Source organism: Methanosarcina siciliae T4/M, from assembly GCF_000970085.1.
Taxonomy (GTDB): Archaea; Halobacteriota; Methanosarcinia; order Methanosarcinales; family Methanosarcinaceae; genus Methanosarcina; species Methanosarcina siciliae.
Genome location: NZ_CP009506.1, coordinates 4785566 through 5016251, shown reverse-complemented (window position 1 = coordinate 5016251; position 230686 = coordinate 4785566). Strand labels below are relative to the sequence as shown.

Genomic DNA, 230686 nt, shown 5'->3' with positions numbered 1-230686 from the left:
CCTTTCAGGAATGGAATCTATCTGGTTAGCAATCGGGCTGGCTGCCGGAACTTATTTGAACTGGAAATTTGTTGCAAAGAAACTGCGCCAGTATACTGAGGTCGCAGGAGATTCCATTACCATTCCTGTGTACTTTGAAAACAGGTTCAGAGATAAAAGCCATTCCTTGAGAATTATCTCGTCTATCCTGATTCTGATCTTCTTCCTGCTTTATACTTCCTCGGGCCTCGTCGCAGGCGGAAAACTTTTCAATACTGTTTTTGAGATTCCCTATCAGCAAGCTCTTCTTATCGGTGTACTGGTAATTATCAGCTACACATTTCTTGGAGGCTTCATGGCCGTCTGCTGGACTGACTTTTTCCAGGGAATGCTAATGATTTTTGCCATTGTTTTTGTACCCCTAGCCGCTTTAAAGGGAATGGGTGGTTATGATTCCACAATGAGCCTGATTGAGAGCATCGACCCTCAGTTGCTTAATCCCTGGACCGCTCTTGCCGGCGGTGCAATTCCCCTTATCTCAAACCTGGCATGGGGCCTGGGATACTTCGGTATGCCTCACGTCCTTGTCCGTTTTATGGCTATAGAATCCCCTGAAAAAATTAAGCAGGCAAGAGTTATTGCAATGGTCTGGGTCATTATCTCCCTGTTTTTTGCCGTAATAATCGGAATCGTCGGAAGAGCTTACCTTTATCCAGAGTTCCTTGGAGACGGAGGAAGCGAAACTATCTTTATGGTAATGGTAAACACCACGTTTACTCCTATTATTGCAGGAATTTTCCTTGCGGCTATCCTTGCAGCTATTATGAGTACTGCTGATTCCCAGCTCCTTGTGGCTGCTTCTGCTTTTACCGAAGATATCTACAGGATAACTTTAAAAAAGAACGCAGGGGAAAAAGAGCTTGTCTGGATGGGAAGATTTGCAGTTATTCTAATTTCAGCAATTGCCTACCTGATAGCAAGAGATCCGAATAACTCGGTTATGGGACTTGTCTCCTATGCCTGGGCAGGGTTTGGAGCTGCCTTCGGACCTGTTATCCTCTTCTCTCTTTTCTGGAGAAAAACAACCAGGAATGGTGCACTCGGCGGAATGATCGTTGGCGGACTCGTAGTTATCATCTGGAAACAGCTTTCAGGTGGAATCTTTGATATGTATGAAATTGTACCCGGTTTTATCCTCTCATGCATAACACTCTACACCATAAGCATTCTGGATAAAGAAGGCCCCGCAGAAGAAATCCTTAAAGAATTCGACCGCGTAAACCATATAGCTCTCCATGGAATGTCAGCTCGGAAAGAAGACACGATACCCCTGAAAACTGATCTTCGTAAAAGCTAAGAAACCATAATATGAGAAACCATAATATGAGAAACCATAATATGAGAAACTAAGAGAAACGTCTCCCTTCAACCGGGAAAACGCTTCTTGATCCACAAAATGTAAGAATGCCTAAGGGTACCTAAGAGTGTCCGGCAGTTTAACTGGCGGTACCTCTTTTCAAATAAAAATTTCCCTGCTTTTTATTCTTTTTATTTTTGTATTCTCTTATCATATAGTCTTATTTTTCACATTTTTCACCATGAAAAACTGGATTGGATGTTATATGAAATTGAATAGACCCCTTTATTTCCACTGGAGGTTTTATATACCCCCCGGACCCTATGATTTCCAATGAAGAGCGTTTTGGGTTTTGCAGAACAAAATAAAAAGTGATTTTATTTTGTTATGAGAACAAAATAATGTTGTTGTGTTATAACATTAAATGTATATATATTTTGTTATTTAATTTTCATATTTTAGAAAAGAAAACACACTATTCAATTTAAAATTTAATTAATATAAAATTAATATTTTAAACTGGTTTTATTAAATTGTCTAAAAAACCCTCTTATTCCAATCCCATTTATGTTTCCATTGGAAACAAAGGGGTCTCTCTCAAACCTCTATTGAGAACCACATAAGTTTTAAGGTAACTTATCTTTGCTAACTTGTCAACAATTTATAATGTCAATCTAAACGCCAACCTAAAAACAATCAAAAGCCGAATCAAATATCAATTTACTTAATAATCTCGTTATTTTTTCCAGCATTATTTTTATATTATTTTTCTTATTGTCCCTTCTTTACTTTTCTTATTGCCTTTTCTTTACTTTTCTTATCGTCTCTTCTTTACTTTTCTTATTGTCTCTTCTTTACTTTTCTTATTGTCTCTTCTTTACTTTTCTTATTGTCTCTTCTTTACTTTTCTTATTGTATTTTCTTTACTTTTCCTTTTTTCTCTTACTCTCCCATTAATTATCCTTTTTCAATCCTTTCTTTCCCTGGATTTCTTTTTGTATCTGACCAGAATTAACAGCTAATTAAAGCCTTTTTTTGATTTTTAGAAAGTTAAGGAGATCAATTTTTCTCGGTTTTATTCCATAAGTATTTTAAATAAAACTGGTTTTACTTTACCTGTATGAATGAGCAGGGTCTTTCTGAAAAAGAGATATTTTCCTTTCTGGAAAATGCGAAGTCAGAAGATACGGATTATTATCGGGTTTTAAGTTCAATGTGTACTCACCCTCATAAGATCGCAGTTGAGGCTCACAGGCTCTTTATTGAGGCCAATCTGGGCGATCTCGGGCTTTTTGCTGGAGCTTGCAGGCTTGAACAGGAGGTTGTCAGGATGCTTGGGGAGCTTCTCCACGCCCCTTCAATTGTTGTTCCTTCCGGAGGCTCCTGTGAGAGTTCGGTTTGCGGCTACCTTACTACAGGAGGTACCGAATCCAATATTCAGGCTGTAAGAGGAATGAAAAACCTTGTAACCACAGGAAAAAAAGGATTTAAAGGGGTTCCAAACATTGTAATTCCTGAGTCGGCACATTTTTCTTTCGATAAGGTTGCCGACATGATGGGGATAGAGGTCAGGAGGGCTTCACTGGATTCGGAGTTCAGGGTTGACCTTTCATCCGTTGAAAGTCTTATTGATATAAACACTATGGGACTTGTAGGGATAGCAGGAAACACCGAATTTGGCCAGATAGACCCCATTGACAAACTCTCGGAAATAGCGCTTGAAAACGAGCTTTTCCTGCATATTGATGCAGCTTTTGGAGGTTTCGTAATTCCTTTCCTCGAAAAACCCCAGCCTTTTGATTTCAAAGTACCAGGTGTTAGTTCGATTGCCATAGACCCCCACAAGATGGGCCTTTCCACAATTCCGTCAGGAGCTCTGCTTTTCAGATCCCCTTCTTTCCTTGACTCCCTTAAAGTGAACACTCCATACCTTACCACAAAGGCCCAGTTTACACTTACCGGTACAAGGAGTGGAGCTTCAGCTGCTGCTACCTGCGCTGTCATGAAATACCTTGGTAATGAAGGTTACAGAAAGAATGTGCATTACTGCATGCAGCTTACCGAAAAACTGGTCACAGAAGCTCGAAAAATTGGTTTCGAACCCCTGCTCGAACCGGTCATGAACGTAGTCGCTCTGAAAGTCCCGAACCCTGACCTTGTCAGAGAACAGCTGCTTGAAAGATTCGGTTGGAATGTCTCAATTACCCGTATCCCAAGGGCTCTCAGGCTGGTCCTGATGCCGCATAACACTCTCGAAGATATTGAATTATTTGTACAGGATCTTAAAAAAGTGACCGCAGAAATTTAAGTTAACCACTTTTTGCTTTTCCGTTTTGCTTTTCCGTTTTGCTTTTCCGTTTTGCTTTTCTGTTTTCAACTTTCTTTTTTAGGGTAATAATTCAGTTCATGACTTAGTATGACTTAGTTTATGAGTAATTCGGGGCTCTTTGCCTACTTAAGGCATGCAAAAATAATTATACTATTCAAATTAATATAATGATACTTTTGGGTACACAATGGTTTTCTGGCTCTCAGATCAGGTTTAACGGGTCAATTCGAGTTTAAAAATCGGTCACAGATTTATGCAATTTGCCATCTATTTAAGGTATGCATATTTTTGTGCCATATGGTTTATCAGCCTGTTTCACATATATTTCATATCCAGTTCCTCAAGTTTCGCGTAGGTCTATAAGTACGTCTATAAGTATTTCATATATAGTGCATCAGGTGTCTGTATTAAATAAATAAAGGGGGTACTTTATTTTATGAAATCTTCACTGAAAATCGGAAGCGTAATGGGTATACCTATCAGATTGCACATCACTTTTCTTTTGATACTACCCATTTTTGCATATATCTTTGCGATCAATCCATACCCATATGGCTTCCAGGGGGTTGAGCCGCCTGCGACAAAATATGCGCTTTCAACCTTGACTGCAATCCTGCTTTTTGCCTCAATCCTTGTGCATGAGCTTGCACACTCCTATCTGGCAATGCGCTACGGTGTCAATATTGAGAGCATCACGCTCTTCCTTTTCGGAGGAGTTTCTTCAATGGAAGAGATGCCAAGGGATCCCGGACAGGAAGCAAAGATGGCTTCCGCAGGACCTCTAACCAGCCTGCTTATAGGTGGGGTCTGTCTGCTAATATATGGATATATAATTGCGCCAAACTCTGCACTTTCTGCAAATCCCGTTTTTCTGACAATCTGGATTCTCGGGGCTATGAATATAATTCTTGGAATTTTCAACCTGCTGCCCGCATTCCCTATGGACGGGGGCAGAGTACTCCGTGCCTTCTATGCCAGAAGGATGTCTTATGTCAAAGCTACACAGAGTGCAGCTGCCGTAGGGAAGTTTTTTGCTATTCTACTGGCGATTTTCGGAATTCTTGTGGGAAACCTCTGGTTCCCTCTGATTGCTCTCTTCATTTATGTTGGTGCATCCGAAGAGGAACGCTCCACTCAGGCAACCGTAAGTCTGGAAAATGTGCTGGTTAAAGATATAATGACAAAAAGTTTAGTTACAGTGTCCTCTTCCATGAATATCGATGAGCTTGTTCAATTTATGTTTGAGAAAAAACATATGGGTTATCCAGTAATAGACGGAGATACTCTGAAAGGGATTGTAACTTTTACCGATATCCAGCGCGTTTCTACCCTTGACCGCCCTGTAACCCGAGTCTCAGATATTATGACCCGAGATATCATATCCGTTCCTTCGGATGCCCAGGCAAGTGACGCCCTCAAACTTGTCACAGCCAGGAATATAGGGAGAATTCTGGTCATTGATAATGGGGACCTTGTAGGAGTACTTTCCAGAACAGACCTGGTTAGAACCCTTAGGCTCAGATCAGAATGATGCTTTAGATATCAGAATAGTATTTCCATAATGACATTTCCATAATGACATTTCCATAATGCTGTTTCCATAATGCTGCTCCAAAAATTCTTCTTTGGAACTATACATCTGGGATTTTAAATTTGTAGTTTAGAACTCCAGTTAGAATCTGAAGGCACCTCTGTAACTTCCGAGACCGGAGACTCCCAGGTAACTTTCAGATTACCAGGATTCTCAGAATTGGCAGAAATCTTAAGAAACTTATTTCCGAGAATTCCTGTTTGAACCGCAGCTCTCTTCGCTACCACTTCATCAGGGTTAATGTTCTGAAGAGCTTTTTTTTCCATAAAACCCGCTACGGCTTTCACTACAGCAGGAATTCTTGTAGAGCCTCCTACAAAGATTATTTCGTCAATTTCGGAGGGAGAAAGCTTTCCATTCTGCAGTACAAGAATTAGTTGCCCCTGGGTCTATGCCCGGTACGTTATCTCTGATATTTGCCGTCGGTACACCCTCAAAAATATTGTAATATTTCAAAGAGATATTAATTTTTCTACTATAGTTAGAACTATATACGTCGATTTAACGGGCTCAGTTGAGCAAATATCAAATTCTTTTTTTATATTTTTTAGCAAAAAAAGGAAATGAGATTAAAAAGGTTTTCACTGGGAGTGAAAAAATCTAGCAACTCAGTGTCAAAATCCTAACTATTTCAAAGATATATCTGTCTTTCTATATTTTTTGCAATTTTTTTGCGCAGGGAAAAGAACCCGGAGTCCAGGAGAAGTAAGCGGAGAGATAAGCGAAATTAAATAGCCAGAATCAGAATTACAGTCATAAAATATTATTGAGAGAACTGAGAGTACAAATGGAAGTATATTATAAATGTTTTTTAATTTTGGGACGTAGAGAACTATAGAAACTAATACAATAAATTTTAAGATTTAATAAATTTCAAGATTTTTCTGGAAAATTGATGAAATATAATCAGAGATTTTTACTCAGGAATTTTCTGTTAAAGAAAGCTGATGTGAAATAAGTTCATCCAGGGATATTTTTTAAAGAGCGTAAATCCCGGAGCATACTTATTACAGAGAGAACTACGGGATGAGTTTATATAGAAGTACAAACATGTAAAATGCGATTTTAATTCCAGAGATATCCCAAATTCACACTAATGGAGGATTAAATCATGGCAGGACAGCCAATATTCATTTTGAAAGAAGGAAGTAAGCGAACCAGAGGCAGGGATGCCCAGAGTAATAACATAATGGCTGCAAAAGCAGTAGCCGAAGCAGTCAGAACAACCCTCGGTCCCAAAGGCATGGACAAGATGCTTGTGGACTCCATGGGTGATGTGGTCATCACAAACGACGGGGCAACCATTCTCAAAGAAATGGACATTGAACACCCTGCAGCAAAGATGGTAGTTGAGGTATCCAAGACCCAGGACGAACAGGTCGGAGACGGGACCACCAGTGCAGCCGTGGTCGCAGGCGAACTCTTAAAGAAAGCTGAAGATTTAATCGAGCAGGAAATCCACCCGACAATTATTGCGTCCGGGTACAGGTTGGCAGCCGAAAAGGCAGTAGAAGTCTTAAACTCCCTCGCAATGGACGTTGAAATGTCCAACCGTGAACTGCTTGTCAGCATTGCCGAAACCGCCATGACCGGAAAAGGTGCAGAGGCCTCCAAAAAACTCCTCTCCGGAATTGCCGTTGACGCTGTCACAAGCGTTGTCGACACAAACGGTAAGAAGACAATTGACAAGGACAACATCAGCGTTGTCAAGAAAGTCGGCGGCAGGATCGAGGATTCCGAGCTTATCCCGGGCATGATCATCGACAAGGAAAGAGTTCACACAAACATGCCTGAAAAGGTAAAGGACGCAAAGATTGCCCTCCTGAACAGTGCAATTGAACTTAAAGACACCGAAGTGGATGCGGAAATCTCAATCACCTCTCCTGACCAGCTCCAGTCTTTCCTTGACCAGGAAGAAGCCATGCTCAAGAAGATCGTCCAGAAGGTAATCAGCAGCGGCGCAAACGTTGTCTTCTGCCAGAAGGGCGTTGAAGACCTTGCCCAGCATTACCTTGCAAAAGCAGGCATCTTCGCTATTCGCAGAGTCAAGAAGAGCGACATGGAAAAACTCGCAAGGGCAACAGGCGGCAAGCTCATCACTAATCTCGACGAGATCACACCCGAAGACCTCGGTTTTGCCAGGTTCGTTGAAGAGAAGAAGGTTGGAGGAGACAGCATGACCTTTGTCACAGGTTGTGACAATCCGAAAGCTGTTACCATTTTGCTGCGCGGCGGCACAGAACACGTGGTTGACAGTGTTGACAGCGCTCTTGAAGACGCCCTCCGCGTGGTAGGAGTTGCAATCGAAGATGAAAAACTCGTTGCAGGCGGTGGCTCCCCGGAAGTTGAGGTTGCCCTCAGGCTCCAGGAATACGCAGCAACCCTCGAAGGCAGGGAACAGCTTGCAGTTAAAGCCTACTCCGAAGCCCTCGAAGTTATCCCCCGGACTCTTGCAGAAAACGCAGGTCTCGACCCGATCGACATGCTCATGGAGCTGCGCTCCCAGCACGAGAAGGGCATGAAGACCGCAGGCCTTGACGTTTATGAAGGCAAGGTCGTTGACATGTGGAAGAACTTCGTAGTCGAACCCCTCAGAGTCAAGACCCAGGTCATCAACGCAGCCACCGAGTCCGCAGTAATGATCCTCAGGATCGACGACATCATCGCTTCTACCCGTGCAGCCCCGGGCCCTGAAGAAATGGGAGGAATGCCGGGCGGAATGCCACCAGGAATGGGCGGAATGCCACCAGGAATGGGCGGGATGCCACCAGGGATGATGTAACTTCCTGAATAAGAAGAAAAACCAAAACTGATTGAATCGAAAAAAGGTGCAGTTTCCATACTGCTCCTTTTTTAAAGTTAGATCTTTAAAGTTCAATCGGAAACATTTAAAGCCTGAAAGCCTGTTTTCCGGCCTCTCACCGGAAAAAATCCATGTGAATCTCCGTTCTCTTTTTTCTCAGGCTTCTTTTCAGGTTTTTTAAAGAATTAGAATTCTTTCAGATTTTTGGGTTATAAGGCTATTTTTGCAGCCAGAATTTTATAAACGAATTTATAAAAGAGATTGAGAGAATTTATAAAAGAGTTTTTTGCAAATTAACTCGACTTTCAGCCTTTCTTAAGGCAATTAAGGATGTCATCAGCTTCATACTTTGTTTTTATTATCCTCGTCCTGCCCCGTTTGCCCTTGCCTGTAAAGTCGGCGTCCACATAGTTAAGGGTCTGGAGCCTGTTGACCATGCCGTAAAAACGGGTGTACCCTAGCTGGGTCAGTTCGTGGAAGGATTTGTAGAGTTCTCCGGCCTTAACATCATCTGCCCTTGCTATCAGTTCAAGCAGCTGTTTTTCAGAGTCCGAGAGGAGGTTTATGCCCCTGCACAGGTGGAGAAGTTTGGAAGCTTCATAGGCTTTTTCCACATCCTCTGATAAGATTACGCGGCTTCCCCTGCGCTCGGCGTTGAAACCCGAACGTCTCAAAAGGTCTATCCCGACCCTCAGGTCGCCTGTTTTTTCCACATACGAGACAACAAGTTCCAGTACGTCGTCAGAAATTACTTTCGGGTAAAAACCGTACTTAACCCTGTCTTTAAGGATATCCAGAATCTCTGCCTCCCCATACCGCGGGAAGGAAATTTCTTCAGGCAGGAAAACGGAGTTGACCCTTGAATCCAGGCAATAAAGATCGGATGCATCATTTACGATCCCGATAACCCCTATCTTTGCTCCGGGGTACTGTTCGTGGGCTCTGAGCAAGGAATACATCACTTCATTGGCATGTCCTTCATAGCAGAGGTAATTGAGGTCGTCAAGGGCCACAATCAAGACTTTTTCCGAAGAGATCAGGAAATTTACAACGGTTTCGAAGAGTTTCCGAAAAGCAATCCCGGAATTCGGAGGGGAGATCCCGAAAAGCTGCCTGTAAATTCTGGAAATTACTGCAAAGCGTGTAGAATCGATCTGGCAGTTGACTTTTGCAGCCACGACTCCGGGAGCATGAGCCCCAACTTCCCCGAAAACCTTCATAACAGCACTGGTCTTTCCTGTTCCCGGTGGCCCGACCAGCAAACAATTCAAAGGCCGCATGCCGCGCAGGGCAGGTCTGAGCGCAAACCTGAGCGCATTTAACTGTGAGTCCCTGTGGGGAAAATATTCCGGGAGATAATCCGGCTCAAGCACCGAAAGGTCCTTAAATAAGGTTTCGTCCCAGAGTAGAATATCATTGCCTGTCAAGGAAACTTGCTCCTTTGTTATTGATGTATCCTTTATAATGTATCCTTTTTGCCTCGGCTTTTTTGAGGGATCTTTTACAATTACTGGATACTATCGGTTGAGTACTGATCTGTAAAAGTGTGTTTGAATGGCTGGATCACAATTGAATGCAACTTAATTAAATCTCAGGGTAAGCAAATCTCAGCGGAAGTAAATATTCGGCGTAAATAACATCAGGTAATTTAATATTCAATACAAGCAAATATTAAGAACTTTGCAGTTTGAACAGTGCTTCTAAAAGATTATACTCCCGTTTTGCTATAAATAAGTTAAATTTTTGGTAAATATAGCTATTGCTCTGTTTAAATTTTTAATAAATATGTTTTATTACATTTTAGCTTTTTGAAATTTTACCGGATTGATAAGCTACTTATGTACCACTATTTTACCACTTGAATATTTGGGAAAGGCAAACCACAAAAACGTCTATGGGAAACGGGCTAAAACCCTTTTTTTACTTGACAGGGGGAGCAGCCCTTCAGAAATCAGCCTTCTGATCAAAATCCCTGAACCCGAGGTCGAAGCCCTGCTCTCAAGGTTTGAAAAAGAAAGGCTTTCAATCTTTCCTTTTACAGGAGATAATGAAAAAATTCCCGGAAAAAGTCTGGACCGGAGAGTTCAGAAAGAGAATTGAAAGTGCGGTCAGAAGCCTGTATGAAAGCTTCTGACGAGTTTTCGGTTTATTTTTTTAAAAGTTAATTTGCATGGTGAAGAAGCTTCATTCCCGAGAGACTTCCTCGACCTCAACGCTGCCATCAAGAATTAAAGGGACTCCTGCTGCCTGTTCTATAAGGACTTTGGACTGGAGGTTATACCCAAACATCTTTTTGAAATACTTCTTCTGTTTCTCGACCTCCCAGATTTCGAGCTGACACTCCCGTCGGGCATGCATCTCAAGCACAAGGCTGTCGGTTGAAGCGATATAGAAACGAACATGGGAGATAATTCCTGTATGGGAACGGTCAAGCCCTTCGGCAATACGGAGCAGGGCGCTGAGCAGTCTGATGCTCATTACAGTTTCCTTGCTGAGCCCTTCGAGATTGGGATGCTTCTTTTTAGGGGTGTTTTTCCTGTGAAAATACGCAAGGTTTGCAATGATTTCGATTTCTTCAGGCTGAAAGCCGGGGAGATTGCTCTCTCTTATGAGGTGATAGGCATGTGCCTGGTGGGTATCGTATGAGAGAAATGTCCCTATGTCGTGCAGGGTTGCGCCGTATTCGAGAAGCTCACGCTCACTCCCTTCAAACTCATGGACCCCAAGAGCCTGGATACTGTCAAAGAGTTCAAGGGCAAGCCTTGTAACGATATGGGCGTGTTCCTCATCAAAGTTGCAGGCAAGCCCAAGCTGCATGATGCTGCGTTTTCTTACCGACATCTGCGTGACCATGTAAGAGAATTCGCTCTTTGAGATATAGTCCACGAGCAGCCCTTCTCTGAGCCCACGCTTGCTGACTGCAATCTCCGGAAGTTCAAGCTCTTCCATAAAGGTCTCAATGATTGCAGCGCCTGCAAGGATTATGTCTGCTCTCTGAACGTTTATCCCCGGAAATTTGCGCCTCTCTTCAAGCGGCAGAGCGCACATCGCCCTTACAATTTTCTTCAGGTCTTCATACTCCAGCTTCTCGAAACTTTCAGGGGAGGGCTTATGCAGGTAAACAAAAGCAATTTTTGCAAGATTTTCGATAGTCCCCGAGCTTCCAACCGCACAGCTTGCTTTATACCTGGAAAGTTCTTTTATTATATCTACAGTTTTGTGCCGGATGTAAGCTTTGATCTGCTCATACTGCTCTTCGGAAACAGGACCTGTTTCATCCGGAAGGAACATGTTTGTCAGACGGATTGCCCCGAGGTTAAGGGAGTGAAGGAAGTAAAACTTATTCTGGTCCCCTATTGACACCTCAGTGCTCCCACCCCCTATATCAATGAAAAGAGCTTTTGTATAACCCAGACGGAGCCCGCTTGAGACCCCCAGGTATATCAGACGGGCTTCTTCCGATCCCGAGATCGTGCAGACCTCAAGGTTTGCCTCTCTTTTAATCATTTCAAGGAACTGGACCTTATTGCTTGCATCCCGGGTTGCAGAGGTTGCCACAGCCATGATCTCCTCTGCCTTGTAAGCCCTTGCAAGTTCCATAAACTTTTTACAGACAACGGTTGCCCGTTCCATTGCTTTTGGTTGCAGGATCCTGTCTATAAACTCCTTTTCTCCAAGCCGCACCGTTTCCTTCTGCTTGGTCAGGGGCTGGTAAGACCCGTTGGGATTGATCCGGACCAGAAGAAGCCGGACTGAGTTAGTCCCTATATCAATAAACGCAACAACCCTACCTTCGGAAATTTTCTCGGGTTCCATTCATGACCACCTGAAAGCTCTGCCTTTAATTTTTCTAGAAGGATTTGCAAGCTTCATAAGCTTCACAATATCATTTCACATTTTTATTCTATTTGAGATTTATTTTTAGGACTCGTATTTTTCTGAATTCTATACTTCTGAATTCTATCTTTCTATTTCTGAATTCTATCCTTCTATATATGTAAAATTGTAAGTTCAAAAACCCTGCCCATATAGTCTGTAGAGTAGTATAAAGACCCCGGGTAGGAAAGGAGAAAACAGAAACAAGAAACAGAAGACAAAAAAAGAAAGAAGAAAGGAAAAAGAAGAAAGGAAAAAGAGGAAAGGAAAAAGAAGAAAGGAAAAAGAAGAAAGGAAAAAGAAGAAAGGAAAAAGAAGAAAGGAAAGATAAAGGAAAGAAGAAAGGAAAGATAAAGGAAAGAAGAAAGGAAAGATAAAGGAAAGAGAGAGGAAAGATAAAGGAAAGATAAAGGAAAATAAATTTTTTTTCAGCTTTTTTCCGTTTTAAGCTCCCAGCTACCTCTGTTCTCTAGCATCCAGAGTTGAGAATCCAGTTCTCCTTCTTCAGGCTGTGGATAGATTCTTTCAGTCCTGCCGTTGGGGAGCAGAAGGCGAGCTTTTATGTTATCTTTCAGGTGGGTACCGAGGATTACATCACGCATAACAGGAATGTAATCTGAAGATATTGGAAAAAGCATTTCAACCCTGTTGTCAAGATTGCGGGGCATAAGGTCGGCGCTGCCCATAAAGATTTCTTCTTTTCCGCCGTTTCTGAAGTAGTATACCCTTGAGTGCTCGAGAAAACGTCCGACTATCGAGATGACCCTTATATTCTCACTCAGCCCGCAGATGCCGGGCCTGAGGCAACAGATGCCCCTTACAATGAGATCTACCTTTACTCCAACTCGAGAAGCCCTGTAAAGTTCACGGATGCACTGATAGTCCACAAGAGAATTCATCTTGAAGATCAGACGCCCGTTTCCGAATTTTTCATGAACATCAATCTCACGCCTGATGCGTTCGAGAATCTGATGCCTCATGTTCTGGGGAGCTACCAGGAGCTTGATATAATGATCTTTCCTTGAATAGCCTGTAAGGGCATTGAAAAGGTCAGAGATGTCTTTGCCTATGAATGAGTCACTTGTCAGATAGCCAAAGTCGGTATAGAGTTTTCCGGTGACAGCATTATAGTTTCCCGTTCCCATATGCACGTAATATCTGATGCCTTCTTTTTCGGCTCTTACAATAAGACACATCTTGGTATGTATTTTACGCCCAGGAAAACCATAGGCTACATGAACGCCTTTGCGCTCGAGTTCCTTTGCCCAGCCGATATTGTTCTCTTCATCAAAGCGGGCTTTGAGTTCAACAAGGGCTGCAACCTGCTTGTTCCGGTCCGCAGCTTTCATAAGAGCCTGGATAATCCTGGAGTTGTCATCTACCCTGTACAGGGTCATTTTGATCGCCAGCACATACGGGTCATCAGCGGCTTCTTCTACTAGATCGATTACTGATTCAAAGCTGTCATAAGGATGATAGAGAAGGATATCCTGCTTTTTCAGGGCTGAAAAGATGTTTTCTTTATCAGCCATAAGGGAATGTTTTCTTGGCTCAAAGGGCTTGTATTTAAGCTCGGGGCGGTTAATTTGCGTAATCTTCATGAGGCTTGAAAGGCCAAGAGGTGCCGCTGACCTGAACATAAGAGGAGGAGTAAGCTCCAGGTTCTTAAGGAGAATATCAGAAACCTTTTCAGGCATGGTACAATCTGTCTCAAGCCGGACGGCAGGCCCGAAGTAGTTTCTCCCCACCCTCTGCTTAACAGCGGTCAGAAGATCCTTGTCCCCATCTTCATCAAAGCCGAGGTCAGCATCCCGGGTGATCCTGAAAGGATAGGCTCCGAGGATGCGCTGCCCGGGGAACAGCAAATCGAGATTTGCAGCAATCAGCTGTTCGAGCCACACAAAACGTCCTAATCTCAGTTCGTCAAAACCGGAAATTATTCTTTCCTGACCTTCTTCAGGGACAACAATCAGCCTTGAGAACATAGGAGGGATCTTGACCCTGGCAAAACGCTCCCCGTATTCCGGGTCATCAATAAGTACGGCAAGGTTGAGACTGAGGTTTGAGATATGAGGGAAAGGATGCCCCGAATCAAAACCAAGGGGAGTAAGTAAAGGAAAAATATTTCTTTCGAAGTAGTCTCTGAGTTTTTCTCGGTCTTCTCCGGAAAGCTCAAAGTAGTTAAGGACCTTAATTCCCTTTTCCCTCAGAGCCGGTTCAAGCAACTCATTCCAGCAACTATCGTTTACAGGAAGCTGCCTTAGAAGTTCTTCCCGGATGACCTGCAACTGTTCCTGAGCCAGTTCATCTGTCTGATCTTCTTTTCCCCCTTCAGCAATACGTTTCTGGACTCCAGAGACCCTGACCATGAAAAACTCATCAAGATTGCTCCCGAAGATGGAAAGAAATTTAACTCTTTCAAGCAGGGGATTACGTTCATCCAGAGCTTCTTCGAGTACCCGGTCATTGAACTGGAGCCAGCTGTATTCCCTGTCCGCATAAAGGCATGGGTTGCTCAGGTCAGGCATGCCTGATACTTCACCCCGGACCCCCTCAACACTATCCGTAACCAATCTATCAAAATCTGCACACTGAATTGGGAAGTTCCTCTCCATTCCTATCACGCGTGGTCTGGGTTTTGTGTTTCTTCAGATCCATCCTCAAAAATATAAGAAGATCGGGATATAAGATTTTTGCCTGTGTTATCATTTGACATTATTACCAGATGTTTGTTCAGTATAAGTTAACAGGGTTGAAAAGAAGATAAGCACCCAATCCGCTCAACAGCCAGAATAGCCAGTTTCCGGGAAAAAATTCCTGAACTGCGCACCAACACATTAGATAATCATTTGGCCGGCTGAGTTTTCGATTTCCTGTCCGGGGTAAAGTGCATCTTCTTATAAAGTAATCGGAGATGCATTGACACTAAGATATATATAGACTTTTGGATTAACAGGAAAATAATAACTATCCGAAATCCCAGCAAACTCATTACTATTTATTGATATATAGTACTAAAGATTTATAATATTATCTCTAGGAAAACTGAAAAAATAAACAAAAAAAGAATATAGCAAGTCTACAAAAACGAAAAAAACAGGGTATTACCTGGGAAAATCACAAGAAATATCCGGAAAATGTAATACTCAAATTAAGATATTTTAAGAGAAATATCAAAGAAATTTAGAAATTGTTCAGAGAGTAGACTCTTGATTCAGACCCTGAGTTTGATAGCTATATAAAAATAAGTGCTCTTTATTTTGTGTTACTCGACTCGACTGGCATCATAAAACAGAGAGCGTTTCCCAGAATTCCAGACAGGAATAGACAGCTGTGATAAGGCTTAGAAGCGGTTACATGTTTTAACTGCTTCTTCGAGAATTAGAAGTCCTTTCTCTAATTCGTCCTTCTTAATATTAAGCGCAGGAAATATCCTGATCCCATTACCCTGTGTCTGAGTAATGAATAAACCTCTTGTTAAGCACTCATTTTTGACATTTGTAGCAATATCTTCACTCTTGAACTCTACCACAATAAGAAGTCCTTTTCCCCGTATGTCAGCAATTAAGTTTCCATAGATTTTCTTCCACGGGCTCATTCTGTTCAGGGCAAGAGAACCAATCTCTTCGACATTTCCGGAAATATTGTTATCCATCAGGTATTTTATCACTGCGTAGGAAACAGCACAACCAAGAGGATTTCCACAGTATGTGCCCCCGTGATCTCCTATTTCAAGCTTCTTTGATACTGCCTCGGATAAAGCAAAAGCACCAAACGGGAAACCACCTGCAATTCCCTTTGCCATTGTCATAAAATCTGCTCTCACTCCATAAGAGCCCGTAACAAAAGCTGGTCCTGTCCTAAAAAAACCTGTTTGGATCTCGTCCATGATCAGCAGGCTCCCGTTCTTCTTACACATGTTATCTACCTCTTTCAGGTATCCTTCGGACGGTATACGAACTCCGCCTTCTCCCTGAATAGGCTCAATGATCACTGCTGCAACATTTCCGTCAAGAGAACGTTCCAAAGCCTCAAGGTTATCGTAGGGAACGAACCGATAATTGGGCATCAGAGGACTATACATGTCCCTATGCCTGGCCTGGCCTGTTGCCGATGTCGTACTGATCGTACGCCCATGAAAACTTTGATACGTAGAAATAATATCGGATCTGCCTGTTACCTTTCTGGCCAATTTGATTGCAGCATCGTTTGCTTCAGCTCCACTGTTTGTGAAGAATACTTTTGTAAGATTGGGAGGCAAAAATCCTTCCAGTAAGGATAGTAAACGAGCACGTGCCGGAGAATATGTAAGTCCTGAATTGGGATTTTGGATTATTTTTCTTCCCTGATCAAGGAGGGCATCGGTAATTACCGGGTTTGCGTGACCAATGCATGTTACACCCCAGCCTGATGTGAAATCAATATACATTTTCCCCTCTTCATCCCATACATAGATTCCCTCTCCTTTTTCAATGGAGATTTTCTGCTTCACGAAGAAAGGCGGAAGGCACTTATCTTCTATTTCGAATGTTGTCTCACTTGACGTAATGAATCACTCCTTTACCGCTGCCGAAAGGAATTAGAGGATAGCACCCGAGCGTCGCAGTCTCAACTCGTTATTCAGCATCGATGGTTCAATTGAAAGTATTTCTTTTTATCAATCTGTTGATTCATTAGAATAATACCATGCCAAACAGCCGACCACTAACAATTGGGACCATAACTCGAAAGATGCAGTTGAAATCTGAAACTGAACGCTCACTTCACTTATCCTTTAATTTTTGAATTTATCCTTCAAATGAGCATAAAATTCCTGTTCTTTTCCCGTGGTCTTTCTCAGTAACCTTTCTACAATAAGCTCCGGAGTGCTTCTTGCCACACGATTGTATATCGGGTTTCTGTTTACGATCAGCTCCAGGCTGGAGTCCAGCCCCTCGGCTTCTATTCCGTCCACTCTGATATCCGTCCCTGTATTTTCAAGGATCAGTTCCGAAAGGTGGGAAACAAAAACCCCGAGGCTCTCTTCGCTCCGGGTAAGGTATTCAAGGATTCCTGCTATGATCCGAGCCGAAGCTCCGGGTTCGGTAATTGATTCCAGCTCATCGGCAAGCACAAGTTTTCCGGATGCTTCGGAAAGCACGGAAAACTGCTTGAGAGTGGTTTCAAAGGCTCCTGCATCAAGTGTTCCTTTTGATTTTCCGAAATAATAGAATTCTTCTACAGGGCCCAGCTCAAGTTCTTTTGCAGGGACAGGAAAACCCATGTGTCCGAGGACCACACACTGGGCAAGGAGTTCAAGTAAGGAGGTCTTACCTCCCGAGTTAACCCCACTCAAAAGTACAACCCTGTTTTCCAGGCCTTCCGGAGAAAAACGAGTTTTTCCGACGGAATAACTGACAGGGTCAATTTCGCCGTATATATCTTTCAGGAAAAGGTTTTCTCCCTCTTTAAAGCCGACTCCGGTTTCAGAGATTGGCTCCGGCATTTTCAGCCTTAACCTGGAAGCAAAGCAGGCTATGGAAAAACCCAGGTCAAAGTCGAGGACCTCCCTGACAAGCCTTTCTACAGGCCGGTGGAAGCTTGAGAGGACTTTTGCAAGCTCCCTTTTGCGGGCAAGCCTTACTTTTTCAAGGGACATGTTCAGCTTTTGCCTGAGAAGCTGCAGCTGAGCCTGTTCGGCCCTGAGAGGATAGGCGATTTCATCGGAGAAGAGAGAGTCAAGCAGCAGTTTTTCCTGTTTCTGGAAATCGAGCTTTTCTGCAAGTTCCTCTTTTACAGCTTCGATCTCGCCTGTATAGACCCTGTGGAGTTCTTTTGCAAGCAGGTCTTTAATTTCCATTCCCCCGCTCACAAGCTTGATGAGTTCCTGCCCGCTCAGGGTAAGAGAGCTTGCTTCAAGTGTTCGGTTCATGCGCTGGTTTGCCTCGTTTAAAGCGGAGGTCAGCAAAGGATCAAGGTTTTGCAGGGCAGCTTCGAGCCTGTCAAGTTCGGGGTCAAACCCTTCAACAGGCTTTCCGTCATCTCCCACTTTCAGAAGGGCTGTTTTGAGGGTCTCAAGTTCTTCATCGGAGAGTTTCTCAAAGAAATCAAAGCCACAAGCCCGCAGAATTGAGGTGATATCCAGGCAGGCAAGAATGCAGTCCAGATTCCTTGCAAAAAAAGCCAGCTCTACTTCAGGCAGGATCTGCCAGAATTCCGCTTTTGAAGGGTCCTGGAAAAACTCGGGCTCAAGCCCTTCAGGTAGGTCAAAAGCAAGATAAGTATCGTCAAAAACAACCACATTCGAGTAACCTCTTGCAAGGTCCACGAACTCGGAAAAACTCTCCACCGCCTGGACAGGCAAAAATGCCTGGAACCTTTCCTTTGCTTCATCCAGAGTTTTCCGGTCTCCGGAAAGAATGATCCTGTCCCTTACCCTCAAGCTCCCCGGGACCGGCCTGAGTTTTTTCACGCTGGAAAGGAGGTTCAGGAACTCCTTATCCTCAGAAAGGACATCGCCAAGCCCAAGGTACTCCCCTACAAAAGCCCGCCTCTCCTGAATAAGGTCCATGCGGGATGCAGGAAACGGATAAAAAAGGTCCAGCTTGTCCCTTGCATGCACCGTATGAGCAAAGCTTTTTATCAGATCGAGCAGGCGGGAGTAGAGGTCAAGAGACTCTTTTGTCTTCAGAAAATCAGAAATTGCACAGCCTTCAACCCTGGCCCTGACATCCCTGGCAAGGGAAAGGGCAAAGGTACGACTGACCCCGTTGACCTCTGAAAGCGAAGCCACGTCCCCTTCAAGGATTGCCTGAAGAGCTGCCTCCTCGCTTCCGAAGTGCTCGACAAGCCTGCCGGCTACTCGTTCACCTATTCCATTAAGTTCCCGTAAGCCTTCGATATTTTGCCCTGACATCATTCGAATAACAATTTGAAATTATTTAAATAATATAGTTAAGAGATTTAAAATAAAAGTTTCAATATAAAAACGTTGGCAAACAAATTAAAGCTACTGCGATTTACTGTAGTAACACATTTCCGCCAAGAATACTATGTTAATCTTTTAAATTCTCATGGTAATAAGTCCCCTGATTTAGAGATTTTTTGAACAATATCAGCCACAATTTCCCGTTCTTCTACCTGCAACTTATAGTATTTCCGAACATCTTTTGTTTCTATAATTTCAACTGCTTTTATCAGAGGTTTGAGAAGTTCAGGATAGCTATCTACTTTAAGTTCTAAAATTTCACCAATAGATATTTTCAAAATTTCAAGCTCACCAGAATCAACCACGTTTTTGAAAAAATTGATCATTGAAGCTTCAAATTTTTCTTTTTCGAGTTGAGGTTCGAGATCGAAAATTGTTCTTATGAATTTTCTACCACTTCCAAGATTTCCAATTCTTAACTCTTCAAAAATAATTTCCCAACAATCTTCAATAAATGTTTCAATTAAGCGAGGTGTTTGATCAACTATTTTACTCTTTATTGATTCAATCTCAGTGATTGCCCCAACAATTTGATCAAGAGAAAGATAGGCTTCAATCAAATCGAGGATACTTTCAATTCTAAGCGATTCATCGCTTGTTATGTTTTTAATTTTGATAAATATTTTAATAGCTTCTTCATACCTTTCCAATGAACATAAAACATATCCTTTATTTGAAAGAGCAAACTCATTTTCAGGATTTAAGTCCAGAACTTTATTGAAAACTTCAATAGCCTCTTCGTACCTTTCCAATGAAGCTAAAGCAGATCCTTTTCTTGTTAGTGCATACTCATCTTCAGGATTAAGTTCTAGGGTTTTATCAAATGCCCTCAATAATTCCTTGTATATTGTGATATGACTAGAATCCAAAAGAACAGAATAATCTTTTGGATCAAATTTTAAAGCCTTTTTAAATGTTTCAAGAGCAATTTCATCATGTTTATAATTGGAAAGACTTTCAAAAATAAGATATTTTGCTTTCAGATCTATATCTGTATTTCTATTTGCAATTTCCTTTAATTTTTGAATATCATGATCGGCTTCTTCCCATTCCTCAAGCTCTATAATTTTTGGAGTGAGCTTCAAAAGAGTTTCGGCCTTGTATTTATCCGACAAAACTTCAATATAGTAGCAGAGATCTTTCAGAACATCTTTATCTCCAGATTCGAGAAGATGGAATTTCCTCTCAAAAAGCTTTTTTTGTTCATTTGAAGTATACCATAACTTTAGGAAGTCCATAAAGACGGAGATTCTGTTTCTTCCAAGAGGCTGCCTCATATCCCTCCAGAGACGAAAAAGTCTCTCACGCACTTCGTAATAAGTTTCTCTTCCCGCAGGTCTTGAAAGAACATACCTATCTTTTTCCAGTCTCCGAAGTTGTGTTATGACAACTGAAGCATCAATTCTTGACTTTTCAGCGATTTGCTTTGGGGTCAGAGGGGATTCGGAAGAGATAACAGTATCAAATATTAGCCTCTTCTGACCTGTTAGAAGCTGAAATATTTCTTGGTAATAAGGGGTGTGTTCATCTAATATCTTGAAAAACACTTTTTCTAGATCTTCAAAATTTTCTCTGGTAATCAGTTCATAGAAAAAGATTACAAGTCTGGGACTGCCACCCGTAAGATGTGTTATACCTTCTATTCTTGGTTCACATTTTTTAAAGTTCTCCAGAAATTCTATGTTACCTTCGATTTCAGCAATTTTTTTAAGCAGAATCTTTATTTCATCAACTGTAAATTCCCTTAAATGCTGGATTCTGAAAAAGTTATAAAAAGGTTCTTCACTTTCAGCCACTCCGGGAAAAATGATTGGAGAAGAAGCTATAATTGAAAAAAAATCATACTTTTGGAAAATTGACCTTAATTTTTGAACTTCCTTTACATCGAATTGTCGGAACACTTCGTGTAAATTCTCAACAAAAATCAGATAAGTTTTATTTTCTTTTTTGGCAATTTCCTTAAGCCTGTCAAGAGAAGCATCAAGAATCTCATCTTCATCGCGAAGAGACAAAATATCTGAAATGTCTTCATTTCTCTCCTGTAGAATCCTCAAGAAGAAATCTGAAGCTCGATAAACCGAATATTCTTCTTCTGCAAACTTAATCGGAATGTAAAAAAAGCTTAGCTCTTGCTTTATTCTGTAATATAGCATGATTAAAAAATGTGACTTCCCTATTCCTCGTGAACCTACAATCAAATAAAACCTTGGAGTTTTATTTTTTCCAGCGGTTTCAAGCTCTTTAAACGTTTTTTCAAAAATGTCGTCTCTTCCAACAAAGATATTTTTTAAAATTTCAGGAGGAACATTTTCCGGAGAATACCTGTATAAAGTGGTCCCTTTAGGATTATTAGAAGAAACGCTAATAGAAGTACTAACAGCAATAGATGAATTACAATTGATGCGATCAGACATATTACTCTTAGACCTTTCCATGGAAAATCCTCCACCAATCTTTGAGCATCTTAGAGTAAAAATTAAGCTTTCCGTCATTGATTTCTATGTAAAAATCATTTTCAAGGTCAGAAATCAGATCTAAAAAATGTTCATAATCATAAGACCCTGTTTCTTGCTGGAAAGCGTCAAAAGCAAGTTCAAGAGGATAACTTTCTGTAGTTGAAATTCTTCCTAATATTGCTTTTGCAGCTTTTACGTCCATTTCATGATAAAAAATTCTAAGCCTATCGAAGTAAGGATCGAAATAATGCTTACTTTTGCTCCCAAGGAGACGAGCATTATAAACATTTTCAATTAAATCACTATCTACCACCTTAAGGGTGATAATTTGCTCGTCCATTATAGCACTGAGCATAATTCCAACAAAATAAGGAATATAAGATTCTCCAACGCAATCCAGGATTTTATTTCCTAATAAAGGTGTATATTCCCAATCCTCTTCCTCAAAAACATTTTTAACAATCTGGAGTGCGACATCCCTTTCAAAACCATTTACCCTTATTGTTTTAAAATCATTAATAACATTGGTGCCCCCAAGATTTCTCAAGACTCGTTCAATACTTACAGAACCCCCAACAATAAAGCGTACATTCGTACAGGTTTGCCGCAACCTTCGGAACCAGGATAAAAATATTTTTGCATCCATTGAATCCATATTTTTGATAGCAATGGGAAATTCATCAAAAATAAAATAGACATTTAAATTACTATTATTGATTATTTTAAATATTGCATCAGATTTATCTATCCAGCCTTCTTTCAAACTTTCCTCAACGCTACTTCTTAGTTTAGCCTTGAAAATCGTATGAATCCCTATTTCCTCTATGTTATCTTGAACTAATTTACAAATATTTTTTATTTTAGATAGAAACCCAGATTTAATACCGAACTCTTTAAAGTCGGTCAGCTCCATGATAATTTCAGATAAGAATCTTTGTGGAGAGTTTACACTTTCAACATCGAGAAAAATGACAACATTACCATCACCAAATAATTCTCTTTCTAACTTTCGCATAATTGAGGTTTTTCCAAACCTTCGAGGTGCGGCAAGAAGAATGTTGTCCTTTTTTAGCGCTGTCAGAATTTGTTTGATTTCCTGTGTTCGATCAATAAAGTCTTCTCCAATTGCCGGGTTCCCTACAGGCATCATAAGATATCACTCAAATTTACCATTCAAAGTTCAGCATATTGTTATATAACAAATTTGTTATATAACATTTTTGTTATATAATATAAAATTGAACAGTATAATTGTAAAAAAATACAAAAGAACAGAAAGAAAATCGCAAATAAGAGAACCTAAGAAATAAAATCAGCTAAGCCTAGAAAAAAGAATATCAGAATAAAATCAAGAAAGAATTTGCGCAAGTTCTTTTTCAAGATAGGGGCGCATGGAAGCTGTGTATCCGTGCGTTTCTTCGGTAGCATTATACATTGCCTTTGGCTCTTCTGCGAGAGCAAAGGTCTTGAGTGCCAGTTCATGCGAGATTACAGTATCATTAAAAGAGTGCATCATAACAAGCCTTGAAGGCGGCAGGGCACTGAGGTATGTGTCCGGATCAATTGAAAGGTAGAACCTGTAAGCTTCGGAGTCAGCCACACTTGCAGGGTCGGTCTCTTCGGTGCTGTACCCCGACGTGCTGATCCCTATAACTCCTTTAAGGGAAGGTTCAAGGGCACAGGCAATAATTGCAAACCTGCCGCCGTTACTTTCCCCGAGAATCGCAAGCCTTTCATGATCTATTTCAGACTGAGCGGAAAGCACGTCTGTGGCTTTGAGGGCGTCATAAACCATAAGATATTCGACAGGTTCGAGCCCTGCCCTGAAAAGTTCAAGATCCCGGTCAACGTTTATTGCTCCCTTGTTGCGCTGGTCAAGGGTAAGGGTTGCATACCCCATTTTAGAGAGTTCGACAGCCAGACCCTGTTCACCTTCTTTGCTGACTCCTGCCCCCGGCAGCAGAACTATGCCCGGGACAGAAGGAACATTTGCAGGAATTCTCAGAAGGGCCTGGACATTTTGGTCACCGCTCTCAAAAGAAATCAGTTTCAGAATATCCGGGTCTTCGGGAGAGTACGGGTCTTCAATTTCCTGAGCTGCAAACACGGGCTCTTCCCTTGGAGAAAAAGATAATATGCCTGCCTCCGAAAGCTTCCAGGGAAGGGTTTTTTCTATGGGATTGGAGGAATTTCCTATGGAATTGGCGGGGTTGTACAGAACCCCGAAGATACCCACAACTATCAGGAGAAAGCCCAGAATAAAAACTGTGGGTTTCGGGGTCCTGGCGCCTGAAGAAAATTTCTTCGTTTTTTTGATCTCTTTTTTTCCAGAACTATGCCTGCTCAAAGGAACACTGCCAGAAAAACCGTAGTTACGGCCAGAAGCCGTTTACAGCACTTAAGAATAATACTGCTATGCCCGCAAGGGCACCGACAATCAGCACTGTTTTCGGCTGGATGTGAACTGCATTTTTGTCAGCTTCGTAATAGCGCATGAGCCCTGCTGAGGACTGAAGTCCAGAACCTGATCTTTTAGCCATGAGTAAAACACCTTTAAGAATACATCTGATATTGATTAATTGAAACGCATATTATCGATTACTATATCGATAGTTATCTCATAATTTACAGTTCTCATATATAAATCCTGCAGAGCTATTCCGAAACAGGGTTACTCAAGGATGGAAAAACTGTGCCCTCAAATTCCAAAAACCGAAGACAGAGGACCTCAGACGAGAACCTCGTCCAGCAGGAAGGGCGGGTAAAACACTCCTTTATCCGTGATTACCGCAGTCACGTTTTCCATGGGGGTTGCATCAAAGGCGGGATTATAGACCTCTACATCTTTCGGGGCAAGCTGCTGGCAGCCTGAGAATCGCAACTCTTCAGGGTCTCGCATTTCGATCCTTACACTTCCCTCCCAGCCTTTGAAGTCGAAAGTAGAGACAGGAGCTGCCACATAGAAGGGAATCTCATGCTCTTTTGCAAGGATCGAGTGCGTATAGGTACCTATCTTGTTAAAAACAACATCCTGGGTAATCCTGTCGGCTCCTACGAGCACGCTGTCCACGAGCCCCTGGTGCATTGCCCAGCCAGCCATCGAATCTGCAATAAGGGTTACAGGGATTTTGTCCTGCATGAGTTCCCAGGTAGTGATCCTGCTTCCCTGGTTCAAAGGCCTCGTCTCGCAGGCAATAACTTTGATCTCTTTGCCTTCTGCAATAGCTGAACGTACAACCCCGAGCGCAGTGCCCCAGTCAACACAGGCAAGCCTTCCTGCGTTGCAGTGCGTAAGGACGGTATCTCCGTCTTTCAGGAATTTTGCCCCGTACTTGCCTATCAGTTTATTTGTTGCTACATCCTCTTCCGCAATGTCCCTGGCTTCCTGAAGGGTAATATCCCGGACTCCCCGGACATCGAAGGCATCAGAAACTGCTTTTAAGACCCTGTCCACACCCCAGCCCAGATTTACAGCTGTAGGGCGGGTCGATTTAAGGGCTTTTGCCGCTACCTTAAGGTCTCTGGTCATCGATTCGAGATCTTTTGCCCCGCTGAGGGATGCTGCCAGGGCAATTCCAAAGCCTCCTGCAGCTCCGAGAGCAGGCGCGCCTCTGATTCTGAGAGTTTTTATAGCTTCACAGAGCGAACTCAGGGTTTTGCATTCTATTATTTTGTACTCCTGCGGGAGCAAGGTCTGGTCTACCAGCACCACAGAATTGGACTCTTCATTCCAGTCAATTGTCCTCATTAAATCACTTTCCGATGTGAACATCAGGTTCTGCCGGGAAATCTTCCGACTTCCCTTTCAAGCCGCCCATCCGATAAAAACCTATTCGACTCGTCCTTTCTCAAAAGGGAGTGTTTCATTTACCGGAAGCTGCCGTTATACCATTCATTTGCTTATTCGGCATTGCCTACCCTTTATCGTTATATCCTTCATTGATTACCCCTTATTGTATATCCTGCATTGTTATATCCTGTATGAAGCAAGCTGAAAACTTGAATATGGACCTAAATAAAAAAGTTCTGCCTCGGATAAAAAAAGAATATTTCTTTCACGGGGGCAAAGTTAGATATAATAGATTATAAAGTAACAGTACAAATAAGAGAAGATTTAAAATCCATGGCTGAGATACAGGAAGATTCGTAATTTCAGGAATCATAATTTCATAAATTTCAGGGACCTTGAACCCATAAATCCTTAAATTTCGGAAGTTATGAGAATTTGTTGTTTCATGCGAACTGTGGTTTATGAGAGTCAGGGTATTAATCGGAGAGTAAGCGCTTATGACAAAAATAAAAATAGCAATAGCAGGAATCGGGAACTGTGCAAGCTCTTTGATACAGGGCATCGAGTACTATAAAACCGACGATAAAGATCCCATAGGACTTATGCACAGGGACATTGGTGGGTACGGGCCCGGCGATATCAAAGTTGTTGCTGCCTTCGATATTGATGCCAGGAAGGTAGGAAAGGACGTGTCCGAGGCCATTTTTGCTCCCCCGAACTGCACCACGGTTTTTTGTCCTGATATCCCCTTCGCAGGCGTGAAGGTTAAGATGGGTAGAGTTCTTGATGGAGTCTCTGACCACATGAAGAATTATGGGGAAAATTATACATTCGTTGTCAGCAAGGAGCCTGAAGCCACAAAAGCCGATATTGTGAAAGAACTGAGAGATTCGGGCGCCGAAATGCTTCTTAATTACCTCCCTGTCGGGTCTGAAGAAGCTGTCCGTTTCTATGCCGAATGCGCCCTTGAAGCCGGAGTGGCTCTAATCAACAACATGCCTGTTTTCATTGCAAGCAACCCTGAGTGGGCCAAACGGTTTGAAGAAAAGAATGTTCCAATTATAGGTGATGATATAAAAGCCCAGCTAGGGGCAACAATAACTCACAGAGTCCTTGCAGACCTTTTTGAAAAACGCGGTGTAAAGCTCGAAAGGACATACCAGCTGAACACGGGCGGAAACACCGATTTCCTCAATATGCTCAACAGGAACAGGCTTGCTTCAAAGCGTGAATCCAAGACCGAAGCCGTCCAATCCGTGCTCTCGCATAAGCTTGCGGATGAAAATATCCACATCGGACCGAGTGACTATGTTGCCTGGCAGAAAGACAACAAAGTCTGCTTCCTTCGAATGGAAGGCAAACTCTTTGGAGATGTGCCCATGAACCTTGAAATGAGGCTTTCGGTAGAAGATTCCCCCAACTCCGGCGGAGTAGTTATTGATGCCATCCGCTGCTGCAAGCTTGCTCTTGACCGCGGAATAGGAGGAGTTCTGTATTCTCCGGCTTCCTATTTCATGAAACATCCGGCTATCCAGCATCCTGATGATGTGGCACATCGCAGGACTGAGGAGTTTATAGCCGGCACCCGGGAACGTTAAAGCAGAAAACAAAATATTCTCGAGGGAAAAGTTTCAAAAAGCAGTCTAATCCCAGAAAATCCCGGAAATATTCGGGAACCCAACTTTTTTCTTTTTTTGAAATACTTCCTGCAAAATGAAATTTTTCTGCTGAATTTATCTCAGCTTTTTCCCGATTTAACGAATCCCTTCTGCTGTAATTGTAAATTCCGCACTTGAGCCTTCAGGACGGGAGCGGTGTTTGTAGAGGACAGCGCGTCTTGTTCCTTCCCCTGTTTTTTCGAGCCTGAGGATTGTTTTTGAGATATGTTCCAGGGAACTTCCTCCCAGGGGGCGCACTCCTCCTCCAATAATATCTGAGTAGACCTGATTTGTTATAACTGCGGCAAAGCCGTATTTGCGGGCAAGGGCGTGCAAGAACCCTATCTGGTTAGCAAGCTCTCTGCGGCTTTTAATGCCGGTATCCTCGTCTTCGAGTTCAAACCTGTAGTATGAAGTGGCAGAATCCAGAATTACAAGACCTACATTCTCACCTGCTATCCTTTCCACCTCTCTTACGGCTGAATACTGCTCTTCAAAACTCAGAGGCTCGTAGATAATTATGCTTCCGGCTATTTCCTTTGCATTTTCCCCGGCAATCTGCTTGAAACGAACAGGAGAAAGCCCTTCGGTATCGATGAAAATGACTTTTTGCCCCCGCTTTACGCATTCCACTGCAAGCTGGATACAGATATTTGTTTTTCCGGTACCTGCGGCTCCGAAGACCTGAGTTACGATCCCAAGCTCGAAACCTCCTCCCAGGAGCTCATCAAGGGGTTTACAACCCGAAGATAATAGTTTTTCTATGGTGTGACACCTCTCTTTGCACTTGACAGAGGTATGAGAGATCAATGATATAATGCTTTTTTCATATTTTTTGCCTTCTTTTAAAATGAAAGGCTTAAAAGCCTGAAAGGCAAAGGAGGTAGAAACGAAGGCCGAATTCTCAGCCTTTACCTTAAAACTGGGAGGGTTTCTCATCTTAATATATTATAATGTTTTCAAGGGATAAAGCCATATATATAATAACTGTGCCTGTATTTGTTAAAATCCTTCCACACCTGACAAAGTCTTCTGTATTTGAAAATATTCTCCCAAATAAGGAATTTTTTAAAAACAGAAGCTATTAAGTTTATTATCATATCTGATAACAAACCCGGTTCTTTGTATACAAAGTGAGGGAGTTTGAAGGAGGTATTGTATACAAAAGAAAGGATCTTTTGTATTCAAAGATGAGTTGAAAAACTATTATAAATAAGATCGGGCATTTAGAATAATTACCTGGAAATTAAGATCACCTTCACTCACGCGAGCGAAAAAATAATATCTAGAGGGGCAGTCTTTGGGAACCACATGCCCTGTTCCGATATTGCTGACTAGTCTGGGAAAATTATTATAGAATAAATCGGGTTGGCTAAGGAATGGTACCCATGTGGGGGGTTTGTTTTGTTGCTTTGATGCGCTCTGCGCCGGCACACTCACCCTCCCCACAATGGAAATAAAACAAGAATGTAGTAACAAAAAACGAAACATGTAAAAGGCATGTTAAAAAACATGTAAAAAAACCGTACCATAAATCAGAGGGGCGCAAGCATGGCAAAAATAATCGTCTATACAACTGAACGTTGCCCGAAGTGCAACAAATTAAAAAAATATCTTGAAGCAAATTCAGTACCCTTCGACGTAGCAGATATGTCCACCCCGGAAGCTCTGACCGAACTGCGTTTCAACGGGGTCTTCACAGTGACAGCGCCTGTATTACAGATCAATAGCGAATTCCTGACATACGACGAAATCTTCCGTGGGGAAGAAGTTAATTCGGAAAAACTCCGGGGAATTCTGTGATAAAACCCGCTAAACTTAAAAACGACTAAACAACGTACCTAACCTCCTTAAAACAACTTCCTTAAAATAACTACTGAAGATGAGAAAATGACAGGCGATATTCTCTTACACGATGACAAATTATCTGAGAACCAGTCAGGGAAAAAAACACTTGACGGACTCTCAATCTCTTCCCTCCCTAAAAATGACCAGTTATCCGACAATCAGCCCGTGCAAAAGACACTTGATGGATTGTCTGTCTCCGCTCTCCCCAAGGTAAGGACAACAGACGGTTTCATGCTTAACTGGGATCGGAACATTATTGTGAACCAGCTTCTGAAAGAAACAAAACTGAGCGAAATATTTTACGCCAAACCTGCAATCACAAAAGAGGAAGCCGTTGATATTGCAAAAGAAGCGGAAAAAATCATCCGAAAGATGAACATCAAGTTTCTTTCAGGTCCCCTTATCCGGGAAATAGTAAACAATATACTTCTTGACAGGGGGCGCGTGGAATGGAGAAACATAATGACAAGAGTCGGTGCATCTGTTTATGATGCCTACGAAATCGACTCCGGATACGGCTTTGGGGCAAACGATAACGCAAACCAGCTGAACAATGCCGAGACCTCCCACAAAAGAAAAGCCGACAAGATGTCCAAAGAGCAAAATCTCCTCCTGATGCCAAAAGAACTTGCAGACCTGCACCTGAACGGGGACTTTCATATCCATGACCTTGAATACATGGGCACAAGGCCTTTTTGCCAGGACTGGGACCTTCGCTACTTCTTTTATTACGGGCTCATGCCTGACGGCGTAGGAACCCAATCAAGCGTTGCAAAACCTGCAAAGAATGCTGAAGTAGCGTTCCTTCATGCGGTAAAGGCAATGGGTTCCGCCCAGACCAATTTCGCAGGCGGACAGGGCTTTTATAACTTCCTGACCTTTATTGCACCCTATTTGGAAGGCAAGTCCGAGGTCGAAATAAAGCAGCTCATGCAGATGTTTGTCTATGAGATGATGCAGATGATGTGCGCAAGAGGCGGACAGACTGTCTTTTCCTCGGTGCAGCTTTCCCCGGGGGTCCCGAAGCTCTGGAAAAACATTCCGGTTGTTGCCATGGGCAAAGTCTGGGACGGAAAACATGCCCCTCTCAGAACCTACGGAGAATTCGAAAAAGAGGTCCGTCTCGGGTTCAAGGCCCTTATGGACGTCATGCTCGAAGGAGATGCCTGGGGCAAACCTTTCAGCTTCCCGAAGCCTGAAATCTCTCTCGAACCCGACTTCATGGAAGAAGACGAAAGCTTCAATGAGGCTCACCCCGAACTTCCGACTTACAAAGAACTGTACAGGCTGACCTTTGAACTGGCTGCCAAATTCGGAACTCCTTACTTTGACAACCAGCTCCCAGAATACAGGGGCGCAGGTGAGGGGATTTCATGCTACCAGTGTTGTGCCTACCAGTTCTCTGCAAACCCTACCGATGATAAAGAATTCGATGACAAGCTGCATTTCAGGGATGGAAAGCACTTCTCCATGGGTTCATGGATGGTCGTGTCCCTGAACTGCCCGAGAGCTGCGTACAGGGCTGAATACGATGATGAGAAGCTTTTCACCGAACTCAAGACCCTGATGAACAGGTGTGTGGAAGTTTTCAAGATCAAGCGAAGATGGATGAACAGCCTGATCAGGAAAAACAGGATCCCCTTTGCATCCCAGTGCCCCAAGGACCCGAACAGCGGAGAAAAAGGAGCACTGGCTGTGGATTTCGAGAGCCTTGTGTATACCATAGGGGTAGTAGGGATCAATGAGATGGTCCAGTACCACACCGGCTACCAGATCCACGAGTCTCCTGTTGCATACAAGCTTGCCATCAGAGCAATGTTTGAAATGAAAATGCATGCTCAGAAGCTCTCAAAGGAAAACGACATGGAGATTGCCCTTGCAAGGACGCCTGCAGAAACCACAGCCCAGCGCTTTGCAGTCTCAGATCTTCTGCACAGGGAATATGCCGAAAAAGCCGAACTCACAATTAAAGGGGACCTGAAAAGCGCAAAGAAAGAGATCAATGAGACCCATGACCTGCCGATTTACTATACCAACGGGACTCACATCCCTCCAGGTGCAGACGTGTCTCTCCCTGAGAGAATAAAGTATGAGCATACTTTCTTCCCGATCGTAGACGGAGGAAATATCATGCATATCTGGCTTGGAGAAGGAAAACCGGACCCTGAAGGCCTGCAAGAACTTGCAATGCATATAGCAAAGAACACCCAGACAGGCTACTTTGCCTTCACCAGGGACATGACCGTATGCATCGACGAGGGATACGTAGCCGCCGGCCTGCTGGACAAATGCCCGAAATGCGGTTCCGAACACGTACAGCACCTCTCGAGGATCACAGGGTACCTCCAGTCCGTAGAAGGCTGGAACAGGGGTAAGCGCCAGGAACTCAAGGACAGGAAGCGCTATGTTACAAGGGAGCTCAGATAAGAGTTCCTTAGCCTTTTTTATTTAAACCGAAAATGGTAACTTCTATGAAGGTAAACTACGCAGGCACTGTCCCGCTTTCAACCCTTGACTGGACAGGAAAATCTGCGGTCACAATCTTTTTTAGGGGATGCCCCCTCCGCTGCCCTTACTGCCAGAACTATCCCTATCTTGAAGGAGTGAGTCTGGTAGAACTTGATTTTCTGAAAGAGCAGATCAAAATATCGAAACCTTTTGTAAGTGCAGTTGTTTTTTCAGGAGGAGAACCCCTTATGCAGGAAGCTATAATTCCCCTTGCAGAGTTTGCAAAAATTCTCGGGCTTGCGGTAGGGGTCCATACAAATGGTTGTTACCCCGAAAGAGCAGCCGAACTGGTCGAGCGAAAACTGGTTGATAAGTTCTTTATCGACGTAAAAGCCCCTCTTGACGACCCGGAGCTTTACGGAAAAGTTGCAGGTTGGGTTGAATACAAAGAGGCAAGCATTGCTGTCAAAAAGAATCCGGAAGAGATCACTGCAGCCGTTGCAAAAACCATCGAGACAGCAGATACCAGCGGCCTTGAACTGGAACTCCGGACAACGTTAATCAGGGACTTAATCGGGAACGAAAGGGAAATTTCCCGGATAGCAGCCTGGATTTCGGAACAAGTCAAAAATAAAGAGGTCACGTATGTGCTGCAGCAGGGAATTCCGGAACACGGCCTGGAGGAGAAACTCAGGAAAAATAGGGTCCTGGAGAGGGAAGAACTTCTTGAACTTGGAAGAATAGCAAAGGGTTTTCTGGAAAAAGTAAGGATAAGGACAAGAGAGGAAGGAGAGGAAATTATCTGAGATTATCTGAGATTATCTGAAATTATCGGAAATTATCTGGCGCCTTCAAGCAACCTCATTGTGATCTGCAACAAAAACAGTCTTGTTGATGCCTGAATACAAAGTAATCTTACTGTATCTGATATAAAACAACCTTATAGATATCCGAATACAACACTAATCTGACCGTACCCTGAATAATCTGACTGTACCCTGAATAATCTGACTGTACCCTGAAGATAAAAAAACATTACAGATATCTGACTATAAAGTAAACTTACCCAGGTAAACTTACCCAGGTAAACTTATCCAGGTAAACTTATCCGGACCTGATAGTGTCCATTAACTCTTTTATCCTGTCCACCCGTTCTTTCATTGCGCCATCCCTTCGTCTTTTTACTGATTGTTATCTTACCAAAACTTCTACAGAAAAAATATGTTTTAGGTTCAAATGAATTTGAAGTTTACAAAAGCCTTATACATGCCAAAGCATAAAAGAAAATGATTAAACCCCTGGTAAAACCCCATTACCTGGAATTCAATTGCCTGTATTCGAAAGTACAGATATCCCGGAAAGTCCCCCATAGTTTCTCCGGGGATATTTCCTGTTGTACTCCTGAGAATAGATCGAAAAATCCTTTATGTGCACCACCAAACTTTTGTGTAACCACAGGGGTTACAAAAGTTAAATAAAGGAGAAAGAGTCAGTCCATTTTAACCCGGAGAAGGGTAAGTATCTATAAAAAAGGACAGTGGAAGTAATCGCTTCCAAAAAATGACCATGAAAGAAACAAAAGTATCTTCAGTCGGAGAGCGCGCTCTAATCTCCCGTTTATCTGAGATTTTTAATGCCCCTGAAGGAAAGGAGAGAGGACAGGAAGGAATTCTTGTAGGTGCCGGTTCCGATGACTGTGCCGTCCTTGACCTGAAAGGTGAAGACTGTCTGGTTGTCACGACCGATATGCTGCACAGGACTACGGATTTTCCTCCGGAAATGACCCCCTGGCAGATGGGCTGGATGTCCGCAGCCGTAAACCTGAGTGATATAGCAGCCATGGGTGCAGAGCCAACAGGCCTCCTTGTGGCAATAGGCATGCTTGCAGATACTGAAATTGCTTTTGTTGAAGAACTTGCAAAAGGCATACAGGCATGCGCCGAATTCTGCGAGACTTCTGTTATCGGAGGTGACCTCGATACTCACGCAGAACTGACAATTACAGGGACAGCTCTCGGAAGAGTTAAAAAAAGCCGGCTCCTCCTGCGAAAAGGGGCAAAACCCGGAGATCTTGTCTGTGTTACGGGATATACAGGATCAGCCGGAGTCGCCCTTGAAGCAATTCAGTCAAAAAAATCGGTCAGTGAAACCGTTCTGAAGGCTCTTTTTGAACCCGTTCCCCGCACCAGAGAAGCCCGGAAACTTGCGGAATCGGGAGCAGTTACATCCATGATGGATACAAGTGACGGCCTTGCCATGTCTCTTTACGACCTTGCCAGGCAAAGTAAGGTGGGTTTCCGGATTCGGAAAGAAGCTCTTCCAATCCTCCAGGAAGTCAGAGAATTTGCTTCGGACCCCGGCGAACTGCTGGAATTTGCCCTTTACACAGGTGGAGACTTCGAACTCATTTTTACAGTTGACCCGGGACGGCTGAAAAAAGTACAAAATATATGTAACTTGACTATCATAGGAGAATGCACAAAGTACGATACCGGTATTGTGCTCGAATCCCCGGAATGCAGGCTGACAAATATAGAGCAGCGGGGATACCTGCAGCTGAAAGCCGAAAACAGTTAATTGTCCATCCTGATAAAAATTAAAGTTAACCACCTGACACAAAAATTCGTAAAATATAAAATTTTGTAAAGCGAGAGATAAAATAAAAAACAATCGACTTCTAAAAGTCCACAAATTCAGGAAAAAATAGAACAAAGTTAACTCAAGTAAGATAATTCAAATTGCAATATTCTCACGACAATTAAAATTTACGCACAAGGTTCAGAAGGTAAAATATGAAAAAAGCTAGTCTACAAATTTTAACAGCAATTCTGGCGCTGGGGCTACTATTCAGCGGGACTGCAGCTGCAGTTGATATAGTAGCACCCAACGGGAATTCGACTGTTCTGGGGATAGTGGGCGAACTTAAAACGTTCAGTATCCAAACGAATGAATCAACAACTATTGAGTGGTTGGTTGACGGAACTGCTCCTGATAGCTCACTGGTAACTTATGACAATACAACGAATACATCTACTCTGAGTCATACAATTCAGTCAGACACATATGATGTAAAAGCAACTGTCCAATCAACCGGGGAGAGCAGAACTTGGACCATTGAGAAATTGGAAATTACAAAGACCGCTCCTGAGCAAAATCCAAGTACAGAGACAAATGTGACTCAAGAATTCAGTGTTGAGACAAACAAAGTAGCTAACTTTACCTGGTATATGAACGGAGTTACCGTTGGTTCGCCGGCCAGTGAAGTCAAGTCAGATACATATCAAAACGCTTCGTCTTCAGCAACTGAATATAACGTCACTGTTGTAGCACAGAATGGTACTGAAACTGCCAGATATGAATGGACATGGACAGTATCTTCCTCCTCTTCCTCAGGCGACGATGAAATAGATGTGGATATTGACCCTTCAGATACCACAATTGAGATGTCTGAAGGAGAATCCCAGACTTTCTATGTCAATGCTACAGACAGTCCGAGTTATATCAACGTTGAGTGGTCTGTCGATAACGAGTCAGTGAAATCAGATACCGGTAGCACCGTAACTTCTTCTTCATACGAGTTTGAGCCAGATACTTCCGGCAACTACACTATTGAAGCAGTGGTCACGGATCCTGACGATAATTATGATTCGGTGACAGAAACGTGGAATGTGACAGTCCGGTCCAAGTACTATTCAAGCGGGAACAGGATCTGGGATGAAGACCTCGGGCTGTCCACTACATACACATGGGATGCCCAGAGTTACTCAGGCTTCTACTATGACCTTGATTCCGGGGAATCTTCCGAAGAGATGACAATCACGGATATAGGCAGAAACATAGATGAAGGGAAAATCGAGTACATCACAAAACCTACTGAAACCGACTTTGAATACAATGACTGGGGTTCGTACCAGATAATAGGGTTCATGGCAGAGAAATATTTCGCAGGCTACACTGATAACACCACAGTTGACGATGTAGACGATGTCAGCCTGATATCCGACGGAGTACTTTCCAAGATCCTTACCGACAATGATGATAAAGTGTCCGCATATACAGGAGATTCCTTTGAACTTGAAGATGGTTATGCCCTTGAAATCGTAGAAGTCGATATTAATGGGGAAATCGTCTGGGTCCAGCTTGAAAAGGATGGAGACGTCGTTGACAACAATTTCATAGCCTCAGGCCAGGACTACGTCTATGAAACCGAAGTCGGAGATGCGGAAGACGTACCTATAATCATTATCCACTTTGGAACAGTCTTCCAAAGTACTGAAATCTCTGCAGTCTACATACAGGGAATCTTCCAGATTTCGGACACTTATCTGGAACTTGAAAACGGAGATTCCTACGGGGAAATGGAAGTAACGTCCCTCAGCAGCGATCAAATAAAAATGAAGAATGATGACGACATAAGCCTTGATAAGGGCGACACAATTGACCTTATGGGCAAGATACAGATTCAGGTGGCTGATGACAATACACTGCGCTTTGGACCGGTCCTTGATACCTCTGAAGAAGGGACTTACGAACTGCGCGGAACTGTCTATGATGAAGATGAAGACAACTCTCTCCCAACCTGGACTCCCTACAACTTTGAAGGTTTCTATTACAACATAGATGAGGGGATAGGAACCGAAGAGATGGCAATCGAAGAACTGAATGGTAGAGAAATCCCTGACGGAAAACTGGTCTACACATCCACACCCCAGGAAGTTGAGTTTGAACACGACGAGTGGGGAAATTTCACAGTTGTCGGGTTCATGGCAGAAAAATACTTTGCAGGATATCCCGATGATACCGTCGACGGACAAATTGACGATGTGAGCCTTCTTTCGGACAATGTCCTTTCCAAAGTCCTTACAGACAGCGACGACAAAGAGTCCATGAATTCAGGTTCTGCCCTTGTGCTTGAGGAAGGCTATTCCCTGAACATCCTAGATGTCGACGTTAATGGAGACATCGTCTGGGTCCAGCTTGAAAAAGACGGAGACGTCGTTGACGATGATTTCATTGCATCGGACGATGACTACATCTACGAAACCGAACTCGGGGATGCAGAAGACATACCCATAATCATTGTCCACTTCGGTACGGTTTTTTCAGGTGAAGAAACCTCTGCAGTCTTCACAGAGGGAATCTTCCAGATCTCGGACGAGTACATTGAAATCAATAACGGAGATTCCTTCGATGAGATGGAGATCAGCAGCGTCTCGGAAAGCGGCATCACAATGAAGAACGAAGACGACATCGGACTTGATGATGACGAAACCATCGACATAATGGGTGATGTCAAGTTCAAGACAGCTGATGACAATACTCTCAGGTTCTACCCCTTCGTTGAAGTCGAAACTGGAAGTGATGCCAGCAGGGAACTCTCGATAAGCGTGCCTGATGATATTATTGTAGGCGACACTTTTGATATAGAAGTGACTGCAGAAGACGAGCCGGTAGAAGGTGTCACTGTAAAGGTTAACTCATCCACAATAGGCGAAACCGATGCTGATGGACTTGTTGAGTACACTGCCGAAGAGGTAGGTACTTTCAAGATAACCGCAACAAAGGACGACTACACCACCGCGAACAAGAATATGGTAGTTAATGTTGAAAAAGAGAAAATGAGCCTCAATATTTCTCCCGAAACTGTGTATGTGGGAGATACGATTACCATAGAGGCTTTAAACACAATCGGAGGAGACCCGATTGAAGGTATAAACGTCTCAGCTGATGGTGATCTTATAGGAGAAACCGACTCCGACGGACAGATCACTTACACCACGGAAGAAGTCGGGAAAATAAAAATAAGCGCCAGTGGAGAGGGCTTCATTGACAAGAGTGTTGAAGTCAATGTAAAGGACTATGAAGCTATCTTCGAGTTCTCAAACCTGGTGGTTGATCCGATAGAGGTTACAGCCGGAAAGGAAGCAACAATCACTATTGATGCCGAAAACACGGGGAATGCCGCAGGAGAATACGATGTTGAACTGATCATGAACGGAAGTTCGGTTGATTCCAAGCAGATTTCCCTTGATGTAGGACAAAGCACAACAGTAACCTTTGAACATATCGAAGAGGAACCAGGGACCTATACCCTCAAAATAGAGGGACAGGAAGCCACCTATACGGTAAAAGAGAAGTCTTCTATCCTGCTTTATGCCCTGATAGCCATTATCCTGCTACTGGTCGGAGGAATAGCTTATATGTTTACCAAAGGTGGCATGGATGCTTCAGCCTTGCAGGCAAAGATGGACGAACTCATCAGGTCTGTAAAAAAGTAAACTGAAAATAAAGCCGAGAAAAAGAAAGCTTAAACGAAAACGAGTTTAAACCCCCGCGTTAACGGAAAAACGCGGGTTTTTCCTATTTTTAAAAGTACTGGAATTTATTCCATTTTCTTGATTGCACGTTCGATAGCATCTATCAGACTGTTCTTTGGGGCGATAGTTGTAACAGGGATATTCAGAATTTTTTCTACAGTAGGACCCACAATGGGAGCACAGACCAGGGCTTTTGCACCGTCCCTTTCAGCATTTACAGCCGAGATAATTGCATCTTCCATAGAGATTGCCGAGTACTCTCTGATAGTGACAAGCCTTCCTCCAATCTTTTTCTTCGTTTCCACGATGTTGTCAAGTACCGATCGGGCTGCAATTACAGCTATAAATTCTCCGCTATCCGACTCTTTGATATCCCGGATAGTTTTTACAATCTGACGGAGGGTTTTGATGTTGGGGTCCCGGTTACCCGATAGGATCTTATAGAGGGTACTGGGAGGGATGTTTGCTTTTTTTGCAAAATCCACAGCAGTCAGGTTAAGGTCCTCCTTAATTACAGCAGAAAGTGTTTTCTGAAACACTTCATCGGATTCGAATGCGGATTTGATGACCTTGTCTGCAACGTTCATTATAATTCAACCTCTGATCCTGTAAAAATTTTCAATAATTATAAAGAACTTACGTTTTACAGGGGTTTTATTCCTGAATGAGAAATACCTCCAGATGTATTAATACATTTGGGTTATAATAGAAAAGCATTTGAGAAAATATATATAGCAAATTTCAAAGAATATTGACGCGTAAGAGACTGCTATTTATTTTCACGGGAATTGTTCTTTCAGCAAAAAATGAAAGAAAAGGGGTGGAAGGGACAGGATGGCTTTTTAACAAATTTCTAAAAAGCTAACAAAAAGGGGTGTAAAAACCTTTAGATTTTCCCGAAGAAACCCTGAACCCAGCAGATCTTATTTAGCAGGTAAGGTCATTAGTGTAGCGTTATTAGTTTGTTAGTATTAGTGTAGAATTATTGTTAGAAGAGGAAATTATTGAGGTGTAGTTTTGAAAAAATCAAGCATACTTATCCTTACTTTACTGCTGGCCGCATCTATCTTTGTATCCGGTTGCGCCGAAGATACGGATGAAAACACAACCGAAGAAGCTCCTGCAATTACCGAGCTGAACTTTGGCTACCAGCCGAGTACCCACCAGATTGCATACATGACTGCCTATGAGAAAGGATGGTGGCAGGAAGATCTTGTACCTTACGGAATTGAAAAAATAAACGAATACCAGTTTCCAACAGGTGCTCCGGAAATGCAGGCTATGATGGCCGGAGAACTGGACTTTGCGTATGTTGGAGCAGCCCCTGTGATTACAGCCCTGAGCCGGGGACTTGACGCAAAGATCATCGCTCCCGTTCAGATCCAGGGTTCAGACATTGTCCTGCGTCCTGAATACGAATACGAAAGCCCCGAAGACTTGAAAGGGCTCAGAATTGCCACTTTCCCGGTAGGGACAATTCAGGACACCCTGCTCAGAAACTGGCTTAGGGAAAATGGACTTGACCCTGAGAAGGATGTGACAATTCTTGAAATGGGCCCAGGAGACGCCGTCACCGCTATTTCAGCCAAACAGGTCGATGCAGTTTTCCTGCCTCATCCATCTCCTGCAATAATTGAAAGTGAAGGCAATGGACGTTCGATTGTATCTTCCGGAGAGATGGAAGCAAACCACGCCTGCTGTGTACTTGTAGCAAGCGGAGAAATGATCAGGGAACACCCAGACATCGTGGAGCAGGTTGTAAAGACCCACATTAAGGCAACCGAATATAACCAGGCTAACCTGGATGAAGCTGCCCAGATCTTTTCAAACAAGACCTCAGAGGATGTGGAAGTTGTACAGAAATCCCTTGAAGAATGGGACGGCGCCTGGATTACAGACCCCACACTGATTGAAAACTCAACTGTCGAGTATGCAAACATTCAATATGAACTCGGGTACATCCCGAAACCTCTGACAGAAGAAGAAATCTTTGACACGAGCTTCTACGAAGCAGCCGTAAAAGAGGAATAAAAAAGAGGAATAAAAAAGAGTAAAAAGAGGAATAAAAAAGAGGAATAAAAAAGAGTTTTAAAACAAATTTTTGAGAAAAGTTCAAACTGCCTCTTTTATAAGAAGGGGTAGTTTGGATCCAAATTTATTCTAAAAAATGGTAAACTGCCGGAAAGGTAAAAAACTAAGAATCCTTTTAATTAGACATGAAAATTAATTTCATAAAAACAATCGAAGAAAAAGGCGTTGAAGCATTATCTATCATATTCGCAATTGCCATATGGCAGTTTGCAGCGGATAGGATCGTACAGAACAAATTGCTTCTTCCTAGTTTTTATGATGTGCTAATCTCTTTTTCCGTGATTGTCAAAAATGGGCTAATTTATACGGATACCCTGACAAGTTTACTTCACTTTTCAATTGGCATAGCTGCTGCTTTTATCCTCGGAATTCCCCTGGGGATAGCCATGGGATGGTTCAAAGCAGTAAACAGGGCTGTTGACCCTATAATAGAAATCTTGCGTCCAATTCCTCCTCTTGCCTGGATTCCCTTTGCAATAGTATGGTTCGGGCTTACCCATCAGGCAGCAGGGTTTGTTGTGTTTGTAGGAATGATCTTCCCTATCATCATCAATACCTATACGGGTTTTAAAAACGTACCGAGGGTTTATGTTGAAGCGGCAAAGGTTCTCGGATGTACCCGGAATATAGACCTCATCCGTTTTGTTGCGATTCCCTCGGCTATGCCCTCGATTGCTGCAGGGATAAGGATTGCAATGGGTGTAGGCTGGATGTGCCTTGTAGCCGCAGAGATGTTCGGAGTCAGCAACAGAGGGCTTGGATACCAGATCTGGCACAATTACTATCTGCACAGGATGGATTTCGTACTCGTCTATATGCTCCTGCTGGGGTTCATAGGGCTTCTAATAGACCGCTTCTTCAGATACTACGTGGATGAAAAACTACTCAGATGGAAGACAGGAACTGTGGTATAAAATGGGTAGAGTAAGTGTAAAAAATGTTTCTCGTGTCTTCAGCAAAAAAGAGGACAAGTCCGGGACCGAAGCTTTGCATAATATAAGCTTTGATGTGCAGGATGGAGAGTTTATCTGCCTCCTCGGACCCTCAGGCTGCGGGAAGACAACGCTGCTCCGGATAGCTGCAGGGCTTGAGACCCTGACCTCAGGAGAGATTACACTCAATGAAGTTCCTATAACAGGCCCTGATCCCAAAAGGGGCATGGTTTTCCAGCAGTATTCTCTCTTTCCCTGGAGGACCGTTATAGATAATATCACCTTTGGGCTGGAAATGCAGGGGATCAAAAAGAACAAAGCCCGGAAACAGGTGGAAAAGTACCTGGAACTTGTGGGCCTGGGACAGTTCAAAAACAGCTATCCTCACGAACTCTCTGGCGGTATGCAGCAGAGAGCGGCCATTGCAAGAGCCCTTGCTAACGAGCCAGAGGTTCTTCTCATGGACGAGCCTTTCGGAGCTCTCGATGCCCAGACTCGAAACGTACTTCAGGATGAACTTCTGAAGATATGGGAACAGAAACATGTGACATTCCTTTTTGTAACTCACAGTGTGGACGAAGCAGTCTTCCTCTCCGACAGGATAGTGGTTATGACCTCAAGGCCCGGAAGAGTGAAAGAGATCGTAAAAGTGGAATTACCCCGTCCACGAAGCCGGACAAGTCCGGAAGTAAACCGTTTAAGAGATCATGTCCTCAGACTTCTGGAAGAGGAGCGGTTCAGCAAGTGAACTGCTGAAAAAGTGCAATCCTGAAGAAAAAATTATTAAGGAAAGAAGTCTCGAAAAGGGGAAACGAAAAATGGGGTCCTTGAAGAAAAAAGAGGCTATTAAAGAGAAGCCGATAAAGAAGAAACTGCTAAAAAAGAAGCTACTAGGAAGAAAAGTTGCTACAGAAAAAACTGTAAAGAAGAATGAAATGAAATTATTATTCAGCCCGAATGATTACTTTTGTCAGCGGTTCGACTCTTTTCACGGCAACCTTCCCCACAAGCTCAAGAGTCCCTCCTGCTTTTACCGAACCGAGAGTGCATCCGGGTCTTACACGGATATCTCCCTCACATGATGCAACATTTACCCAGGCACCGTCAAGAAGCACAAGTTCGGAAACCGTTTCTACACTACCCAGAATTTTTGCTGCCGCACAGACAAGGGCAGTTCTGGCTTTCACATCGCCCTGAATAATCGAACCTTTCCCGAGCTCAAGCCTGCCAGATACGGTGAGGTTTTTCCAGAACTTCACGTCCTGCCCGACAATAAGATTGCCTTCCAGCGTCAGGTCTTCTTCGAGAAAAGCTCCTTTTTCAATCACGTAAGTGTTGGACCGGGGGTGGTACTTAATAAAGCTCATCATTAGAAATCACTCCGGGTTACTGTCCCCGGCTATGGATCGAAGGAAGCCGTAAACAACGGTCTTTAAGGCATCGGTAAAAACTTTGCCAATTGGATTTCAAAGTATGATTGAACATCTATTATATAACAGCATCGAATGTTCAATATCAGAAGCCTGAAAAAAGCTTGAAAAGGTTAACGTATGGATATGGAAACTAAAAAAGGAAACTAAACACAAGGAAACCTTATTACAGAAAAAGAGGTTCCGGCACGTTCTGGGAGCCGGAAATTAGTTAGAATATCTGAAATTAACAGCAAAAAGACTGAAAAATGATTTTTTATTATTTTTCAGTCCTGTTCTGATAAATTGGCCCGTTTATTCAACGAGGCTGGCAAAACCGTATTTGGGAAGAACCCTTTCGATTTTGATCCTGACCTCATCGCCGACTTTGGTACCCGGGACAAAGATTACGAAGCCCTCTATGCGGGCAATGCCATCTCCCTGACGGGCGATGTCCTGAATTGTAACATCGTAGACTTCGCCTTCTTCAACAGGAACAGAGCCGCTTTCTTCTCTGAACATTAAAATCATTCCTTTAATTTAGTAGAATTTCGCGTAACCGAGTGTTTTCCGGCTACTTTACTCGACAACGCTTGCAAATGCAAATTTCGGAAGTACCCTTTCGACTTTGATGCGGACTTCATCGCCGACTTTGGTACCCGGGACAAAGATTACAAAGCCTTCGATACGGGCAATACCGTCTCCCTGGCGAGCAATATCCTGAATTGTAACATCGTAGACTTCGCCCTCTTCAACAGGGACTGAGCGACTTTCTTCTCTGAACATGAAAACCATTCCTTAAATTTACTTGAATTAATTTTTAGCATTAATTAAATTGATTCTCTTACCCACACTTACTCGACAACACTTGCAAATGCAAACTTGGGAAGGACTCTTTCGACTTTAATCTGTACTTCGTCACCAACGCTGGTGTTAGGGACAAAGACTACGAAACCCTCAATACGAGCTATGCCGTCTCCCTGACGGGCGATGTCCTGAATTGTGACATCATAAACTTCACCTTCTTCGACAGGGACTGGGCGACTTTCTTCTCTGAACATCAAAATCATTCCTTAATTTTACTTTAATTAAAAATTACTACAGTTGATAATGCAGTTGATTTATTTTTCGACCCACACTTACTCTACAACGCTTGCAAATGCAAATTTCGGAAGCACTCTTTCGACTTTAATCTGGACTTCGTCGCCGACACTTGTATTCGGGACAAAAACTACAAAGCCTTCGATACGGGCAATGCCGTCTCCCTGGCGAGCGATATCCTGAATAGTTACGTCATAAGTTTTGCCCTCTTCAACGGGCACAGAAGTACGTTCATCTCTAAACATCAGGTTCATTCCTTTAACTTTATTAATCAGCTTATGAAAAGCTCTATCAATAGAACAGAAAAGAGTAAAAACAGTACTTAACAAACCAAACTGGAAAAACCAAATTTCGGAAGTACACATTCTACTTAATCTATTACGGTAAACTAATCCCCAATAGAGCTTCGGATAAGTCAATTAATTGGTCATACTCATATCCGCTTGTATATAACGTTTTGCTTTAATGCCCTGCGATAAAGAAAAATATGGAAGTTAGGAGATTATCTGAAACCCGATTTCCGGAGTTCAGTATTCTTACTTCAAAAACACAATAAGTAATGACAGTTATTATTAATTGATATAAAAGATAAAACTATTCAGAATAGAATTTAGTCTTACTATAAAAAACAACTATTCCATATAAATGTAAAATTTTTCTGGATCTTAAAGAGAAAGCAGAAAAAACTCGGTGTTCATTTTCTGAAAAACTATATGGAGTGCCCCCTTAGGCGCAACCTATAAATATTTGAAAATACATTGTGAGAGTCGCTCATTGAATGAGAACAATAATGCGTGGGCCCGTAGCTTAGTCAGGCAGAGCGATGGACTCTTAATCCATAGGCCGGGGGTTCAAATCCCTTCGGGCCCGCTGATCTCATTAATCTCTTTTACAGCTTTCTTTAGCATAAATCATTTCCAAAATCCTTTTCAAAAACTCTTTTCGAGAACTATTCCATAATTCATTTTCGAAAACCATTTTCAAGTCCTGATCCAACGTTTTCGCTTATCTGACACTTTCACTTATCCGGTTCTTTAATTTCACCTAAGAAGATTCAGGTATCCCTCCATCCGATTTAATTTCACCTTAGATCGCAGATAATGATCAATGTAACTCGAAAATCCCCTTCTGGGACCAAAAGAACCCATTGGATCTGGAAGGGAGAAATATGAGTTGAAGGGAGAATATATGAGTTGAAGGAAGAAGTTATCAATCAGAAAAGACAAAATTCGAAATCAAAAAAGAAAAACATTGGAGTGCAACCTGATGCCAAAAGTAAGCGTTGAAATTCCTCAGGAGCTCCTAGATGACCTCAACAGGCATGTAGGAGATAACAAAAAGTTCGTCAGCCAATCTGATGCTATCCGGACTTCTATTCGAAAAATGCTGGATATGATGGATGACATAGACAGAAGGCACGGAAGGCTGAATGAGTGAACCATTGGTACATTTATGAACAAACTCAGATGAAAATTCAGACGAGTAGACTCATAAAATTCAAAAACAGGAAAATATGTAAAAACATAAATCAAACATAAACTTAACCATAACTTACATCCGACGGGAAAACTTTCGGAAAAACCACCCCTTCATTTCTACTGTGTATTGAGATCAGTAGACTAATTTTAGTATATTTCTACGGTCAAGCAATGTTTCCACTGGAACAAAAAATGAAGGCTAACCTGAATATAGTTCGGAGGATTTTCCGAAAATTCCGGATTGAAATTTCTGACAAAAATCCCGGTTAATTTCTGGTTGAAATTTTTAAGTGAAACTTGAGGGTGAAATTTCCGGGTAAAAATTTTTGGTTTATTTAGTTAATTTTCCGGCTAATGTCAAAAAAAAATGATTTCAGGGTTAACAACTTTCCCTGAAATCCTTGATTCCCTGAGCAACGTTCGAAAGCAGGATAAAAGCTATCTTCTGGTTGGGCCAGGAACCCAGACCACAGTCAGGACCCACGTACTTTATCTGGCTGCCAAAACGTCTGTAAGCCAGTCTCAGTCTTTTTGTAATAGCAGCCGGAGTTTCCAGTTGCGTAACGATTTCTGGCAGATACTGCTGATCCTTCCAGACGTTGGTACAGTATTTCTCATTAAGAACCCCCGTCAGGGAGTAGATATCGGTTCTTGCGACTCCGAGTCTCAGGAAAGAGTCCGTGTCTTCAAGCACTTTTTTATCGATCAGATCCAGGTAGGAAGGCGTACCCGCAGACTCAATCCCTATCACATTAATCGTAGGGGTCTGGCAGGCAAAATTATAATAGAGAGCGGAGTGAAGATGAATCTCCACATCAGCCCCCCTCTTACTCGCTGCCTTCGAGGCTTCGGTAAGGGCAGAGGTGATGTCGTTTTCATCAAAGGCAAGTTCGGGGTTCAGTCCTATGCTTGGTTCGTCAATCGAAACGGTTGCAATCTTGAAATTCTTTGCGGATTTCATGGAGTTCCGGACGAATTTGTTGACGTTTTTTGCAAAAATAGTATATATGTCCGTATATCGTGTACCTCCAAATTCCTTCAGGTAAAGTTCGGTTGGACCGGTCACGCAGATCCGGACCTTCAGGGTTTCCCCGAATTTTTCTTTATAGGCTTTTGCAACCGTTTCTATAGCCTCAAGCTCTTCGATTCTTGCACACTCCAGTTTTACCTCAAAAGGACCTTCAGTGCATTCCGAGTCCCGGATAACCTTCAGGAACTGTTCGTTCATGTCCTGGTACTGAGGATAAGTAGGAACCTCTACACCTGCATCGATTTTCTGCTGGAAAGCATCATTGATTACAGTAAAAAGTTTCTCATCTTCTGTTCTCGTTTTAAATGCGTTTCGGACCCATTCCTTGCTGACTCCTTCAGGAAGGGGATAGCTTCCGATATCGTCAAAGATGATTTCTTGCATGCTCTCTAGTATACCTGTAAGAATTTATCATTATTGGAAAGACAGTAAAATTATAAAAAAACAGAAGAAAGAACAGAGTTCCGGAATTACCATTTTCTGAGTGATTCCGGAATTACTATTTTCTGAGTGATTATTTCTGGTTTTTCATTTCGGCATTGAATGCATTGATTCCTTTTGCCGTATTCTCGAGTAGCCTGAAAGCAATGTCCTGATCCGGCCAGAATGCCAGCCCGCAGTCCGGACTTGCATATTTTATACGGTCCCCAAGGATAGAAAAAGCATTCTCAAGCCGCTTTTTGACGAGCTCGGGAGTTTCGAGATCAGTAACAATCTTTTGCATATACTCCTTTTCCTTCCAGGCATTTACTCCATAGGTCTCGTTGACCATACCTATGAGGCTGGAAATATCAGTCCTCGAGACTCCGAGCCGTATGTAGGTATTCGAGTTCTCCAGGATTTTTTTGTCCAGGAGGTCTATATAAGAAGGAGTTGCAGCATACTCAAAACCAATAACATTGACAGGGGTCTCACAAACAAGTTTGTACTTCAATGGAGAGTGCAGATGGATCTCCACATCTGCCCCCTGTTTTCGCGCATAGGTGGAAGCCAGAGTAAGAGCAGAGATGATATCGGAGTCAGAAAACTGAATTCTGTCGTTCATTCCTAGACTGGGCTCGTCCAGGGCAATAACCCTAATTTTGAAATTTTTCGCGGCTTTAAATGCCTGCTTTATGAAATTCTCGATATCCAGAGCTATTATATGGTATGCATCTGCAAAAGGAGCTGCTCCAAATGCCTGAAGGTACAGGTCCGTAGGGCCGGCAATGCAAACTCTCACTTCCAGAGTCTCCCCTGTCTCTTCCCTGTACTGCTTTGCAACCTCGTCAATTATCTCAAGTTCAAGGATTTTTGCGTACTCATCCTTTACCACATAAGGTTCGTAACAGTTCTTTTCATCCTTGATTATGTCCAGAAACTGCCCTATCATGTCCCTGAACTGCGGATAAGTTGGAACGTGTACTCCAACATTAATTTTTTTCTGGAAAGTCTCTCTTACCAGAGAAAAGAGTTTTTCGTCCTCATCCCGGTTTTCGGCTGCCGTTTTTACCCATTCCCTTGTAAGACCTTCAGGTGTGGGTAGGCTGCCTCCGTCGATAAAAGTGATGTCCTGCATATGCGTAATGTAAGACAGATCGGGTATTATAAGTATTGGAATTACTCTGGATAATAAATTAAAAAGCATGGATATAGAAGCTTTTTTTAATTGAAGAATAAATGTTGAAGTGAGGCTAAGGCTCTAAAATAGATATAGAGTAAATTATTAAACAAATGAAATATAAAAAGAAATTAAATGGAGAATTTGCATTTGTTGCCGGGACTAAAATATGGAGAAATAGAACAATAGGGGAGAAAAGAATAAAAGAGGAGAATAGAGGAGAAGAAGCGGATTCAATTTTCAACCAGGTCATCCAGTTCCAGCACCAGATAGCCATCTTCAAGCAAACGTTTTTTTCCTCCTACCTTTTTCCCGACCAGCAAGTATTTTTTTTCCGGACCTCCCTGGATTTCACCCGATTCCAAATTCTCCCCCCATTTTACATCCACCGATTTTTCCACAAGCCGGTTCAGAGTTTGCCTTGCCTCCTTTTCCGTGAGAGCTTTCCACTTAACCTCGCCAAAAATGATCCTGTTCTGGCTACTGTCTAACCCAACCACATCGATTTCTTCCTCTTTATCCCACCAGCGCCCAAAAATATAATCCGAAAACCCGGGACTGGATTTCAGGTATTCGAGGACTATTTCTTCGTAAGCAAAGCCTGCAAAGTTATTCAGGACCGGGCTTATTTTATCTCCTATAAGTTTCTCCTGCCTGCCCTGCTCGATATATTCGACGTTTTCAAAGACAAAGCGGAACCAGAACTTGAAGTAATTGTCTTTGAGGAGGTAAATGCCCTTCTTTGAACTTTCAGGACTTTTTTCCGTGACAGGGACCCTTCTTTCGATGATATGGAGTTCTTTTAAGACACTCAGGTACTTCGTAATCTTGCTCTTCTCAAGCCCTGTGTCGTTCATTATCTCTCCCAGTCTGGTATTTCCTTTTGCAACGGAATTTATGATCGAGTAATATACCCTGGGTTCGGAGAGCTCCTGCTGGAGCACAAACATTGTGTCCTGATAGAGAAAAGTGTTCTTCTTCAGAATTAGGCCCATTATGTTTTCCAGAATGGGTTTTCCGTAATCAAATTCGAGAAGGTACGCAGGTGTCCCCCCCAGTACAGCATAAGTAAGGACTTTATCCTCCGGCCCCAGCTGCGGAAAAAACTCACAGGCCTCCCTGAATTTCAGGGGCTCAAGCAGGATCTGTTCCGTTCTCCTGCCGTAAAGCGGAGATTTATACCCGAGCAGAGATTCCATCATGGCAATGGAAGAGCCGCAAAGCACCAGAAAAGTCTTCTTTTTACTGAAATAGCGGTCCCAGTACTCCTGAAGGATTGAAGGCAGAGCCCTGTTTGCCTCAACAAGATAAGGAAACTCATCAAACAGGACAGGAGTTTCCTTTTGTGCAAGATAAATGAAAAGGGCATCATAATTCTGAAAAGGGCTGTGTCTCAGGACATCATCATCAAAGAATTCCGCAATCTCGGAACTCATCTTCTTAAGCTGCCCCTCGTATGCCTCCTGCCGGGCCACAAGATAGAGAGCCCTGTGCCTGCGAGCAAATTCGTTCAGAAGCTCGGTTTTCCCAACACGTCGCTTCCCGTAGAGGAGGATCAGTTTGGGCTTGCCTTCAGCATGGAGGTTTTCAAGGAGAGAAAGCTCAGCTTTCCGGTTGAGAAACATGATAATATTTGGGACATTAAGATACTTAAAAGTATACTACTTTAAAATAGTATACTTAAGAGTATAATACTTGAAAGTATATGTTTTGGAAACATGGCAACTGTGGACCAAAAGATAATCTTAGCCGAAATAACCGGAATGCCTTCTTTAACCTTTTTTGTTTCTATTCGCTTGCAAGTGGCGTTTCTCGTGCCAATAACTAAAATGAGAAATGAGAAAACAGAAACTATGAAAAGAACTATAAAAAGAACTATAAAAATAATATGCTATATATTCCTAATTGAAACACTTTCAAACAAAAACCAGGCAAGGGTACATATTTTCGCTTTCCAGAATTTTCTACACTTTGCCGTTTTTCCCAAGCAGTAGGCAAATAGTCCAGCCAGGTTTGCACATGGAACTGATATATTCAGGTACGATCACCGGCCCAACTTTCTTCCCGGTCTGGCGGCTTTTAAACCAGAGTTTTCCAGGTTCGGTCCCGGTAATAAAGAAAAAATCGTCCAGAACTTCAGTGCAAGCTGCAACAGGATTGTTCACGGCATAAAGGCACATCAGATCAGAAACTTCTTCGGCCACCGGCATATTGACCTTGAGCCTTTTCACAATATCGGATGTTACTTTATACTCACCATAGCCCATGTAACCCTTCTCATACATCCACTTTACCAATTTGGCCATGACCGTCCCAACTGTTTTAATAAAGGCCTTACTGGCTACCACACTTCCGATCATAAAATGGCCAAGGAAACCCTGCATTTCCGAAGAACCAATGTATGCAGGCCCGAAGACTTCGCAGTACTCTTTATCCTCCTTTTCGTAAAGTTTAGCCAGAAGACCCTCATCTTCCTCATTCAGATATGCAGGAGCCTGGCCGTTGAGATATTTCTTAAAATAGAAAATTGTCTTTTCGTAGCCTGAATAGATTTTTGGACTCAGACGAGCTCGTTGCTCGACAAGAAATTCCTGGAAAACTTCCCCTATAGTCTTTTCAACCGTGTTTTGCATGACATAACCTCTGCCATTCAGCGGGGCAACACATTCCCACTTTCCAGAATCCTCCAGACCTTTCCTGTTTTCACGACCCAGAGGGAAACAGTCCACCCAACCTTGCATTTCGAGCTGATTTCCTCGGAAACAAGAACCGGTCCTACTTTTTTCTTGGATTCCAAATAGTCTTCGAGCCAGAGTTTTCCGGGCTCTATTTTTGCGATTTCGAAATATGCATCAATGTCACTGGTATACTGGGTTTCAACCGGGTGTCTCTGGATATAATCAGAGAGTAAATCGGTCACTTCTCCAACAAGTGGAAGGTCAGCTTTAAGCCCTTTTACATTTTCTTCTGCTTCTTCATATTCTTTGTCCGGCATGTAACCTTTTTCATGAAGCCACTTCACCAGCTTGAGCATAACCCTGCCGGTAGTTTCCATGAGAGTCCTGCTGCCTGCCACTTTCCTAGGCATAAAATCGGCAAGGAAATCAGAGATTTCCGAAAGACCCAGATGCTCGGGGCCGAAGATATCCCAGAACAGTTTATCTTCAGAAGCTTCAAGTTTCTCATATTTTGTAGTTTCATCCCGATTTAGATGTCGATGCCCGTAGCTATTCAAGTACGTCCTGAAAAAAGATATTGCTTCTTCATACCCGGAACAAGTTTTGGGACTCAAGCGAGCTTGTTGCTCGGTCAAAAATTCCTCTAAAATTTCCCTGATGGTTTTCATAGAATCTGAATGGAATTCATCGTACTGATTTTTTAGGTTTCCGTCCGCTTGAGAACGACGTTTTCCTAAAAAGAATAAAAAATGAAGAAGGGGATAACAAAAAAGAATAAAAAGAGAAGCGATAGCTTAAAACAGATTTTCCCACTTTCAGGAAATTTTTTTCAACCTTTTCAATCCTTCATTGATCTTAACCTGTGCCCCTTCAATTTATGTTAAAGCAAGAAATCCTATTTTTCCTATATTCAATGCCTCTTCCTGTAATTTGCGAGGAGTTCGTTATTTGTCTCAAAAGCTTTTTCCTCAATGTAACCCTTTTCCCGGACCCATTCAAAAAAGCTCTGGAGAACTTTTGCAGCTGTCCCGATGAACTTTTTACCTCCTCCGACCTCAACCACGTAGTCCTCGAGAAAATCCGTAATTCCATCAGGGCTGAGCTGTTCGGGGCCAAAAACATCAAAGTAACTTTTGTCTTCAGGCCGGGCGGTACAAAGAGCCCTGTCTTCATCGGACAGGTAATCCTCTGCATTGAGTTCAAGGAATTCCTCATAAAGAAGGATCACATCTTCACAGTCCATGAAGGCATCAGGCTTTAAACAGGCTTCCTGTTCACTCAAAAATGTCCTAAAAGCTTCATTTATAGTGATCATACTTATCGCTGCAACGTTGTTTTGTAGAGTAATATGAGTTTGTTATAAAGGGTCATATATTTTTCTAGAATACGTTTTGTGTAAAACTTGTCATTGTTTCTAGTGTCCTGTCAATTACATAATGACGTATGAAACGGATTACAGCCATTCATTACTATTCAATACTTGATTATTGACTCGACACTAGTTACAGTGTATTTAGTTACAGCGTTTCAAATGGCTAACCAGGAATAGGGAACGAAGGACAAGAAACCAAGAACGAAAATCGTAAAACAAGGAGGATAAAAAGGTATGGAGAGATAGGGAAAAAAGGAAAAGGAAAAGGGATAACTTCATTACTATTTTCCTTGTTTTCTTTTTTCTCTTTATTACTTCCGCTTTTTTCATTCTTTTTTACATTGACTCGGGAGCACCTATTCCCAGAGTGTCAAGGGAGTTTGCAAGGACGATCCTTGCACAGTCCACAAGAGCGAGCCTTGAGACTCTGACCTGCTCGTCCTCGGCTGCAATAACCGGGACAAAGCGGTAGAACTGGTTGAAGGCATCGGCAAGTTCGCGGGCGTAGATGGCAAGGACATGGGGCTTGAGTTCACGGGCTCCGAGATCGATTATGCTGTCAAACATTGCCATCTTCTTGATGAGATCGATTTCGCTGTCCTCGACAAGAAGAGAGGGGTTAATCTCTGCTACAGGGTCCCAGGCGACTTCCTCTTTTGCTTTCTCAAGGATGCTGCAGGCACGGGCATGAGAGTACTGGATGTAGGGAGCACCCTGCTTTTCAAAGTCAAGCGCTTCTTTCCAGTTGAAGACCGTGGATTTTTCGGGGGAAACCCTTACAATGTCATAGCGGACTGCACCTATTCCGACCATTTCTGCAACCTGTTTCTTAAACTCGGCTGAAGTTTCGGGGCGGCGGGATTCTACTTGCTCGAAGGCAGCTTCGGTGACCCTATCAAAGAGGTCATCCGCACTTATGAACTGGCCGCGGCGGGTGCTCATCGAGCCTTCGGGGAGAGAGACGAACTCAAAAATTACGACCTCGGGCTCTTTGATTCCTATCGAATTCAGCGTAGCCCTGAGCTGGCCGGAAATAAGCTTGTGGTCGGCTCCGAAAACATCGATTATGCGGTCCGCCTGCCCGGCTTTCCATTCATGGTAGGCAAGGTCGCGGGTTGTGTAGAGCGAGGTGCCGTTTGAGCGCTGGATAACAAGGGTCTTTTCAAACCCGTAGTCCGAAAGGTTTACCACAAGGGCTCCTTTATCCATTTCAGTCCTGCCGGTAGCCTTGATGCGCTCGACAATGTCGTGGACTGCCCCGGACTTGAGGAAGTGAGACTCCTTCACGAATTTATCATGCACGACATTTAAGCGGAAGAGGGTTTCTTTGATCCCTGCAATAGCCAGGGAAACTGCCTTATCAAAACGTTCGATAGTCCCGAGGTCTCCGGCTTCAATCTTTTCCATAAGGGTATCGATTTCCTTTACATAATCAGGGTTTTTGTCCAGCTCGACATTGGCTTTGATATATACGTCAGCAATTGCAGAGTCAGACTTTCTGGAAAGGTCAAGCTCAAAGCGTTCGCATGCCCATGAAACTACCGCAATCTGGCGCCCCATATCGTTAACATAGTACTGGACCTCAACATCGTATCCTGCACGCCTGAGGATACGGGCAAGAGTGTCCCCTATAATCGAGTTGCGGATATGCCCTACATGCAGGGGGCCGTTTGGGTTTGCCGAGGTGTGCTCAAGGAGGATCCTGTCCTTCGGAGCCCCACAGCCGAATTTTTCCTTTTCTTCCCGGACAGCCGTTACCGTCCTGTCCAGATAGTGCCTGCCTGCAAGGAAATTAATGTAAGGACCCGCGGCACTCACTTTTCCAATGTACGAGCCTTCAGGAATTTCGATTGCAGAAACTATACGGGATGCAAGCTCTTTTGGATTTTGTTTGTGAATGTTTGCAAGCCTGAAGGCGGCTCTGCTTGCAAGGTCAGCATGGGAAGATGTTTCAAACTGAAGTTCGGAATCCTCAACATCAAACCCGACCTTTCGGATAGCTTCTTTTAAGATTGATGTAGCTTGAGCTTTGAGTTCCAGGAACAAGATAAATCACCTGTATAAGTCACCGTGAAAAATTATGAAAGTCCTTGATGTGATAGCCTTAGATAGCCTTTATTTTTACTAATTTCTGATCAACTGATTTACCAGCTTCTGATCTACTGATCTTAGGACAGTTTAATTAAAAAAGTATTGGATAAAAAATTACTGGATGGGGGATCTCACCCCTGTGGGAGATCAGATCCCGGTACTGTACCTCAGGATTGCAGCAATGCCTCCGAAAGCATTCATTAGCTGGGAACCCTCGTCAAAGTCTGTGGACACGAAGACCACCTTTGCATTGCTCTTGTCGGCAAGCTCTGAGAATTCGTCCACAACGTCAACAACATCCGTAACCTCAAGGGAAGAACCGCACTTGGGGCAGTTCCCGGCTGTAGGGGCAGGCTCTCCGGGCTTCCAGCGCCGTGTCCACTTATTTTCGTATCCGCAGACACTGCATTTCGTGGTTACCCTTTCTGCCCGAAGATCTTCGGAGAGCAGAAGCACATCCACCGCATTGATCTCGAGGTTTGCCCTGACCTGGGCTTCTCCGTAAGCTACCTTCCCCGAATCGGCAATCAGTTCCTTGAAAAAGTCTCTGACGGCATTCTTCTGCCCCATGAGTTCAAGATCCTGAAGCTTTTCCCCTGCAGCATTAACGAGCTCGGAAAGTCCGGATTCGTCAGTATATGCCGTATCAAAGAGCCCGAGAATTTTTTTCTGGAGCTCGTGGTGCAGGAACTCTCCTCCGTAGAACTCTTCCTTTGTCGGAGAAGGCCCTCCTATCAGAACGCCTTTGAGGTCTTTATGGTCTATAGCGAGGAAGATCTCACTTGCGGCATCTCCTATCCTTTTATAGAAGTCATGGATTGCGATGAGCCTGAGCTGCTGGAAACGGTGGGCACTCTGACCACCTTTTCTCTGCTTTCCCGGGACCGTTGAGGTCAGGTTGCGGAAGGCCTGTATTCTTTTTCCGACCAGAAGCCCTACGGTCGCTTCTCTGCGGTCAAGGACAAGAAGCCCGAAAGTGCTCTTATCCTTGAGCATATCCTCAAGAGGCTCAAGGTAGAAAGATGAGTCACAGTGGTACTTGTAGACAGTAATGGGTTCGGGTGGAATGATTACTTCGCTTTCCATGCTTGTCTTGTTGGCTCCGATGTCTATAGCCCCTGTAAAGTACACTATCCCGTTATCAGGCACTTTATCCAGGTATCTGAGCCTTGAGAGCAGAGATTCAATTGCTCCCTGCACATTCGTCCTCGTAAGCTTGGACTTTATGTTTGCAGCCTGCCCGTGCTCGTCTTTTAACTGGTTTGTGACATCGAAAATCTGCTTGTCAGCAGGGATATAAAGGGAAATAAGCTCCGTGCTCCTTCCTTTTTTATCCCTGAGGCTTTCAAGCTTCTTTTTAAATTCGTATTTCTCGTGTGCGGATTGTTCAGTCATTTTAAAAATTCCCCGATGAATAAAGCAGTAAGATTCGTAATTATCGTAAGTCTGGTAGTAAATTGATTTGTATTGAAATTGATTTGTATTGAAATTGATTTGTATTGAAATTGATTTGCATTGAGACGTCCAGTTTGACCGGAACATATCGAGTTCAGTTAGAGATTTCTATTGAAACCGGATTTCAATTGAAAAGTTATAAAGCCCGACATCATAATAAATTTAGTTATTCAGTGTAATATTCGCTTTGCATGTAGGATTCATTTAACATGTCGGTTGGCATACAACGGATAAACGGAGGATTTGATAAGGATAAATCACACAGTGAGTTCCTGTCTCACCCGAAATCCGGGTATAAAAACCGCCTGGAATACGAAGAACCTTAGAGTGAGAAATACACCCTTCGGAAGCCCGGCATCTCAGCAAGTCGCTAAAGCTTGCTCTTATGCTGCATAAACCTGCTAGGTTTCGCATTCTTTTGATCGCACTAGATATGAGACATAATCTTACTCGGACTGTATATGATAATTAACGGCTTGTTTAATTTGCTTGATTTAATTTTACCGGATTAACCCTTGCCGGGATGATACTCTAATTGAAACTTAGGTTTATATTTGTTTCTATCCCCTGACACATTTTATATTTTTATTAAAATATAATAATATTCCTCTACATTTATCTTCGACTTTAGAACTCATTTTCGGATAGAGAGGAGATCGAGAAAGATAGATAGAGGCAGAGAAAAATGAATTTCAGGTAAAAAATCTGGTAAGAAAGGTTAGATAAGAATGGTTTAGTCCTTGAAGGAAACCTTTCTCACAGGAGATTTTTTTCCGTCTTTTGAGAGGAGAACAACCCGGCTGATTTCGGATTCGTCTGCGATATCATACCCCAGGTGCTTTGCAAGCTCTTTAGAAAACTCCAGCACCTCTGCATGGGCTGGCATGGCAGAACGGTCGAGACGTAAGCGTGAAAAGCCAAGGTGCATGTAGGCTTTTATTTCCACAAAATCCGGGGAGGCCTTTTTAATAAGTTCGGCGTAGCCTTCGGGACTGAATATATTTTCGCCTTTGACCAGTGTGGTCCGGATGACTGTTCTTGAGCATTTCTCCTTCATGATGTCCAGAGACTCGTTAATCCTGTCCCAGAGGGCAGGCGATTTTGGCTGGCAGACCCTGAGGTAGGTCTCGAGGTCAGGGGCATCAAGACTCATGTACAACTGGGAAGGGTTAACCTTTGCAAGCATTGAAGGGACGGTTCCGTTTGTAACCAGAAAGGTGGTAAAACCTCTCTTTTCATATTCTTCGATAAGTTCAGGAAGGTAAGGGTAAAAGGTCGGTTCTCCTGACAGAGAGATTGCAACGTTATTCGGCTCATTGCCTTCAAGCCAGCGCTCCCTGAGTGCATTCGGCGAACCTCCGAAACCTGTGATCAATTTTCGCTGGCAGTCAATGCTTTCCTCAACGATTTTTTCAGGGGAGTCCCATTCTCCGGGTGCAGGGACCGGGACCTCAGTCGGGCGCCAGCAGAAAAGGCAGCGGTGGTTGCATATGAGCGTGGGAGTCATCTGGAGGCAGCGGTGGGACTGGACGCCATAAAACTTCGATTTGTAGCAAAAGCCTTCGTCATTCATGGCTTTTCTGAGCCAGAGGCAGGTCTTTACTGCCGAGTGGCGGCCTGCGAGGGCATAGCTCTGCTTTTTAAGAAGAGTCGCAAAATCAGGGATATCAAAGGGGAGAGAAGCCTGTTCTTCCCCCCGATTTTCTTCCGGGATTTCCGGAAAGCTTTCTCCGGAATCTTTTTTTTCTTCCTTTCTTTCTTCAAGCGGCATTTTCCGGATATTAAATCTTTGTGGTATATATAAGGATCGGAAAATAATTTTGGAGAACCTCAGAGAAAAACGGATCTGAGCTCACAGGCCCGGGCTTAATCAAATGCCAGGATTTTCACGTCAAAATTCGCAAGATCCACAACCGGGACTCTAGCCGGCATAGGCATCAGGTTTACACGCTTCTGGAACTCGGTCTGACCCTGCCATGTTCCGGAGTTGACCAGCAGGACATTTTTGTATCGCTGAACCCCCAGAGTATGGACGTGCCCCGTATGGATGATATCCGGAACAGGGTCAATTATAAAGTAGTCTTTTTTCTCCGGGGATATGGAAACCCTACTCCCGTAAGTCGGAGCAAGGTGCCTGCGCTTGAGCATCTCAAGGACTGCCCCTGCAGGTTCCTGATATGATACCCCGGGAACACTCGCCACCAGATCATCAATCGATCTGCCGTGATATATAAGAATCTGGACGCCGTCAAGGTCCACAAGAGCAGGGTTGCCTACGAAGGTGACGTTCTCAGGAAAATCCGCACAGATTCGCGCAGGCAGGGCGGGCTGTGGTTCTGCCTGGCGTACAGCGTCATGGTTTCCGGGACTTATGATCACATGGATTTGTTCAGGAACTTCTCTTATATACTCTGCGGCTTTCCTGTACTGTTCATAGACATCCGGGATATCCAGTTCCATTTCCTGGTCAGGATAAATCCCTATGCCGTCCACGAGGTCTCCTGCAACAACGAGATAACGGACCTGGGCTGCAATCTCCCGCATTTCTTCGGAGTCGGATTCTCCTTTCAAAAAGTCCAGGAAGTCCAGCCAGGAATCTTCCAGGAACTGGGAACTACCCACATGCACATCCGAGATCAGGACGGCTTTTCCGTGGCTTCCTGTCCTGCGCTGAACACTGTTAGGGACATCGGGCTGGAGGAGTTTTGTGGCAAGCATAAGGTTTCCGTCGTTCGTAACCGAGCCTGTTACCCCGACAATCTCGTCCAGAAGGAGCCGCGAAGCCAGTTCAAAGAGCTCTTTATCACTATTTCGGATAAGCACGGAAAAAGAGCCTGTTGAGTCTTCAAGAGAAAGGATCTTGTGCCCATTGGTGGTGGTGCTGATATCTGAAACCATCCCTATGATCGATAACTCCTCAGTGTTCCCGTCGGATCCGCGGCGGAAACTCCTCCTTTTCAGGCTCTCTATAGGCCGGGCATTCATCCTTCCCCGGAGGATCTCAGAGAGCCTGCTATACCTGTCCCTGAAATACTGCACAAACTGCATATACTCCCCAACACAGGTCGAATGCCCGGTAATGTCGGAAAGCACGGTGACAGGGTTGCGGCCCGGAATATATCTGATCCCTTCATCCCTGGAACTCGAAGAAAAAGAATTTTTCTGGTTTGAAAAAAGAGAATTCATCCTTAAATCATTTTTAAAGGCAGAAGAAGGACCTGTAGTTCCGAAAAAAGAGGAAGCCTGTTTTTTTATACTTTTTGGAGAAACAGAGGGGCTAACAGGATTGGGAAGAAAGTTATGAACAGTATCATGAATTGAATCATGAATTGAATCATGAATTGAATTATTAACCGGGTCAGAAACAGTATCATGAACTGAATCATGAACTGAATCATGAACTGAATCATGAACTGAATCATGAACTGAATCATGAACTGAATCATGAACTAAATCAGATGCAGAATCGTAAACCGGATCAGAATCAAAATCTGAATTCGAACCCTGGGAAGAAAGAATTTCAGGTTCAATTTCCGGGTTGGAGTCCGGGACTTCAACTGCTGAAACTATATCCGGTTCAACGGAAGGTTCTGAGGAAGATTCGTAGCCAGAATCTGAGACAGGTTCTGAAGCAGAATCTAAGGCAGGAGTGGAAATTTTACCTGAAACCTTACCGGAAACTGTCCCGGGAGGTGCTCCAGAGGTCACTCTGGAAAAAGTTGTAGAAGCTTCAAAGCTCTTCAGGTCGACATGTTCGGGTTCGATAACGAAAACACAGTCATCAATAGTTGAAAGAATGTATTTTAGAAGGTTTTCAGGGGAGTTACTTAATTTGATTAGTTCTACGGCTTGCGGGCTTATCTGGTACCCTTCCTCTATAACTGCCCTTATAATATCGATTTCATTCATAATTCCGACCTGACTTTTTCAACCTGATTTTATGGTTACCAGCATCTATGAGCCTTATTTGACCTGGAACCAATCAGCCTGAACTCAAATGATTTAAAGCAAAGACCCACTTAAAATATAAAAACCAAACACATACAAAATTGCTTCGATAACAGCAAAATAACAGTATATAGTTTGGTAAGGATTTTTGGTTTTATTCCCGTGAGAATAGCCTGTCAACAGGATTATATTTTAGATTCGGATTAAATGTTTGTATTCTTCAGCCTTATAGAAGATTCCTAATAGATTCCTCCCTTAATGGATTCCTAAAAAAGATTTCTAAACAATTATTCGAATTTGAAGGGATGTCAGGCTATTTTTTAAATAATTAACTATAAAAATATCATAACCTGCTGATAAATTGTAAGTTAATATAGGATAAAAGCAAATCGTATAGGCAAGTATACCTAAAAGACTTATATAATAATGCAAAAAAGTATGGTACACTTAAGATTATTAGAGCAGGATTTATACAAAAATATAAATTACATAGCTTACGAAGTGCCGGCACAGTAATACAGACCGAATGAAATATAATAAAGCACAGGATGAATAAAATAAAGAGAATAAAGGCTTACTATGAGCAACACTAATACACAAAACAGTACCCAGGAGGAAGAGAGCTTCCTGGTTTCCCTTGGAAAGGATTTGCTGTCGGTTGCGGCTGTCCTGATAGCCTTTATGGTTCTTTCCAAACTGGCGTTCGGGCTCTGGACACCCATGGTCGCAGTGGAGTCCGGAAGTATGGAACCACATATGCAGGTAGGAGACATTATCTTCATTAAAAACATCGATCGAGTTGATCTTGTTACCAATGAAGAAGGAGAAGAGTCGGGTTACATGACCTTTGGAGACTATGGAGACGTTATACTCTATCGACCCTACGGACAGGAAGGCATAACTCCTATAATACATAGAGCAATGTACCGGGTGGAAGCCGGAGAGCCCATGTGGGAAAACGGTCCTGCTGCCCCTTACTCCGGATATATTACCAAAGGGGACAACCCTGTTACCAACAAGCACTACGACCAGGAAGGACAGATAAGTTACTATGTGCCTGTGAAAGATGAATGGATAATAGGGGTTGCACGGTACAGGATTCCTTACCTTGGATATGTCAGGCTGCTCTTTTCATGAGCCCATTGAGTTGTGTGCCCGCCAGCAGGTAATTGCCTCACAAATATAAAAGTGGCTATTATCCTCTCATGGTCATATAACCACATCACCTGTATAGCCACATCACCTGTATAGCCACATCATCTGCGCATTTAATTTCAAGTAAACTCCGTAATTAACTTCGATCAAATATCAAACTTCAATCAACTTTTACGCTCTTCGTGGAAAACCCGAACCAGAGTTTCAATCCCTGGTTCAAGTATCTTGCTTTTATCCTCTTTTCGCCGTAGAAAAAGCTGGAAAATCATAAGAGACGTGAGACTTAAAAATCACCAGAATACGAGACTTAAAAACATAAGAAACATGAAACTTAAAAAACTAAAAATTGGAAGAACCGAACTTCCCGGAAATCTTCTTCTTGCGCCTATGGCAGATGTAACAAATCTGGCTTTCAGACTGCTTTGCAGGCAGGATGGAGCTGACCTGACCTACACAGAGATGATCAGTGCAGATGCCCTGCTCAATGAAAGCAGAAAATCTTTTATTAAAGGGCTGAGTTCTTCCGAAGACAGGCCTTTTGGGGTTCAGCTCGTGGGGAACTGTCCCGAGAAACTTAGAAAAGCTGCATTTTTTGTTGAAGAAGAATACAGGCCTGAGGTCATAGACATTAACATGGGCTGCCCTGCAAGATGCATCACAGGGGCTGGCTGCGGCTCGGCTCTCCTCAATTCCCCGGAACTTGTCCGTGAAATAATCTCTGAGCTTACGGATGCCCTGAATACTCCGGTCAGCGCAAAGATCCGCCTCCTCGGAAGGGAGGAAAAAACCCTTGAAATTGCCCGTCTGATAGAAAAGGCAGGGGTATCGGCTTTGACCGTGCACGGCAGGACAGCTGCGCAGATGTACTCGGGCAATGCGAACCTTATGGGAATAAAAGCAGTCAAAAATGAGCTTTCAATTCCTGTAATTGCAAACGGGGACATCAGGGACGAGGAATCGGCAGAAAGGACTCTGGAGCTGACATGTTGCGACGGACTTATGATAGGGCGCGCATCAATGGGAAACCCTTTTATTTTTAGAAGGATCAGGCACTACTTAAAAACCGGTGAGAAACTCGAGGTTGAGAGACAGGCCAGACAACTTGAGGATTTTGAAAAATATATTTCCCTCCTTGAGGAACACAACCTTCTTTCATCCATAAACCTCAGGATGCACGCACACTGGTTTACTAAAGGACTGCACGGCTCGCGGCACGTCAGGGAAAAAATTAATGGTCTGAAAGACGGGAAGTCCATAACTGAACTGATGAGGAGTTCCTGCCAGGAAAAATATTAAGAATATTCAATTTTTAGAGTTAAGCTTTGTTTACAATAGAACAGAGAGATAACATGGTAAGAAGACAGGTTAACCTGGAAACCATAATTATAAAACGTCTAAAAAATAATTTAAAATTAGAAGTATTTATAAAGAATTTCTCGACGTTCACCGAAAAACTAATAATAATCTACACTATTATCCATGAACTATCAGGCACCAAACGGCGTGAATATATAATTGAAAATATAGTACCGTCAAGATAATTATGATCCATCAATTATGAATACTATGAGGTTAACAATTTTGCCGTCCAAAGTTTTGAACCATTACCAATCAGCCTTTGGATATTAATTGGTGTCTGGAGAAAATGCCGGATGAAAAACCGTACAGGGTAGAGGTACGGATTCCTGATCTGGCAAGAATTAATAAGAGATTAACTTCAGGTTAACTCGATTAATAGCAGTGTGCTGACAGCCAAACTACAAATAATCATGCCATACAGACTGCCGAAAACAGCAAAAAATGCTTGAAAAACATTAAAAAACTAAATTAAAACCGCGTTTAACAAGGAGAATCCAGATGAAGGAAATCAGAATACACGGTCGAGGAGGCCAGGGTTCTGTTACTGCAGCTGAAATGCTTTCCGTTGCAGCTTTTGAAGACGGAAAGTTCAGCCAGGCCTTCCCTGCTTTTGGGGTAGAGCGCAGAGGTGCTCCTGTGCAGGCATTCACCAGGCTCAGTGAGAATCCGATCAGGCTCCGAAGCCAGATATACACACCAGATTACGTGATCGTCCAGGATGCCACCCTGCTCGAAACTGTCGACGTTGCAAGCGGGATAAAAGACGATGGCATTATCATCATCAACACAAAAGAAAAACCCGAAGACCTAAAACTTGATACAAAAGCAAGGGTCATGACCGTTGACGCCACAAAGGTGGCAATGGACATTATTGGCCTTCCTATTGTGAACACTGTCCTTCTGGGAGCTTTTGCAGGTGCAACCGGAGAGATCAATGTGGAATCCATTAAAAAAGCCGTAAGGGACCGCTTTTCCGGCAAAGTAGCCGAAAAGAACGCTCAGGCTATCCAGAAAGCCTATGAACTTATCAGGGGGAAAGAAGCATGAAGATCCCAATTGGAGGAATTTGCGAACCGGGTTCAACCCTTGTAAACAAAACCGGAGGCTGGAGAAACTTCCGACCTGTTTACAATTACGAAAAATGCACCAAATGCGGAATCTGCGAGATTGTGTGCCCTGATATGTCAATTCTTCCCAGAGAAGATGGTTTTTTCGAATACAACTACGATTACTGCAAAGGATGCGGTATCTGTGCGAATGAATGCCCTGCAGACGCAATTGATATGATTCTGGAGGAGAAATAATGCCGCTCAATTCAGCTGACAAGGCCAAAATGGTAGTCGTGGAGGGTTCCTACGCAGTTGCCCATGCAGCAAAAACTTGCCGTCCAAATGTGATTTCCGCTTATCCTATCACCCCTCAGACCCATATCGTTGAAGACTTATCCCAGTTTATGGCAGACGGGGAAATCCCGAACTGTGAATACATCAACGTGGAATCCGAATTCTCGGCGATCTCGGCCCTTGTGGGAGCTTCGGCTGTCGGGGCAAGGACCTATTCCGCAACCACCTCCCAGGGGCTTGAACTCATGCACGAAGTGCTCTTCAACGCTTCCGGCATGAGGTTCCCAATCATCATGACCGTAGCAAACAGGGCGGTCAGCGCTCCGATCAATATCTGGAATGATCATCAGGACTCGATTGCCCAGAGGGATACAGGCTGGCTCCAGATCTATGCAGAAGACGTCCAGGAAGCAGCAGACCTGATCCCCCAGCTCTACAAAGTCGCAGAGAACAAAGATGTGCTCCTGCCGGGAATGGTCTGCATGGACGGATTTATCCTCTCCCACGTCTACGAACCCGTAGTGCTCCTTGAGCAGGACCTTACCGACGAGTTCCTGCCCAAGTATGAGCCTGAGTACGTACTTGACCCTAAAAACCCGCTGACCTTCGGAGCCTTTGCAGACCCATCGACTTACACCGAATTCAGATACCTGCAGGAAAAGGCAATGCAGGCAGCTCTTCCGAAGATCGAGGCCGTATCCAAAGAATTCGCAGAGATCTTCGGCAGGGACCACGGAGGCCTTATCGACGGTTACCAGCTTGAAGATGCTGAAGTCGTAATCATGGCCATGGGCTCCCTTGTGGGCACTCTCAAGGAGGTAGTTGACAAGTACAGGGCAAAAGGCGAGAAGATCGGTATCCTGAAAGTCAGGTCCTTCAGGCCTTTCCCGAAGATGCAGATCAGAAAGGCCCTGGCAAATGCCAATGTTGTGGTCGTACTTGACAAGAACATTTCAATCGGAACAAACGAGGGTGCTCTCTTTACCGAGACTAAGTCTTGCATGTACAACAGCAGGTGTGACATTCCGATTATTGGTTATACCTTAAACCATGGGGGCCGCGATGTGCCCATAGAGCTCGTAGAGAAGATAATCGAAGAGGCCAAGAAGGTCGCAAAATCCGGTATTACGGTTGAGAGCCAGTTTGCTGACGTCAAGGAGGAGTTGCTATGAGTAAACCCGCACCAAAAACTTACCTTGCTCCGGGACACAGGGGCTGTGCAGGCTGTTGTGACGCCCTTGCCGCAAAGTTCATGCTCATGGGTGCAGGCCCGGACTGCATTGTGATCAATCCGACAGGCTGCCTGGAAGTTATGACCACACCCTTCCCGGAATCTGCCTGGCAGGTCCCCTGGATCCACTCTCTCTTTGAAAACGGAGGTGCAGTGGCATCAGGTGTCGAGGCTGCCTTAAAAGCTCTCGGCAAGAAAGGAAACACCAAAGTCATCGGAGTGAGCGGTGACGGCTCGACAATGGACATAGGGATCAGATCCCTTTCAGGCGCTTTTGAAAGGGGCCACGACATTACTTACGTCTGCGTGGACAACGAAGCCTACATGAACACAGGGATCCAGAGAAGCTCCGGAACCCCCTTCGATGCTTCCACAACAACAAGCCCCGCAGGCAAAGTCTCCTTCGGAAACCCACGCCCTAAAAAGGACATGCCCACCATCATGGCAGCCCACGGCTCCCCGTACGTAGCCACAACATCAATCGGCTTCCCGCGGGACATGATGAGAAAGGTCAAGAAAGCTACCGAAATTGTGGGCCCCACCTATATCCACTCCCATGCACCCTGCCCAACCGGCTGGGGTTTCGACGGCTCCAAGACCATCGAACTTGCAAAACTCGCAGTCGAGACCTGCCTCTGGCCCATGTACGAAATGGAAAACGGTGAGATCACCCAGGTAAGAAAAGTCAAGAACCCAAGGCCAGTCGAGGAATACCTCAGAGCCCAGAAGCGGTTCAAACACCTCTTCACCATGGAAGGCGGCGAAGAAGAAATCGCAAAGATCCAGGCTGCTGCAGACTGGAACATAAAACACTACGGACTTCAGTAAAAACTGAAGTTCTACTTTTTTTATTCTTTTCTTATTGAGTTTTGATTATTGGATTTTTAATTTTAATTTTTTTGACGGATTTTTAATTTTCAGATCTGTTTTCAAGCTTTGGAAGGATTTTCCGAGATCCAGGAGTTGAGGAGGAATCTGACTGAATTTTGTTTTCTGCCATCAAGAAGGATGTTTGGGTATAACCGGATGTAAAAAATAAACATCAAATTGTTTTAATCCGATGTGTATGGGCATCCTATTAAGATTACCTGTAATCTGACATACAACCGCAATTATTTAACTCATGTTTTCTAATAATTAATGAAGATCTTTTCCAGAAAACTTTTCCAGAGATCTTTTTCAGGATCTTTTCTAGAGATGATTCTATGACTTCAACCAGTTCAATCTCCAACAAGCTCCCTTCCCGTTACGACACCCTCCAGAAACAATGTCTTCCAAACTGGCAGGCATTCTTCTCCACAGTAATCGAATTTATCCCTGAGCCAGTGCCGGATCCAAATCCGGAGTCAATTTCCGAAGAAACAGAAAGGACGTCCAGGGAAATCGAGATACTCGAACTTGGGAGCGGGACCGGATTTCTCACCAGCTTGATAAGGAAAGAAAAACCTGATGCTAAAATAACCTGCATCGACAGAAACCCTGAAATGCTGGCTGTGGCGAAGGAGAAGCCAGAACTGCAGAAGAACGTCACATTCATTGAGGGGGATATTCAGGAAGAGTGCGCAAAGTGGAAAAATCTCGGAGGGCATGAAGGGCCCGGGTGGAAAGAACATTCAGAGGGAAAAGGAAAGTTTGATGCTGTGGTTTCCACACAATGCCTTTGCTTCCTTGCTCCGGGTACAAAATCCCGAGTTTTCAGGCGAATTTACGAGGCTCTCAAACCGGATGGAAGGTTTATTGAAGGAGATATCTTTAGGCCCGAGAGTGAGTGGGAAGAAAAGATTTACATAGATCACTGGAAGCGGTACATGGTTGACCAGAAACTCACCGTTCAAGAAGCGGAAGAAATGCTGGAAACTTTTGAAGATGTGAGGGAGAGCATCGATACCCCAGAAAAGTTCAGGGAGAGACTTGAAGAAGCAGGATTTAAGTGGATTTTCTGTCCTTACTGGTACGAGATGTACGCTATTTTTATATGTGCACATAAAGGATGAACAAAGAACTCACAAAAATAAACATTAAGTTTTGTTTTGAAAGTTAGAGTTACTGAATCTGTTTTCAACTGGAAAGAAGGATAGAAGAATACCCCAAAATCCGGAAACGACTCAAACACTCTAGAAACGGTTCAATACCTTTTATATGGAAGTCGGCGAAGAAGAAATCTAAAAGACCCAAGCTGCTACCGGTAGGAACATGAAACACTAAGGACTTCAGTAAAAACTGAAGTTCTACTTTTTTATTCTTTTTTCAATCAAGTATGATTATTTGAAAAAAAGATTTCATTTTTTAATAATTATTTGTTTTTTAAAAGTAATGGAATTGTTGAGTTGTGTCAAAATTTTAAAAACTAAAGTCTTGAAACATCATTTGAAATAATATTTGTTTTTTTCCCTATGACACTGTGAATAAAATTGGGATTATATTCAGAATATTTAAACTGGAAAAAAAGAAACATTTGAAAAAAATAAAATTAAAAAAATGCTTAATCAATCTTTAAAAATGATATAAAGGCTTTAAAATCCTAATAAACAATCCAAATTTTATCAAATATTTTTGATCCAAAATTATATATTCGAAGGTATCTTATTATGAATATTATCAGGAGTATGGTACTAGAAAATATAATAAGTCTGACGATAAAAGATTCAACGGAAGGAGAAAAAGGATTGAAAAATTAACTTCTGTTTAACTTTGATTTTATTGTTTGAGGATTAACTGTCTAGATTTATTTGTTGTCAACATTATTTCCAAAATTTATTCAATAGGGTGTGAGGTATTAAAAATTGGTATTTGTCCATCTTAGATTACCTTTTCGATAAATGTTAATTTTTTGAGTTTAATTATAAATATAGATTTAAATTTTTAAGAAAAAAAATCTGGAAGTGAATAAATGAGAAAGAATATCGCAAACCTTGTGGGTATGACCATGTTATCCCCCACCAATGGGACGAGAAAAAACCAGTTACATTCACTACTTTTGATTATATTTTCAATGATGTTGATCATGTCCGGGGTGACACAATTTGTGCAAACCGCATCTTCAACCGCATCCGATCAGCTGGAGACCGAAGCTGACTGTGAAGTAGCACCTGTACAGGTAAGCTCGGCTTGTGAATCCTTTCCGGCATATGAAATAGAAAAGTGCGTCAAAAGTGTAAATTGCATGGGGTCACAAGCCAGTGTAAAAGAAGCCGGAGATGTTATCACCTACCTGATAGTCGTGACCAACACCGGAGATGTCGACCTGACAAATGTAACTGTTACGGACTCCCTGATTGCTCTGTCAGGTCCGACAGAATCAAAGAATAGGGACTGCATCCTGGAAGTTGGGGAAACCTGGACCTATAACGGCTGCTACGAGGTGACACAGGAAGATATAGACACCAACGGCGACTGTGATGGATACATCGATAACGTAGCAATGGTAGATTGTGATCAGTTGGGGGCAAAATGTGATAGTGTCAGGGTACCTATAGAAGAAGCGTCTTCAGGAGATGATTCAACAGGAGACGATTCAACAGGAGACGATTCAACAGGGGATGATTCAACAGGAGATGATTCAACAGGAGATGATTCAACAGGAGATGATTCAACAGGAGATGATTCAACAGGGGATAATTCAACAGGAGAAAACCCTGATTATTCAATATATAAATCAATAATCGGAGCCGATAAAGCCGGAGATAATATAATCAACGAAGCTGGGGACATAATAGAATATCAGATAATTGTGAAGAATGAAGGCAGCGCGAACCTGACAGGAGTTTTGGTAAACGACTCGATGATTACATTGACAGAACCTGCTGGAGACGATCTTGACTCAGGAGTGTTGAATCCGGGAGAGACGTGGAAATTCTTCGGGAACTATACGGTAACCCAAGAGGACATTGACAGTAACGGTGGAGGGGACGGATTCATCGAAAATACGGCAATAGTAAGTTGCAACGAACTTCCTGATGAGAACAGTAGTGTACGACAATTGATCGTCCTTAACTTAACCGAAAACGATGACAGTAATGACACCAGTATAGTCCACTACCACACTGATGGCGGTACTGGGGAAGCCCGTATCATCCCCAAACCTACAAAAAACGTTGAAGTGAACGAAACTGGCAATGAAACGCAGCTTGGACCTGAAGTTAGAAATGTTGCCCAGAACACCAAGAGCGCCGAAGCAGATATTGAGGAGGAGCCTGAACAGGAAAAAGCAGGCTTACCTGGATTTGAAATCGTTTATGGCGCAGTCGGACTGCTTGCTGCAACATTCCTGTATAAAAGGAAGTAAAAACAAAGAAAATCAGGTAAAAAAGCATTAAACAAGCTCGGTTCAGAAACAATTAGATGAGGGAATTAAGCCTTCATCTAATTTGCTAATTTTTATTCTCAATCCAAAAGAGATAAAGTATTTTTCCAGAAAAAACCATTGGATGAACAAAACTTAAAAATATACTTCTCTAATTGGGGGGTAGGCATCTGTTTTGTAATGCCGTTTTTCAAGAATTACGTTTTTTAGGCTACCGTTTTTTAATATATCGTTTTTTAGGCTACCTTTTTTTAATATATCGTTTTTTAGGCTACCGTTTTTTAATATATCGTTTTTTAGGCTACCTTTTTTTAATATATCGTTTTTTAGGCTACCGTTTTTTAATATATCGTTTTTTAAGCTACCGTTTTTCAAGACACCGTTTTTTATTTTCCGTTTTTTTCACAGATGCCTTGGACGCCAGATATCTTTCCCTAAATATAAGACTACGTATGTACTGAAAATTGAATATAACTATTCAGAAGTACTGTAAATTTTACATAGAGTTTGGGACCAAAATCAAAGTCGGAAAAGCTTTTTCATATTTATGAGAGACTTTTATGAGGTCCAGGTTACTTAAAAAACTTTACATCTAGATCGACTTTAAATTTACAAAAATCGGATTTCACAAAACTCAGGTATGTAAACATATGTTTTGTGAAATTTTAGATGTTGAAAAAAATAAGAGGGTTGTAGAAATGAAACAAAATAAACATAAGAAAAAGATAAGCATAAGAAAAAGATAAGCATAAGAAAAAGATAAGCATAAGAAAAAGATAAGCATAAGAAAAAGAATGAAAAAAAGTGGCTGCTTGAGAGTTAAATGTCAACAAGGGGCAGCTGTCTTCTGAGGTCCGGCAAGTAACCTTCCCTGTGAAGGGCGATCTTATAATCACTAATTGACCTGCATACCTTATGTGTGTATTTTATGCAGTCGGTACCAACCACCCCTTTAAACAACAGCCTTTCTGTCTTTTCTATGAATTCAGGATAGGTAAATACCAGTTCTTCTTTGGTATGCAGGAAAAGGGCTGTAAAGTCCCTGTGAATGCCCATGCTTCTTTTAAGGAGCTCAACGTTGAGATGGTCCTCAGAGAGATAGTTGTTGAACTTCACAAACGTGTAAAAGTCTGCGATGTTCTGATTCAAAGAGTTCAGGATTGAATGTAGCACATTGTCTGTTTCCGGAAGAGGGATATCCGGAAGGTTGAGGTTTTCGCCATCAAACATTTCGTTTTCTTCAATATTTTGATCCCGGGTTGTCTCGCGGTCCATTTTATCACCCTGGTATGACGTTTTATATATTAAGTTTCATATTTCAATAGACGAATCTGGCGGTTTCTGATTTATGGGAACCGAACCAAACGTTAACCTCTTTGAGGTGGCTTACGGACACACCTGCTGGCTTGAGATGGTGGCAGCGCAGGTGTATCAATTGTGCGCCCGGGTGAGATTTGACTGTGCATACCCTAACCTGTCGCAAATGCATCGCTTCCCCACTAGAAGCGGCTTTGTAGTATCTCACACGGTGCTGTGTACTCCGTTTTTGAATTCCATTTTTGAATCCCATTTTTGAATTCCATTTTTGGATTTCGTTTTTGGATTTCGTTTTCGGATTTCGTTTTCGGATTTCGTTTTCGGATTTCGTTTTCGGATTTCGTTTTTGGATTTTGTTTTTAATTACTAATTTACTCCAGGAATGTTAACTTGCAAACCTGGTAGTATAAAAAATCTGATTTAACAATTAGGCTTCTTACATTTTACCATATATAAAATTATGTCTTAATAAAACAATTCAAATATAATTTTGTAGAGGGTAAAATTTAGTTCTGCCAAAAAATTTACTTAAATAAATTATATACTGAAGAGTACTAGAATATATACCTGATCCTTCAGATCTGAGCCTTAGATCCGAGTTCTGTACATTACCTAAATTCTATACAAATACACTTATATTAGAAATGACGGCTGGTTCAAAAAAATTTTAAAAAATAATGGCATGTTTTCAACTCTTTGAAACATGCCTGCCTTCTAGCATATCCATGCCGATAGCTACAAGCCCGTATACAAAGCTCAGTACAAGAATAATAGTGGCTCCAGAAGGAACATCCAAAGCATAGGAAAAGCCTATTCCTGTAACACTGATCAAGGTCCCGAAGGCAGTTGATATAAGCATCATTCGTTTCAGGTTATGAGTGAATTTTCTGCTCAGGGTGGCAGGAATGGTTAGAAGGGCGATCACAAGGATAATCCCCACGACTTTGATAAGGACAACAATTGTAAGGGCAATAATACAGAGCAGTAAAAGATAGAGCTTTTCGGTAGGAATCCCCTGCACAGTTGTGAACTCTTCATCAAAGCATAAAGCGAGAAATTCCTTATAGAACAGATAGACCGCACTCACTATGACAGCGTCAAGAACCAGCATCAGGTACAGGTCAAAACGGGGAACCGTAAGAATATTTCCAAAAAGGTAGGTCATCAGGTCAGGGGCATATCCTGGAGTTAGATATACAAAAATAACGCCAAGAGCCATTCCAAGAGACCAGAGAATGCCTATTGCACTATCTTCCGGAATTTTAGATCTCTTGCTTACGGTACCCATGACAAGAGCAGAGAACAGGCTGAAAGGAAGGACTCCGAGCATAGGGTTGATCCCTAAATAATAACCAAGCCCTACACCTCCGAAAGAAGCATGGGCAATCCCACCGCTGATGAAGACGATTTTTTTGACAACAACAAAAGCACCTATGATTCCGCAGGCAACACTTGCAAGGATTGCGGCTATAAGGGCATTCTGGATAAAAGTATATTGCAGAAGCTCAAACATTTATTATTTCTCCTCAAGAAACTGTTTTTCAAACCCAATCCTTGACTTCATGAATTCCCTTTGTGCTGCTCCAGCACTCTATGGGGTACTCCGTGAGCAATCAGTTCGACAGGGCACTGATAAGTGGCTTCCAGGTCCTCAGCCGGGATTTCCTTAGAGTTGTGGTAGTGGAACGTGCGGTTAAGGCAGGCTATCCTGTCCACATAGACAGAAACTGCGCTGAGGTCATGTGTAACCATAATGATTGCCATTTCATGTTTGAGCCTGTCCAGGAGCCTGTAAAGTTCGTCCTGCATGTGAGGGTCAAGCCCGGAGTTGGGTTCGTCCAGAAGCAGGAGTTTAGGTTTCGTTGCAAGAGCCCTGGCAATAAAAACCCTCTGCCGCTGCCCGCCCGAGAGCTGGCCTATCTGCCGGCCCTTAAGGCCGAACATCTCTACTGTTTTCAGAGCCTCCTCAGCAGCCTTTTTGTCTTCTTCACTGTACTTTTTCAGAAAACCCGTATGGCTCATCCTGCCTGTCAGGACCACTTCCCAGACACTGATAGGAAAATCAAAGTCAAAACCTTTGTACTGGGGGACATACCCTACAAGGTCTCTGCTTTTTTCCGGAGGCTTTCCAAATATTTTCACACTGCCTTTATAGGGCTTCAAGAGCCCTATAAGCACTTTGAGAAATGTGGTCTTTCCTCCACCATTGGGTCCTATAATCCCGAGAAGCCCATTAGGATCTTTTAATTCGAAATTTACTGCTTCAAGGATTGTCTGGTTTCCGTAGCGGACCCAGACATCCTTTAACTCTATAACCTTCTCCATTACCTTTCCTTCACCATCGTTTTTATCTTACCCCAAATTAGGTTCTTTTTATATTTAGATATAGAACCTTCATAAGGATCTGAATAAGAACCCAAACAGGAACCTGAATGAGAACTCAAACAGGCACTTGAACAGGACCTGATGAGAACTCAAACAGGTACTTGAACAGGAACCTGAAAACGATATTACACAAGGTTTCTGGCAAAGACATCGGATACATTGTCCATGTTTGCAATGTAATCCTTCGCAAGAGGATCAACAGCCACAACTTCGCCGCCAATCTCCTGAGCTAAAACCTCCGCACTCCGGGTACTGAACTGAGCCTGGACAAAGACAACCGTGACATTCTTTTCCTTTGCAAGGTCCACAAGCTTTGCAAGATCCTGTGCACTCGGTTCTTTTCCTTCAATCTCAACAGGAATCATAGTAAGCCCGTAGTCTGCGGCAAAATACCCCCAGGATGGATGATAAACCATGAAGCTTTTTTCCTCTTTTCCCTCAAGCTTTTCCCGAATCCTTGTATCCAGAGCATCCAGCTCTTCAAGGTAAGCATCTCTATTCTGAGCATAGTAAGCTTCGTTTTCAGGATCGATTTCTACAAGCCCTTCATATGTTTCTTCAACCATTATCTTTGCGTTTGCAGGGGATGTCCAGATGTGGGGGTCCAGTTCTCCATGATCTTCCTCACTCTCGTTTTCATGTCCTTCTTCAAGCTCTTCATCATGTTCTCCTTCTTCTCCTGCATGATTATGTTCTTCAAGCTTTCTCAATTCAATCCCTTGAGAAGAATTTACAATAAGAGTGCCACTGTCCATGGACTCGAAATAGTCAATCCAGCTATCCTCAAAAGGCATGCCAACTCCGACTGTTACTAACATTCTGGCTTTGCTGATTTCCTGGACTTCCTTTGGGGAAGGTTCATAGGTATGAGGATCTGCCCCGGATGGGACTATAACAACAGTTTCTACTTTATCCCCTCCTACCTTTTCTACAAATTCAGCTTGGGGAACAATACTTACGGCAACGATTATAGGTTCATCCGTTTCCGATACTTCAGCTCCCTGTCCCGCAGTCTCGTTATCGGAGTTGCCGGAATCCGTGCAACCGCTGACAAAAATGCTCAGACCAACAATCAAAAGTACTAATGTAGTTATGATTTTTGTTTTCATAATTGAACTCCTGTTTTTCACTTTCGTTTCCGCTTCATTGCTTCAATCGATTTCATTTCTGGAAAGAGTTGAAATGATGTTGATATAAGTAAGATAAACCGGGAAATTAGATAAACTTGGCATATACCCAAAAATATGAAATATGCTGATTGTTTTTTGGGCATATACCAAATTTGATTCAAAGCCGGATCAAAGACATGGATCAAAAACATACCATAACCAGAGACCGGGACCAAAAACTTGAATCAAAGATCTGGATTGAAGAATTTGTCCAACCCTTCAGTCATACCAGAAATTAAGGATAATGCTCCTTTAATGACGATTCTCCTTTAATGACGATTCTCCTTTAATGATTATGTCCCAAATGAAGGCTTTGCTCCAAATGAAGGCACTTCTCGTGGCTGATTTCTCCGCATACACCGACCATCGGATGGCCCATCGAGTTACATATTTTGTTTACGGCGTCCCTTGAAACAAAAGCTTCAAAACGAGAAACTTCAGCGCATGCTTCCTCCGTTGAGAGCCCGTAATGAGTTAACAGAAGACTCAAAATTCTGTGCCTCCGGACAAGGAATTCCGCATATTCCTTCCCCATTTCGGTCAGATCCACTCCCCTATACGGAATGTGGTTCAGATAACCGGCTGCCGCAAGTTCGTTTAAAGTCTTTGTTGTTGTTGAAGGGTCAACCTGCAGACAGGAGGAAATTTCAGTAGTCTTTACGGTGCCATTTTTTTCAAGAATGAACTTGAGGTAATCCACCTTTCTCGGAGAGAGTTCGAGGCCTGTAAACTCGGGATAATTCTGCTCATTCATATAGAGAAATATAAAAAACTGATATTTATTATTTGTCATAGACCAAATACCAAGTTAAAATTTGTAGTATATCCAAATTGGAAAGGAAATGAAAAAAAATTCAATAGAAGAAAACATACACTCCGGCAACCAGCAGGAAGCTTACCACACCCATCAGAGCATTCCCAAGCGTATTTGACCTGAAAACCTCGGAGGGTTCAAGTTCTGCCAGTTCCCCGAAAATCCAGAAGAATGGATCATTGACGTGTGAAAACAAGAATGTACCTGAAGCCATTGCAAGGATCAGGATTTCCACAGGAAGCCCGAGTTCCGGAACAAGAGGAAGCAAAAGGGACGGTGCAACAAGCATTGTTACAACCCGTGACCCCTGTACGGTTTGAAGGGCTGCTGCAACAAGAAAAGGAACAAGGATATGAGGCAGGTTAATCTGCAGGAAAAACCTGCCAAGGGCTTCTCCTGCCCCGGTCATGGCAAGAGTCGCTCCAAGGGCACCTCCCCCGCACAGGTCGAGCAGGACAACACCACTTCTCCTTACAGCTTTTTCGACCAGAGCCCTGACCATTTCAAACCCCAGTGTCCTGCCGGAAAAAATTGAGAGCAGAACTCCTATAAGGAGTGCAACATTCGGGTTCCCCAGAAAAGCAAACAGTGGAGAGGGATGCTCAAAACCAGCCTGGAAAAGAATCAGAAGCAGAGGAAGAAAGATTGGGGCATATGCTTCAAGCCTGCCTGGCTTTTTAGTTTCTTTTCCCTGCACTCCCTCTTTTCTTTGCAATCCGTTTTCTTTTTGTACCCCATCCTTCTGCACTTCGATACCTTTTTCCTGTATTATTCCTGCCTTCTCCCTTGTGCCTTCTTTTTCCTGTATTATTCCTGCCTTCTCCTTTTGTGCTGTTATCGTAATTTCAGTAAATCCTGGCTGAACATGTCCCTGATTGCCATATTCAGAAGCTCCATAGGACTCAGCCTTCCCCAATTTTCTGGCATAGAGGTAACCTGCAATAGAAGTCGGGACAGCAATAAAAAATCCCATAAGAATGAGTGTATCCGTGTTTGCCGAAAGTTCTTCTGCTGCCGAAATAATTACGGGAGAAGGATACACCAGATTAAATGATGCAACAGCCCCGAGTGCAAGTGATGTTGCAGTGGAAATGGAGGGGTAATTGAGCTTGGTCGCCAACTCTTTTGCTATCGGAATAAAGATGACATAAGCCAGGATATAGCACATCATTGGCACGGAAAAAAGAAAACCAAGAATGCTCAGGGCAAGCAGAGGGTTTCTGGAAAAGCGCATAATGTCAGAAGCTATTAAAGACATTCCGCCGGTCTTCCGGAGCAAAATCCCGATGATACTCCCGCAGGTGATAATTATAGCAAAACGGGAAAAAACACTGCCAAGTCCCCTAGTTATAGCTTCGATTGCACCCATAGGCTCACCCGCAAGCACTCCTGTGAGCAGAGATACGAGAACAAGGCTAAGGAACGGATGAAGCCTGAATTTTGCTGTAAGCAGCAGTATGGAGATAAGGGCGAAAAGGAAAATAAGAGCAGGGTGCATAATATCCAGACTCCACTGGAGGAGTTTATCACTGGAGGATTATAGATTTTCGATATTCTCCTCAGGAAGCTGCTCAGAAGAAGGAGATGAAGCGGAAGAAGAAAGCTGGCTGAGTTCGTCAATTTCTTCTTCTCCGAGTACCCTTGCAAGGTTCAGCAGGATAAGGAGCCTATCCCCCATTTTCCCTACTCCGGTAAGATATTCGACATTAATCTTTGATTTAATCATATCCGGGGTCGGTTCAACAGAAGAAACAGGTAGTTTCAACACCCCGGTTACGGAGTTTACAAGCATGCCTATAATTGTGTCCTTGACTTCAACTATGATAATTCGGGACAGGCTGTCGTTTTCTTTCGGACTGAATCCAAGACGCCGGTTAAGATCTATTACTACGATAATTTTTCCCCGCAGGTTAATTAGGCCCTTTACGCATTCCGGAGCCTGAGGAACACGGGTGATTTTCGAAACCGGTATGATCTCGGAAGCCTGCATGATATCGACTCCAAACTCCTCACCTGACAGTTCAAAAACTACTAAATGAAGCAACTCCTCAGAAGGAGTCGAATCTTCCTTTTCTGCTTTTTCCTCAAACATTTTAATTCCTCAGGGCCAATTTAAGGATTTTAACCGGCTATTGCCCTATCATAGTTATCCAGAACGATTTTCTTTCTCGCCGGTTGAATTTCCAAGCCTGAATTTTTCAGTTGCTTTTTTCATCTTTTCTCCAAGCAAAGAGAGATCATTCGCCATGCTGGCAAGTTCGGACATAGAGGCGCTCTGTTCTTCAAGAGCTGCGGCAGTTTCCTGGGTTCCTGCAGCGGACTGCTCCGATATTGAGGATATATCTTCCAGGGTAGAGGTAATTTCTTCAATGGATGCTGACTGTTCTTCCGTAGCAGCTGCAACATCCTCGATCATATTCGTGATCTCATTGATTGTGGAGACGATCCCGGTAACCATCTCAACCTCTTCATTAACCGAAATCGAGCCGTTCTTCACGTTCTTTTTACTTGCTTCTATGCCTTCCACCGTATCGCTTATACTTTCCCTGATCTCATCAATCAGCCTGGAGATATTCTGCGCTGCGCTTCCGGATTCCTCAGCAAGTTTTCGGACTTCATCGGCCACAACAGAGAATCCTTTTCCATGTTCGCCTGCTCTTGCAGCTTCGATTGCTGCATTCAGGGCAAGCATATTGGTCTGGTCTGCAATTCTGGTTATTAACGCTATGATCTCATCGATCTGCTGAGACTTGGAATCAAGCTCCTTGATAACAACTTCAGTGTCATCAACAGAAGAACTGATAAGGTCCATCTTTGACAGGACGCCTCGGGAAACATTCCCTATATTGTTGACGGTCTCATTCACCAGATTTGTGCTCTTAGAAACCTTATGAGTATTATCCGCAACTTCCTGGATATTGTGGGTCATATCCTGCATTGCATGAGTTATATCAACAATTTTTGTGCTCTGCATCTCTGCCCCGTTAGAGATCTCAGATGCCGTCTCTGAAATTCTCCTTGATGCAGATGCCACTTCTTCGGAAGAAGAAGACATTTCCTCCGAAAGGGTGGCAAGGTGCGATGAACCCTCCTGAATTTCTTTAATCAGGTTCCGCAGGTTTTCAACCATTGCCTTAAAAGCCTCTGAAAGCTGGTAGATCTCACTTCTTGAGGAGCCTTTAATATCAACATCAAGGTCTCCTTCAGAGATCCTGTCGGCAGCTTCAAGCAGTTCGTAGATAGGCTTTCTGTAGATATTCAAAATCACAAAAACAAGTAAAGTACCAATAAGAATTGAAAGAAAAGTTACCAGAAAGATCTTATTTATAGAGTTTACAATCAGCGAGTCCAGTTTTTCTTTCTGGTCAGCACTTGCAGATGTAGCTACTTCTTCAACCTGCGCAGCTATAGCCGCCATATTTGCTGCTTCGAGTGTTTTTCTCTCTTCCAGAACCTTAAACTGCTCGAAATCAGCCTGGAAATTTTCCGCACTTGTAAGGATTTCCTCTCCCAGAGCAATATTTTCGGGTCTTTCCATTCGCCCGTTCAAATCTGTAGAAAGTTCAATAAGATCTTCCATATAAGCATCAAAGTTATCCGCATACTGCTGATCCGGGTTCATGGCATAATTCTGATACTCGTTTCTGGCCTTCATTGTCAATACAATGATGCTCCGGGCGCTCTCGGCGTTGGAGAATTTTCCTTCGAGAGTTTCATTTGAATATCCGCTCTCGAATTCCTCCCTGTACTGGATCATCTGGTTTTTAGAAAGCTCATCTGCGTTTGTTATCAGAGTGTCACTATCGACAACCAGTTTGTCTCTTGTGACTGCCTGTTCATCATCTGCTTCGACATACATGTCAAAAGCTTCACTAAAATTGCTCGAAGCTGCAAGAACAAAATCCATCCTGTCGCGGTTCACAGGATCCAGATAGCCGATGTATATTTCTTTGGATATAGCCGCCTGGGTGGGCACAAGGCCAAGATAATAATAAACTTCTTCTTTGTAAGCCGGATCTCGGTGAATAATGTAACTTTCCTCTGCCTGCACGGCTTCCTGCATGTTATTCATAATAAAAGTCATATTCTGGATAGCCCGGCTCTTCTCCTCGACTTCGGTCATGCCCTGATAACCTGTATAACCTACAAAAAAGATCAAAATGAGGAGAAGGGCAAATCCTATCACCACATGCCCTATCTTTGTGCTTTTGTACATCTTTTTCACCCGTGATTCCAGCTTCTTTGCCTTTCTGCCCTTTTTATCCTGCAACCGCATTACAACCCACAGCGGCTCATGTTGAAAAGAACAGAAGGATATACACCTGTAAAGGAAAAACCTGTAAGGTCTTATCCAGATTTCCCAACTAGTACTCAATATAGATTATTTAAGAATTCATAAATTTTCTGATTCTTAAAAGGGATAAGAATCTAAAATAATAGGGGAACCCGAGATCAGGCACTTTTCAAGGACTCCTTTTAAAGATACTCCTCAGGAAAAAATCCAGTGAAGAGAATCATCAGGCAAGAGAATTATTCAACCAGGAGAATTCATTGCTGTAAGAAATTCCTTGACCTGCTCTCCGAAAAGATCAAAATTTATGGGTTTGGAAAGGACAGCATGACATCCGGCTTTAAGGAATTTCTGTTCACTTTCGGGATCACAATGTCCTGTAACGGCAACAACCCTTATGCCTTGTGTTTCAGGGTCGCATTTTATCCTTTGAAGTAATTCAAGACCATGCATTTTTGGAAGTTCCATATCCATCAGTACAAGATCAACTTTAACCTTACTGAGAACTTCAAGTGCTTCAAAGCCGTTTTTTGCCTTCTTCGGATCATATCCGCAGGATTTCAGAAGGTCAGCTTCAATAACAAGGTTAAGCAGGTTATCCTCAACGATCAGGATTTCAGGCATTTGATCACTCCTGTGTTTGCTTGAAGAAGTCTCGGGATGAGATCTTTATGTAGAGGTCTCGGAAAGATATCCTATAGATATTCGTAATGAGGCTCTTCTTCTGGAGGTGCTTTTCTTACTGAATTATTATTCTTACAGGGGGTTATTTTGGAGAAATAATTTTTACTGTAGGAACAGATAAACCGATTAATTATGCGATATATACTATCCTATTCCTTATATACTCCTCAGAAAAAGTTCCATTAAATAACCACAGTAATTTTTATTGCAAGTATTACTCCTTTGTTTAAAATTCCTGATATACTCGGAAAATTTTGAGTATATTGATTGGTCGGCAGTTAGTTGGTCAGTATAGTTAGTTGGTCAGTATAGTTAGTTGGTTAGTATAGTTAGTTGGTCAGTATAGTTAGTTGGAATTTACAATCGGCACTCAAACACTTAAAACTAAATTTTAACACCAGATAGATTAAATTCCAGTGACAAAAAGAAGACATCCAGTTCGCAGTGTTTATCCTTTGTATAACGATATAGCAGATAGCGGTAAATTCCCCGACTTGATAAAGATATATAAATTCCCCGTAGAATATAAAGTTATTTATGAATATATGTCTGTATTAATATATCTAAATAGTGCAGGCCGCCTTCTTCGTATATTCCCCATTTTGTAAGAGTTAATTTGATTGAAAGTAAAAATAAATCTGCTGATCAAGCCACCAGTTTTTGCTCTATATCTGGAAGACTCGGTCAAAGTTAAATGCGCTTTTAGATTCACATAACTTTTAGATTCACATAACTTTTGAAAACTGTTTGTTAACATGCAAATATTCCAAAATTGAGACGAGTTTAAAGCTATATAATTTGATAAAGATAATTAAAAAAGTTTAATATAGCAGGTTTCGCATATATTTTTTCACATTAATAGAAAAGCCTTCTGTTAGCAAAAAAACTTGCGTCAACCATTATGTTAACCTTGTGAGTATTCTGATAAAAGTTATCTGGAAAATAGCTTCAACAGGAATTCTTCGGTTTAAAGTATAAAAGACTCAAACAGGCCGGAATAGGCCGAAAAAAAAGGGAAAAAGTTAGGAACAGAGCTACAGGGTTAGCATGATTATTCTAAAACTCAGAGTATTTCCAAAAAAATAAAATTTTGAAGTTAGATAATTTCAGAACGGTCTCAATATAAAGAGGACACATACTGTCACAATATAAAGTAGGATCAATACCCTTCAATATAAAACAGAACACAATACTTTTACATGAGGTATTATCACTTGCTTATAAAAATAAAGAAGGTAGATCAATGGCAAGAGTAATGATCGTGGACGATGCCGAATTTATGCGAATGGTAATCAGAGACATTCTTTTGAAGCACGGACACGAGGTTGTTGCTGAAGTAGGTGATGGAGAAGAAGCGATTCAGACATATCTGGAGGTAAAACCTGACCTTGTGCTGATGGACATAATAATGCCAGATATGGACGGAAAAGAGGCATTACAAAAACTTCTTTTAATAGACCCTGATGCGAAAGTAGTAATGTGCTCTTCTCTTGGGCAGCAGGCTCTGATAACGGAATCCATGAAAATAGGTGCCATGGGTTTCATAGTAAAACCTTTCGAGCCCGACGGCATGCTGGATGTAATTAAAAAAATTGCTGAGCCAAATTAAACAAATTGAGTTAACTGAGTTAAGTCAGACACCCGTTTCTGAAGAGAAGCATCCAGATGGTGAATAAATAGCCTATTTCTGGATCAAATCTCGGACTACTGAATTAAACAATTTTTCTGAACCATAAAATGCTGTCTGGATTGGATAGACCTAATCAAAACACCAGAACTAAATAAAAGGGGTTTTAAAAACGATTTTTAAATCAAACAATTCAACAAAAAGTGCTTGAAATGACTATTCGCGCACTCATAGTAGACGATTCTGCTTTAATCCGCAAAGTTCTTTCTGATATCCTCAACGAAGATCCGAATATCATGGTTGTAGGGACTGCGATCAACGGAAAGAACGGCCTTGAAAAAGTCATGAAACTCAGGCCCGATGTAGTACTTCTGGACAATGTAATGCCCGTTCTTGACGGCCTCAAGACCCTTGCCTGTATCATGAAAGAACAGCCGACTCCCATAGTTATAGTGTCATCTCTGGGAGAAAGAGCCGAAGAAATCACCCTTACGGCTTTTGAGTACGGAGCAGTGGATGTAATTGAAAAGCCCTCAGGTATTCTCAGCCAGAGCATGCCTGAGATGGCGGAGGAAATTTGCAGGAAAGTCAGGATAGCTTCCAAAGCCAACCTTAAAAACCTGGAGTGCATGCGAGATTCTGAACCTTTGAATCCGGAAAAAGGGGAAACAAAAGAAAACCGGGTTCTGAAGAAAGCAGCTCCCGTAAGAAATATACTGGCGATAGGCGCATCCACTGGAGGGCCACGAGCGCTGGAAAAACTTATATGCTCACTTCCAGGTGAGCTTCCGGCTGCAGTTCTTGTAGTACAGCATATGCCTCCGGGATTTACAGCATCGCTATCCAAAAGGCTTGATGCAAAGTCAGCTCTCAGGGTAAAAGAAGCACAGGAAGGAGATAGGGTCGAGGAAGGAACTGTGCTTATAGCCCCCGGGAATTATCATATGGAAATTGTGCGAAATAAGGTAAACAGCCTTGAAAAAGAAACAGTACACCTGTCTTGCGGTCCTAAAGAACTGGGATCCCGGCCTTCGGTAAATGTCCTTTTCAGGTCAATTGCCCCTGTTTACGGTTCCAGGGTTATTTCCCTTGTCCTTACAGGAATGAACTGCGATGGAGCTGATGGAGCTGAAGAAATTAAAAAAATGGGAGGCAAAGTAATCGCAGAAGCCCGGATTTCATGTGTAGTATACGGGATGCCCGGAGAGATTATAAAGCGAAACCTGGCGGATCTTGTGCTCCCCCTGGACAAAATGGCGGAAGAAATTATCAGAATAATTGGATGAACTTTAAAGTAGAATTGAATGAACTTTAAAGTAGAATAATTTAATAACTTCTTACTTACCAGAAATTTACTGAAAATTTATCAGAATTTATTGAAAATTCAGATAGCTCTCAGGATTATAAAAGGCAGGCAAAATCATGGACATGTCAAAGTATATGGCCATTTTCAGGTCCGAATCTGAAAAATACATTAAAGAAATGAGTGATTCCCTGCTAGCACTCGAACTGGATCCTGAAAATATTGAGCAGATGAATGTAATTTTCCGTGCAGCCCACACCTTCAAAGGCATGGCTGCAACCATGGGGTTCAGGCAAATTGTCGAACTGACACATGAGATGGAAAGCCTGATTGACAGGTTCCGTACGAGACAGCTGATCCTGGATTCTTCATTAATAGATATTCTCTTCGAATGCCTGGACGCTCTGGAAGGACTCGTTGAAAATGTCTGCAAGAGTGCGGAAAGTAAAAACGGGGAAGGAAAAAACGATAGAAGTGAAAGTCATAAGTCTTATCCTGATGCGGGGGAAGTTCTGAAAACTCTCAGGAATTTAAATAACTCCCCAGAAGAAGTTATCCTTCAAAAAATTGAATCCGATTCCGTTTCTGCAGGCAGGAAAATAGAGGAAAAAGAAGAGAAAAAAGAAGCAGTAGTGGAAGTAGAAAAAGAAGTAAAAGGGGGAGAAGAAAAGAAAACAGAAGGGAAAAGAGAAGTAAAAAGGGAAGAAGAAAAAGAAGCAAACGAAATAAAAGAAGATAAAAAAGAGACAGAAGAAGGAAAAGAAGAAAAGGGCGGAGAGAAAGAAAGAGATAATAAGAGAGAGAAAAAAGAAGAAGAAGGAAGGGAAGAGAAAAAAGAGGAGACAGAAAAAGAAGAAAAGAGATTCGAAAGTACAGTAGACAAGGAACTCGAAAGCATAAATAAAGAGTTAAAAGAAAAGAAAAGCCGTACTGACTCTGGACCAAATTTTAAAGTAAAGAACGTACAAAGCTCAAGAATGCAGGATTCAAAGCTCCAGAGTCCAAAAATACAGAGTTCAAGGATCAGTACGGAACAGTTAGATAAGTTGATGAATCTTGTGGGTGAGCTCGTAATTAACAGGAGCAGGATAAAAGAGCTCACAGGGGAGTCAAAATCAAAGGATCTGGAGTTTGCGCTTTCCGAATTCCGGAAACTGACCCGAGAACTTCAGGAAGAAGTGTTAGAGATAAGGATGGTTCCTCTGGACCATGTAACCAATATTTTTCCCAGGATGATAAGGGATCTTGCAAGGGCGCAAAATAAAAAAATTAATTTTGTGATAAGGGGAAAAGAAATAAAGCTCGATAGAGCCGTTATGGAAGAAATCGGAGATCCTCTGGTGCACCTGTTAAGAAATGCGGTGGATCATGGAATAGAACTTCCCGAACAGCGTGTGGAACTCGGGAAAGAGGAAACCGGCACTATAATGATTACGGCTTCAAAGCAGCAGAACTACGTTCTTGTCAAAATAGAAGATGACGGAAGAGGGATAAATGCAAAAGAAATTCTGAAAGCTGCCCTGGAAAAAGGATTTATTTCAAGAGACGAAGCCGAACAGCTTTCGGAAAGAGAAACCATACAGCTGATTTTTGCCCCGGGACTTACTACTGCCAGCACGGTAACGGACCTTTCAGGCAGAGGGGTTGGAATGGATGTTGTAAAGAACCGGATTGAACGGTTAGGAGGCTCTGTTAAAGTGGAATCGAAGCTCGGATTTGGCTCAAGGTTTGAACTGAGGCTTCCTATAACGATTGCTCTCTATCAGGCTATGCTCGTGAAAGTCGGAATGGAAAGATACGCGATTCCTTTCACAAGCATAGTAAAAAGTATTTCGGTCAGGAAGGAGGAAGTCCGACATATCAGTGGTGAAGAGGTTATTGTGATAAACGAAAAAATGCTTCCCCTTCTCAGATTGCGTAAGTTGTTCCAGTTGCCAGCTGTACAGAAAGAAGAAAGTCTTGTTGTTGTTATAGTGGAAAAAGCCGGACAATATATAGGACTTGTTGTTGATTCCCTGCTTGGAAAGCAGGAAGTTATCATAAAAAATTTTAAAAGCAGGCTGCTGGAAAAAACCCGGGGATTTGCAGGAGCGACAATTCTGGGAGACGGGTGTGTCATTTTAATTCTTGATGTTAACTCCATAATTTGAAATCCAATCAGGGACTGACAATACCCAGGGACTGACAATAACAGTAAATACTGGCAAGAAAGCAAATATTTCATACTGGCAAGAAAGCCAATACTTCAGATCCAATGCTTCAGACGAAAAGAAAGTGAATGAAGATAAATAAAGGTGGAATAAAGATAAATGAAGAAGGAGTTAAGGAAAGTAAAAACGGAATCAAAGTAAGTGATAAAAGAAATAAGGAAGGCAAGAATTTCGAGGAAGACCCGGAATTTGAACTGCTAAAAAGAGTGGTTACGGAAAGTACTGGTTTTAACTGTGAGTATTATAAGGAAGCTCATTTCAGGCGTAGAATTAATGTCCGGGTCAGAGCTACCAACTCAGAGAATTATGAAAAATACCTCAGAGTGCTGAAAAAGGACTCGACAGAATATGAAAATCTCGTTAAAGCCCTTACAATAAACGTCAGTGAATTTTTCCGAAACCCGGAAACTTTCGGAGTAATTGAAAAAGAAGTTATTCCGCATCTTATAAAATCCAGATCTGGCTCCCTGGTAAAATCGATCCGTATCTGGAGTGCAGGCTGTGCAACAGGAGAAGAGGCATATTCTCTTGCCATTTTGTTGCACAGAATTCTCGAGAAAGATTTCGGCAGGTATAGAATAAGTATTTTAGGAACTGATATTGATGATTTAAGCCTTGAGAATGCCCGAAAAGGAATTTACCGAGAAAATGTACTTAAAAATGTGGATGCCAGTATAAAAAAAAATTATTTCGTAAAGCAGGGTGAGACATACCAGGTTTCCGAGCAACTAAGAAGTATGATACGTTTTAAACGGCATGATATGTTATCGGAATCAATATCAAAATCCTGTGTAAACCGTTTTGACCTCATAATCTGTCGAAACGTCATGATATACTTTAAAAAGGAAATTCAGGAACAACTGCAGCTTAATTTTCATCAGGCATTGAATAGAGGAGGGTTCTTTGTTATAGGAAAAGCAGAAACACTACTGGGAACCGCCTCAAATCTTTTTAAGCCTTACAATGCAAGAGAGCGCCTGTATATAAAAGAAACTTAGAATGCTTGAAGAGGTTTGAAGATCTGAAAAACCTGAAAGATCTGAAAAACCTGAAAGATCTGAAAAACCTGAAGAGAATTAAAGGGGAAGTTCATGGAAAAAATCAGAAGCTTGAGTAAATTTGAATATGGAGCGCTGAAAGAGATTGGGAACATAGGGGTAGGGAACTCAGCAGCCTCTCTTTCCAGGCTCGTAAACAGCATTGTCTATACCAGAGTTCTCGATACAAAGTTTGGGTTAATCGAAGATATACCGAAAACAGCAGGTTTTTCAGAATTCCCGGTGCTAGGTACATTAATGCGTATCAAAGAGGACCTCACTGGCTATATCCTTGTCTTTTTCCCTGAAAATAGTGCAAAAAACCTCTGCATGAGCCTCTCTGGTGAAAAGGGAAAAGAAGATCTGACAGATCCTATAAATTTGTCCTTAATTGAAGAAGTTAGCCATATACTGGCAGGAACCTACGTAACTTCCCTTGAAAAATTCCTGAAACTTAATCTTTCGATATCTGTTCCCTTTGCAACATATGATATGTCCGGCGCCATTTTCAATTCAGCAGTTACAGAGATGGGGTGCACAACAGACTTTGCACTTATGCTTGATACGGAGTTTTTAATAAAAGAAAAGAAAATTAATGGAAACATACTGACTTTATTTGACCCGGAATCTCTGGACTGCCTATTAAAAAGAATTAATTCGATGATTAATCAAGACCCCTGATTTACTTTCCGGATCAAAGCCCCTGGTTTACCGAACATAACAGCAGTTTGTGAAGATGATAAACAAACAATAAGGAGGTTTTCACATATTGGCAGATTCAGGCATAGTTATTGTTGGTATTGGAGACTGTGCAATAACCAGAAGCCCTGTAAAAATTAAAACCTCCGGCTTGGGGTCCTGCGTGGGGGTAACCATCTATGACAGGCATGAAAAAATAGGAGGGCTTCTCCATACCATGCTCCCGAACAGAAAAAAAGCAGGGATAAAGGATAAGCCCGCCAAATTTACAGACGCAGGAATAGAGTACCTTGTGGCCGAAATAATAAAAAATGGAGGTTCCAAAAGAAAACTCGAAGCAAAACTTGTCGGGGGTGCAAGCATGTTCGAAAACTCACACATGAGTATAGGCGAGAGAAACATAAAGAGCGCAAGAGAAACCCTGAAAAAACTGAGAGTGGAAATCATAGCTGAGGATACGGGGAAAAACTACGGGCGCACAATAATATTCGATACCTTTACTGGCGATCTTCTCATAAAGACAATGCTCAGAGGGGATAAAGTAATCTGAAATTTCCTATTTTCCTGATTTATTTTAATCGGTTCCCAAAATTTGTCTACCCTGTATTTTCCGATTCATTCTAAAATACCATCCGACTTTTTTTAATTTCTTTTCCTTGAAAAATTATATATTTGATATAAATATTATAATAGACATTCATTAGCTAATCGATTAAACCGATTAATTAAACCCCGGAGAATTAAAAGTACCAAACCCCGGAGAATTAAAAGTACCACAAAACTTTAAGTGTATGCCTGAGATTAAGTAACTCTGCGATTATGTAACTTTTTCTGTAAGGCATAAATAAGCCAGCCAGGCACGAGCAACCGGCATAGCACAAATATTTCAAACCAGTGTAAATAGTTAAAACTACCTAAATAAAAAATATCTAAAGCAGGCTAAAGATAAATAATGTATTATGTCTGACTATGCTGGATAATATTGGTATGGATTACGTCGGTACCGGATGTACTGAATATACTAAAATATGCTAATTTATAGTAGGATATCAATCCTGGATATCAGAATAATTGAAAAAGTAAATAGGGGATTTTCATGGAAATCAACGGAGTAGAAATTGAAGATACGTATGCAGAAGCGTTTCCGATCAAGATTGCAAGAGTACTCATCACAGCAGCCACCAAGCGCTGGGCACAGGTAGCAGCCACTGAAGCCACCGGCTTTGGGACCTCAGTTATAATGTGTCCTGCAGAGGCTGGAATTGAAAGGCTCGCAAGTCCCAGCGAGACCCCTGACGGAAGGCCTGGAGTGTACGTCCAGATCTGTACTTTCAAATACGAAGCCCTCGAAGAACAACTGCTTGAGAGAATAGGGCAGTGTGTACTTACAGCTCCCACAACTGCAGTTTTTAACGGCCTGCCTGAAGCTGAGAAACAATTTAATATCGGCTTTAAACTCAAATTCTTCGGAGACGGCATGGAGTCCGAAGCCCAGGTTGCAGGCCGCAAAGTATACAAAGTCCCAATCATGGAAGGAGACTTTGTGACCGAAGACAACATAGGAGCTATAGCCGGAATTGCAGGCGGAAATTTCTTTATCTTCGGTGATTCCCAGATGAGCGCCCTGACTGCAGCCGAGGTTGCCGTAGACGCAATTGCAGAGCTTGAAGGCACAATCACTCCCTTCCCCGGCGGCATTGTCGCAAGCGGGTCCAAATCCGGAGCAAACAAGTACAAATTCCTGAAAGCTACTGCAAATGAAAAGTTCTGCCCCTCCATAAAGGACAAAGTAGAAAACACCGAAATTCCTGCCGACGTCAACGCTGTATATGAAATTGTCATCAACGGACTTGATGAAGCAAGCATAAAATCAGCCATGAAAGCCGGAATAGAAGCTGCAGTTACTGTCCCAGGGATCAAGAAGATTTCCGCAGGGAACTACGGTGGCAAACTGGGCAAATACCAGTTCAAACTTCACGAGCTCTTCTGAGATCAAAAATTTTCTTTTTTATCAATTCCTTTCCTTTTTTTCAGATTTTACCGATTCTTTTGAATTCAAAAATTCCTTTTATCAGTTCAGCTTTTTTTCCGTCTGTCTTTCTCATAGAACTTTTTATCACATACCTTTTTATTTTCTGGATTTAATTACTTTCAAGGAAAATATTTACTGAATACACTTAAAGTAAGTATAAAATAAGGCTCGAAATACGCGTAAAGTAGGCTTGAAGCAAACTTTAAAGTCCATTCTTTGGAAGCTTATCTTTAAAGGGTCAATTTTCAGATTATTAAAGTTACTTTCAAGATTTCAAGGAAAAAAATGAGAGTGGAAACATGAACAGACAAAAAACCAATTATTCAGTAGATCTTGTCCTGACAACGCTGTTTTTTATAGTCGCATTTACAGGTCTTTACATGCATTATTTTATACCTTCGGGAATCCAGAGGGGTAGATACGTTGTGTATATGGGGCTAACAAAAGCTACCTGGATATGGATACACAGCAAAGCCGGAATCCTGATGACAATTCTGGTGATCATTCACTTTATCCTGCATTGGAAATGGATTGTATGCACTACAAAAAATTTCTTCAGGAAAGAACAGTGTGAGCTTGAAAAAGCGGATTAATAAAAAGGAAACTCATGAAAGTAGACCGGAAAAGAAAAATCGGCAGGAAAAATGGAAAATAGATTGAAAGAAGTATGAAATAGCTCTGGAAAGCACATATATCGTCCCGTTACTAGAGAAATTTCAAACAACTGTTTCAAACAAATATTAAGAGAACCATCGTTACTCTATCAGAGTCCGAGAGCACTAAACCCGGAGTGAAGAAGTTCCTGCGGGTCAAGACCTGTAACCTGCATCATTACATATGCCCCAAGGAATGTGCCTATCACACTTCCGATATTGGCAAAGCTGGCCACCAGAAGGACACGCATGAACCTGTTTTTGAACATTTCTTTGAAAGTTTCTATCCCTGCAAGGGCTTTAATATCGTCAGTGGTAGGATTGCGCTGTTTTGCTTCTACCAGACCTGCAAACCAGCCTGCAGCCATCATAGGATTCAGTGAGGTTAACCAGGCAACCGAAAAAGCAGTAAGGATAGAGTAGGGATGTCCTCCCGCCAGCAGGGCGCCGGCTGCACTCAGAACTCCGTTAATGATGAACCACCATACGAAAGCTATTAAAAGGAGTTTTAGGGGAGTACCTGATGCTATAAGCAATAAAAAAACCAGAATCGCAAGCCCAACAATTCCAAAACCTACAATTTTGCCAATTCCAATGCGCTTCTTTGGAAGTTCCATGAGAGTGCTGAAAGGGGGAATGCTCTTTGGATTTTTCAGGTAGTTAGTTACTCCTGGCTTATGTCCTGCTCCGATCACTGCAACAATCGTTTTATTTCCGCCTGCGGCCACTCTGAGGATGCTCCCTGCAAGGTATGCGTCCCGTTCATCTATGAGGGTTTCAGCTGCAGTTGGAGCAAATTCTCTGAGCTCGCTGACAAGGGCTGTGACTACATCCTGTTGAGTAATCTGATCGATATCGATTTCTGATCCACCTATTCCTATCAGGCCGCCTATAAGAGAACCGAGCATCTTTATTTTCTCCGTGAATTTCATGCGGCCCCAGAAACGCTGGAGTGTCACCTGAATATCCCTGTCGATTAAAGCTACTCTGGCTCCTGATGCTTCTGCCTCCGCAATTGCGGAAAGCATCTCAGCACCGGGTTTTACACCCATGTCATTCCCGATCTTTTTCTGCACATAAGCGAGTAGCCAGTGTACCAGGTAATAGTACACCTTTCCTTCGCTGAGAATTTCCTTTATAGGAAGTTGATTCGTCTCCGGGATGTTTCCTTTCAGAGAATCGTAACGTGCCCGGCAAAGCTCGACGGCTACAATATCTGGTTTAAGGTTCCGAATAGCATTTCTGACTTCAGCAACACTCTTTTCCGAAACATGAGCCGTACCTATGAGCACAACCTTTGAAGGCTGAAACGGGACGGCAGGATTGCTCCCGTCCAGAGCCGGAGGCTGGATAGAAGAGGGAACAAAAAGTTCCGCAGCTGAATCAGGAAGAGGTTCCGCTATAAGCTCGGAACTTATGTCGAGCTTCACTTCGGGATCTCCGGATTCTGCTACAGAAGATGGTATAGAAATCCCGGTATCCTCTGGTTTGTTGATTGAAGAATCGGAAAGCTTAGACTTTCCGACAGAAACATTGTCTTCCGTGGATTCGGTTATAAGTTTGTCCATAGAGTATATTGACTCCTGAGATGAACTATGAAAATTGTATTCAGGATCCTTGTCCTGAGAATCTGTAATTTTAGACCTGTCCATTATCAGTCTCTCTATTGCGGCAGATTAGAAATACGCTTACTGCTGCCATTAGAAGATATTAAGTGAACGGTTCAGTACACAGTTAATTTAATGCATGCTATTATTAACCTATACACATCAAATAAGTTACACATGTTATATAACTGATCTGTAAAAGGTCGGTTATGGCTGATCTGTAAAGGTCAGTTTATACATAACCAATCTGCTTCGTAGCCAATCTTACACAGCCAAACTACTTCGTAGTCAGTCTTTAAATAGTCGATTAATACTAACCTGAATTTTAAATAAGTTATATCATACAATGAAACAACTAAATTATAATTCCGAATACCAAACTATACTTCAAAGATATAAAACTATATTGTAGACTAAACTATACTTCAAAGATATAAAACTATATTGTAGACTAAACTATACTTCAAAGGTATTAAATTACATGTTCCAACCATATTCTAAACCATATACCAAAGTTCTAAACCATATTCTAATTGGAGATAGGTTCATATGACATTTTAGCTCCTCTGTTATTGTTTTTCAATATCCATTTTTCCATTCTTTTCTTTTTCGTATGACTTTATTATGTCTACGTATTCATTAACTACATATATTGGTAGTCCTGTAAAAAAATGCCATATCCCATTCATTATCTCATAACTTGTAACATGATTAGAAATCATAGTTCCTGTCAATCTTAACAATTTGAGTTCTCCATTTATGATTCGAATATATTTTGATGTTGTTTTGACTATTGTAGCCGATACACTTTACAGGTTGCTTCCCGATGATCTGAAGAGATTTGAGGATTGCACTCCAAAAAAAATTTTTCCGATTTTATTAACTGCAGATGTAACGGTGAGGTTGTTGACGAGGAGATAATAATCAAAATGAAAAAGGTAACAACACCTGTTTTCAAATCAAATGGAATTTTTCAGAAAGCGTATCCAATACCATGGTTAGGTAACAAGAGACTTCGATTTGATTGGATGCCTTGAACATGGTTTCCTGAATTGTTTTTTCCGAAAACCCTGTTACGATCCTGAGTTTTTCATCTTCGTAATCCTTCTTCCGTCAGCACCATAATTCTTGTAAAATCTTTTCCATAACGCATTATGGCTTCGCCACTATGTTGGGTCTTTTCTCAATCCTGTATTCACACCCTTTAAGATATGGCTTCAGAATCAGTTGTTGCGTCTGTAATTGGCGATTAAAAGTTGAGAGATATTCCTTTGGGGTTTTCACGACCATTGGTGCCACCAACAATACTTTGGTGACAAGAGTAGATAAACAATCGGTTAGAAGGGAGTATTACTATTTTCCTCCCTTTCCGTCCCCATTTTACCTCCGAGATTCTTATGAGGTCAGCTTCGAGAAGAGAATTAAGGTGATACTGTAGGGTGTTAGTACTTCCTCACAGTATGCACACGCATTCTTTCCTCAGCTATTTACAACCCTTTCTCTTTCATGCCAGGAATATAGATCCTCACCTTCATCTTCCGCAGGGGGTTCTTCCGAACAGGCAGCACCTCGTACTGCGGAATTTTTCTCATTCGTATCAGCCTGATCTTTTCCAGAGGGCTCCACAGCCTCATCCAGAGTCTCTAACACAGAGGTTTCTTTTTTAGAATTTGCAGAAAAGACTTCATCACTTTCAGAAGACTCGTCCTTTTCGCAACCTGCTCGTCCTCTTTTGATAAGGAACAAGAGCCCGGATGCTGACGAAAAAAGGAGCAGCAGGAGCAGAATAATCAGATGTTTTAGCATAAGTGGAACACTGTCGAAGACGCTGTTGAAGGCAGGGTCAAGATTGCTGTATTCCGATGCAAAAACCGCATTTACGTTCAGTAGTACGAATACCGCAATCAAAATAAGGAGTATTGAGGCTGTAATTGTGGAATTAAGAACTCGCTTGAGCAGGGATTTTCGCCCGTAGGCCAGGATCCCTCCGAGCAGCAGCAGAACCAGAGAAAGACTAAGACCCGAAAGTACAGAATCCTTTACAAGCCTGACCCTTGCAAACTCCCTGGCCTCGTTCCAGGCTTCGATTTTCTGAGCAGAAAGCGGAAACCCCACAGTATCTTCAAAGTACATAGCATCATACATTAACGAATCATAATTTCCCTGGAAATTTTGCTGATCGGGAAGCATCTCCTTTTCATAGAGATCATTTGCAAGACTGATCTCTCCAGGAGTCAGCTCCTTAAGTCCTATACTGGCCGCAGAGTCAAGAGTTGAGTCAAATGCCGGGTGTGCAAGGGAAAATACGGCCGGGATGAAAAGAAGGAGCCCAAATATCAAAAAGAAGTAGCAAAAAATTGGGTTTAAGGACTTCCAGCCGGTTTTAAGAACTGAAATCCCATGGGTTCGAATGGCTGAAAGCAAGCTGCCTATTTTTGACTTTATGCTGCTGAATCCTACCTTTTCCCCCTTCCCGGAAACCTGAATTCTGGAGCTTGCCTTTATAAGGCGTGTTTTAGCAAAACCGGAGATTTCACTCCCTTTATCAAATAACTTCAGAGTCCCTGTTTTGAGGCTGCCCAGGACATACAGGGATCCATGTTTTACAGCAGCCAGGAAACTGAAAATAAGCAAACCAAGAGAGTCCCAGAACTGCTTAAAGGCGCAGCCCAGCTGTACCCCGTCTTCCTCACCAGAAAAATTATCCCAGGAACTTCCCTTTTCTTTCTCTCCGTTTCCAAGCATGGGAAGTATCGCTTCCACGTCCTCTTTACCCTTTTCGGAAAGCCCGTAGCGTTTCAGTTCGTCCTGTTCCACAAGATAATCGAGTTTCTTAAGGTGAAAGCTAAGCTGACCTGTTTTACAGCCTGTGATCTGCATGAGGTGCGTGAATGTGAGACTGTCATCATAGAGCTTTTTTACAATTGTCGCCCTGATAGGATTTGAAAGGATCTTTAATAACTGTTCTTCAGAATCATTATCCATATTTTCACTATCCCTGCTTACTGAAATTTTTCACCACTATAACTGTACAAGTTTCTGAGGTCTATGCCTCTGTCAGAATCTGAGGTCTGAAATTGTATCCGGCACTGAGATCTGGGTTTGGACCTCATTTTGATTAAATAAATATCTGGTCAAGGATCTCTCCAATCCAGGATTTATCCTGTATTTTCCTCAAGCGGATCTTATTGTTGTAGATGCGGTTTTCGGTCGAGTCTTTACTCACAAGAAGCCCTTTTTCACATTCAAAGAGTTGATTGTCATGCACGGAATTTTCGTTGCTGGCATCTTCAAGGGAAATTCCATGCATATTAGCCCACAATTCATTATGGACAAGAGTGTTTCCGGGAGAGGTTTCCAGGCTTATCCCACACTGGAAATTATTATTGGCACTGTTATTACCAAGTTGATTTCCCGCCGCTTTTAGCAGATAAAAGCCTGCCTGGATGTTGCAGGCCGCAATATTGGACTCGATGGTGTTTCCCATGCTTTCTTCTATTCTGAACCCTGAGGAAAAGTCCTCTGCACGGTTTTCAAAGAGCCGGTTCTCATCCGAATCTTTAAGGTAAATTCCATTGTTTCCCCTTTCCACAATATTGGCCCTGAAAAGGCTTCTGTTAGAGTTTTCTATTACGAGAGCTTCATTGTTCGAGTCAAGGTGATTACTTTCCAGAACGCAGTCCGTGCAGTTCCGGAGAAAAATCCCGTGTTTCGTACCCGAAACTCTATTTTTTAAAAGTGTGCAATTTCCGGCCCCTAGAAGGAGAAGACCTGTCTCAGGTCTCTCTCCCCGATCGGATTTGATCACAAAACCCTGAGCAGTTACATTATCAGCATTGATTTCAAGAGCCGGAAAATCAGGATCGATAGGAATAATGATTACATTATCAAGCGGCCTGGACTGGAAAATTACGAATTCTCCGGAATCGTCACCCGGCACAGAATTTCCGTATTCAATAACCTCCTCATCAACTTCGTATTGCCCGAAATCCGTATCCTTTAAATCCACCTCCCTTATTCTCCGAAAAAGGTCCCTGTATGCCATACTTACTCCCTGAATTCTGTCTAGGGTTCTATTTTCGTCCTCCGTCAGGTACAATTTGACCGAAGGGGCAAAGCTTCTGTTTTCAATTATGTTTTCTGAGATATTAGTAGAAACGTTTTCAGTCATGTTTTCAAGCTCTGCTCTTTCAGTAATATTTCCCTCGTTATCGTCATCAAGCTCTCTTTCGGATGAAATAAGATAAGCGTAAACAACCCGATCCCTTCTGACAAAACCGACAGGATATTTTCTTCGGATTTCCCGAACCGATTCTTCGAGTAAGAGCTTTTCTGATTCCGAAAAGGGTCCATTTTTGATTTCTTCGAGCAGGTCTATCTGCCCGGAAGCATCAAGAATCAACGGCAGATAATCAGAACTTGCTTTTTTAATTGAGGGAGAGATGTACATTAAGGTTTCATACATGGGGTCAAGGCCAAATTCTTCTGTGATTTTATCAGCTTCTACCACTATTTTACCGAACTCAGAACTATCAGAATCATCACTCTTCCGGAGGGTGGAGGAAGCATCCCTGTCCTCTGCAATCAATGTTAGATATTTGTCCACAACCACATTTTCATTGTATTCCCCTGCATATACAAAAACCGTGTCTCCATCTTCTGCCATGTCCACAGCGGCCTGGATGCTGCGGGAATCTCCCCACCCCTGTGCATCCACAGTAACTGTTTTGGCAGAGGTAGAGCCTGTGAATACGAGCAGTAAGAAGCAGAAGGCCAGCACGCAACAGATAAAAATGCGGGGCCTGACCTTCAATCCCTTTCGTATGTAGTCTAAAGTCCTTTTCATGACGGTTCATCTCTCAAGCAGTTTTTTTCATGCTGATTCTTTTTTCATGCTGATTCATCTACCTGCAGACTTTGAGATAGAAGGAGACTGAGGGAGCCAACCTATAGGGCAGTTTCCTCTTTGACTGGCATCGATAAATAGATTTTTGACAAAAAATCCGAAAAAAAGACTTGCGTTTATTGGAAATTGTTTTCCAATTTTACATGGAAACACTTGCCTGTACACTTTTCTCAAAATCAGCAAAGAAATTCATATTTTCTATGAAGTTAGTGGGTGCAAATACAATTCCGGAACTCAGGTTTTCAACTCTGTCCGCAACAACGATATCTCCCTGTATTCCGAGCTTTTTCCCCTGTACCATTTACCCCTAATACTAAGTTTGTCGTCTTTTGAAACAATACAGAGTCCATGATATAGAACCAATGTTGTTCCACTCTCATATGCTATGGAAAATATACTCTCGTACTTAGAAAACAAGCCTCCAAACGCAATCATAATTAAAGGCACACCGATGAAGAAAAATGGCCTTTCATAAACTCTGGAATCGCCCAGGCATGTAGATTCAACGCCAAAAGATTCGGATTTCTCATTTCCCCTGTAATGGGATAAGCTCAAAGGATCTGCGATAACCGGCAAAAAAAGTAGCATACCTGCAATCAGAATAACCATCCCCGCAGCTATAATGCCCCAGAGGAGCTGGCCCATGAAATAGGAATAAAAAAGTACTGACGCCACAATAATTATTACAACTACCAATATATACAACTACCAAGATAATTAGATTTTGAGTTTTTAGTCACTAGTCAACCTCTTTATACTCATTTTTTTTACTTTTATTTCATATGTTAATAATATAAAAGGAAGTTAATCTCAAAAATTCAGATTTTATCAAAACCATATCTTGAACAGATTGAGAACTACCGCATTTAGTTACTTCTGCAGTCTAAGATGATAATATCAGTTTTCAACAAATTCTAAAAAATATTAGTCTCCGTCGATGCAGAAGTTTCCTTGCGTATTCTTTAAGAATATGCCAAGGATTTCTTCCTTACAGCTATTCCTGCAGCCCGGCACAAGAACTATTATTTTTTCAACCGGCTCGTAAATCTTTATTTTTCTTCCCCTCTGGCTCCATTTAACCTCTGAAACTCTTATCATATCTGCATCTAAAAGGGAATCAAGATTGTATTTGAGAGTGCTTAAGCCCAAACTGAGTTTTTCTGCAAGCTCACCTGCTGACATATCCTTAGTTTCCAGAAGCTTCAGGATTTTTAGAGAATTTGTATTAGAAAGAGTCTGTACCAGTTTTCGAGAATCTTCCGAAAGGAATAGAATTTCTAAATTTTTATCTGAACAATCCTCTTCTGGCATAGATACTCAACTCATCCTCAGCTTCCAACTTATATTAGCATAAGATCCAATTGGAAATTATATACTATTCAATAAATATTCATATTTGTACACAAATTCTAACCTTGTTCCATATATTCTTTATGGCCATATCATCTAACTATTCCAAACAAAAATCCAGGATTTTCCATCAGACAAAGATTTTCAGAAAGGTGACTCAAAAAAGTTAAGGAGATCGAAAACTATATATAGTCAACATTCACATGTTTACTTATGTTCCTTCCGGCAGGTGAGAAACAGTTTGAATTCTGGGTTCTACGCCGAAACGGGCTCCCAAACATCAATATTGCAAAGCATTTCGGGGTCTCCAGGCAGGCAGTCTCGCGAGCCCTCCTCAGTATGGATAAACGTATAGAAGAGACTCTGCTTGAGATGGCCGGGGCAAACAGGATAGAAGTAGAGAAACTGGACTCAAAGAAAGGAATCCTCTTCGGAAGATCAATTCCTTTCAAAGCCAACGCAATAATCTTTGTCTCGGCAAAACACGGAATGCAGGTCTGGTACGAACATGAAGGAGAATGCGGGTCCTGCGAGAGATACAGGGAATGTATCGAACTTCTCTGGGACTTTGCAGAAGAGATGCAGCTTAAACTTCAGAGTACGGAAGACCCCACAAAGATTGCGGATGAATTGTTTGGTAAATTGAAAGAACTGGTGGAAGAGGCCTGATTTAAGGCAGGTGAAATTGAAGGAAGGGTAAACAATGGATGTATTCACAGAGAGTATAAAGAAACTTATTGGATGGTGTCCTAACGCTAAAGCACTTGAAGTTAGACATTCCATCTGCCCCAAATATTTGGAAGCTGATAACCAATCCAGAGGAAAAGATGCCGGAAATACCCCGATTTCATCTCCAAGTTGGTGGAACAAACGCCATAATAGGGCATTAGTAATATCCTCCGGGCTGACTGTTTTTTCTGTATTGGGGATTGGATTTATGGAAGTGCATCCCATGAATAAAGATTTCGTGTTTGGGTTAATTATCGGAACCGTTTTTAACCTGCTCCTGTGCATCTGGAACTGGAATTTCTTAAATAAAATGAAAAACTCCAGCAAAAGAATTCAGACGAAAAATAACTTGATAGTTATAGCTGGAATATTAGGTCTGACAACACTGCTTATACAGTCTTCATTGCTTGGATTGGGAGTTATTTTAACGTTTATTTCCGGCTTTTGTTTGACAGCTTTTCTGTATTACCTTTCGGATGTATACTGGGAAAAGAAAAACAAAAAAATTGTGCTTCTGGAAGGGTTTTACGCGCCAGAGATCTATGTTATGAATAGGGATGCGGAGCGATGACAATGACCCTTGAATATATTAAAAAACTGAGTGGGTGGTGTCCCTATGCAAAAGCCTCTGAAATCAGACCTCAAATTATCCCTGCTAATTTTGAAGAATATGATCAATCCAGAGGGGAAAAAGCCAGGAGCCCAAGGATTTGGGGTAGATTTTCCAGTCTATTTTCCAGACTTGATGTAAGAATCCTTCTACCAACACTTTTCATAACCCCTGTTTACCTGAATTTACTCTTTCGAAAGGGTATAAATGCAGAAGCCTTCTTTTTAGGATTTTCACTTTCTCTGCTTATCTATTTGCTCTGCTGGAAAAAGCAGATGCGACATTATGATGCTCTGGCAAAAAAAACTATTGTTGGTTCTTCCTTTAAAAAAACATTCTTCCGGGTTTTTTTAGCCCTAATTTTAGTTTTGATTTTGCCCATGTTTTTCTTGTCTTATATTCCCTCTTTTCTTAACGCTCGGTCACTGTATTCTTTTTTTGCAGGGGCTTGGATCTTTATGTGGGGAAGTTATCTGCAGTTAATTTACTGGGAAAGGAAAAATCATATGAGAATTTATATAAAAAGTGAAAAGGGATTCCAAAAGGTATGCGCCTTTAGAGAGAAGAAAGGAGAATTATGAACTGGAAAGTCGAATACATAAAAAAGCTGATGGGATGGTGCCCAAACGAAAGCCTCTGAAATCAGACCTCAAATTAGCCCTGCTAACTTTGAAGTATCTGATCTATCCGGGGGAGAAAAAAGTGATCGATCAGGAGAAGAAAAGACCAGAAGCAATTTTGGCCACATGAAAAGAATTGGATTGCTGTTTACAAGTATAGGTTCTTTAGTTGCGGTATCGTCACTTGCTCTGAATTTAAAGGGTAACATATCATCACTTATGGTAGGAATAGGGTCGGTATTATTTTTAATTGGAGTTTACCTTCAGTTCTTTTCAAAGCCAGCGAAATAATTTTGTTTTGGCAAAATATAGAATGCAGGTCCGGTACGAACACGAAGGAGAACGTGGGTCCTGCAACCGGTAAAGAGAATATATCGAACCGCTCCATGACCTTGCAGAAAAAATGCAACTCAAGCTTTAGAGTATCGAAGATTTCACAAAAATTGCAGATGAATTGTTCAGAAAATTGAAAGAACTGGTGGAACAGACCGGTTCAGTCAGGCAAAATTGAAGGAAGGGTAAACGATGGATGTATTCATAAAAAGTATCAAAAAACTGATGGGATGGTGTCCTAATGCCAGAGCATTTGAAACCAAACATTCCACCTGCCCTGAATATCTGGAAGTTGATAACCAATCCGGGAGAAAAGATGCCGGGAATTCTCCGGTTCCATCTCCCGGCTGGTGGAACAAACGTCATAACAGGTCATTAATAGATTCCTCCGTGTTTACTCTCTTTTCCATATATCTGATCGGATTCCGGGGAGTTAGCCCCGTGGATGAACGTTTCATATCCGGGGTAATTTTAGGAATTATTTTTAACCTGAGCCTCTGTATCCGGACCTGGAGTTATCTGGATGACATAAAGAACTCAAGCAGACAAAGAAAAATTATAACTGTATCGTCAAAAGAGAAAATAATAAAGTTAATAAATATAATAATAGCATTGGTAATACTGTATCTCTTATTTTCACAATTTAACTGGGGATTCGTTTTGTATTTAATCTCTGCTTTTTGTTTGATAGCTTTGTTGTACTACTTTAAGTTTGATTTCTCTCCCATGGTGTTTCTTTTTTACTTAGGTTCGCCCAACACGGTATTTTCATCTGGCATAGCTGGCATTTGTTTGACAGCTTTTCTGTATTACCTTACGGATGTATACTGGGAAAAGAGGAGTGGAAAAATAGTGCTTGTATATGACCGTAAAATGTCAGAGATCTGTATCGTAAATGCGGGAGCGGAGTAACGACCATGACTTTGAAATATATCAAAAAAATCATGGGCTGGTGCCCCTATGCAAAAAAACTTGAAACCGGACCCCGAATCAGCTCTGCTGATTTTGAAGCATATGGTCGATCGGGAGAAGAAAAAGCAAGAAGTCCGGAGGTTTCAGGCCCCCATTCCAGGCTTTATACCCAGCTCCTCCTGCTACCAATGTTCTTTGCTCCTGTTTATATAAACCTATTTCAAAAAGGTATAAACACAGAAGCTTTCCTTCTTGGCCTTTTACTTTCTTTACCGATCTATTTGCTCGGCTGGAAAAAGCAGATGTATCAATACGACGCTGCAAAAGAAAAAACTGTTATTTCTCCTTCCTTCAGAAAAATATTCTTCTATGTTTTCTTATTCCCATTTTTAAGTTTGGGTTTACTCATAGCTTTCTTACCTTATATCTCGTCTCATGCAGCTTATCTTTTTAACGATCAGATACTGTATTCTTTCTTTTCAGGAACTATGATTCTGATGTGGGGCTTCTATTTCCAGCTAATTTACTGGGAGAGGAAAAACCATGTAAAAATGTATATGAAAAGAGAGAAGGGACAGCAAAAACTGTATGTCCTTGGAGAAAGGGGGGGAGAACCATAAGCCGGGAATCCAGATACATAAAAAAACTGATGGGATGGTGCCCGAATGCAAAAAAGCCCGGGACTGAATACCAAATTGCTCATGAAAATTTTGGAGTATACAGCCAGTCAGGAAATGAGAAATCCCGAGTCCTCCCTACACCTTTGAGCAAATTTTCCAGGCTTTGCACTTATGTCCTTTTGATAGACACGGGATTTACCTTTGCTTATGGTTTGCTTCTGGCCAGGATTGGAGTAAATACAGGAGCATTCCTTGCCGGACTGATCGTTTGCCTTACAATCAGCATCTATGATTGGAAGAGACAGATGCGGAGGTATGATACCCTTGAGAAAAATCCCGTGGTTGATAATTCCGATAAACAAAAACTTACCTGGATTTTTACCGCCATAATTTCCCTCATAGTCTTTCTCTCGTATACGAACCGTGTTCTTAACATGCAATTGACATTTTCCGTTGGAGCAGGAGCTGTTGCATCAATGTGGTTGAGTTATTTCCAGATACTATACTGGGAAAGTGAAAACCATAAAAAAATCTACATCAACAGGAGATGCGGGAAGTGGAAAACCTCGTATTTGATCAGGGAGAAATGAGAAATGCCCGTGAAACTCGTCGCTTTTGAGCAGATCAAAAAATTGATGGGATGGTGCCCGAATGTCAGAGCATCTGAAGCCAGACAGCAGTCTAACCTTGAAAATTTTGCTTCTGATATTCCTGAAAGAGCAGGGAAAGAAAACGGAGATCCGAAAAATTTGGGATGGTTCCGGAAAGCAAGTACGCGACCCCTTCTCATTTACACTTTTTTCACTATTATCTACCTCCTAGTATTTTATCAAACGGGGATAAAACTGACCTTTTTACTTGCCGGGTCTTTTATTTCCCTGTCAGTTACAGTACTTTACTGGAAGAATCAAATGCAAAAATATGACGAATTGATAAAAAAACCAGTTACTGACTGTTCAAATAAAAGAAAAATAAGTCTACTCGCAACCATATTTGCAGTTTATTTTGTAATGTCTTGCCTTTATGCTAATGCTGGGGAACTTGCCGTTCAAGCAATGATTTCATTCGGTGGGGGTTTCTTGGTCAGCATGTGGCTTGAATATTTTCAGATACTTTACTGGGAGAGGAAAAATCATAAAATAATTTATATCGACAAAGGCTACGGATGGAAGAAATCATACATTATTCGGGAGAGAAAGTAAATGCCTGCTAAGATCCTTGTTTTTGACCAGATCAAGAAGTTTATGGGCTGGTGTCCGAATGCCAGAGCATCTGAAGCCAGACAGCATTCTAACCTTGAAAATTTTGCTTCTGAGCTCCCAGATAGAGCAAGGGGAGAAAATGAAGATCTGAAAAATCCGGGATGGCTCCGGAAAACAAGTACTTATACTCTCCTGATTAACGCTTTTCTTTCACTTACATATTTTCTGGTAATCGATCAGTTGGGTATAAATCTAACTCTGAGTGCAAATCTAATCCTTTTACTTTCCGGATTTTTCATTGCCCTGTTTTTCGTTATATTTGACTGGAAGAAACAAATGCAGAGATATGACGCTCTCGTAAAACATCCGGTAATCGACTATTCAGATAAAAAATTGTATTACATACTTGCAGCTGTACTTTTCATTTTGATATATAATTTTTATATCGAAAACCAGGGACTTGATCTGCAAGCGATGTTTTCATTTGTGGGAGGTCTCGTGGTCGGAATATGGTCTTTCTATTTCCAGCTAATATATTGGGAGAAAAAGAACCACAAAACGATTTATTTCGACAAAAGCTACGGGACATGGAAGAAATCATACATTATTCGGGAGAGAAAATAAATGCCTGCCAAAGCTGCTGCATTTGAGCAGATAAAAAAACTGATGGGATGGTGCCCGGTTTGCGGAAAAATGGCACCGCAAAGAAGACAATTATGTTCCTTTGTAAATACGACCCCGGTTTCCGGAAAAACAGGAAATCTCCCCGAGTTACGAACTTCAAATGTACTTTTTCCTGCAAACACAACTCTGTTCCTGATATATTTCATGATAAGTTTCAGGCTGCTCCTTTCCCTTAAGTATCCGGAGGAAATTCTTTTTTTCCTGACAGGTATCTTTTTGTTTAACATTTCTTTTTACTTCCTAATTCTCAAAACCTTCGACACAGCAGTTCTTGTAAATAAATTAGGGGTACATCTGCAGGCTTTCAGACTGAAGAAATTTGAAATTCCTTACGAAGAAGTTGAAAGCATAACATTATACAGGCTTGAAAAACGTTCAAAGAAAGCATCTCTTCTCCTGGGAATTGGAGGAATTGCTATTTGCGGGTTCGTGGCATACATAGCCGTAGGAAAAGGAGACTGGAATGTACCCATACTACTGATCTCCCTTCTCCCCCTCCTACTTTTTGCAGAGCGGAAACAAAGAACTCAGTTCCGGGACCTGAATACGCAGCTGTACATCAAGACCAGACACAAAAAATGGTATGAATGGACTCCTTACTATTCCTTAGTCACGGATGAAGCCTCGGCTGAAGAGCTGAAATCGTCCATAGAAAGGCACTGCGAGGGCATATGAAATGGCTTTTATCGAATCTATCCGAAAAATGATGGGCTGGTGCCCTAATGCAAAGGCACCCCGGTACATGAGTACTAAAGCAGAGTATGAGAATGCACGGAAGGTGGCCCGGGCTCCCGGGCCGGAAACTTCCCCGGATCCTGCCGGTATTGCAGGAAGAGATCAACCCGGCTACAGGGAGAATATACTCTTGATTCTCCTTGCTCTGGTCTGGCTGCTCCCAATAGCGTATCGACATGAGTTACTTCCGATCTTCATTATCCTGAGCGCCGCTGCCATGTATTATGATGCACAGAATATTCGTGCCGGGAACTACTTCGAAAAGGAGACGTTCCTGGGAAACATCGTCACCTGGAGGCCGATATCCTGGGGAGTGGTGACGGCTGTAGGGGGGGTTATTATCATGGCAATCTACCTGTTTCATCGGAAAGAGATTTTCAATGCAAATAACTGAAGGAGAAAAATAATGGCTGTGAACATGGAGTATATCAAAAAACTAATGGGATGGTGCCCGATTTGCAAGAACACAGCACAGCAAACAAAACAATCCTGTTCTTTTGCAAACTTGATTCCGGTTTCCGGAAAAACAGGAAATTCACCGGAGTTCCGAACTTCAAACGTAGTTTTTCGTGCAAATGCAACTCTTATTTTTTTCTTATTTTATACAGGTATCAGCCTGCTTCTGAGGTATCCGGGGGACATTTCTTTCTTCCTGGCCGGCCTCTTACTGATTAACAGTTGTTACTACTTTCTATTTCTCAAAACCCTCGATGCAGCAGTTCTTGTAGATAGATTCGGGGTACATCTGCAGGCCTTCAAGCTGAAGAGATTGGAAATTCCTTATGAAGAGATTGAAAGAGTGGGTTCGTACAGGATTGAAAAGCGTTCAAAGGAAATGAACCTTCTTCTGATTCTCGGTGTAATTTTTTGTGCATTTGTGGTCTACCACATGACTGTAGTAAAAGGAGAATGGAAAATACCCTTGCTATTGATCTCCATGCTTCCCTTCATACTATTTGGAGATCGGAAACAAAAGACTCGGTTCCGGGACCTGAATACACAGCTGTACATCAAGACCAGACACAAAAGATGGTATGAATTGACTCCCTACTATTCCCTGATCACAGATGAAGCCTCGGCTGCAGAGATTAAGTCGTCTATTGAAAGGCATCTTGAGGGCGTATGAAATGACTGTGATCGAAGCTTTCCGAAAATTAATGGGCTGGTGCCCGATGAAAAATTCCCTCGGGAACGGGTGGCAGGAAGGCAACTACCCGTTCTCTAAAATGGGAAATGGAAGTATTCAATTGGACCCCTCTCCTGTAAACCTGAGGAGAAACAAAATTCTTAAGGTGCGATATAGTCTCTTTGACAGGTGGACTGTAATAGTTGCTATTTTCACATTAATAATCTCCCTGCTTCTATGGATATATATTCCTGAAGACTCCTTTTTGATCATATTTTCAGGTCTTATTATGTTCCTTATACCTCTCATATTATTTCTTAACAGACCCAATATTGCTGAAGTAACATCCGGAAAAATCATAATCAAGAGACCTATGCGTAAACCACTTGTAATCGAAAAAGAAGACGTCATGCAAATCTCGGTAACAAGGACAGAAAATCATTACCTGCGCTGGCTGGTCCGCTCAATTTACGTTGTTTTTATACCACTTTACTTTGTAAAAGAGATAATGCCAACTTTGCAGGAAATGGAGAGGTCATTTCCGGAATACATTGATCTCAGCCTATTTCTGTTGAATCTTACAGTATTAGTAATGTTTCTTGTGATATTTTATAACTTCGAACTCATGGCGCCTTATCAGCGGATTCTTAAAGTTACTGCACGTTCAAACCTGGAACTAAGTTTCTTTACCGATGATCCTGAAAAACTCACAGGAATTCTCAAAAAAGAAGAGGAGTAAGAGATAAAGGAAAAAACCTACATCGGAATCTGAATACGCAGCTGATATTGAAACCAATCCCTGTTGTTGAGGGACCCTTATCATTCCACAGATGAAACCTTAGCTGAAGAGACTAAATCGCTTATTGCAAGGCAATATGAGGGTATATGAAATGGCTTTTATCGAATCTATCCGAAAATTGATGGGCTGGTGCCCGATGAAAAAATCCCTCTGGAAAAGAAAGCAGGAAGACAACTATCCTGATTTTAAATTAGAAAATAGGATTGTTGAGTTGGGTTCCTCTCCCGTAAACCTTCAGGAAAGTAGAATTTTTAAGGCGCAGGTAAACTTATTTCCAGATTGGTGGGCCTTGATAATCCTCGTCTTCGCATTAATAATCTCCTTACTTCTATGGACATATAGTCCCGAAAGCTCTTTTTTAATTATCCTTTCAAAGCTTGTTCTGTATTTATCCCTCATAGTGCTATTACTTTCCCATCATCCCAGTACTGTTGCGGTGATGCCTGAAAAAATCATAGTCAAAAGGCCTATACGTAAGCCAGTTGTGATTGAAAAGAAGGATATCATACAAATATCGGTGACAAGAAACGAAAACCGTTCCCTGCGCTGGCCGACGCGCTTAGTTTTTCTTGTTACCCTTCCCATTATACTGCTTCGCACCGTAGAAAGGATTGTAAGGGATTTGCAACTGGAAGCAGCAGCCTCAGCCTCCGCAAAACTCAGCTTATTTCTTTCACAGTCCTTGACAGTGACATATCTTCTTGTGTTTTTTTATTACTTTGAGCTACGAGCGCCTTATCAGCAGACTCTTAAAGTGACCACATACTCAAACCTGAAACTTTGGATATATACCGAAAAACCGGAAGAGCTTACAAAACTGCTCAACTTTGGAATTTGAATACGAAACTGTGCATCAAAATCAAAAAAGTAATTACGTACGAAGCCTTGGCTGAAGAGATTAGATCATCTATTGAAAGGCACTTGTGAAGGCGTATGAAATGATTTTTGTGAGATATTTCAGAAAATTAATGAGCTGGTGCCCGATGAAAAATTCCCTCCAAGAAGAAAGGAAAAAAGACTGGTTCTGCAGTTTTAAACCGGAAAACGGGAGCCAGATAGTACCCCCTGCCGCAGGTCTGGAGGAGGGTAAAGTTCTGAAAGCACAGGTCAGTCTTTCCAGAGATATAGGAATTATAAGAATAGTTATTCCAGCAATGATAGTTTTTATCATTTCGGAAATATGTTTTTATGGAAATTTCTTTCTAGATATCTTTCCCTTCTTTATCATGCATCTGGCTTTTTTGGCTTTAATCTTTATAACCGTAATACTGTGATGTTAACTCCTGAAAAGGTAATCATTCGCAGACACCTGTTCAAGCCTCTCGTGCTGCTAAAAGATGACATCCTGCAGATCTCGGTATCAAAGAACAAAAAACAAACTCGTTACTTCAAACTTTTAATAAGCTCCTGAAAACGCTTTTCGTCCACTACCTTCTGGGTATTGAGCATCCGCTTAAATTCATCAACGCTTTTTTCCCCGCTTTTCCCCTCAAGCTTATCCTTTAGCTCCATTGCCCCCCTTAAAAGTCCGACTGCTTCTTCATAGAGGGCTTCTGCCTCGTCCCTTGTGAGTTCCTTGGTTTCGAGCAGTTCTTCGTCTGCTTTTACCCTTTCCTTCAGTTTTGGGATAAGAGCCCTGATCTCGGCAGCTTCATCCGTCCCAGGAAATCCTTTTTCTCCAAGGTCCCTGACCATGTCCCCGAGCCTGTACTCCTCTCCATCTATCTCCACGCATTCGGGGATTTTCTTCCCGGCCCAGGCAAACTCGCTCCTGAGGCTCCAGAGGAGTTTGTTGCGTTCCTGATAACTGATATATTCAGCATCTGTCTCGTTTGTCCTGTTTTCATCTTTCAGCATAAACTATTTCCTCAAATCCAGATCTACTTTTATGATTTACCCTCCAGATCTCATATTCTTTTCCATTCCGACCCCTAAAAAAACATATTCGGAAGCTGTACTTGAAGCTGTACTTATTTCCACAAAAAACCTGAAGGAAAAAAACCTGAAAGCAAAATTTACACTAAGAACCTCTACAGTAAATTTTCCGCAATTTCTTCGGAGATTACGTGATCGCAGTACAGGCAGTGAAGGGAAACTCCTTCTTCTTCGGACTGAAGAACTAAAAATTTGGATTTTATGGGCTCGTTGCTGTTGGAGATGCAGTTTGAATTCATACAGCGGACAACGCCTTCCACATAAGACGGGAGCACGACTTTATTTTTCTGAACCACTTCAAAGTCCCTTATGATATTAATTGTGGCTTTGGGAGAGATAAGGGCTATCCGGTTAAGTTCCTCAACACTGAGTTCCTTGCCCTCGATCTTAACAACGTCTTTTTTACCTCTCGCTCCGGGCGCGTTCATAACAAAGCTGACGGTTGTCCGAAAAGCACTGGAAATTCCCAGAATACGTAGGACATTCAGAGCCTGTCCGGCAGTTATGTGATCAATTACAGTCCCATTCTCAATTGCCTGGATTTTCAGGTCCCTTTTTTCCTTCACTCAATCACCCCCATTGCCAGAGCAAGCAGAGCCATCCTTATCGGGACTCCGTAGAAAGCCTGCTCGAAATAACATGCGTGAGGAGTTGAATCCACTTCGGGAGCGATCTCATTTACCCTTGGGAGAGGATGAAGTATCTTGAGGTTGGGATCTGCAGCTTTTAAAAGGTCGCCTGTAACTTTCAGCCTGTTTTTAACCTTTTCGTATTCTTCGGGATCCGGGAAGCGTTCCCTCTGAACTCTTGTCATATACAGGACTTCGACGTCTCCTATTATCTCCTCAAGAGAATCGGTTTCCCTTACGCGGATCTTTTGCTTCTTGAGATCCCGGACAATTTCAGGGGGCATCCGGAGTTCCGGAGGCGAAACAAAGGTCATTTCTGCTCCGTAAAGGGACAGGGCATGGCAAAGGGAATGGACGGTTCTTCCGTATTTAAGATCCCCTGCCATGGCGATTTTCAGGCCTTCAAGATGGCTTTCCCTGCGGATTGTATAGAGGTCAAGAAAAGTCTGGGTCGGGTGATGGACAGAGCCGTCTCCCCCGTTGATCACAGGGACACTTGCAAATTCCGCAGCCATACGTGCCGATCCGTCCAGGGGGTGGCGTAGCACGATAAGGTCAGCATATTTACTGATTACACGGATAGTATCGGCAAGGTTTTCCCCTTTCATGACAGAACTTGCCTCAACCGAGCCCAGGTTCAGCGCCTGCCCTCCAAGCCTCTGGGTAGCAGCCTCAAAAGACAGCCTTGTTCTTGTGCTTGGTTCAAAAAAAAGAAGAGAAACAATTTTTCCGTCCAGCAGCCTGGACCTTTCCTCACCCCTGGCTACAGGTTCAAGTTTTTCTGCAGTGTCCAGAACATGGTCAATTTCTTCCCGCGAAAAATCTTTCATTGAGATGACGTGCCGGTTCTTAAATGACATCCAATTTTGATAAATGATTCCCAGAGATATAACTTTTGCTCCGAAAGTTTTCCATGTTAGTGCTGCAGCAGTTAAACATTGACTTCCATCCCTGTCATACCACTTTACTTTGAGACTTTCTTTATGAAATCAAGCCAGAGCCTGGCGTCTCTTACTCTCTGGCCGACAAACTGCTCCTGAAAACGTTTTGTACTCTGTTTAAGAGCCCCGCTTTCTATTTCTTTAAGATCCGTTATCGCACGCATAAGGCCTGCAGTCTCGCGGTAAAGAGCTTCTGCCTGTCCCTCTGTAAGGGGTTTCTCTTCAAGCTCCTTTTCGTCCTTTTTTTCTATTTTCGAAATAAAATCGATGCATTTATCTATCTGAGACTTTTCGTCTTCAGTCAGGTTTTCTTTCTGGATCAGTTCCCATACATAGTCGTGAAGAGGATATGTTTTCCCTTCAATTTCTACATTATGCGGAATATACTGCCCGACCCAGAAGAGGCGGGAATGTAGAGCCGATAATAGCTGTTTGCGTTCTTCTTCAGTGATATATTTTTGGGAAAAGTTTTCTTCATCATCTGTTTTAATGTCCATAATCTATCCCCGACAACTAAATTGTTCTCCCGGATAAAAAATTTTCGTAACAGCTATTAAAATGCAGAATTTTCGGTTGAGAAGGCGAAACAACAAAAACACTAAAAACAGAAACATTCAAAGGAAAAAATATCCAGAAAAGAGCAACATAGATAATGAAGAACTAATATACTGAAAACGGGTACTAAGAAATGCACAGGGGGAACAGGCAAGTAAAAAAAGTAATAAAAGTAGTACTTATAATTTAAGATTATAATGAAAATTTAAAACGTATAACAAAAGTTAAAACATATAATAAAATTTAAAGTATACAATAATATTTACACAAAATAAAACCAGGAGGAAACCGATGCAAAAACTCAATTTTTCACATTTCTCGGTTTCCCGATAGAGGTGATATTATCGTTCCCATAATTCAAGTTGCACTTGATCTTCTGGAACTTGACCGTGCAGTTGAGATTGCAAAGGAAGCAGTCACAGGAGGGGCTGACTGGATCGAGATAGGGACCCCCCTGATCAAAAGTGAGGGCATGGACGCAATTCGTACCATGAGGAAAGCTTTTCCGGACAGGACAATTCTTGCCGACATGAAAACCGTAGATACCGGAGCCATGGAAGTTGAGATGGCTGCAAAAGCCGGTGCGGACGTAGCTATCATCCTCGGAAGTGCGGATGATTCTACAATTCTCGACGCACTCCGTTCAGCCCACAAATATGGAATCCGGGTGATGGCAGACCTTATCTCGGCCCCGGAACCCATAAAAAGGGCAGTGGATCTTGAAGCTCTGGGTGTGGACTATATAAATGTCCATGTAGGCATCGACCAGCAGATGGTTGGAAAAGATCCGATATCCATTTTAATGGAAATCTCAGAAAAAGTAAGTATACAGCTCGCAGTAGCCGGAGGGCTTGACGCTGAAGGCGCAGCCAAAGCAGTCAAAGCCGGGGCCAGGATTGTGATAGTTGGAGGGAACATAACCCGCTCTGACAATGTGACCGAAGCTGCGAAAAAAATAAGGCAAAGTGTGGACTCTCCCGACTCTGTAGATATTCGGGACAGGGGAACCGTAGACCAGGAAATAAGGGAGATATTTAAAGAAGTCTCTACCTCGAATATCTCGGATGCGATGCACAGAAAAGGCGCAATGAAAGGCATTCACCCTCTTGTAAGAGGAAAAATGGTGGGAACTGCAGTTACGGTCCAGTGTTTTGCCGGGGACTGGGCAAAAACGGTTGAAGCCATTGATATTGCAAAAGAAGGAGATGTAATAGTAATTTATAATGAAAATAAGGACATTGCCTGCTGGGGAGGGCTTGCAACCCTGAGCAGCCTGAATAAGGGAATTGCAGGTGTGGTAATAGAAGGGGCTGTAAGGGATATCGACGAGGTCGAAACTCTGGGACTCCCTATTTATACAAGCAATACAGTCCCCAATGCCGGAGACCCGAAAGGTTTTGGAGAAATCAATGCCGAAATCACCTGCGGAAGCCAGAATGTAAAACCAGGAGACTATATAATCGGCGATGAAAGCGGAGTTGTAGTTGTCCCGAAGGAACAGGCCTACGAACTTGCAAGAAGGGCAAAAGAAGTCAATAAAACCGAAAAGAGAATCTTCGATGAGATCCGGAGGGGGGGAACCCTTTCAGAAATCATGGAGCTCAAAAAATGGGAAAAACTTTGAAAATACAGAAAATAATAAAAACCAGTACGAAAAAAGATTGTAACTGGAGAAACAAAAAAGCAAAAGAGCAGAAAAATACACATGATAGAAGTTTTGAAGTTGGCAGCCTGTCTGCCTTTTCTCCTTTACTCTTCTTACCTGGACCTGAAAACCCGCAGGGTCCCAAATCGTATATGGGAGCTTATGCTTCTTTCCCTTTCAGGCTTCTTAATCTATGAAATTGTGGAGGGGGGAATTTTATTTCTGCTCAAGTTAGTTTTTTCTTTTTTTTCCAGTTTTTTTCTTGCTTATTTGCTTTTCAGGCTAAGGTTTTTCGGAGGTGCAGACGCAAAAGCCCTGATCGCAATCGGGACTCTTGTTCCTGTTTACCCTGTACTGGAATTCTACGGCTACACTTTTCCTCTGCTCGGACTTCCCCCCGCAGGGCTCTTTTCACTTACGGTTCTTGAGAATTCCGTCCTTCTTACAGCCATCGTTCCTTTGGGGATTTTCTGTTACAACACTCTTCACTTTACTCCTGATATGCTCAGAAAGCCATTTTATATGCTTTTTGCATACAGGATAAACATTAGGGACATGCGAAAACTTTTGGAGAAGGGCAGGCATATCCGGCTAGCTGAACGTTTTGAGCTGAATAACGGGAAATTAAACCCTTTTTTTGCAGGCAGAGGAATTAATGTAAACAAGAATATGGTCTCCAGACTTGAAGCCCATGAAGAGCACGGACTCCTTGACGGCACTGTTTGGATAACTCCAGGGCTCCCATTCATGATCCCTCTAACAGCAAGTTTCGTTCTGGCAGTGATATTGGGAGATCTCATTCACTATTTCTTAACGGAAGTTCTTACCTGATTTTATTTTCTGATAGGTAGATAATGAAAGGAGCCACATTTTCCGCATTCTCCGGAAATTTCTTCCCCGAAAGACTCAAGGATGTCTGTAACTTGTGTTTATGACAAACAAAACCGAGAGATATAATAAAAGAATCTTGAAAAACCTTTCTCAGGCAAGGGCGTTTTCCTCCCCGGAATCCAGGGCAAAAAGGCATGAAGAACCAGCCTTTTCCATCAGGTTTCTGGCCAGATCCAGGTCCGGAGTGGGGTCGAGGCTGAAGATGTGCAGGGATGCGAAAGGGAGTTTGGAGCTTTTTACAGGATTTTCACGCAATATCTGCATCTTTACGTTTGGGACCCGGGCCAGTTCAGCCAGGGACTGCAGGAAGTTTTCGGCAGCCTGGGCCTGGATAGTAGTGGGTGCGAAGGTCATAAAGCTAAGGGAAGCTTTCCAGTTACTCTTGAGCTTATATGCTATGAGCAGGGCGAGGTCCATATTTCCGAGTTCCATGCTGATGTTCCAATCAAGACCCCTATTCTCAATCCAGAGATTAATTAAATTTTGTCTTCCGAGCCCGGCTTGAGGATGCTTTGAGAAAAGAAGAACTCCCATCCTGTACATGGAAGCTTTCCTTATGATTTCCCGGATCTCCTCGTCCCTGTCCCTGCTTTCGGGGAGGCTTAAAAAGAGAATACTGGGACGGAAAAAAGAACCTGTAAGTGCTTCCATGCCTACAACCAGGTTCTCTTCGAATTCTGCAGTGTCAATAATGGTCCAGGAAGAAAAAACCCCTTCTTCCTGAAAGCCTTCACTCATTGAAGACAGATGGGAGAGAAGATTTTCTTCATCTGTTTTGCCTGATAGGCCCAGGAGTTTGACTGAACCTTTGGGGTAGGTGATATCTCTGAGAAAATAAAAAGTTCCCCTCAGCTCCCGGGGATCTTCCACAGGTACCAGAAGATTGGCTTTCCAGATCCGCTCGCTGGAAGACGTCATAGAGTTTGTTTTCTTTGCCGCCCACTCGGCAACTGCCACAAAGAGCCCGCTTCGGACATCCCCGAAAGGAGCTTTCAGGTGCTTGCGGAGGAGATAGTTATGGATCAGAAGGACCACAACCACTGCCAGAAGGCTGAAACCCGGGTTAATGATGAACATTGCAAAAAGACTGCCTGCCGCTCCCAGAAAGGACACTAAAAGGGGGATTTTGAACAGGGGCCTGAAACTCACCAGTTTCAGGTTCTGCTCGATAAAGACCACCACATTGATCATGGAATAGGTGATCAGGAAAAACATGGTAATCAGAGGCGCTACGGAATTAAGGTTCCGAAGCATAAGGGCTCCGAGTACAATTGTCCCTGTAAACAGAATGGCATTTCTGGGTTCTCCTCGTTCGGTTTTTTGGGAAAACCACTCACTTTTCGGCAAAATCCCATGATCTCCCAGGGCCTGCAGAATTCTCGGGGCCCCCACAATGGAGTTAAGGGCTGAAGAAAAAGTAGCCCCAAGCAGCCCTGCAACCACAATGGGTCCGAAAGCCGCTTTTTCAAATATAATCGTATAGTTGCTTACCAGTTCCTCGGGAGTTGCAGAGCGGGCAAACCAGTAAGCCAGAGCCAGGTAGATGCAGAGGCTGATACCTATGACACTCAGGGTGCCTAAGGGAATGCTTTTCCGCGGGTTTTTGAGTTCTCCGGACATGTTGGCTCCTGCCATGATCCCGGTTGCGGCAGGGAAGTAAACCGCAAAAACTTCCCAGAACCCTATCCCCACAAATCCGGTTTCAGGTGAGCCCGGAAAACTCCCCCATAACTGCACAGACCCCTGCATTGAATCTCCGAACCCGGTCCAGAAAACGGAAATCAGCGAAGCCACAATCACGACAAGGATAAAGTACTGGATCCGGAACGCGAGCCTGGCACTGATGTAGGCGATAACGAAGAGCAGGATAAAGGCTGCAAGGTCAATATAAAGGGCAGGATGCTCGGGAAAAAACCACCTCCAGCCAGTTCTGATCCCGAAAATGTACATGGAAACTGCCAGCGCCTGGGAAAGATAGAGAGGGATCCCTATACTGCCCCCAACTTCAAGCCCAAGAGACTGGGAAATGATGGAAAAAGCTCCTCCGGCCCCTATGCGGATGTTTGTGGTGATCGAGGAGAGAGAAAGCCCTGTACAGGTTGTGATGGCAAAAGAGATCAGGATGATCAGCCAGGCCCCGAACAGCCCCGCATTTCCCACGACCCAGCCCTCCCGCAGGTACATGATTACCCCGAGGATGGTAAGCAAGTTAGGAACAAAGACGCCCTCAAAGGTCCCGAACAAAACAGGTTTTGCTTTTTGCTCCTCTACCTGTTCCTGTAAGCTCTTCGTACCTTCCCCGGTTTCGAGCATTTCACCTTCGTCTGCTGCGAAAGGTTCATTCTCCAAATTATTTTGACCCCCCATCGGACTGATAAGCTCGATTGTGCTATTTTTCTCCTCTGGGCTTCCCCATAAAAGTATGGGTCGCTATTTAAAAAACGATTCGGTACCGAAAAAGATTAAAATCGTTCCAGAAGAAAAATCATGGAAAATCAATTTCAGGACAGTTTATCAGCGAAGACTACCAGAAACAGCCATCGGAGTAAATATTCAAAACTCAATGACCCAGAAAATCCGAATTTAAAAAACGGAATGAAAGTATCCTCTTACCCGCAAGAGCGGGTATCCCCATCAACCACAAATCGAAATCATGAAAAAAATCGACCCCCTCGGACTGAAAAAAGCATTTTTGAGAGGAGAAAAGCCCTTATAAGCTTCATTTCCTCTTCCTGGCAGTTCTCTCCAAGTCTCGCCCTAAGCAGGGATTCAAATTCAATTTCTATTACTTCAACTGCCTTTTTTATTTGCTGCTGTCTTTCCGACGGCACAAGCCCTTCAATTTTTCGGACCTTCCCGGCAAGTATCAGCTTTTCAAACTGCCTGTAAGCATTTTTTATACTCAAACCTTCTATTTCTGCAATTTCACCGATATCGAGACCCTGCAAATAGAGAGAATAAGTCTTTTCAAGCGAGGCCTGTTCAAACAGATCTATTTCAAGGGAATCGATTTCAGAAGAATCAATTTCAGAGGAATCAATTTCAGAAGAATCTACTTCCGACCAATCCTGGATACTCATATCCAGATACCTTACTCTCTTTGCAGGCAAGCTACGAGCTTCAGAAGAGTTTTCGGGGAGGATGGCGGAGGATGATATCCCTGATGCGCTTCCGTTACCGATTTCTGAAACAGGATTTGAAAAATCAAGCCCTTTGGCTTCAATTTCGAGTTTTGAAGATGCACTTTTGAGGGTTCGGCCCTTTGAGGTTTCTCTCTGTTTATCGGGAACAGGTTCGCTATCTCCGGAGTCTTCATCGTTCTCACCAGAAATTAAGCCGTAGTCCCTGCAGTAATCCCCTATTTCCGTGAGGAAATCGTCCCCGTATTTCCGGAGTTTATGGTCTCCTACCCCTGTGATAGAATGGAACTCTTCAGGGCTTTGCGGGAACTTTGAAGCCATTTCTTTCAGGCTGGTATCGGAAAAAATGATGTATGGGGGTAGGTTTCTCTTTAAAGCGATCTTTTTTCTCAGGGCTTTTAGCCTCTCAAAAAGAATAGGGTCATACTCTGTCCCCGATCTGGGAAGTCCTCCTAACTTCGCTTTTTTAAGGATATCGGTAGCATTTGAGTATCCGGTGGCAGAAGGCTGTATATTATCTTCAGTTTTTGCTTTGACCTTACCTGCAGGGGCCGGAGGGATAAAACTCTCTTCGGATCCGGGAATAAAACCCTCAGGACAGACAAGCTCAACACTCTCCGAGCCCTTCAAAATCTTCCTGCTCATAGAGTTCAGTTTCAGGACAGGGTACTGTGCCCCACTTACTTCAAGAAGCCCGGTGTTCAGCATTTCGGAAGCAATCGACCTCCACTGGTCCTTTGTAAACTCCCTGCCGCTCCCATGAGATTTCAGCTTTTCATGGCGGTTTTGTCTGACCTTTTTATTCTTTGAGCCTGTGAGCACATCAATAACATAGTTCGTTCCAAACCGCTGGTTCAATTCCTGAATACAGGTGATCATTTTTCTGGCAGCTTCGGTCCCGTCAAAAGTGTCTTTAGGCTTGAGGCAGGTATCACAGTTTCCGCATGGAGCTGGAAGCTCTTCTCCGAAGTACTCAAGGAGTGACTGGCGTCTGCATTTATTTCCTTCGCAGTAGGCTACCATCTGCCTTAACTGCACAAGGGAGATGTCCTTTTCTTTCTCATTTGTTTTCTGTGCAATAAAGTACTCAATTTTAAAGCGGTCCCCCCTGCTGAAAAAAAGGATACATTCGCATGGGCTGCCGTCCCTGCCTCCTCTTCCTGTTTCCTGGTAATAGCTTTCAAGGTTCCGGGGGAGATCATAGTGGATTACAAAACGGACATTGGACTTGTCGATCCCCATGCCGAAAGCGATTGTCGCCACTATTATGTCCACATCATCTTTTATGAACATCTCCTGGTTTCGGGCACGTTCGGAATCGGAAAGTCCGGCATGATAGGGAAGAGCCCTGAACCCTGCAAGATTAAGCTTTTTTGTAAGGGTTTCCACGTTGTTCCGGCTCTGGCAATAAATGATCCCGGCTTCATTTCTGTGCCTGAGCAGGTAGTCGGTAATCTCGGAAAAGGTATCTTTCTTCGGTCTGACCTCATAGTAAAGGTTGCTCCGGTTAAAGCTGGCAACGTAAGGACCTTTTTCCGGGTCGAGATCAAGTCCGAGCTGAGTTATGATATCTTTTCTGACCCTGCCGGTAGCCGTAGCCGTGAGTGCAATGGCCGGAACATCAGGAAACCCTGTCTTCGGATCCCTCAGAAGTTTCAGTTTTCGATACTCAGGCCGGAAATCATGGCCCCATTCAGAAATGCAGTGGGCTTCATCGATTGCAAAAAGGCTAATTTTGCCCTTCTTCAGGAAGGCAATGGTCCCGGGCATCATGAGCCTCTCGGGTGCAATATAGAGTATCTTTAACCTGTTATCCAGAAAAGCTGTTTTAACATCCCGGATTTCTCTGGCACTCTGGGCACTGTTCATACAGGCTGCAGCAATCCCGTTTGCTTCAAGCCCGTCAACCTGGTCTTTCATAAGGGAAATCAGGGGAGAAACAACAACAGTGACCCCTTCCAGAAGAAGGGCAGGCAGCTGATAGCAGATTGACTTACCCCCTCCCGTAGGCATGAGCACGAAGACATCTTTTCGGTCCAGAACATCCCTGATAATTTCCTCCTGCAGGGGACGAAAATTCGTATATCCGAAGTACTGACGGAGTACGGAGTGCATTCTGGCAGACATTAATACCCTGGACTCAAGTTCATTTTTACTATCTCTCAATGCTCTGTAATCAGTGCCCATTATCTCATCCCTGAATTTGCAGAACTCGTACCATGCCAGAATATAAAGTTTCGGGGAACTCTTAAAAAGTCAAAGCCTTTATCAAAGCAGACGTCAACGCATAAGTCAGCTATAGATGGTCCCACGTAAATAGATTTTCAACACTTACACAATAGCTATACTTATTTATGAATCCGCAGTGCTGTGATGTTTCTGACTCATCTTATTTAAGTTACGGGTATACGGGGTGAAAGTATTTTTTTATGTCCAGAAGGGCATCCATACGTTCAAAAAAACGGGAGGAAAAATTCTTTATTAAAGAAAGATAAGTAAAAAATGTGGAGTGTTTTACCGGGATATTTGAGAGCTGGACTCTCGAAAGAAATTTATGCGATGATCGCGTTTAACTTTAGTGGGAAATCTATCATGTTAAGAGAATACCTGTTATTTAAAACCGGTGAATTTTGGAACTGTAGTCCGGAAGGCGACAAGAAGGACTGCAGGTCAGGCGACTCATTCATCCCGAATGTTGCAGAGTTATTCCCTGAACATGAAGAGTGCTCTCATCCCCCACTCCCGTCCCCCGGTATTATAACACCTGAATACCCTGATAAGGGGGCAAAAACTTACATAAACGTAACGATGATGGTGCCTTTTCTTCCTGAGATGATAGGACTTAAGAAGAAAAGGTGAGGCCGCCAAGGCGGAAAAGCAAATGTGGAAGTAAAGTACGGGGGGAATGGAGCGGCTGCCAGTCCTCTAAAGTCAGGCATCCTCAGCGCCTGGGAATACGCCTGATTAAGAGGTAAGATAAGGAGGGGGATAAATATTGCCGCACATATCAAGCTTTACTTCCCATTTGCAAAAATCCTTTCTCAACTACTGAATTTTATATTGGGCTGTCACTTCACATCAAGCCGTTTTTGTATTCACTGAGTCTATGTTCAGCCATATTTATATTCACCGAATTTAGACACAAACTAGCTAATTTCCAGCCACTTTTAGCTCCACTCATTTTAGCGCAAAAGATTTTAACTTGACCGGACCCGGATCAACCATCAAAAACGGGATAATCCCGCTAAATAGTGTCTTTTAAGGCAAATGGATATCTTCTACAATATCTTCTACAATATCTTCTACAATACCTTCTACAATACCTTCTACAATATCTTCTACATATACTGTTTATTCTTAACTTGCAATGACCATAAGCAGAATAAACAGCAGTCCAAGCATCAGTACAAACATCAGAGCCATCCACAACTTTAACGCTTTTTCTGCATCCAAAGTTCCAAATCCCCGTTCTTAATTTGAGATGTACTGATATATAAGTGCAAGAACAAATATTAAGAAACATGATTGATTAATATTTATTTGCTATATTTTTGATTTTTATACTAACCTGACGTTTTTTTGGCATCATCTTTAAGTTTTCAGATTAAACTTGAATTTTGCTTACAACCCTTTGTCACATATAAAAAAGAACACAGCCCACGGTCACGTACAAAAAAGAACAGATTTGACAAAGCCATTAGATAACATTTCAGAATTAGTAGAAGAAACTTTATACTGGACAATATACAGAGCGAATATACGAAGTGAAATCAAGCTTTTAAAACAAGAAACAAAAATAAATGCTTCAGAGGAAACTATCCGGAAAAAGTCTGAGAATCTCAAGCAAGACTCCGGAAAAACAAATGCAGAATTTATTTTCCTTTTTCAAAATATCCGGTATCCCTTCGACCCTGGAAATAAATCTGGCACTTACAACACATTTTTCCCGGAAAAGTCCCCTTAAACTGTCGAAAGCAAAAACCTCCGGTTAAATTAAAATCAGCATCTGTGTTCTGATCCTGTGCCCTGATATTTATTTGCTTAATTTTTCCTTTTTTATATTAGACGGCGCCTCACTACTTCAAATCTATAAGTTCTTTTTCCTGTGCCAGTAACTCCAGAATATCAGCCATTCTCTTCTGAGATTCTGCCATGATTTGTAGGGATTTTGCAATACTCTCAAGCTTATCGATCATCTCATAGTCTTCATTAGCCATTCCTATCACCAATTCCTCATTTCTTCGTGATAGCAATGTTTTTGGAAAAGCTTCGTATATAAGGATAATTTTTTGTTTTTTGAACGAAGTTTTTGAATTAAAAAATAATTAAAAAGTAGTTGGGGGGAAATTTAAAGAAAAGTCTTTCTGTTTTTGGATCATTTAAAAAAAGCCTGTTCCATATCCTCCAGATCAAAAGCTGGAAATCCGAGCTCCTTTTTGCCTTCTATACTTTTTGCAACCAGGCAATAGTGAGACTTCCATTTGCCTTTCACCCTAACAGCCTTTTCTTTCAACTTTTCCGTTATTTGCTCTGTCCCCCGCTGGCGCAGGTCTTTCCATTTGACCTCGCAGAACAAAGCCTCGCCGGTAGCTTTATTGAAAGCTATAAGATCGATTTCTTCTCCTTTATCCCACCATCTGCCGATTTCCGTGAACTTGAACGGTAGCATACCTTTTTTGTTGAGATTTATAAGGAACTCCTCTGCTACATTCTCAAAAGTCTTCCCAAAATAAGTGTTCAGATCCTTCAAAATCAGTTCTGTTCCCATCTCGGGATCTATTTCAATAGCCCCGTAATTCCGATATATAAAAGCAAACCAGAACCTGAAGAAATTATCCTGCAAAAGTATCTCCTGCTTCTTTCCTTCGCTCCAATCACAGGCTCCTCCCGAGTTATAATTTCATATTCATAGAAGAGCTCGTGAAGGTATTTGGACACAGTGTTGGGAGCAACTCCCGTATAAGCTGCAATTTCGACAGGAGTTGCCTTTCCAATAGCTATTGCCTCAAGGATTGAGAAATAAGCCTTATGCTCAGACCCGAACTCCAGAACCGGAATATTTTTCCCTTCTTCAAGAAGCATCCCGGGTTCAAGGAAAAGTCTCTCAAAAGTCCTGAAAGCATCAGCTCTTCCGAATTCCCCTGCAAGGAGCAAATACTTGGGCACGCCCCCGAGCATGAAGTAAACTTTCAGAGCTTCCTCGATATTGATCTCCGAATAATCCCGTAATAGCTCAAAACTATTTTCGAATGTAAAATATTTTATATTAAATAGCATCGTAGCCCGCCCGAATAGCGGCTCTTTGCTTCCCTGAAAAAGCTTCTTCATCAGCCCCACGTAAGAACCGATTACCAGAAACATATGCTTTGAATCCCTGTGCCCCTCATCCCAGTACCTCTGAAACTTCGAAAACAGTTCGGGGTTTACCCTGGAAAAGTTCTGGAACTCATCAAAAACAAACACAAGCTTTTCCTGAATTTTAAAGATCAGCAAAAAAAGTCATCCCAGGAATCCAACCTCGGCCTGATCCCCAGAACTCTCTCCATCGAATCCTCAAGATCCCGTAGAAGAAGCTTTTCTGTCTTTGCCTCAACAAGAAGGTAAATACTTTTCTTACACCGGATAAATTCCCTTACAAGTTCCGTTTTTCCCACGCGTCGCCTCCCGTACAACACCACAAGAGAAGAGGTTTGGAAATCATACAGATCATCAAGGATTGAAAGTTCCCGTTCCCGGTTGAAGAACCTTACCACACAGTAAGTTACTGACAAGTAAGTATACAAGATTAAGGGAAGTTTTTGAAAAAAGACATTTTAAAAGCCCGACTTTAAAAGAAGAATGAGATGCGATAGAGGAAATTAGCTCCATAGTCAAGAATGAAATGTTTGTAACTGAATCCACTGAAGATACCTCAGGAAATGTAACTTTTTGATTTAGGGTCAGTTAAGATAGCTAGGCGCTTAACAGTACTCAATCAACCGGAAAAATTAATTTTAAAACATCTCATTTATCATTAGACAAATAAAGTTTTTCGATAAGTATATAAAGTCTCAAATATACACAAAAAATACAACAAGGTTGGATATTATTATTCAAAAATTCAAGATAAAAGGACATGCCAATCACAAAAAATTACAGAAAATAATTATCCAATTGGTGAAATAATGGCAGCTACCGAAACACATAACGATATTGCTACAGAAGAAACAAATGAAAATTCGTACTTTACTGGAGGAGCTCAATACTTAAAAGCAGATTTTCATTTACACACCAAATCAGACAAAGAATTCAAAACTGATATCATCGACGAGCAAGAATTTGTTGAAAAATACATTCACGAGTTGAAGAAAAAAGACATAAAATTGGGAGCAATAACTAACCATAATAAATTTAATAGAGAAGAATTCAACTTACTCAGAGAAGCCGCCATTAAGGAAGATATCTTTTTATTACCTGGAATCGAGCTCTCAATGAAAGATGGGAAAAGGGGATTACACGCACTAATAATTTTTTCACCTGAGGATTGTGAAAACACTGAACCTAATTCTTCAAAGATTGATGTATTTCTCAGTATAGCTTTTAGAGCTAAACCTCGCTTTGACAGTGAGGGAGATCCAGAACGATGCGAATTAGATTTAGATGAAACAATTGAAAACTTACAAGAATTGAAATGCCGTTATTTTATTGTCCTTGCTCATGTAGACAACAATTGTGGATTCTTCCAAGAGTTGAGAGGGGGAAGAATCATGGATTATCTAAAAAAAGGTTATTTCAGGAACCAAATATTAGCTTGTCAAGACGCAAAAGAAAACACAAAAAATACTTTTTTGAATAATTGGGTAAAAAATGTTGCAAAAGATGTGGGGAAAGCTGAGAAAAACTATATTCCAGCATTCATTTCAGCATCTGACCCAAAGAAGCTCGATCAAGTTGGAAATAAATATACTTACCTAAAAATAGGTGATTACAGTTTTGATGCCATCAGGTTTTCTTTGGTTAATCACGAAATAAGAGTAAAAGACAAAACTCCAGAATTTAACCACCCTTGCATCACCAGACTTTTTATTGAAACTGGGAAACTCATGTCTAACATTGATATCCAGCTAAACAGTGATATGACAAACTTAATAGGAATACGGGGCTCCGGGAAATCTGCATTTATAGAAGCAATAAGGTATGCGTTGGAAATCGATGCGAAGGAAGACTCAGAATATAAAGAAAACCTTTTAAAGCACGCTATTGGCCCAGGTGGGAAAATTACACTTGAAGTACAAAATTCGACACAGAAATACAGGATTGAAAGAATAGTTAACGAAAGACCTAAGGTATACCGAGATGAAGAATATAAACCAGATTTGCTACCTTCCTCGATATTCCGTGTCGTGTATTATGGACAGAAGGACATCCAAAAACAATCTATGGAGAGGGGAACCCAAATAGAGTTAATAGACCAGTTTATTGGAGAAGAGTTACGAGCTATAAAAGAAAAAATACACGAAAAGGAAACAGAGATTAAGAAAATATTGAAAAATTCCGGGGAACTTAATGAACAAATAAGCAAGGAGGAGAATTACAAAACACAAAAAGCCGCTTTAGAAGATAAAATAAACACTTTTGAAAAAATGAAGATTGCAGAAAAACTTAAAAAAGAAGCGAACTTCAGGAGAGACGAAGTTATTTTCAATCAGATAAGTTCATCACTGGAGAATTCGAAAAAACATATCTTAGAGTTCAAAAACAAAATCACAAATGAGTTTTCTTTTATAAATTCAATGGACTCAGAAGAAAATCCAAAATTATTCGAATCAGTAAAAAATAGCGTAGAAGAATTGAAAACAACATGGTTAAAGGAAATACAAAACATAGAGAAAGCCGAAGAATTTTCGTCTGTAAAAATAAAGCAACTAAAAAATGAATTTACTAAAGAAAAAAACAAAGTAGAAGACGAAATCGCGAAAATCAAACGTGAAATTGATATTACCGAAGTGTCCCCAGACGATTTTGGGGAACATATTCAAGAAATTGAAGAAATAAAATTAAAGCTTTCTAAAATCGGAAAACAAAAAGAGGAAATTATAAGGGTAGAAAAACAGAAAAAAATTTTGTATTCTGATTTGCAAAATTTATGGCATAAGGAATGGTCTATAAGGGAACAAAAAAAAGAGGAAATCAACTCTTCGCAAGAACTAGTTCATATTGAGATTAAATACAAACAATCAAAACAAAGCTACGATGATTTCATGATATCTTTTTTCAAAGGAACTAGATTCAAAGCCGAAAAACTTCAAAAACTGACCCAAATTTTCACAGATAACATAGAATTATTTTATTCACTGGATGACAGAGAAAGATTTCATCATGTGGGTTTTACTGACAATGAATGGACAAAATTCAAAGAGAGAATTTTTGAAAATGAAGTTGATTTTTGTCTATTCCGAGTTCCCGACTTAATCGAAATTAAATATAAAGAAAAATCGATACAACACCTTTCGTTGGGTCAAAGAGCTTCCGCATTATTAATGCTACTTCTTGCTCAAGAAAACATACCTGTAATAATGGACCAACCAGAAGATGATCTTGACAACCAAACAGTGTACGAAGGCTTAATTAAAAAAATCATTGAATTAAAGGGTCAACGGCAAATAATTTTTGCAACCCACAATCCAAATATTCCAGTTTTAGGGGATTGTGAAAAAATTGTTGTTTTCAAGAACGAGTCGGATAAAGCAGAAACCGAATATGGAAGTATAGATAGAATGCAAATACAGAAGAAAATCGTAAATATTATGGAAGGTGGGGAGGAAGCCTTTACAAGACGCAAGAATATCTACAATCAGTGGATTGTTTAACAAATCACAATGGTTAAACGTTAAGTAGATAAGCCCATTAAGAACCCATGTAATATCTAAAAAATCAAAAGTGCGCTGGTACACTCCAATGAGAGCAAAAGGATATGGTCTCACAACAGACCAAAAATAATGCCAGTTTTTAACACCGATTTACTCTGCTAAAATACCACTCGAATTGTGAATTATTATGAAATCTGCCTGATTTACACAGGATGATTTGCCAGACCCTCTTTTAGCAAAGGAACAAAAACTGCTTCAAAATCAAATTGCCTGCTGTCATCTCACTCTAACGATTGGATTTTGATACTCTATGGAAAGAGGATTCAACGAAAAGTTATTTATATATTATTTACAGTAGATACGAAATACTTCATTGATCTTTATTTCAGGAAAAGATCATTTGAGAGAAATACAAAGTGTAGAGGTAGAGCTCCAGCTTACGTTAATTATTGACATAGTTATGACAAAGATGGCAATTCATCTTTCATATGAAAACATTGTTGGAGGGATTGCTATGAGTTCAATATTGGCTATGATTATGGGAGGAGAAAGCGCCTCATGGGCAAGGTGAAAGCTTTCTTTAGTCATAAGTTTAATAATTCGTAAGTTTACCCATGGGGCCAGGGGGTTCAACTCCCTCTCCTTGCACAATAAATGGACCCGTCTTTATTGTATAGTTTTTCTGTTTGTTTTATTCTCCCCAACTTAGCTATTCATATTTCCACTTATATTTTGTGGAAGGATGTTTGTTCATTTACAAATCAACAAACCGGAGTTATTGCTGGCTATAGTGGTCTTCATCTAAACCTGCCCCAAAAAGAATAGCAATGAACTGTCTTTCTCCCTCGGGTATATAGAAGTTACCTCATAGATTTATCCAGAGCGGTGGGGAACAGTAAATTTCCAATCTCAAAGTTCGCAACCTGATACATACCATAAAGAGAGTATCAGTCAATTAGGCAGACCAACAATATAAAGTAAGTATCACCTGTTTCAGTCTAACATTCTGTAATACCAACTATCCATAGTCGTAAATTTAAAATATTAGGATTCCTTCAGAACTTAAACTCTACCATTTTTTTAGATATATGAAGATAAAATTATTTCGTTCTATTTTTTAATTACCATTCGTTAAGTTTCCAGCAATCTACTATTCTGTAAAATAGCTATCTTACTATACCTTTAAATATCAAAAACCCCATGCACTGACTCATATACCACAATAAAATATAATCAAACCTTAATTATTCTCATACAATTCACCAGTCACTATTATTTCTTCAATGGAAAGATTCACTCGAAGGAGCGCTTCAATGGTAAAACCCGAAAAATTCATTCCAAAAGCAATTGAGAAAATTAGCCAGGAAATAAAGGAGGGGAAGGCAATTATTGCACTTTCCGGAGGTGTGGACAGTTCTGTTTGTGCGGAGCTGGCTTACAGGGCAATAGGAGACAGGCTGCAGCCCATCTATATAGACACCGGACTTATGAGGAAAGGGGAAACCGAGAGGATAAAACACATTTTCTCGCACATGAACCTTCACGTCGTGTATGCGAAAGACAGGTTCCTTGAAGCCCTTGCCGGAGTTACGGACCCTGAAGAGAAAAGGAAGGCTGTTGGTGAGACCTTTATCCGAGTTTTCGAAGACGAGGCGAAGAGGATTGCAGCCGATTACCTGATCCAGGGCACGATCTATCCTGATAGGATCGAGTCCGAAGGCGGGATCAAGTCCCACCACAATGTGGGAGGGCTGCCGAGCGTAATGGACTTCAAGAAAATTGTTGAGCCTATCGAAGACCTTTACAAAGACGAGGTAAGGGAAGTCGCCTGGGCTCTTAAGCTGCCTGAAGAGATCTGTGAGAGAATGCCTTTCCCGGGTCCGGGGCTTGCTGTGCGTATCCTCGGGGAAGTTACTGAAGAAAAGCTTGAGGTCGTGCGAGAAGCAAACTTCATCGTGGAAGAGGAACTGCTCGACAGGTTCTGCCCCTGGCAGACTTTTGCTGCCGTACTTGGCAAAGGGACAGGAGTGAAAGGAGACGTCCGGGCTTACGGCTGGATAGTGGCTGTAAGAGCTGTAGGGTCAAGAGACGGAATGACTGCAGAGGCCCTCGAGCTCCCTTGGGACGTGCTCAAACACCTGGAATCCAGGATCACTGGTGAGATTCCTAAGGTAGCTAGAGTGGTCTACGACATCACACCCAAACCGCCTGCAACCATTGAGTTTGAATAAAACCGAAAAGTACAGGACAGGAAAATACTAATCAAAAGTGAAAGACCGGAGATGAAGCCTGTTCGGGGCTTCTGAATTTTTTTTTGCAAATAATGCAGAAATGCAATAAATGCAGTAAATAAATATTCAGTAAATAATAAACTGAATACTGATCCATATAGCGAGTTTTAAGCCCATGTCCCTTAATAAAGCAGTACTGGAGATCCGACAGCGGATAAAAGTAAAACCTTCACCTACGAATGAACCTGCGGCAAGCTGGACCGGAACGGATCTTGTAAACGGGGTTCAAACAAAAACTCTCACTGTAATCTTCAAAAGCGCAGGCTGCCGTTGGGGAAAAGCCGGCGGCTGTACGATGTGCGGTTACGTCTATGACTGCGCAAGCGAGCCCCCGTCCCTCGAAGATTACATGGCACAGCTTGAAAAAGCGATTAGGAAAGCTGAAAAGTTCCCTGAGTTCATGGTCAAGATCTTCACCTCAGGCAGTTTCCTTGACGAACAGGAAGTCGTGCCTGAAGCCAGGGATGCAATCCTCAAAAACCTTGAAGAAGATCCCAGGGTCATCAAAGTGCTTGTTGAGACCCGTCCTAATTACGTGACGAAAGAGAACGTACAGGCCTGTCTCCGCGTCCTGAAAGACAAACCTTTCGAACTCGCATTCGGGCTCGAGACAAGCTCGGATAAGATCCGAAGAGATTCCATTAATAAGGGGTTCACCTTCCAGGACTTTGTCCGTGCAGCAGAAATTGCAAAAAAATACGGAGTAACCGTAAAAGTCTACCTTATGCTCAAGCCCCTCTTCCTCTCAGAAAAGCAGGCAATGGAAGATATCATATGTTCCATAGACGATGCAGCTCCTTATGCGGACACCATATCCATCAACCTCTGCAACGTCCAGAAAGGCACCCTTGTCGAAGCTCTCTGGGAAAAAGGCCAGTACCGCCCTCCCTGGCTCTGGAGCATAATTGAAATCCTCAGGCAGGCAAAAACCGCCCACCCTGATCTTCCCTTGATGTCCGATCCTGTCGGGGCAGGCTCAAAACGCGGCCCTCACAACTGTAAGATCTGCAGCTCGGAAGTTGCCGATTCCCTCCGGACTTTTTCACTCACCCAGAACCCCGAAGACCTCAGTAGAGCAGACTGCGAATGTAAAGAGCTCTGGAAAAAAGTTCTGGAAATCGAAGATTTCACCTATGGGGCACCCATTTTAGATTGAAATAGCGGAAAAATTCCGCTCGAAAAAAAATCGTTTTTAATTAAACTGAGCGGGGATTCTGTACCTGGCCATCATAAGGAGGTCAGCATACTTCCCGTCCTTTATTATCGAATATTTCTTTTTTCCTTCAAGCTCAAACCCGAATGATCTATACAGGTGAATTGCTCTTTCATTGTCAGAAGTGACGTCGAGCTCAACCCTTACAAGCATGAGCCAGTTATCTGCAAGGTCCAGGATATTTTCCAGCAGTTTTTTTCCAATGCCCTGACCCTGATATTCGGTCCTTACCATCATGCCAAGGCAGGCTATATGTCTCTGCCTTGCACTTTTGAAGGGGTGGACCCCCACCATCCCTACGACCTTTCCGTCAAGTTCAGCTACCAGTACATAGTCATCGTTTCCCAGACTCTTCAGGAACCCTTCGGTAAAAGCAATGGTTTCGGTTGCCAGGGCAAGTGTATTCGCCCTGACATTTTCCTGCCTTCTCATTTCATTGATGTCCTCGGAATCGCTCAACCTGACAGGCCTGATAAGTAAATCCATAGTAGTTATCTCCCCGGAATTTTTTTGCTTTTGCCAGTAATTAAAAACTACTGTGAACCTGTTTCACACCGGCGGGTGATCCGGCCCATAGAGCATGGTTCCCACTCCGCCGTCTGTGAAAAGTTCAAGAAGCATGGAATGGGAAACACTTCCGTTTATGATATGGGCTTTCTCTACTCCGCTTTTAACTGCAACAGCAGCGCCTTTGATTTTGGGGATCATGCCCCCGCGGATAATTCCTTCTTCAATAAGGGAATCTATTTGATCCAGATTTACGCGGGAGATGCGGCTGCTCGGGTCTTCAATATTTCTCAGCAGACCGGAAACATCGGTCATAAGGATCAATTTTTTAGCTTTCAGAGCCGCTGCAATGTCTCCTGCAACCGTATCAGCATTAATGTTCAGGGCATTACCTTTCGCATCCACAGCGATTGGAGAGATTACAGGGATATAGCCTTTTTCAAGCATAATGTGGAGAATCTCCGGGTTTATGACTTCGCTGTCCCCAACCCATCCGATATCCACTTCAGTTTCCACACCATCGACTAATACACGTTTTGCAGCCTGTTTGTGGCCAAGGATCATTCTCCCGTCGTAACCTGTAAACCCGACACCTTTCCCGCCGAAGATCCCAATAAGGGATACAATCTTGGTGTTTATGTTCCCTACCAGAACCATCCTGGCGATTTCCATAGTTTCATCGTCCGTAATACGGAGCCCCTGGAAAAATTCGGCCTTTTTACCCATACGTTCCATTTTTTCAGTTATTTCAGGGCCTCCCCCGTGTACAATAACGGGTTTGATTCCCACATAACGCAGGAGAACAATATCCTTTATGATGTCCTCCATGATCTGGGTGCTGACCATTGCATTCCCCCCCACCTTGATAACCATAATTGAAGCATAGAATTCCTGCATATAAGGAAGGGCTTCGATAAGCACATTCTCTCTTTTGAGTTCCATGATTTAGGAAATAAGAAAATATCTTTTTAAACTTATCGTTGAACATCCCGAGTTCAAGCCAGGGGGAATTCTGTAAAAACAAATTAATATAAACACATCAAAATATATTAAGATTTTGAATATATATCGAGCTTTGGAGATCATAGAAATAGATTATAGGAGTTATAGAAGTGAGATATAGGAGTTATGGAAATGAGCATAAAAATAATATAAATAAACCAGCCCGGATAGTATAAAATCAAGGCCTGTCCAGGCTAATTACGCATCTGGATATAAAAAAGAAAATAAAGAACCCCGGTTTACAGGGTATATGAAGGATATGGGTTTACTCGATTTTTTCGATTTTTTCTTTCTTGACAAAGGGCTTGCTGATTTTCTCAGGCATCCAGTCAGGCCTATTTTTGGGGGCTGCGACAAGTTCCTTCCATGCCTTGAAAACGTGCACCTTCTTTGTCCCGCGTTCTCTGAGGCGGATGACATCCGGTTTGGATTTTGTACCGGAACCCCGGTTTGCAGCTTTCAGGGCAGCCTGCCGAGGCTGTTTTCCAGTGAAAACTCCATGTTCATTGCCTTCTTCGTCTCGTAAAACAAAATTTCTTGTGTTGGACATAAAGGTCACCTCGCAAATTGTATTGCTAGACACTGATTAATTTTTAAAGTATATAAAATCTTTCTTCAGGATGTCGCCTTTAGTTAGTGGTTTATCCAAAAAGGAACTTAATTTATATGAGGTACACAAACTAAATTTGCATAGATTGTTAGGAACATGGGAAATATTTAAATATTTATTCGTTGTTAAAAATCCGTCCCAAAATATGCTTCAGGAAAGGGGTTTTCGAAACTCTTACAAAATGCATTTATTGTACTTTTGGAAAAGAACCTGGAAAGCACAAACTTTACATGCTATTACTTCTTATGGTCACTATATTTTTCCAAATGCATATAATAAAAATATGTATTTGTTAAGTATTGATTCTACAAATCAAGCACATACTCATCTTTTCACGGATCTGGTTAATATGGAACACTGTACTTTCAACCTCCCTGATGTCCAGGCCAGCAAACCAAGCATAGCCATCAACCTCACTCGCGTTGGGGTAACAAACATGAAAAAGCTGGTTGAAATCAAACGAAAGGATAAACGTCCGATAGTACTGATTTCAACTTTTGATGTCTTTGTTGATCTGCCTTCAGACCGCAAGGGAGCAAACCTCTCAAGGAACTTCGAAGCTGTAGACGAGGTGCTTGAGAAAGTGCTCAGTACACCGGTATATGAAATAGAACAACTATGCAGCGATATCGCACACAATCTGCTTGGCCGCCACGAATATGCAAATCAGGCTGAAGTAAGAATGAAAAGCGAATATATGATACGGCGCGCCTCTCCTTCAACTGGGATCAAGTGTCAGGAAGTCGTTAATATCTTTGCCGAAGCTTCAGCTGTAAGAGGTGTCGGTGACAAAGACTACTTTGATGTAAAAAAACTCATAGGAGCAGAAGTAGTCGGAATGACCGCCTGCCCCTGTGCTCAGGAGATAATGAGAGATAAGGCTGCAAACGAGCTTGCCGGGCTTGGGGTTGACAGGGATACAATTATAAAATTCCTGGAAAAAGTGCCAATGGCAACCCACAACCAGCGCGGCAGAGGTATTATCTCGATCAAGGTAGCACATGATTTTGACGTTTCCCTTGAGAATATAATCAAGATCATCGAGAGCTCCATGAGTTCAAGCGTCTATGAAGTTCTGAAACGCTCGGACGAAAAGGTTGTCGTGGAAACCGCACACATGAACCCGAAGTTTGTGGAAGATTGTGTAAGGACAATGGCAGACAATATTGTAAAAGAGTTTCCTAACCTTCCCGATAATGCTGTGATCACTATCAAACAGATTAACGAAGAGAGCATACACAGGCACAACGCTTTTGCCGAAAGGGTTGCCCTCATGGGAGAACTAAGGAGCGAAATCAACCAGTAAAAAGATTAACCAGCAAAAGAGGGTAACATTTGCTGAATGATCAGTAAACCTCTAAATTCTTTTTTATTTTTTAAATTCAAGATTCTCTATTAAGGCCTTTATTAAGTCTTTTCGGGCTTTACCAGAGGTTTTGCAGTTAAGGCTGCACAATCTTTATTAAAGAGTCTGAATAACCTATTAGCAGTTATCTTTATGTAAAGAAACGGACTTGCAGGGCCTAAATGCCACCGTCCTGGAAGCCCCCGAGGTGAAAGCATGGCTGATGCCGAGGAAATCACAGCAGTAGGGCGCAACAAAAAACCCATCCGAGTAGGAAATGCTGTAAAATATGTAAATAGCGATACGGTGAGCAGGGTTATCGAGATAAAAAAGGACGAAGAGGGAAATGTTTGGGTCCTGCTCGAAAGTACCGACCTCTGGTACAGAGAAGAAACTCTGGAATATACGGATATCAAACCCACAGAAAAGAGAGAAGAGAGGGAGTTTACTGCCAAAGAACTGGAAGAAAGGTTCAGGAAAGAAAGAGAAACGATGCAGACCTACGATCTTGGAAAAGCCGGAGGAGGAGGAGCAGGAGGATAATTCTTCCTGTCAATTTTCCTGCCTGATTTTCATTCCTCAACTCCAATCTTTTTTAATTGCACTGCACAACTGCCAGTTCACTTTTCCTGCATTTTCATCCGCTGTGCAAGAATGCATTTCCCACCGTGTCTGCCGCCAAGCGGTTGTTGCGGTATTCCAAGGGAATTCATGCAGCGTGCCATTACTGCTGCACCTCTGGCAAGCCCGTCATCCACAAAGACCACTTTCCCATCGATTTTGGGAGCAAGGTTCATCTTCTCAAGGCAGCTCAGGATTAATTTTGGCTTATTCCCGGTAATTCCTGCCCTTCCTGTAATTCCGATAGTCGTATCTTCAAAAATGAGTCCTCCATTCTTTGCGATTTCTATAAGCCTGCAAACCACTCTGGCCATTACCTCGTCAATGACAGCATAAACGATAGGCAGCCCATGACTTTTACATATCTCCAGACCTATTGCGCTTAGTTTTCCCATGTTTGAGCCATTTTCGCCCACATCACAGCCTATAAGGGTTACACCTATCTCGTCGGCCGCATCAGGCCTTACAGGGACACTCCCGTACCGTTTTCTATCCGCAGGAACTTTTTCGATAATTATGAGTTCATCAATGCGCTTTGCATACTCTTCGATCGCTTTAGCCTTCATCTTCAAAGTAAGGAATGAAGGGGGTTTCTGTTTCTCAAAAACTTCCAGAGCAGTGCCTACTCTGGCATCAACAATTTTCGAGCCCCGAATAATAGCATCAGGAATTGCACCCGCATAACCGCAGAAGTTTCCGATTGTTTTTGCATACGGCAGGTCAGGGCTTGTAATCCTGCCGTCAAGGGTCGTTCCGAAGTCAATTGAAATGCAGGGGTTCCTGAAATCGACATCCGTCAGTTTAGCCGCTTCCTTGATCCCTGCTGTTGCAAGCTCCCCTTCCATTTCGTTTGCAACGATTTCAACACCTGTAGAGCCTATAGGAGGCATAACACCGGCTACAGCTCCGTCAAAGATGACTTTTTCCAGTTTACTGTATTTCTGGAGCTTTTTAGAGATATTCGAGATGGACATTGGAGGAGTCATGTTCTTTGGAGGGACTCCGGCCATCAGGCATCCATCCGCCAGGGCTTTGATAAATTCTCCCACTTCCTCCGGGGAATCAAAGCCTGCAACGACACCTGTTGAACGCACCACAAAGTTAAGGTCTGTCTTTATATCCAGGTTGGCCTTTTCCAGAGATTCGTTCAGGGTGCCCTTCACCAGTTCCGCAACGGATTCGCGTGTCAATTCCACTCCAGTAAGTGTTTTTCCGAATATGACTTCTCCGGATTTGGGAGGACGGACGTCCCTTGTCATCCGTACGACCTTGTTTATGATATGAGTCCTGCCCGTATCCATGTTGGTAGCTGTAAGGATACATTTGGTGGTTGTGTTTCCGACTTCTACGGAAGCCACGATAAAGAACGGTTTTGATTTGAGGTCGATCAAACGAACCTGAGGAGATTCTGCAATTCTGGGTTTAAGAGCCATTTTTTGTACCTTCCTGAGGGTCTGTGATTAAATGCAATTTGGAGATTATTATTTTTCAGGCTTTATCTGAAAAGACAATTTAAGCTTATTTGAAGGTTATTCAAGTTTATTCCAGATACATTCAAGTGTATTCCAAGTATAATGGAGTTTAGTTCAAAGATATCCAAGATTATTCCAAATATATTTGAGCTTATTCGAAGGTTAATTAGAGATTGTTCAGAGATTTATTTGAAGATCCCCAAACTTCAATAAAGCCGATGAGACTGGATTGAACATATCACTTTGAAGCCGAAATTTTAGCATCGGGACTTCCAGAGTGCTGCTTCTTCAGAACCCCGTAAAAAGATATAAACAAGACCATAATTTATCTGAAGTTTGAAGAAGGTATTAACCAGAGCCTATAATAACCTTTGCAAAAAGGTTAAAGTTGTCAACTAGCTTCGATTTCAATTCTGTTTTTACATTATATTCACATTTTATTTCTTAACCAGGTTATGTGAATCGGGTAATTCCGGATTCTACATGCCAGTAAGATTAAATTGCAACACATAATTATAAAGAGTATAAATTATAAAGGACATGATTATAAAAATGTATATATACTTATTACATTTTTCGTATCAACCTGAATTGGAGGCCATTAATGCCACTGGATCCTATCTGCAAGAAAATAATACCTGAAAACAGTGAATACATTTCGGACTACGGGGGAAAAACCTATTATTTCTGCAGTCCCGAATGCAAGCAAAAATTCGATGTACTGGAAAAGAGTGTCATTCGGCTCAAGCGAAACCTGAGTGAGAAGGAAAAGATTTCTTTCGGAAAACTGAAAAAAGACATCATAAAACCAGGAATCTGCACTCTTTGCGGATCCTGTGCAGCAAACTGTGAGTACATAACCATTGAAAACGGAGCCCCAAAACTGGTTGGGCCCTGCAAAGCCTGTGGGGTCTGCTATTACCAGTGTCCACGGACAATCACCACCGAAGAGGGACTGATCGGGAGCTTCCGATATGCCTACGCTGCAAAATCTGCCATTCCCGAAATGAAAGGTCAGGATGGTGGAGTTGTGACCTCTCTTCTCCTGTACGCCCTGGATGAAGGCCTGATCGACTGCGCTGTGGTCACAACCCGCTCAAAGGAAGAACCCTGGAAACCCATACCAAAAGTAGCAAAAACCAGGGAGGAGATTCTTGAAAGCGGGGGAAGCATCTACTCCCACTCAATGACCCTTGAAGCCCTGATGAGCGCAATCAAGCAGGGAATGCATAGCATCGCCTTTGTAGGAACCAGCTGCAACATCGACGCCGTCACAAAGATGCAGAAAAGTTCCTACGGCTTACTGCACCTCTTTATGAGGGCAAAAATCCTGAAACTGGGCCTCTTCTGCATGGACACCTTCGCCTATGAAGGAATTAAAGCTGTACTGGAAAGCTATGGGATCACACTCGAAAATGTGGAGGCCATGAAAATCCGGAAAGGAAAATTCGAAATTACGCTGAAAGACGGAAAAGAACATATTCTGGAACTCAGCGACTTCGATGAATACCGCAGTTCATCCTGCCAGTTTTGCACGGATCTTGCCTCTGAAAACGCAGACATTTCCTTCGGCGGCGTGGGCAGCCCCAAAGGCTGGACCACAGTCCTCACCCGCTCAGCCATAGGTTATGAAATCTTCAACGAGGCCGTAGACAACGGTTACATCGAAGCCCGGCACCTAACCGACGAAGAACTCGAAAAAGTCCTCAACCTCGCAAAAATGAAAAAGGTCCAGATGTACGCCCTACACATGAGGCAGAAAGTGGGAAAAAAGTGGGAAAAAAGTGGGACAAAAGCTATTTTTTAAGATAGAGCAAAAAATATAGAAAGAATAGTTCCTTCACTTTTTAATCCTCTTGAAAAGGGGGTCCCCATGTGGGACTCTCAAAAACTACTCCTAAAAGGAAAAGAGCCCGAATAGAGCCCTTCCGGATAGAAACCTGATACACTTCAACAGATCACTAGAGAAAAGACACCTGTTTATGGTTCTGATCTCCTTTTTTGAATACAATTTCGGGGATGATTGCAGCGGTCAAACAGTAATAACACGGACAACGCTGCTTTGCGATCTCATTAAATCTTTCGATTTCTTCCATGCTCATTCCGGAGTCGATTACGATTTCGAATTTAATACGTTCATATATAGGAATTGCAGGCTCCTGGAAAATTCCAAAGCTTGCACTTAAATCCATGTCGGCTCTGACCTTTATCTTTAATTGATTGAGGACTATACCTTCCATTGCAGTCCATTTAGCAAGAGAAGCTGCAAAACAGGACGCTATTCCGTACAGGCCATACTGAACAGGATTGGGGGCAGTTCCGCTGCCTCCGAGAGCTATGGGTTCATCCGATTGAATCAGGAACTCTCCTCCTTTTTCAGTTTTTATCGTTGTGGAAAATTGAGGCCCGGTCTTGCCTATCTCCCAGTTCCCTTCAAACTCAATCACTTTTTTAGTTTTTGAAGGGTCGTTTCTTGCCTTTTGAAGAGTCTCACTAAATTGATCCACTGCTACTCTATTTAGTATCACTTTTTCACATTGTTCCCGATCCACTGCTACTCTATTTAGTATCACTTTCTCACCTCGTTCCCAAATTTTTGAAATCTTTGGAATTTCAGGGTAATTCCATGAGACTTTCTAAGACCGATCTACGTAGACGGAAGAATCAATAAATTTGCAGATCTGAATTTGCAGAATATTGTTGCCGCAGAATAATTCCAGGCGTATTCTAGCCAGTATGAAAATAATTAGCATTGAGTGTAGCAGAAGAACAAGTAAGGAGTAACATTAACTGAATGATTGTCAGTATTTCAATTTGGTCTGAAAAATGAGAACAGTTACGCCAAATTATATTTAAAAAATACTTCCCCGCATACCCTCCGAAATGAGAATAGGAAGAATATATTTATTTCATAAACTGTTTCTATTATGGATAACTAACGGCATTCTATTTCGGATTATTCTATTTTTGAGGAATTTTAATGATCACAAAAGAGGATGTAGAACACATCGGTTGGCTTGCCCGCATTGAGATCAACGAGCAGGAAACAGTTGAGTATATGGAAAAACTTAACTCAGTTCTGGAGTACTTCGGGCAGCTCGACGAGTTGCCGACCGGAGACGTTGCTCCCACATATCATGTAGCTGAGATCTATAATGTATTCAGGGAAGATGTGGTGGAAGAATGCCTTTCGCAGGAAAAGGTTCTTGCAAACACCGAACACAAACAGGATGGGACCTTCAGGGTCCCGAAGATCGGCTGAGGAGATGTTTTGATGGCGAAATGGATGAGTGTTGCACAGGTTAAAGAGAAGATCAGGGAAAGCTCAGCCGAAGAAGTAACAGCCGAATACCTCGAAGCTATCGGAAAAAGCAAAATCAACGGTTATATAAAGGTTTCCCATAAAGCCCTCGAACAGGCAAAAAAGATTGATGTTGAAGGGTACGAAGGCCCCCTTGCAGGTGTGCCAATCGCAATAAAGGACAATATTTCCGTAGTAGGGCTTCCAAACAGCTGTGGCTCGAAAATCCTTGAAGGCTATGTTCCCCCATTCAATGCTCACGTAATCGAAAAACTTCTTGATGCCGGAGCCGTAATCCTTGGAAAAACCAACCTTGATGAGTTTGCAATGGGGTCGTCTACGGAAACCAGCTATTTCGGGCCAACCGCAAACCCCTGGGACATTGAAAGAGTACCTGGCGGATCTTCCGGAGGCAGTGCAGCAGTTGTTGCAGCCGGAGAAGCCCCTTTTGCCCTTGGTTCGGACACAGGTGGGTCTGTGCGCTGTCCTGCAGCTTTCTGTGGAGTTGTGGGACTTAAACCGACCTATGGGGCTGTTTCAAGGTACGGGGTTGTGGCTTACGCAAATTCCCTTGAACAGGTCGGACCTCTTGCAAACAACGTGGAAGATATTGCAGTCCTGATGGATGTCATAGCAGGTTATGACAAAAGAGATTCCACTTCCATTGACAGCAAAACAGAATACAGGAAAGCTCTTGTTGACGACGTAAAAGATCTGAAGATAGGGGTTCCGAAAGAGTTTTTCGGAGAAGGTATCCATTCGGGTGTGGAAAAAGCCGTATGGGACGCAATCCACAAATTTGAAAGCCTCGGAGCGACCTGGCAGGAAGTTTCGATGCCCAACATAAATTACGCTCTTGCTTCATATTATATCATTGCAATGAGTGAAGCGTCCTCAAACCTTGCCCGCTTTGACGGAACACGTTACGGATTCAGAGAAAATGGGGAAAACTGGCACGCAATGGTCTCAAAGACCAGAGCCGAAGGGTTCGGAACCGAAGTTAAGCGAAGAATTCTCCTCGGGACCTATGCGCTTTCTGCAGGTTACCATGACAAGTATTACCTCAAAGCTCTGAAGGTCAGGACCCTTGTCAAGCAGGACTTTGATAAGGCTCTCTCAACAGTTGACCTGCTCATGGCGCCGACCATGCCAAATCCTGCCTTCAAAATAGGGGAGAAGATTGAAGACCCGCTTACCCTCTACCTCTCGGACGTAAACACCTGCCCGATCAACCTCGCAGGCGTACCTTCAGTTTCCGTACCCTGCGGCTTTACTGACGGACTGCCTGTGGGACTCCAGATAATGGGCAAACCCTTTGATGAGCCGACTGTCCTTAGGGCAGCCTATACTTTTGAGAAGAATACCGATTACCACACAAAGAGACCTCCGGAGGTGGCGTAAATGGTCTACGAAAACCCTGACGGTATAAGGATCGGGCTTGAAATTCACGTCCAGCTCAACAAGCTCAAGACCAAAATGTTCTGCGGCTGCTCTACCGATTACCACAATGCAGCCCCAAACACCCATACCTGTCCTATCTGCCTCGGCCTGCCCGGAACACTTCCGGTCCTGAACAAAAAAACCGTGGAAGCAGCAATAAAGGTGGGGCTTGCCCTTGAAGGCGAGATTGCGGAAGAGACCCAGTTCCACAGGAAGAACTACTTCTACCCTGACCTCCCGAAAGGTTTCCAGGTAACCCAATACGACTATCCGATTGTCAGCAATGGAAAGGTCGTAATCGAAGGCGAAGACGGAGAACATGTTGTCGGGATTACAAGAGCCCATATGGAAGAAGACCCCGGGAAGCTTGTGCACATAGGGAGTATCGGAAAATCCAAAGGGGTCCTTATAGACTACAACAGGTCGGGCATGCCCCTGATCGAAACCGTTACCGAGCCGGATATGAGGAGCCCCAAGGAAGCCAGAAGGTTCCTTGACAAGTTCAGAAACATCCTCGAATACCTGGACATCTTTGACGGAAACCTTGAAGGGGCTATGCGTGTCGATGCTAACGTCTCGGTTCACTGGGGGACCAGGGTTGAGGTCAAGAACATCTCCTCCCACAAAGGAGTGGAAAAGGCTCTCCTCTACGAGATCATGCGCCAGAAGAACGTGATCCGCCGTGGAGGAACAATCGTGCAGGAGACCCGCCACTTCGATGAGGGCAGGGGTGTAACGCTCTCAATGAGGACAAAGGAAGAGGCAGAAGACTACCGCTACTTCCGTGAGCCCGACCTTATGCCTATGCGTATCACTGGCTGGATTCCTGCAATCAAAGAAACCCTGCCCGAACTTCCGGACGCTAAACGTGCCCGCTTCATTGAGCAGTACGGCATTACGGATATGCATGCAAGAGCCCTTACGTCCAAGATCATGCTCGCCGACTTCTACGAAGGAGTCTGTGCAAAAGGTGTTGACCCGAAGATTGCCGCCACCTGGACCGCAGACGTCCTCCTCGGAGAGCTGAACTACCGTGACCTTGCGATCTCTTCCTACGACGGCAAGACCATTGGCTTTATCCACGCAAAAGACCCTGAAGTAGAGAATTCTTTCAAGGGCGAGGATATGGTAGAACTGGTCACCCTTTTTGCCGAAGGCAAGATAAGTGACAGGGCTGCAGTTGAAGTCATCCGAGCCATTCTGGACGGCACGGAGGAAAAGGCTCCCTCGCAGATTATCGAAGAAAAGGGTCTTTTCAAAGCCGAAGACGACCTGGTCACAAAAGCTGTTGCCGAAACAATTGCCGAAAACGCAGCTGCAGTGCAGGACTATCTCGGAGGAACAGAAAAGTCCCTGAACTTCCTGGTCGGACAGGTCATGAAAAAGACAAAAGGTACGGCAGACGCAAAAACCGCACGCGAACTGATTGTGAAGGAACTTAAAGGGTAACCCGACGGGGTTAACCTTTTTTAACCACTTTTTGTCATCCGGATTCTTCAATTTTAACATTTAATAAAGGTCAGACCTGCGGTCTTCGAGAATAGAGCCTGTTTGCCTGATTTCTTTTGCTTTTTCCAGATCGATTTCTCCAAGAAGAACACACTCTTTTGTTCCAGCTTCTGCCAGAATGCGGCCCCAGCCGTCGGTAATAAAAGAGCCGCCTGGATAAGTTGAATACCTATCTTTTCCTACTCTGGTGCAGGCTATATGTGGCAGCTGGTTTTCAATAGCCCGGGAAATGGACATAATACGCCAGGGATATATGTAAAAGTCCGGTATATCGGCAGCTGAGACCAGAAAGTCTGCTCCTTCAAGGGCAAGTTTTCGGGCCACTTCAGGATACCTGATTTCATTACAAACTATAAGCCCCATAGAGAGTCCGTGTTTTTGCAGCCTGATAGGAGCTATGCTGTCTCCAGGTGCAAAATATTCCTTTTCAAGACCGTAAAGCTGGACTTTTCTACGGGTCCCGGTTAGCTTTCCGGATTCGATGCAGAAACCGAGATTGTACTGGGAAGGAACTTTTTTTTCCGAACTTCCTATACATGTTTCCTTCTGTTCTCTTTTTTCTATCATTGAGCCTGCAAGAATACAACCATATTCTCTGGAAAAGTCACGGAGAGCTTCAAGCGTGGGGCCGGAGGCAGTTTCAGCAACTTCCTCTATGTGGTCATAGCAAAAGCCGGTTGAGAAAACTTCCGGAAAGACGAGCAGCTCGGCTTCTCTTGAAACTGCTTTTTCTGCCAGGGAGAGGGCACGCTCAAGGTTTTCCTGTTTCGAACAAAGTGAGATATTCATCTGGATACAAGCTGCTTTCATAATCGTCTCCACAATTCATAAAGCACATCATGAATAATTACTTGGATACTTTATGAGGTAATTCTATTTTCCGATTTTAGATTAAGTTTTTGCGCTCCAGTATTTACCTCCGGAATTTGTACTCAGGTATGGCAGTGAAGGTTCAGGGTCTGAATAACTGCTACAGGCAGCGCTTTGATTACGTATGATCATGGATCTCCGTACACAACAAAAAATCATGAAAACTTTTCGTAGGCAAAATATAAGACATGTGAATCTCAAAATAAGTTTGAAGAAAAAAGCTGCTTATAAGAGAAAGATCTTAACCGTTACTGAATAATTGACTGAACATGAAAGGAGGAAAACATCACGGAAGAACCAGATTCTGATTTTCGATTCCATGCAACGACCCTTATCTTCAAGTTCCGGGACTTCTTTTTCCCCCGCAGGAAAATCCTGGAAGAGGCCGGGATAAAGCCCGGTTTCAAAATTCTTGATTACGGCTGCGGGTCAGGTTCCTATATCCGTGATGCCTCCGAAATGGTGGGCCCTTCAGGGAAAGTCTATGCTCTGGATATCAACCCGGTTGCTGTTGAGATGGTCCGGCATCTGGCTTCGATAAAACAGCTGAAAAACATAGAAACAATCCTTTCCGATTACGACACAGGTCTGCCCGGCGGAAGCCTGGATACAGTCCTCTTCTATGATACCTATCATACCCTGAACAAACCGGAACTTGTTATGAAAGAGTTGCACAGGGTCCTGAAACCGGAAGGAACCCTTTCATTTAGCGACCATCAGATGAAAGAAGAAGAAATTATGGAAAGTATAACCCGGAAGAGGTTATTCAAGCTGAAAAGGAAAGGAAAAAGGACATATTCCTTTAAAAAGGACGAAAATTAATTAACGGGCATGCGTGATCCTGAGATCTATGACCCAAAAACAAAAGAATAAAACAAAAGAATAAAACAAAAAAATAAAAAGGGAGAAATGAAAGAATCGGAACGCAGGAAAACACAGAGCTTACGGGTCAGAAGATAATTTTTCTGTAAATTTTCACTTTAACGTGATTCGACTTCCATCACCTTCTTTTGAGCATAAGAAGGAGCTGGTGCAAATCACTGTAATGGGAAGATTGATTTACATTTAGGAGGTTGGTTTGTTGGATTTTTGGAGGTTAGCTTAATAAAATAGCCAGATATTTTGTAGGATGGTTATAGAATGTTTTAATGAATTCCCTGACCTCTTCATAATGCGCTTTTTCCCGGTTCACTTTTCGAGTTTATGCTCTTGTTGCCGGAATGACCCCAAGGCTTTCCATGATTTTCATTTCTGCCGGGGTGACAAACGTACCATTGCCGAACAAAAACCCACGCAAAATAGGTTTTGGAGCTTCTACCTCTACTTTTTCTTTCATATTCTGGATCTCCTTTTCTTGTATTGGGGATTCCTGTTCATCGCAGGATGCCCGGAATCCTATTACCGTGTTTTAATATATATAATTTTCCTATGAAGAAGACGGATAGCCAGATCTGACAAAAAATCCATAAAAAATAGACTGAAACTTTCCGGATTCAGAAAGAAGAAAATAAAATTCCGAATTGCGGGCAGAAATCAGAAAGTTTCGTCTCATAGAGAGTCGATACTCGCCCTGGAAAAAAGACTTAGGACCCTCAAAACTCATCAAAAAAACCATTCAAAAGACAGATTCAACAAATTAACGCTTATTTTACTTGGCGTATCATTCCTTTTATCAATAATAGCTGGAGTATTATCTGACAAACAGAGAAAAACAAGAATTAGGTGAATAGATTTTCATGCGTCATCGGTTAAGTAATTCTCTTGCCTGAAAGCTATCGATTTTGCACCAGAAGCGGTCTTAAATTTTGGCCTTTTTGCATGGAATCGATACTCGGTTCCAACCTCCAATCTGGTAAAATGTCTGATAACTGTTGTGGAAATGGAGGCAATTTGTCATGATTCATCATTTAACCGAAGACGCATAAAGTAATTTAGAATTTACAGAACTTTCTGCACGCTATCCATTTTTAGATTTGATTCCTCTTAAAACAATAAACTATGCTGACCAGCGAGAAAATAGCCAGAAATCCTCCGAAACCTGAACTGGCTGCCGCTTCGCTGCTGGAAGATACAGGTGTTTCTGCTTCAGCCGGGACTTCAGATGAAGCTCCGTAAACCTCTCCACTATTTCCACTGGAGGTTTCGGTTATTGCTTTTGTCTGAGTGCTATTATCTTCCTGCACCTGAACGTTACTGGAAGCAGGGGATGAAGTATCGGTTCCTGCAGTGCCGGTTGCAGTGCCGGTTGCAGTGCCGGTTGCAGTTGCAGGACTTTGTTCTGCGAGAATGACTGTTTTTGCCGGGTAGATCACGTATCCTCCATTGCTTCCTTTTCCTTCATCAGAGGTCTTGAAATACCACTCGTCTGTAATGTTAGTCTTGCTGTCAGCGTCGACATTAATTGTTATTGCGTCGGAATTTGACATTACTATCAGGTTTTCAAGAGCCTGGTCTACTTCGAAATTGCCATATTCGTCCCCGGATTCGATTGAAAGAGGCTTGTCCTTATCTATCAGCCAGGTGTACTTGAACACTGCAAAATCGGTATCCGCACTTGCAAAAACAGAATCCACAAAGGTAACGAAATAAATATGTGTGTCATTGTCTCCGAATTCGGCATCTGCTGTAAATATCCTGTCATCTATCGTGCCGTCCGTGGAGATTACTGCAGTATCAAGTTCCTTACCATTTTGGTAAAGCGAAAAATAGCATTTGTTGCCGTTAACATCAATCCCGTTCAGAATAAGGCTGTACCCACCGGCAATATCCCAGGTTTCTCCTGCTTTGAGGGTTTTCTTGTCGCTGGCACCCTGCTGGTACAGCATCCTGGCAAGATGCGTTGCATCATTGTCGATAGTACAGTAGGGTTTACCAAAGAGATGCATCATGTAAAAGAATGATAGCTTTGTTACATTTTCTTCTTCGGAGAACACCTTATACTTCGAAGGAAACTGTTTGGTAGTATAAAAGAGTTCACCTTCATCGATTGTGCTGGCTGAAGGATTATCTTTACCCAGAGCAGGGCTGTTTCCTTTGTCCTCAAAATAAAGGTGCTCTCCAACCCCACTAACGTAATTACTGTACTTATTTGCATTGAAAGCAAAAGCCGGGAAGGTTCTGAAATCCCACGAGATATTCTGGGACTCCGTGCTCCCGGTATCAAGGGGAGCGCCCCTTATTTCAACCGACGCAGCAGTACACGTTCCTGCCAATGCAAGGATTAACGTTAGCACAAAGATAGCCAGAGCTACAGCTTTAAATCTCTTCAAGTTCATAAAAATTCTCCAATAGACTTTAGTTCTTGTTTTTCTATGTTCGGATTTTTATCGTGAAAGTAAAATTAAGGCGATTGCGCCTCTTTCTGTTATTCAAAAATTTGTCCATTATGTTGGTTTATTCACAATGTCCTGATTTAGTTCGATGCAGGTTCGGTGTATTATTTCCCCCGTAAGGGCAGACACACTTTTCTCTTCATATCTTCGATTTCCCGGACAGCTACCTTTACCCCATAAACCGAGGACATCATCTTGCCGGTTACAACCGTTTCAACCTCTCCCAGTGCAACCAGCCTGCCCCCTTCCAGAGCTGCGGCTCTGCTGCCCACCAGAAAAGCATGGTCAGGCATGTGAGTGTTCATCACAATGGACATTCCGAGGGAGGCAAGCCTCTGCACCGTTTCCAGCACAAGGACCTGGTTCCCAAAATCAAGGTGGGAAGTCGGCTCATCCAGTAAAAGCAGAGAAGGCTGCTGGACAAGAGCCCGGGCGATCAGGACCATCTGGCTCTGCCCGCCGCTAAGACTGGCAACCGGCCTTTCCGCAAGATCGGAAAGTCCAACCACTGCAAGCGACTCCATTGCAAGCTCCATATCTTCAGCACGGGGGGATGAAAACATGGAAAGATGAGGAGCCCGGCCCATTACCACAAAGTCCAGCACGGTGAAAGGAAACACAACCTCGTTCTGCTGGGGTACATAACCTATATGCCGGGCAATTCCCTTTGCCCCGAGAGAAGTCGTATCCTCTCCCAGAATTCGGACAGACCCGGTAGCAGGTTTGAGAATCCCTGCAATGCATTTGATCAGTGTGGATTTTCCCGCCCCGTTAGGACCCAGGATGCACATGACCTCGCCCTTTTTTAGCGAGAAAGAGACGTTTTCAAAGACCGGCCCGTTTCCATAGGAAAAAGCAAGAGAATTCACTTCCAGCATCAATTCCATCCCATGCGCCCCCTTCGGATAAGATATGCAAACAAAGGAGCACCTACAAGAGAAGTGAGGATCCCCAGAGGGATTTCCGTAGCGGCAATAGTCCTTGACAGGTCATCTACAAGCAGCAGAAAAGAGGCCCCGATGACCATGCTCATGGGCAGCAGGCGACTGTAGTTCGGACCAACTATCATCCTTGAGATATGAGGCACGACCAGCCCGACCCAGCCAATAACACCGCTGATGCTGACCGCCGCTGAAGTTAAAAGGGTTGCACAAACAATGATAACCAGGCGCATTTTTTCCACGTTCATCCCGAGAGCTTTAGCTTCCTCGTCTCCGAGGGACATGATATTGATCCTCCACCTGAGAAGGAACAGCACCAGAGCCCCGACAAAAATGGGCAACACTATGTAGAGCAAGTCCCCGTACCGGACAGTAGCAAGGCTTCCCATAAGCCAGAATACTATCGCGGGAAGTTCGTCATAAGGGTCTGCCACATACTTTACCAGGGAGGTAAGCGCCGTAAAAATAGAACTCACGATAATTCCGGAAAGCACAAAGACCAGAGTTCCCGTACCTTTGCTGGCTTTCCCCATACTTATGGCAAGAAACATGGCCAGGAGTCCGAAAGCAAAAGCCATCAACTGTATAAGCAGGTAATTATCCCAGAGCAGTATTGCCAGGCATGCTCCGAAACCCGCACCTGCACCCACTCCCAGAATATATGGAGAGACAAGGGGATTCCTGAAGATCCCCTGAAAAGAGGCGCCGGCTGTGGAAAGTGCAGCCCCTACAAGCAAAGCTGCAAGTATCCTGGGCAGCCTTACATTGAAAAGAACCGTATGTTGAGTGGAAACCGAAGCAGGGGTGCCAAAAATGAGAGATGAAAAAGCTTTCATGCTCTCGTCCACAACCGCCGAGACAGGAGTCTGATATCTCCCCACGAAAAGGGAGCCTATTAGTAAGACCAGGGGAAGCATGTACACTAGAGTAGTACGGGAATACCTGCATTCAGGCATGAGTGCACCTCAAAACATGCCAGGTCCCGGAAGTGGGCCTGTGAAAAGACCTGTTAGGCGTGGCTTTCCCATATGGCATGCCGTAAAACTGCCTGTAGAACTCATCTGCTTCTTTTTCCAGGTCGATTCCTGAGTTTCCTGGATACAGTTTGTCTGCAATATACATGAGCCCCAGGATCCAGCGGGGGTTTCCGAAATCCCAGGAGGGAGGGACTTCATAGACCCGCTGCTGTTTTACAGCATCCGTCTCTATGCCGTACTGCCGGCAGAGAGTATAGAATTCATAAAGTGGGCGGGAAAGGAAACCGGAGATGAAAATAGTATCCGGATTATTTTCATTGATAAAGGAAGGAGAAACATTTACACCCGGTTTGCCTTCCTTTTGGAGCTGCTTATTGATGCTCAAGCCCCCGGAAAATGTCACAAGGTTATTTTCCATTCTCCCGGCGTTCAGGGCAAAGAGAGGAGAGCCCATGCAGTAATACACCTTACGGCCACTGTTTTCTGCTGCAAGGGACTTAACAAGCTCCAGGCGTGTACGGATAAAGGAAATAAGCTCTTCTCCTTTTTCCGGCACATTTGCCTTTTCCGCGATTAGCCTGACAAAATCAAGATAAGCGTAAGGCTGCTGGATCATATGGTGTACCTGCATAAGGGTCCCGGAATCGGAGATTTCTCTCCAGACATCTATTAACCTGGAATCGTCCGGTATTCCCAGACATGTAAGTACTCCATGGACCATCCCGAAAGCCCGGCTTATCCGGTATCCGCCCATGAAGCCTTCCTCATTGAAGCGTTCAACGGCAGTTGTCCCTTTAACAGGCACAGTCTTTCCACAATCACAGGCATAACTTACCCAGGGTCTTACCGGTCTCGAACCCATGGGACCGTAGAACTCCCGCTCTGCAAGGAGACTGCCGCATTCGGGACAGTAAGTATTCAATAGTTCCGTACCCGGAGAATTGAAAAGATAAACATAATCCACATACTTACGCAGATCAGCGCACAGGCTCTCCGCCTCTCCTACGGAGGGCTCAAGCTCAATAGGCGCATCCCCGAAGGGGATGAATCTCATGACCTGGACAGGAATGGTTGGAGAAATATCGGATACAGCTTCTGCAACCTTTATCACATCGGTTTCATTTCCCCTTGAATAAACAACCGAAGTTTCAACATGCACTCCCATGTCAAAAAGCCGGGAAATATTGCGGAAAACGGGAGCTGATGAAGGGACTCCGCAGCTTATGTAACTCCTGTCAGAATAACCTTTGATTCCGACATTCATGAAATCCACAAGCTGCCCGAGCTTGTTCAAAGTCTCTTCTGTGAAATAGCAGTTTGTGGAACAGCCCACAAGCAAACCCTTTTCTTTTGCCTGCACTGCAAGGTCCCTGAAGAGATAATAATTTGCAGCAGGCTCATTTAAAGTGGAAACCACACCCAGGCAATCCTGCTGCAGAGCTTTTTCCACGACCTGGGAGGGAGTTAAAGTGGTACTTGAAAGAGATTTTCCTGAAGCCAGCAGACGAGCCACACACCCGGAACACTGGAAATTACAGCCCGTGCCGAAGACCTGGAGAAACTTACCTGAGGGATAATAATGAAGCAAGGGGATAGTTTCTATGGAGACTGGATATGCACCAAGGTATCCCATATCAGGGTCCTGGATAATGGTATCGCCGGTACAGACATAAGTCCCGCACCTGCCCCTGCTGTATTCATCGATTTCGCACCCGAACTCACACACATTGCACTGCATATTTTAACCTCCTTTCTTAATCTCCATTACTTTTCCTTGCTCAGGACCACCCAAAAGCCGGAATCGTCCTTAACCACATGACAGGGGATTTCAGTCCGTTCCCCGGCTTCCCGTATAGCCCGAATCGTTTCCGGGCTGAGACGCTTTTTTGAAGCAGTATGCCAGTCCGGGTCTATTTCGACCATTTGTTCAGAGATCTGGGCTTTCAACTCTTTTGTGCCAAAACCGCCCCCTATCCACGCCTGTCCACCCGGAGCAAGGACACGGGAAATTTCCCTGAAAGCCACAGGCAGGTCTTTCCAGAAAAATACGGAGCCGCGGCTTACTATGAGGGCTGCGGCGTTATCCCTGAAGGGCAGCAGGTGGACATCAGCCTGCAAAGGAACAACCTTACATGAAAGAAAGTGACGGTTAGCTTTGTCCTTTGAAAGCCTGCACATCTCCGTTGAAAAATCAACCCCATAGACCTGCATATCCGTGAGTTCCGCAACAGCGATCCCCAGGGATGCAATACCGCATCCCAGATCCAGGCATATGCCCTGATTTATCCCGCTTTCTTTGACGATATGAGCCGCTATTACAGGGTAGATAGGAGCAAAGATGTGCTCGGCAATATAGGGAAATCCCGGAGATTTGCCCTTTTCGTCCACGTTCAGGCCTCTGCTGCAGGGTTCAGGAGCGTATTCAGTTGTTCATCCGTAAGCTCGTAGTGGAAGAATTCCGAGTAGAACTCACGGGTCAGCCCGGAGAGATCCATATCTGCAAAAAGGTCCGGATACAGCATTTTTGCAGTCCAGGCAGTCCCGATTATGAGATGAGGACCCTGGGGCCTATCGATCCAGCAGAAAGGATTCTGAGGAGCAAGGTATACCCGTTTGTTCCGGACAGCATCCACGCTTTCCCAGAGAGAGTCAGAATATACGGATGCGTAAAACTGCGGATTGGAAGTGAGAATTACCTCGGGGTTCCACTCCATGACCTGTTCTATTGAAACCTGGGTCATACCGCTTCCCGGAGTTAGCGGACAGTCGGCAACATTGATACCCCCACAAATATCAATAACCTGGGAGTGCTGAGAACCTGAGGGATCGGTCATCAGGCCTTTCGGCCCTTCGGCATAGTAAACCCGTACTTTTTCATCTTCTGGAATATCTTTTACAGTGCTGTTGATCTCATCAAGGATCGAACTGCGAAACTCAATCAGTTTTTCCGCCTGGGCTTCGCAGTCAAGCAGCTTACCCACATATTCGATGGTGGGATCGGATTGTGTCACGAAGATAATGGAGCCATTAATACCAACCACCGGAATGCTGCCGAAACTTTCCTGCCTGCGCTCTATGGCGTCATTGATCTGTCCGTCCGTGGTGTATCCTTCAATTACAATGTCAGGGTCCATGCTGATTATAGTTTCATAGTTTCCGGTCTGGGTCCCGAACCAGCCTCCTATGACTGGCAGACTTGTATAATTTTCATCCATAAAAGGTTGGGTAAAATTATTTTTGAAATTCCAGCCTGCAAGCTTTTCCGGTGCAAGCATATAAACGAGAATAGTCGAAGGAGGAGAAGTAGCTACGATCGAGGAAATCTCACCCGGCACGGTTAGCTGCCTGCCCAGCATATCGGTAATCTGTACGGTATCCGAATTCTGGAGCACAACACTTGAGTTCGGAACAGCCTGCTGGTCTGTATTTTCCGCACACCCACAGGACGCAATAGCCAGAACCAGCAGAGAGAGTATTAACATTGTACCTATTTTTTCACGCATAGAAATCCCTACAGACTTTTGATGTTTTAATCGTTATGTTCGAATAAACATAAAGATATAAAAATATATTCAGTTGTTAAATAGATATACAGTCACTGAGAGTGGAAAACGCTAATGAATCTGTTTTTTGGAGCACTGTTATGTTTTTACGGCTTACGGGGAGTTTTCGGGAAATAACCTCATTATTATTTTCTGGAGTCTTTTCAGCACAGTATACCCGGAGAACGGTAACCTATTTCCTAGTTATAAAATAAATAGATTTCTATTTCAGAACAATTAGAATTTTTAGGATAACATATCAGAATCCAGAAAAAAATAAAAGCTATATAGACTGCTTGCTAGCGAATTTTCGGGACTTTAACCAGAGTGGCGGGAAAAACCGGTCCAATGCTTAAACAATGATGAAAAAGCGATATGAAAACTGAAAAACACGGTACTGCACTGTATATTACCAGTCATTTAAATCGTTCTGGCCTCATTAAACTCGTTTTCCCATTTCAAACTCGTTCCTTTTTTCAAACTCTTTCCTCACATCTACCGGCACCCTGTTAAAAGGGCATCCAAAATAAATACAGCGGGAGCACTCATACCGCCGTATTGTCAGCAAGAAAAGCAAAATGGAAATGCAGTAAGCCCCCAGAAGGAACGGCATTTTCAAAAGCCAGGGAAGCGGAAAGAGAAGCACGACTATGAACCCCATTGTGGTAATAACGAGATCGAATTTTCCCGGCGGATGCGGCCTGGGCCTGAAATGCCTTGGCCAGCCCCAGTTCATCATGCACCTCAAACTTTTTTCTCCCCTGACAAAATAAGGGCAATGAGTACAGAAAAAGCGCTGTTCCAGGATATCGAAATGGAAAAAAACTATGAAAATATATGCAAGAAGCCACCCTGTTGAACTGATACCGATCGCAATCCCTGCCGAAAATAGAATAGTCAGCGTTACGAAGTTCCAGTAAAGAAAGTCCTTAAACTCATGTTTTGTTCGCAAGGAAACGCATAGGTATGAACATGACTTCCGAATCCCTTTTCCGGAAAACTCAAAGTTCCCGGAAAGCCTATCCTCATTCTCAAACTCTTTTTTGACATCTGAAGGCACCCGATTCATAGGACACTCGAAGTTCAGGCACCTTACGCACTCGTACCGCCTGGCTGTCAAAAAGAACAGTACCCAGGAAACACCATAAGCCCCCAGCAGCAGAGGGTCCCTGACCAGCCAGTAGACCGGAAAGAGAAACATGGGGAGAGCTCCGAGAATAGTCATCGCCTTTTCAAAAGAGCTGTGAGGACCGGGACGGGCTTTGAAAATCTTTGGCACTCCCGAAAGCATCATGCATTTTACACATCCCTTGCTTCTGATATAGTAAAGGCAGTGGGTACAGGCAAAGCGAAATTCGATTACCAAGAAGAAAAAAAGAGCTATTCCAATGTAAACGGCAACCCATTTGAGAGAATCCCTGGCAATTGCAATTGAGCCGATGAGGAAGGGGATCATATTGAAAAAATTCCAGTAAAGGCGGTCTCTGATAGAGTGATCTGCTTTAAGGGGAAACATAGTGCCTTCAGATGACATGCAGGAGTTTTTGGGGAGGAAAGGTAAAAAGGTTATGATTTAAAAAGCAAAAAAGAAAAACAAGCTTAACAATCGAATAGGGGCGATCCCTGAGTTCAGATATTCCGGAACATGGCCAATAAACATTTCAAAGAGTTTCGCATTTTGGATTTACTTCCAAAAAGAAGCCATTTTTTTCAAAGCCTTTCCTGTTAGGATTAGCCGGAATCCAAAAGTCATGATGTTTACCCTCGTTTAAAGCTAACTCTTTGAAGGTGATTCTCGCTCTTACATCCAGCTTAACAGGAGCTTTAATTTTCTCCGAACCAGAAGATTTTATGAACATGAGGCAAATTCCACCCATCAATCTGTTACCAATGCTGTGAAAAGCTTTTCTATCAATTGTCCACTCGACCCCGTTCAGGAGATTTCCCTCCTCATCTGTGGTTACAATTGTTTTCAAATACCAGGGGTAAGCATGAGAACTGGGCACTACATCTTTTTCAAGTTCACCAAGCATATCCATTACTTCCCCTACCTGTGAAACCGAAGGGATTTTTGTGGTATCTCCAATGAGTTTTGCAGTTCTTCCCGTTATTTTCATCCAGGAGTCACAAAAGGTATCCCAGAGGTTTTTATTGGTCATAAGAGGAGGTTTTAAAGTTGCGGTCAGTTCCCGGACCGTATAGTTTGTATTTGAAGTGCGGAAAAAAATCTGCACGATAATTGTGTTTGTTTTTTTCAAACATTTGATCCAATCGAGGGTCGGTCTCTCCCTTTCATCCAGATGAGACATGAAACTCAGTGTCCAGATATATTCATAGGCATAAAAATCATACATCTCATTTTTTGGTGTAACAATGGGGAGACAGCTCAAAGATGGTTCAGTTTCACCCATAATTCTCAAGCATCCGCTCCTGATCAAGCCTTTAAAATACTCATCATCCAGGGAATCGGTTTCAATTTTAAACGATTTTTCCATTATTGCCATAGACAAACCCCTTAACCCATTTTCAGCCTGAATTCCATCCGTAACGCCCGCTGATATGTCTACTTTACAAAAGCATACTTTACAAAAGCATACTTTACAAAATACATTATGCAGCCCGATCCCGTAAAGAAAAGATCTAAAACAGATCTAGAAACAGATCCAAAAACAGATCTAAAAAACCGGGCAGGAAATTAATCCCACTTACAAAAAGCATCCAACACACTTAAGTTTTTCAGAAAAATCCTGCCAGGTCGGACCACCAGGAAAAGTCTCAAACAATAGCAAAAATTCATTCCCATGCATTTCATGTTTTTAGCATCCACTTCCACAACGGCATGTACCTTATCCCATTTTCTGTTTTTTCAGTGTCTTTTGTGAGCAGAAGGAGTTCTTTCACCTGAGCTCCGAAGCCTTCCACCCCTGAAAACTCTTCCAGTGCCCGTATTTCTCTTTCCTCAATCCTATCGGTGTAGCAGACGTTTATAGCGGTCAGTGAATTTTCCTCTTCCTTAACTATGAAATCCACCTCACCCCCATTTTTCCAGTAATATATTTCTTTTCCCCGGCGCATGAGCTCAAGGAAAACCAGATTTTCGGCAAGCTTGCCCTCGTCTTTTGAAAAGGTGAAAGATACGGCGTTCCGAAGTCCGTTGTCTATGCAGTATACCTTTCTGGGGTTTATTGCCTGTGCCTTTAAAGAATAACTGAAGAGAGGCAGAAAATAGACAAGGGAGATGTCCTCCAGGTGAGATATGTATTCGAGGAGAGTGCCTTTTGAGGCTTCCTGATCCTGCTTTATCACTTTATAATAGGAAGTCGCGCTGAAAGGATTCCCAATGTTTGTTATCAGGTATTTTGTGAGAGTTTTGAGCAGGGTGGTATTTCGGATAGAGAAGCGTTCTACAAGGTCCCTGTAGATCATCATTTCAAAGTAATCCTGAAGAATCTTCTTCCGGGACTCCGGAGCTTCGAGTACGACTTCGGGAAATCCACCTTCATAGAGGTACTCCTCAAAGGACTTCTTAAGTTCAAAACGCTGCCTGGAGTACTCAAAATCCTTAACAGGCTAAACTCCCCGAAAATCCAGATACTCCAGAAAATCCAGAGGATAGAGGTAAAAAGAAAGAGTTCGACCTCTAAGACTTGTTGCAAGCTCCTTTGAGAGCATTTTCGAACTCGACCCCGTAAGAAAGAGTTTCAAATCTCCCCTGTCGTAGAGCCTGCGCACATAGACTTCCCATCCCGGAACATTCTGCATCTCATCAAAAAAAAGATACAGCTCCCGGTCCACATTTTTAGGGTAGAGTTCATAATACGCCTCAAGGATTGAGTTAAGGTCCTTAACATCCAGCGGCAGGATTCTCTCGTCCTCGAAGTTGATGTAAAGAATTCTTTCTCTTCCCACACTCGCTTCGAGCTGCCCTATAATCTGGAAAAATGTACAAAAGACCACTATGAGAGAGACTGTGTATCCCTACCTAATATGGTAAAGGCGAGAGAAAATCAGAGCAAAAACTTCACCCGAGCTGCGTGAATAGCTTACCCCGTCTGTCCTGTCCCGTTCGCTTGCGAACGGCCCGAACCATAAAACAACTGAAATGAAACAATAAATAAAAAGCAAAATCACATAAAATCAAGTAACAATTACTGAAAGGGGAAGGGATAATGAAAGAAAATAATCCCGTAATAAAACTCTACATCGCCTGCAGCCTTGATGGCTTTATAGCCCGGGAAAACGGCAATATCGATTGGTTAACTGAATACGAAAACAGTTCCGAAACCGACTACGGATATTCCGAATTCTACTCCTCGATCGGCACAGTCCTTATGGGCAGGAAAACCTATGAACAGGTACTGGGCTTCGGAGTATGGCCTTACGGAGAGAAGAAAACGTATGTTTTTACAAGACAAAACGAACCCCTGCGCCGCGAAAGAAATATAGAATTTGTTTCCGGGGACGTAGGGAAATTTGTGCGCCGGCTGAAAGAAAATACTGATGAAGATATCTGGCTCGTGGGCGGTTCGCAGCTTATCAGGGCATTTCTCGAAGAAGACCTTGTGCAGGATTTGATTATTTTCGTTGTTCCGGTAATTCTTGGGGGTGGGATTCCGCTGTTTAACCGGATTGGGAAGGAAGTCAGGCTCAGGATGATTGATACGAAGAGGTATGAGAATGGGCTGGTGAGGTTGGAATATAAAATTGAAGGATGACATAAGAAAAATAGCAAACCATAAAAGGAAAGACATTAAAAAATTTGGATAAGAAAATGGTTTTTGAGTGGTTTGATGGTAATTCCAGATTATCAGTCCTTAATGCTCCCTCTGTTAAAGTATGCAGAAAACGGCAAAGAACATCGAATACGTGATGCGATTGAACAGTTAGCCGAAGAATTCAGGCTGAGTGAAGAAGAAAGAAAAGAGCTACTGCCAAGCGGCCAGCAAGTTATTTTTAAAAACAGAGTCGGATGGGCTAATACTTATCTGAAAAAGGCCGGACTTCTGAACTCCGGAAAAAAGGGATATTTTTCCATTACACGGAGAGGGTTGGATGTTCTTAAAGAAAAACCTCCTTCCATTGATGTTAATTTTTTAAAGCGGTATAAAGAATTTAATGAGTTTTACAATAAAGACAAAACGATTTTAATTGATAAGCCAGATGTTCCTGAAATAGAAGGAAAAAAAGCTCTCGATCCCGAAGAGTCCCTCGAAATTGCTTACCAGAAACTTCACAACGAACTTGTTTCCGAAATTCTCTCTACCACTAAAAAATGCTCTCCTACTTTCTTTGAATCACTGGTTGTCGATGTCCTGACAAAAATGGGTTATGGAGGTTCAAGAGCCGATGCCGGGAAAGCTGTTGGCAAAAGTCACGACGGTGGTATTGATGGCATTATAAAAGAAGATAGGCTTGGGCTTGATGTTATTTATATACAGGCTAAGCGCTGGGAAGGTACAGTCACAAGACCTGAAATTCAGAAATTCGCCGGAGCCCTGATAGGAAAGAAGGCAAAGAAAGGAGTCTTCATAACGACCTCGAATTTTTCAAAAGAAGCTATTGAATATGCAGACTTTACAGGGAACATTGTCCTTATCGACGGGGAGGTGCTTGCAAGGCTAATGATTGAATATGATGTTGGGGTTTCGAAGGTCAAATCATATGAAGTGAAGAAGATGGACACCGATTATTTTGAAGACGGAGTAATCTGAATACCGGGCGTTCAGCTTGAAAGGAGCATAATTCTTTGGACTCCGATTAGCCCGGAAAAATCTAAGCTTCATCACTTTCATGAAAAACTCCATAAAAATTTCTTTTAATAAATAATATATACTTGAAACTCCCATATTACAGTTTGAAATCGAACTAAAAAACGAAGTTCGAAGACAAAATCAGCATAATAATCTCTAAACCGGGAATCTGACGGTGTTGCAACTTAAAACATGAGAGTTGAACCGGAAGGTGGAATGAGACTTCTTGTAAAAAAATAAACCTTCCCGTTTGGGGAATAAATCTTCTATTTTATGGAATTAAAATGTATTTTTGGATAAATCAGGAAACTAAAATGGTACAAAAGTACAAATCTTCCGAATAGGAGATAAAAAATATATATCTGTAGCCAAAAGATATATGTTTGATACTATTCAAGCAAAATTACAGAAACAACTGCAAAACATACGTATCAAAAGACCGAAAACCCAGACATTAGCCTGGGAGGACGTCGTGTGAGAAGTCATGAAAAATATGTTTAGAACCACAGTTCTGCTTGCTTCCCTGACAGGGCTCCTGGTACTTATAGGAGATTACTTCGGCGGAACGGGCGGGATGATTATTGCTTTTCTTTTTGCAGTAATCATGAACTTTGGAAGTTACTGGTACAGCGACAAGATTGTACTGAAAATGTACAGGGCAAGAGAAGTAACCCCTGCAGAGTCCCCGAACCTTCACAAGATTGTTGACGGGCTGGCTCTCAAAGCAAATATTCCAAAGCCCAAAGTGTATGTTGTTGATTCCGGGATGCCAAACGCATTTGCAACCGGCAGGAACCCGCAGCATGCGGCTGTAGCTGTTACGACCGGGATTCTCAACCTGCTCTCCTTTGAGGAGATCGAAGGTGTGCTGGCACACGAGCTTGCACACGTAAAGAACAGGGATACCCTGATCAGTGCGGTGGCTGCAACCATTGCAGGTGTAATTACCATGCTGGCTACCTGGGCTCGCTGGGCTGCAATCTTCGGCGGCTTTGGCGGCAGGGACGACGACAACGGAGGCATCATCGGGTTTATCGTAATGGCGGTGCTTGCTCCGCTTGCTGCAACCCTGATCCAGCTTGCAATCTCAAGGTCAAGGGAATTTGCAGCTGACGAAGAAGGAGCAAGAATCTCTAAAAAACCCTGGGCTCTTGCCGATGCCCTTGAAAAGCTCGAGTACGGAAACTCCCACTTCAAGCCAGGCATCAGGGATGTCCAGGCAAAAGAGACCAGCGCACACATGTTCATCGTAAACCCGCTCAAAGGTGGAACGCTCCAGTCTCTTTTCAGGACTCACCCGGTAACTGATGAGAGGGTAAAACGCCTGAGGGCAATGAGATTCTAAAGCCCTCTAAAACATTTTTTTACTTTTGCTTTCTATTTTGTTTCTATCTTTTTTTCAGCCTGTTTTCCGTCTCATCTTCTCTCTGAAAGTTTTCCGGTATTTTTTTAAATTTAGCGTGCTATATGTTATCAAATTACACAGTAAATAGTCAGAATCCGCAGGAGAAAAAGCACTTATAAAAGAAAGTGATAGATAGAGGGGAAGGGGCAAATAGCCAATAAAACAAAGTCAGCAAAAGCATCAGTTTTAACTCATTAGTTCATGATAAATATACTGTAAATAGCAGGTAAATTAGATAATGATCGTTAAAAACTATCCTAATCTGATACGGGGATTTTCTATGGAAGACAAGTTTGAGATTGGCAGGATCATCAGGGCAAAGAATATCTCTGATGCATGGTACCGCGGGCTTAACATCATCTGGAACCACGGGCAGGTAATTACCGACGAAAGGGGGAGCCAGATAAGGGAATTCATGGACCTGATGGTAGTAATTGAAAACCCCTATAAGGACAGAATTCCCGAAGATACCGCCTGGAACGAAGAAAGGCTCGAAGAGTATGCAAAACAGCTGATTTCGGGCGAAAATGCACAGGATTTTGAGTACACATACGGGCAGCGCCTCAGGAACTGGAATGAAGAAGTGGACCAGATCGAATACGTAATCGAGAAACTGAAGGAAAGCCCCACTTCCCGGCGGGCTACGGCTGTCACCTGGATCCCGCCTGTGGACACGAAAGTCAATGAAGTCCCCTGCATGATCCTGGACGATTTCAAAATCCGGGACGGGAAAGTCCACCTCACAACCCTCTTCAGGAGCCACGACTTCGGAGGAGCCTACCCTGCAAACCTTTACGGGATCTCAAAACTTCTTGAATATGTTGCCGGAAGAGTAGGGGTTGAACCGGGAATGATCACCACAGTCAGTATTTCAGCCCACGTCTATGACCACGACTGGGACATGGTAGAAAATATCGTGAAAGGCATAAACTGAAAGGTTTTCAAGCAAATTTTTAATCAAAAAAGCAGGCATTTGAATCTCAGGAAAAACTCCGGAATAAAAAAATCGAAGAGCTCTGATTATACATGCGCGTTTCCATCAGCAAATCCTCGGTCAAAGGGGAAGTCTTTGCCCCTCCTTCAAAGAGTTATACCCACAGGGCTATAACCCTGGCAGCCCTTTCAAAAGAATCGATCATTCACCGTCCCCTGCTCTCCGCCGATACCCTCGCCACAATCAGAGCTTCCGAGATGTTCGGAGCCTCGGTTGAAAGAAAGGAAGAAAATCTCATCATTAAAGGATTTAATGGAAAACCCAATGTTCCCGATGATGTGATTGATGCTGCAAACTCAGGGACAACCCTTCGCCTCATGACCGCAATAGCAGGGCTAACGGAAGGGATCACGGTACTTACCGGAGACTCTTCTCTCCGCACCCGGCCAAACGGGCCCCTTCTCAAAACTCTTAACCAGCTGGGAGCCAGTACCTGTTCTACCCGGGGAAATGAAAGGGCTCCGCTTGTAGTCAAAGGCGGGCTTGAGGGAAAAGAAGTGAACATTGAAGGATCTATCAGTTCGCAGTTCATCTCTGCCCTCCTTATAGCCTGTCCTCTTGCAGAAAACAGTACCACACTTTCCATTATAGGGAAACTGAAGTCAAGACCTTACGTAGACGTAACCATTGAGATGCTTGAACTGGCAGGAGTCAAAATCCACACCGATGAGAATAACGGCACGAAGTTCATCATCCCCGGGAAGCAAAAATACGACCTCAAAGAATATACCATTCCGGGCGACTTTTCTTCGGCGTCTTACCTGCTTGCAGCCGCAGCCATGACCGAGGGGTCCGAAATTACCGTTAAAAACCTCTTTCCCTCAAAACAGGGAGACAAACTGATTATCGAAACCCTGAAACAGATGGGAGCAGACATCGGCTGGGAAAGAGAAGCCGGTATTGTGACCGTCAGAGGAGGAAAGAAATTAAAAGCCATTACCTTCGATGCCGGAGCAACCCCTGACCTTGTCCCGACTGTCGCCGTCCTGGCAGCAGTTGCCGAAGGGACAAGCAGGATTGAGAATGCTGAGCACGTCCGCTATAAGGAAACAGACCGCCTTCGAGCCCTTGCAACCGAACTCCCGAAACTTGGTGTCAAGCTTGAAGAAGAGAAAGATAGTCTGACCATCACCGGAGGAGAACTGAAAGGAGCAGCAGTCCACGGCTGGGACGACCACAGGATTGTTATGTCCCTTGCCCTTGCAGGGATGGTAGCAGGAAACACGACAATTGACACAACCGAATCCGTTGCGATCTCTTACCCGGACTTCTTTAAAGATATGTCCAATCTTGGAGTAAAGCTTGAACAGATTTCGGAAGAATGAGTCTAAAATACAATCCGGATCCCTAATTGCAGATTAATTCAGATTAATTCAGATTTTATTTAACTTTGAGAACCGATATGAAAGGAATCCTCATCCTTTCAGCATTTTCTTTTTTTGAATTAACTTCCAACCGGCAAAAGGAATCATTTACCTTCTAAACGAATCCGGACCGGAATCCAAGAAGAATAAGAATGGCATAGTACTTATAGAAAATATCCATATTTAAGCATATGGAAATAAGATGCAGGTGTGGAGATACGTGCATAAGGCCTGTTTCGGAAGCACTGAAAGACATTGAATTATTCTATAAACCATGCAACGATTGCAAAACAGAAAAAATAAGAAAATTCTCTCCTCTGGCAGAACAAATTAACCTGGACGAAATAGATAACAATTTTGGAAGTTGTGACTGCGGGAAGAGGCAACTTGATATTGTAATGGCTCACGTGCTAAAAGTAATGATCGATGAAGGAATAAAAGATAAAAAAGCCAATTTGAGAAATGCCTGTGTTCCTCTTGTAACCCCTGGCTATCCGACCGATTCTGTTCCCTATTTGCCTGAAAATTCTTTAATAATATTGTCCAATGAAGTAGATAAAAAATGTGCTGAAAGAATTGTAAAGGAAGTTGGAGAAGTTAAAGGGGTATTAAAGGGAGATGCAAGAAAAACTGTGGGTATAAAAGATTCCGACTCAAATCCTCATGTATATGAACTTCTTGCCGGATGCGATTTGAGATGCGATATTATACAGACTCCTTACGGGGCTTTGGGGATATACAAATATCAGCATGAAATTCATATAGAGTTTCCAACGGTAGAATCCCCCAAAATAGAGATACTTAAAAAAGCTTTGAATGAGTATGATAAGCCTTCTGTTCTTGATTGTACCTGTGGTCCCGGGACACTGGGACTCACATGCCTTAAAGCCGGCGCTCAAAAAGTTGTTTTTAATGACATATGGAAGCCTGCAACAGAGACTACTTTGGTTAATTTAGAAGCAAATGGATTTCCGGTCAAACTTTCAGGCAGCGAAGAAGAATTAATAGCATCCGGAGAAAAATTTGAAATTTATAGTATGGATGTAAGAGAATTAGTGAATTGTCTGGATGAAAAATTCGATATTTGTATTGTAGATACGTTTCCCGGTGTGGATACAGCAGAATTTGTGGAAGCCGCAGGCAAATTAGGCAAAAAAGTAGTCGTGATTTGAAGTAGGATTATATGAACCTGGAATGGAAAGAATGCTGTTTAATGGCCCTTATCCAGTTAAAAAATGAGATTTTTATCCAATGCGGAGATCTATCGGAATTGGGAGCTTATAAATCGCATCTTAAATACAAATCATATTAATCCTTTTCAGTACATCAAAAATCCGAGGGAAAACCGATTTACAATCTGAATACACATTTTTATGGCAGGACGCCGTGCTCCTGAAGCGCAATTCGGGTGGGAAAAAGAGAGAAAAAGCAGGCCCGAAGGCCTACTCTTTTTTAAAGTGTTTGATTTATTGAGTTTATTTTGCCGGGATGATGAGGGATCTCTCACCAGCAGGCACGAACTCTCTGATGGCACCGCGGCCGAACTCTCTCCTGGGCTCTGCGAAGTTGAAGGGCATGAGCTCGTCAGCGAAGCAGACCTTGAGGAGTGGGTTGACGGTGAATGCGTCGCCACGGCCTGAGTGGGCTGCCTGAGCGATACCTGCGTATCCGCCCTGGTGACCGACGTTCATTGCGTAGTTCGGATAGTTTGGACCACGGAGTTCGTCTGGGAGACCTTCGTCGCCCTGGTAGGACAGAACGTTTGTGGCACCACACTGGTCCTGCAGGTCGAAACCGAAGAAGCCGAGGCGGCCCCATGCTTCCTTGTGGACATACATGGAGAGGTACCAGCCGGAGAGACCAGCGTTGGCGTTTCCGGTTGCAAGGGCACATGCAACACCGGATGCAGCTGCGAGCACGGTTGCTCTCTGGGATCCACCGAAGTGGTCTTCAAGGGCAGTCGGGAACTTCTCGTATGTCTCGATACCGTAGAGTGTGGACTCGGTTGCGATGTCCTTTACGACGTCGAGGGTTGCCTTAACCTTGTTGTCAGTACCCAGATTCGCAGCACCGTTGTACTTGTCGTTGATGTAGTCAACGTCGTAGTAGGTGTTGTTGTCGAGGATGTCATCGGTGTATGCAGCGGTTGCATACTGGGTGAACCCGACACCACCGGACATGTAGGACCCGAGCCAGATCTGGTCGTAGAGCATACAGCCTGCACCGACTACTTCAAGGGCAATCTTTGCGGGGTCTTTGGATACACGGCTTGTCTGGACGATGTCTGAGAGGTGACCGAAGGAAAGTCCACCGGGCTCGTTTGGTCCGCGGGCACGCCTTGCGGGGAGCATTTCACCCATGGAGACAAGGGCTGCGTGTTTTGCAGCGAAAGACAGGTCAGCGACGGCTGCTTCACCGGCACACATTGCGTATGCGGAGATGAAAGACATACCGATCTGCATGGCTGCCCACCTGGAGGTCTGAGCACCGTCAGTTGTTCTGGAGACAATTGTTGGGATGTGGATTGCCTGCCAGGTTGTCTTGCCGATGGAGGCCTTAATCTGGGCTGCCTGTTCTTCAGAGAACATCTTGTTGATGTTGATAACGTACTGCTTGTCGACTTCGTCTGCAAGTTCGTCGTCACCGGTGAAGATCTTTACATAACAGTCGTCCACAAGAGCGGGATGGGTTTCGACCATCATTTCCTGAACCACTGCTGCACCGGGCATGGCGTGGTTGAGGGTCTCGAGATAGTGGTTGATGGTTTCAGGGGTAACTTCCTTACCAAGCCTCTTCTCAAGGGTCTCGTGAGCCATGTCAAGACCGACGATACAGGTTCTCCTGATGTCATCCCACATCTGCTGCATTGCAGCGTTGTTGACGTAGTGGAGGTCGTCAGGTTCTGCAACGATGTCAGTTCCGGAAACAGTATAAGGAGTAATTGCACGCTGACCGAGAGGAGCACCCATGTGCATCATCGGGTTGTAGAATGCAATGCCTCTCTTCTCTGCGATTTCTTTCCCGGCCTTAATCATTTCCTGCTTTCTTGCATCCTGTTCAGGGCCGAGTCTCAGGAACTTTTCAGTCTTGCCGGTGATGTCGCCGCCAGCCTGCTGGTTTGAACCGTATTCCTGTGTGAACTTGACTTCCATTGATTTTTTGAATTTAGAGAAAATGTCTGCTGCCATTATGATCACCTCATTTAGGCTGGAATCCGTAGCTTGTTCTCTGGTCGAATACTCTGTGTACCCATTCAATGACTTCTGAATCGTCCCTGAAGGCTACATTGTCCACACGGTAGATGGTGGTCCTCTTTGCGGCTTCTTCGCTGGACATTGGCTTGCCGAGGTTTACTTTCCTGTCGAGTGGGATTGCGACCTGGTCCTTGTCCATAATGATGACGCCACCTTCGAGTCTTCTCCTGTCGAGCATGTCGAACATTACACCGTCTTCCTGGAGACGGACAGAGTGACCGTGTACAGTTGCACCACGCATACCTGCGAGTGCGGGGTCTGTCATTTCGGTTTCCATCTGGACCTTGGCGCACTGTTCCATGTCTCTTTCACGGGCTTCAACAATCTGACGACCGGAAAGGGTACCTGGGTCCACACCTCTGAAGTTGATTGCTGCGAAGTATGATCTGAAGTAAGGGGTAGCTGGAGCGTTGTACATTGAGTCAGCGAACTGAACGTATCTGACCCTGTCTCCTGCTGCTGCACCGGGTGTTGCTGCTACAGCCTCGCGGATAGAGCATGCAGGCTCGCCCATCTCTGCAAGTGGTGGGTGGGTGCTTGGGTAGTCGCTCCCTGGGGCACGGTGTCCGAGAACTGCAGTTAAGTCTTCGTCGGAAATTTCCCTGAGTTTCTCAAGTTTTCCGGACATGTGCTTTCTTCTGTTAGCGCCGACAGATGTAGCGCCTGGATAATACTGTGCTTCGTATGCCATCTCATGCAACTCCTTTATGATCTTCTAATTGGTCTAGTGTCGTCTTGACGTATTTAACAATTGAATTTAGTTTATCCCTGGGACAGAAGTCACCGCGTGTAACTCCACTTACCATATCCATTACAATTCCTTTTGTACGAATGTTTTCATCCCTTGGCATCACTAATCTCGTCTTTATCCCTGCTTCTGCAAAATCTTCAAAATCCACCGGGATCTGGCTGACAACGATTGCCGGTATATCAGCCTGGCTCAGAATCTCCCTGGTTTTTCTGATTACGTGGTCCTTGATATTTCCGAGGTGAATAACAGCCAGTTTGTGCATTTCAATCTGTGCGACTTCTACCGGACTCAGTGCAAATGATCCAGTCCTCAAGCCGTATTCGGGTATCCCTGAACCTGAGTAGAGCACGAGTACACTCACCTGAATGTTTTCTTTCCTCATTCCGTATGTAATCTCACATACCGGTTTTGTGATATGCCTCTGTCCGGGACTCATGGCAATAGCAACCACATCGGCACGCCCGGCTTCCGAAAGAGTGCCTCTTTGAGCCAGCCCTCCTCCCTTGCCAAGTCCTGCGCCGCATCGGCAGTCAACTACCTGCGTTTCCCGGTCGATCATCATACTTTTTCACTCATCTTTATCTTTGTCATCTTCTTTCTCTTGTTTCTCGATGAAGACGAGCTGGTTTGCCTTGGCTTTGGGATCTACCATACCAAGCAAGCGAGAATCGGTTTCAGGACCAAGTTTTGCATAGTCAGTAACTGTAGGCTTTCTTCTGAGGAAATGCCCTTCCCTGAATTCAAAAGAGAACGGGAGCATCTTATCGCATACTGATCTGACCTTTTCTTTAGTTTCGGCATTTGCGATTTCAAGCCTGATCCTGCCTACACTGATCTTAAGCTCAACAACCTGATCTCCGATCTGAATAGGCTTCCTTAAGGGGTGTTCGACCTTTTCCCCAGTGCCAGGACCTGCAGAAACCCTTTCCGGGAGTCTTGGGCCCTGGATCATAACGCGGATTATCCCGTCAACCTGATAGAGCTCAGAGATAAGCTTCTGAGCGGTTTCAGGGGACAGGATTCTACTGGGAAAGATTTCGATTTGTATAGAATCTTCCGTGTTTGAAGCAGAGTCTGACATCTTTAGACCTTTCATTTAATTTGTTTAGAGCGCTCCTGCAACTGCCTTAATCGGCTGGCGGAATTCCTCAATCGATCCGAAAACGTCACCGATGAGACCAGATGTTGCTTCGATTGTGAACATCTGAGTACCTGCATCCAGAGCTACTGCTGCGCATACGCAGGGAATTGCGAATCCTCTGGAGTGCCTGGTAACTACGTGGTTACCATTGAAGACACCGGGTCCACCGCCACCATAGATTGAGTGGCTGAAGAATGAGAATCCTACTGCGACACCCTGTACTTTACCGTAGTCGCATCCTGGGAGACCGGTTTCCTTCTCAAGGATGTCGTTGAAGTACAGAAGTGTTGAGGAGACGTTCTGGGCTGCACGGCCTGCACCACAGTTTACAAAAGTAGCTGCAAGGGTACCGGCTGCGGCGTAAGCGTTCCACATTGGGACGTCGTTTGCCTTATAGAATTTGTATCCGGAAGGTGCGGTCTTGTCAACGGAGATTACACCGTCTTCAACTGCCCTGCCGACAATTGACTCGATGACGGTTCCGATGGTACCGTCCTTTCCATTTTCCTTTACGATATCATATACCATGTTGTTGGCGTTAAGACCCTGGCAGGCAAGACCGAGGAGCTGCTGTCTCTCGAACATACCGACTGCGCCGCCCATCTCAAAAATACCGGACTGTTCGTAGATTGAGGAGAGAGCTGCTGCGTTCATTGCACCACGGCTGGTGATTGCTGCAACGTGGTTGGCCATGATGTTCCTGAGAGAGAAGCCAAGACCTTCGTTGTTCTGGGGGATGCTCAGGATACCCTGAATCTGTCCACCCATCAGGTCCATTGTCTGCGGGTAGCTACCCCAGACAGCTGCCTTTGCAATGGGTGCGTCATACATGTCGGTTCCGAACATGTCAATGATGGTCTGGGTGACTGATGCTGCACCGACGGTGGTTGAGGACATGAAGTCAGCACCGGCGGCAATTCTGGACGAGGGGGCCTGAATAAGAAGGCTCTTTCCGCCCTTAAGGACCTTAACATTGGTGTCGTCGCCTTCGTCGACCTGGACGAGCTTCTGAACATTTTCTGCAATAGCATCAGCGTTGCCTACAAGATCGTAGTTGAGTCCGCGGCCTAAGATCTGACGGCCCTTGCCGCCCATCTTGCCGCTGGCAAGTGCGCCCTGAATACCTGCGAGGTTGACTGCAATGGACCGCTTGGTGTCCAAGATAATCTTTTTAATTGCTGCGTTTCTTGTTGGAGCAATGGACATAATGTCGACATTGCTCTCGAGCAGTTTTCCTCTGTCGTCGTAGATGTCTACTGTGTCAGACACTTTAATTTCCTCCTTAATTTATTAAAATCATTTTGGGACTGGTCACCGACTAGAGTGCTAAAAAGCACTCACAAATCAAGTACCGCGTCGTTTTTAAGTGTCCACTTTCCCAATGAAATCTCATTCGTTTAGAAGGTACTTAAATCTTTTGTGTTCTCCGCTAGATGAATTTATGGATTTTTTTAAAAATCATTTTATTAAGGTAAAATCTATTTTTCTTGTTTTATATAAAAAAACGGTAGCAATGAAAAAAATAAATTTCAGGGTTACTCAAAGATACCAAAATTTTCCTCCAACACTTATTTAAGTATTTTTCTGAGAAAAAAGCAATATGATTTAATTTTTTTTAAAACGTAGGGGTTATATCAGGCGAATCATACCAAAAAGATTTAGTAATATACTCGTAATACGAAAGTTTAATATGGAAGTAGTTGTCGATGTAGGCGGAAATCCCGGGGTAGACTGCAAAGGTTTTTGCAAATACTGCTACTTTAAGAAGGTCAAAGACGTTCAGCCCCTCGGCTGCAAGTATTGCCTCCCATTCAAAAAAGGGTGCGATTACTGTACTCGCAGTGTAAAAGAATCGTATTCAGGCTTCAAGTCCCTCCAGATGGTACTCGAAGAAACTGCAAACAAACTTTACTTCACAACCGGAGAGGTAAAAAAATTCACTGTCAGCGGAGGAGGAGACTTAAGCTGTTATCCCGAACTGAAGAATCTTGTTACTTTTCTCTCTCAATTCAACACCCCGATACACCTGGGGTATACCAGTGGAAAAGGCTTTAATAAGCCGGATGATGCTCTTTTCTACATAGACAACGGAGTTACGGAAGTTAGTTTCACAGTCTTTGCGACAGACCCGGCTTTGAGAGCCGAATATATGAAAGATCCCGAGCCCGAAGCTTCCATCCAGGTTCTCAGGGACTTCTGTGCCCACTGCGAAGTCTACGGGGCAATAGTGCTCCTTCCAGGAATAAATGATGGAGAAGTCCTCGAAAAGACCCTCTGTGACCTTGAAAATATGGGGGCAAAGGGAGCTATCCTTATGAGGTTTGCAAACTTTCAGGAAAACGGTTTGATTCTCAATAACTCCCCTATCATTCCGGGAATAACTCCACATACGGTATCCGAATTCACCGAAATCGTACGCAGTTACGCAGCAAAACATCCTTCCATGAGAATCACAGGAACGCCACTGGAAGACCCGTTAATTGGCTCACCTTTTGCAATCCGTAATGTACCGGAAACCCTTTCAAAACTTCCCATAGTAACCAAAAAAGCAACTATCATCACCGGTCAGGTAGCAGCCCCCAGGCTTACGGAAATATTTGAAGCCCTTGGAGGAACTGTAAACGTGGTTCCGCTGAAAAAAGACATTGGCTGTCTTATTACAATTGACGATTTCAAGGCTCTGGACCTCTCCAAGGTAACTGAAACGGTCTTTATTCCGGGAAGAGCTTTCGTTCATGATATGGAAGTCAAAGAAGCCCTTGAAAGAGACGGAGTGAACAGGATCGTACGTAGAGGGCCTGAGCAGCTTTCCGTTGACGGGGAAATGTCCATAGGCATGACAAGGAAAGAGGTTCTGGAACTGGAAGTAGAAAACTTCACGGAGCTTATCGGTCAGATTAACTCTCTGGGACTGCCTCTTGAGTAAAACCCAGATTTACCGGAAAGGCTTTAAGTCGAAATCTGGAAAAGAGCTAAACAGTAGTAAAAAAAAGATACCGATAAGGATATAGATATTAAAACAGACACTATATGTATTCAGGCACCATTATATATATAACGGGAAAGTAGATAGGAAAACATCCTATTCAATAGTGGGACTTTTGTTCATAAAAAGCGGTCGGAATATAAAAAGTCCTGTTTTCCAGAAGAAGAAAACTCCTGCAGAAGTCTTTGGAGGCATTATTAATAAACATTCCGATTTGTTTCGGCTTTCAGATTGCCCTATCCCCCTCCCGGCCGACCATTAATTTTTTTTTTAGATGATGTACAGCTCTCTGTCTCTGCTTCAGCGCGCAGACCCGGACATAAAATCTGAAAGTCCCATCTGCTTGACCTTGTGGTTTTCAAACAAAGAGCGGATATCATAATCCAACAACTCGATCCTCTGCCTCGTATAGCTGGAGACCCCGTACCTTTCCCCGATCTCTTTTGAAATCTCAAGGTATTTGCGAACAGCCCCTTCATGCACGGTCAGTACTACATTACCTCCGCATTTCGGGCAGGCTCCGGTAAGAGGGGGACGCCTGAACTTCTCTCCGCACTTGATGCAGCGCATCCGCTGTCTGGAAAAGGAACGGAGATTCCCTATCAGATCCGGAAGGAAATGGGATTTTAAAACCCTTTCAGCTACATCAGGAGCGTCCACTGCCCTTATCTTGTTAGCAAGGGAGAGTTGAGCCTCCATCTTTTCAATCATGCTTCCAAGAGTCTTATATGAAGATTTCAGGGGTCCTGCGGCAATATCTGAAGTGTTGTGGGTAAACATGAAATGTTCGTACTGCTCGGGAGTTCCAAGCCGGCTGCTGATAAGGTCCATAATACCTTCAAGTTCGGTGGGATTTTTGATTTCCTGCGTAGCTCTGTAAAACTCAAGAGGATAACGTGCAGACACGTCGATGTTATGGGCTTCCTTATCCACTTCCTTGGGGTCGATCCTGGTAGTCAACACCAGGGGAGCATCCATCTTCCCCCCTCTTTTGTCGGGAAGATATGCTCTCGAAAAATTGAGAATTCCATCCATAAGAAGCATTATGCAGTCTTCATCCCCATCACAATTTCTGCGTTTTGAAGCATGAAAAAAAGGATGAGCATAACCGACGGAAGCTTTGGTAAACCCTATAAGGCGCCCGAGCACTCCTGCAGAAGTATGGGGAGCAAGCCCTATGAGCAGTACCCCCACAAGGTCTTGGATAGTTTCGGCATTGTAATAGGGCTCTACCTTATAATACTTCACAAGGAGGTCATCCACGTATTGTGCAGTACGCAGAATATACTTGGCCCCGTCATAAGAGATCACAAGGTCCTGCACCTTCAGGCAGACGACCTGGTCGTCCCTCTCAAGGGTTTTTCCATAAATATCTTCCCTGTAACCGAGTTCCCGGAGTTTGGCTGCCGTAATTCCAAGTTCATCAGCCCTGATATGGGTAAGGGGAATATCAGACATATCGTAGCGTACAGTTCCGTCCTTAAAAATATAGACATTATGTTTTGCGCGCAGGATTCCTTTTTCCAGAGGTTCGGGAGTCATCTGTCCGTTCATAAGCCGCTTTACTCCCTTGATTAAATCCATTTTTTCCCTTTCGCCTACGTTCTCAAAAGCCTTCTTATAAATGGAACGGAAATCAAGTTTTACGTTTGCAACGGAAGTCGGCTTTCTCCCGCATTTGGGACAGGTCTCGGCCCCTCTAACATCTATCTTGCAGCGGGGGCAGGAAAGTTTGGGATTTGTAAATTCCCCGCATTCGCAGCGCCAGAAATAAGTTTCCTTCCCGCAGGCGGGGCACTCTCTCAGCCCCAATTCCACTTCAATCTCCCCTATCTTCCCGTTCATGCAGGAAGTGTAATCAGAAGCGGAAACAAGGTTTCGAGTAATTCCTCCGCAATTGCTTATCGGGAAGAGAACCTGAGCTGCAGGGGACATCTTGCGCAGGTCGGACTTTTCCGGCCTTCCCATGCGTGCCCCTATCCTTGAAGGAGCCCGGGGATAGACCTTAAACCCGCTCAAAACACCTGCTGCTTCCACCATATCATCTGTTTCTGGCATGCTGGCTTTTTCTTCAAGGGAATTATCAAGCCCGAGACACAAAACAAACGGAAGAGCCTCTTCGATAAGGGTTTCTCCCTCTTTTACCCTGTGCAGTACAAGGAGCTTTTCAAGCACAGGCTTTATTCCATCTTCAAAAGAAGCTGCAAGGGGCAGTTTAAGAATTCCTTCCCCGATCAGGAAAGTCCCATTTTCAACTACGAACTTTCGGAGAGCTTCAAACTCATTCCGGTTTATGTCGTGCCAGAGATAGGTAAACTTCGGGTGCAGTGGCACATTATACTCCTCTGCAAGCCTGAGGGCAAGGGCAGATGAGGGGTTTTTCAACTTTTCTTCTGGAATTTTCTCGGGGCAGGCTGCCTGGTAGTCGTACTGCCACCACTCGAAAACATAAGGTGAAGGCATGAGAGGGTGGTTATTTTCCAGGAAGTCCCCGTAATTTATCAGGATTTCTCCGATATCGATAATTGCTTCTACCTGCGGGCGAACTTCATATGCCTCCTTTATATTATCTATACGAACAAGGTCTCCCGAAAAAAGCCTTACAGTAGGTCCCTCTATGGAGTCAACGGCCGACATGGCTGCGGCTTTTCCAGGCCTTTCGACCTTGAGCTGGGTCCCGTTAGTTATAAAATCGTCAAGCAAGACCATGCTGGCAGGATTAATCCCTGCCGAAGCAAAGGAAGTATTTCTTGACCGCCCGTACCGCAGCCTGAAACCTCCCGGCCTGGAAGGATGAGAAAACACAGGCCTTCCGGCGATCAGGTCCCGAATATATTTGTCCTTTGGCTTGATCTTACTTTTCTGATCATCTTCAGCACTCCCTCCGCTTTTAGCCCCTCCGATAAGGGTTTCCAGCCAGTCCCAGCCGTCCATCTTTAACTTATTGACGTGCTTTTTGACCTTGGGGGCCTTGAGAGCTAGCCCTTCGGCAAGTACCAGGCACATCCCTCCCCGGACCCGGTTCGTCCCTATCCTCTCGAGGTCCCTGTGCCCTTCGACCTCAGCTTCTTCAGTCGGGTCCCCATCAATACATACAGGGCAGTTCCGGACTATAAGCCGGATTTCATCTTCGGAAGGCGTGTACTGCAGGCTTGCAACCCTCTTGTAAAGCAGGATTTCTTCCACATAACGCTCTACTTCCTCTTCTCTTGGCTTGTAACGGTCAATCCCGATCCCACGCCGCACATAGTCCCCGACAAGCACGGAAAGGGCCTGCGCAGTCCCTCCTGCGCTCCTTATGGGCCCGGAATAAAAGATACGGATATACTGAGAGCCGTCGTCGTTTTTTCCGAGGTCTACCTTGTCAATTCCTTCGATAGGAGCTGCCACCACCCCTTCGGTCAGGGTTGCCATGGAAACACGGATAGCGGCTTCTACAGCATCTTTTTTTGTCGGGAAGTTTCCGACTACTCCTTCAGCGACCTGTTTCCCGATTTCAAGAGCAGCTTCTTCCCTGGACATTCGGGTCTCAAGTTCCCGGATCTTTGCAGCAACCCCCTGGACACCGATAAGGTTTTCGACCCTATCTGCAAGGTCTTTGGCAAGGGGAATTTCCACAGTGGGCTTTGGATCTCCACCCTGAGCCCGGGCCCTGTTTGCAATCTCAATTGCCTCTTTTAACCTTGCCTCAAGCCCATCGAAGTATTCATGCATTTCTTTACTTGCAATCGTTTCACCCATATTGAAAAGCCCCTTTTGGAAAAGAAGGAAAAATTATCTCTGCTTGCGCAGGGATCCCGCAGCAAAGAGCCCTGAAATCGAAGTCACAAAGAAGATAGTAACCCCTGCCACGACAAGATAGTACCCTATACCAACACCGAGTATAGTAATATTGAGAGTCATCAAGAGCAGACCAACAGCCAGAATTGAGAGGCTTATAGCCGTCACTTTTTTGTTCTGGTCCCGGACTTTTTTATAAGCCCGAGCTTTTTCCATTCTTTCTTTTTTTTCTGCGTTCAAGGGGATCACTCCAGGTATCTGAAAAATCACTAACTATCAAATCTGACTGTCAAACTCTCACTTATACTATTGCAATTTAACCGGAACACCCTAATTAAACAGAATACCTTATAGAGGCGGCCTCTCTTAACCGGTTAAGGAGGGCAGCTCCAAGACCTGAAGGGGAAAAGGAGCCGTCAGCCAGAATCACGTCCAGACTCTTTGCATCCAGAACCCGGAGTCCTTCAAAAAGCCTTCTGGCAGCTTCTTCCGGTTCTTCGCGGGACCCGAGCAAGAAGCATTCCTGTGCACTCAATTCGCCAGAAGTAAAAAAACCTGTGGTCTCATTACTGAGCAGAAGCCCGACTTTCTTCCCTGAAAGCCGGGAATTTTCGAGCAGGGCACCAATCTTTTCAGAAACCCTTTTTCTGTCCCCTTCCACAAGCACGACCTGCGTATCAGGGGTATAATGACTGAATTTCTGCCCTGCCTGTTTTTCAGGCACAGCCCTGGAATCAGGTTCTCCATATGTGGACCTGACTTTACCTATAACCCTTTCAAGCTCGACAATGCCCACAGCTCCCGGTCGCAGCACTACCGGGGGTTCGACCGTCATATCAACAACAGTTGACTCAAGCCCTATGGCTGCCCCCCCTCCGTCAATGACCGCATCAATCCTACCGGTGAGGTCAGCCAGAACATGGGCCGCCAGGCTGGGGCTGGGTTTCCCTGAAAGGTTCGCACTCGGAGCAGCAAGAGGAGTACCTGCCCTTTTTACAAGTTCCAGAGGAATCCTGTGGTCAGGCATGCGGAGACCTATCGAAGGCAGGTTTCCCGAAGTAATTTCCGGGACAATGTCTTTTTTCTCAAGTACGATCGTAAGGGGGCCGGGCCAGAAAGCTTCCATAAGCCTGAACGCTTTTTCAGGGATATTTTTTGCGACCTTTCCGACGTCTTCCCCGGAGTGGACAAGCAGGCTGAGAGGGTTGCCGGGCGGCCGTTCCTTTGCTTCGAAGATTTTCCTGACAGCTTCAGGGTCCAGCCCATTAGCTCCAAGCCCGTAAACGGTTTCCGTAGGGAAGGCGACTGTCCCCCCTCTCCGGATAATTTCTGCCGCCTCATCAAGGACGGCGTCAAAGTTCTCTTCGGAGACCCTGAAAAGCTGGGTCTCTCTTTTATTTCCGTTTTCTACCTTCACCAGAGGTGAACTCCTTACTGCTTATAATTCTGCTATTGTTTCTTTTACAGCCTGTAACCGGTATTTAGAAGTTTGTATCTTAGCAACCTTTTTCTGAATAACCTGGACTATACCCTGGACTTATTGTGCAGCCGCTCATTATGTAGCTTTATTTCTTCAGCCATTTCCCGAGAGCAACTTCAAGTTCTTTGTGGTCCTTAGCATAGTCCTGCAGGCTGATGCCTTCAAGGCTTGCTTCAAGGGCCTGCCTGCAGGCAGCGGCTCCGGCTGCCGTGCCCATCGGGTGAGCATGGATTCCTCCGCCGAACTGCATAATGACTTCTTTTCCGAAAATAGAGTAAAGGTCAGGAATCATTGTAGGGGCAAGCCCTCCGGATGCTACCGGAAACATCGGTTTTAGCCCTCCCCAGTCCTGGGCAAGGACATGCTGTTCTGGATCTGCGGGTACGGTATCGAGCACACATTCGTCCCTGATCGAAAGGACTTCGTTCTTATCCCCGTGCATCTTCCCGACAACGGTACCGATATGGAGCTGGTCAAGCCCGATCAGCCGGCAGAGTTTGGCCACGAGCAGCATACTGACCCCGTGCCTCGGGTTCCTTGTGAATGCCGAATGCATGCAACGGTGGGCGTGGAGCGCCAGGCCTTCATCTGCGGCTGCTTCCCGGAGGGTCTGGAGGGCTGTCCAGCCCGTGGGCACGATGTCGATCATGGCGTAACTTGCCCCGAGATCCTTTAGCACGTGCAGGCGCCGTACCATTTCCTTGCAGGTAGGAGCCGTGATATTGCACAGGTACATTTTCCGCTCCCCGGTTTCTGCTTCCGCTTTTTCCGCAACTTTCAGGGTGAGTTCCGCCCTCTTTTCAAATCCGTTGAACTTCTGGTCAGTAAGGTTCTCGTCGTCCTTTACAAGGTCGCAGCCCCCGGCAAAAGCATTGTATGCAACTTCAGCATGCATTTCCGAGGTCAGGCCGACCTTAGGCTTGACGATTGTCCCTACAAGGGGCCTGTCTTTAACCCCAACGATATCCCGGACCCCGGGAAGCCCGAAGTTCGGTCCCTCAAACTCCCGGAGCATGGATTTCGGGAAGGTGATATCCTGCAGACGCAGGTTGCCCACAATCTTCATGCTGAAAATGTTGCCCGCCACCGCGCTCAGGACCTGGGGGACGGACCCGAGTTCGAAGAGCTCCTCGGAATAAGCCACCCGGACCGTTTGGGTATTTGCATCCAGGTAAAAGATGTGAGGTTTCAACCTGGCTGCAAGCCCGGGGCTAAGAGTGGAAATTTCAGTCCAGGAATCGATGGAGCTTTCCCCTGCCATATGGGTGGAAGCTTCCTCAAAACTGATTCCTGCTGCCGGTTCAATATGGAATTCACAGATCAGATCCGTGTCTATCGGGCTGTAGCCCGGGTCTACGTAGTCCCTGCGCATCTTTAATCTCCTTGTTTGTATAGAGTAAATTCTTTTCCTTCTCTTTGTTTGTATAGAGTAAATTTTTCTCCTATATGATAAAAATGAAGTTCTGGTTGAAGGAAGTACCTGAACATAAATAAAAATTTGTTCATTTGAAAGCTTTGGAAGCAGAGTAGAAATGCAAGAAGAAGGAAAAAAGCAGGAAAGAGAAGAGAAGGAGAGAAAAAGGAGAAGAACAGGAAAGAGAATGAAGAAGAGAGAAAAAGATAGAAGGAGAGAAGGGGAAAAATATTACGAAGGGGAAAAATATTACGAAGGGGAAAAATATTACGAAGGGGAAAAATGTTACCTCAACAACGGAAAGTTACCACATTCAATGTTCGTGAGAACTGGAAGCTGCATGCCAGACTTTCTTGATTTCCGTCTGCCCTTTTTCAAACTGCTCGGTTACAGCTTCATTGATGGCTTCACTCAACGCTTTCTGGGATACATCCGTAACAGCGGAAAAAACCTTCATTTTTAATCCCGTATCGCTTCCCTTTTTGAAGATCTCAATTTCAGGGCTTGAGGCAGCAGAAGTCACACTGCCCCGGATAAGGGTGTCCAGATGGCTGAAGGAAAGCTTTATGTGTCCCGTAAAGTCAGGGTTCAGGCTCCGGGCTCTGCTTCTTATACTTTCAAGAAGTTCCGTGGAGACAAATATCGCATCATCGAGGGTCATGCTATCGGAAAAAACTTCAAACTCCGAGGAATATGCCGAGACTCCGGACATTTCAACCGAGTCTCTCCCTTCCGGGGGCATTTTTTCGCCTACCTGTAACCTGCAAGCTACTGGAATTCTGTCATGCGATGGGGTTCTTTCCGATGCAGAGCCTTCCATTTGACCTCTTTTATTACTTTTGGAGATCGTAGATTTTTTGATGCTTCCGGTGTTCCCCTCAAGCAGTATTTCCACGATCTCTTCGATCTCTCCGTCTTCCCTGGCAGAAAAATGAATTATCCGGGCTTTTGGGTTCATTTTGCGCAGGAAAACACAGATTTCCAGAAGGCGCACCCTGTCTATGAGGTCGACCTTGTTGATACAGAGCACTTCCGCATCCTCAATCTGGTATTTGATGAAATTCTGGAGGCCTTCTTCGGGCTTAAACCGGCTCGCATCAAGGATGTTCACTATGGGTGCCATGGAAATCCCCGGGATATTCATGGCTGAAATGTTGTCTTTTATCTGTTTCGGGAAAGCAATTCCCGTGGGCTCGATAATCACTGTTTCCGGGCGGTAGTCTTGCATCAGGGCTCTCAGGGTTTGTTCCAGGCTGATCCGAAGAGTACAGCAGATACAGCCACTGGTGATCTCCCGGGTCTCTACCCCTCCGGCCGAAACCGTGTCCCCGTCAATCCCGATTTCTCCGATTTCATTCACAATTACCGCCGTTTTTTCACCCTTTATTCCAGGAGTCTCCACAAGTTTCCTGATAGTTGTGGTTTTTCCGCTTCCAAGGAAGCCCCCCAGTATTATACATCTCATGTTCGCACAACCCTTTTCCTCGTTTCCTCTTTTACGCATAATAAGTATTGTAAAAAATCGATTGAAGTTGACGACCAGGACTCCACATACAGTAATTATAGCAACATATCTAGCAACATATAATGGAGTGGAAGTAATGGAGTGGAAATTCAAACCTCTGAAAAATTCAGATGATAAGATTCAGATGATAAGATTCAAATGATGAAATTCAGATGAGGAGAGGGTAAAGCCTTCAAACCCGTAAAAATGGCAAATACGGGTTTGAAGGGTACCACTCCCTGGTTCAGAAGGCTGATGCCCTCTTGGCCTGGAGGTTACTGGGGTCCGGGCATCGGGCCCTATCTTTCGTTTTTGGCTATTGGTCCCGGTTTTTCGGACTGCTTTAAAAGCCCGTTAAAATGGCAAATGCGAACTTTTCGCAGGTACCCGACCGGGGATTTTCTTTCTGAAATACAGACTCCATGTTTCCCTATGCACTGGGAAATAAATATTAGTGCATGGAGAGGGAATTGGACACTGAAGGTCTGCTTCGAGGGATATATATTATAACAGTATCTTGAGAAAGGGAAAAAGTACTGTCATCAATTTGATTTAGTTATTGGAAATTTATCGGTCTGTTTAACTATTAGTATGACCCCTATCCGTAAATCGCTGTTGAAGTTTTAGCGACCGGGGTTTCCGGTTTATGCAGGCAGGTGACTCAGGGAAGTCTCAGAGAACCGAATCAAAATCGCTGATAATTTTCCTTAGCAGCATCTGCAGGTGCGAAAATCCGGAAGCCAGCCATTTCAAGGAAATTTTCTTTTCTTTATCGTTTTCATATATTTCTGCGAGAGCGGAATAAGTCATTCCCGCCTGGAAAGACAGCTCCCCGACTTTCGACTAACTGTCCGTTTGCAGGAATCCGGGATTTCCCGTGCTTGAGGAACATGCCGTTTTCAGAGGGTTTCCGCAGATTTCATACCCCGGCAGGTAAAGCTCAAGAACCGAGTATCTGAAAGAAAAACATTCTGAAGAGCAGTTGAAACCACGGTCATATGCCCCGAAAATGTTCCTCGAAACCGTTGTTGAGATCTTATTTTTCCTGTTCCGGACTTTCCTGAACTTTTCATTCATTTCCACCTCTCAACATCAATATATTATGATATAGGACACTCTTCACTGATGTATAAGGTAATGACGTTCCGGTGATCTTTTTGTAGGTCGTTTTGCAGGTTCGCTTTGCACATTCGTATTACAGGTTCGTTTTGCACATTCGTTTTGTAGGGGCGTTTTGTAAGGGCGTTTTGTAAGGGAGTTTTGTAGGGTTCGCCAGCACTTTCAGGAAGATTTTCCTGAAAGGAAATTTCCTTACAGTTCAGTGAAGAGGCCGGATTATTCTGAAATTGGGTTTTTCTGAAATACAAACCGGATTTTATACAAGTAGCAGATTCTTTTGTGGAGGTAGGGGACAGCCCTGAGGGCTATCCCGTTTTGTGTGGATTTTTTTAGGAAGCTTTTATTGGAAAAAGAAGATAGAATTTATTTATCCTATCATCTTCTGGAGTTCGGGACCGAGCTCCTTTACCACATCAACCATTGCTTTCGAGGTGTCAAGAGGTGCACCTGGCGGGATTTCACAGCCCGTGGACATTACGTACTTGGACTGGAAACCGTTCTCTTTAAGGGCCTGGATAGCGCCTCTCAGGTTGCTTTCCGTGTCGTTTCTGATTTTCTGGACGCCTTCCGGCGAGTTGTCCAGGAACTGGATCGGGTCCACTTCACCCATCATGCAGCAGGTTTTCCCGTACTTCGGGATGAGTTCGTCGTAACTGTAGGAACCCTTGCCCTTCCCGGAGGGATAGTAGGCATAGCTGTACAGGCCTGTCCCGAACTTCGAGATCTGGATATCGTAGTGGACAGCGTCGGCACAGTTGTGGATGATATAAGGCTGGTCGTATTCCTTGAAGACCGGGACGTGCTTGTTGTACACGAACTGCCCGTCGAATTTCCAGTAGTCGTCCTGTCCCATGATGACATTGTTGGACCAGAGGTTGTCGATACAGAGGGCATCGCAGGCGTCTTCCTCAAAGAAAGCCCTGGAAACCTCGGCGACATAGTCCGCACATTTGTCCACGGCTTTGAGTACGACATCGGGGTTGGTGTTCATATCCCCGAGCACCCGGCTTGCACCCATGAGCTGGGTCAGGGTAAGGAGGGGGCCTTCATGGAAACCCACCATCGGAGTTGCCAGTTCGCTGTTCAGTTTGGCTCTTGCAAGCTTTGTTGCTTTAATCAGTTCATAAGCCCTTGTCCCTTCCTTAACTTCAGGAACCTCGATCTTTTCATAGTCTTCGAGGTGACCCTCGGAAGAAGGAGTGTCTTCTTCAGGGAACTTAACCCCGCAGCCCAGGTCTGCCGAAGTGATGGAAAGGTCGATCAGCCCGACAAACATATCGAGGTCAAGGTACTTTGATCCCAGGTAAGCGCTCTGGACAAAAGCATCCTCGTTTGTGGCATACTCCTTATAGGTCACGGGAGCAAACTTCCTCAGAACTCCGCAGGCAAGGGGATAGACAGGCAGACGGTCGACCTTCTTATCGGACATGGCAGAAACTGTCCTGTCCGCATGGGTCATGCTCTCCTTTGTTTTTACGCCCACGCTCTCAAACTCTTCGATAATTGCCTTTGCAGTCTCAAGCCCGATATCCACGGCTTCAACCGTGCCCTTCTTAGCCAGCTCTTCCTTGTATTTTACTTTGTTCAGGCTGATCTGTTTCTCACTCCACCTGAGATCAGCATCCGGAAGTTCGACAATAGCTCCTTTTAACCACTCGGTAGCTGCACTTGCATCATCCCTGGTTGCGTCAGCCCCTATTTTTGCCGCATAGTCCGCATTGATGGGAGCGCCACCGACCATGACCAGAAGAGAGTCTCTTAACCCTTCTTCTTTGAGCTGTTCGATGACCTTTTCCATACCCTGCATGGTTGTTGTCATGAGGGTGCTCATGGAAATAGCATCGGCTTTCTGGTCCCTTGCGCTGCTTACAAAACTGCTTAGGGGCACGTCCGAGCCCAGGTCAATCATGTCAAAACCGGCTGCAGTCATCATGGTTTTAACAAGATTCTTGCCGATGTCGTGCACATCACCTTCGACGGTCCCGATAATGATCTTGGAAGGCTTGTTCGTGGAATCGCTCTTCAGGTAGGGGGAGAGGATATCCAGCCCTTCGTACATCGCACCTGCGGAAACCATCAAGTTCGGGACGAAGGCTTTCCCATTCTCATACATGTCACTTACAATGGACATGCCTTTGGTAAGCCCTTCAACAATTGCGGTATAGGGGTCGATGTTAAGCTCAAGTACCCTGTTTGCAAGTTCTTCTATGATCTCGTCGTCTCCATCAACAACCGCTTCGGCCATCTGTCTGAATAGCTCTTCCTCGGAGATAGCGTCCGCTCCTTGATTCTCATTTTCAATTGCCATATTAAACCTCCTATATTCAGGAAAAACGGGCTTCTCATAAGTCTTAAGGCAAAAATGCCCTTCAAAGCCACCTTTTTGCGTCCGTCAAAAAAGTCTGAAATTCCTTCAGACATTACGGTTAACAGTAACACAGATTCTGTAAAACCGCACTTGCAATGTTTAATATACACTGGCTAATATATAGCATAACCGATAGCGTTTTTCCACCTATATCTGATTTTCTCAGGCCTTTTGATAAGAACTTACTTCCCAATATTTTCGAAGCTTTTGATGTTGACAGGACTTCGAGGATTCAAGGAGGTTTTGATCTTGAAAGCCCCCCTGAATAGCTCCAGACCCCTGACCTCGACAGGACCATGAATAAAGGAAGAAACCCGAAGATTATCAAGCACTTTGATAATATCAATGCCCTATTTCAGGAGCATAATGTCCTCAAAAACCTCAAAAACCTCAAAAACTACAGGAAAAATCCAGCTCTCTCAAAAAGGGAAAATAACCGACAAAGAGGATATTGCGGCAATGAGATTATTTGAGTGAGAAATTAAATGGAAAATTCGATAAAAATTTAATGGAAAATTCAATGGAAAATTCAATAGGAAATTCAATGAGAAATTCAATGAGAAATTCAATGAGAAATTCAATGAGAAATTCAATTCAGGTTAAGCAATTAGATTCAGATTATAAAAAAAGGTTTAAAGTTTATTTCGAGTATGTTTTCCAGTATTTTGACTCATAACATCCAGATTCATAACATTCGGACCTGCAGCCTTCGAAACTTGAAAAAGAGGAACCGTAATACTCATCTCTGGCCTCGACCAGCGCCTTCATATTTTCAAGAGGGGTAAGAGGAGCAATTCCACAGCCGGGAGCAAGGATATCAACCCCACTTTCCAGGGATTTTCTTGCTTCAGCCTTTACATCTTCGGGGCTGCCGCAAAGGAGGGTTGAGGAACTGGCAACGTTTCCTATAAGGCAGATCCCTTTTCCGAGGCTTTTCTTTGCACCTTTCAGGTCCCGGACTTTTTCTTCAACACTAATGCCTTCAAAACCACATTCTGAGAGAGTTTCCAGAAAAGGGGAAGCATTCCCGCACATATGCAGTATTTTCATTCCTCTTGCCTTTTTACAAAAATGCCCGTAAGCAGGTTTTATTAAACGGTCAAAGATATCCAGACTTAAAAGGTCAGGGCCTGATATACCGTCCGGGACACAGACCGCATCCGCACCTTCCTCAAAAAGGGCATTTGCATACTCAATACAGGCTTCGGTATTGATTTCAAGGCATTCCCTGATATAGTCCGGGGATCTTAGAAGCTGTCCCAGGTAGTTATTCGCCCCCAGGAGCCTGGAGCAAAGGGCAGCCGGGCTTTCTATCCCCGCGATCAGGGGGAGGGACTCTTCGGTTTTAGATTTCAGGAGAGAGGTTGCTTTCAGGACCGTTGGGATCCTGCCCATTTCCAGCAGGGAATCCGGAATTTCCGGCAAGTTCCCGGATTTTCCAAGAGGAGGAACCTTTACATAGGGCTGGATCTCCTTTGTGCCCCTGATGACCTCGCATCCCATCGCTTCGGAAAGTACCGTTACGCAATAAGGGTACCTTACAGCCTCCAGCTTCGTAATTTCATGGGCGGCCAGGGAAAGAGCTGCCATTTTTTCAGGATTGCTGTGGGCTTCAGGCCAGAAAACCCCGCACTTTTCCATGAGAGAAACAGTTCCTGTCTGGGTAACGGAAAGTACCGGCACCCTATCCGCAGCCTTCCCTTTCAATACACTCAGGAAACGGTCTCTTAAGTTGTAGTCACTCATGTGTCCCTATAATTTAAGATCTTTATAATTTAATTAATTTGATTATTTTTTTAATTGAATTTATGTTTCTAATTTGATTTTAGAGTTCCGACGTGGTAATCTGCCGTGAATTTTTCCTGTAGTGAAGGAAAAGGCTCTCTCCCCAGCTTATCGAGTCTTTTTCTACGCTCATCAGTGCATGGTTGTGGTATATTCCGTTCTTATAAAAAAAAGAGAGGGCAAGAAAGCGGTCGGTTACGATGCTGGAGGCAAGCCCGATATTGCAGGTGCAGACAAACAAATTAGCATTTTCCTTATTGAGATACTCTTCCAGGAGTTCAAAATATTCGTTCCTGAACCTTTCAAAAACGGGATCGGTAATAATTAAGGAGACGTTGATTCCCTTTCTTATGAGTTCGATATACAGGGAAGGAAGAGCCGGGCTGAAATAGGAGGAGACTTCCATCAGGTACCTTGATTTAAAGAGTTCGGTTTCGATTCGCTTCGGGAGATCGTACATCCGATCCAGTTCGGGCTCGACGAGTTCGCAGTGCCCCAGATCTTCGATCTGGTTAAGGAGATAAGAAGGGATGGAGTTGACATTATGGTTTTGCCAGTAATCCCTATTTTCTTCGTATACGTTCAGGGTTTTCAGGAGAGGGTCCATCTTATTTACGATCACTTCCCCCAAGCTTGAAAGTTTATACATTTCCCCCTCGTGGACAATTAGTCCCTGCCCTATCAGGATCTTGATCTGGGCCATAATCGCACTCGAAGTTCCGCCAAGAGTGTTCTTGATCTCTTCGATTTCTCTGGGCCTTTCAACCAACAGCATCAGAAGGTCTTTTCTCTTATCGGATAGGAATAAGGTTCCCAACAATTCCAGTTTCATTCCAGCTCACGCGCCATTTTGATCACTTTGGGAGTTTCACATGCATAAGGTTACCCAAACCTTCTTCACTTTCGAACCAGATCTCCCCTTTGTGGGCATCGACAATATTTTTACAGATATAGAGCCCCGATTCAAGCCCCTGGTACCTTCGAGTTACGGAGTCGTTGACCTGGTAAAGCCGGTCAAAAAGATAGGGTATAAGCTCTTTACTTATTCCCTTTCCGCTGTCTGCAATCACGATGTGGACATTATCTGCCCCTTCTTTTACTTCCAGTGCCAGCTTCCCCCCCTGCGGGGTGAATTTTATGGCATGGTCGACAAGGGCGGTAAAAAGGGCTGTCAGCTTTTCCCTATCACCCCTGATTTCGGGCAAACTGGCAGGGACTTCTTTTTCAACCTCCAGGGCTTTTTCACCGATCAGAAAAACGTTGTTTAAGAAAGCGTCCGAAAGGACATCTTTTAGCTGCATTCCTTCGAAGGAATAATCGATCTTCCCTGCTTTTTCCAGGCTCTGGTAGAGAAGGGAATCGACAAGGCGGCGCAGCTTTTCGGAATAATGGATAAAAGTATTAACCGCCTTTTGCTGCTGGCTGTCAATAGCATAAAGCGTCTCATAATCCATAATTTCCCCGTACTCCGCCCTTTCGGGAAACCTCATTTCTTCCACGAATTCGGTTTTCATCATATTCACGGAACGGAGTTCCTCATTTGCCCTGGATAGTTCCCCGGAATATGTCCTGAGGGCTTCTTCGAGCTGTTTTCTCTGGATAAGCTGCCACATACCCTGCATTAGCAAAGTTAGCTGCCGGACATCTGATTCATCGTAGTTTTCCTCTTTGTTTCCCACCCCCGCAACAGCAACTATCCGCTTTCCGTCAAAGACCGGGATATTCAGATGCCTGATCAGGTGCACATGGTTTTTCGGATACCCTTTCTTCAAGAGGTTCGGGGCAGGATAGTCATTGGTAATAATCGGTTTTCGCTGCCTTACAGCCTCTCCCCAGAGCCCCATACTCTTTACCGGGTAGATAAACTGCTTATCTTCAATCGAACACTCTTCCATCGCACTGTCAGACCAGGAATGCATTACAAGGGTGCTTTCATATGCGTCCATAAAAGCCAGGTACCCGAGTTTGCTGCCGGTCAACCGGACAGCTTCTTCCCTAGCAAAGTCCGTGATCTCTTTTAAAGAGGCCCCCGCCATCTGATCAAGTTTTACAAGGGCTTCAAGCCTGGACGCGTTGAGCCTCTGTGCAACTTCGGCTTTTTTGCGTTGGGTAATATCCAGAAGTATGCCCTGATAACAGGTAATTTCGCCTTTTTCATTTCTCCGGATCAGAGTCCTTTCGTCCACATAACGGACTTCCCCGGATTTTGCCAGGATCCGGTATTCCTTGCTGAAATAGTCCCGCCCCCCTTCGGTATTCTTTGAAACCTCAGCCCTTACATTGTCCAGGTCATCAGGGTGTATAATATCGGTATAAAAAATGCTCCCGGAGGTGAAATCTTCAGGCGTATACCCCAGTTCGGATATGTTTTCAGAGACAAAATCTACCGGCCAGCCAGGTTCGGCTCTCCAGAGGAAGACGATTACATGCCCGCTGTTAATTATTCTCTTAAGTTCATTTTCCGTATCCAGGGCGGAAGGCATCGTTTTTTCTGTATGTTTCCACCGGGAGATATCAAAGACAGTAACCTGAAACAAACATGCTTTCCCTTCCTCTTCTTCCAAAACCTTGATTTCGGCTTCGACCCACAGCACGTTCCCGGATTTATTCAGGAACCTGTACTGCTGGGTAAAGGAGTCGTACCCTCCGCGGCCTTTCCCGAGATTTCCCTTGGCATTCCTTTTGTGCCCTCCGGCTTCCCCTTTGTATTCTCCGTATTCCACTTTGCAGTCCGGATCTTTTCCTCTGTAATCTTTTTCTACATAAGCGGAAAACTTAGAAACGGCTATTTCCAGATCTGCAGGGTATATAATATCAGCGTACCTGAGACCTCCTGAAATAAAATCTTCCGGGGAATACCCGAACCGTACAATGTTTGCCGTAACGGTTTCTACAGGCCAGCCGGTTTCTGCCCTGCAGAGGAAAATAACTGCAGGGCCATTATTAACAAGAGTTTCCAGTTTCATGTCAATACCTATCATTTTCTCTTTGTCCCCGGGATACTCCTGTTTTGGTTCTCCTGATAAGGAAAAACTGGGCTGAAAAATAAAAAAGAATTTATCCTCATTTCAGTTTCAAGGGGCTTCCGATTCCGAGCCCCAGCAGCTTTGTTTCAAGGGGAGACCCCGTTCCTTTTCGGGTATCTTTTCTTTCCAGGTTGAAAAAGACCTGTTCCATGTCAAGCCCGTAAACCTCCATGTGCTCGGAGATCAGGCGCTCACTCAGCTCAAGCCCGTAATCCAGGGCTTCCTGGTAATTCCCGGATATTTTCCTTTCTTTTTCCGAAAATACCAGGTATTTTTCGTTCCCAGGCCCTGCAGGGCGAATCAGAACCTCACTTCGCTTAATTATGCTCCCGACAAGAGCCCCAACGGCATTTCCTACCTCATGGTGCTCCGGAATCCGGATATCCGCATCTACGAACTCAAGCAATTCGTCAACATACGCCCTGACCGGGGCCCCTATTAACACCACCGGAACTGTTATCTTGAATTTGGTATAAGCCGAGCTGCCCATGACTTTTTCAAGGTCACTTTTCCTGAGGTCCCTTACAAAAAAAGCAATTAACTCCAGCGCAATATTCTTTGCAAACTTTTGTTTAACCGCCCTGCAAAAGTCCTCTTCCCCCTGCCCGAGCGCGCTGCCAAGAACCTGTGCACCCAAACAGGATGCTTTTTTCTCCCAGGCTTCGTACTCCCCAAGCACATGCAGGGCGTCGGTAGGGGTAAACCCTATCTGGTTTATGCAGCGTTTCTGGACAAGGGAACGCAGGGTTTTTGTAAAGAGAAGAGGATGATCACCGGTTTTTTCGGAGAGCTCTGCTACGGAAATCGGTTCATCGCCGAGAGCATCAAAGATTTTCCTTTCGTACCTGTCCAGTTCGAATTCAACCGTGTAATTAAAGGAAGAATAATCTTCATAAGTTTCGGTCGGGTGGTTCTGGACAAAAAAACTTGTGGGCTGCAGGACGTCGTCCATGACCCTTTCCCGAAGTTTGCCGGTTCTGGAAAGCTTATCGATAAGGTTCGGGAAACGCTCTGCTGCCAGACAGAGGGGGATAACCCTGTTAGGCCCTATGAAAAACTTATTCCGAATCCAGACATGGCTGTCTCCGCCCACTGCCGATGTCCTCATTCTGATCGCCCTGACCATTGTTCTCCAGTCCCCGACAACCGCCCCGGTATCACTGATCTCCGGGACTCCGTCCTTGATAAAGGCGATATCGGTACTTGTACCCCCCACGTCCACAGCTACGCAGTTTTTTAGCCTGCTTATGTGCGCAGCCCCGACAAGACTTGCTGCCGGACCGGAAAAAATGGATTCTACAGGTTTTTCCTCTGCTTCTTCCAGCCTGGCAAGAGAACCGTCACATTTCATAACCATGAGAGGAGCACTGATATTTTTCGCCCTCATCGCAGCCAGGACGGATCGGATAAACATGGAATTAATAGGAATCAGGCGGGCATTAAGAGTAGCCGTAACCGCCCTTTCGTAAGCCCCGAGGTCCATGGAAAGTTCGTGCCCGCATACGACCGGCTTTTCCGTAAGGTCCCGGATACACTCTTTTACGGCAAGTTCATGTTCGGGGTTCCGGGCAGCAAAGTATGAAGAGATTGCATATGAAAAAACCCTGCCTTTTGTAGAATTAACAAAGTTCCTGACAGCTTCCAGGTCCAGCAGGTCTGCCTCACTTCCGTTAGCATCATGGCCGCCACTAACGGAAACCGTGTGCTGTACAGGCAGTTCCCTGTTAATCGAATACCCTGCAAGGACCAGGCCTGCAGGATGCCCTTTCCCTTCCAGGGTCGAGTTCGTTGCAAGGGTTGTGGAAACGGAAACAAGCCTGATATCTTTCAGATATCCGGGATTCAGGCCGGAGATTACCCCTTCTATTCCTAACAGGAGGTCCGAATGAGTTGTCAGGGTCTTATTCGTTTCAAGTACTCTTCCGTCCGAAAGGTCCATTATAACGGCATCAGTGTATGTGCCACCCGTATCGATCCCTAAGCCAAGTTTCATATTACTCATAATATATTTCGGGAATCCGAATATATAACATAGCCGATAGCGTTTTTTTCCAGGTTTAGATTGAATCAGCCGGTTTCACCTCGACAGGATCCCCGGGATAATCAAATGGAAGGAAATAATTAAAGGGTTTGAGATTATCAAAGCCCGTGACAAAATCAGGCCCGAAACTTCAGGAAAAATTAAAGTGGGAAGGAAAAAAAGAAGAAGGTATTTAAGAACAAAGTTATCGGTTGAGATTTATTTAAGTTTCAGAGGGTTTCCGATGCCAAGGCCCATCAGGCGGGTCTCTTTCTGGGCCCCGAAACCCGGAGTGAAGTCCTTTCTTTCAAGGTCAAAACGGACCTGCTCTTTCGGAAGCCCGTACCCGTCCATATGACCAAAAATCAGTTTTCCCATAAGCTCCAGCCCATAGTCCACAGCCTCATGATAATTATCTGCGACCCTCCGTTCTACTTCAGAAAACACATAATACTGCTCGGTTCCGGAACCTGCCGGACGGATTAGAATTTCACTTCTCTTGATGATGTTGCCGGCAAGGGCTCCTGCGGCGTTGCCCACCTCATGGAATTCGGGAACCCGGATATCTGCGTCGATAAACTCTCTGAGTTCTGGCACGTAGGCCCTGACCGGAGCCCCGATCATTACGACCGGAATATCGATTTTGAACTTTGTGAAGCGAGAACTTTCCAGCAGTTTTTTAAGGTCTTCCCGCTTGAAGTCTTTTGCAAAGAATGCCAGCAGGTCAAGAGCGATATTTTTTGCAAAAATTCTTTTTATTTCCCGGGAAAAACTTACAGGATCCAGCCCGAGGTAGTTACCTAGAAGTTCCGCGCCCCGAATAGATGCGTTACTGTTCCACATTTCATATTCCCCAAGCACATGGAGAGCGTCCGTAGGGGTGAAACCTATATGATAGATGCAGCGCTTCTGGACCAGGGAACGCAAAGCCTTTACAAACTGCAACGGATGTTTTCCAACCGTTTCTGCAATCTCGTATACTGAAACCGGTTCGTACCCTATAGCAGCAAAGATCTGGCGCTCATGGTTTTCCAGTTCAAATTCGATAGAGTAATTAAGGTCCTGCAGATCATCATCGGATTCGGGATTTTCACTCCTTACAAAGAAGCTTGTTGGCTGGAAGATATCGTCCATCATCCTGTCCGATATTCTTTCGGCTTTCCTCAACCGGTCTTCGAGGAAAGGATATTCCGAAGCCGCAAGGCAGAGGGGGACTACTCTGTTCGGGCCGATGTAGAGTTTTTTCTGTACCCAGACATGGCTGTCTCCCCCCATAGCCGAGGTCCTTATCCTGACCGCCTTCACCATGGTTTTCAAGTTTCCGACCACAGCCCCGCTTTCACTGATCTCGGGAACCCCGTCCTCTATCAGGGCGATATCGGTGCTCGTGCCTCCCACATCCACAGCCACGCAGGTTTTCAAACCGCTGATATGGGCAGCCCCTACAAGACTTGCTGCAGGACCGGAAAAAATAGACTCCACCGGCTTTTCAAGAGCTTCTTCAATGCGGGCAAGGGAGCCGTCACATTTCATAACCATCATCGGAGCTTTGATGTTTCTTGCCTCCATTACCGACAAAACAGCCCGGATGAACTGGGAAGTTATCGGGATCAGACGAGCGTTTAATGTTGCGGTTACCGCCCTTTCGTAAGCCCCCAGGCTCAGGGAAAGTTCATGCCCGCAGACCACGGGTTTATCGGTTAGCTGTTCTATTGTTTTTTTAACCGAAAGCTCATGTTCCGGATTCCTCGCGGAAAAATAAGAAGATACGGCATATGAAAAGAGCCTGCCTCTGGTGTTTTGAATGAATTCTTCCACAGATTTAAGGTCAAGACAGCCAACTTCGTTCCCTTTCGAATCATGACCACCATCTATTGAAATTGTTTCACTTGCAGGAATGTCTCCATTAACTGTGTAGCCTGCCAGGATCAGCCCTGCAGGATGGCCCTTGCCTTCCAGTGTAGAGTTTGTAGAAAGAGTTGTGGATACCGAAACAAGTTTTATATTGCTCAGGTATCCCTGTTTTAAGCCTGCAACTACGTTTTCGATTCCTTCAACCAGATTGGAATGGGTCGTTAATGCCTTGTTAAAATCAAGAATACTACCGTCTGCCAGGTTCATTAAGACGGCATCGGTGTATGTCCCACCAGTATCGATTCCTAAGCCCAGTTTCATGGTTTAGATTTTATTTTCAAAAAAATATAACATAGCCGATCAGGATTTTACAGGAGCCTCACGTTTTGCAGAGGGGTGAAATATTGAGGGAGCTGAAATAATAGAGGGAAAGAAATATTGAAAGAAAAGAATCGAGGCGATAAGGGAAAGTTGCAGTGAAAAAAAAGGAGGAAAGGGGAACTGATAAAAAAACATGAAATGGAGGAAAAGGTGAAAAAATAAGATGAAATATTCTATCGTATACCGTCATATATACTATCGTATACCATCATATACTGCTAATTAGATGTCATATTATACTGTCAACGACCTTCTCTTTTTTCCCACCGTAGAAAACTCTGTGAACCTGCAGGTGCCAGCGAGTACAATCGGGTTCTGGCGCTGCAATCTCAATGTAATTATAACATTGTGAGGCTTTTCCCCGGACCTTGGAAGAACAGACTGTGCCTGCACTGACAACAAGCATGTCGTTTAACCTCCAGACCCATGGGATATGCCAGTGTCCGCAGAGTACAAGGTTCACACCCGAATGGTCCAGAAGCTCAAGGACGTCCCCGGCGTCTACAAGCACGTTATTGCCCCTGCCTGTCCTGGGGATTGGAATCAGGTGATGGTGAAGGGCAAAAACCTTGAAACCGGGTGTTGAAAAAGCTTTCTCTATCCAGCCGTAGTTTTCCCTTCCGATGTGCCCTTCTTCAAGTTCCGGCTGGGAAGAATCAAGCCCTACGACCACGAACTCCCCAAAACTTCCGGAAGAGGACCTGGCCTTGAAAATGTCTTCGAAGAAAAGGTAACCTGCATTTCTGGAATCATGATTTCCGGGAACTATTACCTTGTTTTTGCATCCGATCCTGTCAATGAAGTTTTTTGCTCCATTATACTCGGCTGCGAGCCCATTTTCTGTAAGGTCGCCTGTAATAACAACTATATCCGGGTTATCCTGATTTATTTTTTCAAGCATTGCATCTGCAATCTCAGGCATATAGAACGCTTCTGAGAAGTGAATGTCCGAAAGATGTACCAGTCTTATAATATCTATTACCTCTCTGTCCTGCTTTCACATTCCGGCTTTTCAGGATTAGAATTTGCAGAGTATATTATATAGCTATTCGATTTAGTCTATATAATTGATACAAAGTATCTCTAAAATAAGTAATCTATATATAAAACCAGTTTAAATCCCGGAAATATTCCATCCATGACTTTAATTCAAAGGATCTTCTTCAATGCGAGCCATTTGTTAAAGGTGGTTCTGATTCATTTTTCGATCCGATTTGACTCTTTTAAGACCACTTCTTTCTTTTTTCAGAACTTTTCTGGACTCAGAATATTCCGTATTTTAAATTCGGTCTTTATCCTGTAGAGTCCTGTTCAGACCTGTTTTCAGATCCTGTTCGGACTCGCTTTCAAGCTGGTTCCCAAAAAAAGGAGTTCAGGTTTTGCGTACCTGACAAAGGAGACCTTAATTTCTCCGGGATTTACTGGCATAGATAGATGGAAAATAAAAATATATAGCATAACCGACGCTCTTTTTAGAAGGCAAGAAAGATTTTATTGTTTGGAAAAAACATTAACCTCCAATATCAAAATAAGCCATTTTTTACTTCCGGGTTGATTTTCATCCTGCTGAAATAAACTCATTCCTTCAAATTTTGAAGCCGTCTACTTTTTTACCGTATTATCCGGGAAGAACGATATCTGAAAAACGAAAAAGAAGCAGGAATAGAATTTCGATTAACTCAAAGACCCAGATTAGAACTGGAGAAAAAGAAGCAGAAACCTTATAGAAGGATTGTTAATCAGAAAAAATACGATAAGAACAAAAATACGATAAGAACAAAAATACGATAAGAACAAAAATACGATAAGAACAAAAATACGATAAGAACAAAAATACGACAAAAAAACAAAAAGATGAATGTGTTTGTGAAACACACTCATTACAGCTTCATTTTTTCTTCTTTGGGACGCTCTGTTGTTGTCCGCATGATAGCCCGTATTCATCTATGCATGTGCCTTCACAGAGTTTTACCCCATGGCTGTAGGCTGCCTTGCCGATCATATGGCCTGATATGGGAGCTGTAAGCAGAATAAAAAGGCATACAGTAAAAGCCTTTACTCCCATAGGGGTATAACCTTCCTGGATGATAATGCTCAGAAGGACTCCGAGAGCACCCAGCGTTGCAACCTTGGTTGTTGCATGCAACCTGTTGTACACATCAGGCAGACGCAGCAGGCCGAGCATTCCCAGACAGAGGAATATTAGCCCTACCACAAGGAAAAACACACTGATAATGTCCAGTACAGTGGAAATTGTATCCATTACAGCACCTCTCCCGTATCAAGATACTTTGCTACTATTACCGTTCCCACGAAGGAGATAATTGAAAGCAGCATAGCTACGTCCATGAGGTAGATCGAACTCCCCTGGAAAGCGTAGAGCGCAAATATCATCGCAAGGACGTTCCCCACGGCATCTGATGCTGCAATCCTGTCAGGGAGAGTCGGACCATACAGAACTCTGTACGTACTCGGTATAAGGGCGACTACCATAACGATCAGTGCCAGGAAATCTGCTTGTTCCAGTGTAATAATCATTCGAACGCCTCCAGTACATAGTGCTCAAGGTCGTCTCTTATGGAGTCACGAACGCCCTGCGGATCGGTTGCATCGATAGAGTGCACATAGAGGACCGATTTGTCCTCCGAAATATCCACGGTCAGGGTTCCTGGGGTAAGGGTAATGGTGTTGGCAATACCCGTAATTCCGATATTGGTTTTGGTCCGGATAGGAACCGCAATGATGCCGGGTTTGATATCTATCTTGGGTTGGATGACAATTTTTGCGACTACTATGTTAGCCTTTATGATCTCCTTGATCAAAACGTAAAAATACACAAGTTTCTTTGGAATTTTTGAAAGCCAGTCTCCAGTAGGTTGTATCACCTCATCCAGCCTGTACAGCTTGCTGAAGGGAGTCACTACTACAACTCCGAAGAGGAGACCGAGAAGCACACTTCCAAGGGTTATTTGCCCACTAACAAGGCACCAAACTACCGGAAGTGCCATATAAGTAATTGTGCGACGCTTCATCTGATCACCCTCACTATTACCGCATCAATATAAGGCTGCGGATCAATTATCTGGTTTGCAATGGTCTGTGAGAACTGCACAACAGGTTCTGGGTACAGTCCGAGGATCAGCACAATTGCTGCCAGTATCAGGATTGGAGCTACAATCAGGGGGGACAGTTTGTGGTGAGAATATTCGCCATGCTGTGGGTCCCTTTCTCCCCAGAATATAAGCATCCAGCCTCTGAACATGTAGAAGAGAGTAAAGATTGCAAAGATCACAGCTATCCCTATGGGCAGGTAGAACTGCGCTCTGAGGCCTGAATCAAAGAGCAGGAACTTGGCGATGAATCCTCCCATCGGGGGTACTCCGCCAATGGACATGGCTCCCACAAGGAAAGCAGCACACATCAAAGGAGCTTTGTTGACCATGCCTCCCATCTTGCGCATATCCCTTGTATCGGCAGTGTGGATGATTCCACCCGAGGTAAGGAATAACATGCTCTTGGCAAGTGCATGGTTTATCATGTAGACTACGGATGCGGCAAGGAGTAGAGCTGCAGCCTCAGTCTCCCCGGCTACGTTTGCCATTGCTGCCATCCCAAAGCCCAGGAAGATGTATCCTATCTGGGATACACTGGAATAAGCCAGCATGCGTTTTACATCCGACTGCCCTATTGCCGAGGTTGCTCCAAGGGCCAGGGTGACCAGAGCCGTGAAGAGGATGACTGGTCCGTACACTGCCTGGAAAGGAGCAAAGACCATAAAGAGAACCCTGAGTATACCATAAGCTCCGATTTTTATGATCACACCACTTAGCATTGCACTGATCGGGGACGGAGCTGTGGGGTGTACATCCGGAAGCCAGTAGTGCAGAGGGAACATTGCTGCCTTACCACCAAATACAATGATAAAGAGGAGGCCCACCGCATACAGGTGCCATGGCACAGCCCCTGTCTCGGCAAGCATCCGGATCTTAAGGGTAATGTCTGCCATGTTCAGGGAACCGATGGATGCATACAATGACGCGACTGCTATCAGCATCACATTACCCCCGAGAATGTTCAGAACCAGGTACTTCATAGTGGCTTCCATCTTGTCCGAAATCTTCGTAACCTTTGAGTTTTCGTTTGCAACTATCAGAGCTGCCGAGGAAAGCAGCATTACTTCGAAGAAGACGAACATATTGAAGATATCACCCGTCAGGAAGATCCCGTTGATACCTGCAAGCATCAGGTTGTAAAGGGAGTGGTAAGTCTGGTTCAGGGATTGGTCTTCTATGTAATCATAGGAGTAAATTAAGCCCAAGAAGCCAATAAAGCAGCTCAGAAGAACCATCCCTGCGCCCAGCAGATCGGCTACAAGTACAATCCCGTACTTTCCGAATTCTCCTACATCATATGCAATAATTCCGTTGTTCCAGACGGTTGTGATCAGGAGCACGCTTAAGCACAATAAGACAAAGCCAACTACGATGTCGAGTACCTTTTGCAGCCCGGGATTACCTTTGGTCAGGATTGTGACCGGAGCCATTAACAGAGGGATCGCAACCAGGAACATCGGCAGATTATCCATTAAAAAGCTCATTCTCGAAGCCTCCTGAGTTCCTGGACATCAACAGTACCATATTCTTCATTGACGCGGTAGCACAGAGTCAATACGAATGCAGTAGTTGCAAGCCCGATCACAATTGCCGTGAGCACGAGGGCCTGTACAAGAGGGTCCACGAATTCTGTATACGGATTGGTTGTTATCGGCCCGATAATTCCCTGTGTCAGGTTATCGTTATAGATAAGGCCCTGCTTAAGACCTTCTACAGCCTGTTCGTGCTCCAGAATCGGTACAAGGGTACCGTCGGTGAAAACTCCGCTTCCAACGATATACAGGTTAATGGCATGGGAAATTATACCGAAACCGATGATAACTTTCATCATGTCCCTGCGGAGGACCAGGAAAGTTCCTATCCCGAAGAGCAGAGCGATTGTAAGCTCAAGGAAAAAATTATTCATGTTCTCCCTCCGGACCTTTATCGGCTCCTAATTTAGTTGCAATAAACAGCAGACCTCCTACCACTACGAAGTACACACCAAGGTCAAAGAACATCGATGAGACCAGTTCAAGCTCAAACAGGTGCATACCTCCCACTTCTACGGGAACGAAATCAAAGGCACTTCTGAAGTATTTGTGGCCTGCAAATAATGGAGACCAGGCAGTTATGCTTGCGAACAGGAGCCCGTATCCAAACCACATGTGCCAGTCCGGGTTCCAGATTTTCTTGATTGCATCATACCCGTATGCGACGTAGATAAGTCCGATACCGGCTGCACAAAGCACACCGCCAATGAAACCTCCACCCGGCCTGTTACCTCCTATAAGCAGAAGATCGATTGAATACAGCATATCGATCATCAAGCAGACCTTCGCGATTGTTTTGGTAATTACTGAGGTATCGGCCATTATTCCTTACCTCCCTTCACCTTTTTTGCTCTGCTCAGGATAAGGCTGTACACCCCAAGGGCTGCCAGGGAAAGGACTGAGATTTCTCCGATGGTATCATACCCTCTGAAGTCCACGACTATCACGTTAACTACGTTAAGTCCGCCGGTCATTGCCAGAGCCTTCTCCATGAAGTAGTAGTTGAAGGTCTCGAACGGTGCCAGTACCCCTATATTTGCGTTTAACATTACGGCAAGAACTCCAAATGAAACAACACCTGAGATTAGCAGGTTCACCAGAACCTTACCTGCCGGCATAGGCTCCTTGAACTTCTGTGGAACCTTCATGACCACCAGGATGAAGATAATGGTGGACAGGGTTTCTACGCAGACCTGGGTCATTGCAAGGTCAGGAGCTTTGAGGTATACGTAAAGCAGGGCTACCAGGAAACCAAGCTCGGAGAGGGATATGACCGCAGGCAGGTATCTCGGTAGAAGCGCAGCACCAAGCGCTGCCAGAATCATCAGGGAGTAAAGTACGATCTCATAAGGCTGAGCATCGTAGATTATCCCTGCAGGCAGGATGTCACCGATACCTATACCCAGACCTATACCAAACTTATAAACCGGCCAGAAGATCAGGAAAATCATGAAGAGCAGTGTCATCTTGACATACACTCCAATGGGTCCTGGCTGGGCAAAAGCTGAGAACTTGTGGGCTATTCCCTTTGCGTTGTTTACGGTTGCATCGTACCAGTAGTTCACGCTTACCCAGGGAAGCTTGTCGTTGAAGCTGTTCTGCCAGGCAGCAATTGAGTCATAGAATTTGTAGAGTACAAGACCGATGGCAAAGGTTGCTATCGTCATCAGAAGCGGCGTGGTAACTCCGTGCCAGAGCGCTACATGCAGGTGATCCGCATGGGGGACAAGGCCGCTATAGGCAGGTTGGATCAGGACGCTTATCGGGAACTTGGGGTAGAGCCCGAAGAAGATGATCAGGCATACAAGGAAAACTGCCGGAGCCAGCATAACCCAGGGAGCTTCATGGACGTGGTGAGGGACATCGTGGTCGTGAGTCCTCTCTCCAAGGAAGATCCCATCTATCAGTTTGATAGAGTACATAAGGGTGAATACACCACCGGCCACTGCAACAGCGGGGAAGATAATAGCCCAGGGACCTCCATAGGTCTCTGAAACCAGTTCTCCGATTTCAAGAGATGTCTCGTAGAACATTTCCTTGCTGAGGAAACCGTTGAGGGGAGGAACACCAGCCATTGAAGCTGCTGCGATTACCGCAACGATAAAGGTCTTTGGCATCTCCTTACGCAAACCACCCAGTTTTCTTATGTCTCGAGTCGTCGCCTCGTGAGCCACAATACCTGCAACAAGGAAGAGGGTAGCCTTGAAGGTGGAGTGGTTCAGCAGGTGGAAGGTTGCTGCAGCAAAGCCCAGTCCCGGGTGTTCGGCAGTACTGTACCCGTACATAGTCATCAGGTAAGCCAGCTGGCTGATCGTAGAGTAAGCCAGAATAGCTTTGATGTCTGTCTGCCGGAACGCCATGAAACCTGCCATCACCATGGTGATCATTCCTGTCCCTGAAACAAGGATTAACCATTCGGGAGTTCCCGAAAGGATGGGGTGCATCCTTGCAACCAGGTAGACACCGGCCTTGACCATTGTAGCCGAGTGCAGGAAGGCGCTTACAGGGGTCGGAGCTTCCATTGCGTTGGGCAGCCATACATAGAACGGACCCTGAGCGGATTTGGAAGCAGCTCCTATAAAGATCAACACAAGGACTGCAACATAAAGCGAGCTTCCGTGGAGTGTCGAAAGGAGTTCGGAGCTCTGAGCAACTTCAGAGATTCCATAGGTACCTGTAACAACCCTGAGCATCAGGAAGCCTGCGAACATGAAAAGTCCGCCACCGGCAGTGATCAGAAAAGCCTTGGTTGCGCCGTATACGGATTCCGGTCTTTCTCTCCAGTATCCGATAAGCATAAAAGATGTTATACTGGTCAGTTCCCAGAAAATAAACATCTGGATCGTATTATCTGTATAGGCAATGCCCAGCATTGCACCCATGAAGAGCAGGAGCCACTGGTAGTACCTTGGCAGGTCTTCCTTTGTGGACATGTAACCGTTTGAATAAGACATGATGATAACACCAATGCCTGAAACGATCAGCGCAAGGAGCACGGCCATACCGTCTCCGTAAAAGTCCAAAGATAGACCAGCTGCCGGCAACCATGTAAACGAACCCGTCACAGGAGTGCCTGCCATAGTGTACGGGATCACCTGGGCATTCAACACAAAACACGTAAATGCGATAAGTGCTGAAATCCAGCCAATCCTCTGTTTGAATACACTATATAATACAGGTAATGTCCATGCGAGTATAAATGGTAAAAAGACAGCTATTACTATTGCATTAAATGGATCCATGAATCATCAACCCAACCTCTTTTTGGTTATTAATAGCGAATATTAGTCAGGTTCAAAAGTTTTAATCCAGAATTCAATCCACATGGGAAATAAAGATATAATGTGATCTTATATTTTCCTCGCGTATACTCTTTTGTCATATAGTAAAAATGTTTCGATTTTTACTGGACGCATCTTCAGTATCAAGCAAACTCTTTTGCGTCTAAAATTACATGCGAAATATTCTCAGATTATTCTCTGATTACAGTAAATACCTCCCTTTCAAAAATGCAGATTTTTACTTGATTTAAATCACATCCCACTTTTCTCATTAGAATTTTAGCTTTTCTCTGTTCTTAACGCTACCGATTTTGTTCTTATGGGGGTTTGATGGAACTTATGGCAGTATTTTGAATCATGGCCAATTAAATCCATAGTTGAATCATGGCCAATTAAATCCATAGTTGAATCATGGCCAATTAAATCCATAGTTGAATCATGGCCAATTAAATACATAGATCAAAAACCGATAGCATTAGGTTTACTAATTCCCATGTGGACCCCCAAATATTTGAAGATTTCCAAAAAACACTATCAAGAAAAATAGCAATTTAGAGAAAAAAAATATGAAAATAAAGGTCAGATAAAAGTTTTTTGCCTTATTGAGTAGCAATATAATCAAGAAAATTGGTTAAATTAATTAATAAGTTAACCCCCCATTCAGTACAATTTAGTTAAGCAACTAAAACTGTGAATGAGAAGATTTAATCTGAAAAAGCAACAGAGAATGATTCATTAGTGAGTTTATTTAAATTAATTCAATTTTAAAATATATATGATTACATATCAAGAAATTGAGACTTTGGTATAAAATGAATCAAATAGATAAAATAAAGAAATACTCACATTGAAAGTAAAAAAAATCAAAATAGAAAGAAACCCGAAAGAAAAATTTTCGCCAAAAAAAAGAAACGATGGACAAAAAAAGCTAATAAAAAGGAAAAGAGTATATTTAACATAATTCTTCGAAAACCTCCTTTTTAAACTGAAAGAGAAAAAATTCAGGAAATATTTTCGGAAATCTGGTTCTCGATAAAAGAATGAATATCGAAAAAAGATTGGAGTTTTTTGTATTCAAAAATGGGTTCCCAAATTAAAAATTAGTATGAAGGTTGATACACAATACAACAGTATGTGACTCAAAAGGTTAAACGTTGAGTAAATTCCAATTCCATTTCGATATTGTGCTCCGTTTTGATAAGGAAACATCCTATATGGGAATGATCGTGTAAAATGAAACAAATTTGAAGTTGAAGCAAAAAGTGAGTTATCTGTATACGATAATACTTCAATAAAAGAAATTAAAAAACAAAACAATTTTGGATAAAACACCTCTGTAATGACAAGAAAAACAATAATTCTTTCATATGCTGGCTCGGCCCTCAGCATATTTATCAGGGTTCAGGCTTTCGCTTCCTGTCCCTCCCCCTGAAACGTTCCTCTGTCTGTTCTTAATTGATCTCTATTTCTACAGGGCTCTCTTCAGAGCAACGTCTGAAGGTAACCTCAAGCACTCCATTTTTGTAACTTGCTTTTGCGCTTCCAGGATCCACCCGAACAGGGAGGTCCACATCTTCCGTATATTCGGAAAATCCGAGGACTTTGATTTCAAGGTGCTGAGCTGTAGCATGCAGCCGAAGATCCTCCTTTTCAATCTCAGGGAACTCTGCAAGTACATGCACCATGTCCTCATTTTCAAAGATGTCAATTAAAGGCTCTTTTGTTTCTGAGGGAAAGAAGTTCTCTTCTTTTTGAGGGTATTCCGGAACGTTTCCGAATTCCCGGAGTTCTGGATCCTCCCCCGGGCGATGAATGATAGAAAATCCGTAAACAAAGGGAACGGACTCTCCCATTTCTTCCAGGAGGGCTTCGATCATTTCTTCCAGGTTGTCAAAAAGTTCAGATCCGAAATCTTCAAAGAAATCCTTTCTTTTTCTTATGCCCACCATTATTACCTCTGATTTTCCTCACGCTCCCGAGATCAGTCGATATCGATTGAAGTTCGAGAACTGGACTCCAGCCTCTGAAAGGTAACTTCCAGAACACCGTTTTTACATGTGGCTTTCGCGCTCTGAGGGTCTACCTTTACTGGCAGTTCAACACGTTCGGAATATTTTGGATTCCCATTTAGTGTTTCGATGTCAAGTATTAAATCAGTTGCGTTCAGTTGAATATTTTCTTTCTCGATGCCAGGCATTTCGGCAATCACATGAACCTTTTCCTCGGTTTCCAGTACATCAATAAGGGGTTTTCTTATGTCAAGGTAACGTTTTTCTCCGGTTTCCGCCTGTTCAAACATCGGGATATTTCCGAATTCCCGGATTTCAGGCTCTTCCCCGGGACGCTGTGTTACGGAAAAGCCGTACACAAACGGATGCTGCCCGAAGTTATCCATGCTCATGCCCATAGAACTGTTAAGGCGCTCGAACATTTCTTCCATATCCTTCAGAGGATCAATTCCGAATATTTCATCGAAAAAACTTTTTTTTCTCCTGTCTCTGTCCATCTCATCACATCATTATTAAGTTATGCGTATTGAGTTTCTTAAATGAGTGCTACTCAGGTGAGTACTGTTGTTCAAATCAGTAAAACTATTAATTGGGTAATTCTAATTGGGGACTTTCCCACAAAAATTAAAAGGCTGGGATTTACCGGCATTTCAGGCAAAACCTCATTAAACCTCATTAGACTTTAGGAAAATTAGGGACTTCTTTTCCCTTTATTTCCTCTTCCTCTTCTTCTACTTCGGCAGGTTCTTCTTCAAACTCGGTTGCATACCTTGCAAAGAGCTCTGCACTCTTTTCATAGGCGTTCAGAGTTTCTCTGGACGTTGTGGGCTTTACACGGCGGATTGCCCTTTCAAAGTGTTTTTTTGAAAGGCGAACGTCTCCGGCCTTTTCCTGAACGCTCTTCCGGTCAATTCCTGCAGTGACTATTTCCCTGAGGGCGAGCATTGCCGCTTCCCTGCAAATTCCTTCGATATCCGCACCCACATACCCTTCGGTCATTTCAGCCAGTTCGGAGAGTTTTACATCCTCTGCGAGGGGTTTTCCTTTTGTGTGGATCTCAAAGATCTTCTCTCTGCCTTCTTTTCCGGGAGGCTTTATGTAAACGAGCCTGTCAAAACGACCGGGTCTGAGGAGGGCAGGGTCTACCATATCCGGCCGGTTTGTAGCAGCAACTATGATCACGTCCTTGAGCTCCTCTACCCCGTCAAGTTCTGTCAGGATCTGGCTTACCACCCTTTCGGAGACGTGAGTGTCGGAAACAGAGCTCCTTTCAGGAGCAATGGAGTCGATCTCATCAAAGAAAATCACTGTCGGTGCAGCCTGCTTTGCTTTCCTGAATGTCTCCCTGATTGCACGCTCGGATTCCCCCACATATTTACTGAGAAGTTCGGGGCCTTTGATACTGATAAAGTTTGCTTCACTTTCGCTTGCAACAGCTTTTGCAAGCAAAGTCTTCCCCGTACCCGGAGGCCCGAAGAGCAGGACTCCTCTCGGAGGCTTTATATTGACAGTCTTGAACATTTCGGGATACTTGAGAGGCCATTCCACGGACTCGATAAGCTCCTGTTTTGCTTTTTCAAGCCCGCCTATATCATCCCAGCCCACATGCGGAACTTCAACATAGACTTCTCGCATGGCTGAAGGCTCGATATTCTTCAGGGCTTCTCTGAAGTCTTCCTTCGTAACCACCAGGTTGTCAATGATTTCCTGTGGGATCTCTTCTTCTATATCGATTTCAGGGGTGATTCTTCTGAGGGCATGCATTGCGGCTTCCTTACAGAGAGAGGAGAGGTCGGCTCCCACAAAACCGTGGGTTACATCTGCGATCTCACCAAGGCTCACTTCATCTTCAAGAGGCATGCCTCTGGTGTGGATTAGAAGAATCTGTCTCCTGCCGTTCCTGTCAGGAATCCCGATTTCAATTTCCCTGTCAAACCTGCCGCCACGGCGGAGGGCTTCGTCAATGGAGTTCGGACGATTTGTGGCAGCTATGACAACGACTTCACCTCTGGACTTAAGCCCGTCCATCAGGGAGAGGAGCTGAGCCACCACCCTTCTTTCCATTTCTCCGGTGACTTCACCGCGTTTGGGAGCGATGGAGTCAATTTCGTCTATGAAGATAATGGAAGGTGCGTCCTTCTCAGCTTCGTCGAAGATCTCCCGGAGCTTCTGTTCACTTTCTCCGTAATATTTGGAAACGATTTCCGGGCCGCTGATTGTGATGAAATTGGCGTCGGTTTCACTTGCGACCGCTTTTGCAATCATGGTCTTGCCCGTTCCCGGTGGCCCGTGAAGCAGGACACCTTTGGGAGGCTCGATTCCCAGCTTCTGGAAGAGTTCAGGGTGTCTCATTGGCAACTCGATCATTTCCCTTACAAGCTGGAGTTCCCGCCTGAGCCCTCCGATGTCCTCATATGAGATCCCTTCCGGAGTCTTGATTTCTTCAATTGATTTTTCCTTGATAACAATTTCAGTGTCTTTGGTGACAACGACCGGCCCTGCAGGCCTTGTGGATGCCACAACGAAGGTCAGGGGATTGTTTACGGTCTCAACCCTTATTTGCTGACCTTTGTTCAGAGGTCTGCCCTCAATTATTCTCAGGATGTAATGGGCACCGCCTACAAGTCTGACAGGCTGGGATGGAGCAAGTGTGACCCTTTGAGCATGTTTTGCCTGGACCTTCTGGATAGTAACTCTGTCATCAATTCCGACCTTTGCATTGCTGCGCAGGTTTCCGTCTATTCTGATCCTGTTCTCCTGTCCGCGCTCGACGTTAGGCCAGACAATTGCATAAGTCTTGGATCTGCCTGAGATTTCAATAATATCTCCGCTCACAAGATCCATTTCCTGCATCAGACGGGTATCAATTCTTGCAATTCCCCTGCCTACATCTTTATGATAAGCCTCAGCTACTCTCAGATTCATTTCTTCAGTCATTTATTTTCAACCCCGGTCTCACATATTCTCCAGTACTGCTGGTTATTTTTAATTGTATATTCAACAAAGCCCCTTTCTGCAAGGTCCATAAGGTTAGATGTTATAATACTAGGGTGAAGGCGCAGGTTATAGCAGAGGACAGCCGCTGTAGCCTCGTTTTTCAGGAGCTCGAACAGGAGCTCGCATTCTACGGGGGTTCTGGCAACCTCTTCGATCGAGTCCAGGCATCTGTCCATCAGCTCCGTATATTCAACCTGTAGCTGTTTCTGCATCTGCACAAGTTTCTCCTGCCTTGCTTTAAGTTCCTGGAGCCTGTTGCTCAGTTTCAGGAAGAAGCAGGAAGATTCGTCTCTGGCAGCGGTTTCTTTTTTTTCGACAGCAGATTTTTCCCCTTTTTTCTCCCTGTCAAAATTAATGTCCTGGAGAGACATCGTATAGGAATAGGGTGATACTGACACCTCAAGCCTCATATTATTTGCAATATTGAAGTACTTGCGCCTCTGCTCATCCACACTGAACTCGATCAGTCCTGCCTGTTCTAACAGGCTCAGATGACTGATAATTGCCTTTGGTCCTACCCCCAGCCTGCCTGAAATCTCACTGACATAGCAGGGGCGATTTGCAAGAAGCTGAATTATCTTCCTGCGGTTTTCATTCCCCAGGATGTCAAGTAATTTCGCTGGGTCCATGTTTTTCCCTCTGGTAATTATTGAAATTTTATGATGTATATTGACGGTAAGTTTTGAGTTTCGTATTTTATATATTTTTGCAGAAGTTAGTATAATATGTACATTATATTATCATTTATATTTGACACGGATTTTATAGTGGCTCAGGTCCTTTTCGCGGTTTGTTGAAGTGTTTCTCCCCTGAGATTCGAATCCCAAGTAAGAGATTTCAAGAACCTGTATAGCAGGAGTTACAGGAAGTCCCTGCCTGAAATCCCCTGGCCAGATGCTAACTATTGCGTGTACGTAATAGTTAGTAACCATTAGTTAGCAATAATGGTATATAAAGTTTGCTGAAGATCTCAGTTTGCGTGAAAAATGCTGAAAAAGAAAAAGGAAAAGATGAGGGCAAAAGGATGAAGACAAAAGACGAAGACAAAAAGACCACAATAAGCAAATAACGTAAGAAACTGATTTAAACTGTAACGGATACCGGACGGAGGATTCAGTTGGTTCTAAACCTGTATATGAAAGTCAAAATGTATCTATTCATCGGATTCGTTTTTCTGGCACTTGCGGGTCCAGCATCGGCAGATACCATTACAGTGAACAATGGCAAGGAAGGAGATTACAAATCAATACAGAAAGCAATAAATAATTCAAATCCCGGAGACACAATCTTCGTTTATCCCGGCACTTATAAAGAGAATCTTGTCGTCGATAGGGAGTTAAGAATCATATCAAAGTCCGGAAATCCGGAAAATACTATTGTCCTGGCTGCCATTCAAAAAGAGCATGTTTTCAAAATTGTTTCGGATAACGTAACAATTAAAGGATTTAAAGTAAAAGATGCCTCCGGAAATTCGGGGAACTATAAATACGGGATTTATCTTGAGGAGACAAAGAACTGCACAATTGATAACAACTACATCTCAAACAACAGGGAAGGTATTTTCCTAATTGATTCTAGCAATAACACCATTATCAATAACAAACTTCCGAAAAACAATGATGCCGGGATTATACTCAGGTCTTCGGACCACAACACTATAATGAGCAATAATTTATCAGGCAATATCGCAGGAATCGTCATAATTTATTCTTCCTCCGATAACAGGGTAGACGGAAACACCGTCTTCGAAAACATAATAGGCATTGACATCCAGGGAAATAACAACACGATAGGGAACAATACCATATCGAATAACGGTAAATACGGAATAGGTATCGAATCCTCTGCTGACAATGCAATAAGCAGTAACATAGTAAATTCGAATAAAAGAAACGGAATCAAAATTGAATTTTCGAAGAACAATAGCCTGAAAAACAACACTATAAACTTTAATGGAATGGATGGAGTCTTTTTACTTCACTCAAACAATAACACATTAAACGGCAATAATGCCTCGAATAACACAAACCACGGGATCAGCCTGATGGACTGTGACCATAACCTTCTTCATAACAACTTTGTGAACCGCAATAATGCAAACGGGATTCAGTTGTGGAACAAAGGAACCGAAATCGACGATGATGCTATTTTTGAATGGGGAGGATCTGGCGATAATATCCTGAGCAACAACACCGCCTCAAATAATACGGCTTACGGTATCTATATCGGCATTTCAGGTGATAACAATACGCTGAAAAATAATTCGGTGTATTCAAACGGAAAATATGGAATTTTTCTTGCGGAAGCCAGCCGCAATAATGAGCTTGAAGGTAATAGAATGGATTCAAATCTGCTGGGGGAAGTTCTTGTCAGTTCCGAAGAGATTCCCATAGGCTCAAGCGAACTCAGCACACCTGAAATCAGTTCACAGGAAACGGAGGAAGACCCGGGGAAGCGGTTAAGAGGGATTCCATTTATCGGCTGCTTTATTACGGGAGCCATTGTTGGGACAGCAGCGATCATCATGAAAAGAAAACAGGAATAAGAACCCTAACATGAAATCACAGAATGTTATAGGAATAAAGCGCAGGATAATGGTTACTCATGGAATAACGGGATGTATGGGAATAAAACACAGAATAATGGCTGTCAGCAGGTCGTCAAAATGTTCTAATCATCAAAACCTTATTCCCGTAATTTGAGGTTTCAGCCGTGACTTCCCAGGCAGGGTAATATGTGGTCTGACCATCGTATCTGTAGGGATAAGTATCAAAACCGTTGAAATAAACAAATTTGACATCAGTGATCCTGATCCTTCCAAGGGAAAACATCGGCAAGTTACCATTCTGAGTGATGAAGTTCCTGCTTCTTACCTGCTGGATTATGTATTTGCCCGATTCGTTGAAATCTACCATCTGAAAACCTGTAATTTGCAGGCATTCCGGATCTGAAGCACTGGAGTTCAAGTTAAATCTTCTTTTTAATGTTTTAGCATCAGTAGCATTAAACCTGCTATCCTTAATCTCTGTATCCAAGACAAGAAAATAGATTTCCCCGGAATATCCGTTATTATCTGATCCGTTGTTATCTGATCCGTTATTATATGTCCTGTTATTATCTGATCCGTTATTATCTGATCCGTTATTATATGTCCTGTTATTATATGTCCTGTTATTATATGTCCTGTTATTATCTGATCCTTTATTATCTGATCCGTTATTATCTGATCCTTTATTATCTGATCCGTTATTATCTGATCCTTTATTATCTGATCCTTTATTATCTGATCCTTTATTATATGAATCTGTATAATAAGACTCCCTGGAAGTAATAAAACTGACATTGAGGATACTTAAGGAACATTTTCCCTGATATAACGGGAGCTGATTTACGGGTATCGAAGGAATATCAGCATCAAGGGTTACTCTTTGATTCGTAAGAGTGCTCCATATCTGTACAGTCCTTCCGTGGGGCATATCCTCTTTCATGGGAGGATAATAATTAAAAGTATCATAGAGTAGAGGAAGAGCATAATATAATAATGCCAGAGCAAGGATGATTCCAATTACACTTTTTAATTTTTCCTGCATATGTATTTAACTCCCCCTCAGGTAGATTCAGTCCCTACTGCCAGTGGATATTCCGGGTGATCTATGAGGTAGATACGCAGTTTTTCAGAGGAGCCGGATTCGGAAGCATGATCAAATCTTACTTCCTGTTCAAAAGCAAAATTTTTGCCCAAAGTTATCTCATACCTGTAAATTCCAGAATTCACACCAAGCTCAGGAGAAGAGATTTCAGTGCCCGGATTCGACGAACAAGTCTCGTGGAATATTGATTTGTTATAAAAATCGAGGGTCTCGATACCGATATCGTGCGCTTCTCTATTGCCATTTATAAGGAAGAGCTGCAAAGGATCCGAAGAAAATTCCTGATCTAATTTTTCTTCAGTACCTTCACTATAATATCTGCATACAAGATGGACGACCTTTCCATCATTTTCATCCATAGCTATAATTCCATAGGAAAGTGTGCAGAAATCCACGTTAATCCAGCCATTAATTGTATCATTATCTACCGCAAAAACTGCACTGCTTTGCGGCTTTCCTATAATGTATCCAGAATAGATTGTCTGGGAGTTGAGAGTTCTGATCTTTTTCAGCTTCAGTCCGAAATGTTGTCCCACCAGGCTTAGACTCACTGTTCCATTTGAAGCGTCTTCCCTGAACTTGTGAGAGTTTACGACTACGGTTTCAAACTCCTCGCAGGTCTCCGGAATCTCAAAAGAACCTCTTTCGGATTCTATTTTTTCAAATATACCGTATTCACCGATCCCACAATCCTTAATCTCTGAAAAAGCTTCTGCTGAGCCGGAGACAAAAATGAACCTCAGGGGATTCAATGAACGTACTAATCTCTCTCGATCTTTTTTCCAGTCCATTACAAATACGGTATGAACAGTTTTTCCATCATATGTATCGGAAGTTACCGCAATATTATACATCAGGTCTTCAAACTCCACAGAGCCGCTAAATAGTTCTCCGCATACATAGAAAGTTGCCCTGCTGTCAGGTATTCCTTTAACGTATCCCGAATAACGAGAAGATTTCCCCCCGTTAAGCCTGGAAATCTCCTCGATTTCTACTTCAAAGTCTCTCTCAAATAACCTGAGGTGTACATTCCCATTTGCAGCGGCATTTTCGAATTCCTGAACATCTATTGTAACAGTTTCAAACCCGTCCCAGTAATCCTGAACCTCAAGAGAACTACCCTGAACCTCAATCTTCTGAATAATATTATTCCCAGGGATTCCCGAAACTGCCTTGAAGGAGCTGTCATCAGAAGCAATTTCATCAAGCTGCAATTCAGCATTTTCGGAAGGTTTATCTTTGCTATTGCCGTCAGCTAATACCAGAAATGCTGGAAAAGCAGCCAGAGCCAGGAAGGCTGCAAGTACTATTATTGTACTATTTACTTTCATTCGAATCCCCAATCCAGAGAAGACAAACAATAAACTTTCCAACTAAATATAAATCTGTACTCTTCCTAGAAGAACCTTTTTCTTTTATTTCAATTTTTTGTTCATTGGCACCAGTGAGTCAATAAAAAAAGTAACAACTCTACAAAAAAATAAGATAACTATTGTAAAAAGTTAAACCGGATTTTATAAGATCTCCTGGAAAATCTGGCTATAGTTATTGGTATTATGTAGGTGTAACAAAAGATTAATTTGGTTCCAAATCCATTCAATACAATTTTGGCGTCACCAAATCTTGAATTGAAGTAAAAGAGTCTTGAAGTCGGGTTTAAAATATGAAATCTGACAAATAAGGAGAAAAATATGAACTAAAAATAAAAATATAAATTATTTCTGCTTTTTTGGCTTTGATTTTTCTTTTTGCTTTTCCTTCTGCTGGTTAAAAACAGAGGGCAAATGGAGAGCATATGATCCCTCCTCCCTAATTGCCATAACAAGTTCTTTTCGCTCTAAAAGGGAATCCAGATTAAGTTCATAAGAGCCAGGACCGAGAATCCTTACAGATTCCACTCTCTCTTCATCGGTTTTGCTTTCATGTTCTGGTTGCTGTTCCCTGTCTTCTTCTTCTGATGCCAGGGCCTCATCAATATTCCTGACAACCTCATCCAGAGAAGCTTCTAGATCCAGTTTTTGCTCTTCCAGAGCGGGCCGTTGGTTTTCCAAACCTTCTGGCTCTTTTTTCACATAAAGGAACTTATTCCAGCCACAGTTAGGGCAGCCACTGAGGATTACGGAATCCCCGTCTTCAAAAATAGTTCCGCATCTGGTACATCTATGGGGCATGAGTTCACCGGTAATCGATAATAAGACTTAGTTGCTGTAAGTTTCATGATCGTACAGTAATAGCTTAATTAATATATTGGATTAAATTGATTTTTAAAGGACTAATTTAGAAGGAACCTTAACAGGAGATGAGTTTTTCATTTACAGGATTGGCACTTTAAGGGATTGACACGTTATGGAATTGACACTTATATTAGTATACCTTAAATGATATCTTAAATAAATATCTTTAATAAATATGTATATTTGTATTTACAGTTTTTTTATTTAGTAGCTTTGACGAATGATTTGCCTTCAACCTCAGGATTTTTTGCCCCTGCCAGTGTAAACTTCCGCCCTCGGAAGAAGGAAAAACTCCATGTTCTTCTTTGGCATGGAAGTACTCAATTTGAAGATTACTTTCATCGCTTTATGCCTGCTATTTGAATAATTTCATGTTTGTTTTTGGTCCTCTTGTTTCTCCAATATAACCTCTATGTGCAAACTGCTGATACGAACTCTGGCACACAATCTGTCGAGATAAAAGCATACAATAAATTATAGAAGTTTCCAGTACTTCCTCCCATCAATAACCTGAGAACTGGTTCTACGGGTTCGATCCATCTCTCCCAGAACTTCCGGGAGCCTGCCGGGCTGGGTAATTTCAAAAACTACCGGGTCGAGGGCATGGTTTATGTAAAGACTGTGTTTGAGATCTTCAAGACTCCAGAGTTTTTCAGGGTCTTTTCTCATGTTTTTTGCCAGAATACTTATCATATCTTCCATGAAATTCCAGGGATAGACAATCCATGACCAGTCCTCAAGCCGCTCTCCCACGTAATCGGGGTCAATTTTCGAGCTCCTCAGATATTGTAAGGAAGCGGTTCGGACTTCTCTGGGGTTCCTGGCTTCTACGTGAGCTTTAGCACTGATCATACTTTCCCCCGTATCCACAATATCATCTACTATCAGCACTTTTTTGCCCTTAATCACATCGGCAGGAAGAGGGTATCGGATATGGGTCTCTCCGGTATCGATAGCTGCAGTTCCTGTGTAATGCTCGATTTTAAGGCTTGACAGGTCATCAAGCCCCAGAAAATCACACAACACACGCCCTGCGAACCAACCTCCTCTGGCAAGCGCGATAATAACATCCGGTTCATACTCCGAGCTTTTGATATCTCTTGAAATTTTTCGGCACAGGTTGTAAATGTAATCCCAGTTCGTAAGTACACATCTAAATGATTTTATGTAAAACCCTCCAGAATCCGAAGCCCGGTGCATTGGTCAGGGGATTTATTGTTTCAGGAGCCTTCAGTTCAGGGCTCCACCTTCAAGGATACATCTTCGAGGATATATAATAGACCATAACTTTAAGTTTTCTTATCTTGTTGGAAAATCAAGGTCTACTCACCTGTTGAATAAATGATAATCCTTATTCCGGGGAGGGGTTCCGTCAGCAGAGTCGTGGTTTTCGACCCTTTTCAAGAGTGTATGGGGGGCTATCAGGGCCTCTGCACTGTCCGGTCTTTTCATTAAACCTGCCTTCTTCAAGTTCGTTTTTCAGGCAAGCCGTGAGGAATGCTTTTGCCGGGGAAATTATTCTTGTTGCCCTTGGTACTTATACCGAAAACCTGGTTGTGGATTCCCAGGTGACGATCCTGGCTGAGTCCGGAAATCCAGAGGATACGGTGATAAGGGCAGCTGATCCCGGGGCTCCTGTGTTCCATGTGACAAGGAAGAGGGGGGTGGAAATCTGCGGGTTTACTGTGGAAGGGGCGAACGGAAGTAAGGATCCTGAAAAAAGTGCCGGCATTTTCCTTGATGGGATTCAGGAATGTACACTGGACGATAATTTGTTCAGGAACAACACATATGCCGTTTTTTTGGAAAATTCGGATAACTGCTGCCTGAGGAATAATACTGTAGAGATTAATGGTAGCTACGGCATCTGGCTTGAGAATGCCGAAAGCAACAGATTGGAAAACAATACAATCCGGGATGTTGTGTACTCCGGAATCCTGCTACGAGGAACCCAGGGGGCCGAATTGGGAGATAGGGCTGTCCTGAAAAGCCGTCTGGGTATAGGCCTGAACTTTTCGGATCGGAATCTTCTTTGTAACAATACCCTGAAAATGAACTGCAGGCACGGAATCGAACTCTTTTTCTTAAACAATTACCTGCTGAGTGGGGCTTGGGGCTTTGATGGCTCTGATAAGAGGTAGGCTTGGATCTGGAAAAATGTTTCCGAAAACAATACCCTTAAAGGCAATTTCATCGGAGGCGGCATAATAGGTATCAATATCCCAGATGAGGATGGGTAATGGATCTATGCAAAAAGGAGGAAGGTCTAAATGCAGAAAGAAAAGGGACAGTTTTCTCAAAACCTGAATATCCAGTAAACGTGATAAAAGAAAAGCAAGCTTTCTATGTGATGGTTTTGCTCTTTATTGTCATCTTATGCTTTATTGTGAGTGCATCGGGCTGCATCGGGGACAGAGAGCCGGTTTCCCAGGAAGGGCAGCTGAATTTAACGGTAATCCCGGCAAAAAACCGGGTAGCTGAAGGGGAAATTTTTGACATCGAACTTGTCCTGAAAAATACAGGGAATAAAAGCGTAAATGTGTGGAAGTTGATGGAACAGATCAGTTATGACATTAATTTTGTGGATTCAAATGGCTCTTACGTACCTTATATATGCGGGGTGCTTGAAAGGCTCCCGTTAACTAATAAAGCTCTTGTGGAACTTCAGCCCGGAGAATCCCTGAAGATAAGCCAAGATTCAAGTTACTGGGCTCTTCCCCCGGGAGAATACACTCTTTTTGCAGAGTATCATACTTCTGATGGGAAGCAGCCGGAAAATGTCTTGGAGGATCTGGGTCTGCATGATGTGATTTACAGGGACGTTGTGATTTCAGTGGGCGAATATCGTAAGAATTCTCTCTTCAAACGAGGTTGTTGTGAGGGTGCAGGGAGGCACAGTCGGGAACCTTACAATATGTGGAAGACGAACCTTCTTTTGAACCCGGGGAAGATGTCCTGCTTTACCTGGTGAATGATACGCCTCTGGCCACTAAAGATCTGGATCCGGAGCACTTTGTTTCCATGTCCGAAACCACGATGCAGGGGCTCATGAACTCCGGGTAGCGATATATGACCTGGAAAATAATTCCGTACTCGACAAAACATATGAGATTTCGGCAGGTGAGGAAGTTTACCATCCCAAACTTTTCAGGTTCCGCCTGCCCGGGTTTGAGATTGTGGATTATACGTTCAAATTCACTCTTGACAACATGTCCGCGGAAACCTACCAGACAAATATCCAGCCCTGGAACACTGTTGAAGTAGAACTTTACTCTGAGTATGCGGAAGGTTAACTCCTTTCCATAGGAGAAATAACTGTTTAAGGAGAGGTTTTAAGGTCTTTTCCAGGTTATTTCCAGCAAAATAAATGTTTCAGGGGTTTTACAGGGCTCCATCCGGTTCATGAGATCTTTTTGCTTCTGTTTTTCCGGAGCCCTGCATCTTTCGAAAAGGACGGTTTTTAACCGGAATACTTGCTTGCAGGCAGTTGTCCATGTCTGTGCTGTGGGATGATATGGTGTTTTTCAGACTTCAGGGGCTGGACTTCCACAAGCAAGCACCATCCTAGTTCCGATCTTTTATAATTTATAGTTTTCGCTATAGTTAACGTAAAAATTATCTTCAGGTAAAGTCGTGGTGTTTTCAAAAAGTCTGAAAAGCTCAAGAAAATCAGATGAAAAAGAGGAATTTTTGGCCGGTTAAGGCCTGGAATAAAGGTTGGTCTGAATGATTTCAGACACAGGCCTTTACACAATCAGTTTCTTCAAATTAAGCTTTACAACCCGAGCACATCATCCATGGAATAGATTCCAGGCTCCTGCTTGCAGATCCATTCGGCTGCACGGACCGCACCTTTGGCAAAGATCTGGCGGGAATGGGCCATGTGTCGGATCTCGATCCTTTCGGAGTTTCCTACAAAGAGTACTGTGTGGTCTCCGGTGATATCTCCTCCGCGCACGGCGTGGATGCCGATTTCCTTCCCGCGGGGAGCGATCCCTTCCCTTCCGTATACGTATTCTTTACCGCCAAGCGCTTCACTGATCACATCAGCTGCCCGAAGAGCAGTCCCGCTCGGAGCGTCTTTTTTCTGGTTGTGATGAGCTTCGATAATCTCGGTGTCATAGTCCGAAAGATACTTTGCAGCTTCTCTGACTATCTTAAAAAAGACGTTAACACCTACGGAATAGTTTGGCGATATAACTGCACGTACCTTGTTCTTCCGGATGGCTTCATCGATTACTGCCCGCTGTTCCGGGGTCAGGCCCGTAGTTCCTATTATAAGGTTTACCCCGCATCCTGCGGCAATGGGGGAGTTTACAATGGTTGCCCCGGCTATAGTAAAGTCGATTAGAACATCAGCCTGAGTTTTTTTCAGGACTGTTTCAAGATCTTTAACATCTGAGATCTGGATTCCCAGGTTGCCGACATGGGCGAATTCGCCTGCATCCTTTCCGATGTTTCCGATATCAAATGCAGCAACAAGTTGCATGTCGGTGGAACAGGTAATGTTTTCTATAATTAAGGAGCCCATCCTGCCGCAGGCTCCGAGTACTGCTGCACTAATCATTTCATTACCCCCAGTTTCTTGAGCTCAGTTACAAGCTTTAACTGGTTGACATCGCTCATAGGAGCAAGGGGAAGCCTCAGGTTTCCGCTTGCAAGCCCGATAAGTTCTGCAGCTTTCTTGGCCGGGATCGGGTTTGTTTCAAGGAAAAGAGCGCGGATCAGAGGTGCTATCTCGAAATGGATCTTTCTTGCAGTTTCGTAATCTCCTTTGAGGGCTGCATTTACCATTCCCGACATTTTATCAGGCACGATATTTGCAGCGACTGATATGACTCCGCTACCTCCCACGGAAATAATCGGAAGTGTCAGCCCATCCTCGCCTGAAAGTACAACAAAATCGTCATCTATAGTCTGTTCCAGGATCTGGGATACTTTACCGACGTTTCCACTGGCTTCTTTGACTCCCATTATGTTTTCTACCTTTGCAAGTTTGGTGATAACATCCACAGGCATATCCTGCCCTGTCCTGGAGGGGACATTGTAGAGAATCATAGGGATATCTACTGCTTCTGCGATTTTCTTAAAGTGCGCAAGCAGACCTGCAGGATTAGGCTTATTGTAGTATGGAGAGATGAGAAGTACACCGTCAACACCCGCATCAGCGGCATGTTTTGTAAACTGAAGGGCTTCTCCTGTGTTGTTTGAACCTGTTCCTGCAACTACAGGAACCTTTGCACACTCCACTGCAATGTCGATAACTTCTTCATGCTCTAAAGCGGAAAGGGTTGCCGATTCTCCGGTTGTGCCACAGGGCACGATTCCTGAAACTCCCCCCTCTTCCACAAATGCTATATTCTTTCGTAGGCCTTCCCTGTCAATCCTGTCATCTTTTGTAAAAGGAGTGATCAGGGCGGGCATTACTCCTTCAAACATATAGATATCCCCTGCCTGTTCCCGGAAGTAAGTTCTTAATCTATTCAGTAAACGGTTTCAGTAGACTTTCATGCGTGCAACTTTTCTTGTGACGTAGCCTGCAACCCTGTTTCGAATTATTTTGCTTTCAATGGTTGTATACTTTGTCACAAGGGCTTTGTTGGTATCAAAGTCCTTTGTAAAAACGTCTCCATAGTTTTCAAGCAGGCTGAATGCAGTTCTTTTGATGTTTGTCTCTCTTATATTTCCCATCGTATCTCCTCTTGTTTTTTTTGTTTTTTATTCCAGTTATTCAAGTTTTTGTGGTTTATCTAACCATGTTTCCCTGTGAATTCTGGTTAACGTGAAGCGGTTAACGTGAAGTAGGAGAAGGAAGCAGTTCCGTAATACGGGTTTTTTTCTATCTCCTGTTAGTGATTTAGCGGAAACTGGGTGCAAAAATTTGACTATACTGATTTTGTCGACTAATAGGTAACTTGAGATTTATAAGTTTTGGGGTGAAAAAGTATTTTCGGGAATGCTTCTGCCTTTTCTGTATATGTTTTTTTACCTATTTATCTCTCTTAATTCTCCTCTGTTTGATTCTTTCTGGCCCTCTTTCTCTTTATTTTCTGCTAAGTCTCGTTTTTTCGCTATCTTTCCTTAACCTGCTGCTTTTTACATAATCAGTTTTTCCCAGGAACCGTTCAAGTGTTCCTGCACTTGTGAAAACAGGCTCTCTTGTGCCTTTACGATTTACAGTAAGCCCGAATAAAACAATGAGTAGACCAATCTCCGGTTTTGCTTCAATACTAATTGCTCCTATTAGTATCAGGGAAGATGCTGCGAGTCCCTTAAGGGCACCTTTCCTGTAAGAAATATATCCAGTTCTTTTGAAAATTCGGATGTCCCGAATTGTCAGGAAGAGGACTACAAAATAGGCAAGCATTGCAATTTCCAGATACATTCTTTTCTCCATTTTCCTTTTGGTTTCGCACTTTTTACCTCTTACAGGTTGATTCTCAGGAGTTCAACCGGTACAGGGCAATAGAGTGGATAATTTTTCTGGGGTTATTGAAAGATCAATATCAAAGTACGTTTTCTCAGATTGCAATATGGATGAATATATGAATATAAATATTGGATTTGAATTTCAACTATGTAAATAGTATACGTGGATAATATTCGATATTAAAATATTTTCTGTTATGTAAATAATTTTTCCGATAGTAGTCTCACCCCGGCAGTTTTAACATCGGACAATAATCAAAACCAGGTACCTGTATTATATATAATACTAGCAGGTTTGGTTCTTTCTATTACTCACAGCATCCCTGGGTCAAGGAGCCCGCTCAGAAATAAAAACCCAAGGAAAAGAGGCTGATGGATAAAGTATATGAACAGAGAATGTTCCCCAACCCGGGAAATGAGTTTCGGAAGCAAGAATTTGTCGGCTTCAGGGACTTCAAATTGCCTATTCCCGCCTTTGTAAATGGAGTTCCCAAGGAAAATTCCTGCAAGGAGTACCCCAAACCAGGGGAACAGAGGAAAATAATCAAGGGTTGTGAAGCCTTCGGGCCTGAAGCCCATCCAGAGCAGGGCAGAAAATTCGAAGGTTCTCTTTTTAAGGTAGAACCCTATAAGTACAAAAAACAGGCTGAAGAGCAGGTTTTCTTTTCCATATTTCAGGAAAGGGTATGCAAGCACTGCCGAGACTCCGAAAAAGTGCAGGATTCCGAAGAGAATATACTGTCCCGGGAAAAAAATCCAGGTTATCCCTGTAATTATCATTCCCATTGAAAAAAGTCTCAGCCCTCTTTTCAGGTATTTTGAAAAATTTTCTTCAGTATTTCCCAGGTCTCCCCTGACAAGAGCTCTTGAACGGCTTATGGAAAGCGCGGTTCCGGAAATCAGGATGAAAAGGAAAGCTGACCCTCTCCCGATATAAAGTAAAGTACCGGACCTTAACTCGATATCGGTAAGTCCAAAAAAATCGAGGTCATAGAGAAAATGGTATCCAAGCATTAAAATTACGGCAAAACCCCGCAGGCAATCAATTTCCCAGAAGCGGTTTGAGTGCCTTACCATATATTCTTTCTCCAAAATACCCTGAGATTCCATTAGTTAATACTTTTGACTCTCTGTAAAGAGAGCCACACTTATATATTCTGCGGACACGGGGTATGAAAAGGGCAGCAATCCTTACTTTTTCCTCCTGAATATCAGTAAAATCCCAGCTTCTGCTACTATTTCGGTAAGCAAATAGAAGAAACTGAATATCTTATTTTCATGCTCTTGAATTTCCGACTTTTTTGCTGAATCTTTTGAAGGGACTTCCCCCTCAATTGCAGCTTTAGCAGTATCTTCATCCCATGAACTTGCAGTCAGCTGAATGATGCGTTTTCTTCATTTCCGCTGTATATTAGTTCCGTATCTGTGGATTCTTCGCCTGCAAGTGCTGTCAGTTCGGAAGTTTTTCTGTCCTCAGATTCTTCGGATGGCTAGACCTGGGAAGAAACCGGAGGTACTGAGGACCAACCAAGTAATGTCCCCGGAGAAAATACGGAATAGGACACGATAGCTATCCCGTCATCAGCTCAGGAACTCCCGGTCTTTGAGAAAACCATTTTCATTTTCACTTTAGGCTCTCTATCCCTTCTGTTCTTACAGTAAAGAGGTTATTTCTCATCCTGTTACCTTTGAAGCAGCAGGAGATGTTGTTACCCCTTAAAGCAAGGTTAGTATAATGAGTAAACAAAACAGGGGATATGGCCCTCTGTTCGGTTCGAGCATCATAGACTTCATAGATTTTCTTCCGTATTTTAATCTAATCCAACTTATTTAAGTTATGAGCTCTGTAATATGCAGTTTCTTTTATACTTTTTTCAACTGTTCTTATATCAGGCCCAGTCCTGGTCCCAGGTAGGGGATTAGCCCGAATAAAAATATGTTTATAAAACCATGGATCATTACTACGAGAGCGAGGCTCTTCGTCCTGTAAAAGAAATATCCCAGTACGCCTCCTGCAAGAAATGTATAGGCCATCTCGTAAGGTGTGCCATAGCTTGAATGCATTAGCCCGAATAAGAGGCTTGCAAGCAGGATGCTTCCTGCAGGGCCCAGGAACTCTTCCAGTCTTGTCTGGATAATTCCTCTGAAGATGAATTCTTCTGTAAGGCCAATTACAAAAATCATTATAATTGTGAGTTTCAGCAGGTTGAAGAGTGAAAGATCAGGAATAAGAGGGCTGGTCTGAATGAATAAATTTTCTAATTCTGCAAAAATAAGGCCTGTAAGGATGGAAAAGGGCAGGTAAATTTTCATTTTCTTGAGTAAATCTCCTTTACTCTCCCTTGGGATTTTCTGATGGACGGATATTATAGTTGCTGGAATGGTCATGGGTACATATATGAATACGAAAGTGTAAAGGCTGGATTCAAAGAAGATTGGCATTGAAAGGTTTACCATACGAAGTATGGGCAGGAGTATAAGTGCCTGATATATTTTGCGTATTTCCAGTTTTTTTGAGACTATTATTGAAAGCGAAAGGATTATGAGGAGCAAAGTATAGGTCATTGCTGCTTCTTTTATCCTTCCGCTAAAAATTAACAGTTCGGCAAAAGCGATAGCAATAATAGGAGCTCCTACGGAAAATATCTTTTTTAAAAAGACATTTTTTTCCTCGGTTTTTATTTCTAACATTTTCCCAAGCTCCGGCAAAGAGATCTTTCCTGCTTCCAGCTCTGAGGGTGGATATTCCGGAGGTGCCACTTCAGGCCTCCTTTGTAACATTGATCCAGAGATGCACATTCCTGTAAGGTATGTTTTTCTCAGTATCATTAAAAAGCAGAAATTCCAGTTTCATGTTCTTTCCCTCAATAGGTGGAGTAAAAGTGATTGGCTCTTTCCAGGATACATTATCTTCAAGGCTGATATCTTTCTGGTTTTCCGGAAGAGGCAGGGAACGGTTTTCAAGCCTCAGTTCCATTGTATAGTTTACTGTTCTGTGCTCATGGTTTGTAATTCCTACCACAACCGTACCACTGTCTCCAAGTGTGTAGTTTGTGGGGTAGTTCTCAGCCATTCCCTCCGGCCCCAGGATGTAGAATTCGGTGAATGATTCTCCTTCCCTGGGATTCCCTATGACATAAGCGAGGCTGCCGAGGGAGGTCAGAACCAAGATTACCAGTAAGATTGAAAGTGCTCTATCGGTTCCGGATCTTTGCTCTTCCAGAAGATCTGCCTTCAGGGCAAGGATCGAAGCTTTGAAAGGGACTTCAAAGGCTTCGGCTTCAGGTAACTGGAGCCTTCTGTAGTATGCTACCCCGCAAATGAGAAGAGTGAAAATCGAAAGTCCTATGAGCACAGGCACTTCCCTGATCCCCCAGTCGGTGTAATTCATTCCAAGTCCCATTAGTGGGACTACTGCAATGCTTAACCCGAGGGAAAGCAAAGCCCTCTCAATTCCCTCAAGGTCTTTTTTTGCAGGAAGAAGAGCTCCTGTCAGGGCGTATCCGGGTAAGAAGAGAACCAGGAGAATTCCAAGGATTGTGCGCAGAAAGCTTTCGCTCAGTACGGGCACAAGCACGAAAATATCAGTAAGGAGTACAAGACCTACCACAAGTAGCAGATCCAGAGGTAATTGTCTGTTTCCAGCCATTTTTATCACTGCGAAAATATTTAGTACATTATCTTTCTACAATTTATACTTATGTGGGCTTTCTATCAGGCTTTTATAAATCATTCATTTCATGTCACATTATGCATATACTCTCTTTTATTTTATGCATGCAATGCATTGTCTCATTTTTCTAACCAGCATTTCCTCTGGCATTGCTACCATAAGATAATGAAAAGGAATAATTGACTGAGTAAATTGCCCTGGTAAACCGGGAAGTAAGCTACTTATCCTAATCTGTTTCCTGGAAATTATCCGTTCACTTCAGGCTGTGTGACTAACTGTACTCTACCGGCCAGCTGGTTTATTTTATGAAGACCTAAATTCCCCAATTTTTTTTAATTCCCCTGTACTCATAGGCTTCTTTCGAAGAAATATTTTTTCCTTCTAAAGGACTTCCACCCGATGAAAATTATTTCTTCTATCTTTTGTTATTTTTTCTAAAATCTGGAAGTTTCAGGCTTGTATGGAAAATTTTATTTTGTACCTTTTCCTTTTTTGGAACATGAAAGTGCTGATTACAGGAGGAGCAGGTTTCATAGGCTCCCATATAGCTGAGTATTTCGCAGAAGCAGGACATAGTGTGAGAATACTTGATAATCTCACTACGGGTTTTTCACGAAATGTCCCTCAGCACAGAAATGTCGAATTCGTTCAGGGGGATATATGTGATTTCTCTCTTGTCGAAAAAACTGTCACAGGAATGGATTACGTTTTTCATGAAGCTGCTCTAGTATCAGTGCCTCTTAGCTGTGAAAAACCAGTTGAGGCTTTCCGGATAAATACTCTTGGAACACTTAATGTATTGCAGGCATGCGTCAGGGCAGGAGTCGAAAAATTCGTGACCGCATCCTCCGCGGCAGTTTATGGAAATAACCCTGCGCTTCCTAAAAGGGAGGCTATGTATCCTGAACCTGCTTCGCCTTATGCAATCTCCAAGCTTGACGGAGAATATCTGGCAAGAATGTTTTATGAAGAACACGGGCTTCGGACTACCTGCCTTCGCTACTTTAATGTCTATGGTCCACGTCAGGATCCCAAATCCCCGTACGCCGCTGTGATCCCTATTTTTTTGGAGAGAGCAATGGCTGGAAAAGACCTTGTCATTTATGGTGACGGACTTCAGAGCAGAGACTTCGTTCATGTAAAAGATGTTGTAAGAGCAAACGCAGCAGCCCTCGAACAAGGGGATGGCCAGTTCTTCAATGTAGCTATGGGAAAAAGTGTAACAGTCCTTGAACTTGCCGAGAATATTATTGAACTGACCGGCTCCTCAAGCCAGATTGTTCATGCCGAATCAAGAGCAGGAGACGTCCGGGATTCCAGGGCAGATGTCTCTAAAATTTCCGGTTGGTGGAAAGGCGAAATCGAACTGGAAAAGGGATTAAATAGCCTGATTTAAGTCTAAGGATATCTGAAAGGACATTAATTCCTGAAAAATAACATCTTTTTAAGTACAGACAATTTCTTCAAAAAGGAATATAAACAGGAGAAATCACATCTCCTGTTCTTTTTTACTTTTCAGAATCTTTTCCTTCGTTGTTCGAGTCTGCTTTTTTCTTTATAAGTGTCCCTATCGCAATGATTACAAGGAAACCTATAAAGAAACTGGCAATTTTTAATACGGAGTTCCAGTTTTCTTTAGAAGGCATCTCAGATCCCATAACTGATTCTGAGTCTCCCTGTTGTTCTCCACCTGAAGTGGATTCTCCTGCTGATCCCGCCTCAAGGATATTCTTGCTGGCTGTAATTGCAAATGGGGAAAATCCCGGAGTTTCAGCTTCTAAATAAATGTACTCATCATCTTCACCTATTTTTTCCGTATTAAGGGTGTCCCACTGGTTTCTATTTAAGTGCTGAAGGGTTATTGTATCTCTGTTAATATTGTTTTCATTTATCCATCCCTTAACTACCTTGAAGCCCACAACGGCGTTTTCGATTTTCTTCGAATTTGCAAAATCTTCATCATCTACCTCGATATTGACGTGTTTGTAGATTTCTCCCTCAGGATCAGTGGAAGCAAGTGAAGATCTCTCATTCAGTTCCTCAACAACAGTTGTTACCTTTCCCGCAGTCTTTTTGGGGTCAAACTCCACATATCTGATAGGGGTATCTCCATTTTCGAAATCAAACTTTGTCCTTCTGCCATATGAAACATAATTCTGGCAGATCTCCTTTATTTTGATATTTATGTTGAGTTTGATTTCTTCTTTATTTGTATGTGAACTTCCTTTTGATTTAATATATATATCTGCCTGGGAAAGCCCTACCAGTCCCTTTCCCGGGCTATATGCACCAACGAAAAGGTAGTAAGAGCCTACCGGTAAGTCAAAAGCGGTAAGTGATAGGTTATTCTGGCCGGTTTCCCCTATTGCTATGGCACCCTTTCCTTCTCCTATAAGTGTCTGAATTTCTGTCTGCAGTTCGTTTTTGGTCAACTTTGACCTGTAGTTTGATGAGTTTATGCCAAATTCATCAATAACATCCAGATCGTTTATTATTACTGAAGTTCCGTCTTTTGTGCCATCGGAGTTAATATCTATGTTTGCTTTGTATGCCTGTTCCCTTATGAGTACAGCTCCGTAGGTGCAGTCATCTTCATCGGAAGCCCCTTTCAGTGTCATGCTTATGTCCAGGTCATTCCCTTTTACAATATACGAAGGAGATGAAATGCACAGTTCGTATTCCGTAACCAAAAAAGCTGTAGAAGAAAGGACTGTCAGGCTTTCGTCGTCATTTTGCTTAACCACGACTATGAGATACTGGCCTGCATCAAGGCATCCAAGATCATACTCTAATAAATCACCTCCAGGTCCCAATTCAGCAGAATACTTTTCATAGTTTCCATCAACGGTGTCCTGAAAAATGGCGTTTAAATTTCCGACATCTCCTGCCTGCAAAGCATCAAGAAGCCCGTATGCACTGTCCGAGGTCACCTTGATCAGGTATATGTCTACGTTTTCTCCCCCAAGCCCTGTCTCCCCGAAGAAAGACATTATCACCTTTTCATCAGGTAGGTAAACGGGATGTGTGGTATAGGTAGGAATTGAGGGATATGTTATCGTATAACTTTCTCCTTCTTCCTTATTTAAGCTCCCGGAAATCCCGTCATAGGTTACCTGATTCGTGCCTTCATATGTGAGTTTTATCGGTTGAGGGAGTTGGATCCTGTTGCCCTCAAATGGGTGCCCCAGTGTGATCCAGTTTCCTTCTACCGGGTTGCTAGTGTGATCCAGGAAGTAAACCACTTTATCGGTAAAATTCAAATTGCCAATAGGGCTTACACCCCATGCCATCACTGGCGAAGAGGTCAAAATGAATATCGTCAGTATAAGCATCAATAGACTTTTTCTCAATTTATATTCCTCCATTTTTCCCCATATCTGTTTGTTTCCTTATTTTCAGGTAGCAAATTGTTCGCATGCTATCTGGGTGAAATTTATTTTTTTTCATTTCTTTTAAAATAAATAGTAAGTATTAAAAATGCCGCTCCCATCCCTCCAAGAATGTAGGTTGTATCCACAGGTAGTCCTGCTTTTTCAACAGGTTCGGGCTCCTGAACTTCTCCACCGGTTACTTCTTTAGGGGTCTGTTCTGGACTTGAAACAATTCCAGTTTTCTCTATATCCTCTGTTTCTTCAGGAGTTTCTGAAGGTGTCTGCTCCGTAATAGACTCTGTTTCAGACTCTGTTTCCTCTGAAGAATAATCTGATGTCATAGCCGAGGTCTCCTTTTCCTGAAGAGTTGCCTTTTTCGTGATGCCTCCCACAATTATTTCAAAGTTCCCGGCAGGAACGGCTTTTGTATTGTAGGAGTAACTGAAGTCTCCGCTCGAATCCGCTTTTATCTGCTGGACCGCGGTGATTTTCAGGTTTACAGTCGAGGTTCCACTTTTGGCGTTTCCATCCATCTTTATCTGGTAGGTTCCCGGAGGGACATTTGACTGCGTTACAGTTGCAGTGTTCCCGGAAGCCTCCGAGCTCTTTGTTATCCAGATTAGTATTTTTACTCTAACATTGAGGTCTCTGGCTCCGGTAGCCTGGACTGTAAAACGGTTATCAAATCCTTCTGGGATCTTCACACCTTCGAGAATATACTCGTACTCCCCTCCGGATACCGAAACTTTCTTTTCAAAAGTGACTTTTACTTCTATTTCCTCTTCCGGAGAGGCGCTCCCTTTAATTCGAAGGGTATCTCCAACAACAGGTTTTTCAGGGGATAACTCCCAGCTACTAACCGCTGCAGCGGCAGGTGAAATTGTTAGTAGGATCAGAATTAAAACTGAAAAGGAAGTGATCATAAAGGCATGTCTTTTTTGCCTTTTATGGAGGTGAATGGATTTTTTCACGGGAACTGCTCCTTTCAAACAAGGATTTAATCATTATTTTTAGTATGTAATAACTCAAATTTCTTAATGTGTTTTGCAATATTATATATTTACAATAATGCTGAAGCCAGCTATTTTATAATCTCTACTGTAAGCATCATATAAATTTTTATTGATAGTTGCCTCAAATTTCTGCAAATTGGCACTAAATTTTTTCTCATCGGTTTATTTTTTAATGGGATATCTTAGTGCTGCCTACTTTCACAACTTTTTAACGTAAAAAGTCTGCGCATTTTTTATTTTAACTTCCCCATTCTTTTTTATTAAATGTCTTAGTAATGTTATTTAATGTTTATATTCTTTTCCCGATTTTTTCTAGTGATCTTATAATTATTCTTAACTTTTTTAACTTTTATCTAATACTATGTTCCTTAGATAGATGTTGATTTTTTCATTATTTCCCTAAATATGTGAAATTTTCATATGTAATTCTGTATAATTATCAGATCAATACTGTCTCTCAACAATTTAATATTTCAAGAAACTTTTTTATAGTATGTAGTCTTTGTATACGAATAACTTTAGAAAATAATGGGTTAAAACAAATTAATTATTTATGGGAGGTATCTTGTGCTATTGAGCATAATTTCATCGAGTGCGATTTCTTCAAGTGCGATTTCTTCAAGTGCGATTTCTTCAAGTGCAATTTCTATGGTTACGAGTCCCGGACTTCCTCAATATGGTGCCGCGGTAGTTGTAGGGCTGATCGTCTTGCTATCTTTAAAGGAAGTACTTTCAGCATCCGAACACTGGAACAGATCACTTAACAGTTCCTTTAATCTGGCAATCATGCCTATGCTCTTCAGTTTTGCTGCAATAGTTATTTTTAAGGTTGCAGAGGTTATCTAAATTCCGGGATTCCGGAATCATTGCCTCTTTTTTCATTGTTAGATTTTTTAGTGCATTTTTGCACTATATTTTCTTTTATAGTTACTTTTTTCAGTATTTTAGTTGAGATTTAAATCTTATTTCTTTCTAGAGTATTCTCTTCGGCATTCTAAAATTTTTTGTCTTGGTATTTTAAGTAAGACAGAGCAGTAGGTGTCTGAATTTTTATGTATTCTGAATTAAAGTTAGAAATCCGGAACATCTGGAATATTGAAATACGTGAATATTCCACATATATGAAAAAGTAGGAAAAGGAAGCAATATAAGAATAGCCAGAGTAAAACGACTTGAGGAAAGTATAAATAGTGAAAAATAATAAAAGCAAGGAAGATTGAAAATGGAAGGGGTTTGAATAGAAATCTGCTTACGATAGATATATTTTAATGATTATTTTCATATACCTGGGCGCTTTTGCAAATCTTTACTGTCTATTCTTATGTCAATTTTTTTCTGATCTAGTTTTCTGATCTAGTTTTTTGACGCCGGTTTTTGTGAAATTTTTGTTTCTTAAATTAATTCCTTTCCCTCTCATGATGTTTATCATGTGTTTTATATCAAGCTGATCCCAAAACTCAAAATACATCCCTAGATTTCTTATTGTGCCAATAGTCTAACCTTATGCTAATAGTTTATTATTCTACCAGTGATTCTTTTGTACATGGATTACATACTTTTATGTTTACAGGGATGTCTTTATGTTGTTAAGTATAATTTCATCTAGTGCAATCTCCTCAAGTTCGGTTTCCATGATTACAGGTCTCGGGCTTCCTCAGTATGGTGTATCTGTAGTTGTCGGGTTTATTGTTCTCTTTTCTCCAAAATAAGTTCTTTCCGTATCTGAATGTTGGAATAAATTTCTTAACAGCTCTTTTAATCTGGCAATTGTTCACTTACTTTTGAGTTTTATAGTAATTGTCTTTTTCAAGGTTGCTGAGATTATTTAATCATTTAAGGTTTTTCAGAGGCTTTTTTCAAAGGGACAAATAAAAAAGTCTGGAGTGCCTATTGCCTGGGAATATTTTTCTAAAAAAGAGTTTATCTAATTTCTCTCATTAGGAGTTCAAAAACCAGGCCAGAGGCTTAGCTGGTGAGGAAGAATCCCGAAAAGGAAAACGTTGACAAAACCGTGGAGTACAGCAATAAAAGGCAGGCTTTTTGTTTTATAAAAGGCAAGGCCCATGATAAATCCCACGAAACCTGTATAGAGAATTTCCTGAATAGTGCCGTACCCTGAGTGCATGAGTCCGAACATGAAACTTGTAATCAACAGGGCCTCCCACATACCGAGTGCGTTTTTAAGCCTTGTCTGCAGGATTGACCTGAAGATCAGTTCTTCTATAAGCCCCACGAAAAAAACCATTACAATTATAAGCTTAAACATATTTGTAAAAGTGAGATCAGGGATCAGGTAACCTGTCTTTATGGTAAGATACTCGCCTAATCCAATTACAAATCCAAGAGGGACTGAGAGAAACATGTAGGGTACTACGTGCTTCAGGGTAATTCCCATCTGTTCAAGGGAATCACGCTGGTGAAGTACAATGACTACAACAGGAATTGCTAGAGGACCGTAGATGAATATGAAGGTATAAAGAGTGGTGTCATAAAAGATGGGCATTGACAGGTTTATCAACCTTAGTATCGGTAGAAGCATAAATGCCTGATAAATTTTGTGTATTTCCGGGTCTTTTAATACTATGTTGGAAAGAGAAAGAGCAATCAAAGTGCATATGTGTATCCAGACCGCCGCTCCCATCCTCCCTGAAAAGATAAGAAGTTCCGCAAGGGTTATGCTCAGGACAGGGACTGCGGTAAGAAACCTGAGTTTTCTGGCTTCTAATTTTTCCTGATCTGTCTTTTCTGATCCCTCGGTTTTCAGGATTTTAAGCGGATTGAGGTATCTCAGTGAGTTTCCCACTGGATTTTTTGCAAGTCCCGAATCTCCCGAAGTCGTACGCAAATACGCAAGAAGGAACAGAGCTACTGCTCCTATTCCTCCCGCTGTGTAGATCATGTTTATATATTGGCTGATTTTCTGAAGGGTCTCGGGTTTTTCATATGAAGTTAAAATATCTTCTGAATCGCCTGTTTCTTCCTGATTTTTGGTATCTACCTGCTCTGAAACGGATCCCATCTCTGGTGAACCGGAGAACTCCGGGTTGCTATTTGCGGTGGCTTCTGGAGAAATTACCAGTAAAGCCAGAATCAGAACTGAAACAATAATCAGAAAATTCAGCTCTTTTTGCTTTTTGGGAGAATTAATTATTTTTTGCACAGGAATTGCTCCTCTTTTAAATCGAGACGGGTTCTGATCTATTTGCGGACATCTTATTAAACGTTTTTTACTTGTTTTTTACTGGTTTCTTGTTATAATACTTCAAGAATATCATGCAGCTCTTATATCTATACAATCTCTTATTGTAAATATCGTATAAAATTTTGTCGATAGTCTGAGTTCTAACTGGCATACTTTGACATGAAATTCTTTATATTGAAATAGCGAACTTTTAGTCACTATTCGCTTACCTCCTGTTTGGGTCAGATACTAAAATCCATAGGCAAAAAAGTTTACAAGTCCATAGCAGCAGGATTGGGCTTTCCGAATGAGTTTTCTACTTTCCAAGCTGTTGTGAGGCAAAATTCAAGGAATTTTATAAGGAGGGAGTTCTGTAAGGATAATTGGGTTTTTTAACGTTAATCCCTGAATAAAGACAAATCAAGCTTAAAATCCGATATTCAACTTTAAGGGATGGTCTGAACATAATGCTCTGGCTTCATCAATCGCTCTTTTGCAGTCTCCGGGAGTTTCATCAGTTCTCTGTTGAGTTTACATTTATCCAGAGGTGTAGGTCCCTGTAGGATGTGTTTTTATCGGTCTCGTTGAATAGTAGGAACTCAAGTTTCATATTTTTTCCCTCTACTGGGGGAGTCAGCGCCAGAGGTTCTTCCCAGGTTTCATTATGGGCAAGTGTGATCTGTTGCATATCTTCCGGCAGAGGTAGGGATCTGTTTTCAAGCCTTACTTCCATTGTATAATTTACTGGTCTGTATTCGTGATTTACTATCCCAATAATTACTTTTCCGTTTTCTCCAAGTGTGTAGTTTGTCGGGTAGCTGTCAGCCATCCCTTCAGGGCCGAGAATATAGAACTCTGTGAAGTGTTCGCCTTCCTTCGGGGTTATCACAACATATACAAGAGTTGTAACTGATAGGAGGATAGAAAAGACCAGAATGATTGTAAGGGCCTTGTCGAGTCCAGGTTCCGGTTTTTCCAGTATTTCGGTTTTAAGCGAGAGTGCTATTTCCCTGAAGGGTACTTCAAATGCCTCAGCCTCGGGAAGTTTTTCCCGCCTCAGGTAAGCAAACCCGCACATTGCGAAAGTGAACACTGATAGGCTTATCAAAATTGGCAGAAGCTTTATTCCCCAGGGTGTATAGTTGAGCCCGAGGCCGATCAGGGGCACGACTGCAATGCTTAGCCCAAAGGAAAGTGCTGTCCTTTCGATCCCATCAAGGTCGGACTTTGAAGGAAAGAGTGCGGCAATAAGGGCGTACCCTGGAAGGAAAAGAACAAGAGGCAGGCCGAGTATATTGCGAAACACAGTTTCACTTAATCCGGGCATGAGCACAAAGAGATCGGTAAGGATCACAAGCCCGATTACGGTTGAAAGGTCTGAAGGAACTTTTTTTCCGGTCATTCAGGTCATCCGAAGTATAACTTAAAAAATTATTATATTTATTCAGTTTCTTTCAAGAGAGTAAATATTTTCTTCTCATACATTTTATTCTTTCGCTCTTTTTCATTTTATTCACTATTTCTCAGCAACTTTTACTTAATCATTTTTGCTTAACCAGGAAGTTCTATTACTTGTTTACGTGTATATTTTTCGATTAAACCTATTTAATTTTTTAATGCATATTCTCTGTTGTTCCTGAAAATCAGGTTCGATTTATATTTTCTAAATCTATCCATTAATCTTTTTTCTTTCTTCTGCAGGTGCGGCAAGTAGGATATTATGTTCAATTTTATTCAAAAGTTTAAGTCTAATTGAAATGAATTTCTGAGGCTCTGGAGAAGCCTGCGGTACTTAAGTGTGGAAATTTTCTGCCCTCATGATATTGTTTTTTTTCTAGGGATCATTTTTTTATTTTTGATTGTTCATATTTTTTACTCTCTTATTTCATATGTTTTTGCAGGCCATTATTTCAATAATATAATGTTATATTTGTCGAACTAAAGCTCCACCGCTATTATTATTGTTCTTTTATTATTCTATTTTAGTATGTCTATCAATAAATTTATATATTCGAACCCCACACGTCTATCTAAAAAATTGAAAGATGTTAAGGGTTCAAACAGTCATGCTCCAGTGTTACTGACTGGCTTCTGAGCCTCTATGTTTCTACATCATAGTTTAAATTTCAAAGAGGTTATAAAAATGAGTAACGAACTGATTGTGGGCAACAGTACCCAGTACCAGGTCCATAAAGAGAACCCACGTTCCAGGGGGGCATCTTCTCAAAATATAACCGTTATTCTTCCAGCTTATAATGAAGAAGTTTTAATCGGGAGCCTTGTCCTTTTCACCAAACTCTATGCAGACAATGTAATCGTTGTTAACGACGGCAGTACTGACAGGACAGCTGAGGTCACCAGGACAGCTGGAGCTGAAGTAGTTGCTCACGAAATCAATAGAGGGAAAGCCGAAGCTCTCAAAACCGGCTTTACAGCTACAGCCAACCTCGGCGCCGACATTATTGTTACAATGGACTCGGGCGGCCGGCATAACCCTGCCAATATCCCTAAACTCATTTCTCCCATTCTTGAAGGAAATGCTGAAATGGTAAACGGCAGCCGTTACCTTAATTATACGGGCAAAAATGTTCCTATCTACTGTCGTGTCGGCCGGACTCTGCAGGACACAACTGCAAAAAGGAACTTTAACCTCAAAATAACTGACACTCAGAGCGGCTTCCGAGCCTTTGCAGCCTCAACAAAAAACACTTTTCGCTTCAGCGGCAAAAAAACATCCATAGAAAACGAAATGCTTGCAGATGCAGGGAGGTCAGGGTTCCGCATGACTGAAGTCGATATAGGGACCTTCAATGACTCTGAAAGCATGGTCCGAAACCCGATAAAGTACTTCGTCGGAGTCCTGAAAACCGTGGTTGAGGATGTGGAAGCAAACAGGCCTTTGTACTTTTACTCGGTACCGGGTTTTGCCCTTGCAACATGCGGCTTTTATATGGGGTTCAAGTTTCTTGAAGCTCTTTTTCTTGGAAGTGCAAGCCTCAACTTAGGACACACCTTCCTTATGGTCTTCTTTGCCCTTGCAGGTGCATACATGACCCTCAGGGGAATAATAGTGCATTCGATGGCGGAAACGACCAGACAAACCAAGCCAGCTTGATTACTCGATTCTCTAAACGATAACTTGATTTGCCTCTCCCAAATTCCCTTTAATTTCATTCAAACTTAAATCTATAATACGGGGTTATTCGAATGAATAATGAACTGATTATAGGCAAGAGCGTCCAACCAATCACAAAAAAAGAGGAAAATCCAAATGTGAGAGTTCCATCTCTTCGAAACATAACCGTTGTCCTCCCTGCCTATAATGAGGAAGTTTCCATCGGCAGTGTTGTTCTTCAGGCAAAGAAATTTGCTGATAGAGTAGTTGTAGTCGACAATGCAAGTTCCGATAATACAGTCGATGTAGCTAAACTTGCGGGTGCAGAGATAATCCGAAACACCAAGCATAAAGGGTTTGATTTTCCAATTCAAATAGGTATTGAACATGCTACAGATTCTGAAGCCTTCTTGTTCATGGACATCAGTATTTGCCATGAACCAAAGTTAATTCCTAAAATGCTTGAACCTATTCAAAAAGATGATTTTGATATGGTAATTGGCACCTGTTTTAGCAAATCAAATCGGCTACAAGAGAATGTATCTTTTTTAAACAAAAAACAGATGGAAAGTGGGCCTGTAGGATTCTTTGTTTTTTCTAAAAAATGCTTTGATATATTATTAAGTTCCCCCAATATTTACATTTCTTCTGTAGGTACTATTCTCTCTTTCGCCGAAAACAATAATCTTAAGGCAAAACATCTAAACCTCGAAGAAGAGCACACATTCAGTCTATTTAAAATGTACAAAATTGGAGTTGTAGTGCCAGCATACAACGAAGAAGTTTTGTTAGGTGAAACAATTAAAGGGATTCCGGAGTATGTGAGCCGTATCTATATAGTAGACGACTGCAGTTCTGACCGGACTCCTGAAGTGGTTAAAAGCCTGAAGGATTCCAGAGTTGTTTCCTTAAGGCATGAAGTGAATATGGGTGCCGGAAAGTCGGTAATTGACGGATATAAAATGGCTCTGGCAGACAAAATGGACATAGTCGTTGTAATGGATGGCGACAACCAGATGGATCCGTCCCAGATGCCTCGTCTTTTAATGCCCATAATAGAAGGCAAAGCCGATTACACTAAAGGAAACAGGCTTATAACCCGAGAAGCCCGGGAAGGCATGAGCGCCTGGAGGTTCTTTGGAAACACTTTACTCTCACTGCTAACTAAAATAGGAAGCGGCTACTGGGATTTAATGGATCCCCAGAACGGTTATGCTGCTGCATCTCGAAAAGCACTGGAAACAATAGACCTTGATTCCGTATATACCTATTACGGTTACGTAAATGATATCCTGATAAAGCTCAACGCATACGGCATGAGAGTAACAGATGTTGTAATCCCTGCCCGCTATAAAAACGAAAAATCCTCTATAAATTATCGTAGATACATAATGAAAGTCGCTCCCATGCTTTTCAATGGTTTCTTATGGAGGCTGAAGACCAAGTATGTACTTTTAAGTTTCCATCCGCTTGTGTTTTTCTATGTTGCCAGCATGGCACTTCTGCCTGCAGGACTTATTTTTGATTTCTGGATTCTTGTACAAAAGTTGATGCACAATCCGGTTTCTCAAAACTATCCATTGCTAGGCGTATTTATGACTTTGATGGGTGCACAGTTGTTGTTTTTTGCAATGTTTTTTGATATGCAGTCGGACATTCGCAAGAAAATTAATCGTAGTTTTTGATATCTTTATATGGTGGTGTATTATGAAATATTTATTAGAATCAATAAACATTAATTCCACATGTGTAGGAGTTCTAGGATTGGGTTATGTAGGGTTGCTTCTTGCACTCGCTTTTTCAAAAAAATTTCAAACAATAGGTTTTGATGCAATAAAAAAATGCACAAATCTTATGAATGATAGACTATCTTACATTCCTGACATAAAACATGTGGATATTTAGAAAAATGTACTTAAATAATGCGCTTATCCCAAAAACAATTTTGTTTTTAACGACTAAGAGTTTTCAGAAAGATTTCATGATTGAAAGCTACGTTGATTATTCAAAATACGAGATTTAAAGAATCAATTTTTGAGTTTTGGGATCAGTTCAAAAACTATTCTATTTAAATTAAGTTCTTATGAAAATTGCACTATTTAATATTATTATATATTTTGGGATGATAATTTTGAGAATAATGATTGATATGGGGCATCCGGCACATGTCCATCTTTTTAAGAATGTAATATGGGGACTTAATAAAAGAGGACATAGTGTTTTGGTCACAGCTCGAAATAAGGAAGTTACGATAGATTTACTCAAGGCATATAATTTTGAGTATATTTCGGTGGGTGAAATAGGAAGCAGTAAAGTTGATTTGATACTTGAATGGATAAATAGAGATTATGAAATCCTGAAAATTGCAAGTAAGTTCAACCCAGATATTCTAATGGGAATGTCAAATCCATGTGTAGCGCATGTATCTTGGATTCTTAGAAAAAAAGCTATTTTGCTGGATGATTCGGAGATTACTACGTTCAGTCATAAAATAACATATCCATTTGCTAATGCAATATGTACTCCTTCTCTTTACAAAAAAGATCTTGGAAAAAAACAGGTTAGATATGACGGCTATCATGAATTAGCATATCTTCATCCAAATTATTTTACTCCTGACCCCTCAGTTTTAGAATCTTTTGGGATAAAAGAAAGTGATAAATATGTAATTTTAAGGTTTGTATCCTGGGGTGCCAATCACGACGTTGGACACAGGGGCTTGAGTTTAGAAGATAAGAGAAAAGCTGTTCACGAAATCGAAAAACACGGAAGAGTGCTCATTACTTCGGAGAAGCCATTGCCGGATGATCTGGAAAAATACCGGATTTCGGCATCGCCGGAGAAAATTCATGATTTACTTTTTTATTCTCAGGTGTTTTTTGGTGATAGTCAAACAATGACAACTGAAGCTGCGATTCTCGGTACTCCAGCTATAAGGTGCAATTCATTCGTTGGCGAAAACGATATGTCAAATTTCAAAGAACTTGAGAATAAATATGGACTAATTTTTAATTATCGTGATCCTAAAAAAGCTTTGGAAAAAGCAATTGAGTTACTCCATACATCCGGGCTAAAAGAAAAATGGGTTGATAAAAAAGAACAATTATTAAGGGATAAAATTGACGTTACTGGCTTCATTACATGGTTCACTGAAAATTACCCGGATAGTTTTCCCATTATGAAAGAAAATCCAAATTTTCAACTTCAGTTTAAAGTGGTGAGCTAGTCGTGAAAGTTACAAGTATCCTTGGTGTCAGACCTCAGTTTGTGAAATCCTCTGTAGTTTCAAGGGAATTGAGAAAAAAACATGAAGAAATTCTGATTCATACCGGGCAGCATTATGATTATCAGATGAACAAAGTGTTTTTTGAGCAACTTAACATTCCTGAGCCAGATTATCTTCTTGATATCGGCTCTGGATCTCACGGATATCAGACAGGTGAGATGCTCAAGAAAATCGAAGAAGTTTTGGTTAAAGAAAAGCCTGACATCGTTCTTACTTATGGTGACACTAATTCAACACTTGCAGGCGCCCTTGCAGCCTCGAAACTACATATTAAAACCGCACATGTAGAATCCGGTCTTCGAAGTTTTGACAAATCAATGCCAGAAGAGATTAACAGGACTGTGACAGATCATTGTTCTGATATTCTATTCTGTCCCACAATGACTGCAGTTGAAAATTTAAAAAAAGAAGGGATAGAAGAGAATGTGTATTTAACTGGAGATGTGATGGTTGATTCTCTCTTGTATAACAGGGAAATTGCAGAAAATAAATCTACTATTATAAATTATTTAGGCATAAAAAGCAAAGGATACCTTATAGCTACGATTCACAGAGCCAGCAATACGGACAATGAAGAAAATCTGAAGAATATTGTGGATGCCTTTTCTGAATTAAATGAAACTATTATATTTCCGCTGCATCCAAGGACTGAGAAATTTTTGAAAAAATACGGACTCTATGATAGATTGAAATCATCTGTTTCTTTGATACAGCCTTTGGGATTTCTTGAATTCATAAAGCTGATGGATCATGCGAAAATGATACTTACTGATTCTGGTGGTGTTCAAAAAGAGGCTTACGTACTTAAAGTTCCCTGTGTTACTTTAAGAGAAAATACTGAATGGGTTGAAACTATTAACGACGGATGGAATGTTCTTGTCGGAGCTGACAAGGAAAGAATTCTTGAAACGGTAAACAGTTTTAGTCCTTCTTTAAATACTCACTGCAATAGATTTGGAAACGGTACTGCAAGTGCTAACATAGTCTCAATTTTAAAATGATCTTTTGATGCAACTGGAATGTGTAAATATGCCGATAGATACAAAAAATTTGTTAGTTGTCAGTCATAGATACAGGAGTTTCCAAAAGGATCCTATCGATCTTGTATCTCCATACTTTGATAATGTCTATGTGCTAGTTAGATTCAACAAATTTGCAAATATTTCTGATTATATCCATATACCCGCATTACAGCCTTTTGTTTCAAGTTTTAAAATTGATTGCGCAAATAAACCTTCAAATTTAGAAGTTTACAAAACTTCGTTTTTTAACTTACCTTTTGATTCTCAATATAAAGCATTAGGAGATAAGCATCTTAAAGTAGTTGAAGAACTTATTCGAAAAAAGAACATAAAATTTGATCTCATACATTCTCATTTTACTTGGTCATCTGGATATGTTGGTGCAAAGCTAAAAGCA

Annotated in this window: 200 protein-coding genes and 1 tRNA gene (2 of these 201 cut by a window edge); 82 read left to right on the top strand and 119 right to left on the bottom strand. The window is 43.0% G+C overall.

What is annotated here, in order from left to right; genetic code table 11:
- The 3 genes from putP to MSSIT_RS20965 all read left to right on the top strand — a co-directional run.
- A protein-coding gene (gene putP, locus MSSIT_RS20975) for a sodium/proline symporter PutP (protein ID WP_048174385.1) crosses the window boundary here: on the top strand, positions 1 to 1336 show its 3' portion. Its footprint begins 209 nt before the window's first position; the window shows 1336 of its 1545 coding nt (coding positions 210–1545); its start codon lies off the left edge, out of view; the stop codon is at positions 1334 to 1336.
- 1120 nt (positions 1337 to 2456) lie between these two features.
- Positions 2457 to 3644 carry a tyrosine decarboxylase MfnA gene (mfnA, locus tag MSSIT_RS20970; RefSeq protein WP_048174384.1) on the top strand — a complete coding sequence of 396 codons (1188 nt, stop codon included), beginning with the start codon at positions 2457 to 2459 and terminating at the stop codon, positions 3642 to 3644.
- A gap of 457 nt (positions 3645 to 4101) precedes the next feature.
- Entirely contained in the window at positions 4102 to 5196 is a 1095-nt protein-coding gene (locus MSSIT_RS20965) for a CBS domain-containing protein (RefSeq protein WP_048174383.1), read from the top strand.
- A 116-nt stretch (positions 5197 to 5312) separates the two neighbouring features.
- Here MSSIT_RS20965 and MSSIT_RS25160 read toward each other — a convergent pair whose 3' ends face one another.
- On the bottom strand, positions 5313 to 5621 hold the full coding sequence (locus tag MSSIT_RS25160; protein ID WP_269430837.1) for an Hsp70 family protein: 309 nt from the start codon (positions 5619 to 5621) through the stop codon (positions 5313 to 5315).
- A 746-nt stretch (positions 5622 to 6367) separates the two neighbouring features.
- Between MSSIT_RS25160 and thsA the strand changes: the two genes are divergently transcribed.
- Positions 6368 to 8038 (top strand): thermosome subunit alpha, encoded by a 1671-nt coding sequence (gene thsA, locus MSSIT_RS20955; RefSeq protein WP_048174381.1) that lies wholly within the window; start codon positions 6368 to 6370, stop codon positions 8036 to 8038.
- Between the two features lie 326 nt (positions 8039 to 8364).
- Here thsA and MSSIT_RS20950 read toward each other — a convergent pair whose 3' ends face one another.
- Positions 8365 to 9486: an ORC1-type DNA replication protein gene (locus MSSIT_RS20950; protein ID WP_048174380.1), complete on the bottom strand. Its 1122-nt coding sequence runs from the start codon at positions 9484 to 9486 to the stop codon at positions 8365 to 8367.
- Between the two features lie 439 nt (positions 9487 to 9925).
- On the opposite strand from MSSIT_RS20950, the gene MSSIT_RS20945 reads away from it, so the two are divergent.
- A complete protein-coding gene (locus MSSIT_RS20945; protein WP_048174379.1) occupies positions 9926 to 10159 on the top strand; it encodes a hypothetical protein in 234 nt (77 codons plus the stop codon).
- Positions 10160 to 10243: 84 nt separating this feature from the next.
- On the opposite strand, the gene MSSIT_RS20940 is transcribed toward MSSIT_RS20945, so the two are convergent.
- From MSSIT_RS20940 to MSSIT_RS20900, 9 genes are all read right to left on the bottom strand, one after another.
- Entirely contained in the window at positions 10244 to 11875 is a 1632-nt protein-coding gene (locus MSSIT_RS20940; protein ID WP_048174378.1) for a Ppx/GppA phosphatase family protein, read from the bottom strand.
- A gap of 488 nt (positions 11876 to 12363) precedes the next feature.
- A complete protein-coding gene (ppk1, locus tag MSSIT_RS20935) occupies positions 12364 to 14550 on the bottom strand; it encodes a polyphosphate kinase 1 (RefSeq protein WP_052721749.1) in 2187 nt (728 codons plus the stop codon).
- Positions 14551 to 15278: 728 nt separating this feature from the next.
- Entirely contained in the window at positions 15279 to 16427 is a 1149-nt protein-coding gene (locus MSSIT_RS20930) for an aspartate aminotransferase family protein (RefSeq protein WP_231590193.1), read from the bottom strand.
- A gap of 282 nt (positions 16428 to 16709) precedes the next feature.
- The gene (locus MSSIT_RS20925) at positions 16710 to 18833 is read right to left on the bottom strand and encodes a MutS-related protein (protein WP_048174376.1); all 2124 of its coding nucleotides are present in this window, start codon (positions 18831 to 18833) and stop codon (positions 16710 to 16712) included.
- A 152-nt stretch (positions 18834 to 18985) separates the two neighbouring features.
- On the bottom strand, positions 18986 to 21337 hold the full coding sequence (locus MSSIT_RS21510) for a tetratricopeptide repeat protein (protein ID WP_052721748.1): 2352 nt from the start codon (positions 21335 to 21337) through the stop codon (positions 18986 to 18988).
- On the bottom strand, positions 21324 to 22508 hold the full coding sequence (locus tag MSSIT_RS20915; RefSeq protein WP_048174375.1) for an ATP-binding protein: 1185 nt from the start codon (positions 22506 to 22508) through the stop codon (positions 21324 to 21326). Before MSSIT_RS20915 ends, MSSIT_RS21510 begins: the two co-directional genes overlap by 14 nt.
- Positions 22509 to 22706: 198 nt before the next feature.
- Positions 22707 to 23705, bottom strand: coding sequence for an alpha/beta hydrolase (locus tag MSSIT_RS20910; protein WP_197080313.1), 999 nt, complete (start codon positions 23703 to 23705; stop codon positions 22707 to 22709).
- A gap of 25 nt (positions 23706 to 23730) precedes the next feature.
- Entirely contained in the window at positions 23731 to 23898 is a 168-nt protein-coding gene (locus MSSIT_RS20905) for a preprotein translocase subunit Sec61beta (RefSeq protein WP_048064803.1), read from the bottom strand.
- A 188-nt stretch (positions 23899 to 24086) separates the two neighbouring features.
- A complete protein-coding gene (locus MSSIT_RS20900; RefSeq protein ID WP_048174374.1) occupies positions 24087 to 25106 on the bottom strand; it encodes an S-methyl-5-thioribose-1-phosphate isomerase in 1020 nt (339 codons plus the stop codon).
- A 539-nt stretch (positions 25107 to 25645) separates the two neighbouring features.
- Here MSSIT_RS20900 and MSSIT_RS20895 point away from each other — a divergent pair.
- Positions 25646 to 26746 (top strand): inositol-3-phosphate synthase, encoded by a 1101-nt coding sequence (locus tag MSSIT_RS20895; RefSeq protein WP_048174373.1) that lies wholly within the window; start codon positions 25646 to 25648, stop codon positions 26744 to 26746.
- 156 nt (positions 26747 to 26902) lie between these two features.
- On the opposite strand, the gene radB is transcribed toward MSSIT_RS20895, so the two are convergent.
- Entirely contained in the window at positions 26903 to 27745 is an 843-nt protein-coding gene (gene radB, locus MSSIT_RS20890; protein ID WP_331456174.1) for a DNA repair and recombination protein RadB, read from the bottom strand.
- 612 nt (positions 27746 to 28357) lie between these two features.
- Between radB and MSSIT_RS20885 the strand changes: the two genes are divergently transcribed.
- The 5 genes from MSSIT_RS20885 to MSSIT_RS20865 all read left to right on the top strand — a co-directional run bounded on the left by MSSIT_RS20885 (position 28358) and on the right by MSSIT_RS20865 (position 37380).
- Positions 28358 to 28609 (top strand): glutaredoxin family protein, encoded by a 252-nt coding sequence (locus MSSIT_RS20885; RefSeq protein ID WP_048174372.1) that lies wholly within the window; start codon positions 28358 to 28360, stop codon positions 28607 to 28609.
- An 87-nt stretch (positions 28610 to 28696) separates the two neighbouring features.
- Entirely contained in the window at positions 28697 to 31081 is a 2385-nt protein-coding gene (gene nrdD, locus MSSIT_RS20880) for an anaerobic ribonucleoside-triphosphate reductase (protein WP_048174371.1), read from the top strand.
- A gap of 44 nt (positions 31082 to 31125) precedes the next feature.
- Positions 31126 to 31908 carry an anaerobic ribonucleoside-triphosphate reductase activating protein gene (locus MSSIT_RS20875; protein ID WP_231590186.1) on the top strand — a complete coding sequence of 261 codons (783 nt, stop codon included), beginning with the start codon at positions 31126 to 31128 and terminating at the stop codon, positions 31906 to 31908.
- 760 nt (positions 31909 to 32668) lie between these two features.
- Positions 32669 to 33679, top strand: a complete 1011-nt coding sequence (thiL, locus tag MSSIT_RS20870) for a thiamine-phosphate kinase (protein WP_048175169.1) — start codon at positions 32669 to 32671, stop codon at positions 33677 to 33679.
- 215 nt (positions 33680 to 33894) lie between these two features.
- On the top strand, positions 33895 to 37380 hold the full coding sequence (locus tag MSSIT_RS20865; RefSeq protein WP_048174369.1) for an S-layer protein domain-containing protein: 3486 nt from the start codon (positions 33895 to 33897) through the stop codon (positions 37378 to 37380).
- A 104-nt stretch (positions 37381 to 37484) separates the two neighbouring features.
- Here MSSIT_RS20865 and MSSIT_RS20860 read toward each other — a convergent pair whose 3' ends face one another.
- The gene (locus MSSIT_RS20860; protein WP_048174368.1) at positions 37485 to 38006 is read right to left on the bottom strand and encodes a helix-turn-helix domain-containing protein; all 522 of its coding nucleotides are present in this window, start codon (positions 38004 to 38006) and stop codon (positions 37485 to 37487) included.
- 430 nt (positions 38007 to 38436) lie between these two features.
- Here MSSIT_RS20860 and MSSIT_RS20855 point away from each other — a divergent pair, with 430 nt between their 5' ends.
- From MSSIT_RS20855 to MSSIT_RS20845, 3 genes are all read left to right on the top strand, one after another.
- Positions 38437 to 39450: an ABC transporter substrate-binding protein gene (locus tag MSSIT_RS20855; protein ID WP_048174367.1), complete on the top strand. Its 1014-nt coding sequence runs from the start codon at positions 38437 to 38439 to the stop codon at positions 39448 to 39450.
- Between the two features lie 185 nt (positions 39451 to 39635).
- The gene (locus MSSIT_RS20850) at positions 39636 to 40424 is read left to right on the top strand and encodes an ABC transporter permease (RefSeq protein ID WP_048174366.1); all 789 of its coding nucleotides are present in this window, start codon (positions 39636 to 39638) and stop codon (positions 40422 to 40424) included.
- Between the two features lies 1 nt (position 40425).
- Positions 40426 to 41190, top strand: a complete 765-nt coding sequence (locus MSSIT_RS20845; RefSeq protein ID WP_048174365.1) for an ABC transporter ATP-binding protein — start codon at positions 40426 to 40428, stop codon at positions 41188 to 41190.
- 196 nt (positions 41191 to 41386) lie between these two features.
- Here the strand turns inward: MSSIT_RS20845 and MSSIT_RS20840 are convergent, their stop codons facing one another.
- From MSSIT_RS20840 to MSSIT_RS20820, 5 genes are all read right to left on the bottom strand, one after another.
- Positions 41387 to 41812 (bottom strand): bactofilin family protein, encoded by a 426-nt coding sequence (locus tag MSSIT_RS20840; protein ID WP_048174364.1) that lies wholly within the window; start codon positions 41810 to 41812, stop codon positions 41387 to 41389.
- Positions 41813 to 42166: 354 nt separating this feature from the next.
- On the bottom strand, positions 42167 to 42373 hold the full coding sequence (locus tag MSSIT_RS20835; RefSeq protein ID WP_048174363.1) for a TRAM domain-containing protein: 207 nt from the start codon (positions 42371 to 42373) through the stop codon (positions 42167 to 42169).
- Between the two features lie 57 nt (positions 42374 to 42430).
- The gene (locus MSSIT_RS20830; protein WP_011033303.1) at positions 42431 to 42637 is read right to left on the bottom strand and encodes a TRAM domain-containing protein; all 207 of its coding nucleotides are present in this window, start codon (positions 42635 to 42637) and stop codon (positions 42431 to 42433) included.
- A 68-nt stretch (positions 42638 to 42705) separates the two neighbouring features.
- Positions 42706 to 42912, bottom strand: a complete 207-nt coding sequence (locus MSSIT_RS20825; protein ID WP_011033302.1) for a TRAM domain-containing protein — start codon at positions 42910 to 42912, stop codon at positions 42706 to 42708.
- A gap of 78 nt (positions 42913 to 42990) precedes the next feature.
- Positions 42991 to 43197, bottom strand: coding sequence for a TRAM domain-containing protein (locus tag MSSIT_RS20820; RefSeq protein WP_048175167.1), 207 nt, complete (start codon positions 43195 to 43197; stop codon positions 42991 to 42993).
- Between the two features lie 551 nt (positions 43198 to 43748).
- Between MSSIT_RS20820 and MSSIT_RS20815 the strand changes: the two genes are divergently transcribed.
- Both MSSIT_RS20815 and MSSIT_RS20810 read left to right on the top strand, forming a co-directional pair.
- Positions 43749 to 43822, top strand: a tRNA-Lys gene (locus MSSIT_RS20815).
- Positions 43823 to 44218: 396 nt separating this feature from the next.
- A complete protein-coding gene (locus MSSIT_RS20810; RefSeq protein ID WP_011020114.1) occupies positions 44219 to 44389 on the top strand; it encodes a ribbon-helix-helix domain-containing protein in 171 nt (56 codons plus the stop codon).
- 420 nt (positions 44390 to 44809) lie between these two features.
- On the opposite strand, the gene MSSIT_RS20805 is transcribed toward MSSIT_RS20810, so the two are convergent.
- From MSSIT_RS20805 to MSSIT_RS20755, 10 genes are all read right to left on the bottom strand, one after another.
- Positions 44810 to 45844 carry a methionine synthase gene (locus tag MSSIT_RS20805; RefSeq protein WP_048174362.1) on the bottom strand — a complete coding sequence of 345 codons (1035 nt, stop codon included), beginning with the start codon at positions 45842 to 45844 and terminating at the stop codon, positions 44810 to 44812.
- Positions 45845 to 45974: 130 nt separating this feature from the next.
- Positions 45975 to 47018 carry a methionine synthase gene (locus tag MSSIT_RS20800; RefSeq protein ID WP_048174361.1) on the bottom strand — a complete coding sequence of 348 codons (1044 nt, stop codon included), beginning with the start codon at positions 47016 to 47018 and terminating at the stop codon, positions 45975 to 45977.
- Between the two features lie 275 nt (positions 47019 to 47293).
- Positions 47294 to 48685, bottom strand: a complete 1392-nt coding sequence (locus tag MSSIT_RS20795) for an ATP-binding protein (RefSeq protein ID WP_048174360.1) — start codon at positions 48683 to 48685, stop codon at positions 47294 to 47296.
- A gap of 339 nt (positions 48686 to 49024) precedes the next feature.
- Positions 49025 to 49693, bottom strand: coding sequence for a hypothetical protein (locus tag MSSIT_RS20785; protein WP_048174358.1), 669 nt, complete (start codon positions 49691 to 49693; stop codon positions 49025 to 49027).
- Between the two features lie 17 nt (positions 49694 to 49710).
- Positions 49711 to 50373 carry a hypothetical protein gene (locus MSSIT_RS20780; protein ID WP_231590174.1) on the bottom strand — a complete coding sequence of 221 codons (663 nt, stop codon included), beginning with the start codon at positions 50371 to 50373 and terminating at the stop codon, positions 49711 to 49713.
- A 275-nt stretch (positions 50374 to 50648) separates the two neighbouring features.
- Positions 50649 to 51053 (bottom strand): hypothetical protein, encoded by a 405-nt coding sequence (locus MSSIT_RS20775; protein WP_048174356.1) that lies wholly within the window; start codon positions 51051 to 51053, stop codon positions 50649 to 50651.
- A 393-nt stretch (positions 51054 to 51446) separates the two neighbouring features.
- Complete coding sequence (gene argS, locus MSSIT_RS20770) at positions 51447 to 53156, bottom strand: arginine--tRNA ligase (RefSeq protein WP_048174355.1); 1710 nt, start codon at positions 53154 to 53156, stop codon at positions 51447 to 51449.
- A gap of 192 nt (positions 53157 to 53348) precedes the next feature.
- Complete coding sequence (gene prf1 / locus MSSIT_RS20765) at positions 53349 to 54596, bottom strand: peptide chain release factor aRF-1 (protein ID WP_048174354.1); 1248 nt, start codon at positions 54594 to 54596, stop codon at positions 53349 to 53351.
- Between the two features lie 793 nt (positions 54597 to 55389).
- Positions 55390 to 56427 (bottom strand): 4-demethylwyosine synthase TYW1, encoded by a 1038-nt coding sequence (gene twy1, locus MSSIT_RS20760; RefSeq protein WP_048174353.1) that lies wholly within the window; start codon positions 56425 to 56427, stop codon positions 55390 to 55392.
- Positions 56428 to 56522: 95 nt separating this feature from the next.
- Positions 56523 to 58565 (bottom strand): DNA-directed DNA polymerase II small subunit, encoded by a 2043-nt coding sequence (locus tag MSSIT_RS20755; protein WP_048174352.1) that lies wholly within the window; start codon positions 58563 to 58565, stop codon positions 56523 to 56525.
- 618 nt (positions 58566 to 59183) lie between these two features.
- On the opposite strand from MSSIT_RS20755, the gene MSSIT_RS20750 reads away from it, so the two are divergent.
- From MSSIT_RS20750 to MSSIT_RS20710, 8 genes are all read left to right on the top strand, one after another.
- Complete coding sequence (locus MSSIT_RS20750; protein WP_048174351.1) at positions 59184 to 59741, top strand: signal peptidase I; 558 nt, start codon at positions 59184 to 59186, stop codon at positions 59739 to 59741.
- A 342-nt stretch (positions 59742 to 60083) separates the two neighbouring features.
- Complete coding sequence (locus MSSIT_RS20745) at positions 60084 to 61055, top strand: tRNA dihydrouridine synthase (protein WP_048174350.1); 972 nt, start codon at positions 60084 to 60086, stop codon at positions 61053 to 61055.
- Between the two features lie 561 nt (positions 61056 to 61616).
- Complete coding sequence (locus MSSIT_RS20735) at positions 61617 to 62165, top strand: pyruvate ferredoxin oxidoreductase subunit gamma (RefSeq protein WP_048174348.1); 549 nt, start codon at positions 61617 to 61619, stop codon at positions 62163 to 62165.
- Entirely contained in the window at positions 62162 to 62422 is a 261-nt protein-coding gene (gene porD / locus MSSIT_RS20730) for a pyruvate synthase subunit PorD (RefSeq protein ID WP_048174347.1), read from the top strand. Before MSSIT_RS20735 ends, porD begins: the two co-directional genes overlap by 4 nt.
- On the top strand, positions 62422 to 63633 hold the full coding sequence (porA, locus tag MSSIT_RS20725; RefSeq protein WP_048174346.1) for a pyruvate synthase subunit PorA: 1212 nt from the start codon (positions 62422 to 62424) through the stop codon (positions 63631 to 63633). Before porD ends, porA begins: the two co-directional genes overlap by 1 nt.
- Positions 63630 to 64520, top strand: coding sequence for a pyruvate synthase subunit PorB (gene porB / locus MSSIT_RS20720; RefSeq protein ID WP_048174345.1), 891 nt, complete (start codon positions 63630 to 63632; stop codon positions 64518 to 64520). The genes porA and porB overlap by 4 nt, the downstream gene beginning before the upstream one ends.
- 377 nt (positions 64521 to 64897) lie before the next feature.
- Positions 64898 to 65686, top strand: a complete 789-nt coding sequence (locus MSSIT_RS20715; RefSeq protein ID WP_048174344.1) for a class I SAM-dependent methyltransferase — start codon at positions 64898 to 64900, stop codon at positions 65684 to 65686.
- 896 nt (positions 65687 to 66582) lie between these two features.
- Positions 66583 to 67977 (top strand): DUF7507 domain-containing protein, encoded by a 1395-nt coding sequence (locus MSSIT_RS20710; protein ID WP_082089098.1) that lies wholly within the window; start codon positions 66583 to 66585, stop codon positions 67975 to 67977.
- A 153-nt stretch (positions 67978 to 68130) separates the two neighbouring features.
- Here the strand turns inward: MSSIT_RS20710 and MSSIT_RS20705 are convergent, their stop codons facing one another.
- From MSSIT_RS20705 to MSSIT_RS20660, 11 genes are all read right to left on the bottom strand, one after another.
- The gene (locus MSSIT_RS20705) at positions 68131 to 68370 is read right to left on the bottom strand and encodes a hypothetical protein (protein WP_048174342.1); all 240 of its coding nucleotides are present in this window, start codon (positions 68368 to 68370) and stop codon (positions 68131 to 68133) included.
- A gap of 444 nt (positions 68371 to 68814) precedes the next feature.
- Positions 68815 to 69270 (bottom strand): hypothetical protein, encoded by a 456-nt coding sequence (locus MSSIT_RS20700; protein WP_048174341.1) that lies wholly within the window; start codon positions 69268 to 69270, stop codon positions 68815 to 68817.
- 43 nt (positions 69271 to 69313) lie between these two features.
- Positions 69314 to 69484 carry a hypothetical protein gene (locus MSSIT_RS23840; RefSeq protein ID WP_156158923.1) on the bottom strand — a complete coding sequence of 57 codons (171 nt, stop codon included), beginning with the start codon at positions 69482 to 69484 and terminating at the stop codon, positions 69314 to 69316.
- A gap of 516 nt (positions 69485 to 70000) precedes the next feature.
- Complete coding sequence (locus MSSIT_RS20695; protein WP_048174340.1) at positions 70001 to 70825, bottom strand: metal ABC transporter permease; 825 nt, start codon at positions 70823 to 70825, stop codon at positions 70001 to 70003.
- 47 nt (positions 70826 to 70872) lie between these two features.
- A complete protein-coding gene (locus MSSIT_RS20690) occupies positions 70873 to 71637 on the bottom strand; it encodes a metal ABC transporter ATP-binding protein (RefSeq protein WP_048174339.1) in 765 nt (254 codons plus the stop codon).
- A 185-nt stretch (positions 71638 to 71822) separates the two neighbouring features.
- On the bottom strand, positions 71823 to 72806 hold the full coding sequence (locus MSSIT_RS20685) for a metal ABC transporter solute-binding protein, Zn/Mn family (RefSeq protein ID WP_048174338.1): 984 nt from the start codon (positions 72804 to 72806) through the stop codon (positions 71823 to 71825).
- A 346-nt stretch (positions 72807 to 73152) separates the two neighbouring features.
- On the bottom strand, positions 73153 to 73620 hold the full coding sequence (locus tag MSSIT_RS20680) for a metal-dependent transcriptional regulator (RefSeq protein WP_048175166.1): 468 nt from the start codon (positions 73618 to 73620) through the stop codon (positions 73153 to 73155).
- A 100-nt stretch (positions 73621 to 73720) separates the two neighbouring features.
- Positions 73721 to 75178 carry a GntP family permease gene (locus MSSIT_RS20675; RefSeq protein ID WP_048174337.1) on the bottom strand — a complete coding sequence of 486 codons (1458 nt, stop codon included), beginning with the start codon at positions 75176 to 75178 and terminating at the stop codon, positions 73721 to 73723.
- Positions 75179 to 75217: 39 nt separating this feature from the next.
- Complete coding sequence (locus MSSIT_RS20670) at positions 75218 to 75772, bottom strand: chemotaxis protein CheW (protein ID WP_048174336.1); 555 nt, start codon at positions 75770 to 75772, stop codon at positions 75218 to 75220.
- A gap of 54 nt (positions 75773 to 75826) precedes the next feature.
- On the bottom strand, positions 75827 to 77956 hold the full coding sequence (locus MSSIT_RS20665; protein ID WP_231590166.1) for a methyl-accepting chemotaxis protein: 2130 nt from the start codon (positions 77954 to 77956) through the stop codon (positions 75827 to 75829).
- A 258-nt stretch (positions 77957 to 78214) separates the two neighbouring features.
- Positions 78215 to 78595: a response regulator gene (locus tag MSSIT_RS20660; protein ID WP_048174335.1), complete on the bottom strand. Its 381-nt coding sequence runs from the start codon at positions 78593 to 78595 to the stop codon at positions 78215 to 78217.
- 1303 nt (positions 78596 to 79898) lie between these two features.
- Between MSSIT_RS20660 and MSSIT_RS20655 the strand changes: the two genes are divergently transcribed.
- The 8 genes from MSSIT_RS20655 to MSSIT_RS20620 all read left to right on the top strand — a co-directional run bounded on the left by MSSIT_RS20655 (position 79899) and on the right by MSSIT_RS20620 (position 88156).
- The gene (locus MSSIT_RS20655; protein ID WP_048174334.1) at positions 79899 to 80264 is read left to right on the top strand and encodes a response regulator; all 366 of its coding nucleotides are present in this window, start codon (positions 79899 to 79901) and stop codon (positions 80262 to 80264) included.
- A gap of 230 nt (positions 80265 to 80494) precedes the next feature.
- Entirely contained in the window at positions 80495 to 81568 is a 1074-nt protein-coding gene (locus MSSIT_RS20650) for a protein-glutamate methylesterase/protein-glutamine glutaminase (RefSeq protein ID WP_048175162.1), read from the top strand.
- A gap of 136 nt (positions 81569 to 81704) precedes the next feature.
- The gene (locus tag MSSIT_RS20645; RefSeq protein WP_048174333.1) at positions 81705 to 83735 is read left to right on the top strand and encodes a chemotaxis protein CheA; all 2031 of its coding nucleotides are present in this window, start codon (positions 81705 to 81707) and stop codon (positions 83733 to 83735) included.
- 128 nt (positions 83736 to 83863) lie between these two features.
- Positions 83864 to 84793 carry a CheR family methyltransferase gene (locus MSSIT_RS20640; protein WP_048174332.1) on the top strand — a complete coding sequence of 310 codons (930 nt, stop codon included), beginning with the start codon at positions 83864 to 83866 and terminating at the stop codon, positions 84791 to 84793.
- Between the two features lie 93 nt (positions 84794 to 84886).
- Complete coding sequence (locus MSSIT_RS20635) at positions 84887 to 85513, top strand: chemotaxis protein CheC (RefSeq protein WP_048174331.1); 627 nt, start codon at positions 84887 to 84889, stop codon at positions 85511 to 85513.
- Between the two features lie 88 nt (positions 85514 to 85601).
- Positions 85602 to 86081, top strand: a complete 480-nt coding sequence (locus MSSIT_RS20630) for a chemotaxis protein CheD (RefSeq protein ID WP_048174330.1) — start codon at positions 85602 to 85604, stop codon at positions 86079 to 86081.
- Positions 86082 to 86627: 546 nt separating this feature from the next.
- Positions 86628 to 87521: a formylmethanofuran--tetrahydromethanopterin N-formyltransferase gene (fhcD, locus tag MSSIT_RS20625; RefSeq protein ID WP_048174329.1), complete on the top strand. Its 894-nt coding sequence runs from the start codon at positions 86628 to 86630 to the stop codon at positions 87519 to 87521.
- Between the two features lie 341 nt (positions 87522 to 87862).
- Positions 87863 to 88156, top strand: a complete 294-nt coding sequence (locus MSSIT_RS20620; protein ID WP_082089096.1) for a DUF4405 domain-containing protein — start codon at positions 87863 to 87865, stop codon at positions 88154 to 88156.
- A 170-nt stretch (positions 88157 to 88326) separates the two neighbouring features.
- Here the strand turns inward: MSSIT_RS20620 and MSSIT_RS20615 are convergent, their stop codons facing one another.
- From MSSIT_RS20615 to MSSIT_RS20590, 7 genes are all read right to left on the bottom strand, one after another.
- A complete protein-coding gene (locus MSSIT_RS20615) occupies positions 88327 to 89868 on the bottom strand; it encodes a TraB/GumN family protein (protein ID WP_048174328.1) in 1542 nt (513 codons plus the stop codon).
- 524 nt (positions 89869 to 90392) lie between these two features.
- Positions 90393 to 90566 carry a hypothetical protein gene (locus MSSIT_RS23835; RefSeq protein ID WP_156158922.1) on the bottom strand — a complete coding sequence of 58 codons (174 nt, stop codon included), beginning with the start codon at positions 90564 to 90566 and terminating at the stop codon, positions 90393 to 90395.
- A 347-nt stretch (positions 90567 to 90913) separates the two neighbouring features.
- The gene (locus MSSIT_RS25155; protein ID WP_231590572.1) at positions 90914 to 90976 is read right to left on the bottom strand and encodes a hypothetical protein; all 63 of its coding nucleotides are present in this window, start codon (positions 90974 to 90976) and stop codon (positions 90914 to 90916) included.
- Between the two features lie 326 nt (positions 90977 to 91302).
- Positions 91303 to 92808 carry an ArsR/SmtB family transcription factor gene (locus MSSIT_RS20605; protein ID WP_048174326.1) on the bottom strand — a complete coding sequence of 502 codons (1506 nt, stop codon included), beginning with the start codon at positions 92806 to 92808 and terminating at the stop codon, positions 91303 to 91305.
- A gap of 133 nt (positions 92809 to 92941) precedes the next feature.
- Complete coding sequence (locus MSSIT_RS20600; protein ID WP_082089095.1) at positions 92942 to 94669, bottom strand: right-handed parallel beta-helix repeat-containing protein; 1728 nt, start codon at positions 94667 to 94669, stop codon at positions 92942 to 92944.
- Between the two features lie 294 nt (positions 94670 to 94963).
- Positions 94964 to 95425, bottom strand: coding sequence for a hypothetical protein (locus tag MSSIT_RS22675; RefSeq protein ID WP_197080312.1), 462 nt, complete (start codon positions 95423 to 95425; stop codon positions 94964 to 94966).
- A gap of 228 nt (positions 95426 to 95653) precedes the next feature.
- A complete protein-coding gene (locus MSSIT_RS20590; protein ID WP_048174324.1) occupies positions 95654 to 96040 on the bottom strand; it encodes an ArsR/SmtB family transcription factor in 387 nt (128 codons plus the stop codon).
- 252 nt (positions 96041 to 96292) lie between these two features.
- On the opposite strand from MSSIT_RS20590, the gene MSSIT_RS20585 reads away from it, so the two are divergent.
- From MSSIT_RS20585 to MSSIT_RS20520, 14 genes are all read left to right on the top strand, one after another.
- On the top strand, positions 96293 to 96748 hold the full coding sequence (locus MSSIT_RS20585) for a hypothetical protein (RefSeq protein ID WP_048174323.1): 456 nt from the start codon (positions 96293 to 96295) through the stop codon (positions 96746 to 96748).
- A 34-nt stretch (positions 96749 to 96782) separates the two neighbouring features.
- Complete coding sequence (locus tag MSSIT_RS20580) at positions 96783 to 97379, top strand: DUF1673 domain-containing protein (protein ID WP_048174322.1); 597 nt, start codon at positions 96783 to 96785, stop codon at positions 97377 to 97379.
- Positions 97376 to 97999 (top strand): DUF1673 domain-containing protein, encoded by a 624-nt coding sequence (locus MSSIT_RS20575; RefSeq protein WP_048174321.1) that lies wholly within the window; start codon positions 97376 to 97378, stop codon positions 97997 to 97999. Before MSSIT_RS20580 ends, MSSIT_RS20575 begins: the two co-directional genes overlap by 4 nt.
- Positions 98000 to 98563: 564 nt before the next feature.
- Positions 98564 to 99283: a DUF1673 domain-containing protein gene (locus MSSIT_RS20570; protein ID WP_048174320.1), complete on the top strand. Its 720-nt coding sequence runs from the start codon at positions 98564 to 98566 to the stop codon at positions 99281 to 99283.
- Between the two features lie 5 nt (positions 99284 to 99288).
- Positions 99289 to 99903 (top strand): DUF1673 domain-containing protein, encoded by a 615-nt coding sequence (locus MSSIT_RS20565; RefSeq protein WP_048174319.1) that lies wholly within the window; start codon positions 99289 to 99291, stop codon positions 99901 to 99903.
- Positions 99810 to 100493, top strand: coding sequence for a DUF1673 domain-containing protein (locus MSSIT_RS20560; RefSeq protein WP_269430836.1), 684 nt, complete (start codon positions 99810 to 99812; stop codon positions 100491 to 100493). The genes MSSIT_RS20565 and MSSIT_RS20560 overlap by 94 nt, the downstream gene beginning before the upstream one ends.
- Positions 100494 to 100496: 3 nt before the next feature.
- Positions 100497 to 101105 (top strand): DUF1673 domain-containing protein, encoded by a 609-nt coding sequence (locus MSSIT_RS20555; protein ID WP_048174318.1) that lies wholly within the window; start codon positions 100497 to 100499, stop codon positions 101103 to 101105.
- Positions 101106 to 101729 (top strand): DUF1673 domain-containing protein, encoded by a 624-nt coding sequence (locus tag MSSIT_RS20550; protein WP_048174317.1) that lies wholly within the window; start codon positions 101106 to 101108, stop codon positions 101727 to 101729. It abuts the gene before it with no gap.
- On the top strand, positions 101730 to 102464 hold the full coding sequence (locus MSSIT_RS20545; RefSeq protein WP_048174316.1) for a DUF1673 family protein: 735 nt from the start codon (positions 101730 to 101732) through the stop codon (positions 102462 to 102464).
- Between the two features lies 1 nt (position 102465).
- Positions 102466 to 102918, top strand: coding sequence for a DUF1673 family protein (locus tag MSSIT_RS20540; RefSeq protein WP_048174315.1), 453 nt, complete (start codon positions 102466 to 102468; stop codon positions 102916 to 102918).
- A 12-nt stretch (positions 102919 to 102930) separates the two neighbouring features.
- A complete protein-coding gene (locus tag MSSIT_RS20535) occupies positions 102931 to 103650 on the top strand; it encodes a DUF1673 family protein (protein ID WP_048174314.1) in 720 nt (239 codons plus the stop codon).
- A 1-nt stretch (position 103651) separates the two neighbouring features.
- Positions 103652 to 104389 carry a DUF1673 domain-containing protein gene (locus MSSIT_RS20530; RefSeq protein ID WP_048174313.1) on the top strand — a complete coding sequence of 246 codons (738 nt, stop codon included), beginning with the start codon at positions 103652 to 103654 and terminating at the stop codon, positions 104387 to 104389.
- Positions 104390 to 104540: 151 nt separating this feature from the next.
- Positions 104541 to 105287, top strand: coding sequence for a DUF1673 family protein (locus tag MSSIT_RS20525; RefSeq protein ID WP_231590163.1), 747 nt, complete (start codon positions 104541 to 104543; stop codon positions 105285 to 105287).
- Between the two features lie 100 nt (positions 105288 to 105387).
- Entirely contained in the window at positions 105388 to 105723 is a 336-nt protein-coding gene (locus MSSIT_RS20520) for a hypothetical protein (RefSeq protein ID WP_148706116.1), read from the top strand.
- Positions 105724 to 105832: 109 nt separating this feature from the next.
- Here MSSIT_RS20520 and MSSIT_RS20515 read toward each other — a convergent pair whose 3' ends face one another.
- The 4 genes from MSSIT_RS20515 to MSSIT_RS20500 all read right to left on the bottom strand — a co-directional run bounded on the left by MSSIT_RS20515 (position 105833) and on the right by MSSIT_RS20500 (position 108451).
- Positions 105833 to 106306 carry a DUF5788 family protein gene (locus MSSIT_RS20515; RefSeq protein ID WP_048174310.1) on the bottom strand — a complete coding sequence of 158 codons (474 nt, stop codon included), beginning with the start codon at positions 106304 to 106306 and terminating at the stop codon, positions 105833 to 105835.
- 173 nt (positions 106307 to 106479) lie between these two features.
- Positions 106480 to 106950, bottom strand: coding sequence for an aspartate carbamoyltransferase regulatory subunit (gene pyrI / locus MSSIT_RS20510; protein WP_048174309.1), 471 nt, complete (start codon positions 106948 to 106950; stop codon positions 106480 to 106482).
- On the bottom strand, positions 106947 to 107873 hold the full coding sequence (pyrB, locus tag MSSIT_RS20505; protein WP_048174308.1) for an aspartate carbamoyltransferase: 927 nt from the start codon (positions 107871 to 107873) through the stop codon (positions 106947 to 106949). The genes pyrI and pyrB overlap by 4 nt, the downstream gene beginning before the upstream one ends.
- A gap of 104 nt (positions 107874 to 107977) precedes the next feature.
- Positions 107978 to 108451 (bottom strand): DUF5788 family protein, encoded by a 474-nt coding sequence (locus tag MSSIT_RS20500; RefSeq protein WP_048174307.1) that lies wholly within the window; start codon positions 108449 to 108451, stop codon positions 107978 to 107980.
- A 434-nt stretch (positions 108452 to 108885) separates the two neighbouring features.
- Between MSSIT_RS20500 and hxlA the strand changes: the two genes are divergently transcribed.
- Positions 108886 to 110133 (top strand): 3-hexulose-6-phosphate synthase, encoded by a 1248-nt coding sequence (hxlA, locus tag MSSIT_RS20495; RefSeq protein ID WP_048174306.1) that lies wholly within the window; start codon positions 108886 to 108888, stop codon positions 110131 to 110133.
- Positions 110134 to 110214: 81 nt separating this feature from the next.
- Positions 110215 to 110985 (top strand): A24 family peptidase C-terminal domain-containing protein, encoded by a 771-nt coding sequence (locus MSSIT_RS20490; protein ID WP_048174305.1) that lies wholly within the window; start codon positions 110215 to 110217, stop codon positions 110983 to 110985.
- 150 nt (positions 110986 to 111135) lie between these two features.
- Here MSSIT_RS20490 and MSSIT_RS20485 read toward each other — a convergent pair whose 3' ends face one another.
- The gene (locus tag MSSIT_RS20485; RefSeq protein WP_231590155.1) at positions 111136 to 113394 is read right to left on the bottom strand and encodes an amino acid permease; all 2259 of its coding nucleotides are present in this window, start codon (positions 113392 to 113394) and stop codon (positions 111136 to 111138) included.
- A gap of 302 nt (positions 113395 to 113696) precedes the next feature.
- Positions 113697 to 116372, bottom strand: coding sequence for a DNA helicase RecQ (recQ, locus tag MSSIT_RS20480; protein WP_082089093.1), 2676 nt, complete (start codon positions 116370 to 116372; stop codon positions 113697 to 113699).
- A gap of 315 nt (positions 116373 to 116687) precedes the next feature.
- Between recQ and MSSIT_RS20475 the strand changes: the two genes are divergently transcribed.
- A complete protein-coding gene (locus MSSIT_RS20475) occupies positions 116688 to 117044 on the top strand; it encodes a hypothetical protein (RefSeq protein ID WP_156158921.1) in 357 nt (118 codons plus the stop codon).
- A 772-nt stretch (positions 117045 to 117816) separates the two neighbouring features.
- The gene (locus MSSIT_RS23820; protein WP_156157521.1) at positions 117817 to 118149 is read left to right on the top strand and encodes a hypothetical protein; all 333 of its coding nucleotides are present in this window, start codon (positions 117817 to 117819) and stop codon (positions 118147 to 118149) included.
- A 112-nt stretch (positions 118150 to 118261) separates the two neighbouring features.
- Here the strand turns inward: MSSIT_RS23820 and MSSIT_RS23815 are convergent, their stop codons facing one another.
- From MSSIT_RS23815 to MSSIT_RS21495, 4 genes are all read right to left on the bottom strand, one after another.
- Positions 118262 to 118402, bottom strand: coding sequence for a hypothetical protein (locus MSSIT_RS23815; RefSeq protein WP_156157520.1), 141 nt, complete (start codon positions 118400 to 118402; stop codon positions 118262 to 118264).
- 158 nt (positions 118403 to 118560) lie between these two features.
- Positions 118561 to 118953: a DUF234 domain-containing protein gene (locus MSSIT_RS21505; RefSeq protein ID WP_052721746.1), complete on the bottom strand. Its 393-nt coding sequence runs from the start codon at positions 118951 to 118953 to the stop codon at positions 118561 to 118563.
- Between the two features lie 8 nt (positions 118954 to 118961).
- A complete protein-coding gene (locus MSSIT_RS21500) occupies positions 118962 to 119678 on the bottom strand; it encodes an AAA family ATPase (protein ID WP_052721745.1) in 717 nt (238 codons plus the stop codon).
- A complete protein-coding gene (locus MSSIT_RS21495) occupies positions 119672 to 119956 on the bottom strand; it encodes an AAA family ATPase (RefSeq protein ID WP_197080309.1) in 285 nt (94 codons plus the stop codon). Before MSSIT_RS21495 ends, MSSIT_RS21500 begins: the two co-directional genes overlap by 7 nt.
- Before the next feature lie 393 nt (positions 119957 to 120349).
- Between MSSIT_RS21495 and MSSIT_RS20460 the strand changes: the two genes are divergently transcribed.
- From MSSIT_RS20460 to MSSIT_RS20450, 4 genes are all read left to right on the top strand, one after another.
- Complete coding sequence (locus MSSIT_RS20460) at positions 120350 to 123034, top strand: TrlF family AAA-like ATPase (RefSeq protein ID WP_048174302.1); 2685 nt, start codon at positions 120350 to 120352, stop codon at positions 123032 to 123034.
- Between the two features lie 400 nt (positions 123035 to 123434).
- Complete coding sequence (locus MSSIT_RS23810; protein ID WP_156158920.1) at positions 123435 to 123605, top strand: hypothetical protein; 171 nt, start codon at positions 123435 to 123437, stop codon at positions 123603 to 123605.
- 742 nt (positions 123606 to 124347) lie between these two features.
- The gene (gene guaA, locus MSSIT_RS20455) at positions 124348 to 125265 is read left to right on the top strand and encodes a glutamine-hydrolyzing GMP synthase (RefSeq protein ID WP_048174301.1); all 918 of its coding nucleotides are present in this window, start codon (positions 124348 to 124350) and stop codon (positions 125263 to 125265) included.
- Positions 125266 to 125440: 175 nt separating this feature from the next.
- A complete protein-coding gene (locus MSSIT_RS20450; RefSeq protein WP_048174300.1) occupies positions 125441 to 126481 on the top strand; it encodes an archaeosine biosynthesis radical SAM protein RaSEA in 1041 nt (346 codons plus the stop codon).
- 36 nt (positions 126482 to 126517) lie between these two features.
- Here the strand turns inward: MSSIT_RS20450 and MSSIT_RS20445 are convergent, their stop codons facing one another.
- The 3 genes from MSSIT_RS20445 to MSSIT_RS20435 form a co-directional block, all read right to left on the bottom strand.
- Positions 126518 to 127024, bottom strand: coding sequence for a GNAT family N-acetyltransferase (locus MSSIT_RS20445; RefSeq protein WP_048174299.1), 507 nt, complete (start codon positions 127022 to 127024; stop codon positions 126518 to 126520).
- Positions 127025 to 127087: 63 nt separating this feature from the next.
- Positions 127088 to 127987, bottom strand: a complete 900-nt coding sequence (gene argB / locus MSSIT_RS20440; protein ID WP_048174298.1) for an acetylglutamate kinase — start codon at positions 127985 to 127987, stop codon at positions 127088 to 127090.
- Between the two features lie 325 nt (positions 127988 to 128312).
- Entirely contained in the window at positions 128313 to 128597 is a 285-nt protein-coding gene (locus MSSIT_RS20435; RefSeq protein WP_048174297.1) for a non-histone chromosomal MC1 family protein, read from the bottom strand.
- Positions 128598 to 129006: 409 nt separating this feature from the next.
- Between MSSIT_RS20435 and mptA the strand changes: the two genes are divergently transcribed.
- Complete coding sequence (gene mptA / locus MSSIT_RS20430; protein WP_048174296.1) at positions 129007 to 129963, top strand: GTP cyclohydrolase MptA; 957 nt, start codon at positions 129007 to 129009, stop codon at positions 129961 to 129963.
- Between the two features lie 255 nt (positions 129964 to 130218).
- On the top strand, positions 130219 to 130545 hold the full coding sequence (locus MSSIT_RS20425) for a DUF2098 domain-containing protein (protein ID WP_048174295.1): 327 nt from the start codon (positions 130219 to 130221) through the stop codon (positions 130543 to 130545).
- 77 nt (positions 130546 to 130622) lie between these two features.
- Here MSSIT_RS20425 and MSSIT_RS20420 read toward each other — a convergent pair whose 3' ends face one another.
- Positions 130623 to 132056 (bottom strand): methanogenesis marker 14 protein, encoded by a 1434-nt coding sequence (locus MSSIT_RS20420; RefSeq protein WP_048174294.1) that lies wholly within the window; start codon positions 132054 to 132056, stop codon positions 130623 to 130625.
- Between the two features lie 643 nt (positions 132057 to 132699).
- Between MSSIT_RS20420 and MSSIT_RS20415 the strand changes: the two genes are divergently transcribed.
- Positions 132700 to 133902 carry a Coenzyme F420 hydrogenase/dehydrogenase, beta subunit C-terminal domain gene (locus MSSIT_RS20415; protein WP_048174293.1) on the top strand — a complete coding sequence of 401 codons (1203 nt, stop codon included), beginning with the start codon at positions 132700 to 132702 and terminating at the stop codon, positions 133900 to 133902.
- A gap of 154 nt (positions 133903 to 134056) precedes the next feature.
- Here MSSIT_RS20415 and MSSIT_RS20410 read toward each other — a convergent pair whose 3' ends face one another.
- A complete protein-coding gene (locus MSSIT_RS20410) occupies positions 134057 to 134668 on the bottom strand; it encodes an OsmC family protein (protein ID WP_197080308.1) in 612 nt (203 codons plus the stop codon).
- 407 nt (positions 134669 to 135075) lie between these two features.
- Between MSSIT_RS20410 and gatC the strand changes: the two genes are divergently transcribed.
- Genes gatC through gatB form a run of 3 tightly spaced genes read left to right on the top strand, consistent with a single transcriptional unit; the run spans position 135076 to position 138285 of the window.
- Entirely contained in the window at positions 135076 to 135357 is a 282-nt protein-coding gene (gene gatC, locus MSSIT_RS20405) for an Asp-tRNA(Asn)/Glu-tRNA(Gln) amidotransferase subunit GatC (protein ID WP_048174291.1), read from the top strand.
- Positions 135358 to 135369: 12 nt separating this feature from the next.
- Complete coding sequence (gene gatA / locus MSSIT_RS20400; RefSeq protein WP_048174290.1) at positions 135370 to 136797, top strand: Asp-tRNA(Asn)/Glu-tRNA(Gln) amidotransferase subunit GatA; 1428 nt, start codon at positions 135370 to 135372, stop codon at positions 136795 to 136797.
- Positions 136798 to 138285 carry an Asp-tRNA(Asn)/Glu-tRNA(Gln) amidotransferase subunit GatB gene (gene gatB / locus MSSIT_RS20395; RefSeq protein ID WP_048174289.1) on the top strand — a complete coding sequence of 496 codons (1488 nt, stop codon included), beginning with the start codon at positions 136798 to 136800 and terminating at the stop codon, positions 138283 to 138285. It abuts the gene before it with no gap.
- A gap of 60 nt (positions 138286 to 138345) precedes the next feature.
- Here the strand turns inward: gatB and MSSIT_RS20390 are convergent, their stop codons facing one another.
- A complete protein-coding gene (locus MSSIT_RS20390; RefSeq protein ID WP_048174288.1) occupies positions 138346 to 139155 on the bottom strand; it encodes a nitrilase-related carbon-nitrogen hydrolase in 810 nt (269 codons plus the stop codon).
- A gap of 345 nt (positions 139156 to 139500) precedes the next feature.
- Between MSSIT_RS20390 and MSSIT_RS20385 the strand changes: the two genes are divergently transcribed.
- Entirely contained in the window at positions 139501 to 140037 is a 537-nt protein-coding gene (locus MSSIT_RS20385; protein WP_048174287.1) for a class I SAM-dependent methyltransferase, read from the top strand.
- A 379-nt stretch (positions 140038 to 140416) separates the two neighbouring features.
- On the opposite strand, the gene MSSIT_RS25440 is transcribed toward MSSIT_RS20385, so the two are convergent.
- From MSSIT_RS25440 to MSSIT_RS21485, 11 genes are all read right to left on the bottom strand, one after another.
- Positions 140417 to 140551, bottom strand: coding sequence for a hypothetical protein (locus MSSIT_RS25440; protein WP_261788950.1), 135 nt, complete (start codon positions 140549 to 140551; stop codon positions 140417 to 140419).
- Positions 140552 to 141182: 631 nt separating this feature from the next.
- On the bottom strand, positions 141183 to 142490 hold the full coding sequence (locus MSSIT_RS20380) for an S-layer protein domain-containing protein (RefSeq protein WP_048174286.1): 1308 nt from the start codon (positions 142488 to 142490) through the stop codon (positions 141183 to 141185).
- A gap of 161 nt (positions 142491 to 142651) precedes the next feature.
- Positions 142652 to 143434, bottom strand: a complete 783-nt coding sequence (locus MSSIT_RS20375; protein WP_048174285.1) for an ABC transporter ATP-binding protein — start codon at positions 143432 to 143434, stop codon at positions 142652 to 142654.
- Entirely contained in the window at positions 143425 to 144444 is a 1020-nt protein-coding gene (locus MSSIT_RS20370; RefSeq protein ID WP_048174284.1) for a FecCD family ABC transporter permease, read from the bottom strand. Before MSSIT_RS20370 ends, MSSIT_RS20375 begins: the two co-directional genes overlap by 10 nt.
- Positions 144437 to 146203, bottom strand: coding sequence for a radical SAM protein (locus tag MSSIT_RS20365; protein ID WP_048174283.1), 1767 nt, complete (start codon positions 146201 to 146203; stop codon positions 144437 to 144439). Before MSSIT_RS20365 ends, MSSIT_RS20370 begins: the two co-directional genes overlap by 8 nt.
- Before the next feature lie 26 nt (positions 146204 to 146229).
- Positions 146230 to 146853 (bottom strand): class I SAM-dependent methyltransferase, encoded by a 624-nt coding sequence (locus MSSIT_RS20360; protein ID WP_048174282.1) that lies wholly within the window; start codon positions 146851 to 146853, stop codon positions 146230 to 146232.
- A gap of 2 nt (positions 146854 to 146855) precedes the next feature.
- Positions 146856 to 147968, bottom strand: coding sequence for an iron ABC transporter substrate-binding protein (locus MSSIT_RS20355; protein ID WP_048174281.1), 1113 nt, complete (start codon positions 147966 to 147968; stop codon positions 146856 to 146858).
- 478 nt (positions 147969 to 148446) lie between these two features.
- Positions 148447 to 149541 carry a hypothetical protein gene (locus MSSIT_RS20350; RefSeq protein ID WP_048174280.1) on the bottom strand — a complete coding sequence of 365 codons (1095 nt, stop codon included), beginning with the start codon at positions 149539 to 149541 and terminating at the stop codon, positions 148447 to 148449.
- Between the two features lie 127 nt (positions 149542 to 149668).
- Positions 149669 to 150511 carry a hypothetical protein gene (locus MSSIT_RS20345; protein ID WP_048174279.1) on the bottom strand — a complete coding sequence of 281 codons (843 nt, stop codon included), beginning with the start codon at positions 150509 to 150511 and terminating at the stop codon, positions 149669 to 149671.
- A gap of 304 nt (positions 150512 to 150815) precedes the next feature.
- Positions 150816 to 151436, bottom strand: coding sequence for an ATP-binding protein (locus MSSIT_RS21490; RefSeq protein WP_052721743.1), 621 nt, complete (start codon positions 151434 to 151436; stop codon positions 150816 to 150818).
- A 141-nt stretch (positions 151437 to 151577) separates the two neighbouring features.
- Positions 151578 to 151964: an AAA family ATPase gene (locus MSSIT_RS21485; RefSeq protein ID WP_052721742.1), complete on the bottom strand. Its 387-nt coding sequence runs from the start codon at positions 151962 to 151964 to the stop codon at positions 151578 to 151580.
- 212 nt (positions 151965 to 152176) lie between these two features.
- On the opposite strand from MSSIT_RS21485, the gene MSSIT_RS20335 reads away from it, so the two are divergent.
- The 6 genes from MSSIT_RS20335 to MSSIT_RS20310 all read left to right on the top strand — a co-directional run bounded on the left by MSSIT_RS20335 (position 152177) and on the right by MSSIT_RS20310 (position 158692).
- Positions 152177 to 152722, top strand: coding sequence for a dihydrofolate reductase family protein (locus tag MSSIT_RS20335; protein WP_048174278.1), 546 nt, complete (start codon positions 152177 to 152179; stop codon positions 152720 to 152722).
- Positions 152723 to 152797: 75 nt separating this feature from the next.
- Entirely contained in the window at positions 152798 to 153718 is a 921-nt protein-coding gene (locus MSSIT_RS20330; RefSeq protein WP_048174277.1) for a restriction endonuclease, read from the top strand.
- Positions 153719 to 154241: 523 nt separating this feature from the next.
- Complete coding sequence (htpX, locus tag MSSIT_RS20325) at positions 154242 to 155102, top strand: zinc metalloprotease HtpX (RefSeq protein ID WP_048174276.1); 861 nt, start codon at positions 154242 to 154244, stop codon at positions 155100 to 155102.
- Positions 155103 to 155442: 340 nt separating this feature from the next.
- On the top strand, positions 155443 to 156096 hold the full coding sequence (locus MSSIT_RS20320; RefSeq protein ID WP_048174275.1) for a thymidylate synthase: 654 nt from the start codon (positions 155443 to 155445) through the stop codon (positions 156094 to 156096).
- 92 nt (positions 156097 to 156188) lie between these two features.
- Positions 156189 to 157481 carry a 3-phosphoshikimate 1-carboxyvinyltransferase gene (gene aroA / locus MSSIT_RS20315; protein WP_048174274.1) on the top strand — a complete coding sequence of 431 codons (1293 nt, stop codon included), beginning with the start codon at positions 156189 to 156191 and terminating at the stop codon, positions 157479 to 157481.
- 230 nt (positions 157482 to 157711) lie between these two features.
- Positions 157712 to 158692, top strand: coding sequence for a 50S ribosomal protein L11 methyltransferase (locus MSSIT_RS20310; protein ID WP_048174273.1), 981 nt, complete (start codon positions 157712 to 157714; stop codon positions 158690 to 158692).
- 303 nt (positions 158693 to 158995) lie between these two features.
- Here the strand turns inward: MSSIT_RS20310 and mcrA are convergent, their stop codons facing one another.
- From mcrA to mcrB, 5 genes are read right to left on the bottom strand one after another with little or no spacing between them, the layout of a single operon-like run.
- Positions 158996 to 160708, bottom strand: coding sequence for a coenzyme-B sulfoethylthiotransferase subunit alpha (gene mcrA, locus MSSIT_RS20305; protein ID WP_048174272.1), 1713 nt, complete (start codon positions 160706 to 160708; stop codon positions 158996 to 158998).
- 10 nt (positions 160709 to 160718) lie between these two features.
- Complete coding sequence (mcrG, locus tag MSSIT_RS20300) at positions 160719 to 161465, bottom strand: coenzyme-B sulfoethylthiotransferase subunit gamma (protein ID WP_048174271.1); 747 nt, start codon at positions 161463 to 161465, stop codon at positions 160719 to 160721.
- 1 nt (position 161466) lies between these two features.
- Positions 161467 to 162087: a methyl-coenzyme M reductase I operon protein C gene (gene mcrC / locus MSSIT_RS20295; protein WP_048174270.1), complete on the bottom strand. Its 621-nt coding sequence runs from the start codon at positions 162085 to 162087 to the stop codon at positions 161467 to 161469.
- Between the two features lie 6 nt (positions 162088 to 162093).
- Positions 162094 to 162606, bottom strand: a complete 513-nt coding sequence (gene mcrD, locus MSSIT_RS20290; protein WP_048174269.1) for a methyl-coenzyme M reductase operon protein D — start codon at positions 162604 to 162606, stop codon at positions 162094 to 162096.
- Between the two features lie 24 nt (positions 162607 to 162630).
- Entirely contained in the window at positions 162631 to 163935 is a 1305-nt protein-coding gene (mcrB, locus tag MSSIT_RS20285) for a coenzyme-B sulfoethylthiotransferase subunit beta (protein WP_048174268.1), read from the bottom strand.
- Positions 163936 to 164356: 421 nt separating this feature from the next.
- Here mcrB and mmp10 point away from each other — a divergent pair, with 421 nt between their 5' ends.
- Positions 164357 to 165592 (top strand): methyl coenzyme M reductase-arginine methyltransferase Mmp10, encoded by a 1236-nt coding sequence (mmp10, locus tag MSSIT_RS20280; protein ID WP_048174267.1) that lies wholly within the window; start codon positions 164357 to 164359, stop codon positions 165590 to 165592.
- Positions 165593 to 165952: 360 nt separating this feature from the next.
- On the opposite strand, the gene MSSIT_RS20275 is transcribed toward mmp10, so the two are convergent.
- The 7 genes from MSSIT_RS20275 to MSSIT_RS20235 form a co-directional block, all read right to left on the bottom strand.
- Positions 165953 to 169393 (bottom strand): DNA polymerase II large subunit, encoded by a 3441-nt coding sequence (locus tag MSSIT_RS20275; RefSeq protein WP_048174266.1) that lies wholly within the window; start codon positions 169391 to 169393, stop codon positions 165953 to 165955.
- A gap of 33 nt (positions 169394 to 169426) precedes the next feature.
- Entirely contained in the window at positions 169427 to 169681 is a 255-nt protein-coding gene (locus MSSIT_RS20270) for a hypothetical protein (protein WP_231590147.1), read from the bottom strand.
- Positions 169682 to 169766: 85 nt separating this feature from the next.
- Positions 169767 to 170849 (bottom strand): L-threonylcarbamoyladenylate synthase, encoded by a 1083-nt coding sequence (locus MSSIT_RS20265; RefSeq protein WP_048174264.1) that lies wholly within the window; start codon positions 170847 to 170849, stop codon positions 169767 to 169769.
- Positions 170850 to 170997: 148 nt separating this feature from the next.
- On the bottom strand, positions 170998 to 172284 hold the full coding sequence (gene rbcL, locus MSSIT_RS20260) for a type III ribulose-bisphosphate carboxylase (RefSeq protein ID WP_048174263.1): 1287 nt from the start codon (positions 172282 to 172284) through the stop codon (positions 170998 to 171000).
- 355 nt (positions 172285 to 172639) lie between these two features.
- Positions 172640 to 173791: a CobW family GTP-binding protein gene (locus MSSIT_RS20255; RefSeq protein WP_048174262.1), complete on the bottom strand. Its 1152-nt coding sequence runs from the start codon at positions 173789 to 173791 to the stop codon at positions 172640 to 172642.
- Positions 173792 to 174673: 882 nt separating this feature from the next.
- Positions 174674 to 174907: a hypothetical protein gene (locus MSSIT_RS20240; RefSeq protein WP_048174259.1), complete on the bottom strand. Its 234-nt coding sequence runs from the start codon at positions 174905 to 174907 to the stop codon at positions 174674 to 174676.
- 409 nt (positions 174908 to 175316) lie between these two features.
- Positions 175317 to 177257 carry a uroporphyrinogen decarboxylase family protein gene (locus tag MSSIT_RS20235; RefSeq protein ID WP_048174258.1) on the bottom strand — a complete coding sequence of 647 codons (1941 nt, stop codon included), beginning with the start codon at positions 177255 to 177257 and terminating at the stop codon, positions 175317 to 175319.
- A gap of 356 nt (positions 177258 to 177613) precedes the next feature.
- On the opposite strand from MSSIT_RS20235, the gene MSSIT_RS23805 reads away from it, so the two are divergent.
- Entirely contained in the window at positions 177614 to 177790 is a 177-nt protein-coding gene (locus MSSIT_RS23805) for a hypothetical protein (protein WP_156158919.1), read from the top strand.
- Positions 177787 to 177993: a hypothetical protein gene (locus tag MSSIT_RS23800; protein ID WP_148706089.1), complete on the top strand. Its 207-nt coding sequence runs from the start codon at positions 177787 to 177789 to the stop codon at positions 177991 to 177993. The genes MSSIT_RS23805 and MSSIT_RS23800 overlap by 4 nt, the downstream gene beginning before the upstream one ends.
- On the opposite strand, the gene mtaA is transcribed toward MSSIT_RS23800, so the two are convergent.
- The 18 genes from mtaA to MSSIT_RS20145 all read right to left on the bottom strand — a co-directional run bounded on the left by mtaA (position 177957) and on the right by MSSIT_RS20145 (position 200247).
- On the bottom strand, positions 177957 to 179063 hold the full coding sequence (gene mtaA / locus MSSIT_RS20230; protein ID WP_048174257.1) for a methylcobamide:CoM methyltransferase MtaA: 1107 nt from the start codon (positions 179061 to 179063) through the stop codon (positions 177957 to 177959). The genes MSSIT_RS23800 and mtaA overlap by 37 nt on opposite strands.
- A gap of 79 nt (positions 179064 to 179142) precedes the next feature.
- Positions 179143 to 179877, bottom strand: coding sequence for a helix-turn-helix transcriptional regulator (locus MSSIT_RS20225; RefSeq protein WP_231590145.1), 735 nt, complete (start codon positions 179875 to 179877; stop codon positions 179143 to 179145).
- 79 nt (positions 179878 to 179956) lie between these two features.
- Positions 179957 to 182083, bottom strand: coding sequence for a PAS domain-containing protein (locus MSSIT_RS20220; protein WP_048174255.1), 2127 nt, complete (start codon positions 182081 to 182083; stop codon positions 179957 to 179959).
- An 82-nt stretch (positions 182084 to 182165) separates the two neighbouring features.
- Positions 182166 to 184121 (bottom strand): hydantoinase/oxoprolinase family protein, encoded by a 1956-nt coding sequence (locus MSSIT_RS20215; RefSeq protein ID WP_048175155.1) that lies wholly within the window; start codon positions 184119 to 184121, stop codon positions 182166 to 182168.
- 246 nt (positions 184122 to 184367) lie between these two features.
- Positions 184368 to 186323, bottom strand: coding sequence for a hydantoinase/oxoprolinase family protein (locus MSSIT_RS20210; protein ID WP_048174254.1), 1956 nt, complete (start codon positions 186321 to 186323; stop codon positions 184368 to 184370).
- A 289-nt stretch (positions 186324 to 186612) separates the two neighbouring features.
- The gene (locus tag MSSIT_RS20205; protein ID WP_082089087.1) at positions 186613 to 187353 is read right to left on the bottom strand and encodes a metallophosphoesterase family protein; all 741 of its coding nucleotides are present in this window, start codon (positions 187351 to 187353) and stop codon (positions 186613 to 186615) included.
- 918 nt (positions 187354 to 188271) lie between these two features.
- Complete coding sequence (gene mnhG / locus MSSIT_RS20200; RefSeq protein ID WP_048174253.1) at positions 188272 to 188646, bottom strand: monovalent cation/H(+) antiporter subunit G; 375 nt, start codon at positions 188644 to 188646, stop codon at positions 188272 to 188274.
- On the bottom strand, positions 188646 to 188921 hold the full coding sequence (locus MSSIT_RS20195) for a cation:proton antiporter (protein ID WP_048174252.1): 276 nt from the start codon (positions 188919 to 188921) through the stop codon (positions 188646 to 188648). Before MSSIT_RS20195 ends, mnhG begins: the two co-directional genes overlap by 1 nt.
- Positions 188918 to 189415, bottom strand: a complete 498-nt coding sequence (locus MSSIT_RS20190; protein ID WP_048174251.1) for a Na+/H+ antiporter subunit E — start codon at positions 189413 to 189415, stop codon at positions 188918 to 188920. The genes MSSIT_RS20195 and MSSIT_RS20190 overlap by 4 nt, the downstream gene beginning before the upstream one ends.
- Positions 189412 to 190980: a proton-conducting transporter transmembrane domain-containing protein gene (locus MSSIT_RS20185; protein WP_048174250.1), complete on the bottom strand. Its 1569-nt coding sequence runs from the start codon at positions 190978 to 190980 to the stop codon at positions 189412 to 189414. The genes MSSIT_RS20190 and MSSIT_RS20185 overlap by 4 nt, the downstream gene beginning before the upstream one ends.
- Entirely contained in the window at positions 190977 to 191402 is a 426-nt protein-coding gene (locus tag MSSIT_RS20180; protein ID WP_048174249.1) for an NADH-quinone oxidoreductase subunit K, read from the bottom strand. Before MSSIT_RS20180 ends, MSSIT_RS20185 begins: the two co-directional genes overlap by 4 nt.
- The gene (locus MSSIT_RS20175; protein WP_048174248.1) at positions 191395 to 191850 is read right to left on the bottom strand and encodes a monovalent cation/H+ antiporter subunit B; all 456 of its coding nucleotides are present in this window, start codon (positions 191848 to 191850) and stop codon (positions 191395 to 191397) included. The genes MSSIT_RS20180 and MSSIT_RS20175 overlap by 8 nt, the downstream gene beginning before the upstream one ends.
- Positions 191850 to 194270 carry a hydrogen gas-evolving membrane-bound hydrogenase subunit E gene (gene mbhE / locus MSSIT_RS20170; RefSeq protein WP_048174247.1) on the bottom strand — a complete coding sequence of 807 codons (2421 nt, stop codon included), beginning with the start codon at positions 194268 to 194270 and terminating at the stop codon, positions 191850 to 191852. The genes MSSIT_RS20175 and mbhE overlap by 1 nt, the downstream gene beginning before the upstream one ends.
- A gap of 1490 nt (positions 194271 to 195760) precedes the next feature.
- The gene (locus MSSIT_RS20165; protein ID WP_048174246.1) at positions 195761 to 196258 is read right to left on the bottom strand and encodes an Hsp20/alpha crystallin family protein; all 498 of its coding nucleotides are present in this window, start codon (positions 196256 to 196258) and stop codon (positions 195761 to 195763) included.
- 32 nt (positions 196259 to 196290) lie between these two features.
- Positions 196291 to 196815, bottom strand: a complete 525-nt coding sequence (gene hsp20 / locus MSSIT_RS20160) for an archaeal heat shock protein Hsp20 (protein ID WP_048174245.1) — start codon at positions 196813 to 196815, stop codon at positions 196291 to 196293.
- Positions 196816 to 196993: 178 nt separating this feature from the next.
- A complete protein-coding gene (locus MSSIT_RS20155) occupies positions 196994 to 199255 on the bottom strand; it encodes a CDC48 family AAA ATPase (RefSeq protein WP_048174244.1) in 2262 nt (753 codons plus the stop codon).
- A complete protein-coding gene (locus tag MSSIT_RS20150; RefSeq protein ID WP_048174243.1) occupies positions 199252 to 199944 on the bottom strand; it encodes an ArsR/SmtB family transcription factor in 693 nt (230 codons plus the stop codon). The genes MSSIT_RS20155 and MSSIT_RS20150 overlap by 4 nt, the downstream gene beginning before the upstream one ends.
- 111 nt (positions 199945 to 200055) lie before the next feature.
- Positions 200056 to 200247 (bottom strand): hypothetical protein, encoded by a 192-nt coding sequence (locus tag MSSIT_RS20145; RefSeq protein WP_048174242.1) that lies wholly within the window; start codon positions 200245 to 200247, stop codon positions 200056 to 200058.
- A gap of 203 nt (positions 200248 to 200450) precedes the next feature.
- On the opposite strand from MSSIT_RS20145, the gene MSSIT_RS20140 reads away from it, so the two are divergent.
- Positions 200451 to 201860, top strand: coding sequence for a right-handed parallel beta-helix repeat-containing protein (locus MSSIT_RS20140; RefSeq protein WP_048174241.1), 1410 nt, complete (start codon positions 200451 to 200453; stop codon positions 201858 to 201860).
- A gap of 115 nt (positions 201861 to 201975) precedes the next feature.
- Here MSSIT_RS20140 and MSSIT_RS20135 read toward each other — a convergent pair whose 3' ends face one another.
- The 5 genes from MSSIT_RS20135 to MSSIT_RS25435 form a co-directional block, all read right to left on the bottom strand.
- Positions 201976 to 202905: a hypothetical protein gene (locus tag MSSIT_RS20135; RefSeq protein ID WP_048174240.1), complete on the bottom strand. Its 930-nt coding sequence runs from the start codon at positions 202903 to 202905 to the stop codon at positions 201976 to 201978.
- Positions 202906 to 202922: 17 nt separating this feature from the next.
- The gene (locus MSSIT_RS21480) at positions 202923 to 204296 is read right to left on the bottom strand and encodes a hypothetical protein (RefSeq protein ID WP_052721740.1); all 1374 of its coding nucleotides are present in this window, start codon (positions 204294 to 204296) and stop codon (positions 202923 to 202925) included.
- Positions 204297 to 204680: 384 nt separating this feature from the next.
- Complete coding sequence (locus tag MSSIT_RS20120; RefSeq protein ID WP_048174239.1) at positions 204681 to 205136, bottom strand: Zn-ribbon domain-containing protein; 456 nt, start codon at positions 205134 to 205136, stop codon at positions 204681 to 204683.
- 537 nt (positions 205137 to 205673) lie between these two features.
- Positions 205674 to 206399, bottom strand: a complete 726-nt coding sequence (locus MSSIT_RS20115) for a phosphoribosyltransferase (protein WP_048174238.1) — start codon at positions 206397 to 206399, stop codon at positions 205674 to 205676.
- A 126-nt stretch (positions 206400 to 206525) separates the two neighbouring features.
- A complete protein-coding gene (locus tag MSSIT_RS25435; RefSeq protein ID WP_261788944.1) occupies positions 206526 to 206651 on the bottom strand; it encodes a hypothetical protein in 126 nt (41 codons plus the stop codon).
- Between the two features lie 38 nt (positions 206652 to 206689).
- Here MSSIT_RS25435 and MSSIT_RS20110 point away from each other — a divergent pair, with 38 nt between their 5' ends.
- Together MSSIT_RS20110 and MSSIT_RS20105 are read left to right on the top strand one after the other, a co-directional pair.
- Complete coding sequence (locus MSSIT_RS20110) at positions 206690 to 207340, top strand: right-handed parallel beta-helix repeat-containing protein (protein ID WP_048174237.1); 651 nt, start codon at positions 206690 to 206692, stop codon at positions 207338 to 207340.
- Between the two features lie 98 nt (positions 207341 to 207438).
- Complete coding sequence (locus MSSIT_RS20105; protein ID WP_048174236.1) at positions 207439 to 208170, top strand: hypothetical protein; 732 nt, start codon at positions 207439 to 207441, stop codon at positions 208168 to 208170.
- An 804-nt stretch (positions 208171 to 208974) separates the two neighbouring features.
- Here the strand turns inward: MSSIT_RS20105 and dapB are convergent.
- From dapB to MSSIT_RS20065, 7 genes are all read right to left on the bottom strand, one after another.
- Entirely contained in the window at positions 208975 to 209766 is a 792-nt protein-coding gene (gene dapB / locus MSSIT_RS20095; protein ID WP_048174235.1) for a 4-hydroxy-tetrahydrodipicolinate reductase, read from the bottom strand.
- Entirely contained in the window at positions 209763 to 210638 is an 876-nt protein-coding gene (gene dapA / locus MSSIT_RS20090) for a 4-hydroxy-tetrahydrodipicolinate synthase (RefSeq protein ID WP_048174234.1), read from the bottom strand. The genes dapB and dapA overlap by 4 nt, the downstream gene beginning before the upstream one ends.
- A 57-nt stretch (positions 210639 to 210695) precedes the next feature.
- Positions 210696 to 210890: a 30S ribosomal protein S17e gene (locus MSSIT_RS20085; protein WP_048174233.1), complete on the bottom strand. Its 195-nt coding sequence runs from the start codon at positions 210888 to 210890 to the stop codon at positions 210696 to 210698.
- Between the two features lie 352 nt (positions 210891 to 211242).
- Entirely contained in the window at positions 211243 to 211584 is a 342-nt protein-coding gene (locus tag MSSIT_RS20080) for a hypothetical protein (protein ID WP_048174232.1), read from the bottom strand.
- A 356-nt stretch (positions 211585 to 211940) separates the two neighbouring features.
- The gene (locus MSSIT_RS20075) at positions 211941 to 212705 is read right to left on the bottom strand and encodes a heparan-alpha-glucosaminide N-acetyltransferase (protein ID WP_048175147.1); all 765 of its coding nucleotides are present in this window, start codon (positions 212703 to 212705) and stop codon (positions 211941 to 211943) included.
- 807 nt (positions 212706 to 213512) lie between these two features.
- Entirely contained in the window at positions 213513 to 214388 is an 876-nt protein-coding gene (locus tag MSSIT_RS20070) for a CPBP family intramembrane glutamic endopeptidase (RefSeq protein ID WP_048174231.1), read from the bottom strand.
- Position 214389: 1 nt separating this feature from the next.
- A complete protein-coding gene (locus MSSIT_RS20065; RefSeq protein WP_048174230.1) occupies positions 214390 to 215277 on the bottom strand; it encodes a DUF1616 domain-containing protein in 888 nt (295 codons plus the stop codon).
- Between the two features lie 523 nt (positions 215278 to 215800).
- On the opposite strand from MSSIT_RS20065, the gene MSSIT_RS20060 reads away from it, so the two are divergent.
- Positions 215801 to 216697 (top strand): NAD-dependent epimerase/dehydratase family protein, encoded by an 897-nt coding sequence (locus MSSIT_RS20060; RefSeq protein ID WP_048175145.1) that lies wholly within the window; start codon positions 215801 to 215803, stop codon positions 216695 to 216697.
- Between the two features lie 112 nt (positions 216698 to 216809).
- Here the strand turns inward: MSSIT_RS20060 and MSSIT_RS20055 are convergent, their stop codons facing one another.
- Complete coding sequence (locus tag MSSIT_RS20055) at positions 216810 to 218651, bottom strand: TIGR04279 domain-containing protein (RefSeq protein WP_231590131.1); 1842 nt, start codon at positions 218649 to 218651, stop codon at positions 216810 to 216812.
- Positions 218652 to 218734: 83 nt separating this feature from the next.
- The gene (locus tag MSSIT_RS20050; protein WP_231590128.1) at positions 218735 to 219643 is read right to left on the bottom strand and encodes a hypothetical protein; all 909 of its coding nucleotides are present in this window, start codon (positions 219641 to 219643) and stop codon (positions 218735 to 218737) included.
- A 609-nt stretch (positions 219644 to 220252) separates the two neighbouring features.
- Between MSSIT_RS20050 and MSSIT_RS20045 the strand changes: the two genes are divergently transcribed.
- Positions 220253 to 220531: a hypothetical protein gene (locus tag MSSIT_RS20045; protein ID WP_048174229.1), complete on the top strand. Its 279-nt coding sequence runs from the start codon at positions 220253 to 220255 to the stop codon at positions 220529 to 220531.
- A 734-nt stretch (positions 220532 to 221265) separates the two neighbouring features.
- On the top strand, positions 221266 to 221394 hold the full coding sequence (locus MSSIT_RS25430; RefSeq protein ID WP_261788941.1) for a hypothetical protein: 129 nt from the start codon (positions 221266 to 221268) through the stop codon (positions 221392 to 221394).
- Between the two features lie 236 nt (positions 221395 to 221630).
- On the opposite strand, the gene MSSIT_RS20040 is transcribed toward MSSIT_RS25430, so the two are convergent.
- Together MSSIT_RS20040 and MSSIT_RS20035 are read right to left on the bottom strand one after the other, a co-directional pair.
- Positions 221631 to 222845 (bottom strand): CPBP family intramembrane glutamic endopeptidase, encoded by a 1215-nt coding sequence (locus tag MSSIT_RS20040; protein WP_231590115.1) that lies wholly within the window; start codon positions 222843 to 222845, stop codon positions 221631 to 221633.
- Between the two features lie 535 nt (positions 222846 to 223380).
- Positions 223381 to 224268, bottom strand: a complete 888-nt coding sequence (locus MSSIT_RS20035; protein ID WP_048174228.1) for a DUF1616 domain-containing protein — start codon at positions 224266 to 224268, stop codon at positions 223381 to 223383.
- Positions 224269 to 225009: 741 nt separating this feature from the next.
- Between MSSIT_RS20035 and MSSIT_RS20030 the strand changes: the two genes are divergently transcribed.
- The 6 genes from MSSIT_RS20030 to MSSIT_RS20005 form a co-directional block, all read left to right on the top strand.
- Positions 225010 to 225981: a glycosyltransferase family 2 protein gene (locus MSSIT_RS20030; RefSeq protein ID WP_048174227.1), complete on the top strand. Its 972-nt coding sequence runs from the start codon at positions 225010 to 225012 to the stop codon at positions 225979 to 225981.
- Between the two features lie 92 nt (positions 225982 to 226073).
- The gene (locus MSSIT_RS20025) at positions 226074 to 227666 is read left to right on the top strand and encodes a glycosyltransferase family 2 protein (protein ID WP_052721738.1); all 1593 of its coding nucleotides are present in this window, start codon (positions 226074 to 226076) and stop codon (positions 227664 to 227666) included.
- Between the two features lie 22 nt (positions 227667 to 227688).
- On the top strand, positions 227689 to 227886 hold the full coding sequence (locus MSSIT_RS20020; RefSeq protein ID WP_048174226.1) for a hypothetical protein: 198 nt from the start codon (positions 227689 to 227691) through the stop codon (positions 227884 to 227886).
- Positions 227887 to 228064: 178 nt separating this feature from the next.
- Positions 228065 to 229207: a DUF354 domain-containing protein gene (locus MSSIT_RS20015; RefSeq protein ID WP_231590107.1), complete on the top strand. Its 1143-nt coding sequence runs from the start codon at positions 228065 to 228067 to the stop codon at positions 229205 to 229207.
- A 2-nt stretch (positions 229208 to 229209) separates the two neighbouring features.
- Complete coding sequence (wecB, locus tag MSSIT_RS20010) at positions 229210 to 230268, top strand: non-hydrolyzing UDP-N-acetylglucosamine 2-epimerase (protein ID WP_048174225.1); 1059 nt, start codon at positions 229210 to 229212, stop codon at positions 230266 to 230268.
- Positions 230269 to 230296: 28 nt separating this feature from the next.
- Positions 230297 to 230686, top strand: partial view of a glycosyltransferase family 4 protein gene (locus tag MSSIT_RS20005; RefSeq protein WP_052721737.1) — the start only. 828 nt of this gene lie beyond the right edge of the window; 390 of the gene's 1218 nt are visible here — the first part of the coding sequence; it begins with the start codon at positions 230297 to 230299; its stop codon lies off the right edge, out of view.

What these genes read in the sequence shown, in the direction of transcription:
- mfnA (WP_048174384.1), top strand. Translation starts at nt 2,457, where the DNA reads ATGAATGAGCAGGGTCTTTCTGAAAAAGAGATATTTTCCTTTCTGGAA.
- MSSIT_RS20965 (WP_048174383.1), top strand. Translation starts at nt 4,102, where the DNA reads ATGAAATCTTCACTGAAAATCGGAAGCGTAATGGGTATACCTATCAGA.
- thsA (WP_048174381.1), top strand. Translation starts at nt 6,368, where the DNA reads ATGGCAGGACAGCCAATATTCATTTTGAAAGAAGGAAGTAAGCGAACC.
- MSSIT_RS20940 (WP_048174378.1), bottom strand. Translation starts at nt 11,875, where the DNA reads ATGGAACCCGAGAAAATTTCCGAAGGTAGGGTTGTTGCGTTTATTGAT.
- ppk1 (WP_052721749.1), bottom strand. Translation starts at nt 14,550, where the DNA reads ATGGAGAGGAACTTCCCAATTCAGTGTGCAGATTTTGATAGATTGGTT.
- MSSIT_RS20925 (WP_048174376.1), bottom strand. Translation starts at nt 18,833, where the DNA reads ATGATGTCAGGGCAAAATATCGAAGGCTTACGGGAACTTAATGGAATA.
- MSSIT_RS21510 (WP_052721748.1), bottom strand. Translation starts at nt 21,337, where the DNA reads ATGGAAAGGTCTAAGAGTAATATGTCTGATCGCATCAATTGTAATTCA.
- MSSIT_RS20915 (WP_048174375.1), bottom strand. Translation starts at nt 22,508, where the DNA reads ATGATGCCTGTAGGGAACCCGGCAATTGGAGAAGACTTTATTGATCGA.
- MSSIT_RS20905 (WP_048064803.1), bottom strand. Translation starts at nt 23,898, where the DNA reads ATGGCTAAAAGATCAGGTTCTGGACTTCAGTCCTCAGCAGGGCTCATG.
- MSSIT_RS20900 (WP_048174374.1), bottom strand. Translation starts at nt 25,106, where the DNA reads ATGAGGACAATTGACTGGAATGAAGAGTCCAATTCTGTGGTGCTGGTA.
- MSSIT_RS20895 (WP_048174373.1), top strand. Translation starts at nt 25,646, where the DNA reads ATGACAAAAATAAAAATAGCAATAGCAGGAATCGGGAACTGTGCAAGC.
- radB (WP_331456174.1), bottom strand. Translation starts at nt 27,745, where the DNA reads ATGAGAAACCCTCCCAGTTTTAAGGTAAAGGCTGAGAATTCGGCCTTC.
- MSSIT_RS20885 (WP_048174372.1), top strand. Translation starts at nt 28,358, where the DNA reads ATGGCAAAAATAATCGTCTATACAACTGAACGTTGCCCGAAGTGCAAC.
- nrdD (WP_048174371.1), top strand. Translation starts at nt 28,697, where the DNA reads ATGACAGGCGATATTCTCTTACACGATGACAAATTATCTGAGAACCAG.
- MSSIT_RS20875 (WP_231590186.1), top strand. Translation starts at nt 31,126, where the DNA reads ATGAAGGTAAACTACGCAGGCACTGTCCCGCTTTCAACCCTTGACTGG.
- thiL (WP_048175169.1), top strand. Translation starts at nt 32,669, where the DNA reads ATGAAAGAAACAAAAGTATCTTCAGTCGGAGAGCGCGCTCTAATCTCC.
- MSSIT_RS20865 (WP_048174369.1), top strand. Translation starts at nt 33,895, where the DNA reads ATGAAAAAAGCTAGTCTACAAATTTTAACAGCAATTCTGGCGCTGGGG.
- MSSIT_RS20860 (WP_048174368.1), bottom strand. Translation starts at nt 38,006, where the DNA reads ATGAACGTTGCAGACAAGGTCATCAAATCCGCATTCGAATCCGATGAA.
- MSSIT_RS20850 (WP_048174366.1), top strand. Translation starts at nt 39,636, where the DNA reads ATGAAAATTAATTTCATAAAAACAATCGAAGAAAAAGGCGTTGAAGCA.
- MSSIT_RS20845 (WP_048174365.1), top strand. Translation starts at nt 40,426, where the DNA reads ATGGGTAGAGTAAGTGTAAAAAATGTTTCTCGTGTCTTCAGCAAAAAA.
- MSSIT_RS20840 (WP_048174364.1), bottom strand. Translation starts at nt 41,812, where the DNA reads ATGATGAGCTTTATTAAGTACCACCCCCGGTCCAACACTTACGTGATT.
- MSSIT_RS20835 (WP_048174363.1), bottom strand. Translation starts at nt 42,373, where the DNA reads ATGTTCAGAGAAGAAAGCGGCTCTGTTCCTGTTGAAGAAGGCGAAGTC.
- MSSIT_RS20830 (WP_011033303.1), bottom strand. Translation starts at nt 42,637, where the DNA reads ATGTTCAGAGAAGAAAGTCGCTCAGTCCCTGTTGAAGAGGGCGAAGTC.
- MSSIT_RS20825 (WP_011033302.1), bottom strand. Translation starts at nt 42,912, where the DNA reads ATGTTCAGAGAAGAAAGTCGCCCAGTCCCTGTCGAAGAAGGTGAAGTT.
- MSSIT_RS20820 (WP_048175167.1), bottom strand. Translation starts at nt 43,197, where the DNA reads ATGTTTAGAGATGAACGTACTTCTGTGCCCGTTGAAGAGGGCAAAACT.
- MSSIT_RS20810 (WP_011020114.1), top strand. Translation starts at nt 44,219, where the DNA reads ATGCCAAAAGTAAGCGTTGAAATTCCTCAGGAGCTCCTAGATGACCTC.
- MSSIT_RS20805 (WP_048174362.1), bottom strand. Translation starts at nt 45,844, where the DNA reads ATGCAAGAAATCATCTTTGACGATATCGGAAGCTATCCCCTTCCTGAA.
- MSSIT_RS20800 (WP_048174361.1), bottom strand. Translation starts at nt 47,018, where the DNA reads ATGCAGGACATCACTTTTATCGACGGAGGCAGCCTACCCACACCTGAA.
- MSSIT_RS20795 (WP_048174360.1), bottom strand. Translation starts at nt 48,685, where the DNA reads ATGTTTCTCAACCGGAAAGCTGAGCTTTCTCTCCTTGAAAACCTCCAT.
- MSSIT_RS20785 (WP_048174358.1), bottom strand. Translation starts at nt 49,693, where the DNA reads ATGCAAAACACGGTTGAAAAGACTATAGGGGAAGTTTTCCAGGAATTT.
- MSSIT_RS20775 (WP_048174356.1), bottom strand. Translation starts at nt 51,053, where the DNA reads ATGATCACTATAAATGAAGCTTTTAGGACATTTTTGAGTGAACAGGAA.
- prf1 (WP_048174354.1), bottom strand. Translation starts at nt 54,596, where the DNA reads ATGACTGAACAATCCGCACACGAGAAATACGAATTTAAAAAGAAGCTT.
- twy1 (WP_048174353.1), bottom strand. Translation starts at nt 56,427, where the DNA reads ATGCCGCTTGAAGAAAGAAAGGAAGAAAAAAAAGATTCCGGAGAAAGC.
- MSSIT_RS20755 (WP_048174352.1), bottom strand. Translation starts at nt 58,565, where the DNA reads ATGAATGAAATCGATATTATAAGGGCAGTTATAGAGGAAGGGTACCAG.
- MSSIT_RS20750 (WP_048174351.1), top strand. Translation starts at nt 59,184, where the DNA reads ATGAGCAACACTAATACACAAAACAGTACCCAGGAGGAAGAGAGCTTC.
- MSSIT_RS20745 (WP_048174350.1), top strand. Translation starts at nt 60,084, where the DNA reads ATGAAACTTAAAAAACTAAAAATTGGAAGAACCGAACTTCCCGGAAAT.
- MSSIT_RS20735 (WP_048174348.1), top strand. Translation starts at nt 61,617, where the DNA reads ATGAAGGAAATCAGAATACACGGTCGAGGAGGCCAGGGTTCTGTTACT.
- porD (WP_048174347.1), top strand. Translation starts at nt 62,162, where the DNA reads ATGAAGATCCCAATTGGAGGAATTTGCGAACCGGGTTCAACCCTTGTA.
- porA (WP_048174346.1), top strand. Translation starts at nt 62,422, where the DNA reads ATGCCGCTCAATTCAGCTGACAAGGCCAAAATGGTAGTCGTGGAGGGT.
- porB (WP_048174345.1), top strand. Translation starts at nt 63,630, where the DNA reads ATGAGTAAACCCGCACCAAAAACTTACCTTGCTCCGGGACACAGGGGC.
- MSSIT_RS20715 (WP_048174344.1), top strand. Translation starts at nt 64,898, where the DNA reads ATGACTTCAACCAGTTCAATCTCCAACAAGCTCCCTTCCCGTTACGAC.
- MSSIT_RS20710 (WP_082089098.1), top strand. Translation starts at nt 66,583, where the DNA reads ATGAGAAAGAATATCGCAAACCTTGTGGGTATGACCATGTTATCCCCC.
- MSSIT_RS20700 (WP_048174341.1), bottom strand. Translation starts at nt 69,270, where the DNA reads ATGGACCGCGAGACAACCCGGGATCAAAATATTGAAGAAAACGAAATG.
- MSSIT_RS23840 (WP_156158923.1), bottom strand. Translation starts at nt 69,484, where the DNA reads ATGCATTTGCGACAGGTTAGGGTATGCACAGTCAAATCTCACCCGGGC.
- MSSIT_RS20695 (WP_048174340.1), bottom strand. Translation starts at nt 70,825, where the DNA reads ATGTTTGAGCTTCTGCAATATACTTTTATCCAGAATGCCCTTATAGCC.
- MSSIT_RS20690 (WP_048174339.1), bottom strand. Translation starts at nt 71,637, where the DNA reads ATGGAGAAGGTTATAGAGTTAAAGGATGTCTGGGTCCGCTACGGAAAC.
- MSSIT_RS20685 (WP_048174338.1), bottom strand. Translation starts at nt 72,806, where the DNA reads ATGAAAACAAAAATCATAACTACATTAGTACTTTTGATTGTTGGTCTG.
- MSSIT_RS20680 (WP_048175166.1), bottom strand. Translation starts at nt 73,620, where the DNA reads ATGAATGAGCAGAATTATCCCGAGTTTACAGGCCTCGAACTCTCTCCG.
- MSSIT_RS20675 (WP_048174337.1), bottom strand. Translation starts at nt 75,178, where the DNA reads ATGCACCCTGCTCTTATTTTCCTTTTCGCCCTTATCTCCATACTGCTG.
- MSSIT_RS20670 (WP_048174336.1), bottom strand. Translation starts at nt 75,772, where the DNA reads ATGTTTGAGGAAAAAGCAGAAAAGGAAGATTCGACTCCTTCTGAGGAG.
- MSSIT_RS20665 (WP_231590166.1), bottom strand. Translation starts at nt 77,956, where the DNA reads ATGCGGTTGCAGGATAAAAAGGGCAGAAAGGCAAAGAAGCTGGAATCA.
- MSSIT_RS20660 (WP_048174335.1), bottom strand. Translation starts at nt 78,595, where the DNA reads ATGCCTGAAATCCTGATCGTTGAGGATAACCTGCTTAACCTTGTTATT.
- MSSIT_RS20655 (WP_048174334.1), top strand. Translation starts at nt 79,899, where the DNA reads ATGGCAAGAGTAATGATCGTGGACGATGCCGAATTTATGCGAATGGTA.
- MSSIT_RS20650 (WP_048175162.1), top strand. Translation starts at nt 80,495, where the DNA reads ATGACTATTCGCGCACTCATAGTAGACGATTCTGCTTTAATCCGCAAA.
- MSSIT_RS20645 (WP_048174333.1), top strand. Translation starts at nt 81,705, where the DNA reads ATGGACATGTCAAAGTATATGGCCATTTTCAGGTCCGAATCTGAAAAA.
- MSSIT_RS20640 (WP_048174332.1), top strand. Translation starts at nt 83,864, where the DNA reads ATGAAGATAAATAAAGGTGGAATAAAGATAAATGAAGAAGGAGTTAAG.
- MSSIT_RS20635 (WP_048174331.1), top strand. Translation starts at nt 84,887, where the DNA reads ATGGAAAAAATCAGAAGCTTGAGTAAATTTGAATATGGAGCGCTGAAA.
- fhcD (WP_048174329.1), top strand. Translation starts at nt 86,628, where the DNA reads ATGGAAATCAACGGAGTAGAAATTGAAGATACGTATGCAGAAGCGTTT.
- MSSIT_RS20620 (WP_082089096.1), top strand. Translation starts at nt 87,863, where the DNA reads ATGAACAGACAAAAAACCAATTATTCAGTAGATCTTGTCCTGACAACG.
- MSSIT_RS20615 (WP_048174328.1), bottom strand. Translation starts at nt 89,868, where the DNA reads ATGGACAGGTCTAAAATTACAGATTCTCAGGACAAGGATCCTGAATAC.
- MSSIT_RS20605 (WP_048174326.1), bottom strand. Translation starts at nt 92,808, where the DNA reads ATGGATAATGATTCTGAAGAACAGTTATTAAAGATCCTTTCAAATCCT.
- MSSIT_RS20600 (WP_082089095.1), bottom strand. Translation starts at nt 94,669, where the DNA reads ATGAAAAGGACTTTAGACTACATACGAAAGGGATTGAAGGTCAGGCCC.
- MSSIT_RS20590 (WP_048174324.1), bottom strand. Translation starts at nt 96,040, where the DNA reads ATGCCAGAAGAGGATTGTTCAGATAAAAATTTAGAAATTCTATTCCTT.
- MSSIT_RS20585 (WP_048174323.1), top strand. Translation starts at nt 96,293, where the DNA reads ATGTTCCTTCCGGCAGGTGAGAAACAGTTTGAATTCTGGGTTCTACGC.
- MSSIT_RS20580 (WP_048174322.1), top strand. Translation starts at nt 96,783, where the DNA reads ATGGATGTATTCACAGAGAGTATAAAGAAACTTATTGGATGGTGTCCT.
- MSSIT_RS20575 (WP_048174321.1), top strand. Translation starts at nt 97,376, where the DNA reads ATGACAATGACCCTTGAATATATTAAAAAACTGAGTGGGTGGTGTCCC.
- MSSIT_RS20570 (WP_048174320.1), top strand. Translation starts at nt 98,564, where the DNA reads ATGGATGTATTCATAAAAAGTATCAAAAAACTGATGGGATGGTGTCCT.
- MSSIT_RS20565 (WP_048174319.1), top strand. Translation starts at nt 99,289, where the DNA reads ATGACTTTGAAATATATCAAAAAAATCATGGGCTGGTGCCCCTATGCA.
- MSSIT_RS20555 (WP_048174318.1), top strand. Translation starts at nt 100,497, where the DNA reads ATGCCCGTGAAACTCGTCGCTTTTGAGCAGATCAAAAAATTGATGGGA.
- MSSIT_RS20550 (WP_048174317.1), top strand. Translation starts at nt 101,106, where the DNA reads ATGCCTGCTAAGATCCTTGTTTTTGACCAGATCAAGAAGTTTATGGGC.
- MSSIT_RS20545 (WP_048174316.1), top strand. Translation starts at nt 101,730, where the DNA reads ATGCCTGCCAAAGCTGCTGCATTTGAGCAGATAAAAAAACTGATGGGA.
- MSSIT_RS20540 (WP_048174315.1), top strand. Translation starts at nt 102,466, where the DNA reads ATGGCTTTTATCGAATCTATCCGAAAAATGATGGGCTGGTGCCCTAAT.
- MSSIT_RS20535 (WP_048174314.1), top strand. Translation starts at nt 102,931, where the DNA reads ATGGCTGTGAACATGGAGTATATCAAAAAACTAATGGGATGGTGCCCG.
- MSSIT_RS20530 (WP_048174313.1), top strand. Translation starts at nt 103,652, where the DNA reads ATGACTGTGATCGAAGCTTTCCGAAAATTAATGGGCTGGTGCCCGATG.
- MSSIT_RS20525 (WP_231590163.1), top strand. Translation starts at nt 104,541, where the DNA reads ATGGCTTTTATCGAATCTATCCGAAAATTGATGGGCTGGTGCCCGATG.
- MSSIT_RS20520 (WP_148706116.1), top strand. Translation starts at nt 105,388, where the DNA reads ATGATTTTTGTGAGATATTTCAGAAAATTAATGAGCTGGTGCCCGATG.
- MSSIT_RS20515 (WP_048174310.1), bottom strand. Translation starts at nt 106,306, where the DNA reads ATGCTGAAAGATGAAAACAGGACAAACGAGACAGATGCTGAATATATC.
- pyrB (WP_048174308.1), bottom strand. Translation starts at nt 107,873, where the DNA reads ATGTCATTTAAGAACCGGCACGTCATCTCAATGAAAGATTTTTCGCGG.
- MSSIT_RS20500 (WP_048174307.1), bottom strand. Translation starts at nt 108,451, where the DNA reads ATGGACATTAAAACAGATGATGAAGAAAACTTTTCCCAAAAATATATC.
- MSSIT_RS20490 (WP_048174305.1), top strand. Translation starts at nt 110,215, where the DNA reads ATGATAGAAGTTTTGAAGTTGGCAGCCTGTCTGCCTTTTCTCCTTTAC.
- recQ (WP_082089093.1), bottom strand. Translation starts at nt 116,372, where the DNA reads ATGGGCACTGATTACAGAGCATTGAGAGATAGTAAAAATGAACTTGAG.
- MSSIT_RS20475 (WP_156158921.1), top strand. Translation starts at nt 116,688, where the DNA reads ATGTGGAGTGTTTTACCGGGATATTTGAGAGCTGGACTCTCGAAAGAA.
- MSSIT_RS23815 (WP_156157520.1), bottom strand. Translation starts at nt 118,402, where the DNA reads ATGGCTAATGAAGACTATGAGATGATCGATAAGCTTGAGAGTATTGCA.
- MSSIT_RS21505 (WP_052721746.1), bottom strand. Translation starts at nt 118,953, where the DNA reads ATGGGAACAGAACTGATTTTGAAGGATCTGAACACTTATTTTGGGAAG.
- MSSIT_RS20460 (WP_048174302.1), top strand. Translation starts at nt 120,350, where the DNA reads ATGGCAGCTACCGAAACACATAACGATATTGCTACAGAAGAAACAAAT.
- guaA (WP_048174301.1), top strand. Translation starts at nt 124,348, where the DNA reads ATGGTAAAACCCGAAAAATTCATTCCAAAAGCAATTGAGAAAATTAGC.
- MSSIT_RS20450 (WP_048174300.1), top strand. Translation starts at nt 125,441, where the DNA reads ATGTCCCTTAATAAAGCAGTACTGGAGATCCGACAGCGGATAAAAGTA.
- MSSIT_RS20445 (WP_048174299.1), bottom strand. Translation starts at nt 127,024, where the DNA reads ATGGATTTACTTATCAGGCCTGTCAGGTTGAGCGATTCCGAGGACATC.
- argB (WP_048174298.1), bottom strand. Translation starts at nt 127,987, where the DNA reads ATGGAACTCAAAAGAGAGAATGTGCTTATCGAAGCCCTTCCTTATATG.
- MSSIT_RS20435 (WP_048174297.1), bottom strand. Translation starts at nt 128,597, where the DNA reads ATGTCCAACACAAGAAATTTTGTTTTACGAGACGAAGAAGGCAATGAA.
- mptA (WP_048174296.1), top strand. Translation starts at nt 129,007, where the DNA reads ATGGAACACTGTACTTTCAACCTCCCTGATGTCCAGGCCAGCAAACCA.
- MSSIT_RS20425 (WP_048174295.1), top strand. Translation starts at nt 130,219, where the DNA reads ATGGCTGATGCCGAGGAAATCACAGCAGTAGGGCGCAACAAAAAACCC.
- MSSIT_RS20420 (WP_048174294.1), bottom strand. Translation starts at nt 132,056, where the DNA reads ATGGCTCTTAAACCCAGAATTGCAGAATCTCCTCAGGTTCGTTTGATC.
- MSSIT_RS20415 (WP_048174293.1), top strand. Translation starts at nt 132,700, where the DNA reads ATGCCACTGGATCCTATCTGCAAGAAAATAATACCTGAAAACAGTGAA.
- gatC (WP_048174291.1), top strand. Translation starts at nt 135,076, where the DNA reads ATGATCACAAAAGAGGATGTAGAACACATCGGTTGGCTTGCCCGCATT.
- gatA (WP_048174290.1), top strand. Translation starts at nt 135,370, where the DNA reads ATGGCGAAATGGATGAGTGTTGCACAGGTTAAAGAGAAGATCAGGGAA.
- gatB (WP_048174289.1), top strand. Translation starts at nt 136,798, where the DNA reads ATGGTCTACGAAAACCCTGACGGTATAAGGATCGGGCTTGAAATTCAC.
- MSSIT_RS20390 (WP_048174288.1), bottom strand. Translation starts at nt 139,155, where the DNA reads ATGAAAGCAGCTTGTATCCAGATGAATATCTCACTTTGTTCGAAACAG.
- MSSIT_RS25440 (WP_261788950.1), bottom strand. Translation starts at nt 140,551, where the DNA reads ATGAAAGAAAAAGTAGAGGTAGAAGCTCCAAAACCTATTTTGCGTGGG.
- MSSIT_RS20380 (WP_048174286.1), bottom strand. Translation starts at nt 142,490, where the DNA reads ATGAACTTGAAGAGATTTAAAGCTGTAGCTCTGGCTATCTTTGTGCTA.
- MSSIT_RS20375 (WP_048174285.1), bottom strand. Translation starts at nt 143,434, where the DNA reads ATGGAATTGATGCTGGAAGTGAATTCTCTTGCTTTTTCCTATGGAAAC.
- MSSIT_RS20370 (WP_048174284.1), bottom strand. Translation starts at nt 144,444, where the DNA reads ATGCCTGAATGCAGGTATTCCCGTACTACTCTAGTGTACATGCTTCCC.
- MSSIT_RS20365 (WP_048174283.1), bottom strand. Translation starts at nt 146,203, where the DNA reads ATGCAGTGCAATGTGTGTGAGTTCGGGTGCGAAATCGATGAATACAGC.
- MSSIT_RS20355 (WP_048174281.1), bottom strand. Translation starts at nt 147,968, where the DNA reads ATGCGTGAAAAAATAGGTACAATGTTAATACTCTCTCTGCTGGTTCTG.
- MSSIT_RS20350 (WP_048174280.1), bottom strand. Translation starts at nt 149,541, where the DNA reads ATGTCATCTGAAGGCACTATGTTTCCCCTTAAAGCAGATCACTCTATC.
- MSSIT_RS20345 (WP_048174279.1), bottom strand. Translation starts at nt 150,511, where the DNA reads ATGGCAATAATGGAAAAATCGTTTAAAATTGAAACCGATTCCCTGGAT.
- MSSIT_RS21490 (WP_052721743.1), bottom strand. Translation starts at nt 151,436, where the DNA reads ATGATGATCTACAGGGACCTTGTAGAACGCTTCTCTATCCGAAATACC.
- MSSIT_RS20335 (WP_048174278.1), top strand. Translation starts at nt 152,177, where the DNA reads ATGAAAGAAAATAATCCCGTAATAAAACTCTACATCGCCTGCAGCCTT.
- MSSIT_RS20330 (WP_048174277.1), top strand. Translation starts at nt 152,798, where the DNA reads ATGGTAATTCCAGATTATCAGTCCTTAATGCTCCCTCTGTTAAAGTAT.
- htpX (WP_048174276.1), top strand. Translation starts at nt 154,242, where the DNA reads ATGAAAAATATGTTTAGAACCACAGTTCTGCTTGCTTCCCTGACAGGG.
- MSSIT_RS20320 (WP_048174275.1), top strand. Translation starts at nt 155,443, where the DNA reads ATGGAAGACAAGTTTGAGATTGGCAGGATCATCAGGGCAAAGAATATC.
- aroA (WP_048174274.1), top strand. Translation starts at nt 156,189, where the DNA reads ATGCGCGTTTCCATCAGCAAATCCTCGGTCAAAGGGGAAGTCTTTGCC.
- MSSIT_RS20310 (WP_048174273.1), top strand. Translation starts at nt 157,712, where the DNA reads ATGGAAATAAGATGCAGGTGTGGAGATACGTGCATAAGGCCTGTTTCG.
- mcrA (WP_048174272.1), bottom strand. Translation starts at nt 160,708, where the DNA reads ATGGCAGCAGACATTTTCTCTAAATTCAAAAAATCAATGGAAGTCAAG.
- mcrG (WP_048174271.1), bottom strand. Translation starts at nt 161,465, where the DNA reads ATGGCATACGAAGCACAGTATTATCCAGGCGCTACATCTGTCGGCGCT.
- mcrC (WP_048174270.1), bottom strand. Translation starts at nt 162,087, where the DNA reads ATGATGATCGACCGGGAAACGCAGGTAGTTGACTGCCGATGCGGCGCA.
- mcrD (WP_048174269.1), bottom strand. Translation starts at nt 162,606, where the DNA reads ATGTCAGACTCTGCTTCAAACACGGAAGATTCTATACAAATCGAAATC.
- mmp10 (WP_048174267.1), top strand. Translation starts at nt 164,357, where the DNA reads ATGGAAGTAGTTGTCGATGTAGGCGGAAATCCCGGGGTAGACTGCAAA.
- MSSIT_RS20275 (WP_048174266.1), bottom strand. Translation starts at nt 169,393, where the DNA reads ATGGGTGAAACGATTGCAAGTAAAGAAATGCATGAATACTTCGATGGG.
- rbcL (WP_048174263.1), bottom strand. Translation starts at nt 172,284, where the DNA reads ATGCGCAGGGACTACGTAGACCCGGGCTACAGCCCGATAGACACGGAT.
- MSSIT_RS20255 (WP_048174262.1), bottom strand. Translation starts at nt 173,791, where the DNA reads ATGAGATGTATAATACTGGGGGGCTTCCTTGGAAGCGGAAAAACCACA.
- MSSIT_RS20240 (WP_048174259.1), bottom strand. Translation starts at nt 174,907, where the DNA reads ATGAATGAAAAGTTCAGGAAAGTCCGGAACAGGAAAAATAAGATCTCA.
- MSSIT_RS20235 (WP_048174258.1), bottom strand. Translation starts at nt 177,257, where the DNA reads ATGGCAATTGAAAATGAGAATCAAGGAGCGGACGCTATCTCCGAGGAA.
- MSSIT_RS23805 (WP_156158919.1), top strand. Translation starts at nt 177,614, where the DNA reads ATGAATAAAGGAAGAAACCCGAAGATTATCAAGCACTTTGATAATATC.
- mtaA (WP_048174257.1), bottom strand. Translation starts at nt 179,063, where the DNA reads ATGAGTGACTACAACTTAAGAGACCGTTTCCTGAGTGTATTGAAAGGG.
- MSSIT_RS20225 (WP_231590145.1), bottom strand. Translation starts at nt 179,877, where the DNA reads ATGCTGTTGGTTGAAAGGCCCAGAGAAATCGAAGAGATCAAGAACACT.
- MSSIT_RS20220 (WP_048174255.1), bottom strand. Translation starts at nt 182,083, where the DNA reads ATGATAGGTATTGACATGAAACTGGAAACTCTTGTTAATAATGGCCCT.
- MSSIT_RS20215 (WP_048175155.1), bottom strand. Translation starts at nt 184,121, where the DNA reads ATGAAACTTGGCTTAGGGATCGATACGGGTGGCACATACACTGATGCC.
- MSSIT_RS20210 (WP_048174254.1), bottom strand. Translation starts at nt 186,323, where the DNA reads ATGAAACTGGGCTTAGGAATCGATACTGGTGGGACATACACCGATGCC.
- mnhG (WP_048174253.1), bottom strand. Translation starts at nt 188,646, where the DNA reads ATGGATACAATTTCCACTGTACTGGACATTATCAGTGTGTTTTTCCTT.
- MSSIT_RS20195 (WP_048174252.1), bottom strand. Translation starts at nt 188,921, where the DNA reads ATGATTATTACACTGGAACAAGCAGATTTCCTGGCACTGATCGTTATG.
- MSSIT_RS20190 (WP_048174251.1), bottom strand. Translation starts at nt 189,415, where the DNA reads ATGAAGCGTCGCACAATTACTTATATGGCACTTCCGGTAGTTTGGTGC.
- MSSIT_RS20185 (WP_048174250.1), bottom strand. Translation starts at nt 190,980, where the DNA reads ATGAGCTTTTTAATGGATAATCTGCCGATGTTCCTGGTTGCGATCCCT.
- MSSIT_RS20180 (WP_048174249.1), bottom strand. Translation starts at nt 191,402, where the DNA reads ATGAATAATTTTTTCCTTGAGCTTACAATCGCTCTGCTCTTCGGGATA.
- MSSIT_RS20175 (WP_048174248.1), bottom strand. Translation starts at nt 191,850, where the DNA reads ATGGCCGATACCTCAGTAATTACCAAAACAATCGCGAAGGTCTGCTTG.
- mbhE (WP_048174247.1), bottom strand. Translation starts at nt 194,270, where the DNA reads ATGGATCCATTTAATGCAATAGTAATAGCTGTCTTTTTACCATTTATA.
- MSSIT_RS20165 (WP_048174246.1), bottom strand. Translation starts at nt 196,258, where the DNA reads ATGGTGGGCATAAGAAAAAGAAAGGATTTCTTTGAAGATTTCGGATCT.
- hsp20 (WP_048174245.1), bottom strand. Translation starts at nt 196,815, where the DNA reads ATGGACAGAGACAGGAGAAAAAAAAGTTTTTTCGATGAAATATTCGGA.
- MSSIT_RS20155 (WP_048174244.1), bottom strand. Translation starts at nt 199,255, where the DNA reads ATGACTGAAGAAATGAATCTGAGAGTAGCTGAGGCTTATCATAAAGAT.
- MSSIT_RS20150 (WP_048174243.1), bottom strand. Translation starts at nt 199,944, where the DNA reads ATGGACCCAGCGAAATTACTTGACATCCTGGGGAATGAAAACCGCAGG.
- MSSIT_RS20145 (WP_048174242.1), bottom strand. Translation starts at nt 200,247, where the DNA reads ATGGTTACTAACTATTACGTACACGCAATAGTTAGCATCTGGCCAGGG.
- MSSIT_RS20140 (WP_048174241.1), top strand. Translation starts at nt 200,451, where the DNA reads ATGAAAGTCAAAATGTATCTATTCATCGGATTCGTTTTTCTGGCACTT.
- MSSIT_RS20135 (WP_048174240.1), bottom strand. Translation starts at nt 202,905, where the DNA reads ATGCAGGAAAAATTAAAAAGTGTAATTGGAATCATCCTTGCTCTGGCA.
- MSSIT_RS21480 (WP_052721740.1), bottom strand. Translation starts at nt 204,296, where the DNA reads ATGAAAGTAAATAGTACAATAATAGTACTTGCAGCCTTCCTGGCTCTG.
- MSSIT_RS20120 (WP_048174239.1), bottom strand. Translation starts at nt 205,136, where the DNA reads ATGCCCCATAGATGTACCAGATGCGGAACTATTTTTGAAGACGGGGAT.
- MSSIT_RS20115 (WP_048174238.1), bottom strand. Translation starts at nt 206,399, where the DNA reads ATGCACCGGGCTTCGGATTCTGGAGGGTTTTACATAAAATCATTTAGA.
- MSSIT_RS25435 (WP_261788944.1), bottom strand. Translation starts at nt 206,651, where the DNA reads ATGAAAAGACCGGACAGTGCAGAGGCCCTGATAGCCCCCCATACACTC.
- MSSIT_RS20105 (WP_048174236.1), top strand. Translation starts at nt 207,439, where the DNA reads ATGGATCTATGCAAAAAGGAGGAAGGTCTAAATGCAGAAAGAAAAGGG.
- dapB (WP_048174235.1), bottom strand. Translation starts at nt 209,766, where the DNA reads ATGATTAGTGCAGCAGTACTCGGAGCCTGCGGCAGGATGGGCTCCTTA.
- dapA (WP_048174234.1), bottom strand. Translation starts at nt 210,638, where the DNA reads ATGTTTGAAGGAGTAATGCCCGCCCTGATCACTCCTTTTACAAAAGAT.
- MSSIT_RS20085 (WP_048174233.1), bottom strand. Translation starts at nt 210,890, where the DNA reads ATGGGAAATATAAGAGAGACAAACATCAAAAGAACTGCATTCAGCCTG.
- MSSIT_RS20080 (WP_048174232.1), bottom strand. Translation starts at nt 211,584, where the DNA reads ATGTATCTGGAAATTGCAATGCTTGCCTATTTTGTAGTCCTCTTCCTG.
- MSSIT_RS20075 (WP_048175147.1), bottom strand. Translation starts at nt 212,705, where the DNA reads ATGGTAAGGCACTCAAACCGCTTCTGGGAAATTGATTGCCTGCGGGGT.
- MSSIT_RS20065 (WP_048174230.1), bottom strand. Translation starts at nt 215,277, where the DNA reads ATGGCTGGAAACAGACAATTACCTCTGGATCTGCTACTTGTGGTAGGT.
- MSSIT_RS20060 (WP_048175145.1), top strand. Translation starts at nt 215,801, where the DNA reads ATGAAAGTGCTGATTACAGGAGGAGCAGGTTTCATAGGCTCCCATATA.
- MSSIT_RS25430 (WP_261788941.1), top strand. Translation starts at nt 221,266, where the DNA reads ATGTTGTTAAGTATAATTTCATCTAGTGCAATCTCCTCAAGTTCGGTT.
- MSSIT_RS20035 (WP_048174228.1), bottom strand. Translation starts at nt 224,268, where the DNA reads ATGACCGGAAAAAAAGTTCCTTCAGACCTTTCAACCGTAATCGGGCTT.
- MSSIT_RS20030 (WP_048174227.1), top strand. Translation starts at nt 225,010, where the DNA reads ATGAGTAACGAACTGATTGTGGGCAACAGTACCCAGTACCAGGTCCAT.
- MSSIT_RS20025 (WP_052721738.1), top strand. Translation starts at nt 226,074, where the DNA reads ATGAATAATGAACTGATTATAGGCAAGAGCGTCCAACCAATCACAAAA.
- MSSIT_RS20020 (WP_048174226.1), top strand. Translation starts at nt 227,689, where the DNA reads ATGAAATATTTATTAGAATCAATAAACATTAATTCCACATGTGTAGGA.
- MSSIT_RS20015 (WP_231590107.1), top strand. Translation starts at nt 228,065, where the DNA reads ATGAAAATTGCACTATTTAATATTATTATATATTTTGGGATGATAATT.